This is a genomic window from Chryseobacterium sp. JV558, assembly GCF_033712365.1.
In the GTDB taxonomy this organism is placed as follows: Bacteria; Bacteroidota; Bacteroidia; order Flavobacteriales; family Weeksellaceae; genus Chryseobacterium.
Genome location: NZ_WJHU01000002.1, coordinates 57,672 through 288,357, shown reverse-complemented (window position 1 = coordinate 288,357; position 230,686 = coordinate 57,672). Strand labels below are relative to the sequence as shown.

Annotated in this window: 218 protein-coding genes, 9 tRNA genes, 1 other RNA gene and 1 riboswitch (1 of these 229 running past the window's edge); of the genes, 120 read left to right on the top strand and 108 right to left on the bottom strand. The window is 35.5% G+C overall.

All coding sequences use genetic code 11. The features are described from left to right. From groL to GFU89_RS07115, 4 genes are all read left to right on the top strand, one after another. A protein-coding gene (gene groL / locus GFU89_RS07130; protein WP_318846482.1) for a chaperonin GroEL crosses the window boundary here: on the top strand, positions 1-595 show its 3' portion. It extends 1,031 nt beyond the left edge of the window; only the last 595 of its 1,626 coding nucleotides appear in the window; the start codon falls outside the window, past its left edge; its stop codon occupies positions 593-595. Between the two features lie 77 nt (positions 596-672). Further along, complete coding sequence (locus GFU89_RS07125; protein WP_318846481.1) at positions 673-1,287, top strand: hypothetical protein; 615 nt, start codon at positions 673-675, stop codon at positions 1,285-1,287. A 21-nt stretch (positions 1,288-1,308) separates the two neighbouring features. Further along, the gene (locus GFU89_RS07120) at positions 1,309-1,473 is read left to right on the top strand and encodes a hypothetical protein (RefSeq protein ID WP_413228590.1); all 165 of its coding nucleotides are present in this window, start codon (positions 1,309-1,311) and stop codon (positions 1,471-1,473) included. A gap of 225 nt (positions 1,474-1,698) precedes the next feature. Continuing rightward, positions 1,699-4,728, top strand: coding sequence for a COR domain-containing protein (locus GFU89_RS07115; protein WP_318846480.1), 3,030 nt, complete (start codon positions 1,699-1,701; stop codon positions 4,726-4,728). A 200-nt stretch (positions 4,729-4,928) separates the two neighbouring features. Here the strand turns inward: GFU89_RS07115 and GFU89_RS07110 are convergent, their stop codons facing one another. Continuing rightward, positions 4,929-5,186, bottom strand: coding sequence for an XRE family transcriptional regulator (locus tag GFU89_RS07110; protein ID WP_110367960.1), 258 nt, complete (start codon positions 5,184-5,186; stop codon positions 4,929-4,931). Positions 5,187-6,016: 830 nt separating this feature from the next. On the opposite strand from GFU89_RS07110, the gene GFU89_RS07105 reads away from it, so the two are divergent. From GFU89_RS07105 to GFU89_RS06930, 36 genes are all read left to right on the top strand, one after another. Continuing rightward, a complete protein-coding gene (locus GFU89_RS07105; protein ID WP_318846479.1) occupies positions 6,017-6,541 on the top strand; it encodes a hypothetical protein in 525 nt (174 codons plus the stop codon). A 153-nt stretch (positions 6,542-6,694) separates the two neighbouring features. Further along, positions 6,695-7,273 (top strand): hypothetical protein, encoded by a 579-nt coding sequence (locus GFU89_RS07100; RefSeq protein ID WP_318846478.1) that lies wholly within the window; start codon positions 6,695-6,697, stop codon positions 7,271-7,273. Positions 7,274-7,285: 12 nt separating this feature from the next. Next, on the top strand, positions 7,286-8,005 hold the full coding sequence (locus GFU89_RS07095; RefSeq protein WP_318846477.1) for a hypothetical protein: 720 nt from the start codon (positions 7,286-7,288) through the stop codon (positions 8,003-8,005). A 31-nt stretch (positions 8,006-8,036) separates the two neighbouring features. After that, a complete protein-coding gene (locus tag GFU89_RS07090) occupies positions 8,037-8,579 on the top strand; it encodes a hypothetical protein (protein WP_318846476.1) in 543 nt (180 codons plus the stop codon). A gap of 26 nt (positions 8,580-8,605) precedes the next feature. Then, positions 8,606-9,055, top strand: coding sequence for a hypothetical protein (locus GFU89_RS07085; protein ID WP_318846475.1), 450 nt, complete (start codon positions 8,606-8,608; stop codon positions 9,053-9,055). 78 nt (positions 9,056-9,133) lie between these two features. Continuing rightward, positions 9,134-9,688 (top strand): hypothetical protein, encoded by a 555-nt coding sequence (locus tag GFU89_RS07080; protein WP_318846474.1) that lies wholly within the window; start codon positions 9,134-9,136, stop codon positions 9,686-9,688. Between the two features lie 425 nt (positions 9,689-10,113). After that, the gene (locus GFU89_RS07075; protein WP_318846473.1) at positions 10,114-11,289 is read left to right on the top strand and encodes a kelch repeat-containing protein; all 1,176 of its coding nucleotides are present in this window, start codon (positions 10,114-10,116) and stop codon (positions 11,287-11,289) included. 136 nt (positions 11,290-11,425) lie between these two features. Then, the gene (locus tag GFU89_RS07070; RefSeq protein ID WP_318846472.1) at positions 11,426-11,908 is read left to right on the top strand and encodes a hypothetical protein; all 483 of its coding nucleotides are present in this window, start codon (positions 11,426-11,428) and stop codon (positions 11,906-11,908) included. Between the two features lie 42 nt (positions 11,909-11,950). Further along, positions 11,951-12,604, top strand: a complete 654-nt coding sequence (locus GFU89_RS07065) for a DUF4919 domain-containing protein (protein WP_318846471.1) — start codon at positions 11,951-11,953, stop codon at positions 12,602-12,604. Between the two features lie 58 nt (positions 12,605-12,662). Continuing rightward, positions 12,663-13,115, top strand: a complete 453-nt coding sequence (locus GFU89_RS07060) for a hypothetical protein (RefSeq protein WP_318846470.1) — start codon at positions 12,663-12,665, stop codon at positions 13,113-13,115. Between the two features lie 2 nt (positions 13,116-13,117). Then, the gene (locus GFU89_RS07055) at positions 13,118-13,645 is read left to right on the top strand and encodes a hypothetical protein (RefSeq protein ID WP_318846469.1); all 528 of its coding nucleotides are present in this window, start codon (positions 13,118-13,120) and stop codon (positions 13,643-13,645) included. A gap of 60 nt (positions 13,646-13,705) precedes the next feature. Then, positions 13,706-14,116, top strand: a complete 411-nt coding sequence (locus GFU89_RS07050) for an SMI1/KNR4 family protein (RefSeq protein WP_318846468.1) — start codon at positions 13,706-13,708, stop codon at positions 14,114-14,116. Positions 14,117-14,263: 147 nt separating this feature from the next. Next, entirely contained in the window at positions 14,264-15,184 is a 921-nt protein-coding gene (locus GFU89_RS07045) for a serine hydrolase domain-containing protein (RefSeq protein WP_318846467.1), read from the top strand. Further along, on the top strand, positions 15,185-15,772 hold the full coding sequence (locus GFU89_RS07040) for a hypothetical protein (RefSeq protein ID WP_318846466.1): 588 nt from the start codon (positions 15,185-15,187) through the stop codon (positions 15,770-15,772). A gap of 169 nt (positions 15,773-15,941) precedes the next feature. Further along, the gene (locus tag GFU89_RS07035; RefSeq protein WP_318846465.1) at positions 15,942-16,487 is read left to right on the top strand and encodes a hypothetical protein; all 546 of its coding nucleotides are present in this window, start codon (positions 15,942-15,944) and stop codon (positions 16,485-16,487) included. Positions 16,488-16,494: 7 nt separating this feature from the next. Beyond that, positions 16,495-17,154 (top strand): DUF2461 domain-containing protein, encoded by a 660-nt coding sequence (locus GFU89_RS07030; protein ID WP_318846464.1) that lies wholly within the window; start codon positions 16,495-16,497, stop codon positions 17,152-17,154. A 35-nt stretch (positions 17,155-17,189) separates the two neighbouring features. After that, positions 17,190-17,765 (top strand): hypothetical protein, encoded by a 576-nt coding sequence (locus GFU89_RS07025; protein ID WP_318846463.1) that lies wholly within the window; start codon positions 17,190-17,192, stop codon positions 17,763-17,765. A 72-nt stretch (positions 17,766-17,837) separates the two neighbouring features. After that, the gene (locus GFU89_RS07020) at positions 17,838-18,590 is read left to right on the top strand and encodes a hypothetical protein (protein ID WP_318846462.1); all 753 of its coding nucleotides are present in this window, start codon (positions 17,838-17,840) and stop codon (positions 18,588-18,590) included. 97 nt (positions 18,591-18,687) lie between these two features. After that, positions 18,688-19,068, top strand: coding sequence for a hypothetical protein (locus GFU89_RS07015; RefSeq protein WP_318846461.1), 381 nt, complete (start codon positions 18,688-18,690; stop codon positions 19,066-19,068). Beyond that, positions 19,065-19,721 (top strand): hypothetical protein, encoded by a 657-nt coding sequence (locus GFU89_RS07010; RefSeq protein ID WP_318846460.1) that lies wholly within the window; start codon positions 19,065-19,067, stop codon positions 19,719-19,721. Before GFU89_RS07015 ends, GFU89_RS07010 begins: the two co-directional genes overlap by 4 nt. 44 nt (positions 19,722-19,765) lie before the next feature. Beyond that, positions 19,766-20,515: a phosphodiester glycosidase family protein gene (locus GFU89_RS07005; RefSeq protein WP_318846459.1), complete on the top strand. Its 750-nt coding sequence runs from the start codon at positions 19,766-19,768 to the stop codon at positions 20,513-20,515. Positions 20,516-20,612: 97 nt separating this feature from the next. Further along, positions 20,613-21,152 carry a dihydrofolate reductase family protein gene (locus GFU89_RS07000; RefSeq protein ID WP_318846458.1) on the top strand — a complete coding sequence of 180 codons (540 nt, stop codon included), beginning with the start codon at positions 20,613-20,615 and terminating at the stop codon, positions 21,150-21,152. Between the two features lie 11 nt (positions 21,153-21,163). Continuing rightward, positions 21,164-21,538, top strand: a complete 375-nt coding sequence (locus tag GFU89_RS06995; protein WP_318846457.1) for a VOC family protein — start codon at positions 21,164-21,166, stop codon at positions 21,536-21,538. Positions 21,539-21,557: 19 nt separating this feature from the next. Next, positions 21,558-22,331 carry a hypothetical protein gene (locus tag GFU89_RS06990; protein WP_318846456.1) on the top strand — a complete coding sequence of 258 codons (774 nt, stop codon included), beginning with the start codon at positions 21,558-21,560 and terminating at the stop codon, positions 22,329-22,331. A gap of 2 nt (positions 22,332-22,333) precedes the next feature. Continuing rightward, on the top strand, positions 22,334-22,855 hold the full coding sequence (locus tag GFU89_RS06985) for a hypothetical protein (RefSeq protein WP_318846455.1): 522 nt from the start codon (positions 22,334-22,336) through the stop codon (positions 22,853-22,855). Further along, a complete protein-coding gene (locus tag GFU89_RS06980; RefSeq protein WP_318846454.1) occupies positions 22,833-23,354 on the top strand; it encodes a hypothetical protein in 522 nt (173 codons plus the stop codon). Before GFU89_RS06985 ends, GFU89_RS06980 begins: the two co-directional genes overlap by 23 nt. Next, entirely contained in the window at positions 23,347-24,147 is an 801-nt protein-coding gene (locus GFU89_RS06975; RefSeq protein ID WP_318846453.1) for a hypothetical protein, read from the top strand. The genes GFU89_RS06980 and GFU89_RS06975 overlap by 8 nt, the downstream gene beginning before the upstream one ends. Positions 24,148-24,303: 156 nt before the next feature. Next, a complete protein-coding gene (locus GFU89_RS06970; protein WP_318846452.1) occupies positions 24,304-25,914 on the top strand; it encodes a serine hydrolase in 1,611 nt (536 codons plus the stop codon). A gap of 133 nt (positions 25,915-26,047) precedes the next feature. Next, positions 26,048-26,431: a 5-carboxymethyl-2-hydroxymuconate Delta-isomerase gene (locus tag GFU89_RS06965; RefSeq protein WP_318846451.1), complete on the top strand. Its 384-nt coding sequence runs from the start codon at positions 26,048-26,050 to the stop codon at positions 26,429-26,431. A gap of 32 nt (positions 26,432-26,463) precedes the next feature. Further along, a complete protein-coding gene (locus tag GFU89_RS06960) occupies positions 26,464-26,964 on the top strand; it encodes a DinB family protein (RefSeq protein WP_309872939.1) in 501 nt (166 codons plus the stop codon). 52 nt (positions 26,965-27,016) lie between these two features. Then, positions 27,017-27,790 (top strand): hypothetical protein, encoded by a 774-nt coding sequence (locus GFU89_RS06955; RefSeq protein ID WP_318846450.1) that lies wholly within the window; start codon positions 27,017-27,019, stop codon positions 27,788-27,790. Positions 27,791-27,861: 71 nt separating this feature from the next. Continuing rightward, positions 27,862-28,872: a DUF2268 domain-containing putative Zn-dependent protease gene (locus GFU89_RS06950; RefSeq protein ID WP_318846449.1), complete on the top strand. Its 1,011-nt coding sequence runs from the start codon at positions 27,862-27,864 to the stop codon at positions 28,870-28,872. Positions 28,873-29,550: 678 nt separating this feature from the next. Further along, positions 29,551-30,795, top strand: coding sequence for a hypothetical protein (locus tag GFU89_RS06945; protein ID WP_318846448.1), 1,245 nt, complete (start codon positions 29,551-29,553; stop codon positions 30,793-30,795). 36 nt (positions 30,796-30,831) lie between these two features. After that, the gene (locus tag GFU89_RS06940; protein ID WP_318846447.1) at positions 30,832-31,185 is read left to right on the top strand and encodes a DUF2200 domain-containing protein; all 354 of its coding nucleotides are present in this window, start codon (positions 30,832-30,834) and stop codon (positions 31,183-31,185) included. 145 nt (positions 31,186-31,330) lie between these two features. Next, positions 31,331-31,456, top strand: a riboswitch (FMN riboswitch). A gap of 92 nt (positions 31,457-31,548) precedes the next feature. Continuing rightward, complete coding sequence (gene ribB, locus GFU89_RS06935; RefSeq protein ID WP_318846446.1) at positions 31,549-32,196, top strand: 3,4-dihydroxy-2-butanone-4-phosphate synthase; 648 nt, start codon at positions 31,549-31,551, stop codon at positions 32,194-32,196. Between the two features lie 141 nt (positions 32,197-32,337). Then, positions 32,338-33,336 carry a T9SS type A sorting domain-containing protein gene (locus GFU89_RS06930; protein ID WP_318846445.1) on the top strand — a complete coding sequence of 333 codons (999 nt, stop codon included), beginning with the start codon at positions 32,338-32,340 and terminating at the stop codon, positions 33,334-33,336. Between the two features lie 63 nt (positions 33,337-33,399). Here GFU89_RS06930 and GFU89_RS06925 read toward each other — a convergent pair whose 3' ends face one another. Then, positions 33,400-35,484, bottom strand: a complete 2,085-nt coding sequence (locus GFU89_RS06925; RefSeq protein ID WP_318846444.1) for a TonB-dependent receptor domain-containing protein — start codon at positions 35,482-35,484, stop codon at positions 33,400-33,402. A 166-nt stretch (positions 35,485-35,650) separates the two neighbouring features. Here GFU89_RS06925 and GFU89_RS06920 point away from each other — a divergent pair, with 166 nt between their 5' ends. Further along, positions 35,651-36,403 (top strand): DUF3575 domain-containing protein, encoded by a 753-nt coding sequence (locus tag GFU89_RS06920; RefSeq protein ID WP_318846443.1) that lies wholly within the window; start codon positions 35,651-35,653, stop codon positions 36,401-36,403. Positions 36,404-36,505: 102 nt separating this feature from the next. Next, positions 36,506-37,798 carry an MFS transporter gene (locus GFU89_RS06915; RefSeq protein ID WP_318846442.1) on the top strand — a complete coding sequence of 431 codons (1,293 nt, stop codon included), beginning with the start codon at positions 36,506-36,508 and terminating at the stop codon, positions 37,796-37,798. Between the two features lie 58 nt (positions 37,799-37,856). Here the strand turns inward: GFU89_RS06915 and GFU89_RS06910 are convergent, their stop codons facing one another. Next, the gene (locus tag GFU89_RS06910) at positions 37,857-38,069 is read right to left on the bottom strand and encodes a hypothetical protein (protein WP_184557555.1); all 213 of its coding nucleotides are present in this window, start codon (positions 38,067-38,069) and stop codon (positions 37,857-37,859) included. Positions 38,070-38,289: 220 nt separating this feature from the next. Between GFU89_RS06910 and GFU89_RS06905 the strand changes: the two genes are divergently transcribed. The 6 genes from GFU89_RS06905 (at position 38,290) to GFU89_RS06880 (ending at position 43,516) form a co-directional block, all read left to right on the top strand. Next, entirely contained in the window at positions 38,290-38,964 is a 675-nt protein-coding gene (locus GFU89_RS06905; protein ID WP_318846441.1) for a DUF4919 domain-containing protein, read from the top strand. A 202-nt stretch (positions 38,965-39,166) separates the two neighbouring features. Next, on the top strand, positions 39,167-40,018 hold the full coding sequence (locus tag GFU89_RS06900; RefSeq protein WP_318846440.1) for an alpha/beta hydrolase: 852 nt from the start codon (positions 39,167-39,169) through the stop codon (positions 40,016-40,018). After that, positions 40,018-40,488, top strand: coding sequence for a sigma-70 family RNA polymerase sigma factor (locus GFU89_RS06895; protein WP_318846439.1), 471 nt, complete (start codon positions 40,018-40,020; stop codon positions 40,486-40,488). Before GFU89_RS06900 ends, GFU89_RS06895 begins: the two co-directional genes overlap by 1 nt. Further along, positions 40,478-41,071 (top strand): hypothetical protein, encoded by a 594-nt coding sequence (locus GFU89_RS06890; protein ID WP_318846438.1) that lies wholly within the window; start codon positions 40,478-40,480, stop codon positions 41,069-41,071. The genes GFU89_RS06895 and GFU89_RS06890 overlap by 11 nt, the downstream gene beginning before the upstream one ends. Then, entirely contained in the window at positions 41,068-41,682 is a 615-nt protein-coding gene (locus GFU89_RS06885) for a class I SAM-dependent methyltransferase (protein ID WP_318846437.1), read from the top strand. Before GFU89_RS06890 ends, GFU89_RS06885 begins: the two co-directional genes overlap by 4 nt. A gap of 58 nt (positions 41,683-41,740) precedes the next feature. Beyond that, positions 41,741-43,516 (top strand): M43 family zinc metalloprotease, encoded by a 1,776-nt coding sequence (locus GFU89_RS06880; protein ID WP_318846436.1) that lies wholly within the window; start codon positions 41,741-41,743, stop codon positions 43,514-43,516. A 182-nt stretch (positions 43,517-43,698) separates the two neighbouring features. On the opposite strand, the gene GFU89_RS06875 is transcribed toward GFU89_RS06880, so the two are convergent. Continuing rightward, a complete protein-coding gene (locus GFU89_RS06875; protein ID WP_318846435.1) occupies positions 43,699-45,456 on the bottom strand; it encodes an ABC transporter ATP-binding protein in 1,758 nt (585 codons plus the stop codon). 371 nt (positions 45,457-45,827) lie between these two features. Then, positions 45,828-46,559 (bottom strand): tRNA pseudouridine(38-40) synthase TruA, encoded by a 732-nt coding sequence (gene truA / locus GFU89_RS06870; protein ID WP_318846434.1) that lies wholly within the window; start codon positions 46,557-46,559, stop codon positions 45,828-45,830. A gap of 109 nt (positions 46,560-46,668) precedes the next feature. Here truA and lpxK point away from each other — a divergent pair, with 109 nt between their 5' ends. The 6 genes from lpxK to GFU89_RS06840 all read left to right on the top strand — a co-directional run bounded on the left by lpxK (position 46,669) and on the right by GFU89_RS06840 (position 52,394). After that, entirely contained in the window at positions 46,669-47,694 is a 1,026-nt protein-coding gene (gene lpxK / locus GFU89_RS06865) for a tetraacyldisaccharide 4'-kinase (protein WP_318846433.1), read from the top strand. Beyond that, complete coding sequence (locus GFU89_RS06860; protein WP_318846432.1) at positions 47,678-48,493, top strand: purine-nucleoside phosphorylase; 816 nt, start codon at positions 47,678-47,680, stop codon at positions 48,491-48,493. Before lpxK ends, GFU89_RS06860 begins: the two co-directional genes overlap by 17 nt. Positions 48,494-48,704: 211 nt before the next feature. Then, the gene (locus tag GFU89_RS06855; RefSeq protein ID WP_318846431.1) at positions 48,705-49,220 is read left to right on the top strand and encodes a TlpA family protein disulfide reductase; all 516 of its coding nucleotides are present in this window, start codon (positions 48,705-48,707) and stop codon (positions 49,218-49,220) included. A 60-nt stretch (positions 49,221-49,280) separates the two neighbouring features. Next, entirely contained in the window at positions 49,281-49,736 is a 456-nt protein-coding gene (locus GFU89_RS06850) for a GNAT family N-acetyltransferase (RefSeq protein ID WP_318846430.1), read from the top strand. A gap of 43 nt (positions 49,737-49,779) precedes the next feature. Then, on the top strand, positions 49,780-50,877 hold the full coding sequence (dinB, locus tag GFU89_RS06845; RefSeq protein ID WP_318846429.1) for a DNA polymerase IV: 1,098 nt from the start codon (positions 49,780-49,782) through the stop codon (positions 50,875-50,877). A 44-nt stretch (positions 50,878-50,921) separates the two neighbouring features. After that, the gene (locus tag GFU89_RS06840) at positions 50,922-52,394 is read left to right on the top strand and encodes an alpha-amylase (RefSeq protein ID WP_318846428.1); all 1,473 of its coding nucleotides are present in this window, start codon (positions 50,922-50,924) and stop codon (positions 52,392-52,394) included. 466 nt (positions 52,395-52,860) lie between these two features. On the opposite strand, the gene GFU89_RS06835 is transcribed toward GFU89_RS06840, so the two are convergent. Together GFU89_RS06835 and GFU89_RS06830 are read right to left on the bottom strand one after the other, a co-directional pair. After that, positions 52,861-54,201 carry a carboxylesterase family protein gene (locus GFU89_RS06835; protein ID WP_318846427.1) on the bottom strand — a complete coding sequence of 447 codons (1,341 nt, stop codon included), beginning with the start codon at positions 54,199-54,201 and terminating at the stop codon, positions 52,861-52,863. A 108-nt stretch (positions 54,202-54,309) separates the two neighbouring features. After that, complete coding sequence (locus tag GFU89_RS06830) at positions 54,310-55,212, bottom strand: helix-turn-helix transcriptional regulator (protein ID WP_318846426.1); 903 nt, start codon at positions 55,210-55,212, stop codon at positions 54,310-54,312. 193 nt (positions 55,213-55,405) lie between these two features. Here GFU89_RS06830 and GFU89_RS06825 point away from each other — a divergent pair, with 193 nt between their 5' ends. Further along, positions 55,406-56,458, top strand: a complete 1,053-nt coding sequence (locus GFU89_RS06825) for an NAD(P)-dependent alcohol dehydrogenase (protein WP_318846425.1) — start codon at positions 55,406-55,408, stop codon at positions 56,456-56,458. Between the two features lie 53 nt (positions 56,459-56,511). Here the strand turns inward: GFU89_RS06825 and GFU89_RS06820 are convergent, their stop codons facing one another. Next, positions 56,512-56,940, bottom strand: coding sequence for a helix-turn-helix domain-containing protein (locus GFU89_RS06820; RefSeq protein ID WP_318846424.1), 429 nt, complete (start codon positions 56,938-56,940; stop codon positions 56,512-56,514). 82 nt (positions 56,941-57,022) lie between these two features. Here GFU89_RS06820 and GFU89_RS06815 point away from each other — a divergent pair, with 82 nt between their 5' ends. Then, the gene (locus GFU89_RS06815; RefSeq protein WP_318846423.1) at positions 57,023-57,901 is read left to right on the top strand and encodes an NAD(P)H-binding protein; all 879 of its coding nucleotides are present in this window, start codon (positions 57,023-57,025) and stop codon (positions 57,899-57,901) included. An 81-nt stretch (positions 57,902-57,982) separates the two neighbouring features. Here the strand turns inward: GFU89_RS06815 and GFU89_RS06810 are convergent, their stop codons facing one another. The 40 genes from GFU89_RS06810 to rpsU form a co-directional block, all read right to left on the bottom strand. After that, positions 57,983-59,266, bottom strand: coding sequence for an ectonucleotide pyrophosphatase/phosphodiesterase (locus GFU89_RS06810; RefSeq protein ID WP_318846422.1), 1,284 nt, complete (start codon positions 59,264-59,266; stop codon positions 57,983-57,985). Between the two features lie 107 nt (positions 59,267-59,373). After that, entirely contained in the window at positions 59,374-60,219 is an 846-nt protein-coding gene (locus GFU89_RS06805) for a GNAT family N-acetyltransferase (protein ID WP_318846421.1), read from the bottom strand. Between the two features lie 173 nt (positions 60,220-60,392). Then, the gene (locus tag GFU89_RS06800) at positions 60,393-61,139 is read right to left on the bottom strand and encodes a T9SS type A sorting domain-containing protein (protein ID WP_318846420.1); all 747 of its coding nucleotides are present in this window, start codon (positions 61,137-61,139) and stop codon (positions 60,393-60,395) included. Position 61,140: 1 nt separating this feature from the next. Next, on the bottom strand, positions 61,141-61,665 hold the full coding sequence (locus GFU89_RS06795) for an ankyrin repeat domain-containing protein (protein ID WP_318846419.1): 525 nt from the start codon (positions 61,663-61,665) through the stop codon (positions 61,141-61,143). After that, on the bottom strand, positions 61,662-62,207 hold the full coding sequence (locus tag GFU89_RS06790) for a YceI family protein (RefSeq protein ID WP_318846418.1): 546 nt from the start codon (positions 62,205-62,207) through the stop codon (positions 61,662-61,664). Before GFU89_RS06790 ends, GFU89_RS06795 begins: the two co-directional genes overlap by 4 nt. Before the next feature lie 10 nt (positions 62,208-62,217). Next, a complete protein-coding gene (locus GFU89_RS06785; protein ID WP_318846417.1) occupies positions 62,218-62,565 on the bottom strand; it encodes a hypothetical protein in 348 nt (115 codons plus the stop codon). A 1-nt stretch (position 62,566) separates the two neighbouring features. Beyond that, the gene (locus tag GFU89_RS06780; RefSeq protein WP_318846416.1) at positions 62,567-63,409 is read right to left on the bottom strand and encodes a DUF5777 family beta-barrel protein; all 843 of its coding nucleotides are present in this window, start codon (positions 63,407-63,409) and stop codon (positions 62,567-62,569) included. A 125-nt stretch (positions 63,410-63,534) separates the two neighbouring features. Further along, positions 63,535-64,185, bottom strand: a complete 651-nt coding sequence (locus tag GFU89_RS06775) for a Crp/Fnr family transcriptional regulator (RefSeq protein WP_318846415.1) — start codon at positions 64,183-64,185, stop codon at positions 63,535-63,537. 184 nt (positions 64,186-64,369) lie between these two features. Further along, positions 64,370-64,675, bottom strand: a complete 306-nt coding sequence (locus tag GFU89_RS06770) for a DUF3467 domain-containing protein (RefSeq protein WP_027375539.1) — start codon at positions 64,673-64,675, stop codon at positions 64,370-64,372. Positions 64,676-64,762: 87 nt separating this feature from the next. Then, positions 64,763-69,028 carry a DNA-directed RNA polymerase subunit beta' gene (gene rpoC / locus GFU89_RS06765; RefSeq protein ID WP_318846414.1) on the bottom strand — a complete coding sequence of 1,422 codons (4,266 nt, stop codon included), beginning with the start codon at positions 69,026-69,028 and terminating at the stop codon, positions 64,763-64,765. A gap of 80 nt (positions 69,029-69,108) precedes the next feature. Beyond that, the gene (gene rpoB, locus GFU89_RS06760; protein WP_318846413.1) at positions 69,109-72,930 is read right to left on the bottom strand and encodes a DNA-directed RNA polymerase subunit beta; all 3,822 of its coding nucleotides are present in this window, start codon (positions 72,928-72,930) and stop codon (positions 69,109-69,111) included. A gap of 443 nt (positions 72,931-73,373) precedes the next feature. After that, entirely contained in the window at positions 73,374-75,971 is a 2,598-nt protein-coding gene (locus GFU89_RS06755) for a T9SS type A sorting domain-containing protein (RefSeq protein WP_318846412.1), read from the bottom strand. Between the two features lie 36 nt (positions 75,972-76,007). After that, the gene (locus GFU89_RS06750) at positions 76,008-77,141 is read right to left on the bottom strand and encodes a hypothetical protein (protein WP_318846411.1); all 1,134 of its coding nucleotides are present in this window, start codon (positions 77,139-77,141) and stop codon (positions 76,008-76,010) included. 129 nt (positions 77,142-77,270) lie between these two features. Then, positions 77,271-77,768: a hypothetical protein gene (locus tag GFU89_RS06745; protein WP_318846410.1), complete on the bottom strand. Its 498-nt coding sequence runs from the start codon at positions 77,766-77,768 to the stop codon at positions 77,271-77,273. Positions 77,769-78,041: 273 nt separating this feature from the next. After that, positions 78,042-78,407 carry a 50S ribosomal protein L7/L12 gene (rplL, locus tag GFU89_RS06740; protein ID WP_007845452.1) on the bottom strand — a complete coding sequence of 122 codons (366 nt, stop codon included), beginning with the start codon at positions 78,405-78,407 and terminating at the stop codon, positions 78,042-78,044. Positions 78,408-78,453: 46 nt separating this feature from the next. Further along, complete coding sequence (gene rplJ, locus GFU89_RS06735) at positions 78,454-79,041, bottom strand: 50S ribosomal protein L10 (RefSeq protein WP_149833642.1); 588 nt, start codon at positions 79,039-79,041, stop codon at positions 78,454-78,456. Positions 79,042-79,058: 17 nt separating this feature from the next. After that, positions 79,059-79,751: a 50S ribosomal protein L1 gene (gene rplA, locus GFU89_RS06730; protein ID WP_068944773.1), complete on the bottom strand. Its 693-nt coding sequence runs from the start codon at positions 79,749-79,751 to the stop codon at positions 79,059-79,061. Positions 79,752-79,762: 11 nt separating this feature from the next. After that, positions 79,763-80,206: a 50S ribosomal protein L11 gene (gene rplK, locus GFU89_RS06725; protein WP_047379251.1), complete on the bottom strand. Its 444-nt coding sequence runs from the start codon at positions 80,204-80,206 to the stop codon at positions 79,763-79,765. A gap of 340 nt (positions 80,207-80,546) precedes the next feature. Further along, positions 80,547-81,215, bottom strand: a complete 669-nt coding sequence (locus GFU89_RS06720) for a hypothetical protein (RefSeq protein WP_318846409.1) — start codon at positions 81,213-81,215, stop codon at positions 80,547-80,549. Between the two features lie 6 nt (positions 81,216-81,221). Beyond that, the gene (locus GFU89_RS06715) at positions 81,222-81,869 is read right to left on the bottom strand and encodes a hypothetical protein (protein WP_318846408.1); all 648 of its coding nucleotides are present in this window, start codon (positions 81,867-81,869) and stop codon (positions 81,222-81,224) included. Positions 81,870-81,883: 14 nt separating this feature from the next. Continuing rightward, positions 81,884-82,504 carry a hypothetical protein gene (locus GFU89_RS06710; protein ID WP_318846407.1) on the bottom strand — a complete coding sequence of 207 codons (621 nt, stop codon included), beginning with the start codon at positions 82,502-82,504 and terminating at the stop codon, positions 81,884-81,886. 459 nt (positions 82,505-82,963) lie between these two features. Further along, positions 82,964-83,506, bottom strand: coding sequence for a transcription termination/antitermination protein NusG (gene nusG, locus GFU89_RS06705; protein WP_105681614.1), 543 nt, complete (start codon positions 83,504-83,506; stop codon positions 82,964-82,966). Positions 83,507-83,525: 19 nt separating this feature from the next. Next, complete coding sequence (secE, locus tag GFU89_RS06700; protein ID WP_045501119.1) at positions 83,526-83,732, bottom strand: preprotein translocase subunit SecE; 207 nt, start codon at positions 83,730-83,732, stop codon at positions 83,526-83,528. Between the two features lie 12 nt (positions 83,733-83,744). Beyond that, positions 83,745-83,815, bottom strand: a tRNA-Trp gene (locus GFU89_RS06695). A 54-nt stretch (positions 83,816-83,869) separates the two neighbouring features. Continuing rightward, the gene (tuf, locus tag GFU89_RS06690; protein ID WP_318846406.1) at positions 83,870-85,081 is read right to left on the bottom strand and encodes an elongation factor Tu; all 1,212 of its coding nucleotides are present in this window, start codon (positions 85,079-85,081) and stop codon (positions 83,870-83,872) included. A gap of 253 nt (positions 85,082-85,334) precedes the next feature. After that, the gene (locus GFU89_RS06685; RefSeq protein WP_318846405.1) at positions 85,335-88,433 is read right to left on the bottom strand and encodes a CusA/CzcA family heavy metal efflux RND transporter; all 3,099 of its coding nucleotides are present in this window, start codon (positions 88,431-88,433) and stop codon (positions 85,335-85,337) included. 69 nt (positions 88,434-88,502) lie between these two features. Then, the gene (locus GFU89_RS06680; protein WP_318846404.1) at positions 88,503-89,588 is read right to left on the bottom strand and encodes an efflux RND transporter periplasmic adaptor subunit; all 1,086 of its coding nucleotides are present in this window, start codon (positions 89,586-89,588) and stop codon (positions 88,503-88,505) included. A 4-nt stretch (positions 89,589-89,592) separates the two neighbouring features. After that, the gene (locus tag GFU89_RS06675; RefSeq protein ID WP_318846403.1) at positions 89,593-90,834 is read right to left on the bottom strand and encodes a TolC family protein; all 1,242 of its coding nucleotides are present in this window, start codon (positions 90,832-90,834) and stop codon (positions 89,593-89,595) included. 217 nt (positions 90,835-91,051) lie between these two features. Beyond that, on the bottom strand, positions 91,052-92,416 hold the full coding sequence (locus tag GFU89_RS06670; RefSeq protein WP_318846402.1) for an ATP-binding protein: 1,365 nt from the start codon (positions 92,414-92,416) through the stop codon (positions 91,052-91,054). Further along, on the bottom strand, positions 92,417-93,097 hold the full coding sequence (locus GFU89_RS06665) for a response regulator transcription factor (RefSeq protein WP_318846401.1): 681 nt from the start codon (positions 93,095-93,097) through the stop codon (positions 92,417-92,419). It abuts the gene before it with no gap. Between the two features lie 259 nt (positions 93,098-93,356). Further along, positions 93,357-93,428: transfer RNA gene (locus tag GFU89_RS06660), tRNA-Thr, on the bottom strand. 41 nt (positions 93,429-93,469) lie between these two features. Further along, positions 93,470-93,542, bottom strand: a tRNA-Gly gene (locus GFU89_RS06655). Between the two features lie 86 nt (positions 93,543-93,628). Then, positions 93,629-93,709 (bottom strand) — tRNA-Tyr (locus tag GFU89_RS06650). A 20-nt stretch (positions 93,710-93,729) separates the two neighbouring features. After that, a tRNA-Thr gene (locus tag GFU89_RS06645) sits at positions 93,730-93,803 on the bottom strand. An 89-nt stretch (positions 93,804-93,892) separates the two neighbouring features. Continuing rightward, a tRNA-Gly gene (locus GFU89_RS06640) sits at positions 93,893-93,965 on the bottom strand. An 87-nt stretch (positions 93,966-94,052) separates the two neighbouring features. Then, positions 94,053-94,133: transfer RNA gene (locus tag GFU89_RS06635), tRNA-Tyr, on the bottom strand. A 20-nt stretch (positions 94,134-94,153) separates the two neighbouring features. Next, positions 94,154-94,227, bottom strand: a tRNA-Thr gene (locus tag GFU89_RS06630). A gap of 109 nt (positions 94,228-94,336) precedes the next feature. Continuing rightward, the gene (locus tag GFU89_RS06625) at positions 94,337-94,627 is read right to left on the bottom strand and encodes an HPF/RaiA family ribosome-associated protein (protein ID WP_318846400.1); all 291 of its coding nucleotides are present in this window, start codon (positions 94,625-94,627) and stop codon (positions 94,337-94,339) included. After that, positions 94,624-95,511: a tyrosine-type recombinase/integrase gene (locus GFU89_RS06620; protein WP_318847155.1), complete on the bottom strand. Its 888-nt coding sequence runs from the start codon at positions 95,509-95,511 to the stop codon at positions 94,624-94,626. The genes GFU89_RS06625 and GFU89_RS06620 overlap by 4 nt, the downstream gene beginning before the upstream one ends. 78 nt (positions 95,512-95,589) lie before the next feature. Continuing rightward, complete coding sequence (gene rpsU / locus GFU89_RS06615; RefSeq protein WP_047379266.1) at positions 95,590-95,787, bottom strand: 30S ribosomal protein S21; 198 nt, start codon at positions 95,785-95,787, stop codon at positions 95,590-95,592. A 269-nt stretch (positions 95,788-96,056) separates the two neighbouring features. Here rpsU and ssrA point away from each other — a divergent pair. From ssrA to pyk, 6 genes are all read left to right on the top strand, one after another. After that, positions 96,057-96,456, top strand: a transfer-messenger RNA (tmRNA) gene (gene ssrA / locus GFU89_RS06610). A 468-nt stretch (positions 96,457-96,924) separates the two neighbouring features. Next, complete coding sequence (locus GFU89_RS06605; RefSeq protein WP_002976354.1) at positions 96,925-97,164, top strand: acyl carrier protein; 240 nt, start codon at positions 96,925-96,927, stop codon at positions 97,162-97,164. A 34-nt stretch (positions 97,165-97,198) separates the two neighbouring features. Further along, positions 97,199-98,443 (top strand): beta-ketoacyl-ACP synthase II, encoded by a 1,245-nt coding sequence (gene fabF, locus GFU89_RS06600; protein WP_318846399.1) that lies wholly within the window; start codon positions 97,199-97,201, stop codon positions 98,441-98,443. Positions 98,444-98,452: 9 nt separating this feature from the next. Continuing rightward, entirely contained in the window at positions 98,453-99,217 is a 765-nt protein-coding gene (rnc, locus tag GFU89_RS06595) for a ribonuclease III (RefSeq protein ID WP_318846398.1), read from the top strand. Then, positions 99,195-99,668, top strand: a complete 474-nt coding sequence (locus tag GFU89_RS06590) for an IPExxxVDY family protein (protein ID WP_318846397.1) — start codon at positions 99,195-99,197, stop codon at positions 99,666-99,668. Before rnc ends, GFU89_RS06590 begins: the two co-directional genes overlap by 23 nt. After that, entirely contained in the window at positions 99,661-101,106 is a 1,446-nt protein-coding gene (gene pyk / locus GFU89_RS06585; RefSeq protein ID WP_318846396.1) for a pyruvate kinase, read from the top strand. The genes GFU89_RS06590 and pyk overlap by 8 nt, the downstream gene beginning before the upstream one ends. A gap of 254 nt (positions 101,107-101,360) precedes the next feature. On the opposite strand, the gene GFU89_RS06580 is transcribed toward pyk, so the two are convergent. The 4 genes from GFU89_RS06580 to hutI all read right to left on the bottom strand — a co-directional run bounded on the left by GFU89_RS06580 (position 101,361) and on the right by hutI (position 105,355). After that, a complete protein-coding gene (locus GFU89_RS06580) occupies positions 101,361-102,653 on the bottom strand; it encodes an aldehyde dehydrogenase family protein (protein WP_318846395.1) in 1,293 nt (430 codons plus the stop codon). A 138-nt stretch (positions 102,654-102,791) separates the two neighbouring features. Next, entirely contained in the window at positions 102,792-103,706 is a 915-nt protein-coding gene (gene hutG / locus GFU89_RS06575; RefSeq protein WP_318846394.1) for a formimidoylglutamase, read from the bottom strand. 9 nt (positions 103,707-103,715) lie between these two features. After that, complete coding sequence (locus tag GFU89_RS06570) at positions 103,716-104,117, bottom strand: hypothetical protein (RefSeq protein WP_318846393.1); 402 nt, start codon at positions 104,115-104,117, stop codon at positions 103,716-103,718. Positions 104,118-104,131: 14 nt separating this feature from the next. Then, positions 104,132-105,355 (bottom strand): imidazolonepropionase, encoded by a 1,224-nt coding sequence (gene hutI, locus GFU89_RS06565; RefSeq protein WP_318846392.1) that lies wholly within the window; start codon positions 105,353-105,355, stop codon positions 104,132-104,134. A 259-nt stretch (positions 105,356-105,614) separates the two neighbouring features. On the opposite strand from hutI, the gene ruvB reads away from it, so the two are divergent. From ruvB to coaE, 4 genes are all read left to right on the top strand, one after another. Further along, positions 105,615-106,637, top strand: a complete 1,023-nt coding sequence (gene ruvB, locus GFU89_RS06560; protein ID WP_318846391.1) for a Holliday junction branch migration DNA helicase RuvB — start codon at positions 105,615-105,617, stop codon at positions 106,635-106,637. A 277-nt stretch (positions 106,638-106,914) separates the two neighbouring features. Then, positions 106,915-107,526, top strand: coding sequence for an FMN-binding negative transcriptional regulator (locus tag GFU89_RS06555; RefSeq protein ID WP_318846390.1), 612 nt, complete (start codon positions 106,915-106,917; stop codon positions 107,524-107,526). Between the two features lie 13 nt (positions 107,527-107,539). Further along, positions 107,540-108,406 carry an MBL fold metallo-hydrolase gene (locus GFU89_RS06550; protein ID WP_318846389.1) on the top strand — a complete coding sequence of 289 codons (867 nt, stop codon included), beginning with the start codon at positions 107,540-107,542 and terminating at the stop codon, positions 108,404-108,406. 9 nt (positions 108,407-108,415) lie between these two features. Then, on the top strand, positions 108,416-109,045 hold the full coding sequence (coaE, locus tag GFU89_RS06545) for a dephospho-CoA kinase (protein WP_318846388.1): 630 nt from the start codon (positions 108,416-108,418) through the stop codon (positions 109,043-109,045). 67 nt (positions 109,046-109,112) lie between these two features. Here coaE and GFU89_RS06540 read toward each other — a convergent pair whose 3' ends face one another. The 14 genes from GFU89_RS06540 to lpxB all read right to left on the bottom strand — a co-directional run bounded on the left by GFU89_RS06540 (position 109,113) and on the right by lpxB (position 132,205). After that, on the bottom strand, positions 109,113-111,548 hold the full coding sequence (locus tag GFU89_RS06540) for a fibronectin type III domain-containing protein (protein ID WP_318846387.1): 2,436 nt from the start codon (positions 111,546-111,548) through the stop codon (positions 109,113-109,115). After that, on the bottom strand, positions 111,549-111,719 hold the full coding sequence (locus GFU89_RS06535) for a hypothetical protein (RefSeq protein WP_318846386.1): 171 nt from the start codon (positions 111,717-111,719) through the stop codon (positions 111,549-111,551). A gap of 348 nt (positions 111,720-112,067) precedes the next feature. Beyond that, positions 112,068-116,498 carry a GEVED domain-containing protein gene (locus tag GFU89_RS06530; protein WP_318846385.1) on the bottom strand — a complete coding sequence of 1,477 codons (4,431 nt, stop codon included), beginning with the start codon at positions 116,496-116,498 and terminating at the stop codon, positions 112,068-112,070. Positions 116,499-116,665: 167 nt separating this feature from the next. Next, entirely contained in the window at positions 116,666-119,689 is a 3,024-nt protein-coding gene (locus GFU89_RS06525) for a reprolysin-like metallopeptidase (RefSeq protein ID WP_318846384.1), read from the bottom strand. 180 nt (positions 119,690-119,869) lie between these two features. After that, complete coding sequence (locus GFU89_RS06520; RefSeq protein ID WP_318846383.1) at positions 119,870-120,535, bottom strand: DUF6048 family protein; 666 nt, start codon at positions 120,533-120,535, stop codon at positions 119,870-119,872. Next, the gene (locus GFU89_RS06515; RefSeq protein WP_318846382.1) at positions 120,501-120,977 is read right to left on the bottom strand and encodes a DUF6452 family protein; all 477 of its coding nucleotides are present in this window, start codon (positions 120,975-120,977) and stop codon (positions 120,501-120,503) included. Before GFU89_RS06515 ends, GFU89_RS06520 begins: the two co-directional genes overlap by 35 nt. A 30-nt stretch (positions 120,978-121,007) precedes the next feature. After that, positions 121,008-122,414: a 23S rRNA (uracil(1939)-C(5))-methyltransferase RlmD gene (gene rlmD / locus GFU89_RS06510; RefSeq protein WP_318846381.1), complete on the bottom strand. Its 1,407-nt coding sequence runs from the start codon at positions 122,412-122,414 to the stop codon at positions 121,008-121,010. 160 nt (positions 122,415-122,574) lie between these two features. Continuing rightward, positions 122,575-124,119, bottom strand: a complete 1,545-nt coding sequence (locus GFU89_RS06505; protein WP_318846380.1) for a TlpA disulfide reductase family protein — start codon at positions 124,117-124,119, stop codon at positions 122,575-122,577. 309 nt (positions 124,120-124,428) lie between these two features. Continuing rightward, positions 124,429-125,196 (bottom strand): succinate dehydrogenase/fumarate reductase iron-sulfur subunit, encoded by a 768-nt coding sequence (locus tag GFU89_RS06500; protein ID WP_106914501.1) that lies wholly within the window; start codon positions 125,194-125,196, stop codon positions 124,429-124,431. A gap of 24 nt (positions 125,197-125,220) precedes the next feature. Continuing rightward, a complete protein-coding gene (locus GFU89_RS06495) occupies positions 125,221-127,233 on the bottom strand; it encodes a fumarate reductase/succinate dehydrogenase flavoprotein subunit (protein WP_318846379.1) in 2,013 nt (670 codons plus the stop codon). A 15-nt stretch (positions 127,234-127,248) separates the two neighbouring features. Beyond that, positions 127,249-127,911: a succinate dehydrogenase cytochrome b subunit gene (locus tag GFU89_RS06490; RefSeq protein ID WP_318846378.1), complete on the bottom strand. Its 663-nt coding sequence runs from the start codon at positions 127,909-127,911 to the stop codon at positions 127,249-127,251. Between the two features lie 144 nt (positions 127,912-128,055). Further along, entirely contained in the window at positions 128,056-129,828 is a 1,773-nt protein-coding gene (locus tag GFU89_RS06485) for a ComEC/Rec2 family competence protein (protein WP_318846377.1), read from the bottom strand. A 145-nt stretch (positions 129,829-129,973) separates the two neighbouring features. Next, entirely contained in the window at positions 129,974-131,062 is a 1,089-nt protein-coding gene (locus GFU89_RS06480; RefSeq protein ID WP_318846376.1) for a glycoside hydrolase family 99 protein, read from the bottom strand. A 39-nt stretch (positions 131,063-131,101) separates the two neighbouring features. Continuing rightward, positions 131,102-132,205 carry a lipid-A-disaccharide synthase gene (gene lpxB, locus GFU89_RS06475; protein WP_318846375.1) on the bottom strand — a complete coding sequence of 368 codons (1,104 nt, stop codon included), beginning with the start codon at positions 132,203-132,205 and terminating at the stop codon, positions 131,102-131,104. A gap of 78 nt (positions 132,206-132,283) precedes the next feature. On the opposite strand from lpxB, the gene GFU89_RS06470 reads away from it, so the two are divergent. The 3 genes from GFU89_RS06470 (at position 132,284) to GFU89_RS06460 (ending at position 134,791) form a co-directional block, all read left to right on the top strand. Continuing rightward, positions 132,284-132,793 carry a DUF2480 family protein gene (locus GFU89_RS06470; RefSeq protein WP_318846374.1) on the top strand — a complete coding sequence of 170 codons (510 nt, stop codon included), beginning with the start codon at positions 132,284-132,286 and terminating at the stop codon, positions 132,791-132,793. Between the two features lies 1 nt (position 132,794). Beyond that, positions 132,795-134,054 (top strand): protein O-mannosyl-transferase family, encoded by a 1,260-nt coding sequence (locus GFU89_RS06465; protein ID WP_318846373.1) that lies wholly within the window; start codon positions 132,795-132,797, stop codon positions 134,052-134,054. A gap of 80 nt (positions 134,055-134,134) precedes the next feature. After that, on the top strand, positions 134,135-134,791 hold the full coding sequence (locus tag GFU89_RS06460) for a DUF937 domain-containing protein (protein WP_318846372.1): 657 nt from the start codon (positions 134,135-134,137) through the stop codon (positions 134,789-134,791). A gap of 59 nt (positions 134,792-134,850) precedes the next feature. Here GFU89_RS06460 and GFU89_RS06455 read toward each other — a convergent pair whose 3' ends face one another. Next, complete coding sequence (locus GFU89_RS06455; protein WP_318846371.1) at positions 134,851-134,970, bottom strand: 30S ribosomal protein THX; 120 nt, start codon at positions 134,968-134,970, stop codon at positions 134,851-134,853. Between the two features lie 123 nt (positions 134,971-135,093). After that, a complete protein-coding gene (locus GFU89_RS06450; protein WP_318846370.1) occupies positions 135,094-136,488 on the bottom strand; it encodes an MATE family efflux transporter in 1,395 nt (464 codons plus the stop codon). Between the two features lie 790 nt (positions 136,489-137,278). On the opposite strand from GFU89_RS06450, the gene GFU89_RS06445 reads away from it, so the two are divergent. From GFU89_RS06445 to GFU89_RS06420, 6 genes are all read left to right on the top strand, one after another. Beyond that, complete coding sequence (locus tag GFU89_RS06445; protein WP_077418859.1) at positions 137,279-137,482, top strand: helix-turn-helix domain-containing protein; 204 nt, start codon at positions 137,279-137,281, stop codon at positions 137,480-137,482. Positions 137,483-137,492: 10 nt separating this feature from the next. Beyond that, positions 137,493-137,933: an ankyrin repeat domain-containing protein gene (locus GFU89_RS06440; RefSeq protein WP_318846369.1), complete on the top strand. Its 441-nt coding sequence runs from the start codon at positions 137,493-137,495 to the stop codon at positions 137,931-137,933. A gap of 150 nt (positions 137,934-138,083) precedes the next feature. Continuing rightward, positions 138,084-138,446, top strand: coding sequence for a hypothetical protein (locus GFU89_RS06435; protein WP_139348588.1), 363 nt, complete (start codon positions 138,084-138,086; stop codon positions 138,444-138,446). 137 nt (positions 138,447-138,583) lie between these two features. Beyond that, positions 138,584-140,338 carry an aspartate--tRNA ligase gene (gene aspS / locus GFU89_RS06430; protein ID WP_318846368.1) on the top strand — a complete coding sequence of 585 codons (1,755 nt, stop codon included), beginning with the start codon at positions 138,584-138,586 and terminating at the stop codon, positions 140,336-140,338. A gap of 401 nt (positions 140,339-140,739) precedes the next feature. Next, positions 140,740-142,071 carry a M12 family metallopeptidase gene (locus tag GFU89_RS06425; protein ID WP_318846367.1) on the top strand — a complete coding sequence of 444 codons (1,332 nt, stop codon included), beginning with the start codon at positions 140,740-140,742 and terminating at the stop codon, positions 142,069-142,071. Positions 142,072-142,242: 171 nt separating this feature from the next. Then, positions 142,243-143,274: a hypothetical protein gene (locus GFU89_RS06420; protein WP_318846366.1), complete on the top strand. Its 1,032-nt coding sequence runs from the start codon at positions 142,243-142,245 to the stop codon at positions 143,272-143,274. Positions 143,275-143,361: 87 nt separating this feature from the next. Here GFU89_RS06420 and GFU89_RS06415 read toward each other — a convergent pair whose 3' ends face one another. Together GFU89_RS06415 and GFU89_RS06410 are read right to left on the bottom strand one after the other, a co-directional pair. Continuing rightward, the gene (locus GFU89_RS06415; RefSeq protein ID WP_318846365.1) at positions 143,362-144,630 is read right to left on the bottom strand and encodes an adenylosuccinate synthase; all 1,269 of its coding nucleotides are present in this window, start codon (positions 144,628-144,630) and stop codon (positions 143,362-143,364) included. A 172-nt stretch (positions 144,631-144,802) separates the two neighbouring features. Then, positions 144,803-145,372: a Crp/Fnr family transcriptional regulator gene (locus GFU89_RS06410; protein ID WP_318846364.1), complete on the bottom strand. Its 570-nt coding sequence runs from the start codon at positions 145,370-145,372 to the stop codon at positions 144,803-144,805. A gap of 146 nt (positions 145,373-145,518) precedes the next feature. On the opposite strand from GFU89_RS06410, the gene GFU89_RS06405 reads away from it, so the two are divergent. The 4 genes from GFU89_RS06405 to GFU89_RS06390 all read left to right on the top strand — a co-directional run bounded on the left by GFU89_RS06405 (position 145,519) and on the right by GFU89_RS06390 (position 149,427). Beyond that, positions 145,519-146,304, top strand: a complete 786-nt coding sequence (locus GFU89_RS06405) for a Ku protein (RefSeq protein WP_318846363.1) — start codon at positions 145,519-145,521, stop codon at positions 146,302-146,304. Continuing rightward, a complete protein-coding gene (locus tag GFU89_RS06400) occupies positions 146,304-146,909 on the top strand; it encodes a DNA polymerase ligase N-terminal domain-containing protein (protein WP_318846362.1) in 606 nt (201 codons plus the stop codon). The genes GFU89_RS06405 and GFU89_RS06400 overlap by 1 nt, the downstream gene beginning before the upstream one ends. 71 nt (positions 146,910-146,980) lie before the next feature. After that, a complete protein-coding gene (gene ligD, locus GFU89_RS06395; RefSeq protein ID WP_318846361.1) occupies positions 146,981-148,852 on the top strand; it encodes a DNA ligase D in 1,872 nt (623 codons plus the stop codon). A gap of 32 nt (positions 148,853-148,884) precedes the next feature. Further along, the gene (locus GFU89_RS06390) at positions 148,885-149,427 is read left to right on the top strand and encodes a hypothetical protein (protein ID WP_318846360.1); all 543 of its coding nucleotides are present in this window, start codon (positions 148,885-148,887) and stop codon (positions 149,425-149,427) included. Positions 149,428-149,494: 67 nt separating this feature from the next. Here the strand turns inward: GFU89_RS06390 and GFU89_RS06385 are convergent, their stop codons facing one another. From GFU89_RS06385 to GFU89_RS06365, 5 genes are all read right to left on the bottom strand, one after another. Next, complete coding sequence (locus tag GFU89_RS06385) at positions 149,495-150,340, bottom strand: mechanosensitive ion channel family protein (protein ID WP_318846359.1); 846 nt, start codon at positions 150,338-150,340, stop codon at positions 149,495-149,497. 325 nt (positions 150,341-150,665) lie between these two features. Continuing rightward, positions 150,666-151,400 carry an SDR family NAD(P)-dependent oxidoreductase gene (locus GFU89_RS06380; RefSeq protein ID WP_318846358.1) on the bottom strand — a complete coding sequence of 245 codons (735 nt, stop codon included), beginning with the start codon at positions 151,398-151,400 and terminating at the stop codon, positions 150,666-150,668. Between the two features lie 154 nt (positions 151,401-151,554). Then, positions 151,555-151,917: a preprotein translocase subunit YajC gene (gene yajC, locus GFU89_RS06375; RefSeq protein WP_318846357.1), complete on the bottom strand. Its 363-nt coding sequence runs from the start codon at positions 151,915-151,917 to the stop codon at positions 151,555-151,557. Positions 151,918-151,927: 10 nt separating this feature from the next. Continuing rightward, positions 151,928-152,410 carry a DUF1573 domain-containing protein gene (locus GFU89_RS06370; RefSeq protein ID WP_318846356.1) on the bottom strand — a complete coding sequence of 161 codons (483 nt, stop codon included), beginning with the start codon at positions 152,408-152,410 and terminating at the stop codon, positions 151,928-151,930. Between the two features lies 1 nt (position 152,411). Then, complete coding sequence (locus tag GFU89_RS06365; RefSeq protein ID WP_318846355.1) at positions 152,412-153,317, bottom strand: transcription antitermination protein NusB; 906 nt, start codon at positions 153,315-153,317, stop codon at positions 152,412-152,414. Positions 153,318-153,407: 90 nt separating this feature from the next. Here GFU89_RS06365 and GFU89_RS06360 point away from each other — a divergent pair, with 90 nt between their 5' ends. Both GFU89_RS06360 and GFU89_RS06355 read left to right on the top strand, forming a co-directional pair. Further along, entirely contained in the window at positions 153,408-155,069 is a 1,662-nt protein-coding gene (locus tag GFU89_RS06360) for an ABC transporter ATP-binding protein (protein ID WP_318846354.1), read from the top strand. Positions 155,070-155,168: 99 nt separating this feature from the next. Continuing rightward, complete coding sequence (locus GFU89_RS06355; RefSeq protein ID WP_034701927.1) at positions 155,169-155,504, top strand: DUF3276 family protein; 336 nt, start codon at positions 155,169-155,171, stop codon at positions 155,502-155,504. Positions 155,505-155,707: 203 nt separating this feature from the next. Here the strand turns inward: GFU89_RS06355 and GFU89_RS06350 are convergent, their stop codons facing one another. The 13 genes from GFU89_RS06350 to GFU89_RS06290 form a co-directional block, all read right to left on the bottom strand. Beyond that, the gene (locus GFU89_RS06350; RefSeq protein ID WP_318846353.1) at positions 155,708-158,062 is read right to left on the bottom strand and encodes a hypothetical protein; all 2,355 of its coding nucleotides are present in this window, start codon (positions 158,060-158,062) and stop codon (positions 155,708-155,710) included. Positions 158,063-158,291: 229 nt separating this feature from the next. Beyond that, entirely contained in the window at positions 158,292-159,962 is a 1,671-nt protein-coding gene (locus GFU89_RS06345) for a right-handed parallel beta-helix repeat-containing protein (protein ID WP_318846352.1), read from the bottom strand. Positions 159,963-160,111: 149 nt separating this feature from the next. Then, positions 160,112-160,187 (bottom strand) — tRNA-His (locus GFU89_RS06340). 35 nt (positions 160,188-160,222) lie between these two features. Beyond that, positions 160,223-160,942 carry a bacillithiol biosynthesis deacetylase BshB1 gene (gene bshB1, locus GFU89_RS06335; protein ID WP_318846351.1) on the bottom strand — a complete coding sequence of 240 codons (720 nt, stop codon included), beginning with the start codon at positions 160,940-160,942 and terminating at the stop codon, positions 160,223-160,225. An 81-nt stretch (positions 160,943-161,023) separates the two neighbouring features. Continuing rightward, entirely contained in the window at positions 161,024-162,676 is a 1,653-nt protein-coding gene (locus tag GFU89_RS06330) for a tetratricopeptide repeat protein (protein ID WP_318846350.1), read from the bottom strand. Between the two features lie 91 nt (positions 162,677-162,767). Then, positions 162,768-163,640, bottom strand: a complete 873-nt coding sequence (locus tag GFU89_RS06325) for a substrate-binding domain-containing protein (RefSeq protein WP_318846349.1) — start codon at positions 163,638-163,640, stop codon at positions 162,768-162,770. Then, the gene (locus GFU89_RS06320) at positions 163,630-163,827 is read right to left on the bottom strand and encodes a DUF308 domain-containing protein (RefSeq protein WP_183084614.1); all 198 of its coding nucleotides are present in this window, start codon (positions 163,825-163,827) and stop codon (positions 163,630-163,632) included. The genes GFU89_RS06325 and GFU89_RS06320 overlap by 11 nt, the downstream gene beginning before the upstream one ends. 75 nt (positions 163,828-163,902) lie before the next feature. Continuing rightward, positions 163,903-164,742 (bottom strand): TonB family protein, encoded by an 840-nt coding sequence (locus GFU89_RS06315; RefSeq protein WP_318846348.1) that lies wholly within the window; start codon positions 164,740-164,742, stop codon positions 163,903-163,905. 28 nt (positions 164,743-164,770) lie between these two features. Continuing rightward, positions 164,771-165,340, bottom strand: coding sequence for an ExbD/TolR family protein (locus GFU89_RS06310; protein WP_318846347.1), 570 nt, complete (start codon positions 165,338-165,340; stop codon positions 164,771-164,773). A gap of 13 nt (positions 165,341-165,353) precedes the next feature. Then, the gene (locus GFU89_RS06305) at positions 165,354-165,956 is read right to left on the bottom strand and encodes a biopolymer transporter ExbD (protein WP_318846346.1); all 603 of its coding nucleotides are present in this window, start codon (positions 165,954-165,956) and stop codon (positions 165,354-165,356) included. A 61-nt stretch (positions 165,957-166,017) separates the two neighbouring features. After that, positions 166,018-166,881 carry a MotA/TolQ/ExbB proton channel family protein gene (locus GFU89_RS06300; RefSeq protein ID WP_318846345.1) on the bottom strand — a complete coding sequence of 288 codons (864 nt, stop codon included), beginning with the start codon at positions 166,879-166,881 and terminating at the stop codon, positions 166,018-166,020. A 240-nt stretch (positions 166,882-167,121) separates the two neighbouring features. Further along, on the bottom strand, positions 167,122-169,935 hold the full coding sequence (gene leuS / locus GFU89_RS06295; RefSeq protein ID WP_318846344.1) for a leucine--tRNA ligase: 2,814 nt from the start codon (positions 169,933-169,935) through the stop codon (positions 167,122-167,124). Between the two features lie 182 nt (positions 169,936-170,117). Further along, positions 170,118-170,591 carry a lipocalin family protein gene (locus GFU89_RS06290; RefSeq protein ID WP_318846343.1) on the bottom strand — a complete coding sequence of 158 codons (474 nt, stop codon included), beginning with the start codon at positions 170,589-170,591 and terminating at the stop codon, positions 170,118-170,120. Between the two features lie 137 nt (positions 170,592-170,728). Between GFU89_RS06290 and GFU89_RS06285 the strand changes: the two genes are divergently transcribed. The 3 genes from GFU89_RS06285 to GFU89_RS06275 are packed head-to-tail and all read left to right on the top strand — an operon-like array spanning position 170,729 to position 173,170. Further along, on the top strand, positions 170,729-171,766 hold the full coding sequence (locus GFU89_RS06285) for an acyltransferase (RefSeq protein WP_318846342.1): 1,038 nt from the start codon (positions 170,729-170,731) through the stop codon (positions 171,764-171,766). A gap of 22 nt (positions 171,767-171,788) precedes the next feature. After that, positions 171,789-172,544, top strand: a complete 756-nt coding sequence (locus GFU89_RS06280; RefSeq protein ID WP_318846341.1) for a glycosyltransferase family 2 protein — start codon at positions 171,789-171,791, stop codon at positions 172,542-172,544. After that, positions 172,544-173,170, top strand: coding sequence for a deoxyuridine 5'-triphosphate nucleotidohydrolase (locus GFU89_RS06275; RefSeq protein WP_318846340.1), 627 nt, complete (start codon positions 172,544-172,546; stop codon positions 173,168-173,170). The genes GFU89_RS06280 and GFU89_RS06275 overlap by 1 nt, the downstream gene beginning before the upstream one ends. Here GFU89_RS06275 and GFU89_RS06270 read toward each other — a convergent pair. The 6 genes from GFU89_RS06270 to GFU89_RS23340 all read right to left on the bottom strand — a co-directional run bounded on the left by GFU89_RS06270 (position 173,162) and on the right by GFU89_RS23340 (position 176,971). Further along, entirely contained in the window at positions 173,162-174,400 is a 1,239-nt protein-coding gene (locus GFU89_RS06270; RefSeq protein WP_318846339.1) for a 3-deoxy-D-manno-octulosonic acid transferase, read from the bottom strand. The genes GFU89_RS06275 and GFU89_RS06270 overlap by 9 nt on opposite strands. A gap of 5 nt (positions 174,401-174,405) precedes the next feature. Beyond that, positions 174,406-174,750 (bottom strand): cupin domain-containing protein, encoded by a 345-nt coding sequence (locus tag GFU89_RS06265; protein WP_318846338.1) that lies wholly within the window; start codon positions 174,748-174,750, stop codon positions 174,406-174,408. Further along, positions 174,747-175,214, bottom strand: coding sequence for a DUF1648 domain-containing protein (locus GFU89_RS06260; protein WP_318846337.1), 468 nt, complete (start codon positions 175,212-175,214; stop codon positions 174,747-174,749). The genes GFU89_RS06265 and GFU89_RS06260 overlap by 4 nt, the downstream gene beginning before the upstream one ends. 22 nt (positions 175,215-175,236) lie before the next feature. After that, positions 175,237-175,953, bottom strand: a complete 717-nt coding sequence (locus GFU89_RS06255) for a C40 family peptidase (RefSeq protein WP_318846336.1) — start codon at positions 175,951-175,953, stop codon at positions 175,237-175,239. Between the two features lie 85 nt (positions 175,954-176,038). Continuing rightward, positions 176,039-176,686, bottom strand: a complete 648-nt coding sequence (locus GFU89_RS06250) for an O-methyltransferase (protein WP_318846335.1) — start codon at positions 176,684-176,686, stop codon at positions 176,039-176,041. A 129-nt stretch (positions 176,687-176,815) separates the two neighbouring features. Beyond that, complete coding sequence (locus tag GFU89_RS23340; protein ID WP_407296040.1) at positions 176,816-176,971, bottom strand: CCPGW family putative bacteriocin; 156 nt, start codon at positions 176,969-176,971, stop codon at positions 176,816-176,818. A gap of 822 nt (positions 176,972-177,793) precedes the next feature. Here GFU89_RS23340 and GFU89_RS06245 point away from each other — a divergent pair. From GFU89_RS06245 to GFU89_RS06235, 3 genes are read left to right on the top strand one after another with little or no spacing between them, the layout of a single operon-like run. Beyond that, positions 177,794-178,387 (top strand): hypothetical protein, encoded by a 594-nt coding sequence (locus GFU89_RS06245; protein ID WP_318846334.1) that lies wholly within the window; start codon positions 177,794-177,796, stop codon positions 178,385-178,387. 52 nt (positions 178,388-178,439) lie between these two features. Continuing rightward, complete coding sequence (locus GFU89_RS06240) at positions 178,440-179,012, top strand: hypothetical protein (RefSeq protein WP_318846333.1); 573 nt, start codon at positions 178,440-178,442, stop codon at positions 179,010-179,012. Then, a complete protein-coding gene (locus GFU89_RS06235) occupies positions 178,996-179,979 on the top strand; it encodes an HTTM domain-containing protein (protein ID WP_318846332.1) in 984 nt (327 codons plus the stop codon). The genes GFU89_RS06240 and GFU89_RS06235 overlap by 17 nt, the downstream gene beginning before the upstream one ends. Positions 179,980-180,032: 53 nt before the next feature. On the opposite strand, the gene GFU89_RS06230 is transcribed toward GFU89_RS06235, so the two are convergent. Continuing rightward, positions 180,033-180,866 (bottom strand): OmpA family protein, encoded by an 834-nt coding sequence (locus GFU89_RS06230; protein WP_318846331.1) that lies wholly within the window; start codon positions 180,864-180,866, stop codon positions 180,033-180,035. An 87-nt stretch (positions 180,867-180,953) separates the two neighbouring features. On the opposite strand from GFU89_RS06230, the gene tilS reads away from it, so the two are divergent. The 8 genes from tilS to GFU89_RS06190 all read left to right on the top strand — a co-directional run bounded on the left by tilS (position 180,954) and on the right by GFU89_RS06190 (position 190,391). Then, the gene (tilS, locus tag GFU89_RS06225) at positions 180,954-182,306 is read left to right on the top strand and encodes a tRNA lysidine(34) synthetase TilS (RefSeq protein ID WP_318846330.1); all 1,353 of its coding nucleotides are present in this window, start codon (positions 180,954-180,956) and stop codon (positions 182,304-182,306) included. Further along, positions 182,279-182,839, top strand: coding sequence for a sigma-70 family RNA polymerase sigma factor (locus tag GFU89_RS06220; RefSeq protein ID WP_318846329.1), 561 nt, complete (start codon positions 182,279-182,281; stop codon positions 182,837-182,839). The genes tilS and GFU89_RS06220 overlap by 28 nt, the downstream gene beginning before the upstream one ends. Positions 182,840-182,919: 80 nt before the next feature. Further along, complete coding sequence (locus tag GFU89_RS06215; RefSeq protein ID WP_318846328.1) at positions 182,920-183,879, top strand: redoxin domain-containing protein; 960 nt, start codon at positions 182,920-182,922, stop codon at positions 183,877-183,879. A gap of 332 nt (positions 183,880-184,211) precedes the next feature. Then, entirely contained in the window at positions 184,212-186,281 is a 2,070-nt protein-coding gene (locus GFU89_RS06210; RefSeq protein WP_318847154.1) for a protein-disulfide reductase DsbD family protein, read from the top strand. A gap of 134 nt (positions 186,282-186,415) precedes the next feature. Continuing rightward, positions 186,416-187,951, top strand: coding sequence for a T9SS type A sorting domain-containing protein (locus GFU89_RS06205; RefSeq protein ID WP_318846327.1), 1,536 nt, complete (start codon positions 186,416-186,418; stop codon positions 187,949-187,951). A gap of 138 nt (positions 187,952-188,089) precedes the next feature. Further along, positions 188,090-188,614 (top strand): biopolymer transporter ExbD, encoded by a 525-nt coding sequence (locus tag GFU89_RS06200; RefSeq protein WP_318846326.1) that lies wholly within the window; start codon positions 188,090-188,092, stop codon positions 188,612-188,614. 110 nt (positions 188,615-188,724) lie between these two features. After that, positions 188,725-189,507: an alpha/beta hydrolase gene (locus GFU89_RS06195; RefSeq protein ID WP_318846325.1), complete on the top strand. Its 783-nt coding sequence runs from the start codon at positions 188,725-188,727 to the stop codon at positions 189,505-189,507. A 74-nt stretch (positions 189,508-189,581) separates the two neighbouring features. Continuing rightward, positions 189,582-190,391: a patatin-like phospholipase family protein gene (locus GFU89_RS06190; protein ID WP_318846324.1), complete on the top strand. Its 810-nt coding sequence runs from the start codon at positions 189,582-189,584 to the stop codon at positions 190,389-190,391. Between the two features lie 36 nt (positions 190,392-190,427). Here GFU89_RS06190 and GFU89_RS06185 read toward each other — a convergent pair whose 3' ends face one another. Further along, positions 190,428-191,432, bottom strand: a complete 1,005-nt coding sequence (locus tag GFU89_RS06185; RefSeq protein ID WP_318846323.1) for a bifunctional oligoribonuclease/PAP phosphatase NrnA — start codon at positions 191,430-191,432, stop codon at positions 190,428-190,430. A 235-nt stretch (positions 191,433-191,667) separates the two neighbouring features. Here GFU89_RS06185 and rpmH point away from each other — a divergent pair, with 235 nt between their 5' ends. Together rpmH and GFU89_RS06175 are read left to right on the top strand one after the other, a co-directional pair. Further along, on the top strand, positions 191,668-191,826 hold the full coding sequence (rpmH, locus tag GFU89_RS06180; protein ID WP_034701860.1) for a 50S ribosomal protein L34: 159 nt from the start codon (positions 191,668-191,670) through the stop codon (positions 191,824-191,826). Positions 191,827-191,978: 152 nt separating this feature from the next. Next, positions 191,979-192,689, top strand: coding sequence for a cell division ATP-binding protein FtsE (locus tag GFU89_RS06175; RefSeq protein WP_077418814.1), 711 nt, complete (start codon positions 191,979-191,981; stop codon positions 192,687-192,689). 62 nt (positions 192,690-192,751) lie between these two features. Here GFU89_RS06175 and GFU89_RS06170 read toward each other — a convergent pair whose 3' ends face one another. The 3 genes from GFU89_RS06170 to GFU89_RS06160 are packed head-to-tail and all read right to left on the bottom strand — an operon-like array spanning position 192,752 to position 195,484. Beyond that, entirely contained in the window at positions 192,752-193,444 is a 693-nt protein-coding gene (locus tag GFU89_RS06170) for a tRNA1(Val) (adenine(37)-N6)-methyltransferase (RefSeq protein WP_318846322.1), read from the bottom strand. Next, a complete protein-coding gene (locus GFU89_RS06165) occupies positions 193,444-194,898 on the bottom strand; it encodes a HAMP domain-containing sensor histidine kinase (RefSeq protein ID WP_318846321.1) in 1,455 nt (484 codons plus the stop codon). The genes GFU89_RS06170 and GFU89_RS06165 overlap by 1 nt, the downstream gene beginning before the upstream one ends. A 1-nt stretch (position 194,899) precedes the next feature. Further along, positions 194,900-195,484, bottom strand: a complete 585-nt coding sequence (locus GFU89_RS06160; protein WP_047098785.1) for a riboflavin synthase — start codon at positions 195,482-195,484, stop codon at positions 194,900-194,902. A gap of 48 nt (positions 195,485-195,532) precedes the next feature. Between GFU89_RS06160 and pdxA the strand changes: the two genes are divergently transcribed. The 12 genes from pdxA (at position 195,533) to GFU89_RS06100 (ending at position 206,897) form a co-directional block, all read left to right on the top strand. Then, positions 195,533-196,624: a 4-hydroxythreonine-4-phosphate dehydrogenase PdxA gene (gene pdxA / locus GFU89_RS06155; protein WP_318846320.1), complete on the top strand. Its 1,092-nt coding sequence runs from the start codon at positions 195,533-195,535 to the stop codon at positions 196,622-196,624. An 84-nt stretch (positions 196,625-196,708) separates the two neighbouring features. Next, the gene (locus GFU89_RS06150) at positions 196,709-197,242 is read left to right on the top strand and encodes a DUF177 domain-containing protein (protein WP_318846319.1); all 534 of its coding nucleotides are present in this window, start codon (positions 196,709-196,711) and stop codon (positions 197,240-197,242) included. Between the two features lie 66 nt (positions 197,243-197,308). Then, entirely contained in the window at positions 197,309-197,512 is a 204-nt protein-coding gene (rpmF, locus tag GFU89_RS06145; protein WP_002976251.1) for a 50S ribosomal protein L32, read from the top strand. Positions 197,513-197,639: 127 nt separating this feature from the next. Beyond that, positions 197,640-198,122 carry an acetyl-CoA carboxylase biotin carboxyl carrier protein gene (gene accB, locus GFU89_RS06140; protein WP_318846318.1) on the top strand — a complete coding sequence of 161 codons (483 nt, stop codon included), beginning with the start codon at positions 197,640-197,642 and terminating at the stop codon, positions 198,120-198,122. 93 nt (positions 198,123-198,215) lie between these two features. Continuing rightward, complete coding sequence (accC, locus tag GFU89_RS06135; protein WP_318846317.1) at positions 198,216-199,571, top strand: acetyl-CoA carboxylase biotin carboxylase subunit; 1,356 nt, start codon at positions 198,216-198,218, stop codon at positions 199,569-199,571. 303 nt (positions 199,572-199,874) lie between these two features. Beyond that, a complete protein-coding gene (gene rocD, locus GFU89_RS06130) occupies positions 199,875-201,122 on the top strand; it encodes an ornithine--oxo-acid transaminase (protein WP_318846316.1) in 1,248 nt (415 codons plus the stop codon). Further along, positions 201,123-201,905, top strand: a complete 783-nt coding sequence (locus GFU89_RS06125) for a glycosyltransferase family 2 protein (protein ID WP_318846315.1) — start codon at positions 201,123-201,125, stop codon at positions 201,903-201,905. It abuts the gene before it with no gap. Between the two features lies 1 nt (position 201,906). Then, a complete protein-coding gene (locus tag GFU89_RS06120; protein WP_318846314.1) occupies positions 201,907-202,671 on the top strand; it encodes a polysaccharide deacetylase family protein in 765 nt (254 codons plus the stop codon). A 22-nt stretch (positions 202,672-202,693) separates the two neighbouring features. Further along, on the top strand, positions 202,694-203,470 hold the full coding sequence (locus GFU89_RS06115) for a glycosyltransferase family 2 protein (protein WP_318846313.1): 777 nt from the start codon (positions 202,694-202,696) through the stop codon (positions 203,468-203,470). A 4-nt stretch (positions 203,471-203,474) separates the two neighbouring features. After that, positions 203,475-204,461 (top strand): hypothetical protein, encoded by a 987-nt coding sequence (locus GFU89_RS06110; protein WP_318846312.1) that lies wholly within the window; start codon positions 203,475-203,477, stop codon positions 204,459-204,461. A 3-nt stretch (positions 204,462-204,464) separates the two neighbouring features. Next, positions 204,465-205,652 carry a glycosyltransferase family 4 protein gene (locus GFU89_RS06105; protein WP_318846311.1) on the top strand — a complete coding sequence of 396 codons (1,188 nt, stop codon included), beginning with the start codon at positions 204,465-204,467 and terminating at the stop codon, positions 205,650-205,652. A 3-nt stretch (positions 205,653-205,655) separates the two neighbouring features. Then, positions 205,656-206,897 carry a glycosyltransferase gene (locus GFU89_RS06100; RefSeq protein WP_318846310.1) on the top strand — a complete coding sequence of 414 codons (1,242 nt, stop codon included), beginning with the start codon at positions 205,656-205,658 and terminating at the stop codon, positions 206,895-206,897. Positions 206,898-206,947: 50 nt separating this feature from the next. On the opposite strand, the gene GFU89_RS06095 is transcribed toward GFU89_RS06100, so the two are convergent. The 4 genes from GFU89_RS06095 to GFU89_RS06080 all read right to left on the bottom strand — a co-directional run bounded on the left by GFU89_RS06095 (position 206,948) and on the right by GFU89_RS06080 (position 211,268). Continuing rightward, complete coding sequence (locus tag GFU89_RS06095) at positions 206,948-208,213, bottom strand: glycosyltransferase (protein WP_318846309.1); 1,266 nt, start codon at positions 208,211-208,213, stop codon at positions 206,948-206,950. 26 nt (positions 208,214-208,239) lie between these two features. Continuing rightward, entirely contained in the window at positions 208,240-208,893 is a 654-nt protein-coding gene (locus GFU89_RS06090) for a glycosyltransferase (protein ID WP_318846308.1), read from the bottom strand. A 3-nt stretch (positions 208,894-208,896) separates the two neighbouring features. Further along, on the bottom strand, positions 208,897-209,694 hold the full coding sequence (locus GFU89_RS06085; protein ID WP_318846307.1) for a hypothetical protein: 798 nt from the start codon (positions 209,692-209,694) through the stop codon (positions 208,897-208,899). Positions 209,695-209,879: 185 nt separating this feature from the next. Then, a complete protein-coding gene (locus GFU89_RS06080) occupies positions 209,880-211,268 on the bottom strand; it encodes an MAC/perforin domain-containing protein (RefSeq protein WP_318846306.1) in 1,389 nt (462 codons plus the stop codon). 439 nt (positions 211,269-211,707) lie between these two features. On the opposite strand from GFU89_RS06080, the gene gltX reads away from it, so the two are divergent. Further along, a complete protein-coding gene (gene gltX / locus GFU89_RS06075; RefSeq protein ID WP_318846305.1) occupies positions 211,708-213,216 on the top strand; it encodes a glutamate--tRNA ligase in 1,509 nt (502 codons plus the stop codon). Between the two features lie 49 nt (positions 213,217-213,265). Beyond that, positions 213,266-214,222: an acetyl-CoA carboxylase carboxyltransferase subunit alpha gene (locus tag GFU89_RS06070; RefSeq protein WP_318846304.1), complete on the top strand. Its 957-nt coding sequence runs from the start codon at positions 213,266-213,268 to the stop codon at positions 214,220-214,222. Positions 214,223-214,284: 62 nt separating this feature from the next. Here the strand turns inward: GFU89_RS06070 and GFU89_RS06065 are convergent, their stop codons facing one another. After that, entirely contained in the window at positions 214,285-215,058 is a 774-nt protein-coding gene (locus GFU89_RS06065; protein ID WP_318846303.1) for a DUF6759 domain-containing protein, read from the bottom strand. Positions 215,059-215,203: 145 nt separating this feature from the next. Between GFU89_RS06065 and tsf the strand changes: the two genes are divergently transcribed. The 8 genes from tsf (at position 215,204) to GFU89_RS06025 (ending at position 226,742) form a co-directional block, all read left to right on the top strand. Further along, on the top strand, positions 215,204-216,028 hold the full coding sequence (gene tsf / locus GFU89_RS06060; protein WP_318846302.1) for a translation elongation factor Ts: 825 nt from the start codon (positions 215,204-215,206) through the stop codon (positions 216,026-216,028). A gap of 386 nt (positions 216,029-216,414) precedes the next feature. Further along, positions 216,415-219,240 carry a gliding motility-associated C-terminal domain-containing protein gene (locus tag GFU89_RS06055; RefSeq protein WP_318846301.1) on the top strand — a complete coding sequence of 942 codons (2,826 nt, stop codon included), beginning with the start codon at positions 216,415-216,417 and terminating at the stop codon, positions 219,238-219,240. Positions 219,241-219,354: 114 nt separating this feature from the next. Then, complete coding sequence (locus GFU89_RS06050; protein WP_318846300.1) at positions 219,355-222,753, top strand: T9SS type B sorting domain-containing protein; 3,399 nt, start codon at positions 219,355-219,357, stop codon at positions 222,751-222,753. 202 nt (positions 222,754-222,955) lie between these two features. Continuing rightward, positions 222,956-223,750: a hypothetical protein gene (locus tag GFU89_RS06045; RefSeq protein WP_318846299.1), complete on the top strand. Its 795-nt coding sequence runs from the start codon at positions 222,956-222,958 to the stop codon at positions 223,748-223,750. 283 nt (positions 223,751-224,033) lie between these two features. Further along, positions 224,034-224,798: a DUF6759 domain-containing protein gene (locus GFU89_RS06040; protein WP_318846298.1), complete on the top strand. Its 765-nt coding sequence runs from the start codon at positions 224,034-224,036 to the stop codon at positions 224,796-224,798. A 96-nt stretch (positions 224,799-224,894) separates the two neighbouring features. After that, positions 224,895-225,572: a tRNA (guanosine(46)-N7)-methyltransferase TrmB gene (gene trmB / locus GFU89_RS06035; RefSeq protein WP_318846297.1), complete on the top strand. Its 678-nt coding sequence runs from the start codon at positions 224,895-224,897 to the stop codon at positions 225,570-225,572. A 20-nt stretch (positions 225,573-225,592) separates the two neighbouring features. Next, on the top strand, positions 225,593-226,300 hold the full coding sequence (locus GFU89_RS06030; protein WP_318846296.1) for a DUF6759 domain-containing protein: 708 nt from the start codon (positions 225,593-225,595) through the stop codon (positions 226,298-226,300). Position 226,301: 1 nt separating this feature from the next. Then, positions 226,302-226,742 carry a DUF6759 domain-containing protein gene (locus tag GFU89_RS06025; protein ID WP_318846295.1) on the top strand — a complete coding sequence of 147 codons (441 nt, stop codon included), beginning with the start codon at positions 226,302-226,304 and terminating at the stop codon, positions 226,740-226,742. A gap of 145 nt (positions 226,743-226,887) precedes the next feature. Here the strand turns inward: GFU89_RS06025 and rpsB are convergent, their stop codons facing one another. The 3 genes from rpsB to rplM all read right to left on the bottom strand — a co-directional run bounded on the left by rpsB (position 226,888) and on the right by rplM (position 228,705). Beyond that, positions 226,888-227,649 carry a 30S ribosomal protein S2 gene (rpsB, locus tag GFU89_RS06020; RefSeq protein ID WP_047373581.1) on the bottom strand — a complete coding sequence of 254 codons (762 nt, stop codon included), beginning with the start codon at positions 227,647-227,649 and terminating at the stop codon, positions 226,888-226,890. 207 nt (positions 227,650-227,856) lie between these two features. Then, positions 227,857-228,243 carry a 30S ribosomal protein S9 gene (gene rpsI, locus GFU89_RS06015; RefSeq protein ID WP_045501218.1) on the bottom strand — a complete coding sequence of 129 codons (387 nt, stop codon included), beginning with the start codon at positions 228,241-228,243 and terminating at the stop codon, positions 227,857-227,859. Between the two features lie 6 nt (positions 228,244-228,249). Continuing rightward, entirely contained in the window at positions 228,250-228,705 is a 456-nt protein-coding gene (gene rplM, locus GFU89_RS06010; protein ID WP_027375420.1) for a 50S ribosomal protein L13, read from the bottom strand. 345 nt (positions 228,706-229,050) lie between these two features. Between rplM and GFU89_RS06005 the strand changes: the two genes are divergently transcribed. Then, positions 229,051-230,163, top strand: coding sequence for a DUF3667 domain-containing protein (locus tag GFU89_RS06005; protein ID WP_318846294.1), 1,113 nt, complete (start codon positions 229,051-229,053; stop codon positions 230,161-230,163). Here GFU89_RS06005 and GFU89_RS06000 read toward each other — a convergent pair. After that, positions 230,160-230,492 (bottom strand): hypothetical protein, encoded by a 333-nt coding sequence (locus tag GFU89_RS06000; protein ID WP_318847153.1) that lies wholly within the window; start codon positions 230,490-230,492, stop codon positions 230,160-230,162. The two genes, GFU89_RS06005 and GFU89_RS06000, sit on opposite strands and share 4 nt — an antisense overlap. Between the last annotated feature and the right edge of the window lie 194 nt (positions 230,493-230,686).

The following is a 230,686-nucleotide window of genomic DNA, read 5'->3' as shown; positions in this document are numbered from 1 at the left end:
AAGAGTATCTCAGATCAAAGCTCAGATGGAAACTTCTACTTCTGATTATGACAAAGAAAAACTTCAGGAAAGACTGGCTAAATTAGCTGGTGGTGTTGCTGTACTTTATGTAGGTGCTGCTTCTGAAGTAGAAATGAAAGAGAAAAAAGACAGAGTAGATGATGCACTTCACGCTACAAGAGCAGCTGTGGAAGAAGGTATTGTTGCAGGTGGAGGTGTTGCTCTAGTAAGAGCAATCAAAGCTTTAGACAGCCTTTCAGGTATTAATGCTGACGAAAACACAGGTATCAAAATCGTGAAAAGAGCAATTGAAGAGCCATTAAGACAAATCGTTGCTAACGCAGGTGGTGAAGGTTCTGTAATTGTTGCTAAAGTAGCAGAAGGTACAGGTGACTTCGGATACAACGCGAAAACTGACGAGTATGTTCACATGCTTGAAGCAGGAATCATTGACCCAACTAAAGTAACAAGAGTTGCCCTTGAAAACGCAGCTTCTGTATCTGGAATGCTTTTAACAACTGAATGTGTTATCACTGAAGTAAAGAGCGCTGAACCAGCTATGCCAATGGGTGGTGGAATGCCAGGAATGATGTAGTAGCGTAAGCTAAGACAAATTTAATATACTAACCGTTCTGCTTTTGTAGAGCGGTTTTTTTATATTCGCAAAAAAACATGAAAAACTTATTAACCATAATTTTCATAACTGTTTCCCATATTCTTATTTCCGGCCAAAATAGAAATACCATTAATTGTAAAATCACATACTTACCCACTATCAGGCATGAGAGTACATCAACCAAGATATCAAAAATACAAGCAAAGAAAATAGACAGTTTAATTCAACTTAAATCTTATAAAATTGATCTTAATGATAATGATTTAAAAATGATAAAAGAGCTTTATGATAAAGAGGATTTTCAGGGAAATAAAATTCACAAAATTTCAGAATTAGCATATTTAACATTACTTAAAGAGAAAGAAGTCACTATAGACTTTGATAGTATAAATTCATTTTCAGAAAAAAGTATTACTGATTTAATAAGCTCTGTGATTGATGGTTCTCCATTCACTTTAAAAGTAAATACAAAAAATAATCAATTGACCTTTACAAATAATTTTTCCGGAATACCAAGGTTAAAAGAATTACAAGAGTATCTTATTTTTTATTCTATTTATAATGAACTCACTTTTTGTAAAAATGATAATGAGCTTGTAAAAAACTACTTTGGAAGGAGAAATTTAATGAAAAATCTTATTTATTTCATGGAGAAATTGGAATTATATTAGCTAAAATACTAATATCTTTACATGCTTGAAGCAGGAATCATTGACCCAACTAAAGTAACAAGAGTTGCTCTTGAAAATGCAGCTTCTGTATCTGGAATGCTTCTTACAACTGAATTTGTAATCACTGAAGTGAAGAGCGCTGAACCAGCTATGCCAATGGGTGGTGGAATGCCAGGAATGATGTAGTAGCGTAAGCTAAGACAAATTAATATACTAACCGTTCTACAAAAAGTAGAGCGGTTTTTTGTTTTATGGTTTTCCGTAATTAAGTAACATATCAAGACATTAGCTTAGCAAAATATATTTTTGCTTTAAAATAAGCTCAATAAATAACAAGACTTTCAATTTATCTAGCATTATTTGAATTTTAGTAATTATATTTTTATCTTACAATCTAAACTAAATTTAACGATGACACTTACACAAATACTTGAATTGAACAGATCTGAGCCTATTAAAAAGCTATCATTTTCAGATGTCGAAGATAATTTCAAAAAACTACCAATAGAAATCTTAGAATTAACCCAATTAGAAACACTAAACTTAGGTCGGATTTCTATTGGTAGAAATATTAAAATTATATCTGAACTTAGTAATCTAAAAGAATTATTTATTCATAATTTTCGTCTAAAAAAGTTTCCAATTAATTTATTACAATTAAAAAAATTGAGACATCTACATCTGGGAGGTCCTAATTTAGAAGAACTACCTGAGGAATTAGATGGATGGAAAAGTCTGACATATTTATATTGTGAAGATTGTATCAATCTTAAATATGTAAATGGTATTCCTCCCAAATTAACTTACCTAGCTCTTGACATGACATTAGTACATGAAATTCCAACTAAGATTTACACTCTAAAGTCATTACGAAAATTTGTAGCAATAAATTTAGGTCTATCTGAAATACCTAAAGAAATTTTCAACATGAATTCACTTTTGTCGCTGTTTCTCAGTGATAACAAAATATCTTCTATTTCAAATGATATTAAAAAATTATCAAATCTTACCGAATTAGTTTTGTCAAATAATCATTTTCGTGATTTTCCTAGTTCTATAACCTCTCTTAGTAATTTGACAAATCTAGAATTAAATCAAAATTATATTTCAAACATTCCTGAATCAATTAGAAAATTGAAAAACTTAGAGAAAATTTCACTCTATGACAATAATTTTGAAGATTTTCCAATAGCAATTTTGGAAATGAATAAATTAAAAGAAATTAATCTTAGTAATATATTTAATCGGCGACTACATCCAGAACAGAAAAATAATATAAAAAACATTCCACCTGAAATAATTAAACTACATACTTTAAAAAAACTCACAATAGATCACAACCCAATCGACAACGTTCCATATGAAATTTTTGTAAGCGGTTATGACGCAATTAAAAATTTCTTTGAATCAAAGCTAGAAGCTGACAGCGAAGAATTCCTTTTTGAAGCAAAGATGGTTATCGTCGGAAGAGGTAACGTTGGAAAAACTGTTCTCACAAAAAGATTAACAGATCCCAATTATAATTTATCTAAAAGTGAGAGTACAAAAGGAATAGATGTTTTAAAAAATCCTCTAAAAACAAAACTATATATTGACGGTGAAGAAAGTGAATTCAAATTAAATATATGGGATTTTGGTGGTCAAGAGAAATATGACGCAACACACCAATTATTTATTACTAAAAGATCAATATATCTTTTTTTAACTGAAGCACGCGAGGAAAGTAATTATATGGATTTCTTTTATTGGCTTAACACAATTCAACTTTTTAGTGGAAATAGTCCAATTATTATAATTTTAAGCAAAATTGATGAAAGAAAAAAAAGTCTGCCCGAATCAATTTATAAGGAAAGGTTTGATAATATTTTAGAATTTGTTGATGTCAGCTGTGCACCAGGCTATGAGGGAACAATTGATAAATTAAAAATATCAATCAATAATGCAATTAAATTACTTCCACAAACTAAACTTAAATTATCAAATCGTTGGATCGAGGTAAGAAATGAGTTAGAATACTTATCTCAACATAAAGACTTTATTAGTTATGATGACTATCTACAGATTTGTGACAAACATAAATTAGATAAAAAAAGAGCAGATTTTTTAAGTCAATACCTCAACGATTTAGGTGCAATAATTCATCATCAACATGATCTTTTACTAAAGGAAACTGTCTTTATCAATACAGACTGGTGTGTCGATGGGATGTATCAAATATTAGATAGTGTAGAAATATCGGATAATTATGGGAAGTTTACACAAAGTGATCTAGAAATAATTTGGAGTGAGAAAAGGTTTTCAAATAAAAAAGCTGAATTATTAAAACTAATGCATCAGTATCATCTTTGTTTCGAACTTAAAGATAATTCTGGCTTTATCTCACCTGACCTCTTACCCTCAGACAAACCAGACAATTTCATATGGGATTATACTTCTAATCTTCAATTTGAATATTCTTATGATTTTATGCCTGCCGGTTTATTAGGACGCTTTATTGTTAAAAGTCATAGTTTTATTAAAGATGCTTTATATTGGAAACATGGTGTAGTGCTAAACTATGAAAATACAGACGCATTAGTTGAAGAAGATTATATTAAAGGAAAGATAAAAATATCGTTAAATGGCAAAAATAAAAAAGGTTTACTTTCTGCTATAAGAATGTATGTCGAAGAAGTTCATCTTGATTTTGATAAGGCAGGAAAATTACTATATAAACAAATGGTCCCATGCAATTGCATAGATTGTCAAAAGTCAATGACTCCTCATTTTTTTAATTTTGAAGTCTTAAGAAAATTTGAAGAAAAAGGAAAAATAAATGTACTTTGTGATAAAAGCGCAGAGGATGTAATTATTAAATCATTAATAGATGATATTGAATTAAATTCATTTTTAGAAAAAATTAAAACAAATAAAGATTTAAAGGATTTCGTATTAAATCTTATAGACACAATTTTAGAAAGAGATATTAGGTTAAAAGGCTCTAATATTAACTTTTGGCGAGATCAAAATTTTACAACTCCCAAAAATGAAACAGAAGTTCAACCGTATATATCAAATACCTTAGATCATTATTGTAAATCAAAAGGAATAAATCTTTCAAGAGAAGTCAAAGAAGCAAATGGTAATGTAGATATATTATTATCAACAAAAAATGATCAAGACAAATTGCTAAAAGTTTGTATTGAAATTAAGAAAGCTCATCACAATGATGTTACTACAGCTATTAGAACTCAGCTACCTAAATATATGGAAAGTACTGAAACAGATTCTGGAATTTATCTTGTAATCTGGCAAAAAAATGAGAACCATCCATATCCCGCAAAATTCCCAACATTAGCTTCTTTATACCAAGGAATAGAAAAAAATAATAATCATAGTGGCATTTCGACTAAAATATTAAATTGTTGTAAAGTTGAAAGTCCATCTAAGATAAAGTTGTGATACATTCTTATTTATAAAACATCAAGTTCATGAATCAAAACTTTATGTAAAAATAAATATAATCAAAAACCACTCTAAACTTAGAGTGGTTTTATTTCAATAATCCCCCGCTGCACAAAGTCTCCTAACTTTGCACCAATAAAATAAAACCAATCTATAAATAAAATAAGCTCCGAAGTCTTCAGACTTCGGAGCTTATTTTATTTATCTAATTCAGAATAATATTCTTCAAAATCAAAAACGATATCAAATAATTCTTTGGGATGTATTCTTAGTCCGGTTGCAATTTCAATGAATGTACTGAGTTGACAATCAATCTTGTTATTAGCAACATCACTAATCCTTGCAGCGGTAACATTACATCTTTCAGAAACCTTAGAATAAGGAGTTTCTCCTTTTATTTCTTTTATTTTTTCTGAGACCATTCTTTTGATTTCATCAGTCTTAAACTCATTCATAATCGCACTGTTTAGTGCAAATTGTAATTATTAAAATAAATTACTATTACCGAATTCGGTAATGTCTGGATATTTTTATTATATTTGGAAAAGATTACTCATTAGAGTAATTTTGCGATACTTCAAAGAAATATAGAAGCTATTGCTTAGAACCTTGCTTTTGAAAACTGGTAATTTTTATGCACGCAAGATGATAAGCAGGAAGCTCACGACCTAGGCGTGGGCTCTCTTATCTGTGTGCAGGGTATACCAGTACCTCAAAAGCGGATATTGTAGAGTCTCATGCCGTTTTTATTTTCATGCTGTTCTGCTTTTCTACAATCATTTTTTCTAAGTCTGCTTTGCAACATAAAGTATCATGATACGGTACAATGGGGTGTACAATCCATTGCGGCTTTCGGGCTTTTTAGAAAAACACAAATTCTACACTATTCATCAGGCTTGTATGGGCAACTTCTTCCTTTATGGCCAGTAAAGTTATACAACAAAAAATTAAAACCATTAAGGAAAATGAAGAGAATAAGGTAAGTTAAGATTCATCAAAGATGGATGAAGCAGTCCGCTGAACACATAGCTTCAGCTATGATCTTAATAATTCTTAATCCTTTAAAAATTCTTAATGGTTCAAAAAAATATACCTAAAAAAGTAACCATTAAGAAAAATGAAGAGAATAAGGTAAGTTAAGATCCATCAAAGATGGATGAAGCACTCCGCTGAATACATAGCTTCAGCTATGATCTTAATGATTCTTAATCCCTTAAAAATCCTTAATGGTTCAAAAAAATGTACACCAATTAATCATTTAAAAATCACTAAAAAATACAAACTCATGAAAAAAAACAGAACAGACTTTCAGTCCCGGCTGGGAAAAGGCCACAAAAAATACTACGGCTTACAGCTGATGGAAACCTATTTTCAGTTCAATGACCTTACAGCATCCAAAGAACAGCTAAACAACATTATGAATTATGCTCTCAAACGAAACAGCCGGATACAAGAAGATCCGTCTGTCATTCTTCATTTTTATCAGGCGATGCGGTCATTCATCCGTGCAGGTTATTTCATAGCGATGAAGGAAAAGAAAGGGATCGTCAATACTCCGTTGGAAGAAATCTCTCCATTAGTTCTTGGCTTGCTTTCTGAGAAAGAATACCAAAATCCTCTGTTGGTCTTCAAAAAAGCATTCAGAGAATACAGCATACAGGAGTTTGACTATTTTATATCCGGGATGGCCTATTTCTCACTTGGAGTATACAACAATCTTCCAGAAAGGAATATGATAAACCCGTACATCCATCTGATTAAAATGCTGGATGCAGCGTATCTTCTTCTCGAAAGGAGAAAGAATAAATAAAATGGAAATTCCGGGCTCAAATCAACATTATCATCATAGTATATAATTTATATTAGTACAATATGTAAATTTGGATCTTACTAAACATGCAAATATCTCCAATAGTTTATCCTGACTTTTATCTATCTTTGTTTCCATAGCTCACTAAAACACATGAAGAGAATATATTTAATATGGATTTCATTACTTTTTATAGTAAGCTGTTCTAAAAGTAATACAAAAGAGAAAGCAGAACTGAACAAAATAGTGAATGCTGTTTTGAAATACGAATCCAATCGTAGTACTTCAAAAGAGAATATCTATTTAGTTAATCCTGAACTTTTACAATTAAAAGTCTATAGTCCCAGTAAAAAAGAAATCTTGGGAGAAGAACCGGGACCACCACCATTTTTTAATAAAAGTGTTGTCCATTTGCTTGATTTGAAGAACAATAAATCAGAAGAAAGAAAATCTGACTCTTTGCATCTATTACAACAAAACCAATATATTTTTGATTCTCTGAAAGTTGATCGTAAAATAAACCCTAATATCAAATTCGCCACTAAAAAAGACATTAGTAATCGTATAAAGTTCTGTGAATTCTCAAATCCTGTATATTTCAAAGACGGATATGCTTATATAGAATCCAGATATTTCGACTCTGCTTTTGGAATTGGTTTTGGCTATCTTCTAGAAAAACAAAAAGAGGGAAATTGGATGGTAAAAAAGGTAATCAATACTTTTATAACATAAAACTACAATTCTATGAAACTATTGAAAACATTAAGCCTTTTTTTTCTATTTCTTATAATCGGTTGTACAAAGTCCGAGTTAAATTCCAGTAACAATCTTAATCATAATAATATAAATTCCGGAGATAAAAGTTGTGAAAATATTTTCCAATTTGGAAAAGCAAACTTATGTATTCCCAAAATTGAAGGAATGTATAATATAATTAATAATATAGAATCCAAAGATTATATACAAAGTAAGAACTTTCCAGGAAATACTTTTGTTGCTTACTATGTAAATAAAAAAATATACAAAAATTTACAAGTTTTATGGGAAGATCAATTCGATGATTTTTTCCAGATCTATGTTACCAATCATAATGAAAATAAAGATGTAGATATTTCCTATTTTACTGAAGTAAATAAAAATTACCTCGAAAAATATTTAAATTCTGATAAGTGGGAGACATTAAAAAAAAGGCTGGAAAATATAAATGAAAACAATATTTTTGAGAAACCGATACTAATAGAAAACTATTCATTATCTAAAAATTCCATGCAATATGTTACATTAGTAACCATCAAAAAGAAAAATACATCCAAAAATATGATTACCATTGGAAATATGTTTATTGTGCAGAACCGTTTATTTTTTTCTAGTTATAATAAGTTTTATCAGAATTTCAATTCAATAGAAGAAGCCAAAAAGAGAAATAATGAACTTATGCTCAAAATCATAGATAACAATAAATAAGATAACTATCATCCAAGAAACTTATACCCAAATGAAATTAAACATTAAACTTTTTTCAATCTTCATTCTTTTTCTGGTTTCAAGTTCTTCTTTTGCCCAAAAGAAAACTCCTTTTCAAATCAATGGAGAGTTATTTGAGGTTCCCGGAAAATGGGAATATAAAAATCAACTGAAACAATCCGGACAATTTCACCTAAGCAATAAAGACGAAAAAATAAATTTGCTGATTTCAGTAAGAAAACCTGCAAAATTTGAATTTTATAAAGAAGGTTTAACGGAAAAAGAATTGCTGAATGCATTTTACAAATGGGAATATGATTACTGGGCCTCTGCAACCGGAGTGAAAGCTGAAGTTTCCGAAGTAAAACGAAACGAAGAAAAAAATTATATTATCTGGAAAATTATCCTAAAAGATAAATCTCAGGATGTTAGTAAGGACAAGGCTTCCTATTTACTATATGCCGTTAGAAACAACAATCTGATCTCATTCAATTTAACAAATAATACAGATAAAAAGATACCATTAACTGAAGCAGAATCAGTGGAACTTCTTGAACAAACTTATTTGAAATAAAGCATAAAACTAATAACCAACTCTCCATGAAACTCTATACTTTCATAGCAGTAATACTCTTGCTATCTTTCAGTTGTACAAAAAAAGATCAATACAGTGTAGGCCAGGAATGGAACTATAAAACCCGCCCCACAGAAAAAAACTCTACCCTTACCATATTAAAGATTGAAGAATATCATGAAACTGGAAAAGTGATTCATATTTCCATCAGTGGTTTGAAGATTAAAGATACCACTAGTACCACAGGCATTGCAGACAAATTCACACATATTCCCATATCAGAAGAAGCTTTAGACAAAAGTGTCACCACTCTGAAAAGTGAGACTGGGAAAAAGCCGGATTCCCTTGAAATGGACGGATATTCTTACTGGAAAAAAGAATTCGATAAAGGAGATGCCGGGATATTTACGATTCCCGTTTCTGAGATTGTAAGCTCCATGGAAAAATCTATTGTTGCAGGGGATTATACTAAATAAAACCGTCCCTATTTCACCAATAATCTTTTTTGTTAGTAGAAAGAGATTAATAGACAATTATTAAATTAAGTTTTCTCAATGACACATATTGAAAAGTATTTAGAACATTTAGATTCTATTTTCAAACAAGAACCTGAATTTTATAGCAATGAAAGCTTAATAGAAGGTATCCCAGGGGTTTCATCAATTTTATATAGAGATTATCCTGATGTCGGCTATATTACAGCCTTAACCTATGGATTATCATTGGTTGATCATCCTGAATGGAAAATAGGGCGGCCTGAACTTTGTATCACGGTAGAATCTGCAAATACAGATTGGGGAATCGTAGCAGGATTTATTGCCAATAGCTTACGGGGAAAATGTCCATTTTGCTATGGAGAAACAATCAATTTTGGCGAACAGGTAAGTGGTGATTCTGAAATGGATGCATTTTTAATTTTTGCCCCAGCTATTCTGGATAAAACTGAATATTTAAATATCGACATTGGTGCTGAATATAAAATAAATATCGCAGGGCTACATCCTATCTATTCAGATGAAATCAAAGTTTATAATGAAATTGGATTGAAAGATTTTTGGTTCCATCCTAATTTTGAAACTTTTACAATTAACAGAGAAAAAGTTTTCTAATTTTCTATGGGTAAAGTTTACCGGCTTCCACAAAATCGGGAGACTTTGCACCCATAAAATAAATCATCCAAAATCATAAGATTTCGGACAATAAAGTATCTCCACCCTCTTCTATAGCCCCTCCAGCCCCTTTCATAAGTCTCTTTAGCCCCTTGGATAAGTGGCTACCCCCCCTTATGCAACCCCCTCTATCCCCTTAGGTAAGGGGGTAGCTATACTTGATGATGAAATACAGAATATGAATAAAACCGTCTTGTTTACAGCAAAAATAACTTGATGTTCATGTGACTAAAAGCAATTTCAGAAAATCCTTTTCAACTTTTCCCTATCTTTAAACCACGATATTCAATTAAAGTTCGGTACTGAAAATAAAACTGAATCATTGAAAGAAAACCAAATAAAAACAAACACTAAAACGAATACCATTGAAAACAAAATTATTATTCCTTTCATTTTTAGGTTCACTGTTTACCCATGCACAGACACTTCAATTTAAAACTCTCGCCAATATGTCTATAGGCAGAGGTGCCATAAACAGTGTCATTGTGGATGATAATATATATGTGAGCAATGGGTATCTGGAAAAAGGAGGTATCGCCAATTATATTGAGAAATATAATATTACTGATAACAAATGGAGTATTTTCAATTCTTCTCTGCTTTCCAAAAAATTTGCTAACTCAGAGACTTACGATAATAAAATTTATATTTTTAACGGTTGGGGAAACAGTCATCTTGAAATTTTAGATCTTGCTACCAATAAAATAACAAAGGGAGCAGTTAATCGTTCCTATACGGGAAATGCTGGCTCTGCTATCCATAACGGAAAAATATATGTATTCGGTGGCAGCGGACTAAATGGTGCTGCAACTACTGTATTTTCTAATAGATTCCAATATTATGATATTGCTTCAGATACGTGGCATCCATTACCCAATATGCCCACAGCCAGAGAAACAAGGGGCAAAATTGTGAATGATAAGCTCTATGTTATTGGTGGTTTCAACGGTACCTCATCCCGTCTGATCAATATTTACGACCTCAACACTAATCTTTGGACCGATCAATATACGATGCCTGCTGGGATATCCGGACATTCATTAGCGGTATCCGGTACTAATATTTTTATTGCAGGTGGTTATAATAATCAGACTTTTCTGGCCTATTTTGATACGACAACCAATAAGGTACATCAGTTATCATCCAATATGATCCCAAGAAGACACGCAGCAGCAGAAGTATATAACAATAAATTATACATCATTGGTGGAAGTACAACGTCTGTAACCAAATCAGCCATTAAAAGCACCCAGGTAGCAGATATTAATGAGAGCGTACTTTCTTCAACCGTAGCCAATGAAGATCATGAAACTAAAACAAGGGTATATACCAATGCAAATAGAGACGGCTTTCTTATCAGCAATAAAAATAACAGCAATCAGTTTGAATACACCGTTTACTCCACAGATGGGAAGCAAATTAGCAAAGGTTTTGCCTATTATAATAAAACGATAGATCTATCCAAAGTACAACGTGGGAACTATATTTTTAGTTATAAAAATGAGAAAGGGGTTCTGCAGCAGATTAAAATTTTCAGATAGTAATAAGCCACAAACATCAACGAGTAAAAAATTAAATTTAAAAACAGCTTTCTCTAAAAACATAATTACATCACTTCACAAAGCACTCTGACTAAATGTCTGTAAAGTAAAAATTAGAAAAGCTTTATTATAAAAAATGAAATATTTATCAATTATAATTCTATTACTTTTTATCAATGGTAATGCACAAAAAATGGATGTAAAAAACGCTCCTGAATTCATCAAAATAAGCAAATCAGAACTCAAAGAAACTGATCTGGAAACATTGGAATTAGTTGATTTTGGAAAAATAAGAAATCAATCTGCACCCTATGGAGATTTTTTATCCAGAATGTATACTCATTTTGGTAAACCGGAAAGCATCATGTTTGAAGGTTTTAATTATTTGATCAGGGATAAGCAAACAGATATTGTCTTCTTAGCTTTTTTTGGTGCTTCCGGCCCTGGATATGCTGCGAAAAAAAATAATATTGAAAAAATTAAACCAAGAATTTCTGAACTTGAACTCATTCTGGACAATTCAAAAAATGCAGATTGTGAAGAAGAAATTGAAACCGATTTTGGTATATTTTTGTGTGGAGCAAAAGATGGAATTCCTTATGATAAACAAAAGCAATAACTAAAACATATTGACAAGCAAGCATATTCAAATAAAAAAACAATGAGAAAATATATTATTTCAGGCCTTTTAGTCTTCCTCTTTCAGGTATTTTATGCACAAATAAATACGGATCTGATTAAAAAGAATGTCACCGAAAATCCACAGGAAAATTTTTATAAACTGTTAGATACATTCAAAGTACACCCTTCCGAATTGACACAGGAGCAATTAAATCAGTTGTATTATGGAAGCAAATTTGTAAAAATTGATTACACCATCGGAAATTATAATAGTGAATCCGGCACATTCTGGAAACCTGCTCAAAAAAGACTGTCAAAAAGTAAAGCAGAAAAAATGCTTGCTGAAGCCGAATCAAAATATGCAATCAATCCCCTCAATAAAGACTTACTGGACGATATGATGAATATTTATCGTGCGCTTGATGAAAATCAAAAAAGAGAATTATGTTCTCAACAAAAGGATCTGATCATTCAAACGATAGAAAAAAGTGGAGACGGGAAAAGTGAAGAAACAGCAATTTGTGTTTTAACACCTGGAGAAGTCTTACAGCAGCTTGATAAACTGGCTATATCGGGACCGAGAGCAGAGTTCAGTCAAAAAATGAAGCAACTTTCAGACGGAAGTATATTGACGATATATAAAATCGGAGACAGAGAGGTATTTGTAAAATTAGTGGGCGGATATTTTTTTTAAAAAACATTTGTGCTAATAGCTAAAAACCAATAACTAACAATCGTATACAAAAAACATTATGATTAAAATGAATTTAGATTTTAGCAGTACTAAAATTGAGGAGGCAGTCAGACAAAACTCAAAGAGAAGCTCTATGATATTAGATTTAGCCAACACTGCTTCATTGGCGAGTGATGGAAAATTATTCTATGGCAGGGAGTTTAAAAACAGAATTGAAGTGACGAGAATAAAAACACCTTTCTTAACAATTCTTCCCATCTTAATCATTATTTTTAAAAAGAATGATCTTCAGAATCCCAGATTGAGATTAAGCTTTTTTGGATATATTTGGTTCTCAATTCTTCTGTTATTATTTTTATTCTCTATCATAAAAAAAATAATTGAACCTGATTTCCAGGGAGATCTAGTACTTGTTATACTTTCAGTACTATTTTTTTACTCGCTATTCGCAATAGAGTTCTATTTCACAAAGAAAGCTTTTAACAGACTCAGGCTAAGAATAAGGAAATAATCATGAAAAATAAAGCACTGTTTCTATCAATCCTATTTTTGTTTTTGGGATGCAAAAAGCAAGAATTCGATGACTTTGATTTTTCCTATAGCAATACTTTTGAGACAGATTTCTCAATAAAATTCAGTAGTAAAAATGATTCAATTTTTTTGTATGAAAATTGGGCTGCAGAGAACAAACAATTACCAAGAAACAAAACCAGCTATCTTTCAACCCTGAATGAAAAACAGAGATCGAAACTGGAGAGTTTTATGTCGAATATAGATTTCAAAAGTTTAGACACCTTATACTTTGAAAAGTATCAAGATGGAGAATATTACAGTTTCTATATTAGAAAAGATAAAATCAGGAAAACTATAAAAGTTCACAGTTATAATGCCCCAAAATCATTAAGCAATTTTGCTCATTGGATTTATGAAACAAAAAAGTCTTTAAAATTAAAAGAAACTCAAAAGAGTTTTGAATTTAAAAGCAAAAAAAATTATCCAAAATTACCTCCTGCAATCAATCAAGAGAGTTCAAAACAATAAAATTAATTAAGCTTTCGTAAGGCAATCCCAAGTGGAAAGAAATTTATAAACTTCATTAGCATGATACACCTCCGGGCCGATAAAATTAAAGAGAAATGGGCCAATGAAAATATTAAGCTTAGCCCACCCGCAACACCAGAATCTATTACTGCTGTCCAAGAATTTATTGACTTTCAGTTTCCTGATGATTTTAAAGAATTGTATTTAAAACTGGATGGATTTGCAGATTGGGACTGGACAAAGAATATGTTTTCTATCTGGCCGTTAGCAAAAATCCTGGAGGAATATCATAACGAAAATGACAAAAGCTTCATTGTGTTTGCAGACTATCTGATCAATGCACATCATATCGGCTTTGTGAAAGGAAAAAATGGAGTGTTTAAAAACTCTACTGAAACACATGAATTAATTGCAGACACTTTTTCTGAAGTGATTCTTCTTATTAATTCGGATGCAGATATTTTATATTGATGCTAACTTTGCTGATACACTAAACCTAATAACAAAAACCTAAATATGCAATACCATAAACATTTCATCTTACTTTTTTCGACATTCCTACTTTTAGCCACTCATACATTTGCTCAAACAAAAGAGATCAGTAAAATTGATTCTCTAATGAAATGGTCAAACCAGATTGGAGCCTTTAATGGAAATGTTTTAGTTGCAAAAAACAATAAGATCATTTATAATGCTTCGTTTGGTTTTACTGATGTGACAAAAACGAAAAAGCTCACTACTGATTACAGGTTTAACATTGGCTCTATCACTAAGGAATTCAGCGGTGTTGCCTTGTTACAATTACAAGAACAGGGGAAACTGAAACTGGATGATCATGTTTCTCAATACATTCCGGAATTACCCAAATGGGCCAGTGAAGTTACCCTAAAAGATTTGTTGCAATACACGAGTGGCATTCCCAATGTAGCCTGGAAAAAAATTAAAAATGACAAAGATCTTTTTGAGGGCTTACAACATGTTGATTCCTTAGATTTCAAACCTGGTACTCATTATGATTATAATAACAACAACCTGTTTTTACGCCAGTTTATCGTTGAGCGTGTGACAGGAATGAATTTTAAAACCTATGTAGAAAAATTCATTTTTAAGCCTTGTAAAATGAATTCTTCTGTGATGACTCCTTTTGAAAATGGAATTAATATAGCCAAAGGATTTAATAGTGAGCTGGTTGCGGATAAAGAAGATTTACCTATAACAGGAGGAACGTATTTAACTACTAAGGATTTATTGAAATGGGAAGACTGTCTTCATTCCAGTAAAATAATAAACACAAATTCTTTGTTTGAGCTTGGGCAGCAATTTAATCTGCCTGAAACCCAATCTGCTTTAGGGCAGGCAAAATTTATAAACAAAAAATTGGTTGAGCATTTGCATGATGGAAGAGCCGGAAGCTATGAAGCTATTTTAGTTTCAGATTTGAATGAAAAATTTACGATCATTTTATTAGGCAACCATTACAAAGGAAAGTTATTTGAAATTTCTGATGCTATTAAAGCCATTTTAAAAATGAAACATTGAATGTATTTAAAGCAAATCGAAAATAAAGGAATACAAACAGATAAATTTTACGTTCCTCCATTTACACTCAATGAAGGGGAAATTATTGTTGTCAATCTTTTCAGCGGGGCACATTTTTATGAAACGGAAATGTTTCTTAAAGACCTATTTTGTGGTAATACACCCCATGAAAATGTTATCATTCATAAAAAAATGACTTTTGTTGAACATTTCAGAGAATCGAAGTTTAGAGATATTTTTTATCCTATGACTGTGAGTGAATATTTAAAAAAGAATGCAAATCCTGCTAATCCTTATTCCGAAAAGATTTATGAGACAGAATGGATCACTAAAAAAATAAAAGTCAATACACTTACAGGCAGCCCGAGAAAGCTATTATCATTGTATACTACTCTTTCAAATACAAATAATATTATTTTTGACTTAGTTGGACTAGGCCCGGATGGAGCCCAAGAAAATTATAAAATTGTAAAAGAAGTTGTAAAAAATGGAGGTTCAGCAATTTTACTCGATGGATATGATGAAATGAAAAACGATTGTACAAAATACATTGAACTGCAATGGGCACAAGAATATCTCACTTCATAAAAAAACTAATCCAAAATAGGAAGACATCACAAAGAAGGTGCTAATGATAATAGTTCCATTTCCCAGACCATATCATTTTCCTCCCTCAATTTTTTATCCCTTCAACTTTCCCCTATATTTGTTTCAATAAAGGTCTGATCAATGATGACGGCATAAAACCAAACAAAATATGGCAACAAAAGAAGAATTCTGGGACAGAAAAAAGAAGTTAAATGATGACTTTTTCGTGATGGGCTCTCTGGCAAATCCAGCAACGGAGGAACAGATTACACAGTATGAGGAAAGCACAGGTTTTATATTCAGTGAAGATATTAAAGACTTTCTGACCACATTTGGTTCGTTGATTTTTGAGGTTAAAGAAGAGATATGGGCACGGCCACAGGAGTTTGATGTTATTCCCGCGTGGAAATTTGGATATGGCTTTTTTGTATACGGTCTTTCTCAGGATGCAGAGATGCCTTCATGGATGGGTTTTGAAGAAAAGCATGATGAAGCTCTTGAATATCGGGAAAAACCTTTGGGACAGTTATTTTTCAAACGCAGTGGAAATCTGTACAGAGCCTATACCGATAACGGGATCATAAAAGTAGAGTACGATAAATATGACGAGGAAGATTACGAAGTATTTGAAGGAAATATATATGACTTCTTAATTAAAGAGATTGACAAATTAGAAGAAGACTATAAAGAATATATCAACGAAGAAAAATCCTGATCTGAATATGAAAAAAGCATTTGAATTCCTTAAACAACTAGAAAAAAACAATAATCGGGAATGGTTTGCAAAAAATAAATCTGAATACGAATCGATTGTAAAAGAAAACAAAGTTTTTTTTAATCATATCTATACCGAACTTCAAGAATATGACAACCTGAAAGGAATTTATATTTTCAGAATTTACAAAGACGTTCGTTTTTCAAAAGACAAGACACCCTATAAAACCAATTTCGGAGTGGGATATTCCCGTTCAAAGCCGATGCTGAGAGGCGGATATTATATTCAGCTGGAACCTGGCAACAGCTTTGTAGGAGGTGGATTCTGGGGTCCGGAAGCAAAGGATCTGCTCCGCATCCGTAAAGAATTTGAAATCAGCAGCATTGAAATTGAAAAGATAATTTCTGACGAAACTTTCGTAAAATATTTCGGAGAACTAAAAGGGGATTCCGTAAAAACAGCTCCGCGAGGTTTTGATAAAAACCATCCGGCCATAGATTTAATCAGAAAAAAACAATTCCTGGTGATGCGGAAATTCACAGACAAGGAAGTTTTAGCTGATAATTTTCAAAAAGAAGCACTTCTCACCTTATTGGCAATGCGTCCTTTTTTTGATTATATGAGTGAAATTCTGACTACAGATTTGAACGGGGAACCTGTGTTCTAAAATTCAATATAATACTTTGCAAAGCTAAACACCATATGAAACCGTTCCTTCTATTATCTTTTGGTCTATTGATATCAGCTTGCCATTCATCAAATAAGAATGACACCATCAACCCGAAACATACATTTGAAATCGTTAAAGCAACAGATTCAACCTCTTTTTTACGTTGGACCAATGATAAGAGTACATTCAATTCTTCAGAATCGATCAGTAATAATTATCTGGATCATAAAACGTCTTTACAATGGAGTAATGATCAATATATGTGTCTCAGGCATTCTAATGGAAGTGATACCTGGACAGATTTAATTTTACCCTTTAACAATAATGAAGTCAAATTTTATGAAAATACATTAGCTTATGACAAAGTAAATGGTATTGTTATCTATGAAACAGATTCTCTCCCTTATAAATTAGTTGCTGAAAACATTGCTGGAAAAGAAAAACAGTTCCTCGGAGAAAACTGGGAAAATTGCTCAAGCCTGCTTCCTCATTATTGTATCGACAGCATACATCTTGAAAATAAAGAACTTTATATAGCCTGGACCCTACCCAACAAAATAGATAAACCTAATAAAACTGAAGCACAAAAAATTAAGTTGAAGCTTTAAAAACAGATTTATATTGACAATTTATTCAAAGCCGTTCCGTTGTAAGAAAGATTTTACAAAAACTATTAACTGATGAAAAAATATCTAGTAGCCTCTCTTGTATTTTTATCCTGTCTATTATGGTCACAGGAAATGATCTATCCTAAATATATGTATGATAAAGATTTAAATAACATTCCTGTAGAAAAAACGGAAGACATCAATCTTTTTAGATATAAGCAAATACAGTACATCGGTCAACCTGAAAACAATATTACGCTCACCTATACTGGTAATGAATGGCATAGTAAATTTTTAGAAAAAAATTACCGGAATAAGGATTTCATTGCTCTTAAGCAAGAATTTAATAAACGTCAGTATAAAAATCTCAGAATTTTTGTAGATACATCTCAAAAAACACCATTAATTAAAACCCATATTGATACTACAAAAATATCAAATCTAGACTATGATATCAAAATGGATAGTTTGGCTGCTGGTTTAAAGCTAACAAAAGAGATTCCATTCATTATAACGTATTATGATGGATTTCCTGTTACCATCTATAATGCAGAAAAAAAAGAACGGGTAATTGGTTTTGGTAACAATGTCGCTTTGGAATTGGAAGGTTTAGATAAAGATCATCAATGGAAAAAAATATATGATTACAGAAAATATACTTGTGGAACAGGTATTAACTTTTTCGTTTTAAAACCAAAAGAAATTGCGACTGTATTTGAACCTCGATTAAGTGGAAATTTTAAAACAAAATTCAGATATAGACTGGGAAATGTTGTGTCAAATGAATTTGAAGGCAGTATTAATGATAAATATTTTAATGATTAATTTCAAACCTAATATTCAGTTCAATCTATAAGAAACTGGATAACAATCAATTAAACGCATTACAGTTAGCTATTTTTTATAATATGAATTCAAAAAAATGAAGACTCTACAAACCCTTGGAATCCTATTATTAATCGGGGTTTTAAATACTATAATAACGGCTGAGTATATCAAACTATTGAAATTGCCCAGTGGAAATGTTGCAATGCTGCCTATTGCTATTATGGCTGTTTCTGGTATTTCTTTGGCTGTTTCGACAGCTTTAATATTAATTATTAGTATTAAAAAGCAACTAAACACAGTAATCTCCATGCTTATATATCATATTATTTATTTTATATCAGGCGCACTTTTTGGAATGGATTGGCTATCCTTTACCAATGTTGATCTTTTTATTATTTTCACTGCATTTATGGTTTGGGGATTTATTTTTGTATCTATAAAATTCTTTCAATCAAGAAAAAAATCACCACAATGAGGTTCAGACTCTTTTTTCCTTTTCTACTATTATTTTCAGTCAATATTTCAGCCTGCAAATGTAATGGCAAACCAACTTTAAAATCTTCGTTCGAAAATGCAGATTTTGTTTTCATTGGGGAAATATATGATGTAACAGAGATTCCTTCAGGATTCAAAACTGCACAAAATATTCTTAGCAAGGTTAAAATAAACAAGCTTTACAAATCAAATGACTTCAACGAATTTTATCAACACAATGCAACCCTTTTCGGATCTCCATTACATTCTTGTGATATTCTTTTTACACAAAAGGGGAAATATTTAATTTTTGCATTTGCTGAACAAGATACCGGATTGCTCTACTCCGATCAGTGCTTTATACAAAAAAAACTGGATGAGCTTTCACCTGCAGAATTAAAAGAGCTTGAATTCTTAAGTAACAGATATAAAAAATTATCTGAGAGTTCGGATTTATCCAATCATGTAGAACTTACAGATCTGATTGTTGAAGATTTTAATCAATCTGACAGAAAGGTTAATGAACAGAAAAGAGAAATATCAACCCTTACGCAACAAAATAACAGATATAAAATGATCATTTATATTTCCGTTTTTGTGATCATCATGCTTCTTATAGCTTTAATCCTGCTGCGCAGGAAATCCCGGCATTGAAATGAGTGAGGAGAAAACAATATATTTGTTCTGAAAATCACACCATGCTCAAAAGTACTATTCCCTTTCTCAAAATAAAACCCTATTATTTATTTCTTTTCCTTCTGCTCTTCAGCAGTTTATGCTGTAAGGAAAAAGCAAAGGATGATAACCGTTTTATCACTTACCAGGTGAACCCTGAGAAACAAAACATACAGATGTATTGGAAAAACGATAATGGTGAACTCCTGAAAAGTCTTGATCGCCTCAATCAGAATGTTCAATTTAAAAATGAAAAGTTAATATTCGCCATGAACGGCGGCATGTTTGAACCGGACAACGCTCCGAAAGGTCTTTATATTGAAGATTTTAAAATCCTGAAATCCACAGACACATTGCAGGGCAACGGAAATTTTTATCTTCAGCCTAATGGAGTTTTTTATTTAACACAAAATAACCAAGCAGGAATTGTAGAAACTAAAAAATTCAGATACAATAAAGCCATCAGGTATGCCACCCAATCCGGGCCAATGCTGATAACAAATGGAAAAATCAACCCGATCTTTGAGGAAAATTCTAAAAATCTGAACATCAGAAACGGGGTGGGAATTTTGGAAAACGGAGACCTTATTTTTGTAATGTCTAAAAAAGAAGTCAATTTTTATACCCTGGCAGAGTTTTTCAAAAATTCAGGATGCAAAGAGGCTCTTTATCTTGATGGATATGTTTCCAGAACTTATCTTCCTGAAAAAAACTGGATTCAAAAAGACGGAAATTTTGGAGTGATGATAGGGGTAACAACATCTGCAAAGTAAAAATAAAGTTGTCATAACTTCGTCATTAAAAAAGTAAATATGCCTATCTTTCCTGTCATTTTAGAATGTTAAATCCCTAATCACATATTTTTAAAAAATGAAAAAAGTAATATTAGACCTGGCCACTACTTTAGACGGCTTTATTGAAGGTCCCAATGGAGAAATAGATTGGTGTATCATGGATGATGATATGGATTTTGATGGATTTCTGGCAGGGATAGACACTATTTTTTACGGAAGAGTAAGCTATGATGCATGGGGAAATTATCAGCCGGAAGAAAATGCAGGACCGGAAGAACAAAAACTCTGGAAAGCCGTTCATTCAAAAAATAAATTTGTGTTTTCCAGTCAAAACAGAGAAGATGAAAATGCCATTTTTATCAGTTCTGATATTGTGGAAAAAGTTTCTGAAATAAAAAATCAAGGGGGAAAAGACATCTGGCTGTATGGAGGAGCAAGTCTTATCAAAACATTTATTCAGCTTAATCTTATTGATACCTATAGAATATCCGTTCATCCGATAGCTTTAGGAAAAGGAAAACCTCTTTTTGAAGATTTAAAGGAAAGATTAAATTTAAAACTGATCAAAACAAATGTTTTTAAATCTGGTGTGGTACAACTTATTTATGAAGCTTAAACTAAAACGATATGAATGTTCAGCTCAGTACCATTATTCTGTACGTACAAAATGTACAGCTGCTCAGGGACTTTTATGTGGATCATTTTAATCTTAAAGTGATTGAAGAAGATCCAATCTGGGTTTTGCTTGATGCCGGAGGTGCTCATATCGGATTACATAAAATCGGAGATCAGTATCTTGAAAAAATCGAAGCGGGATATCTCTTCGATAACAATACCAAAATTGTTTTTGAAATTGACATAGATATAGAATCTGCAAGAAATAAACTGGTCTCAAAAAACATTCAGATGAGGGAAGTCAAAACTTTCGACGACTATCCTTTCTGGCTCTGTGACGGAACCGATCCTGAAGGAAATGTCTTTCAGCTAAAGAGCAAAAAATAAAAACTAATTTTACAAAACCATGAAAAAAACAATAGGAATTTTATTCTTCATCCTTTTATCTCATATTGTATCCGGACAAAATATAAACGCTATAGAAAAACAACTGGAACTTTCTTTCCAGAAAATCGGTTACTGGTATGCAGACCAAAACCACAACAGGGATGCTGCAGATTCACTTATGGCAGCTAATAATGAATTTGAAAAGCTATTGCTGAAGCACACATCCAATCCGCAGACCTTGAAATATGATTTTAAATCACTCAGAAAAAACGGTTTACAGGTTTCTTCATCAGAGGATGGAAAATTCAGGATCTATTCATGGGATACGTGGAACGGCGGAACGATGCATTTTTTCAAAAATATTTTTCAGTATGAAGCAGATAACAAAGTATATTCTGAAATAATTGGTGATAACAGTGAAATGAATCCCCAAACATTCTATTATAAAATCAATGATATTATCTCTGAGAATAAAAAATATTATCTCGCTCAAAATATGGCAACCTATAGTTCTGCCCTTACTTCCCACAGCATAAAAGTTTTTTCTATAGATAATGGAAAGCTCAACAGTGATGCCAGGCTTATTAAAACCAAAACTGGCATCAGAAACCAATTGGGATATGAAATAGATCTTGCAGCAAAATCTAATTGGAATAATGAGATTGAAAATTATGATATTGAATATGATGCTAAAAAGAAAATCATCAGCATTCCGTTAATCCTTGATGATTATAAAGTTACAGATAAAAAAATACGCTATCAGTTCACTGGGAAGTACTTTGAGAAAATATAAAAATGAAAAAAATAATTGCTGTCAGTAGTCTTGTCTTCATTCTGACTCTTTATAACTATCCTATTTTTAACGACAAAAAAATTACATTTGCTGCTATTTTCCTGTGTTTTTTTGTGATCATATTTTCGACAGCAAAACTTTATTTTCCCAGTGATAAAGAGGATTATGATTCTGTTGAAAAAGAAATGGACAGGCTGTATAATGATAACGGAATCTTTCAATATACAGACGAAGGGTTTTATGTTAAACAAAAAAATATAACAGAGTTTATAAAATGGGATGAAATTAATACAGTAAACAGATTCGCATTCCCCGTAAAGCCTTATGGGGGACAGTCGGGACTGGAAGTTATTACTGATCAAAAAAATTATGAATTTAATGATAAAACGACCTCCGGAATTTTAAAATTAACGGATCAACTTTATAATAATCTTCCAAATTGCAAAATAGATTCGCCAACAATCAGAGTTAATAATTTCGGTCTTGAGAAGACAAAGTTGTATGAAAGAAAACCTCCACAGTAATCAATCAGACATGCCAACGATCATTGAAATAAAAAACAAAATCAATTGGCTAGTCACTTTTATCACAAGTGTTGGCTTACTCATTTTGTTTTGTATAATTCTTATCATCATTTCTATTGGCCTTCTTCAAGCAAGTTTTATCCCTTTTATGCTTCCTTTTGGAGCTTTATTTATTTTCGTCCTGTATATCTGGTTGTGGAATAATTTCGGAAAAACAGTTCTTACCATTGATCCCGAAACTGTGAAAGTAGAGTATAAAAACAAACTATTCACAAGTCCTAAAACCTATCTGAAAAAAGATATAGATCATGTTGAAACAAAAGATTTTACGATAGAAACATCAAAATACAGAGTGCGGTACAATTTTTCACTAAGCCAATCTACTTACGCTGTCGTTTTCACAACAAAAGATCAGGAAATTAGAATCATAGACTGGATCAAACAAGAAAAAGCAGATGAAATTGTAGACTTGATTAATAAAACACAACACAATGTATAATCCGTCAAGAAGAAATAAAAATATCGGAACTAAACATCAAGGTTATGGTCAGGATAATAAATTGACTATTGCTTCACCTTATGGTAATTTGAAATCTTTTTATGAAAAACTTACTGATTACCAAAAAGAAACCCGAATCATCAACAACCATGAATTTATATTTGTGGTTGAAAAAAACCGCGAAAATTCAATTCATCCTTGTTCGGTAAATGATATTCAAAGAATTATAGAGCAAATTCCAACTGAAGATTATGGAGAATTGAAGTTTATTATTCTACGGCAGCCTAAACGAAAAGAAGAAATTCTTTCACCCGTTTGGGGAAGATTAATTTACAGCTATGATTTCGAGGATGAATATTATCCCGCTATCATCCTGGATGCAATCGACACAAAAAAGCAATTATTATGGCCTAAAAAGCAAACGATTGAAGATCAGCAGGAATTCGAAAGATTAAAAGCAGATGGACATATTTTTACCGAAACAAAAAGAAATTTTATTGCAGAACTCATACCTGAAACAGCTAGAAACACTCAACTTTACAGAACCCTACCTCATGAGTTCGGCCATTACGTTCACTATCTAGACATTGTTGAGAGACCTGGGTACAATAATAACGACGACGATATAGATTATGATGCCCAGGAGAAAAGAATGGATTTTTATTTTCGGCTTTCAAAAAGTGAAAAAGAAAAATTTGCTCATACCTACGCTGATAAATTTAAAAATAAACTCATTGGTGAACAAAAAATCCCCTTTGAACCAACAGATGTAGGAATTATTAAAAATAATTGAGAAAAAAAATCTTGAATACGGATTCAAGATAATTGTTATTCCATCCCCAAAAAAAAATTATAGAGAAAAACTAATCATCTTCAACTCTGCACAAATATTTTTAAAATCCCATGTAATATTATCACACTTAAAAGTGTCTTATTTAAAAAAAATTAAATGAAATCTATTTTAACGTGTATTGTTTTACTACTTGCAACCCATCTTCTTTTTTCTCAGAAATCTGAAAAGCTGGAGCAATTATTCTCAACGTATGAAAAAGCCGGCTTGTTCAGCGGTTCTGTCCTGATTGCTGAAAAAGGAAAGATTATTTTTGAAAAAAGTTATGGCTACAGAAATGCCCCTCAAAAACTAAAAAACACCAATAACAGCCTTTACCGGGTTTTCTCTACCACAAAAATGTTCACTGCAACCGTTCTTTTTCAGCTGGAAGAACAGGGAAAATTATCTTTGAACGACAAGCTTTCTAAATATTACCCTGACTTTCCGAAGGGAGACAGCATCACTTTGGCCAATCTGCTTTCTCATACATCAGGAATTCCTAATGATACAAACTCTGAGTATACTGTAGATGAGGAAACATTTTTAAAGTATATTTCCGCAAAACCTTTAACCTTTTCCCCTGGTAAAGATTGGGATTACTCCAATTCCGGATATTATATTCTTGGTTATATCATTAAAAAAGTGACAGGTCAGAATTATGATAAAGTGATAGAAAACAACATACTAAAACCTCTGAAAATGAATCACAGTGGATTCAACTTCAATAACGTTACGGATGAAAATAAAGCATTTGGGTATGAATTTTTATCAGATAATAAGTCAAACGAAGCGTTACGTTTCAAAACCGATCATCCTTTTGGGGCAGGAGCCATGTATTCTACCGTGGAAGATCTTTTTAAGTTCAATGAAGCGCTAAAGAATTATACCATCCTGAAAAAAGAAACGATAGACAAAGCTTTTACACCTTATCTTAAAGATCATTACGGACTAGGTTTTCAGATCTCATCTGTTTTTGACAAAAAAAGAGTGGGTCATGATGGTGGCGGACCCGGTTACAGAAGTAGATATTACAGAATTCTGGAAGACGATATTTGTGTGATTGTTATTTCAAATTCAGAGCTTTCACACACAGACTTTATTTTTCCTCTGGTAGAAAAAATTCTGTACAATAAACCTTATACCATTCCAACCATTGCAAAAGTGAGTGCAGAGGATTTAAAAAAACTGGAAGGCGTTTATTCTACTGAAAACTCAAATTTTTATATAAACAGTGCCGATGGAAAACTGATCTTCAAAGAAGGCAGTTATCCCAGAAACGCTTTATTACCAATAAGCAAAACATCGTTTCAACTGGACGAAAAATTTTCCTGTACATTTAAACCGGATCAAAACGGTAAAATAGATACTCTTGTCATTCATTTTTGGGATGGAACCGTGAAAACAGCTAAAAAAAACACACAAAACCTTACCTGGGGAATCATAGGAAATGCAACTCCTAGCGGCTGGGATGGAAAAGATATCCCGTTACAGACAAATCTTAAAAATCCGAATATTTATTTTCTGAAAAATTATAAACTGATTAAGGGCGATCTTAAATTCAGGTTTAATAACGACTGGGGATACAGCCTTGGGCTGAACAATGATAATAAAAGTGTTGCCTTTGATGCTTATGCATTTCCAATCAACGAAGAAGGGGTTTATGATATTGTTCTTGATATGACCAATACTGTAAAACCACAATTCAGTATTAAAAAATCAGTTCAATAAAACCGGTATTTACATAGTGAAAAATACATATTTTTCAACCGCCCTGTTTTCATGGCGGTTTTTATTTTGAATATTCATTGATATTTTTTTATTATTTTTATCTCACACAAAATCAAACCACAAAATATAATCTATGCCTCATTTTATTATAGATTGTTCACAGGATATTCTTCAGCTGAGAACGCCCGAAGAATTAATGGATGCCGTTTATGAAACAGCTGACGCAACAGGTCTGTTTGCACCCAATGATATCAAAGTGAGGCTTCAGCCCTATCAATATTACAGATTAGGAACAGACAAGAGAAATTTCCTGCATGTCTTCGGATATATTATGGAAGGCCGTACTACGGAACAAAAAACCCATCTTTCCAGACAGATCAGCATCCGGCTTTCTGAACTACTAACCGATATTTCTTTCCTTTCTGTAAATATCAACGATTTTGAAGCGGCAACCTACAGCAACAAAGCACTTATTAATCCCGAAAACACAGATAAAAACCGACATTTCGGATTATAATTTTCTTTTTACACCAACTAAATACTAATATTATGAGCTTAAAAGCATTAGTCAACAAAAGCGTACAGTACAACAATTGGGTAGTCAACAAATATATTGACTGGTTATCCACAAAATCTGACGAACAGCTTAATCAGGAAACCATTTCAAGTTTTCCGACTATCCTAAAAACTTTACACCATATCTGGCAGACTCAGGAATATTGGTGGAGTCATATTTCTGAAAAAAATGATTTTGATTTTACTAAAACCACAGAAACCACAGACAAAGAAGATGTTTTCAATGCCATAAAAAACAATTCGCAAAAACTGGTAGATTATGTGGAAAGTCTCTCTGAAGATGATCTTTCAAAGAATGTAAAGATAGAATCTCAGTGGTTTCAGTGTGATTTTTCAAAATATGAATATATTCAGCACGCCATTCTTCACGGGACGTATCACAGAGGACAAATCGTAACGATGGGAAGAAATATCGGAATCACCGATGCTCCTATGACAGATTTTAACTTCTGGAATATTTATAAGGATAAGTAATAGAATCAATATTTTTGTTTCTATTACTAAAAAACTGAAGATTCACAACATAATGATAACCACTAAAACCATAGAACTCGACTTATTTCAAGAAAACATCAAATATCTTTCAACGGATGACCTTGGTAATTACATTGCTGTGACTTCTAAGAACAGAATTGTAACCCCTGGCATAGAAGCTCTATTAGATTTAGGGGTTGATATCGTAATGGCCAAAATCATAGACGAAGAAAAAATCCTTGTCGTTATTCATCGTCCAGCCTCCATCGAAAATGCTTTAATCATTGACTATTCGGGAAATTGCAAAGTAAAATTTAACATCGGAACTTCTATTAATGACATAAAAATAAATGGTAAAAAAATTATAGTGTCCTATTTTGATGAAGGTATATTAAGTGATGATCAACCGGATAGTGATGCCCTGGCCATATTTAATCTTAAGGGAAAGCAGGTTTTCGGTTTCAATTCCAGTACTTTACACAACAAGCTTATTGACTGTTACTGTATTGCCAATCTGGGAATTGGAAAGATTATTTTTAACGGTTATGGAAATTTTTCAATGCAGGAACTGGATCTGAACACGTTAAATGTGGTCAGTCATAGAACCCCTTCTGTATGTTTAGGTGCACAATCTGTATCCACCAGGGGTGGCGATATTATATTTCACTCTACCTATGGATATAAATCAGGTTTTTTTGTCTGGAATCCGGAATCTGGAAAACTCTATCAAATAGATTCCGAATTCAAAAATCTGAAGTCTTCAGAGAATGGATTTTTTTATAAGGTCAGCAACAAATCATTTATGCTCATTAATCCACTGGAATAATACATAATACGGATTCAACGTATTATTACCTATTTCAGAAAATTCAAATTGTTCATAACACCTAATATCTTATGATGAAAAAAATCATTCCATTTTTATTTCTATTTATTGTGCTGGCTTGCTCTACAAGAGCTGTTTCTGATCATGCTTTTGATTATCAAAAATTAAGTCAGATTTCGGACAGTGTGAAGGTTGAAAATATCGTAATCCATAATCTATTCAAGCATCAGATGCTGGCGCATCAGCATAACAGATATGATTCTGCCCGGATTGTCAAAAATGTTTATCTCCCTCATAAAAAACTTTGGGATAGCTGCTATGGAGTCATATTTGGAGATGAAAATGGCCGCTTATTCAACAACCCAGCAGGAATGATCGCATGGAATAAAACCTTATATAAAGAAAATAAAAAACAGTTTGAGGAAAAAACCAATATCCTTTTAGAGATCAATCTTGAAAAAACATTTAAGAAAACCCTTACCAAATTCAGAACATTGGTTCCTTATCAGCCAAAAGCCAGAATAAGTTTATTATTCACCCCGCTCACAGGAATTTCTTTCGGCGGCTGTAATACCGAACAGTTTGCTCTGGAACTAAACAATAAAAGTGTGGATATACAGTACACCTTAGAAAAAGGTCTGCCTCACGAACTGAATCATATGGTGTATGAAAATTTCAGAAAAACAGATAAAAATTGGGCATCTGCCCTGAATCAAACTATTGATGAAGGATTCGCATGCTACTTTACATATGTGTTTTTTGATCGAAAAATACCTCAATGGGAAGCTGTAGAAAATATGACGCAAGACAACTGGCAATGGTATATAAGCCATGAAAAAGAAATTTTCACCAAGCTGAAACCTTATTTCTTTGATACCTCAGGCAACAATCCGTTATTAAGAAATGACCAGCTGAAAATATTTCCGGAAGCTCCAAAATCTATGAATTACTGGCTGGGTTTTAGAATCATCGAAAAATATGTGGAAAAAAACGGACCCGATTCCTGGAAAGACGTGTATCATCTGACAGCAAAAGACCTTTTGGAAAAAAGCGGTTACGAAAAATATGTAGATAATTTATAGTTATCCACAATGTTATAATCTGGCACTTTAAAAACAGAGAATAATCAGCTGATTTCATGAAACTTAATTTCAAAATAGATTTCTGCTAACATTTTAAAAAATATGTTGGTAACTTTATTTCAATCAATTCTCTTCTGTGGATAACGTATGGATAACTTTTGAACAATGATAAAAAACCCTCATAAAGAAATAGTATTCAATTATTTAAAATAAATATTGGTTTTTGTAGAAATTATACCCTATAAAATCATGTGGATAAGTATTTGTGGATAACTTATCCACATTTTTTTTAACTAAATAGCTTTATTTAACAACACCCTACTTCTACAAGATAAACACATATTTATTAGCTTTTTTATAAAGAAATGAAAAAAAACAATTAAATAAAACACTGAATATAAGAATAATACAATAAATATAAGTTTTAAACTCAACATCCCTATTCATATATAAAAAAGATATGGGGAAATCTGATGCAGATTAAAACACCTCTATATTCTCATCTTCAAATGAGCAGCACGAAAAAAGTTATCCACAAATGAAAAGTAAATTGAGCAGCCTTTATTATCATACGAATAAGGGGTTTTATCATATTCGGATTATGAGATTTTTTGTAAGTTAGTTGTGAAAGAGTACAAATACTATTTCTACAAACACTGATAATAAAAATATAGTCTCATGTACAACACGACAATCCAAAAAGAATGGTTCTCAGAAGGAGAACGTTATGCAAAAGAAATCAATGAAATGGTTGAGTTTGGTGAAAAAAACGGCTGGGAAAACTGGAAAGGTGAAGAACCTGAAGATAAAAGAGCCAATATAGCCCGCGAAGTTTTTGAACTGCTTACAATCGCCAACAAAAACGGAAATACAGAAAATTTCAGAGAACATTTCCCGCCCGCTCACACTCCTATCATTCCTTTAATGGAAAATAAAGCTCAGAATATTGAGCATATGCACTTTATTTCTGATGAAAAAATTGTTTTCATGACAGGTACTTCATATGAAAAAAGACAGGCTTATCTCCTTGATAAAGATATCGTCACACAACTTGATGAAAACATCCGTGCCATCGGGAAATCTAAACAGAAAAATATTTTCGCCATTGCAGTTTCTCATAAAATATCTTTATACAGAGGCTGGAACGGGGACCTCATCAATGAATTTGAACTGGATGAAAACCCAGATTTTGGGATTACAGATTTATACCCTTTCAATGATGGAAGCAAAGTTGTGATTGTTTCCTCAGACGGAATTTTTCTGGTTTCAAATACTGAGAAAAAACTCATCCATCCCATCAATGAAGACAATGAAGAAGACTGGAGTTCCCAGATTGACATGGAAAATGCAGCATTATCCAACGACAATTCTTATATCGTAGTTGGAGATCAAGGGTATGATCACAGAATATTGGATCATGAGGGTAATACTGTAGGATCTATAGGACCTCAATCATCTTATCCACATTTTTGTCTTTTTGCAAAAGATGACAGCCAGCTGATTACCAACTCCTGTCATTTTTATAACGGAATTACCATCGGAATCAATGCAGAGCAATATGTAGGAGCTGATATTGAAGCCTATACAGAAAGTGAAGACTTTACATTCATTGATGAAGAAATGAGAGTCTATGAAGGGGTTGCCATAAAAGACTATTATATTCTGGGAGATGCTTACGGCTACATCAAAGCTTTTGATAAGAACGGAAATCAGCTTTGGAGATACTTCCTGGGTTCTACCATTACAGGAATAGCCCTTTCTGATGATGAAGAAACCCTTTGGGTAGCTGCACACTCTGGCATTTTGCACAAACTAAAATTAGAAAAAGGACACAGAGATACTCACACCATCGGAAACGGGAAACATTATGAAGAGTTCAGGCTGCTGATCTGGAAAGATGAACCTCAGATCTGGAAGTGGTAATGAAACCTTCAGCCATTAATTACTAACAATAAACTCATGCAGAATACCAAAATTTTCACAACCGCTTTTGCCAGTGTTTATCCACATTATATTCAAAAAGCAGAAAAAAAGGGGCGTACAAAATCAGAAGTTCATGAAATCATCTGCTGGCTGACAGGTTATAACGAAAAGGGCCTGCAGGAACAGATTGATAAAAGAAATGATTTTATTACTTTTTTTGATCAGGCTCCTCAGATGAATCCTAATACTTCATTGATCAAAGGGGTAATTTGTGGATATCGCGTGGAAGAAATTGAGGATGAGCTCATGCGAAATATCCGTTATATGGACAAACTCATTGATGAGCTGGCGAAAGGAAAGAAGATGGAGAAAATTTTGAGAACAGTCTAAAAAATAAATATCTCTTTTACAGTCTTATAAATCTGACAAATTTCTTCTCCATTTCAAAAAACTTCCCGAAATTAGCGGTCTGTGCGTTAAATACTATTCAATGAAATAAAAATTTAAATTACAACATACAACAAAACTTAGTATAAGTTTTCTTCGGGGCAGGGTGAAATTCCCTACCGGCGGTTACAGTCCGCGACTCCTTTCTTTTGAAGGGACTGATCTGGTGAAATTCCGGAACCGACAGTTAAAGTCTGGATGGGAGAAGAAAATGAGATAACCAATAAGATTCCTTATGGACTCTTGTTGCGTTGTATTTCATTTCCATGTACCGAAGACTATTTTAACTTTTAAAAGTAAAATAACATGGAAAAATTATTAGTACAATTTGGAGCTACCTCCAAAGAACGTGTAGAAAAAGCACTTCAAACATTACAACAGGGAAAAGGCATTCTTTTAGTAGATGATGAAAACCGCGAAAACGAAGGTGATATCATCTTTCCCGCTTCCACAATTACAGAACAGGATATGGCACTTCTGATCCGCGAATGCAGCGGTATCGTCTGCTTATGTATTTCTGAGGAAAAAAGCCGCCACCTCAACCTTCGTCCGATGGTGGAAAACAATAATTCAAAAAATCAAACCGCATTCACTATTTCCATTGAAGCCAGAGAAGGTGTGGAATCAGGTGTTTCCGCAAGAGACCGTGTAACAACGATCAGAACTGCAGTGGCTGCAGGTGCCCAGGCTGAGCATATTGCAAGCCCAGGACACGTGTTCCCACTCATCGCCAGGAAAGATGGGGTATTTGAAAGACGTGGTCATACTGAAGGCAGTGTAGATCTTGTAAAAATGGCCAATCTGGGTGATGATGCCGTACTTTGTGAACTGACGAATGAAGACGGTTCTATGGCAAGACTTCCGGAAATTGTAGACTTTGCCATCAAAAAAGGGATGAGTGTCGTGACCATTGAAGATATTTATGCCTACCGTAAAATGGTGATAAGCAACTAGACTTAAACTTTTTAACGCACAGAGCCGCCTGTTGATATGATCAGCAGGCGTTTTTGTTAAAAACTTAATGAAAAACAAATAAAATTAACATTTGAATACTATTTTTTAATTATTTTTAACAAAAAATTAAAAATCTTGACTATGAAAAAATCTGTACTCCTTTTATTGGGAACATCTGCCATGCTTTCTGCGCAGATCACGCTTACAAAAGCAGCCAATGACCCTATTTCTGGAAACGTTATCAATTACAATCATGTAACCGGAGTCGTAAACAACTCCGCGACAGGAGCTAATGCTACATTTTCAAACGGAGGTCTTACCATGGGAGTTTCGTCACTAACGACTTATTCTACTCCTACTTCTGCTGAAATAACAACATTTCCAGGTTCCACCATTAAAATGATAGACGGAGCAACAACCATTTACTATAAAGCTTCTACTGCTAAACTTGAAATTACAGGAATTGTAAACCCACAGCTTACTTTAAATTTCAGTGTAGATAACGGAACTTATAACAATTATCCTACCTCTTACGGACCAGCGCAAAGCGACACAGCCAAAGGAACTTTCTCTTCATCTGTTGCCAACGGATTGTTCAGCGGTACAATGGCCGCCCAAGCTGATGCATACGGAACCCTGATTATAGGTAATCAAACGTACAGTAATGTTCTTAGAGTAAAATATACACAGAACCTTAATCTATATGCAGCTTTTGATATTATTTATGCCAATCCTATCGGAACAGCTACCAATACAGCATATGCTTATTATGATGCTTCTCACAGATACGCACTGTTAAATTCTACAAACGGAAATGTTAGCGTTCCATTGTTGAGTATCAACCAAACGGTAGCAACTTCATTAGCTTTAAGCGAAACTTTCCTGTCCACCAGCAATGCTGCGAAAAAAGAGAATTTATTGGTTTATCCTAATCCTGCGCAGGACTTTATTGGTTTCAAAGGAAATACTGATAATTATTCTAAAGCAAACATCTACAGTCTAGATGGGAAACTGGTTAAAACTTCAGATGTAAAATCAGGAAACATACAAATCTCAGACCTTCCTCCAGCTCCTTATTTCATTGAGATCAGTGGAAAAAATGCTGCAGACAAAAAGAATACAAAATTCATCAAGAAATAATAAAAGCAAAATCCCCGCTCCTACAAATGAGCGGGGATTTCTTATTAACATTCAAAATTGCTTTTAAAAAGTAGCTGCAGGAGCAGTTTCATTATTAAGCTTTCGCTGAATTTCAGTCTTTTTCCCTTTGGAGAAATCATAGCTTAATCCCAATACAAACATAGATTTATTGTTCATAATCTGCGTATGAATTTTATAATCTACTAAACTTTCAGATAAACTTTTCGTTTTATACTCTGAAGGCATTCCTATCCAATACATTCCTGTAGAAAATGTCCAGTTTTTGTGTTTATAGCTAACAAAAATATTATTCTGGTTTTCATTTGTATTAAGGAAAGCCCCACTAAGATTATACACGGGAATATTGAACTGATACTGAAGTGAGAAAGATTTATATTCTGAGGAAAGCGAAAAGTAATTTCCTAAATAATCATTTTTGATCAAAGCACCTGTACTTGTCCTTACCGTTTCAGAAGTGGGCGTAAGCACAGCTTTTATTACAAGCAGGCTATTTCCGAAAGGTTTATAAGATCCTGTAAGCTGTACTCCGTATCGCTGTCCGTTTTTCCCGTTTTCATAAGTCAATGCATAACCGCCCAATATATCATCCTGAACATAATACTGATTGATCACTCTATTGGTATACCTGTAAAATAAACCTGCATTGAAATCAAAATATTTATTATTAAAAGAATAGGTCAGGTTATTAGAAAAGACCTGCTGAGATTTTAAAAAAGGATTTCCTCTTTGGACAATATTTGGCGCCAGCTGCACCACATTACTACTCAGAGCATTACTCCATGGGCTTACCGGGTTATAACTTGCTGTAAAACGAAGATTCTGATTGTTTTTAATCTGATAAGCCAGAATAACCTTCGGAGTAAAAGTCCATTCATCAAAAGTATTCTCTGCACTTTTGTTGTGGATATTCGTAAGACCTGCCCCAACTCGGTAGCTGAATTGATCTATCTTTCCAGCAAATTCAGTGTAAAAATACTGCTCCAGATAATTAACGCTGTATTGAGAATATCCGGCAAGGTTATTCAGATCATTGGAAATAGAAGACCTTGAAATACGATATCCGGATGAAAGTTTTCCTGCTTTGAAATCATGAGTATGAGCAAGCTCTCCTACCAGACTCGTTTGCTTTGCCTTTAAAACCATATCATTATCATATACAGAAAATCCTGAGCCTAATATCCATTCCTGAGCAGTTTCTGTAGTATTGGTCGTATAATGAGAACCTACAACATTAATGCTCAGTTCATCTTTTTCACCAATCTTTTTAGAGTAGTAAAGATCCAGCTTAGGAATCACATAATCCGAACCATTATTTTTAAACATTGCATGTTCTTCCTTCAGTTGATCTTCAGTAAAGACACTCTGCCCTACTCCTTTTGAAAACCTGCTGAAAATATCCATATTCAATTTGGCCTGAAAAGCATAATCATCAGGAACAAGTCTGGTATAGCGCAAGGCAACATTCTGGAAAGTATATCCGAAATGATCTTTCCTGTTTTCATCAGAACGATAATGCTTTCCATTCAGCTGGTAATCATAGATGCTGTTTACTCTTCGGTCATCATAATCCCTAAGATTCAGGGAATATTCAAGTCCGAAATTATTTTTTCCTTTGGTATAATTGGCATAGGCTGAACTATTCACAAACCCTGTGTTCAAGGCAGAAGACACATCAGCCCCGAAAACATATCCTGTTTCTGTAGACCTCGTCAGAATATTAACTACAGTATCAGCCCTCGTTGCCCATCTTGCCGGCGGAATGTCATAATATTCCACCTTTACCACTTCACCGGGAGCTACACTCCGGATCTGCATATCTGTAGCCTCAATGCCATTGATAAGAAACAGTACGGTTCCTCCTTTAGTGCTGGTAATTGTATTCGATACCGGATCCAGTTGTAATTCAGGAAGGGTACGAAGCAAATCTTTTGCATAGCGCGCTCTTTCCAGCGCCTCTTTATCAAAAGTATAAACTGCTTTATCCGCAAACTGTTTTTTACGTTGTGATTTTAAAATAACTTCCTGAATCTCTTTTGTTACTGCAACATCGGCTGTATCACTTTTCTTCTCCTGGGCAAAAGCAAAAGCCCCGCAAAGAAAGAATATGGTATAAATAGTTTTTTTCATGTCAAAAGATGAATAATACTATTAGGACAATCTATTTCCGGTGTATATTACATTGATGATCATTAACAATTAAAGATTTATCAATAACTTTTCTTTAAATTCTATTTATTATGTTAAATACAGCCCGTTTTTTGCTGGTATTTTTAACACCATAAAATATTAAGTCATGAAAAAAGCATTCATATTAATTCCGTGCTTTCTTTTTTCAGTATTAGAAGCTCAGGAAACTCAAAACGCTCCGGCAGAAAAGATGAATATCGTCAAGACCAATGTTACAGCTTATGCATTCAGAAATATCAACTTATCTTATGAGCGCGCCATCAACCAATGGTTTTCAGTGAACATCGGTTTCGGAACAATGCCGGAAGGAAAAGTTCCATTCATCAATGCTTTTCTGAAAGATGAGGATGAGAAAAGATTTCAGAACCTTAGAGTAAAAGCCACCAATTTCACCATAGAACCAAGGTTTTATATTGGTAAAGGCTATGGAAAAGGATTTTATTTTGCGCCTTACTATCGGTATTCAAGTGTTACTTCCAATACTTTTGATTTTTATTATGATTATAATGGTCCGAATGGAATTACCTATCAAATTCCGCTTAAAGGTCATGGAGATACCAAAGGAAACAGCGGAGGCCTGATGGTCGGCGTACAATTTTTTCTTACCCGAAGTCAGAATCTTGTCCTTGATTTCTGGATTGCAGGCGCTCACTATGGAAGCGGAAAAGGTGATTTTACGATGACCTCAGATTATGCATTGACTCCTGATATGCAGGCTCAATTAAAAAAAGAAATAGAAAATCTGGACATTCCATTTGTAAAATACACTGTTGAAACCAATGCCAATGGCGCTAAAATAAAAGTAGACGGTCCTTGGGCAGGCTTCAGAAGCGGGCTCTCTATTGGGTATAGATTTTAAAAACACACAGCTTATACTTGTAAATCGTTCTTTTTCAGAGCGATTTATTTTTTTCTGAAATTTGTATCTTGGGTGTCAAAAACTTGTCTGAAATAATACTTTATGAATTCACCCACTATCACTACTGGTCAAAGAATCAAAGCCATCATAGGCGGATCTATAGGAAATCTTGTAGAATGGTATGACTGGTATGCTTACGCAGCTTTTGCCATTTATTTTTCAAATTCCTTTTTTCCGGATTCTGACCTGAATGCACAGCTGATGAATACGGCAGGAATATTTGCAGTAGGCTTTCTGATGCGCCCCATTGGAGGCTGGATATTCGGAAGTATTGCCGACAAGATTGGAAGAAAAAAAGCTATGACACTTTCTGTATTACTCATGTCATTCGGATCCTTGCTGATTGCCCTTACTCCTACTTATAAAACCATTGGAATCCTGGCTCCTGCCTTATTACTGATCGCCAGATTATTGCAGGGGTTGAGTGTAGGAGGTGAATACGGCGTTTCCGCGACTTACCTCAGCGAAATGGCATCGGAAGATAAAAGAGGATTTTACTCGAGCTTTCAGTATGTAACTCTGATCGGAGGTCAGCTGATTGCTTTAGGAATACAACTGATCTTACAGAAACTACTTTTAACAGAGACTCAGCTTGAAGAATGGGGTTGGAGAATTCCTTTTGTTATTGGAGCATTACTTTCTGTTATCGCTTTATATTTAAGAGCCAATCTTCACGAAACCGAAGCATTTGAGAATAAAAAAGAACTTAGTGAAAAGAAAAAAGGAACGGTAACGGAACTTCTCAAGCATCCTAAAGCTTTGCTGACGGTAATCGGATTGACATTAGGAGGAACACTTGCGTTCTACACTTATACCACGTATATGCAAAAATTCCTGGTGAATACCGTTCATTTGACTAAAGAGCAATCTACCCTTATTTCATTTATTTCGTTATTTATATTTGCCTGTCTGCAGCCTGTTTTCGGAGCATTATCAGACAAAATTGGAAGAAGACCGCTTCTTTTGGGCTTTGGAATTTTAGGAACACTATTCACCGTGCCCCTTCTCACCGCTTTAAGTACAACTACTTCAATGTGGACTGCCTTTTTCCTGATTATGGCATCTCTGATCATTGTCAGCGGATATACCTCCATCAATGCTGTTGTAAAAGCGGAACTTTTCCCTTCAGAGATCAGGGCGCTGGGTGTAGGACTCCCGTATGCACTTACAGTAGCTATTTTCGGAGGAACTGCAGAATATATTGCCCTGTGGTTTAAACAGACAGGAGCAGAAAGTTATTTCTACTGGTACATTACGGGATGTATTTTATTTTCCCTGATCGTTTATGCCGGAATGAAAGACACAAAGGAAACTTCTACACTCGATAAAGACTAATATTATACAGCTTTAAAAAACATGCGCCGCAGAGGATCTGCGGCGCATGTTCTATTTTTTAATGATAGGCTTGTTTAAATTTTTCAATCATACTGTCCAGATTATGACGCTGAACATATATACTTTTTACCTCTTCATACCTCGGCGATTTATAGAAAACCTCGTGGAAATCCATACTTCCGTTTCCTACTTTTACAACTTTCTGTACTTCGATATTCAACTTTCTCAATTCGTCTTTGAAGACTTTAAATTCATCTTGGATACTATTCATTAATATTTTAAGTTTTTTTAGTTAAAAATGTTATTTACCCCTTTGAATGTCAGGGGTAATCTCTCAAATTCCGAATAAAGTTAGTAAATTTATCGACACAAAATAACACTTTGACAACATTTTATTGCTTTTTTTGCAAACAGTACGTAAACTTCCATCTTATTGATACATATTCCGTATTTTTAAGTTGTCAAAAAATCACAACAACGTTATACAAACCATGAATATTAAAGCATTTTTCTCTTTATTCTTTTTAATACTGCTTACTTTTTTGCATGCACAAAAAATAGAATTTAAGGCACCTGATTATTCTTTAATTCAAAAAAATATTGAGGATAAAAGCTCAGAATTGTATTATCCGAAGCTTTTAAAGAGATTAAAACAGAACGATACGCTTCTTACGAAAAGCCAATACCGTCATCTTTACTTCGGTTATACCTTTCAAAAAGACTATCAGCCCTATAAAACCGGAAAGAAAGCCGAAGAAGTAGCTAAATATTATCGCGGCGAAGGTATTTCACAAAAAGATCTGTCCAAAGGGATTCAACTATTTTTGGATGCTTTGGACGAAAACCCACTGGATCTGCGTGCTATGAATTATCTTGCTTATTTGTATCATTTAAATAATGATGATGCCACTGCTGAAAAAATTGCCGGAAATTTCCACGGATTATTAAACGCCATTCTTACTTCCGGTGATGGACTGAAATGCGAGACAGGGTTTCATATCATATCCGTTACTGATGAATATGTACTTTTGAACAGATTCCAAATGGAAACCAAAGCCCAAAGCCACAATGGAAAATGTGACTATCAGGAATTTGAAAAAGGTAAATATAAAATCCCTGGATTTTATTTTGATATCAGTAGGTTTTACGGAAGAATATTAGATTAATCTTTTCAATATTGTATTCAAAAATTCACTTAAGTTTATTATTTAACGATAAATTACTAAAATATTTTCATATAATTTTTCCCTAATGATAAGGGTTTCGGAGTAGGAAGGAATATTTTTTCTCAAAAAAATTAAAATCTAGTGTAACATTTTTTTAAGGTTCGTCTCTAAAAGACAAATAAACCTTAAAACTTTAGAAATCATGAAAAAATTTACATTCCTTCTTATCATCATGTTATTTTTCGCGGCAGTATGTAATGTATTCGGTCAGGAAGCAGCATATCCGTTTGAAGTAAAGAAAACCGGAAAAGGAAATCAGTCTTTATTATTTATTCCTGGGTTCGCCTCTTCCGGAGATGTATGGAACGAAACAACTGCAAAATTTGAAAAAAACTTTACTTGTTATACTTTAACAATGGCTGGATTTGCCGGAACAAAACCGCAGGCAGATGCCAGCTTTAAAGATTGGGAAAGAGGAATTGCCGCTTATATAAAGAATAATAAAATTGACAAACCTATTATCATCGGACACAGCATGGGAGGAGGTCTTGCTCTGGCCATTGCAGCAGACTATCCTGAGCTGGTAGGGAAAATCGTCATCGTAGACACTCTGCCTTGTCTGGCTGCAATATCTGATCCTGATTTCACCTCTAAGGAAAATAATGACTGCACTTCTATCATTGAAAAATTAACAGCTATGAGTGAAGAACAGTTCCGAAAAATGCAGACACAGACTATGCCGCGCCTCCTGGCAGATACTTCTATGCAGGAAACTGTGATCAACTGGAGCATGAAATCTGACCGAAAAACATTCGCTAAAATGTACTGTGATTTTTCCAACACCGATCTGAGAGAGAAAATAAAAAATATACAGTGTCCTTCTCTTATTCTTTTGGAATCCTTTTTTGCTAATCTGAAACCAACGATTGAAGGTCAATACAAAAATTTGAAAAATGCCAATATGCAGTATGCTTCAAAAGGATTACATTTCATTATGTATGATGATAAAGATTGGTACTTTAATCAGTTGAATAACTTCTTATCTTCGAAATAATGGTTTTTGAGGAGATATACGAACTCTACTGGCAAAGGATATTCCGTCTGTGCATGGGATATGTGAATAATCCTGACCTCGCTCAGGATCTGGCCCAGGAAACATTTATCATTGTATGGCAGCAACTTCCGAAATTCAGAAATGAATCCAGCATAGGAACATGGATTTTCAGAATAGCCTCCAATAACTGCCTCCGACAGATTGAAAAGGAAAAGAAATTTGCCAAGGCAGATTTACCTGTTAATCTGGAAGAGAAAAAACAGGAATCTATGGAACCTCAGATACAAATGCTGTATCAGTTTATTTCGGAGCTGCCGGAAACAGACAGAATTATTATTTCATTGGAGCTGGAAGAGGTAAAACAGGCTGAGATAGCTCATATCGTAGGGCTTTCGGAATCCAACATACGGGTAAAGATTCACAGGATAAAGGAAAAATTAACACAAAAGTTTAAAGAAAATGGATACTAATATCAATTTCAAAAATATATGGAAGCAGCAGACTTCCAACAAACCTAATCTGGAAGAGCTTCTTGGTAAGCTGAAAAAATTCAGAAATCAAAATCTGCGTAAACTGATCGCTGCCAATATTGGATTAATCACCACGTCATTATTAATTATTTATATCTGGTATCGTTTCCAGCCCCAGATGATTACTACAAAAATCGGGATTGTACTTGTCATTCTGGCCATGGTTATGTTCCTTTTTGCTTATAATAAAATGTTTATGGTGTTTTACAAAATTGATCAGACACAATCTAACAATGAGTATCTCCAGAGTTTATATGTGGTAAAGAGTAAGCAGAAATTGATGCAGACCACCATACTCAACTTATATTTTATTATGCTGTCTCTTGGAATATGTTTTTATATGTATGAATACACTTCAATAATGACACTTGGTTCGGGTATTCTGGCCTATGCAGTAACATTAGGGTGGATTGCTTTCAATTGGTTTTATTTAAGACCTAAAACAATAAAGAAACAACAGGGGAAACTTGATGAATTAATTAATAAATTTGAAGAGATAAACAATCAATTAAAAGAATCATGAGTTCTTCAGACAACAAAAACCACTGGGAAAACGTATACGAAACCAAAAGTCCTGACCAGGTAAGCTGGACCCAGAAAAAACCTCAGACATCGCTTGATTTTATCAGGTCTTCCGGATTGGGAAAGGATGCCAGAATCATTGACATCGGCGGTGGAGACAGCAACCTTGTTGATTTTCTTCTTGAAGAAGGCTATGAAAATATTACAGTACTTGATATTTCTGCCAACGCTTTGGAAAAAGCACGGGAAAGACTGGGAGAGATTGCCAATAAAGTAAAATGGATCGCTACAGACATTACCGCTTTCGAACCTACCGAAACTTACGATATATGGCATGACAGAGCTGCTTTTCATTTCCTCACAACTCCAGAACAGGTTTCAAAGTATATTACCATTGCAGAAAATAGTGTGAATAACTTTCTGATCCTCGGAACTTTCTCTAAAAATGGACCTACGAAATGCAGCGGACTGGATATTCAGCAATATGACGAAGAATCATTATCCGAAAAATTTGAAGGAAGTTTTGAAAAAATAAAATGCATTACTGAAGATCATATCACTCCTTTTGAGACCGTTCAGAATTTTGTTTTCTGTAGTTTTCAAAAACGTTAATTCATTGTATGTATTTTTTATTTATTTTTAGATTTCAAACCATTAAATAAAAAATACTATGAAAAAACTACTATTTCTGCTTATTTCAGGAGCATTCTGCTCAAATATTTATTCACAAAGTTTGGAATTCCAGGAATGCGGAACCGATGAATTGATGAAAAAACATTATGAAAGGTATCCGGAAGAGAAAGCTCAGGATGATGCTTTCAACCTGAAATTATCCAATATGATCAAAAATGGGAAGCTTGCTTCTAAGCTCAACAATCAGGTGTATGAAATTCCTATTGTTGTACATGTTGTAGGAGACGGAAGTGCTATAGGAACCACCAATAATAAGTCTGATGCTGATATCATCGCATGGGTGAACTATACCAACGGTGTTTTCGCTGGAAGCTCCACCAGCGGAATGTCTGGAACAAGTTCTATCCTTCCTGTCAAATTTGTTTTCGCAATCAAGGATCCCAACTGTAATACAACCAATGGCATCAACAGAATCAATGCTTCTACTCTTCCTAAATATGTAAGCGGAGGAGTCAATAATGACAATACTACCAATGCGGTGACCGCCTCTGAAATTACTGCAATGGGGATGTGGGATACCTCAAAATATTACAATATCTATGTCGTTAAAAAATTAACATCCAACTCCGGAGGATTGAATGGTTTTGCCTATTATCCGGGAGGAAGCAAGGATTATGCTTTTATGGCTACAAGTGCTTCTGCTGTCAATGCACAGACTTTAGCTCATGAGTTCGGGCATGCTCTGGGCCTCAGACATACCCACCAGGGATATAATGAAACTACAGGAGACTGCCCTACCAACAATGACTGTACTTTGGAGGGAGATCTTGTTTGTGATACAGAACCCATGAAAAGCCTTTACCACTCTTCCGTTCCTCATAGCTGCCAGACAGGACAGATAAATCCTTGTACCAGCCAGCTGTATAATGGAGGTGAAAGAAATGTGATGGCGTACACTTACTGCTTCAGAAATTTATTTACACAAGGGCAGACTGACAGAGCAACGGCGCAGCTTTTACAATACAGACAGTTATTGATCAACTCACCGGTAGCTTCTATAACTAATAACAGTGCTGTATTGACCAATGCCTGTACCCCCGCTTCAATTACAAATCCAGGAAATTACAATGTGGGAATTACTTCTGTAAAATTCGGGAGTATTAGCAATTACTCCAGCAATTTCAAACAGGCGGCTAATAATTTCTATGAAAACTTTACAGGAACTTACTGTTTTGGAATATCAAAAACTACAATTCCTCAAAATACAGCGACAACACTTACTGTAGCACCGGGAACCAACAATCCCCACATTATTAAAGCTTATATTGATTATAATAATGACGGTCAGTTTAATGAATCTACAGAACTTGTTCTTAACCAAACTGGCGTAAGCAGCGGTTCATTCGCTACGGCTCAGGTAACTCCTCCTGCCAGTGCAGTTACCAATACTCCTTTAAGAATGAGAGTGATTGGAGAGTTCAACGGCACTGCAGTAACAGCCTGTTATACTCCAAAATATGGGCAAGTGGAAGATTATTCTGTGATCATCGAAACCAAAACTTTATTAGCTCTAGAAAACACTGGATCAAAAAATTCATCTATCATTTTTAAAGATGAAAACTCTGTATCAGTAAGAAGTAATGTAAAAATCTCTTCATTGCATATTTATGATGTTTCAGGAAGATTGCTCATGAGAAAGACAGATCTTAAATCTTCAGAATTCAAATATCCTGTTGATCAGAAGAATATAGTTATCACCGTAACAGCAGTACTGGAAAACGGAAAAATAATCACTAAGAAATTAAAATTCTAAAAATTTATTTATAAAAGCAGTCTAAACTTTACAAAACCACAAGCTTGATTCTAAAAAACTTAAGTGTTTAAAACCTTTGTACCTTTTGTGGTTAAAATAATTAATGTAAAAGATTAGACAGCTTCATAAAAAAAGAGAGTCGCAGTGACTCTCTTTTTTGTTATCATTATTTCTTATAGATTTTATGATTCTTTTTCTTCCTCCATTTCTACCTCATGGCGCAGCTGGGCTTTGTAAAGAGTAGAATAATATCCGTTCTTATCCAAAAGCTCAAGGTGCTTACCTTCTTCCACAATTTTACCGTGCTCCATCACAATGATCTTATCTGCTTTTTCAATAGTAGAAAGCCTGTGGGCAATAATAATAGAGGTTCTGTTTTTCGTAATTTTTTCAGTAGCTCTCTGGATCAGTTTTTCACTTTCGTGGTCAATAGAAGACGTTGCTTCATCCAGGATTAAAATTTTTGGATCTGATAAATAGGCTCTCAGGAAAGACAGCAATTGTCTCTGACCTAAAGAGATTGACGAACCTCTCTCACTTACTACATAATCATATCCGCCAGGTAGCTGCTGGATAAACTCGTCTACTTCAATTTCTCTGGCACCTGCTTTTATCTTATCCAAAGTTATACTGTCATCACCGAAAGCAAGGTTTTCAAAAATACTTCCATGGAAAAGGAAAACATCCTGCAAAACGACTCCAATGTGGCTTCTCAGATTATAAAGCTCATAATCTTTTAAATCCACATCATCAATCAGAATATTTCCGGAATTGATATCATACAATCTTGTGATCAAACTGATAATAGTAGATTTTCCAGCACCTGTGGCACCCACTATTGCTACTGTTTCTCCAGGATTTACTTTAAAATCAATTCCTTTCAGAACTTCCTGCTTTTCATCGTAGGCAAAATGCACTTTCTTGAATTCAATTTTACCGGCAAAGTGGTCTTTCTTCACCGTTCCGTTATTAGGCATCGAAATCTCTTCATCCATTAATCCCAATACCCTTTCTGCACCTACAATTCCTCGCTGAATATTGTTGAAACGGTCAGCAATCTGCCTCAAAGGACGAATCAACATTGAAATATACTGGATAAATGCAATCACCACCCCGGCACTGATGGTAATATACCCTCCATAGAAAAGGATAAATCCTATGAATAAAGAGGAAATAAGTTCCACTACTGGAAAGAACAGTGAGAAAATAAATACAGTTCTCAGCAATGCACTTTTCAGGGTAATATTGATATCATCAAATTTCTTAAACTCAGATTCCTGTCTGTTGAATACCTGAATAATAGACATTCCCGCCAGTCTTTCCTGAACAAAAGAGTTTTGATTTGCCGTCCAGTTTCTCTCGTCTCCAAAAGCTTTCTTCAGTCTTTTCTGAAAGAATCTTGTAATAACGACCATCAAAGGTAAAATGGCCAGCGTAATGTAACTCAGGTGAACATTGGTGCTGAACATCATAATCAATACAAACACAATTCTGAGAATATCCCCAAAAACCATCAGAAAACCATCCGTATATACGGTAGCAATTGTTTCTACATCTCCTACCGCACGCGTTACCAGCTGCCCGATAGGGGTTTTATCAAAAAATGAAGTCTTGAAATAAATCAGTTTAGCATATAAACGCTCCCTGATATCCCTGATCACATTCTGCGAGATAAAATTGGAAAAATAAACTAAGAAAAAGTTTAAAATCGTTTCAGCAAACACCAGCCCTACAAGGATATAGATATGTTTCATCATCAAAGCCTTATCATGAAGCTTTGTAATATCATTATCCACCACCTGCATAGTAAGATATGGCCTGTAAGTAGAAACAATGGAAAGGAAAATAGAAATTATAAGAGTAAGGATAAACCATGAACGGAACTTCATTCCGATAAAGAACAGCCTTTTTATAATCTCCCAGGTATCTTGTTTTTTCATTGTACGAATCGAAAGAAAGAATTAAAATAAAAATTCTATGCAAAAATAAGACTTTATAATCGGACTGCCTTTACAACTTTTGCAAATCGTCATAGAAAATTTCAGATACCTATGATTTACAGAATGAATAGTTTTAATCTGCGGACAAACTGATTGTTTGATCTTTAAGCTCTATTTTATCACTCATAAAACATGAAAAATAAATTTGCAATCAGTAAAACAACCTTGTTTTAAACCTCCCGACATCTCCGGAGCTTCAAAACAATAGTGAAACACACTTTCCGAGGTCTCGGAAGACTTGTTTTATGTATGTTTTAATCAAACGAGTTTCTGACTGTCACAATGAATTGGCAACAGTATATTTTTTAGTATTAAAATTCATACCCCACATCCACCAGATACAGCCCATGCCCTGGCGCTGAAGTTCCGGCAGCATTTCGGTTTTTATCTTCAATCACTGTACGAAGATCTTCCGGTTTCAGTTTTCCGGTTCCTATTTCTACCATTGTTCCTACAATGGCGCGAACCATATTTCTCAAAAAACGATTGGCTGAAACGGTGAATTTCAATTCCGTTCCGTTTTGTTCCCATTCTGCTTTATACATTTTGCAGATATTGGTTTTGTTGTCGGTTTTTAATTTGGCAAAACTGGTAAAATCTTCATATTCAAAAAGAATTTCGCAGGCTTCGTTCATTTTATCAATATCAAGGTTCCTTTTCCAGTGCTGCCAGGCAGATTCCTGGGTGAACGGATTTTTTTCCAGCGAGATATAATATTCATAGGTTCTGTACGTCGCATCAAAACGGGCATGAAAATCATCCTTTACCTGAAAAATCCTTTTAATGGAAATATCAGGTGGAAGAAAGCCGTTCAGCCTGCGTGGAAGCTGATCGTTCACTTCTTTTTCCGTATCAAAATGAGCAAATATCTTTTTGGCGTGAACTCCTGTATCGGTTCTTCCCGCTCCTGTAGTTTTAATCTCTTCCCTTAAAATTGTGGAAAGTGCTTTTTCCAGTTCTTCCTGTACAGAAATAGCATCCGGCTGTATCTGGTAGCCGAAATAATTCTTTCCGTTGTAAGAAAATTCTATAAAGTATCTCAATGTAATCTAATAACTCCACAAAAATACTTTAATTTAACGAAATATTTATTGAAAAGTCTTCGAGAATATTATACCAAATGCTTATGAAAATTCCTATTTTTGCAATCGTATGAAAAGATGGTACCTTTATCCTTTTTCCCTCGGTTATCATTTGGCAACGGGTATCCGGAACACAATGTATGATCTGGGAATTTTTAAGTCAACAAAATTCAAAACTCCGATAATCAATGTCGGAAACCTTTCTGTGGGCGGCAGCGGAAAGTCACCCATGGTGATGTATCTTGCCCAATATCTATCCAAACATTACAGAACAGGAGTACTTTCACGAGGTTATGGAAGGCTTACAAAAGGCTATGAAGTAACCAATTATGAAAGCAACTACAAAATGGTGGGCGATGAAGCGATGCAGCTTTTTGAACGTTTCAAAAACCGATTTGTCATTGCCGTTTCAGAAGAACGTGTGCCCGGCGCTAAAAAAGTAATTGAAGATATGGACCTTCAGGTTCTGGTACTGGATGATGCCTTGCAGCACAGAGCTATTAAGGCGGGATTCAACATTCTGATGACTGATTTTAATGATCCTTTTTTTAAAGATTATATACTTCCTGCCGGAGATCTGAGAGAATCAAGAGCAGGATATAAAAGAGCGGATATCATTATGGTCAGCAAATGTCCTGACGAACTTACTGAGGAAACAAAAAGGTATTATATCTCAAGAATAAGACCTTCTTACGGGCAGAAAGTTTTCTTTTCATCCATCGGTTATGACGAAAATGTATACGGAAAAGAGAAAATGCTTCCGGATAACAACCTGAATTATTATGATATTTTACTGATCACCGGAATTGCCAATCCTAAACCGCTTCTGGAACATCTGGCAAAATTCTCAAAAAGGGTGAAACATTTAAAGTTCAGAGATCATCATAATTTCACGGATGATGATATTAAAAAAATCCTTGCCGAGTATAAAAAATTAGGAGAATATAAACTGATATTAACCACAGAGAAAGATTACGTTCGTCTGAAAACTTTTGACTATCTTAGAGATATTGTTTACTACTGGCCTATCAATGTATTGATTGATAAGAAAGAAGAATTCAATCAAATCATCTTAGATTATGTTAGAAAAAATTAAAGAGACTGCTGATTTTATTAAAAATATTATTCAGGAAACTCCTGATTTTGCAGTTGTTTTAGGATCCGGATTGGGGAAATTACAAAATGAAGTAGAACCGATCCACGTTTTAGAGTACAAAGACATTCCCCATTTTCCACAAACTACCGTTGCCGGACATACCGGAAAGCTTGTGTATGGAATATTGGAAGGGAAAAAAGTTCTGATGATGAGCGGCCGTTTTCATTATTACGAAGGGCACTCTATGGAAACTGTAACTTTCCCTGTGAGGGTTTTTCATGTATTGGGCATTCAAAATCTTATTCTTTCCAATGCGTGCGGCGGCGTAAATCCTGCTTACAGCGTTGCAGATATTGTTATTCTGAAAGACCATATCAACATGATGCCTGAGCATCCGCTCCGTGGAAAAAATATAGATGAGCTTGGACCGCGTTTTGTGGACATGAGCGAACCTTACAACAAAAAAATGATTGCCACAGCAGAACAGGCTGCAGCAGATCATCATATCAAGATCCATCAGGGAGTTTACGTTGCCTTGCAAGGACCAACCTTTGAAACTCCAGCTGAATATGGTATGATAAAAGCCATTGGCGGAGATATGGTAGGCATGAGTACCGTTCCGGAAGTTATTGTTGCCAGACATATGGGAATGGATGCATTCTGTATTTCGGTCATCACAGACCTTGGCGGACCGGATATTGCTTTGGCCGTTTCTCACGAAGAAGTTTTAAATGCAGCCAATAAAGCAATGCCCAATGTAATTGCCGTTGTGAAAGGTTTGATTAAAAACTATCAGTAAAAATATTTAACAACTAATATAACTGAAGACGTCATATTCCTCTCCCACGGAAAGATGGCGAAAAATTCAAAGAATTTTTGAAAGAATAGTTTACACATTCCCCCTCATACCCTATAGAAACCATCAATATTATAAATTTTTACTAATTCAACAGAAATCAATCTCAGATTGCAATTCATTGTTTAGATTTGTACAAATGAAATTGTATAAAATGAGAAAGTTGATATTAATTTTAATGATAGGTATTTTTGGAATAAGTTATTCACAAAAAGTTCCTGCCGTTCTTAAAACAGGGTTTTCAAAAGAAGCTTTACAGCAGAAACTGGAAGATGAAGATGGAAAAACCATTAGCATCCAGCAGATTCTTGATCAGCATAAAGGAAAAGTTTTAGTCATTGATTTTTGGGCAGGATGGTGTAGAGATTGCTTAAATGCTCTTCCAAAAGCTAAGGAATTAGAAGAAAATAATAAGAATATTGATTTTGTATTTCTATCATTAGACCGTTCAAAAGAAGGGTTTGAAAAAAGCCTTGATAGATTTGACATGAAAGACAAAGAAAATTATTGGTTCGCATCAGGATGGAAAAATGATTTCAATAATTATGTAGATCTTAACTGGATCCCAAGATATATGGTGATCGATCAGAAATCTTCTATTGCAAAATATTACGCGATATCTCCTGAAGATCCTGAACTTCAACAAACTATCAACAATCTTTTAAAATAATTTTAATCACAAAAAATACTGAAACTTTACTCTATTGAAAGTTTCAGTTATCTTAATACCATGATCACAAGAGAAGCTACAGAAAAGGACCTGGAAATTCTTTTAGAGTTTGAACAGGGAGTCGTTGCTGCAGAAAGACCTTTCAACAGCACACTTATTGAAGGAGAAATTCATTATTATGATTTAAACAGCCTTATGCAGTCTCCAGACGCTACTGTAATTGTTGCCGAAGAAAATAATGAGGTTATTGCATCGGGGTATGCCCTGATTAAAAAATCAGAAAAATATTATAATCAGTTTGAAAGCTATGCTTATCTGGGTTTTATGTACGTAAAACCGGAACACAGAGGAAAAGGAATCAATAAAGTGATTACCGATGAACTGATTGCCTGGTCAAAATCAAGAGGCATTGATGAAGTAAGGCTGGAAGTATATGCTCAAAATGAATCTGCTATAAAAGCTTATGAAAAGGCCGATTTTGAGCCTCATATTCTCATGATGAGATTGAAATCCTAACGAGAATAATTTACCATAAATAAAGGAATCCATATCTTTGCATATGGATTTTTCTTTGCCACTTCGTAAAATTATTCATGTTGACATGGACGCATTCTATGCTTCTGTGGAGCAGCATGATAATCCTACATTGAAGGGCAAACCTATTGCAGTTGGAGGGCAGCATCGTGGTGTAGTGGCTGCGGCAAGCTATGAAGCCAGAAAATATGGTGTACGCTCTGCAATGCCCAGCAAAACCGCAAAAGAAAAATGTCCGCATCTTATTTTTGTTCCTCCCCGATTTGCCAGATATAAAGAAATCTCAAAAAAGATCCGGGAAATTTTCTATGAATATACCGATCTGGTAGAACCCCTTTCTCTGGATGAAGCCTATCTGGATGTCACTGAAAATAAAAAAGGAATGGAATCTGCCAACCTGATCGCCAAAGAAATCCGTCAGAAAATTTTTGAACAGACAGGATTGACTGCTTCTGCAGGAATTTCAGTTAATAAATTTTTGGCTAAAGTAGCTTCCGATATCAACAAACCGAATGGCCAGAAAACCATTCACCCTGATAAAATGGAACACTTTCTGGAAGAATTGCCTGTAGAAAAGTTTTATGGAGTTGGAAAAGTTACTGCTAACAAAATGTTTAGCTTGGGAATTTATAAAGGAAAAGATTTAAAGAAAAAATCTCTTGAAGATCTGGTAAGGCTTTTCGGGAAGTCCGGAAACCATTATTACAATGTGGTGCGCGGCATTCATACTTCTGAAGTAAAACCTCATCGGATCCAGAAAAGTGTAGCCGTAGAAAGAACTTTTTTTGAGGATCTTCTGGATGAGCAGCAGATCAATGAAAAACTGGAAAGTCTCGGACAGGAACTTCATCAGAGATTACAGAAAAATAGTATTCTCGGAAGAACTTTAACGTTAAAAATAAAATACAAAGATTTTTCCCTTTTCACAAGAAGTATAACGAGAGAAGATTATTTCTCGTCACCGGAACAGTACTTTAATACGGGAAGAAAACTCTGGGAACTCCGCCCTTTCGATAAGGCTGTACGTCTTCTGGGGCTGTCTCTCTCCCACCTCAATACGGAAGAAAAAAAACAGGTTTCCGTTCAACTAAAAATCCCGTTTGAAGAATTTGAAAATGAGTAGATCATATATTTTCGCTAACTTGTATCTACCAAATCAACAAATTTATGAACCCAACCATGATTCAGTTTTTCCACTGGTATTCTGAAGGAGACGGAAAGTTGTGGAAAGAAGCCGAAAAACAGGCCAGATATTTAGCTAAACTGGGGATTACTTCTGTATGGTTTCCTCCTGCCTACAAAGGGACAAATGGCGGTTACTCTACCGGATATGACGCTTATGATCTCTATGACCTTGGAGAATTTGACCAAAAGGGAACTATTCCTACCAAATACGGTACAAAGAATGATTATACAAAAGCCATTAAAGCCCTAAAGAAACAAAATATACAAGTGATTGTAGATATTGTGCTTGGACATAAAGCCGGAGGTGACGAACTGGAAAAATTCAAAGTGGTGAAAGTAGATGAGGAAAACAGAGACAAAGTTATTTCTGATATCATTGAAATTGAGTCCTATACCAAATTCACCTTTCCCGGAAGAGAAAAAAAATATTCTGATTTTGAATGGAACTTCACCTGTTTCAGCGGCGTAGATTATGCCGAAGGTATGGAATCCCACATTTATAAAATACAATCTGAATACGGGGATGACTGGGAAGAAATGATTCATGATGAAAAAGGAAATTATGACTATCTGATGTATAATGACATTGAACACCGCAATCCTTTTGTACGGGAAGAGCTTAACCACTGGGCTAAGTGGTATTTTGACCAAGTAGATTTTGATGGAGTTAGGCTGGATGCTTTAAAGCATATTTCGTTCGATTTTTATAAAGAATGGCTTACTATGCTTCGTTCCAATTCGGAAAAAAATATTTTTGCTGTAGGTGAATACTGGGCTCCCGGATATCTTCATCTGCTTCAGAAGTATATTGAAGTGACGGAAGGTTGCATGAGTCTTTTTGACAGTTCTCTTCAAAATAATTTTCATAATGCTTCGAAAGAAGGAAGTTCTTATGATCTCAGGAGAATTTTTGATGAAACTCTTACTCAGGCAGATCCTATGCATTCGGTAAGTTTGGTGGCCAATCATGATACTCAGCCGCTTCAGGATCTTGAGGCTCCTGTAGAGTCCTGGTTCAAACCTCTTGCTTATGCTTTGATCTTATTGAGAAAAAATGGCTATCCATGTGTTTTTTATCCTGATTTATATGGCGCCCATTATGTGGATAAGGATCGGGGAGGCCATGATCAGGAAATATTTATGCCAAAAGTAGATGGAATAGAAGAGTTATTAAAAGCTCGAAAAGAGCATGCTTATGGTGATCAGCAGGATTATTTTGAGGATGCCAACTGCCTTGGATGGGTTCGTACAGGAGATGATGAACATTCAGGATGTGCTGTAGTACTAAGCAATAAAGATGCTTATAACAAGCCTTTGGAAATGGGACAGCTTTACGCTGGAAAAAAATTCAAAGACCTGCTGAAACGATTTAAAGAGAAAGTAACCATTGATGAAAACGGATGGGGAAATTTCCCTGTTCCGGCAGGAAATGTAAGTGTTTGGGTCCCCGAATAAGAGCCTTGTCAAGGTTTAAAACCTTGACAAGGCTTTCTTTCATTAGAAAATTAGCAATAAATGTATCTGCAATTCCAAATATCTATAGCCCATTCACAGCATTGCCCATCTTCGTTGGAAGTGCAGCATACTTTACCCCAATTTAAATCTCCAGCTTTTAAACTTTTTAATTCCTGACGATTCAGTTTTCTTACTTTGAAATCTTTTTTTTGTTTCATAATTATTATTTTTATGGTTTAGTAATTAAATATACATTAAAAACCACAATTATGAACAAATATTTACTACCAAATACTCAATTTAACACACATAATTCATAGTGAAATTTGAAATAAATAGTAAATATACATAAACCACCCCGTCAAAAATTCTTTGAATTTTCGACACCCCTCCACAGAAAGGGAATATTTGCGTCTCCAATTGAGATATTTGTTAGAATTAGGAATTTTATAAGCCTGATGTATGGTTACATCTTTCGGAGCTCCAGGATCTCCGGTCTTTCTGAGGTATCAATTATTTTTCCGGTACGGGCAAATTCAGCCCAGAGAGCCCTAAGTTTTTTACCATTCTCATGAATACGACTCCAGGGAATATCTTTCAGCATTTCGGAAGATTTCCAGGCTGATTCATTCCCAAAGATCAAAGGAAGATCAATGCAGTGCGATGCTCCGATATGATTGTCTTTCAATTTTGAATGAATTCTGAAGAGGTAGACGTTCCCTTCGGCATCAGCCAGATTTTGTGCAAATTGCCTTGCCGGATTTCCGTAGATAAATTCTGTAGTTTTTTCAACGGTTTTATCTATGATTTTCAAGCCCAATTCTTTTCCGAAATATTTATTTAAAGCTTCAGAAGTTTTAAGATAAAATGCAGTTTCATCGTTATTTAAACCAATCAGCACATCGTATTTCTGCGCATTCTTTTTCCACATTTCTACCGAGTCTTCTTCTTTACATAAAGGAAAATATCCGTATTGAGTTCCAAAAGGCATCGCAGCTTTCAGACCGTATTTCATGATGGATGGTAAAAATTTTCCGTATTCATCCATCATTTTTAAAACATTGGTTTCATCTTTCAATACTTCTGTTTTTTTTAGAAATTCTGCAGACATTTTCTGTCTTTTATGGCGTAATCCCAAAGGCGCGCTCTGGATAATCAAACGCTGAAATAAGCCTTCTATACCTTCTGATATCATTAAATGAGCAATAGCATCACCGCCTGAAGACTGCCCGAGAAGAGTGATATTTTTTTCATCTCCTCCCAGATCTCCAATATTGATTTTTATCCACTTCAAGGCTTCAATGATATCCAGCAACCCAAGATTGGCAGGTCTCTTTTCATCGCCACCTAAAAAACCAAAGAGTCCCAATCGATATGAGACAGCAACGACAATGACATGTTGTTCTTTCACCCATTCCGAGGGATCTGCAGTGGCAAGATCACCACAGCCTATTTCATGAGAACCTCCGTGAATCCAGACAACAACAGGGAGTTTTTCATTTTCAGATATAATTTCAGGGCGGGTGATGGATAGATATTGTGTAGCTTCATCAACTTCAAAACTTTCGACAGGTGTTGCTCCTATCATTTTTTCCACAAGTGGACTTAAAGCCTGCGGGCAAACCGGAGTTCTTTCCGGAGGAATAATCATTAAAGATAAGGAAGCTTCTACAGCAACAGGTTTTTTAAACCTTTCAGAATGGGCATAACGAATACTTCGGACTCTTATAATCCCTTCTTCTTTTAATGCTGCAATTCTCCCGAAACGAGTTTCTAAAGTAGTAATGTTCTGCTGATTTGGTGTCATCGTTAAAACTGTGAAAACTTTTCTCTTTAAATTTAATTAAACACAAATTTCACGAATACAAGCACAAATATTCACTACTAATTATAGTGTTATTCGTGTTGAAAAATCTTAGTTCAGGATTTTGTATTCACTTGGAGAAATACCTACTTTCGTTTTGAAGAGTCTTGTAAAATGCTGTGGATATTTGAATCCTAAATCATAGGAAATCTCACTGATTGTTTTTGCCTGATCAAGAATTTGTTCTTTAGCAATATCAATAAGTTTGTTATGGATAAATTCCTGTGCAGAAATCCCCAGTTCTTTTTTAATCAAATCCCCGAAATAATTAGCAGACAAATTCAGTTTTTCTGCAAAGTAGTTGACCATCGGAAAACCAATATTCTTAGGATTTTCAGATTTTAAATAATTGTCTACGAGATTTTCAAATTTACCAATAACTCCCTGGTTGATGTGATCTCTTGTAATAAACTGGCGGTCATAAAAACGCATACAGTAATTCAGGAAAAGTTCAATATTATTGACAATTAAAGATTTACTGTGTTTATCAATAGCCTGTTCAAGCTCAAGTTTTATATTTTTAAAACAATCCAGCACCACTTCTCTTTCTTTTTCTGAGAGATGGAGTGCTTCATGCACATCGTAAGAGAAGAATGAATAGTCTTTCATGTTCTTTCCTAAGTTGGTCCCTTTTATCAGGTCGGGATGGAAAATTAATGCAGAACCTGCAGGCTGAATATATTTATCTTTGTTATAAATTCCATAGGTCTGACCGGGAGCAATAAAAACCAATGTTCCTTCCTGATAATCATAGCTGTGTTTTCCATATTGCATATCTCCGCACATTACATCTTTCAGAAAAACGGTATAAAATCCAAATGTTCTTTTATGCTGGCAGATAGGATCAGATTTGGAAAAATCAATGATACTCACCAGCGGATGCAGGGTTTCATGATTGGCCATTTTATTATATTCCGAGACCGTATTATAGATTTCAACCTCCTGATTTTCCATGAAGTATATTTTTATTTCTATTCAAAATTACCACTTTCTTATGTAACTGAAATGATGTCTGTAAAATTGGTAAGTAATTCGGTAATCTGTATAAGTCCGGTTTACTAAAAAGTTTCGACTTTTGTATCGTTATGGAAACTGTTAATACACCCATATGATAATTTATAAAACCTAAATAAACTAAATATAAAAAATGAGTACAATCACAGTAAAAGCTTATGGTGCAGAGTCTACCACAGCAGACCTGAAAGAAATGAATATTGAAAGAAGAGACGTAACCTCAAAGGATGTAGAGATTGAAATCCTATATTGCGGGGTATGCCACTCTGACCTTCACACGGCAAGAAATGACTGGGGAGGATCTTTGTATCCTGTAGTTCCGGGGCATGAAATTGTCGGGAGAATTACCAAAGTAGGAAGCGAAGTTTCTAAATTTAAAGTAGGTGATCTTGCAGGGGTTGGATGTATCGTAGATTCTTGCGGACATTGCGATAGCTGCCAGCATGATCTGGAACAGTATTGTTTAAATGGCTTCACAGGAACTTATAATGGAAAGGATAAGCATTTGGGAGGTCACACTTTTGGGGGATATTCTCAAAAAGTAGTTGTGGATTCTCACCACGTTTTAAAAGTACCTGAAAATCTTGATCTTGCAGCAGTAGCACCACTTCTTTGTGCAGGTATTACAACATGGTCTCCTCTAAAACACTGGAATGTAGGTCCTGGCTCTAAAGTAGCCGTTGTAGGATTGGGTGGTTTAGGCCACATGGCGATTAAATTGGCAAAAGGATTGGGAGCTGAAGTTACTTTATTCTCAAGAACTCCCGGAAAAACGGATGATGCAAAACAACTGGGTGCTGATCATGTTGTTATCTCTACGGATGAAGCACAAATGGCGTCTGTAAAAGGAAAATTCGATGTAATTATTGATACGGTTCCTTATGTACATGATGTAAATCCATATGTGGCTACTTTAAATATCAATGGAACTCATGTTCTTGTAGGATATCTGGGAGGTTTGGAACCTATCCTTAATACTGTTCCGATGATTATGGGAAGAAAATCTGTAGCGGGTTCAGTAATTGGAGGTATTGCAGAAACTCAGGAATTATTAGATTTCTGTGGAGAACATAATATTGTTTCAGAAATTGAAATGATCAAAATGCAGGATATCAACGAAGCTTATGACAGAATGTTGAAAAGTGACGTAAGATACCGTTTTGTCATTGATATGCAGTCTTTATAATTCTTCTGGAGAATATTAACGAAAACAGGCGCTTCGGATTGAAGCGCCTGTTTTTATTTTTTAAGATTTTGGCTAAATGTATTCTGAGCCTGATTCACGATATATTGGTTTCCTTCAGCACATTTATTATCATTTCTTTCCATATCCTGAAAAGCCCATGCTGCCATGGCATCAATAACGGGAGCAAGCTCATTGCCTGCTTCACTTAATTTATAGGTCACATGAGGCGGCACTACAGGTTTTGCCGTTCTAATAATCAACCCATCTATTTCCAGCTGTTTCAGATGCTGAATGAGCATTTTTTCCGTTACGGCAGGAATTGCTTTTTTCAATTCGCTGTATCTTTTTTCTCCTGTAGAAAGATTAAAAAGGATAATGGGTTTCCAGAATCCTCCAATTCTTTCCATAACATACATTACGGGACAATCCTGTAGCGTCTTTCTGTTTTCCTGAATGGTTGAACTTTCTTTGATTGCTGTCATATCTACATACTTTAGGGTAAGTACTTGTATAAAAGTAAGTACAAATATAACTTTGTTCTCAGAAATAAAAAAATATTTATATATGAAAATCGTAATCACAGGATCATTAGGAAATGTAGCTAAACCACTGGCACAACAATTAATTGCCGAAGGACATACTATTACCGTAGTAAGCAGTAGCGATGCAAGAAAACAGGATATTGAATCTCTGGGAGCAACTCCAGCAATAGGTTCTATCACGGATGTTAACTTTTTGACTCAAACATTTGAAGGTGCAGATGCTGTTTTTGTAATGACACCTCCGGCAATCAGCCCGGATAAGATTGTGGAAAACACAACCAATGCAGGAAAAAATTATGCTGAAGCTTTAAAGAATGCTAACGTAAAAAGAGCTGTAATGCTAAGCAGTGTTGGAGCAGAATCTCCGGTAGAAAACGGCCCAATCGCAGGTCTTCACAATATTGAAAAAATATATAATGAAGTAGACAGTACCTCTTTTACTTTTTTAAGAGCCGGATATTTTTATAATAACTTTTTCAATGATATTCCTTTGATTCAAAATGCAGGAATCATTGGTGGTAATTATCCTTCAACTATTGAAGTACCTGTAGTACATCCTACTGATATTGCCAAGGCAGCAGCTGAAGAACTTGTAAAAGATGGAAATAAAAACAACATCAGATATATTGTAAGTGATGTACGGACAGCATCTGATTTTGCTAGAGTTTTAGGTACTTCTGTTAATAAGCCTGAACTTCCATGGGTAGAATTTTCCGATGAAGATTCTTTAAACGGAATGCTGCAGGCAGGACTTCCTGAAGACATGGCTCATCTCTATGTTGAAATGGGTAGAGGAATAAGAACGGGTGTTGTTCAAAAGGATTTTATTGATCATGGTTCTCCTGTTACAGGAAATGTTAAATTGGAAGATTTTGCTAAAGAATTTTCTTCTCAATTTTAATTTTTAAGTCAATCTATTAAATAGTTTCGGCGCACCTTTGGTGCGCCGAAATCATTTAAATCTATATTTTTTACTCTTAGATTATTTTTGCTCTTTCAGTGTTTGTTTTAAAACTTTCAGTTTTCCATCAATAGGCTGATCAATTTTTAATCCTAAAACTTCAGCAATCAAAGGATAAACATTAATGTTGGCAAATTCAGGGATGACCAGATTATTTTTAAATTCAGGTCCCCAGGCAAAGAAAGTCGCTTTCATTTCCGGAACAACTTTAGGGTTGTAACCATGTTTTCCAACCGATGTTTTCTTTCCTTTTTCTAGAAATATTTTCGGAGCTTTCGGGATCAGAAGAATTTGCCCAATCCTGTTGTATCTGTCATCTTTTGTTGCAAAGTGCAGGTATTTAGGAAGTTTTTTATCCAGATATACTTCGTAATCGTCTGTTTTATTAGCTTTCAGTTCTTTATAAACTGATTTTATCTCATCCTGATTTTTAACGTAAACTCTTAACAAGGTTTGAGAGTTATAAAAATCAAATCTGTTTTTATCAAAAAGTACAGTTAGGATTTCCAAAGGAGTACCCCCATCTACTTTGATCATTCCGTGATCGGAAACAAAAATAAAGTTGACATTTTTTAATCCTAATTCATTTACTTTCTGAACAAGATCACCAATCGCCTGATCTATCAGATGAACAGTTGTTTCTGTTTCTTGGGCGTCAGGTCCATAATGATGACCGCTACCGTCTACTTCAGGGAAATATAATGATATAAAATGAGGTCTTTTATCTTCCGGTAATTTCAGCCAGTTTACTACTTTTTCTACTTTTTCGGAAGGTGTGAATTTTTCGTGATAAGGATAATAATAAGTTGGTCTTATTCCTCCTGCATCGCTGGCAGATCCTACCCACATCAAAGAAGCCGATACCATTCCCTGCTTTTCAGCGAGTCCCCAAAGTGGAGTTCCACCATACCAGCTGCCATCTTCTGCATCTTTCTTGCTGCTCATGGCATATCCTTCTTTTCTTTTATAATCATAGAAAAAGTTATCTATCAAACCATGATGAGAAGGATAAAGTCCGGTAATTAGGCTCCAGTGGTTGGGAAACGTAATACTGGGATAACTAGGAATCATTGCTTCAGCCTTTACACCGCCATTGGCAAGTTTCAAAAGATTTTCGGCTTTGTATTTTTGCGCATAGTCATAACGGAATCCGTCTGTAGATATCATAATCACGTAAGGTTTAGACTGAGCTTCTGTACTGTTTTGTCTCCCCGGGATGACCACCTGGGCTGTATCAATATTAGCCTGTTGTGCAAAAGCCGTAAAGGAAATTAGCAGCAGTAAAAAATGGATTCCTCGCTTCATTATTTTAAAATTTTCCGCAAAGTTACATCCTATACTTCTGCCTGAAAAGTTTAAGAGATTAAAAGTATATTAAAACCTATTATTTTTTTGAATAAAATGACGATCTGTTAAATTGACTTTTTCATTTCAAACTGTGACAGCCAATTGTTCAGTCCTATTTTTTCACCAAGAAATCGGCTGGTGTTTTCTGAGGAATCATCTACATTGTTCAATGCTATAGCTTGTCCTCCATTTTTATCCGAAATGGAATTAAAAAGCATTGTACCTATTCCCTGGTTTCTGAAATTCTTATCTACCGCAAACTGGTATATTTTTTTAGCTGCAGGACTATAAACAGCATATCCTACAAGCTTTTCTTCAATATAAGCACCTAAAGTCACATAGTTTTCCGGCATAGGTTCCAATGCAAAAACAGATCCCTGCCAGGAAGGTTCGATATCCCAGAAAGAACATAACAGCTCCCATTGAAAGTCTTTCAAATCCTTAATAGAAACCTCAGCATTTTCTTTTCCCTGTTGAATACTTCCGTTAAAGCAAAGCAATCTTCGGACAATGGTAAAACCTAAATTTTCATAGGCTCTGACCGCATTATGATTTCCTTCAATAACTTCAAGCAATAATGTATCTGCATTTCGTTCTTTTAGGGTAGGAATAATAAAATCATACATTTTTCTCACCAATCCTTTACCTCGGCTTTCAGGAACGACTCCTGTCCCACCATTGTATATAACTTTCTCCCCATTTTCAATTTTTTCAGACTGAAGAATAAAGCCAACGAGTTTTCCTTCTTCAAATGTACCAACCGATAAATTCATATTTAATTTCTCTGCTGCGATTTTTGAAACAAGTACCTCTTTCGTTAAATGAAAAGGAACAACATAGTCAGAAAATGAATGATTGAACACTGATAAAAGTTCGTCTATTGTGGTATTGGCTAAAGTTTTAAACTCCATGGGTTATAAAAATTATAAGGCTAAGAAACTGCCTTTTATTAAGAATCCGGATCTACACAAATATAGGAATTTTAAAGCAATCTCCATGAAATAGGCCTTTTAAGAAAAAATGATACCCCCGAAAAATCAGGGGTATTCATTACTAATTATTTAGGTGTATTTTTTTTTAAAACTTACTCTTTAATCAATTTTTCGTAAGACGTAGTTCCATCTTTAAGCTGAATTTCAAGATAGTAGCTTCCTGATCTCAAATTTTCAACACTGATGCTTTCTCCATCCGGTTTTACTGATAGTACTTTTCGGCCTGATGCTTCGAAGATATCAACAGATTTTATTTTATCAGAATTCTTGAAATTAACTGTTGATTTTGCTGGGTTAGGATATAGACTTACCTTCTTGCTATTGGCTGCAATTTCATTGGTAGATAAAGAAGCTGCTGTCATCGTTAAGGTTGCATAACCTCTTCCTGCATCATGATAACCTATACCTGTACCTGTTTTTCTTGCATAGAATATGTTAATTGTTCCTGCAGCATTGGCAATGGCAAGGTCTCCTGCTCCTCCTGAAAGACTTCTTGTCGCAATGACAGTTCTGGTAGATCCTGAAATAGTATTAGAAGTTTCTGTCCAGTCCTGCGAAGGGTCAACGGTAGGAGGTATCATAGGGCCGGTAAATCCATAGTCTCTATTGGTAGAAGAATTGTATATAAATCCATCTGAACCTGCTCCCATCCCCACACTTCCGAAACCAATTCCCAACATAGAATTGCTGTCACCTGTTACTGTAATTGTTACTCCGGCTGGAGTTGTATCTAATTTCACCGTCATGGCTGTATTCGGCAAATTTACCGTCCCTGACGAAAACTGTGCCCAAGCTAAATTTGCAAGAGCTAAACTAAGTACTAGTAGAGTTTTTTTCATATCAATTTTTTAAAAGATTAATAATTTCCTTGTTATTGGTTTGCAATGCATATTCAAAAGGAGTCATTCCCATTGAATCTTTCTTTGTTTTATCTGCTTTGTATTTCAACAGCTGTTCTACCAGATCTTTATTACCGGATTTTACAGCCCAGAATAAAGGAGTGTATCCTGTAGAATCTGCAATATTGGGGTCTGCTTTTTTCTTTAGCAGATGTTCTACCAGGTCTTTGTTGTATTTAATAGCAAGACCTGCCAGTGCTGTTCCTTCACGGCTTTTGTAGTTAACATCCTTTACATTTTCAATCAGAAAATCTGCAACGCTTGTATTCCCTCTGTAACAAGCTAAAATAAGGGGAGAGAATCCGTTTTCGTTCACCTGATTAATAATATCCGGATTTTGTTTCATCAGTTCCTGTACTTCAGGAACTGTTCCGCTTCTGGCAATATCAAATATTGATTTTGCTTTTTCCTGAGCAAATATCAATGAGCTCAGAAATAATCCTACAATTAAGATTACACTTCTCATTGTTTTACCATTACGTAATTGTATTCAATGTTGACATTTTCTGCCACTTTCTTGGTAACCATTTTAGGGATGGTCACTTTATAATCTGCAGGTCTTGCCATAAAACCACCCTGCATATAGATTTTACCATCTTTTGCATATAATGTGGCTGAAGAAGCAACTGCTTTGTCTACTCCATGAAAGTTAAGCGTTCCCTGAACGGTATATTTCTGAGGGCTTGTCGTAAGTTTTGTTTTATCAAAGTTGACAATTTTCCCTTTGAATGTTGTTTTAGGGTATTTTGCAGATTCTGCATAACTTTCATTGAAATGCTCTTCCATCAATTTCGTTTTAAAATGAAAGTTTTTAACTGTTGAAACAGATGCCATTTCACCATTGTCTGCGTTAAGAATCACAATATTGGTGTCATCCTGGGCAAAAATATCATCAAACAGTGGTACTGAAGCTTCAAAAGTTACTTTTCCTGTTTTAGAGCTGTATTTTTGTGCTGAAGCGTAACCGGCAGAAAGCAGTAATACGCTTAATAATGCTAATTTTTTCATATCAATTTTTTTAATTTTCATTTAATCCGTCGGCTTTCCATTTTATGAAAATATTGATCTGGGTAGCGGACAACGATCCTCCCTGAGGCATTTTACCGGGATCACCGTTAGGTCTTTGGATACGGTCCAGAATTCCGTCTATGTTATTTTTTACCTGATCGTAAGTAACGAACGGTTTAAAACTTCCCGCAGAGTGACAGCCTATGCAATTATTATCTACAATAGGTTTTACATCTGCTGTATATTTTACAGGTACTGTGATGGGTGTATTATCAGAAATCTCTTCATAAGTTCTGCTGTCACACGCCGTCAGTATGATTGCTGACGACAATATTAATAAGGATGTTAGCTTTTTCATATTAAAAAACTCTATAAAGATTAAACCCAAAGAAAATATGTCCTTTTCCCCACGCGCCTGTGGCATTGGTAAGATATCCGATATCTGAATTTATCTGGGAGTTCGTCAGTAAAAGCTGGAACACGTGTCCTCCTGTTTCTATATCTACTCCCAAAGACAGAGGGTTTTTATAAAAACTGTGATCGTCGAAATTCACAAAATATTCTGCATTCACAGAAACTCTTTTGGAAATTTTGTAGCGTCCTCCCAAACCTGCCAAAAATTGATTTTTGTTTTCAATAGTGGGTTCGTAAAGGTTTTTATGAACAAAGGAAGGAGTAAGCTGCAATGAAAGCTTATCATTGAACCTTCTTGAGATCAATGCCTGTGTAAGATAAGAAAGCCTGTCACTGAATTTAAGGTGTGGATAAGCATCTTTATCCAGTTCAGTATTGGCAGCCATTACATTGTACCCCACAATATCTACCGGAAATTTTTCATTTTGTCTTACCAGCCTGTATTTCACCGCTCCTTCAAACGTTTTCATATTCGTTTCTCTGGAAAGGCTTACGGAGACAGCATCTGAGATACCGTAGACAGCACCCAATTTGGTTGAGGCATGATCCAGACCGAAAAAGTCTTTAAATCCTGCGCTTATATCTCCAAATCTATGGGCCACAATCATGTACCATTCTTTTTTTGCAGCCAGTTTTGTAGATTGTCCCGTAACAATCTGAAGGGCTTTGAAAGCGGGTTGTGAGGTTTCTGTGTTGGTTTTCACCGTGTCAATATCTTTCAGCAGATCTTCCTGTGCAAAGACAAGACCTGAAGAAAATACTGACAAAAATAAGAGAGTTTTCGTCATATACAATTTGAATTAAATTATGATATAACAAACTTATCGAGTTCTCAATTCAAAAACAGGTGATAAAAGTCACCATTGAAATTGTTTTTATCAATGATAGAAATAAACTTTTCAAACAATTAAAATTAGATCATACTAACATTTTCATTTACAGGCACTTTTATTCCTTCTTTGGTTTGAGCAATTTCACCTTCGCTTTCAATTTTTTTCAAAACTCTGCTTACAACTTCCCTGGAAGTTCCCAAACTGCTCGCAATTTCACGGTGGGTGATCTTAATAGGATTGTTTCCTGTGGATGAAATCTGCTGTTTGATATAATTCAGGACTCTTTTATCCAGCCTGTGGAAGACTGCATCATTCACCATATTCATCACTTCTGAGAATCTACGGTCATATTCATGATAAAACAGTTTGTTGATTTCCGGGAATTTTATCAGCCAATCATGCATTACGGAAACGGGAATAAGAATAGCTTCAGAATCTTCTTCTGCAATAGCATATACCCTGCTGACATAGTCTGTGAGAATGGATGAGAATGTCATAAGACAGCTATCTTTGGGTTTAATATAATAATAGATCAGTTCTCTCCCATCATTAAGGGTAAATACCTTGATAGAGCCTTTTATCAGGAAAGGCACAAATTTATTTTTCTGTCCTTCTCTTATGATTTCAGTTTTTGCTTTTATATCAATTGCAACAGCATGCTTTTCCAGTTCAGATAAAAAATCGGCACCTAAAAAGCCAAATTTACTTACGGCGAACGCATTATCAACCATATCTTATATTTTCTACTTTTTCACAAACAAAGATATAAAATTGATGTGTCGTTACTATAAATTTTTATGTTATTAAAGAAAATTAACAATTAGATAAATTCGATATTCATTTTTTGAGCACAGTTGAGCACAAAAAATGCCCCGGTAAAAACCAGGGCATCTTTATTTATTGTAAAAAGAAATCTTACGCTTGAACGTTGTTTCCTCCTAATACGAAAGGCTCAACTTCTTTGATTTCTCCGAACTGCTGCTCGTAGTTAGCGATGTTCTGTTGAAGAGCGCTTAATACTCTTTTAGCGTGAAGTGGAGCAAGAATAACTCTTGATCTTACTTTAGCTTGCTGAACACCTGGCATCAACTGAATAAAGTCTACTACAAATTCAGATGGAGAGTGGTTTACTAAAGCTAGGTTAGCATAGATACCAGCAGCTACCATTTCGTTTAATTCGATGTTGATGTTTCCGTCTTGTGGATTTTGATTGTTGTCCATTGTTATAAATTATGTTTTTAAAATTCGAAATTTGAGATTGTGAAAATATAAAAATAATTTCAAATCCCAAATTTCAAATCATTAATTTTAGTTAAGGTCTTCGAATTCTTTCTTAGAACCTACAATAACGTTCTGATACTCTTTAAGACCTGTACCTGCAGGGATTCTGTGACCTACAATTACATTTTCTTTAAGACCGTTAAGTTCGTCTACTTTACCAGCAACAGCTGCTTCGTTAAGAACTTTAGTTGTTTCCTGGAACGATGCTGCAGACATGAATGACTTAGTCTGAAGTGCTGCTCTTGTAATACCTTGTAATACAGGAGTTGCTGTAGCAGGAAGAGCTTCTCTTACTTCTACAAGACCTAAATCTTCACGCTTCAACTTAGAGTTTTCATCTCTTAATTCTCTTGCAGTAATCATCTGACCTGGCATAAATTCTTTAGAATCACCAGCTTCTACTACTACTTTAAGACCAAATACTCTGTTGTTTTCTTCTAAGAAATCATACTTGTGCTCAAGAGCTCCTTCAAGGAATTGAGTATCACCTCCATCTACGATAGATACTTTCGTCATCATCTGTCTTACGATAATTTCGAAGTGCTTGTCGTCGATTTTTACCCCCTGTAGACGGTAAACTTCCTGAATTTCATTTACTAAGTATTCCTGAACCGCAGTTGGCCCTTTGATTTTCAGAATGTCGTCCGGAGTAACTGAACCGTCAGAAAGTGGAGAACCAGCTCTTACGAAGTCATTCTCCTGAACCAAGATCTGGTTAGAAAGTTTTACCAAGTAAATTTTTCTTTCTCCAGTTTTTGCTTCTACGATCAATTCACGGTTACCTCTTTTAATTTTTCCGTAAGAAACTACCCCGTCGATTTCAGTAACAACCGCTGGGTTTGAAGGGTTTCTTGCTTCGAATAATTCGGTAACTCTCGGAAGACCTCCGGTGATATCCCCTGTCTTTGCAGCTTTTCTTGGGATCTTGATTAAAACTTTACCTGCTTTAATTTTTTCACCATCGTTTACCATTAAGTGGGCTCCTACTGGTAAGTTGTAAGCTTTCTGCTCAACTCCTTTAGAGTCTACCACCTTCAAGGTAGGTACGGCTTTCTTATTTCTAGATTCAGAGATTACTTTCTCTTCGAATCCTGTTTGTTCGTCAATTTCAAGTTGGAATGAAATACCCTGGATGATATCTTCATATTCTACTTTACCAGCAGTTTCTGCAATGATAACCGCGTTATACGGATCCCACTTACAGATAATATCTCCTTTTTTCACTTTATCACCTGGTTTTACAGATAATATAGCACCGTAAGGTACGTTAGCGATCATTAATGGAGTCTTAGTCTCATTCTCAGCTACCAATCTAAATTCTGTTGTACGTGAAACCACTACTTCTGCAGTGTTACCGTTTTCGTCTTCAGAAGTAATTGTTCTTACTTCATCCAATTCAACGATACCGTCTCTTCTAGCAACAATAGATGGGTTTTCGGAAACGTTTGTTGAAACCCCTCCCTGGTGGAAAGTTCTCAATGTTAACTGAGTTCCCGGTTCACCAATTGACTGAGCTGCAATTACTCCTACAGCTTCACCCATATGGATCACTTTACCTGTTGCTAAGTTTCTACCGTAACATTTTGCACAGATTCCTTTCTTAGCCTCACAAGTTAACGGTGAACGAACTTCAACCGCTTCTAGTCCAGCTTCTTCAATTCTCTTAGCTAATGCTTCGATGATTACCTGATCTGCACTAGCAATTAGCTCATCAGTTTCAGGGTCATAGATATTATGAAGAGATACTCTACCTAAGATTCTTTCAGAAATCTTTTCAACGATCTCATCATTTTTCTTAAGTGCAGTAACTTCTGTACCTCTTAGCGTTCCACAGTCGTCTTCTGTAACGATAACGTCCTGTGCAACGTCTACCAATCTTCTCGTTAAGTAACCAGCATCGGCTGTCTTAAGAGCGGTATCCGCAAGACCCTTACGAGCACCGTGGGTAGAGATAAAGTACTCTAGAATCGAAAGACCTTCCTTAAAGTTTGCAAGGATCGGGTTTTCGATGATCTCCGCACCGGTAGAACCAGCTTTTTGCGGTTTTGCCATCAAACCTCTCATCCCTGATAACTGACGGATCTGTTCTTTAGAACCCCTCGCTCCAGAGTCAAGCATCATGTATACAGAATTGAATCCACCTTGGTCAACTTTCATTCTGCTCATGATCATTTCAGTTAATCCAGCGTTGGTGTTTGTCCAAACGTCGATTACCTGGTTATAACGTTCTGTATCTGTAATTAGACCCATGTTATAGTTGGCTCTAATTTCGTCTACCGTTTCAATTGAAGAAGCAATCATTTGCTTTTTCTCAACAGGAACTACAATATCCCCAAGTGAGAATGAAAGACCTCCTTTGAATGCATTTGAATACCCTAAGTCTTTCATTGCATCAAGGAACTTCACCGTTGTAGGGAAATCTGTATCAGCAAGGATCTTACCAATAACATTTCTCAATGATTTCTTCGTAAGAAGTTCATTGATATATCCTGACTGTTTAGGTACAATCTGGTTGAATAGAATTCTACCAACAGACGTTTCGATTAATCTTGTTACAATTACTCCCTCTTCTTTAACAGGTAGTCTACATCTTACTTTAGCATTTAAAGATACTCTACCTTCAGCATAAGCGATTTCCGCTTCTTCAGGAGAATAGAATGCAAGACCTTCACCTTTTACTTTCATATCTTCTGTAGAGCTCAGTTCTTTAGTCATGAAATAAAGACCAAGAACCATGTCCTGAGATGGTACTGTAATTGGAGAACCGTTTGCAGGGTTCAAGATGTTTTGAGAACCTAACATCAATAACTGAGCTTCAAGGATTGCTTCTGGTCCTAACGGCAAGTGTACTGCCATCTGGTCACCATCGAAATCGGCGTTGAAGGCCGTAGTTACTAATGGGTGTAGCTGGATTGCCTTACCTTCGATCATCTTAGGTTGGAAAGCCTGAATCCCCAGTCTGTGAAGCGTAGGTGCTCTGTTCAATAGAACAGGGTGACCTTTCATCACGTTTTCAAGGATATCATAAACTACCGGTTCTTTTCTATCAATAATTCTCTTTGCAGATTTTACTGTTTTTACAATTCCTCTTTCAATTAGTTTTCTAATGATAAACGGTTTGTAAAGTTCAGCTGCCATATCTTTAGGAATACCACATTCGTGAAGCTGTAAGTTTGGACCTACAACAATTACGGAACGCGCAGAGTAATCTACCCTTTTCCCTAGTAAGTTCTGACGGAAACGACCTTGCTTACCTTTCAATGAATCAGAAAGTGATTTCAATGGTCTGTTTGATTCAGATTTTACTGCAGAAGATTTTCTTGTGTTATCGAATAATGAATCTACTGATTCCTGAAGCATACGCTTCTCGTTTCTCAAGATTACTTCAGGAGCTTTGATCTCCAATAATCTCTTCAAACGGTTATTTCTGATAATTACTCTTCTATAAAGGTCATTCAAGTCAGAAGTTGCGAAACGTCCTCCATCCAATGGAACTAATGGTCTTAGTTCTGGTGGGATAACAGGAAGTACACGCATGATCATCCACTCTGGTCTGTTGATCATTCTTGTATTAGCACCTCTCAATGCTTCTACAACGTTCAATCTTTTAAGAGCTTCTGTTCTTCTTTGCTTAGAACCTTCGTTGTGAGCTTTGTGTCTCAAGTCGAAAGACAATGCATCAAGATCGATTCTTTTTAATAGATCTTCTACAGCTTCAGCACCCATTCTGGCGATGAATTTGTTTGGATCAGAATCATCAAGATATTGGTTTTCCACCGGAAGAGTTTCCATGATATCAAGGTATTCTTCTTCTGTAAGGAATTCCATATTTTCGAAATCAGAACCATCTAATTTTTTAGCAATACCCTGCTGAATCACTACATATCTTTCGTAGTAGATGATCATGTCTAATTTCTTAGAAGGGATTCCTAAAAGGTATCCGATTTTGTTTGGCAATGAACGGAAGTACCAGATGTGAGCAATAGGAACAACCAATCCGATATGACCGATTCTTTCTCTTCTTACTTTTTTCTCAGTAACTTCTACACCACAACGGTCACAAACGATCCCTTTGTAACGAATTCTCTTGTATTTACCACAAGCACATTCGTAATCTTTTACAGGACCAAAGATTTTCTCACAGAATAATCCGTCTCTTTCAGGTTTGTGAGTTCTGTAGTTAATAGTTTCCGGTTTTAAAACCTCCCCTCTTGAGTCTTGTAAAATAGACTCCGGTGAAGCTAAACCGATGGTTATTTTATTAAATCTACTTGTTTTATTTTTATTTGACATTTTTTAGATTTTAGATTTTGGATTATAAATTTTGGATAGAATTCTGAACGGGTTCAAAATTCAACAGGCAAAATTTAAAATTATTCCTCAAGTCTTACATCAAGTCCAAGTCCTTGTAACTCGTGAAGTAATACATTGAATGATTCTGGAATACCTGGTTCAGGCATAGATTCACCTTTTGCAATTGCTTCATAAGTTTTTGCTCTACCAATCACGTCATCCGACTTCACAGTCAAGATTTCTCTCAAGATATTGGATGCACCGAATGCTTCAAGTGCCCAAACCTCCATCTCTCCGAATCTCTGACCTCCGAACTGAGCTTTACCTCCTAACGGCTGCTGAGTAATCAATGAGTAAGGTCCAATAGAACGTGCGTGCATCTTATCATCAACCATGTGTCCTAGTTTCAACATGTAAATGATACCTACTGTCGCAGCCTGAGTAAATCTTTCTCCGGTACCACCATCATAAAGGTGAGTGTGACCGAATTTAGGTACACCTGCTTTCTCTGTATATTCAGTAATCTGATCAAGAGTAGCTCCGTCAAAGATTGGTGTAGCGAACTTCATTCCCAGTTTCTGACCAGCCCATCCAAGAACTGTTTCGTAGATCTGACCGATGTTCATACGAGAAGGTACCCCTAGTGGATTCAATACGATATCTACTGGTGTTCCATCTTCTAAGAACGGCATGTCTTCTTCACGAACGATTCTTGAAACGATACCTTTGTTACCGTGACGTCCCGCCATCTTATCTCCTACATTCAGTTTACGTTTCTTAGCGATGTAAACTTTAGCCAACTTCATGATCCCTGCTGGAAGCTCATCTCCGATTGAAATTGCAAATTTCTCACGGTTTTTAACTCCTTGGATGTCGTTATATTTGATTTTGTAATTGTGAATTAATTGTTTGATCAATTCATTCTTGTCAGCGTCAACTGTCCAGTCTGCACCACTAACGTTTACATAATCTTCAACTGAAGTTAATAACTTGTGAGTAAATTTCACACCTTTACCGATGATTTCTTCGTCAAGGTCATTTTGTACCCCTTGAGAAGTTTTACCGCTTACCAGTGTATTTAATTTTTCAATTAAAGTATTTCTCAACTCGTCAAATTTAGCCTTGTAAGTGTTTTCAATTTCTTCAAGTCTAAGTTTTTCTTCAGTTCTTTTCTTTTTGTCTTTAATGTTTCTAGAGAACAATTTCTTGTTGATAACAACTCCTCTTAATGAAGAGTCAGCTTTTAATGATGCATCTTTTACATCACCAGCTTTATCACCGAAGATTGCTCTAAGAAGTTTTTCTTCAGGAGTCGGGTCAGATTCACCTTTTGGAGTAATTTTACCAATCATGATATCTCCAGGCTTCACTTCAGCACCGATTCTGATCATACCGTTCTCGTCAAGATCTTTGGTAGCTTCTTCAGAAACGTTTGGAATATCTGCTGTAAGCTCTTCCATACCTAATTTGGTATCACGAACTTCAAGAGAATATTCATCTACGTGGATTGAAGTAAACCAGTCTTCACGTACAACTTTTTCGTTGATTACGATTGCATCCTCGAAGTTGTACCCTTTCCAAGGCATGAACGCTACCACTAAGTTTCTACCAAGAGCCAATTCTCCTTTTTCAGTAGCATAACCGTCGCAAAGTACTTGTCCTTTCTCCACTACATCACCTACTCTTACGTTTGGTCTTAGGGTAATTGTTGTACTCTGGTTCGTTTTTCTGAACTTAGTAAGTTTGTATGTTTTAGTAGCAGACTCGAATTGTACTAAATCTTCGTCTTCGCTTCTTTCATATTTAATGATAATTCTGTCAGCATCTACGTACTCTACAGTACCTGTACCTTCAGCGTTAATTAAGATTCTTGAATCTCTTGCAACTTGCTGCTCAAGCCCTGTACCAACGATTGGAGCCTGTGGCTTCAATAGAGGAACGGCCTGACGCATCATGTTAGATCCCATCAATGCACGGTTCGCATCATCATGTTCCAAGAATGGAATCAATGAAGCGGAAATACCTGAGATCTGGTTTGGAGCTACATCGATAAGGTTTACCTGAGCAGGCTCCACTACCGGATAGTCACCATCCAATCTTGCGATAATTCTGTCTGTTAAGAAGTCTCCGTTATCACTCAATTCAACGTTTGCCTGAGCAATTACTTTGTCTTCTTCATCTTCTGCATTTAGGTAAATAGGATCAGCGTTAAGATCAATCTTACCACTTTCTACTTTTCTATATGGAGTTTCGATGAAACCAAGGTTGTTGATTTTTGCATAGATCCCTAGAGATGAAATCAAACCGATGTTTGGTCCTTCCGGAGTTTCAATCGGACAAATTCTTCCGTAGTGAGTATGGTGAACGTCACGAACCTCGAAACCTGCTCTTTCTCTTGATAAACCACCAGGCCCTAGTGCAGAAAGTCTACGCTTGTGCGTGATTTCTGATAGCGGGTTGGTCTGGTCCATGAACTGAGAAAGCTGGTTGGTACCGAAGAATGAGTTAATTACAGATGTTAATGTCTTAGCATTTACAAGGTCAAGCGGAGTAAAGATTTCGTTATCTCTAACGTTCATTCTTTCCTTGATTGTTCTTGCAATTCTTGAAAGACCTACACCGAACTGTCCTGCCAATTGCTCACCAACAGTTTTAATTCTTCTGTTTGATAAGTGGTCAATATCATCAACATCAGTTTTTGAGTTTACTAACTCAATTAAGTGTCTTACAATTGCAATAATATCTTCTTTTGTAAGAACTTCAGTTGTAGTTGGGATATTTAGACTTAATTTTTTATTTAATCTGTAACGTCCTACTTCACCTAAAGAGTATCTCTGCTCAGAGAAGAATAATTTTTCAATGATTCCTCTTGCAGTTTCCTCATCTGGTGGATCTGCATTTCTTAACTGACGATAAATATACTCTACTGCTTCTTTTTCAGAGTTAGTAGGGTCTTTTTGTAATGTATTCTGGATGATAGAGAATTCGTTACTGTTTTCTTTGTGAATCAGGATTGATTTCACACCAGCATCCAGGATAAGATCTAAGTGTTCTTTTTCAAGGATTGTTTCTCTATCCAAGATGATCTCGTTTCTTTCAATAGAAACTACTTCACCTGTATCTTCGTCTACGAAATCTTCGAACCAAGTGTTCAATACTCTCGCAGCCAATGTTCTCCCTTCTACTTTTTTAAGGGCCGCTTTAGAAACTTTCACTTCTTCCGCAAGGTCGAAGATCTGAAGGATATCTTTATCAGATTCAAATCCGATAGCTCTTAATAAAGTTGTTAATGGTAATTTTTTCTTACGGTCGATATACGCGTACATTACGCTGTTGATATCAGTTGTAAATTCCATCCAAGATCCTTTGAAAGGGATAATTCTTGAATAGTAAAGTTTGGTTCCATTCGCGTGGTAAGTCTGTCCAAAGAATACACCAGGTGAACGGTGAAGCTGCGTAACGATAACCCTCTCAGCACCATTGATGATGAAAGAACCACTTGGCGTCATATAAGGAACCGGACCTAAATATACATCCTGAACCACTGTTTGGAAATCTTCGTGTTCCGGGTCAGTACAATACAATTTAAGTCTAGCTTTTAGAGGAACTGAATAAGTAAGTCCTCTTTCCACACACTCATCGATTGAATAACGTGGAGAATCTACCAGATAGTCAAGGAATTCTAATACGAATTGGTTTCTTGAATCCGTAATTGGGAAATTCTCTTGGAAAGTCTTGTAAAGAGCTTCTGTCTTTCTGGCTTCAGGAAGTGTATCAAGCTGGAAAAATTCTCTGAAAGACTCAATTTGGATATCCAAAAAGTCTGGAGTGATGATTTTTCCTTTCGCTGATGAGAAATTAATTCTCGGATTTCCTTGAGTTGTTGATTTTGTTTTACTCATAAAACTTTTAAGAAAGGGTTAAAAAATATTTTGATTCATTAAAAAAATATCAGAAAAGAACAAGAAACAAGGTAAAAGTAAAAGGTAAAAGTGTTTTTGGCGCTCACAGAAGACCTTAAGGTTCTTTTAACTTTGCACTTGGCTCTTTCTAACTGCAACACTGGTATATCTTTTCACAGTGTAATGCAAAATATTTTTATTACTTTTGAGGCAGTATTACCGCAATATCTACATATACGAAATCCCCTTCATGTTTTCACAATGAAAGAGTTGATTTTCAGTATTTTATAAATTTACAAACAATTTTTCGCGCCAAAAGAGGGGCAAAGATACAAAAAGTTATCCACAATAACAAATAAATCATCTCATTTCGAGGCTCTTAAAAACAAGAGAGGCTGCCCCAAATATGAGCAACCCCTCCACAACACAAGCTAATCTTATGACTATTTCACAATAACCTTATAAGATTGTATTTTTGATTTGGTTTCTATTTTAATAATATAAACTCCTGTAGGAAGTGAAGATGTATCAATACCGGTATTGGCATTAAATTTATCTGTCTTAATCACCTGTCCCTGTACTGAGAACAGTGTATACACTCCTTCTTCTGCGGATGTAATTATAAGATTTTCTCCTGCTTTTACAGGGTTTGGATATACTTTTACATCATTTGCTGCATCAGCAATTTCCGAAGCCGTGATTTTCGCAGCAGTTTTGGATGCATTTTTCAATAAGGACGCATAAGGTGAAAGCGGAGAATTCGGAGAACCTCTTTTCACAAGGTCTGTATCTACAACAGCCTGAATACCGTCTTTGTCTTTATCATTAATTGTAGAAATGAATCCACCGCCTAATGTATCAAGGTTACCTTTTCCAATCTGATAAAGGTCAAGATCTGAACCATTGGAAGTAATATCCAGGAAGTCTGGTTTATCATCCCCATCTGTATTTTTAACTGTATATTTCAGAACTCCTGAGTCTGGTGAAGTTTCCAGAATATCAGCGATACCGTTTTTACCTACCGGAACATTAGCATCGATAACACCATTATGGTCTGTATCAATCTGATTGATTACTGACGTTGGAATTCCTGATTCAAACAGATCTAAGATACCATCGTTATCAGAATCAAGGTCAAGATAATTCGGAACTGAATCTCCCAACACTGGTGTCAACAGAATATCTCCTTCGTTATCATCATCCTGGAATTTTCCATTTTTATCAAAATCTTCTACAGCATCAAGAATACCATCGTTATCAGAATCCAGATCACAAGCATCTACAATACCATCTCCGTCTGTATCCAGTGCAGGAGATTTATCGTTCACTTCCGTACATCCTTCTGCACAGTCAGGAATTCCGTTTCCGTTATTATCTATGCTGTCATCTCCTCCAGGGCAACGGTCGAAACAGTTTGGAACCCCATCATTATCATCATCTCTGCTCGCAAAAGCATTATAAATATAATAGTTCTGAGGAATACGAACCGCTGTTCCGCTGTTGAATGTAATTTTAATACGGTTGAAAGGCTTTGTAGCTTTTCCTCCTACATAGAATTTATTTGAATTCGTAGTGAAGAAGTTTCCGCTGATCAGACTTCCTGAGCTTGTAAAGGTATCTGTCAAAGTATTTCCGTTGTACAATGTCACCGTGATATTTTCCAGAACACTTACTCCAAGAAGGTTTCCTGCTTTTTCTACAGTAAACCCAGCCATCGTATTCACAGGAAGTACACTCGCAGTACTTACCGTTGCATATGCTGAGAAAATACTAAGAAAAGATGCTGCAGGAACAGTAGCCGTTGCGTAATTAGATGGATTGTTATCCACAATCGCTTCCGGATTGGTCATCTTCGCTAAAATAAGACCAAGGAATCCAGGACCCGATGTCCATGAAGTACCTGTTACCAAATTTCCCGGTACAGCAGAACCACTTGTCTGGATTTTATCATCACATTCACAAGAAACAGGTTCTTCAAAAGCATAGTAAACTTTTAAAGCTCCCAAATTAAATCCTACTGTCTGGGTAATTTTTAATCTTACTTCATTGAAAGGCTTAGTAGTCGTTAAGGTAACTTTCTGTTTTCCTGAACCAAATCCCAATACTTTAATGTTAATCAAACCTCCTCCGTCAGAAAGTTGTTTTGAATCCTGAAGCTGACCGTAAAGGTAAGTTTCTATTGTAATGTTCTTTAAAAACTCAGCACTTAACAGCTTCCCCTGATCATCTGGTTCAATAACAAAACCTGTTCTGTTACCTGCAGGATATACCTGATTTTTATCAAGAACTCCTACTGAATAAGATCCCAGCAATCCGATTGGAAGGACTATTGATCCGTAAGAGTTTTTATTTCCATCTCCAATTCTTTCTTTATTCTGAACATAAGAAAGCGGAGCCAGGAAACTGCTGCTTCCGGATACATTTCCGTCAACACCACTTCCTGCAATGATATCATCACAAATACCATTATTTTCTGTAGGCACTTTTGCAGGATCAAATGCAAAGGCATAATACACATTCATAGCACTGAATACAGAAAGAACATTGGTTTGATATAGTCTTACTTCATCAAATTCTTTTGAAGTTTTAAAGTGCAGGAATATCCTGTTCTTACTTCCTCCGAATGCAGGAACCGATAAAAGCGTACTACTGGTAGTTGTCTCCTGAAGAACACCATTTTTATACGTACTGATTCGCAAAGAGCTCAAAAGATCAATAGTAATAAAACTCGTCCCAAGATCTACATTGAAACCGGTAATATATCCCGCAGGATAGGTTGTATTTTTATTCTTTACAGAGATTCCGTTTCCACTTAAAAGGGAGGCAAAATTCCCCATACTTACGCTGTTATCAAGACTTGCATCCACCACCGGATTCATGCTTCCGTTATAACATGCTAGACAAATCCCTGAATTGTTGACAGGTTTTGCCTCTACTCCCATCCCACGGATCGGTTCATAGCCCTGCTGCGCAAATACTGCCACTGACATCATCAGTGTCATAAGCATCGCAGCTAACTTTTCGAATAATTTTCTGGTCATTTTTTATTTTTTTAAGGTTTGTGTTTATTTTATGAATTAGTAAAGCGCTTTCCAGTTAGTCCCATTACAACCTTCATGTACTTTCGCGGTTGTATTATATCGGATTGCACCCTCTTCTGCTGCTGAACATGCTGCATTGGCACCGGAAGCAATTCCTTTCATCTGAATAGCAGCACCTGTAGCTGTTGCCGCAGTAGGTGTCATATTGATTCCTAATATTGTATCTGTTCCGTTGTTTTTATTGAAGAAAATATGCTGTTTATTGGCATAAACCATCTGCCCTGCTGCTGCCTGGCCTGAAAATCCAATTGCAAAAGCTTCTGTACCGGTGGCTGTATTGGCAGAACCAACAGCAATATTATTCAATGATGTTGTATTTCCGCTTCCGATAGCAATCCCGCCACTGTTGGTATGATTGTTTCCAACAGTCAGTCCTGTGAGTCCTGTTACGGTGTTCAGGTTTCCAAATACTAAATTATTAGGTCCGGTGGCATTGTTGGTGTTTCCTATCACCTTAGCTCCATTATTTGCGGTGTTCCCCATTCCGATAGCTACAGCGAGAAAATTACCCTGCGCAGAAACTGAGTTGTCTTTTCCCAATGCAATATTTGAAGAAGTACTGTTGGTAAGAATATTATTGGATCCCCAAGTAAACGAAGCATAAGGACCTGTTGCAGAATTGGAATTTCCACCCTGCAGAGTTCCGTTAGTATCTAATATTCCTTTTACATTTTTCTGAGTAGCCAGAACTAAATTCTGACCATCATTTGTACCTAAGTAATTCCCGGAACCAATATCCGTTCCTAATGTTGCTATTGCCGCTGTTGTACCAGCATTTCCTGCTGTACGCCAGTTTCCACTTAAATTACCCCATTTGGTACCATCAAAATAATAGTATCCAGGTGATACAACATCAACGGTCTGCCCGGAAGGTGTAGTTTCGGCTGCTGTAACATAGACTATAGCCCCTGTTTGGGCTGCAGTATAGCTTTTAGCTCTCAGTTGTACTCCTGTAAGTCTTGGAGCAATCACGCCATCAAGTTTACTGGCATTGGAAGGTGATCCTATTATATCAAAGGTTGCCTGAGCTTGTCCGGTATTAATCCCAACCTGTGCTGATAGTGATGCACCAATTGATAAAAGAGCGATGGTGAATAATCTGTTTTTCATGTCTAATGATATTTGCTGTTTTTTATGTATATGTGTTTTTTTGAAAGGGCAATTCCCGGGCATTCTCATTCAAATAATAAATGAAATAACAGATAGTACTGTAAGAAAGCGCTTAAATTGTAAGAAATATTATAGGGTAAAAGAATGGATTAATTTATCAGGAATTTTAATGATAAACTTAAACCCGTCAACAAGCTTAAATGAGTTGACATAGAATTTTCGGACTTCATTAAATATCAAGGAAATATTTTCTTTGTGGTTCAGATACGAATAAGTCCACTTACTCCAACCAGCAACAAATTTGATATCTCTAAAAAAAAATAACTGAAGGTTGTCATTATTTAAAAAAGGAAGGTTGTTTTGTAATCTATTGCAATAGAATGCAAAAGTTTCATTCTGAACAGCAGACATTTTATGTACAGCTGCCACGCCATTTCCTGCTTCAGACAGATGAACTGAAAGATCAGCCAAATATTGCTGCGGGTGATTATTTATATCTGTACAATAGAGTAATTGAGTTTTACTCATTGTTACAGGTATAAACTTAGCGTTTAATTTTCCTACAGCCGCCAGAAGCAGCAAAAGTGTAATCTTGTGGCCGTAAGAAAGAAAATAATTTCTATCCAATTATGTTGTGTTTTTTCGGTACAAATATAATATTTTTCCAACCAAAACAACACTTCATTAATTAAAATATAAATAAAATAGCGAAATTATAAAATAAAAATAAAATATTATGTTAATTACTATTAAATAAATAATCATAATAAAATATAAAGAAAAAAGGATTAATAATATTCAAATACTATTATGAAATAACGTACACGTTTACAAAGACTTGCATACAAAAAAAAGAGTCCGGGCAATGCCCGGACTCCTATATTTATAATAAAATTGAAATTATTTCAATTCTACTTCAGCACCAGCTTCTTCTAATTGCTTCTTAAGAGCTTCAGCTTCGTCTTTAGAGATACCAGTTTTGATTGGAGCAGGAGCACCATCTACGATATCTTTAGCTTCTTTAAGACCAGCACCAGTTAAATCTTTTACTAATTTAACGATAGCTAATTTAGAAGCACCTGCAGACTTAAGAATTACGTCGAATTCAGTTTTTTCTTCAGCAGCTTCTCCACCACCTGCAGCAACAACTACAGCAGCAGCAGCTGGCTCAATTCCGTACTCATCCTTAAGGATAGTTGCTAATTCGTTTACGTCTTTTACTGTTAAGTTTACTAGCGTTTCAGCTAAATTTTTTAAATCTGACATTGTTGTAATGTTTTTGTTGATTATTTATTTAATTTCTTGAGTATAATTATTCAGCACTTGTTTCTTCAGTGCTTTCTGCAGCAGCTTCAGGAGCTTCAGCAGGAGTTTCTTCTACAGCAGGAGCAGCAGCTTCTTCAGCTTTAGCTTCTACAGTTTCAGATTTGTTTTGAAGAGCAGAAACAACTCTTTGAATTGGAGATTGAAGTAATCCAATGATTTCTCCGATCATTTCTTCTCTAGACTTGATGTTAGCAAGTGCAGATAAGTTTTCGTCTCCAACGTAGAAAGTTTCCTGAACAAAAGCAGACTTTAAAGCTGGCTTTTCTTCTTTCTTTCTGAACCCTTGGATTAATTTTGCTGGACCGTTTGCAGTCTCAGAAATCATTAATGCAGAGTTTCCTTTAAAAGTCTGGAACATTTCAGAGTAATCTACTCCTTCAATCTGCTCCATTGCTTTTTGTAAAAGTGTATTTTTCACCACTTTCACTTTGATATTTTGTTTGAAAGCCTGTCTTCTGAATTCTGAAGACTTCGCAGCGTTCAAACCGTCTAGATCTGCTACGTATACTACTTTTGCATCCTGAAGCAAGTCTTTGATCTCTTGTATTGCTACAACTTTTTGGTCTTTTGTCATTGTCTTAAGGATTTATATTAGTTAACAGATTTAGTATCGATTGCAATACCAGGGCTCATTGTAGAAGACAAGTAAATGCTTTTTACATACGTTCCTTTAGCAGCAGTTGGCTTCATTTTGATCAATGTAGAGATCAATTCCTGCGCATTTTCTTTGATCTTAGCAGCATCGAAAGATACTTTACCAATACCAGCGTGGATGATACCATACTTGTCTACTTTGAAATCAATTTTACCTGCTTTCACTTCAGTTACTGCTTTACCAATTTCCATTGTTACAGTTCCTGATTTAGGGTTTGGCATTAAACCTCTTGGTCCTAATACTCTACCTAATGGACCTAATTTACCCATTACAGCTGGCATAGTAACGATAACGTCAACATCTGTCCAACCTTCTTTGATTTTTTGTAAATATTCGTCAAGACCTACATAATCAGCACCAGCAGCTTTAGCTTCTGCTTCTTTATCTGGAGTTACAAGAGCTAATACTTTAACATCTTTACCAGTACCGTGAGGAAGAGATACAACACCTCTTACCATTTGGTTTGCTTTTCTTGGGTCTACACCTAATCTTACAGCGATATCTACAGAAGCATCAAACTTTGCAGTATTCACCTCCTTTACAAGAGCTGAACCTTCTTCAAGGTTATAGATTCTTCCTTTTTCTACTTTGCTTAAAGCTTCCTTTTGCTTTTTTGTTAATTTTGCCATTTCTTTAAGTTTTAAGCGTTAGTTGGTTTAGTTCCTGTTACTCTTAATCCCATAGATCTAGCAGTACCTGCAACCATAGAAAGAGCAGAGTCTGTTGTAAAACAGTTAAGATCCGCCATTTTATCTTCAGCGATTTTCTTTACTTGTTCCCAAGTTACAGAACCTACTTTGTTTCTGTTTGGTTCACCAGAACCTCCCTTGATCTTAGCTGCATCCATTAACTGGATTGCTGCAGGTGGAGTTTTAATAACGAATTCAAAAGATTTGTCTTCGTATACTGTAATTACTACAGGTAAAACTTGCCCTGGCTTATCTTGGGTTCTTCCGTTAAATTGCTTACAAAACTCCATGATGTTCACACCTGCAGAACCCAATGCTGGACCTACTGGTGGAGAAGGGTTAGCTGCGCCACCTTTCACCTGAAGTTTTACCATTTTAAAGACTTTCTTAGCCATTGTTTGTTTTTTAAATTTGAATAATTAATGAGTTTGGAAGCATTTATTATTCAGTAGGTTATGCACTCACATAACAATAAACCTACTTTTTGGACTGCAAAAGTATAAAATATTTTTGAAATAGCAAACGGAAATTGCTGATTTTTAAAAAGTTTTAAAAAAATAGTTGAGTTCCCGAAATTATTTTTTCAGATCAACTTTGGCAATGTCCTCTTTCAAGAGGATTTTGAAATATAATGTAAATTACTTCCACTCGATTTTAAAAAGAAGATCTTATAACAAATAAAAAAGAAGAACATATACCTGCTCTTCTTTTTTATTTATAGAATTCAAAGACCTGCTAAAAACCGGATGGCTTGGTAATCGTTTGGGTAGAACCATTATTCCCTCCAAGATCAGCATTAACATCACTGATATTTTGTTTTGTAATCAACCTTCTGTAAGCCATCAGATAGAGATCTACCGTAAAATTATTATAGTTTCTTGATGGATTGGATGAATTTACAGCAATAATTCTGCTGTCTGTAAACCTTGCTCTTATATGCCATGTCCCGTTACTTTTGAATGCCACCACATCAGGAGATCCCTGTCTGTTGTCATTAACACCGTTATCTCCATAATCAAGCATCACATTGGTATTTCCATCATTCATTTTGAAAGAATAGTTATGAAGGACAACCAAAAAGTTATTTGCATCAATTTTGGTATCATAATCTGTAATCCCTGCACCTGATATTCCAGTAAGGCTAAGCTTAAGATAATTGAACAGTCCGCTGCTTTCCAAAGCCGGATCATACAATTGTAAACCATTTTGCGAAGTTGCTAAAAAGCTCCCTCCGGTCATGGTAGGCTCTCCCGGATTTCTCAGATATAAAGAATTCGTATATGTTTTTCCGTTAACATCAAGTGTTTCTGTAGGATTAGCAGTGTTCACCCCTACATTTCCTTTCTGAGCGTTCAAAAATATCCCCAGACACATGATTATTGTGATATAAATTTTTCTTTTCATAGTTTTTTATTGAAGCCCTAGAGGCGTATTGGTTGATACTCCCGAATAACCCGGTGAAGCAGACGCTGAAACAGAACCGTTGAAAGTTCCCCAGTCTTTAACTAATGATCTTTCAAAGACATTCAGAGTAAGAGTCCATGTTCCATTTTGGGATGAAACGGTACCGGCTCCTTTAAAGCTCAAATTAATTGCATGATAATTTTTACCCCCACTTGCTACCTGAGTAACTTCAGTAGAATAAGAACCATATGATTTTGGATTCGTTGTCGTATTAGCCGCTGATACCGCTCCTGTAAAAACAGCACCTGTAATTGCCACAACATATTTACTTACATCTAATCCTGTATTGAGATTTACCACTTCATCTTGTCTTACATTTTTCAATACAATATTATACATATTCACAGGGGCTACATTACGGAGCGATATGTCCAACAGCTTTACCTTACCTACTGGTGAAGTATCTTTTGAACGGGTAAGAAGAAGATAGTTTCCGCTTGCCTTCGTATTTTCAGTATCTATTAAATAGGACTCTACCAATGTTTCTCCTTCAACATCGAGAGTTCCTTTAGGGGTATTAGTATTGATTCCAACTTGTGCATTAATACTTAAAGCAGCAAACCCTGTAAAGAGTATCGCAATAATTTTTTTCATAACGTATTTGTCTTTTATTGAATTAATGGAGCTGCTGCAGCACCTGTTGTAGAAGCATTAAGGCTTTGTGTGGAATTAAAATCTTTGGCATAAGATCTGTCAAATACCAGCAAATTCAGTGTCCAAACTCCTGTAGGAAAAGAAGCATCCGGAGAGAATCCCTGGTAATCTGCTTTAAGTTTCCATGTGCCTCCTGTAGAATAAGCAAAAATCTGAGGTACTGGTGTAAGCCAATCCGCAGAAAAAGTTCTTGTAGGCTGTGTAAATCCAAAAGAAGAAATTACCACCAAAAACTTATTAGAATTGATCTTTGTATCAAACTGATTTACCCAATCCTTGTCTGAAGGATCACATGTAATTTTAAATTGAACAAGATTAATTGGTGCCGGAGAGTTGGGTACAAAGGTGTCATTGTACGCTGTAATTTTGTTTTCCGGCGCTGGAGATTTGATAATGAAAGTGTAATTCTCGTCCGCTTTCAATTTCTCCATCGGTTGCTTGAAGACCATTCCTGATGTCTTCATTGTACCATTCACGGTAAGTTCTTTTTCTGGTTTTGCAGTATTGATACCAACCTGCGCACTTGCAAGTACAGATGTACCCACCAGAATGACCATCGAAATAATTTTTGTCATTGGGTTATGTGTTTATATAAAGCTTGTGTTTTGAATAGCCAATCCAGATTTTACATTTTTTAGTTGAAAAACATAAAAATGGCCATACGCCTGTAATCAGTGTATGAAATAAAAAAAATAAAATTTATGGATTAGTTAACAGCTTGTTTGCAAGAACTATGCCATCTGAAGGTGAATTAAAAATTAAAAAAAGAACTTTGGTACAGAAAAATATTTATAATCTCCCAATAGTGATAATTGAATTGAAGTAAAGTCCCTTATAGAAGTAGTCAACAGGAAATCTGCATTTTAGAAGAGTAAATAAAGCAATCTGGAAAATATTGAGATCTACTATTCAATACACATTATATATCTTCTATTAAGATATTCCCTGGCAACGACCCAACATTTATAAGCTGAGGACATAAAAGCAAAAAAGACCGCTTAATAGCAGTCTTTTTATATTTTTATAAGTAATTGTTATACTTTTTCTACTTGCATGTAGCTAAGTTCCATTGGAGTTTTTCTACCGAAGATCAATACAGAAACTTCAATTTTCTTTTTGTCCTCAAGAATCTTCTCAACTGTACCATTGAATCCGTTGAAAGGTCCATCGATTACTTTCACGTTTTCACCTACTACGTAAGGAATCTCAACATCGCTTGCGAATTCTGAAAGCTCATCCATTCTTCCAAGCATTCTGTTAACCTCTGATTTTCTCATTGGAACAGGATCTCCTCCTTTTGTTAAACTTAAGAAAGAAATAACTCCAGGGATATTTTTGATAGCGTGAGGAATCTCTCCCATCAGATCAGCTTCAATCATCAAGTATCCAGGGTAGTAAGGTCTCTCTTTAGGAACTTTTTTTCCGTTTCTAATTTGAATTACCTTTTCCATAGGAATAACCACTTGAGTAACGTACTGCTCAAACCCTAAACGTTTGATTTCTGTCTCAATATAGTTTTTCACTTTATTTTCCTGTCCGCTGATTGCTTTCAGCACATACCATTTCAATTCGCTCATTATGGGAAAATACTTTTAATTAATTGAACAAGTTGATTAGCATTCCAATGATGTTGCTGATTGATTTAGAAAACAATTCATCAACTCCAAAAGTAAATAATGCCAGAATCACTGTCGCAATAGTCACTACAATAGTAGATGACTGAAGGTCAGCCCACTTTGGCCATTCAACTTTATGTCTGAATTCGTTATAAGAACCTTTTAAAAAATCGACAAATGAACTCATAATTTATATTTGCACGGGCACAAGGATTCGAACCCTGATCAACGGTTTTGGAGACCGGTATCCTACCATTGGACGATGCCCGTAGATAAAAAGCTTCCGAGAGTTTCCTTTCGGAAGCTTTATTTATTTTAAGATGATTAGTCTATGATTTCAGTAACCTGACCTGAACCAACTGTTCTACCTCCTTCTCTGATCGCAAATCTAAGACCTACGTTAAGAGCGATTGGTTGTAACAATTCTACAGTGATCTCTAAGTTATCACCAGGCATTACCATTTCTACACCTTCTGGTAAGAAGATCTCACCTGTAACGTCAGTAGTTCTTACGTAGAACTGAGGACGGTACTTGTTGTGGAATGGAGTGTGACGTCCACCCTCTTCTTTAGAAAGGATATAAACAGAAGCTTTGAATTTTTTGTGTGGCTTAACTGAATCTTTCTTAGCGATAACCATACCTCTCTTGATGTCAGTTTTTTCAATACCTCTCAACAATAGACCTACGTTATCTCCAGCTTCACCTCTATCTAGGATCTTTCTGAACATCTCAACTCCTGTAATAGTAGAAGTTAATTTTTCGTCACCCATACCTACGATATCAACTGGATCTCCAGTGTTGATAACACCAGCCTCGATTCTACCAGTTGCAACAGTACCTCTACCTGTAATAGAGAATACATCTTCGATTGGCATCAAGAATGGCTTTTCAGTATCTCTTGGTGGTTGCTCGATCCAAGTATCAACAGCATCCATCAATTCTTCAACGCTCTTGAACCACTTATCTTCTGTGTTAGCAGGAGATGCAGTAGCTGCAGTAAGAGCTCCTAATGCAGAACCTTGAATTACTGGAGAGTTATCTCCGTCAAAGTCATAAGTAGATAGTAAGTCTCTAAGCTCCATTTCAACAAGCTCTAATAACTCTGGATCATCTACCATGTCAACTTTGTTCATGAAAACAACGATTCTTGGTACGTTTACCTGACGGCAAAGTAGGATATGTTCTCTAGTCTGAGGCATAGGACCATCAGTTGCAGCACATACTACGATAGCTCCATCCATTTGAGCAGCACCAGTTACCATGTTCTTAACATAGTCGGCGTGACCTGGACAGTCAACGTGAGCATAGTGTCTTTTTTCAGTTTCGTATTCGATGTGAGCAGTATTGATAGTAATACCTCTTTCTTTTTCTTCTGGAGCAGAGTCAATTGCAGAGAAGTCTTTTTTCTCAGCAAGACCTTTGCTAGCTAATACAGCAGAAATAGCAGCTGTAAGAGTAGTTTTACCATGGTCAACGTGACCAATAGTACCAATGTTCAAGTGTGGTTTGTTACGATTAAACGTTTCCTTTGCCATGATTTAAAATTATTTATTTATTGTTTTTCAAATTTTCGGTGTGCAAATATAATGAATTTTTAAATACCAAAAACTTTTTATTAAAAAAACTTTCAATATTCTCATCCAGTGAAGGACAAACCTTATATTTAACGTATTGAGACTGCAAATTTACATATTTTTCCTGATTGAAAAAAACTTTCTGAAACCTTTTATGAAAAAGCCTGAAATACAGAATATTCCAGGCTCAATTAATATATAAATGAAAGAAAAATCACATGTGGCTGAGCTTTTTTGTCCTATTGAATATCCAGAAAATAATTGGAAAAATAAGGAGCGTAAGTACAGTGGCTGTAATGAGCCCTCCAATGATGACAATAGCCAGAGGCTTTTGAGATTCTGACCCTATTCCTGTAGACAATGCTGCCGGCATCAATCCGATAGAGGCCATAAGCGCAGTCATAATTATCGGTCTTGTTCTGGATTTCACCCCATTTAATATTGCAGAGTCTATATCAAGACCGTCTTTCACGTTCTGATGAAATTCTGTGATAAGAATTACCCCGTTCTGAATACAAATTCCGAGGAGGGCAATCATTCCTACTCCGGCAGAAATTCCAAAATTGATTCCGGTAACATGTAAGGCAATGATTCCTCCTATTAAAGCAAAAGGTACATTGGCCAATACCAGAAGGGAATCCTTCATATTTCCAAATAGAATAAACAACAAGAAGAAAATCATCAGAATACTTACGGGTACCACCTGTGTCAATCTATGAGAGGCCCTCTGCTGGTTTTCAAACTGACCGGTCCATCCTACGGAATATCCGTCCGGAAGTTCAATGGTTTCAACTTTTTTCTGGGCATCGGCAATGGTGCTTCCCAAATCTCTGTCACGGATTGAGAATTTAACCCCAATATATCGTTTGATATTGTCACGGTAAATAAATGCAGCCCCGTTATCTTTAACAATGGTACTTATTTCTTTTAAAGGGATCTTTGCTCCATCCTGGGTAGGAACCATCAAAGCTGCAATATCGTTCTCATTGGTTCTGTATTGCTGAGAATAGCGCAGACGGATCGGGAATTTTCTTTCACCGTCAAACATTTCTGAAGCGGTTTTCCCACCAAAAGCCATTTCCAGTACAGCCTGTGCATCTGCCGGCATTACGCCATAAGCAGCCATTTTATCTCTATCCAGTACAACGCTTACTTCCGGCTGACCGATATTTTTAATAATTCCGGGATCTTTAACGCCTTTTACATCTTTAATTTTTAAGAGAATTTCATTGGCTAATTTATCCAGGGTTTCCAGGTTGTCACCATAGATTTTGATTCCATTTTCTGCTTTAAATCCTGCTACTGCTTCTGCTACGTTATCTGAAATCGGCTGGGAATAATTGAAAGTAATTCCCTGATAACTTCTGAGTTTTATATCAATTTCATTAATCAATTCATCATACGTGATCTTACGCTTCCACTCTTCTCTTGGCTTAAGGTTCACAGCAAACTGTACGAATCCAAATCCATTAGGGTCTGTTCCGTCATTACTTCTCCCCGTTTGTGCCAGAACATCTGTAACTTCAGAAAAACTCATAATGTCTTTCTTTAAAAGGTCTGCTGTTTTCAGAGATTCTTTTAATGAGGAGCTCATCGGCATTTCAGCCGTGATCCATAAGGAACCTTCATTCAACTGGGGCAGGAATTCTGTTCCTAAAAATTTACCGGAAAATAAAGTGACAACCAGGAAAGAGATGGCAACGATCATACTCGTTTTTTTATGTTTAAATGTTAAATTAAAGCCTTTCAATACGATTTTATCCCAGAAATTAACAAACGGATTATTTTTTTCTCTTACATTTTTATTTAAAAGGAGATGGGAAAGAACAGGAACCAGAGTTAATGTGAATATTAATGCTCCAATTAATGCAAATCCGAGTGTAAAAGCCAAAGGAGAGAACATCTTTCCTTCTACTTTCTGAAATGAGAAAATAGGAATCAGGGAAGTAATGATGATTAATTTTGAAAAGAAGATGGCTTTTCCCAATCCGGTTCCGGTCTGTTTGATCCAGCCTCCTTTTGCCAACTTATTAAACTTTTCCGTTCCGTATCTTTTTGCCTTATGATCGAGCGTTACAAATAATCCTTCTACCATGACGACGGCTCCGTCTATGATGATTCCGAAGTCTACCGCTCCTAATGAAAGCAGATTGGCACTCATCCCGGCCAGTTTTAAACATAAAAATGCAAAGAGTAAGGATAGAGGTATAATAATGGAAACAATCAACGTTGTTCTCCAGTCGGCCATAAAGATTAAAACAATCACCGTTACCAATACAATTCCTTCGATAAGGTTGTGCATTACGGTATGGGTGGTAAAATCCATCAGATTGTCACGATCGTAGAAAGTAACCATTTTAACATCTTTTGGAAGAATCTTTTCATTAAGCTCTTTAATTTTAGCCTTTACTCCTACCAAAACCTCTCTTGGATTTTCTCCTTTCCTCATTACAACAATTCCTTCTACCGTATCATCATGATGATTCAAAGCAGCCTGCCCTACTCTGGGCATGGAACTTTCGTGAACTTCTGCTACATTTTTTACGAGAACAGGGTTTCCGCTGTCATTCTGAATGGTAATATTTCCGATATCAGCCACTGATTTCACCAAACCAATCCCTCTTACAACATAGGCCTGCCCATTTTTTTCAATGACATCTCCTCCTACATTCAGGTTACTCTTGGTAACGGCATCATATACCTGAAGTGGTGTCAGATTGTATTTATCCAGCGCTCTTGGGTCTATACTTAGTTCAAATACTTTATCCTGGCCTCCGAAGACATTGATATCAGCGACTCCGGGAACACCTCTTAAAGCGCGGTCTATAACCCAATTTTGTAAAGTAAGCAGCGCTCGGGAATCTTTTGTTTTACTTTCCAGTGTATATCTGAAAATCTCACCGGTTGGCCCGTAGGGTGGCTGTACTTCAGGATCTACCTCATCAGGAAGGCTAATGGTTCTTAATTGGTTATTGACCTGATTTCTGGCAAAAGTATCGTCCACCCCATCGTCAAACAGAATTTTAACAATGGAAAGACCAAACATGGTGGTACTTCTCACACTTGTTTTCTTCTGAACCGGGCTCATCGCCAATTCAATGGGTGTAGTGACAAAGCGTTCTACTTCTTCTGCACTACGTCCATTCCATTGGGTAATGATTACAATCTGGGTATTGGTAACATCCGGAAAAGCTTCAATAGGCATATTTTTGAAACTTATAAACCCGGAGATGGCTAAAATTGCTACCCAGATAAAGGTAAATGCTTTATTTTTTAACGAAAAAGCGATTATATTTTTTATGAATTTATTCATGATAGATAAATTGATGACCTAAAAAAGCCGTTAAAGAAAAATATCAATATTCTTAATGGTTTAATAAGACTAGCTGTTCAGCGAACGGTATATCAGCAGCTGGTTATTGGTAATCACTTCCTCTCCTTCTTTCAGCCCTTCCGCAATATAAGTGACATCTCCTACCTGCTTTAATACTTTAACTTCTCTGACTTTCACATCTGTTCTTGATTTAAAAATCACAACAAAACTTTTGTTATCATCAAAAATCACGGCTTTGGATGGAACAGTCAATGTAGTATTGCTTTCCAGGCTGGAAACTTTTATCGTTGCTTTACTGTCGGGGATCAGCAATCCATTGGCATTATCCAGTACCACTCTTGCCTGCATGGCGTTGGTCTGCGGATCAATAATCTTGAATATTTTATCAATTTTCCCGTCAAAAACTTTATCCGGATAAGAAAGAGTAGATACCTGAGCTTTCATGCCCAGACTGATTTTATCAATGTCCGATTCGTTGACATTCATAATTGCCCACACATTGGTTGTATTGGCAACATCAAAGATATTATCACTTCTGTCACTTCTCAGCTGCATATCTTTATTGATACTTTTCTGAACAATATAACCGTTGATGGGTGCTACTACACTGTATATATTTCCGGTTTTCACATTGTAAACCGTACTTACTGCTGCCGCTCTCTGCAATTGGTCTTCGGCTTTTTGTAACTGGCTTTTAGCTTCCAGCACATCTCTTTCTGTGTTCAGTTTTCCTTCGTACAGCTCCTTTGCAACACGAAGATTGTTTTTCGCCACTACCATATCTGTTTTGGCATCACTTACATCTTTTTGAATTTCCGCAAGCTCGGTACTCCTGATTGTTGCCAGCACTTGTCCTTTTTTCACATAGTCGCCCAGCTCTACATTTACACTCATCACATTTCCTCCTACCAACGGGTAAACATCTATGTAGCTATTTTTGTCTGCAGAGATCTTTCCGTAAAAGCTGTATTCATCTTCTATATTCTTTTTTTCAACTTTTGCCAGAGAAATAGAATTCAGCATTGTGTTGCTCAGCTCAAATCCTTTTTTGGCGTGATTGGTTTTCTCTTCCTCTTTTTTTGAACAGGCCAATAATGAAAGGGCCATCAATACGGGGATAATATATGTTTTCATGATTTTAATAGAAGATTTTCGTTTGTACTAGTTGATTAAGCTGTTCTGCGGACTGCATGATCTCATTTTTCATATCATAGATCTGAAGGGCTGTTTCTCTGTAGCTATCCATAAAGTCTGTAAATTCAATCAGGTTGACATTTCCTTTTCTGAAATTGTTCAGCATCCCGTTATATACGAGATCCATATTTTGCAGATCTGTAGTTTTGATGTCCAGAAGCTGCTCATACCGGGCTTTCCAGATTTTATAAGCAGACTGAACTTTTGTCTCCAGCGTCAGTTTCTGAAAGTCTGCATTTTTCTGATTCTGCTGAATAGCATAATTTGCTTTTACCACATTCCCCTGATTCGCTTTCCATAAAGGCAAAGGAATTCCTAAGGTTAAGTTTGCTTCATTATTAAAGGTTCCACCTGCCTGATCCCATGCAGCACCTACCGTCACATCCGGTACATTCAAGGATTTCTGCCATTGTGCATATAGCTTGCTGTTGTCAATGAGTTTCAGATTGTATTGGTAATCTGCATTATTTTCCAGCGCTTTACTTTTCAGTTCGTCTTCATTTCCGAAAGGCTGTGCTGCCAGCGATTCTTTAGCTTCAGTTTCAGACATCATTGGTTCTATCTCATCCGAAACTCCAGTTAAAACTTTCAGGTTCTGTTCAAAATCCAGAATATTTTTATTGATCTCCAGTTTATCATGATTCAGCTGTATTACAATACTCTGTAACCTGACAGCATCTTTAAGCGAAACATTTCCTTTTGCAGATTGTACACGATAGGCGTTTAAAAGATCATTCATATAGCCTAGCTGCCTATTGGTGTTCTCCAGTTTTAGTTTTTCATAATAAAGGTTGAAATAGGCAGAACGAAGCTGAGATCTTAAATCAGCCAGCAGTTGGGAAAACTGAAGTTGGGCAAGTTCTTTATTGGATTTGGCAAAAGCAATTTCATTTTTCTTTTTCCCACCCATATAGATCAATTGAGTAATTCCTGCTCCTTTTGAGTGACCGACATCAAAAATCTTTTTATCCTGAGGATTATAAGCATTAAATTGTCCGCTTAGTTGCGGTAATTCCCAGATTTTAGCCTGCAGAATATCTGCATCAGCCATATTGATGTTGTATTGTTCGGCGAGCAGCTGGAGGTTGTTCTTCTGAAAAGCTTGTTCGCAATCCAAAAGAGACATCTGCTGTTGTGCTGCCATGAATGAGGAAACGGCGAGACACAGCACTGCAATTCTGTTCATTGTTTTTCTTTTTAAATTACAAAATTGCTTTGATGCTATTAAAAGAAACTTAAATGATGCTTAAAAAAATATTAAAATCTCCTTCTACAGGACGTTTCGGAGAAAACAAAAACAGCAGAATAGATATTTTATTCTCCAATTGTTGAATTTTTGGTTAAAAATTTAATCTGGAGTTTAACAAAAAAGCAACTGCTTTTGGAGCCGTTGCTTTTGAATATTATTTTTTAAAAATTAAAGTGAATTTATTACTATACTCATCAGGAGAAGAATAGATGATATCAGCATCATGATATTCCAGAATTCTTTTGACGATCCTGAGGCCTAACCCTGATCCTGCAATATTCTGGGCATTATTTCCTCTTGTGAAAGCCTCAAACAGTTTGGCCTGCTCATCTTCGGAAATAGTATTTCCGTGGGAAAGAACTTCTACAGAGAGATTATCATTCGTCTCAGTAATCAAAACGTTCACTTCTGAATTATCAGAATATACCGCTGCATTTTTAAAGAGATTAATAAAGACAATGACCAATAGGGATTGAATTCCCTTTATGGTCAGAAAAGCATTTTCAGAACTATCCTCATTAATCAGAAAATCCAGCTTAAGCTCCGGGTAACTTTTCTCTACTGCTTCAAACGCCTCAAAGATGACTTCATCAATCCTAACTTCTTCATAAATGCTCTGAATATTTTCTTTATCAAATTTTGTAAGCAGCAAAAGTGAATTCGTCAAATCCGACAATTGATATACATCCCGCTGAATCTGCTGTAAAGAAGACAGCGTTTCCGGAGAATGTTCTTCGAATTTTATAAGGTTCTCCAGCTGAAATGCCATTCTTGTAATAGGTGTCCTTATCTCATGGGAAGCACTTGCTGTAAAATCCTTCTGTGACTGAAATACATCATCCAGCCTTCCGATCATTGTATTAAATGACCTTGCCAAGACACTGACTTCATCATTAGACTGTTCAACAGGAATCTGTTTTGTAAGTTTATGGGCCGTTACTTCAGAAATCTCTTTGTTAAGATCTTCCAGCGGACGAAGGAACTTTTCTACAAAATAATAACTGAAAAAGCCAATAAGAAGAGTACTCATAGCATAAGCCGTGATCAAAAGGTATTTCAGATACCCCAGTTTCGATTTTCCGTTGGTATCAAAGGCACTGGTGAGGATATAATAGTCTTCCCCATTAATAGTCCTGAGTGCGGCATAGATCTCCGGAACTGTTCTTTCCGTATAGATAATCTTCTTTTTATCCAGTTCCTTAAGCATCGCACTGTCCCAGGTGACATTCCTGTCCTTGATTGTGCTGTAGATCAATTCTTTTTTTTCGTTGAAAATCAAAATCTTTTCATTCAAAAGAATATTATCTGAATTTTCATTGAAGAAAACAGGAGCCTCTTCTTCAAAGTCTTTGGATTTTGAAATGAAATGAGAGGTAAATTCAAGTCTCTGCCTGAAGCGCTCTTTAAATTCGTCCCTTCTGAAATCGTTAAAAGATAAATAAATGACCGCCATCACCATTCCAAAAAGCAGTGAAAAGGCGATACTGATCGTTAAAGCTATCTTTCTTTTTAAAGACATTTATAGTGGGCTAAGGTAATATCCGAAACCTGAACGGGTATGGATCAATTTTATTTTAAAATCTTTATCAATCTTTTTCCTCAGGAAATTGATATAAACTTCTACCGTATTGGTATTCGTATTAAAATTGTGTTCCCATACATGTTCTGTAATCTGTTGTTTGGAAACTGTTCTTCCCTGCGCTTCTGCAAGATAAACTAACAACTGAAATTCTTTTAATGTAAGTGTTATTTCATTTCCTCCACGATAGATCTTCTGCTCGGTTTTGTTGATAATAAGATCATCAATTCTGAGAATATCCTGATCCGAACTATCAGAAGGTGCTTTTCGTCTCAGCAGCGAATTCATTCTTAAAAGAAGTTCTTCAAACTGAAAAGGCTTTACCAGATAATCATCAGCCAGTCTGGTGAAGGCATCTTTTTTATCAGAAATGTCACCATAGGCAGAAATGATAATAATAGGTGTATTCTTATCAAAAGAACGGATGGTCTGGCAGACATCAAGTCCATTTATTTTAGGAACATTAATGTCGAGCAAATACAGTTCGTAAGTATTATTTTTTATCTGGCGGAGGAAGGTTTCCCCGTCATAGATCTTATCACAGTTAAAATTATTTGATTCTAAAAATCGGCAAAGTTCTGCAGACAGAATGAGATCATCTTCTAATAAAAGAATATTCATCAAAAATTTATTTTACACGAATTTAACGAAAATTTTATGATTGTGATTCTAAAAGGTGAAGTAAAAATTTTCAAAGCATTTCTGTACTTTATTCTTATAGGTGGAGAATACCCTGGAGCAAAAGTTGAATAGAATCAATTTTATGATTTTATTTAAGCAAGTGTTTAACTAGAAAACTTATTCAATAACAAAATCACTTCATTCTTATTTTCAAAAAATAGGGTAAAAAAAATTCCCGAAGAAATTCGGGAAAATCGAGAGCCAACTACGGGACTTGAACCCGTGACCTCTTCCTTACCAAGGAAGCACTCTACCGCTGAGCTAAGTCGGCATCAACTAAAAAAATCACACTAAATAGCGTGATTTTTTTTGAGCGGAAGACGGGGGTCGAACCCGCGACATTCAGCTTGGAAGGCTGACGCTCTACCAACTGAGCTACTTCCGCAATTTTGTTTCCAAAACTATTGGTAAACGCTGTGCAAAACTAAGAAAACTTATTTAATTTTGCAAGTTTTTTATTAATATAAAATGTGGGGAGAGCAGGATTCGAACCTACGAAGCCGAAGCAACTGAGTTACAGTCAGTCCCATTTAGCCACTCTGGAATCTCCCCAGATATTTTATATTAAAATGAGCCTCCAGAGGGATTCGAACCCACGACCCCGAGATTACAAATCACGTGCTCTGGCCAACTGAGCTATGGAGGCATTTTAATAAAAGACTGAAAGTGATTGAGAGAATCTACTCTACACATTTCAGTGTTAAAAAAAATCACTCTTATCGAGATCTTTTTTTGAGCGGAAGACGGGGGTCGAACCCGCGACATTCAGCTTGGAAGGCTGACGCTCTACCAACTGAGCTACTTCCGCAATTTTGTTTCCAAAACCATTGGTAAACGCTGTGCAAAACTAAGAAAACTTATTTAATCTTGCAAGTTTTTTTTATAAAAAATATAGTGGGGAGAGCAGGATTCGAACCTACGAAGCCGAAGCAACTGAGTTACAGTCAGTCCCATTTAGCCACTCTGGAATCTCCCCAGATATTTTATATTAAAATGAGCCTCCAGAGGGATTCGAACCCACGACCCCGAGATTACAAATCACGTGCTCTGGCCAACTGAGCTATGGAGGCAAATATAAAAAAGAATTCAAAAGATCGCTGTTCCTTTTTTGCGAGTGCAAATATAGAACGGATTTTTTGAATTCTCAAATTTTTTATAAACTTTTTTTAACTTTTTTTTCTAAGCCATTTCTTTTTTCTTGATTAATAGCTTTTTAGCAGTATCAACACAAAGGTCCAAACTTTCTTCAAAACTTGAAGATGTCTTTTTTACTACAATATCATCTCCCGGAACCGCCAGAATAAGCTCTGTTGTTTTGTTAACTTTATCCGCGTTATTTTCTACTTTCAAAAACACCTTACACTCCTGAATTTTGTCATAGAAGGTGTCTAACTTACTTACTTTTTTGTCAATGTGTGACTCTAGTGGTTCGTGTGGAGTTAAACCAATTGATTGTACTGAAATCTTCATAATTCTTCTTTTTTTGAAGCTCGAGGGTGAGCCTGATTAAACACTTTTTTCAATTGTTCAATATTAGCATTCGTATAAACTTGAGTACTAGCAAGACTGGAATGCCCTAATATTTTTTTTACTTTGGAGATCTCCGCCCCATTATCCAATACGTGAGTAGCAAAGCTATGACGAAGGATGTGAGGACTTTTTTTTTCTTTCGTTGTTATAAGACTAAGGTACTTATTAACTACCACATAAACAAATTTTTCGTTGAGTTTTTTCCCTTTCTTATTTACAAAAAAATATGATTTAAATTCTGTCTGTGGATTTCTTATTTCCAGATAACTTTTAAGAAGTTCAGACAATTCATTGGAAACAGGAATTACCCTTTCTTTATTTCCTTTTCCTATTACTTTTAATTCATTCTCATATAAGTCAACATTCTCAAATATCAGGCCACAAAGTTCAGCTTTACGCATACCTGTCTGATAAAGTACTTCCATGATACATTTTTCAAGCACATCATGCAGCTGTTCGAAAACCCTTTCATTAAGATCAGTCATTTCTTCCTGAGACATAGGAATCTGCTTTTCAGCATAAAACTTCAGGGAAGAAACCCCTTCGGTAGGAGAAACCTTAATTTCGCCTATTTTTAGAAGAAAAAGATAGAAACTGCGGAGAGAAGATAATTTTCTGTTGATACTTCTTTTCGAAATATTATTTTCGCTTAGTTCAACAATGAAATTTCTGATGATTTTTTTGTCTGCTTTGGCCAGATTATCGGAAGACTCTGTTCGTAGAAAGAAATGGGAGAAGTCTTCAAGATCTTTTTTATAGCTTGTAACAGTATGAGGAGAGTACCTTTTTTCGAATTGTAAGTATTCTAAAAATTTTTCAAGCATCATGGGTATAAAAATAAAAATTCACTCCTCAAATATAAGAATTTAAGAAGTGAATTAATATATGGTTAAGAAAAAATCTTAAGCCTGCTCTTCTTTGCTAAGTGCTCTTTGTTTGTAAGCAGCTTTCAACCTTGATTGTCTCAAAGTTACAGAAGGCTTGATAAACGCTTGTCTAGATCTTAATTGACGAACTGTTCCTGTTTTATCAAATTTTCTCTTGTATTTTTTTAAAGCTCTGTCGATGGATTCACCATCTTTTACTGGAATTATTAACATATTTTACATCTCATTTTGGATTGCAAAACTAGACAATTTTTCTTACATCACAAAATATATTTTAACAAACGAATACTTCTCATTCGTAGTTAACCTCAAAAACCTAGTATTTAAGGTTAATTAGACACTATTTTTTTTATCCACAATGACTAAATATTCAAATCCAAAAAAAGTTAAGATCAGTCTATTCTACAACTTCATTTCATTAAAATCAATCGTATTAATGAAATGTGAACAAAAAGCATTATCTTTGCAATCACTTTATTCATGGGGTTGACTGGTTTCGACAGCAAGACCAATGGGTAAGTAAGCATGCAGAGAACCGTAGCGCGATCTCTTTAATCCCTTGCTACACAACTTTAACTGGCAACGAAGAGTTCGCTCTTGCAGCTTAATATCGAATTATAGTAGATCTAAGCGCTTTCCTGAAGATAGTAAGGAAGCAAGATATCTCACAAATGCTCTGTTCTGCGGCGTTTGATCCTGAGATATAGGAATGCGGGAATAAGATTTTAGACGCTTCGGCTAAAATTCGAAAACTTTAGAAGATAAGCTGGAAGTTGGGTGTCTGCCCTCTGCCTTCAGTCGAAAACCAATGGTAGAATAAGCATGTAGAAATCTTATGTATTGCTTGTTTGGACGAGGGTTCGAATCCCTCCAACTCCACAAAAAACCGTTTAGATGAACTAAACGGTTTTTTTATTTATCATTCTCTCATCTCTTTTTTTCAAATTTCAGATTTACTCATCATCGTTCCAATAAAATATAAATTTATATAATATAGTATGGAGTACCTTAAAGAAAAAAGTTCTGAGTTTTTCAATAACTTAGATTTCAAAATCAATTTTCTCTTACTCCAAATTAAAAAAAGACAAGTTGATTTTCTAAGATCTAATTTCACAAAATGGAAGTGCATAAGAGAAGATCCAAGAGTCATTTCTATTAAGTATTTTTAAACTTTCAGGATTGCTTTCATATTTACACTTAAACATCAAATATAACCTCCTGAAAACTAAAAGACTAAAGCGAGACAATTTAAAATGAAAGCTTCTGGTCCACAAAAAAGGCTAAAAAAATGTTTTATCGTAAAGAATTTTATATATTTGCACCATCTAACAATTAAAAAAATAATTTACTATGTCAGACATTGCATCAAGAGTAAAAGCTATCATCGCTGATAAGCTTGACGTTGAAGAAACAGAAGTAACTCCTGAAGCTAGCTTCACTAACGATTTAGGAGCTGATTCACTAGATACAGTTGAGTTAATCATGGAATTTGAAAAAGAATTTAATATTCAGATCCCTGATGACCAAGCTGAAAAAATTACTACTGTAGGGCACGCTATCGCTTACATCGAAGAAGTAGTAAATAAATAATATTCTTCAACAAAAAAGAAATTAAACAAAGTTTATGGAATTAAAAAGAGTAGTTGTAACCGGATTTGGAGCAATAACGCCAATAGGAAATAATGCAAAAGAATACTGGGAAAATCTTGTAAAAGGTGAGAGCGGTGCCGCTCCGATTACTCTTTTTGATGCCACAAACTTTAAAACAAAGTTCGCTTGCGAAATTAAAGGTTTTGATCCATTACAGCATTTCGAGAAGAAAGAGTCTAAAAAAATGGACCGAAATACCCAACTGGGACTTGTTGCTGCAAGAGAAGCAGTAGCACATTCCAGAATTATTGAAGACAATGTAGATAAAAACAGAGTTGGTGTAATTTGGGGTTCCGGAATCGGAGGTTTAGAGACTTTTGAAACTGAAGTGTTAGGATGGGCCAATACGGAAATTCCGAGATTCAACCCGTTCTTTATCCCTAAAATGATTGCGGATATCACTCCAGGACATATCTCTATAGAATACGGTTTCCACGGACCTAACTATACTACTGTATCTGCATGTGCATCTTCTGCAAACGCGATAATTGACTCCAAAATGCTGATCCAATTAGGAAAAGCAGACGTGATTGTATGCGGAGGCTCTGAAGCAGCCGTTACAGCAAGTGGTGTCGGTGGATTTAATGCAATGATGGCACTTTCTACAAGAAACGATGATCCTAAAACAGCTTCAAGACCTTTTGACAAAGACAGAGATGGATTTGTATTAGGCGAAGGTGCTGGAACAATCATTCTTGAAGAATATGAGCACGCAGTAAAACGTGGTGCTACAATTTATGCAGAATTATTAGGAGGAGGTCTAAGTGCTGATGCACATCACATGACTGCTCCGCACCCTGAAGGCCTTGGTGCTTATCTGGTAATGAAGAGTTGCCTGGAAGATGCAGGTTTAACTGCTGATGAAGTAGATCATATCAATATGCATGGTACATCTACTCCATTAGGAGACATCGCAGAATCCAATGCAATCTCAAGATTATTAGGCGAGCACGCTTATGACATTCAGATTAATTCTACAAAATCAATGACGGGCCACCTTCTTGGTGCTGCTGGTGTTATTGAAGCTATCGCTGCGTTGGGAACTATTATTCATGGTATTGTTCCTCCTACCATCAACCATTTTACTGATGATGAAAATATTGACAGCAGACTAAACTTTACGTTTAATACAGCTGTGAAGAAAGATGTAAAAGTAGCCATGAGCAATACTTTTGGATTTGGCGGGCATAACGCTTGCGTTCTATTTAAGAAAATCTAAATTCAATGAATGGAGTTACAGAAATACTTTTCTAAATTCCTTCTCAAAAAAAGAAAAAAGCAATTAACGGAGAGAGAGTATTTTCTCAGTACTGAGCTTACAAAAGTTTTAGGTACAGAGATACAAAATATAGCTCTTTACCGCGAAGCTTTTTCTTTGAAAAATTCTTCTAAAAATCAAGACAGCAACTACGAGAGACTTGAATTTTTGGGAGATTCTGTTTTGGGTACAATTATTTCTTGTCACCTGTTTCAGACGTATCCTCAGGCTAATGAGGGATATCTGACACAGATGAAATCTAAGATTGTTAATAGGAAAAACCTCAATAAATTAGGCGAAGACCTAAAGCTTACCAACCTTTTGCAAAAGCAAAACAGTTCTTCGGCTTTGGGCGAGAATATCTCCGGAAATTTATTCGAAGCCTTAATCGGTGCCGTTTATTTAGACTTCCATTATGATACCTGTAAGAGGATTATTTTGGAAAGGTTGCTTACGCCTTCTGAAATCAACAAGCTTGAAAACAAAATTGTAAGTTATAAAGGCCTCCTACTCGAATGGAGTCAAAAGAAGAAGGTTAATATAAAGTACGAAACCTGCGAAGAAATACAAGTTAATAAATCTGTCATATTCCGATGTCACGTGTGGCTGGGTGAAGAAAAAATTGCTAATGCAACAGAAACTTCCAAGAAAAAAGCAGAGGAAAAGGCAGCACAAAGGGCATTTTATATTTTAAATAAAAAAGAAAATATACTTGGAAATTCAAAAACTTTATGATCTTGATGATATAGAATTTGAAGATATTGCCATAGGATTGGTAAGATTAGCAAAAGATGTACCTGCTCATGAGTTTTTCTACAAAATAAATCAAACCAACAACCTCAATTTTTCAAGAAAGAAAGATCTTGTCTTTCATGGAGGGTATTATGATTATTTTTTTCCAAGATTTGAGGCCTACCACAAGTTTTCTAAGACCTGTTTTACCTTTATTTCAAATAAATCTTCTGAAAGTAAGCAAAAAAAAGTTCAGACAGAACTCTTTACAGAAGAAGAAAACATTAAATTTTTATTAAATAATCAGGTAGATGTAGAATATATTCTGCATAGTTCGGAACAGTTTCCTGATTTTTCCGTAATTTTGCTCCCTGAAAATCTTGTGTTTCCAATTCAAGATTATACACTGAGTTCTGATGAAGAACTTTATCAAATTATCCAGTATTATGAATAAGTATTTAAAGAAGACAAAAATTATCGCAACACTAGGGCCTGCTTCATCATCGAAGGAGGTAATGTTAGATTTAATGAGAGCGGGTGTTGATATTTTCAGAATAAATTTTTCCCATGCAGATTACGACTTAGTTCGAAACAATATTGAAATAATTAGAGAGCTAAACAGCGAGTATGGTTATTCAGTGGGAATCTTAGGAGATCTTCAGGGTCCTAAGCTGAGAGTAGGCGTTGTAAAAGAGGGATCTTATTTGAATCCTGGTGATATTCTTACCTTCACCAACGAAAAGATGGAGGGAGATTCCACTAAGGTATACATGACTTATCAACAGTTTCCACAGGATGTAAAAGTAGGGGAAAGAATCCTTATTGATGATGGGAAACTGATGTTGGAGGTTATCGAAACCAATGAAATAGATACTGTAAAAGCAAAAACCATTCAGGGAGGTCCGTTAAGTTCTAAAAAAGGAGTTAATTTACCTAACACGAATGTTTCTCTTCCTGCTTTGACAGAAAAGGATATTCAGGATGCTAATTTCATGCTTGACATGGAAGTTGACTGGATTGCCTTGTCATTTGTTCGTCATGCTCAGGATATTATCGACCTGAAAGAGCTTATCAAAGCACATCCGAATGGTAAATTCAAAACGCCAATCATCGCGAAGATTGAAAAACCTGAAGGAGTAAAAAATATTGAAGAAATCCTTCTTGAATGTGACGGATTAATGGTGGCTCGTGGAGACCTTGGAGTAGAAGTTCCAATGGAAGAAGTTCCTGCTATCCAGAAAAACCTGGTAGAAAAAGCAAGATTCTATTCTAAGCCAGTGATCATTGCTACCCAAATGATGGAAACGATGATCAACAGCTTAACCCCAACAAGAGCGGAAGTAAATGACGTTGCTAACTCTGTATTGGATGGCGCTGATGCTGTAATGCTTTCTGGAGAAACTTCTGTAGGTAGATATCCGGTACAAGTAGTGGAAAACATGGCTAAGATTGTAAAGAATATCGAAACCACTCATTTTTACCAACACAAAAATGAGCCAATCGAAAAAGATTATAACTGTATTGATGAGAGGTTCATTACCAACAGAGTTTGTCTTGCAGCGGTAAGAATTGCTAAAACTACAAACGTTTCTGCTATTGTAACCCTTACTCATTCAGGATATACGGCTTTCCAGCTGGCAGCACACAGACCAAATTCTCATATCATTGTATATAGCGGTAACAGAAGAGTTATTGCTATGCTGAACCTTCTTTGGGGTGTTCACGCGTATTATTATGATATGAAAAAATCTACTGATGAAACAATTATTCAAGTAAATATGCTGACACACAACTACGGCTATATTGAAACCGGAGACTTTGTAATCAATATCAACGCGACTCCGTCATATGAAGGTGGAAAAACGAATACACTGAGATTGACGACAGTATAAGCAATAAGCAATAAGCAATAAGCAATAAGCAATAAGCAATAAGCAATAAGCAATAAGCAATAAGCAAAATTACTTCTTGTAAAAGCATATAAAAAATTCCCAGAAATTAATTTCTGGGAATTTTTATTTTTATCCTGCAAAGAGTCTATTATTAACTCATTATATTTTAGTAACAGGTAGTTTATCATTCTGAATATAACGAAGTGAAGAATCTATGAGATTCCTTTATTCCTCGGAATGACACTAAACACATTTTAGTTACCCACAATTGTTTTTGCTGTTACAAATTCTTTTAAGGCTAATAAAGACAATTCTGTTCCATATCCTGAAGCCTTAGATCCTCCGAACGGAAAACGCGGATCAGAGCTTGTCATTCTATTGATATTGACTGTTCCAGATTCAAGGTTTTCTATGAAATATAATTGACGCTCTTTATTTTGAGTCCATACAGAATTGGAAAGCCCAAAAGGAATATCATTAGCCATTTGTAGGGCTTCTTCATCATTTTTTGCGATCATAATCATACCGAGAGGTCCGAAAAGTTCTTCTTTTAAAATTGGATTTCCTTCCTGAACTCTTATTAAGCCTGGCGTAAATTCATTTTCTGAAATTCTTTCCAGAGGAATAATAATTTCTGCACCATTTTCCAATGCTCTGTTGAATTGAGCTTCCAATTCATCAGCAAGGTCAGGTCTTGCCATTCCCGCTAATTTAGTTTCTTTATCTAAAGGATCTCCGATTTCATATTTTTTATATTCTTCAATGAATATAGGAAGAAATTCATTTTCGATTTTTTCATCGATAATAAATCTTTTAGCCGCAGTACATGTTTGTCCACAGTTTTGAAGTCTGGACTTTACCCCAGCTTTTGCAGCTGCTCCAAGGTCCGCATCATCAAAAATGATAAACGCATCACTTCCCCCTAATTCAAGCAATGATTTTTTGATATTTAAACCAGCAATTGAAGCTACTTCTCCTCCAGCTTTTCCGCTCCCTGTAAGGCTTACACCTCTTACAGCATCATGCTCAAGGATTTCTTTTACTGCTTTATGCCCTACTTCAAGGTTCTGGAAAATACCTTCCGGGAAACCTGCTTCCAAAAGAACTTCTTCAATAGCATTTCCACTTCCGAAACAAATTGAAGCATGCTTCAAAACTATTGTATTTCCAGCTAAAATTGCAGGTGTAGCAAATCTCAATACCTGCCAAAAAGGAAAGTTCCAGGGCATTACCCCTAAAATGACTCCTTTCGGTGCGTAATGAACTTCGGAATAAGCAAATTCAGATTCTACTTTTTCCGGTTTTAAAATATTATCAGCAGCGGCATAATAATTCATCATTAAAGCACACTTTTCCACCTCAGCTATTGATTCTGAAATGGGTTTATTCATTTCTGTAGTAATTATTCTACCAAATTTTTCTGAATTATTCTTTAAAATCTCTGCTGCTTTTGCAATTAACTTCTGCCTTTCCTCAAACGGCACTTTTCTCCACACTGAAAACGCTTTATCTGCTTTAATAAGCTTGCTTTCAATTAATTGTTCCATAATATAAATTCTGTTTTAAATTCAGCTAATGAATTTATGAGCGCTTTTATTTTAAAAGCACGGTGAAATTAGCAAATTTCATTCCTTAAAGGGTCAATAAAATAATGATTTTCTCTATCGGAAGAATATAGCTTTATCTTAAATCATTAGCCATTCATTCACAAGACATGATGCCAGTCTTGCGGTCCGGTCCTGGATATCGAAAGAAGGATTAACTTCTGCCACATCCATTGCAACCAATTTTTTATTTTTTAAGATATGTCTGTAAAAATGCATAAACGTAGGATCCGCAAAGATTCCATTATACGCTGCAGCCGATACTCCGGGAGCGATTGATGCATTAAAAACGTCCATACAAATCGTAAGATAGGCATAATCTACAGTATCCAGCAATTCATCAATACGCTGGTAGATGGATGGAAGATTTTCAAAAAACAATTCATCGGCCAGGATATATTTCATTCCATACTGGTGAGCAGTATCAAAAAGCTTCAGTGTATTGGAGTTTCTCTGAATCCCAATATGCAGCGAGTTGATAGGACCTTCCTGAGCAATCTGCCAGAATCCGGTACCTGAGCTTGCCCCTACTCCTTTTTCCGGTTGTCTGTTATCAAAATGGGCATCAAGATTAATAATCCCTATTTTTTGCTCCGGAAAAGCGGTTTTAACGCCTAAATAATGAGCGTAAGTAACTTCATGGCCACCACCTAAAACAAGAGATTTTCCTCCTTTTAAAAGTACTTTTGAAACATTTTTGGCAAGATTATTCTGCGTATTTTCCAGATTACCATCGTCACAGGTAACATTCCCAAAATCCAGCATTGAAAAATCAGGAAGAATGACCGGGAAATTAGACATATTTTTTCTGATGACATCAGGAGCATCCTTAGCTCCCTGACGGCCTTTGTTTCGCCTTACTCCTTCATCTACAGCAAAACCATGCAGTACAAAGTCATCCATTGCGATATTATCGTAATTGCGTTCTTCTTTTACTCTTTGAAATATTCTGTGATGGAGAAGTTCTTCTCCGTCTAATCTGCCTTGCCAAATCATAATCTAAAATTATTCTCTAAACCTGCCTCTTATTGTAGGTATAAGTGTTCTGAAAAATAAAACTGTAAATATTACTAAAGCTCCTCCCAATTTGAATTGCATACTTCTGTTTTCATAACTATAATAAAAAGTCACAATACCCAATGCTATAATAGCAATTAAGTAAAATATGGAATAAAGATATCCTCCTCTATTTTCGTACTTAAATTCCCCTCCGTTTGCCGTAAACATTTCGTCAAGCATACTGTTGGCTACATTGGCTTCCACCTTTCTAATATCGGAAGTCAAATTCTTCATAATAAAATCCTTTTTTGTTCCAGACTTTACTGCATTCAATGCATATTCAATATTTTTTTCAGGAACACCTAGAGAGATATACTTTTCTTTAATCTCGTCAAATGTAATTTTCATGGTTGTGTTTTTAATTAGCTTTTATTGCCATCAATATAAACAAGTTCAGCTTTTAAGCTTCCCTGATTATACAGTACATTTTGGAAATTATTCGTTTTGAAAGTAACAAAATCTGCCTTTTTTCCTGCTTCCAGCTGTCCTCTATCCTCCATATTAAGTGCATAAGCAGCACGGAAAGTCATTCCTGCCAACACTTCAGCAGTGGTTAGTTTCTGGAAAGCCGCTAAAATAGAAGCCTGGGTAATTAAATTCCCCATTGGAGCTGATCCCGGATTCCAGTCACTTGCAATAGCTACAATAGCTCCTGCATCTAATAATTTTCTTGCGGGCGTAAATTTTTCGCCCAGTCCTAAACTTGCTCCGGGAAGTGCTGTTGCTACCGTATCAGACTTAGCCAAAAATTCAATATCCTCATCAATAGTTGCTTCCAGATGGTCTGCAGACTTTGCACCTACCTCTACTGCTATTCTTGAACTTCCAGGCGTAAACTGGTCTGCATGAACGGTAATCTCAAAACCTAATGCTTTTGCTTTAAGTAAGAACTCTTTACTCTCTTCAGGCTGGAATGCAGACTTTTCAATAAAAATATCTACTCTGTTGGCCAGCTTTTCTTCTTTTACTTTTGGTAAAATTTCAGTAATGATATAGTCAAGATATTCAGGGTTGGTCCCTTCAAAGTCTCTAGGCTTTAAATGTGCCGAAAGACAGGTAGGAACCAAAGTAGCCTTAGTTGCGTTCTGAGCTTTTTTAATAATTCTAAGCATTTTCAGCTCGTTTTCCAGATCTAAACCGTAACCGCTCTTCACTTCAATGGTCGTAATTCCTAAATCAATCAAAAAGTTGATTCTTTCTACTAAAGTTTTCAATAATTCTTCTTCTGAAGCATTTCTTGTATGTTGTACGGAACTCCAGATTCCACCGCCGCTTTCAGCAATTTCCAGATAGGTTTTCCCTGCATTACGCATGGCAAAATCATTGGCACGGTTTCCTCCGAAACAGATATGGGTATGTGAATCTACAAAGGCAGGTAGAACAATCTGCTCTCCCTGGATATGTTCGATTTCTATGGTAGGATTTTCTGTTTTTAATGTTTCAAAATTTCCAACTTCCTGAATAGTATTCTGATCTACAACAATTCCTCCGTCTACAATAATTTCAAGTTGTTCATCAGAAAGTTTTCCTCTTAATGGTAAGTCAGCAAGTGTTACCACCTGCTTAAATGGTCCTATTAATTTCATTAGTTTAAAGTTAATGCTTATGTTTAGTTTGAGGCTGATTTATTCATCAGCAGCACTTGCCTGCTAAACAATCAAAATTTTAATAATTTTTATCAATAATTTCTCCTCTCAAAAATACTCAAAATATCCCAATTATTTAAATCTTAGCCGTTCTCATTTTTAACCTTAGCCTAAACTCTGTGTCAATCTAAACCTTTTCTCAATCTGCCCTTCAACCTTAGTCTAAATTTGCTATCTTTGAGGTAAATGAAATGAATTAATGCCAGATTTTTTACATCCAGATAAGGAAAACTACTCACACGAGGAGCTGATGCAGGAAGAACAGATCCGTCCCCAGAGCTTTAAAGATTTTGCGGGACAGAGAAAAACGCTGGAGAACCTTGATGTTTTCGTTACCGCTGCTAAAAGACGTGGCGGCGCACTAGATCATGTCTTATTACACGGTCCGCCAGGTCTTGGAAAAACAACTTTAGCTAACATTATTGCTAATGAACTTGGGGTAAACTGTAAGATTACTTCCGGCCCTGTATTGGACAAACCTGGAAGTTTAGCCGGTTTGTTGACCAATCTGGAAGAAAATGATGTTCTTTTCATTGATGAAATTCACCGTCTTTCTCCTATTGTAGAGGAATATCTTTACTCTGCCATGGAGGATTACAAAATTGACATCATGCTGGAGACTGGTCCTAATGCCAGAAGTGTACAGATCGGGCTGAATCCTTTTACCTTAGTAGGTGCTACTACAAGAAGCGGAATGCTTACCAAACCCATGCTTGCCCGATTCGGGATTCAAAGCAGGCTGGAATATTATTCTATTGAACTTTTGTCAATGATTATCCAGCGAAGTGCAAGAGTTTTAGGAGTTGCTATTTATGAAGATGCAGCGATAGAAATTGCAAGAAGAAGCCGTGGGACACCAAGGATTGCGAATGCATTATTAAGAAGGGTGCGTGATTTCGCAGAGATTAAAGGGAATGGTGAAATTGAGATCAAGATCACAAAATATGCGCTGGATTCTCTCAATGTGGATGAATTCGGGTTGGACGAAATGGACAATAAGATCATGCGTGTTATGATTGAAAACTTTAAAGGAAAACCGGTTGGTATTTCTGCTCTGGCCACATCTATTGCTGAAAATCCTGAAACACTGGAAGAGGTTTATGAACCGTTTTTAATCCAGGAAGGATTTATCATCAGAACTCCAAGAGGACGAGAAGTTACTGATAAGGCTTATAAACATTTGAATATTACAAGACCTAAAAACCCTGGCGAGCTTTTCTAGTATGAAATCGTTATTAACAAGTCTAAAGTTCACTCCGATACATATTTTTTGTATCCTGATATTTATTGTTTCTATTTTTAAATATAGTGTGAATTTAGATTTTGAAGGAGGATGGCTTTTTATGCTTATACTCTCTTTTTGTTTAATACTATCTTTATTAGTAATAGATTTTTGTTTTCAACTGATTCTTAAAGAAAAGAAAATATTTTTAGTTGCAAATTGTGTGACTATAGCTATAACATTATTTTTAATTTATCTATTCTTCAATATTTAAAGAATGTTCATACCAAAATTATACAGAAGCGAAGATTACAATTTGATGAGAGAGATTATCAAAGAAAATTCTTTTGCTTTACTCATTTCTTCTGTGGATAAGATAAGAGCCACACATTCTATGATGATGCTGAATGAAGATGATCCGGAAAATGCTTATATTGAAACTCATATTTCGAGAGTGAATCCACAGGCAAAAACCTTAAAAAACGGAGATGAAGTGCTTTGTGATTTTTTAGGAGCTCACACTTATATTTCCAGCAGCTGGTACGATCATATTAATGTTTCCACCTGGAATTATGAGGCGGTACAGGTCTACGGAAAGATAGAACTGATGAATCATGACGAGCTTTATGCTCATTTGGACAAACTTACCTCCAAATATGAAAAATTTCAGCAATGTCCAATGATGGTGAAGGATATGGGAAAAGAGTTTGTGGAAAAGGAAATGAAGGGTGCTTTTGGTATTAAAATAATTCCTACCGAAATATTTATCAAACAAAAACTTTCTCAGAACAGAAAAGAGGCTGATTTTAATAATATTATCACTCAACTTGAACAATCTGATGATAACGCAAAAAAGATTGCGGAGAAAATGAAAGTAATAAAGAAATAATCAAAATATACATATGAAGTTATATCCAATACAATGTGGAAAATTTAAACTGGACGGCGGTGCTATGTTCGGAGTCGTCCCGAAGAGTCTGTGGGAAAAAACAAACCCAGCAGACGAAAAAAACCTAATCGAGCTGGGAACCCGTTCTCTGCTTATTGAAGACGGAAAAAAACTCATCCTTGTAGACTGCGGTCTTGGTAACAAACAGGACGATAAATTTTTCGGACATTATTCTCTTTGGGGAGATGATACTCTTGATAAAAATCTAAAGAAATACGGTTTTATAAAGGAAGATATTACGGATGTATTCTTTACTCACCTTCACTTCGATCACTGTGGTGGAGCTATAGAATGGAATGATGACAGAACCGGATACAGACCGGCTTTCAAAAATGCTAACTTCTGGACTAATGAAAATCACTGGCAGTGGGCAACAGAACCTAATGCGAGAGAGAAAGCAAGCTTCCTGAAGGAAAATATTATGCCAATACAGGAAAGTGGCCAGCTTAACTTTTTACCTCTTCCTACCACTGGAAACTACGGTTTTGCTCCGGACCTGAAGATGGATGTCATCTTTGTAGACGGGCATACAGAAAAGCAAATGCTTCCGGTAATTCAATACCAGGAAAAAACAGTTGTTTTTGCGGCAGATCTTATTCCTACAGCAGGACATATCAACCCGGTATATGTGATGGGATATGATACCAGACCTCTTTTAACAATGGAAGAGAAAGGAAAGTTCCTGAAGCAGTGTGTAGATAACGAATATTTATTGTTCTTTGAACATGACGCTCATAATGAGCTTGCAAGTCTTAAAATGACCGAAAAAGGAGTAAGACTTGATGAGACATTTAGCTTTAATGATGTTTTTGGATATTAATTTTTAATCATGGAAGAACTACATTCAGAAACACAACAAACTGAACCGGAACCAGCACCCAAGATCATAGGTTTAACGGGTGGAATAGGCTCTGGAAAAACTACAGTTGCCCATTTTATAGAGGAATTCGGATTTCCGGTTTATTATTCCGATGACAGAGCAAAGGCAATCGTCAATGAGAGCGAAGATCTGAAAATAAAGATCAAAGAACTTCTTGGTGAAGAATCTTATGATGAAAATGGATTGTATGACAGAAAATTTGTTGCCAGTAAGGTATTCAACAATAATGATCTGCTCCATCAATTGAATGAGATCATACACCCGGCTGTACGCATTGATTTTGAAAATTGGATCAAGAAGCAAAGCAAATATTTGGTTTTCAAAGAAACCGCATTATTGTTTGAACTAAAACTTAACAGACAATGTTACAAATCTCTTTTGGTAACGGCTGAAGACAATATCAGAACTAAAAGAGTAATGGATAGGGATAACAAAACCTATCGTGAGGTAGAGGCTGTCATGGAAAAACAAATGCCTGAAAGGGATAAAATTAAAATGGCAGATTGTATCATCTACAACAATACCAATCTGGAAGAATTAAAAGAACAGACCGAAAAAGTGATCTTTGCTATTGAATAGAAATATTTTTGAAGATTATTTTCTCGCTTAAAAATAAAAAAGCCCTCATTTTCTGAGGGCTTTTGTGTTATTCTTTTATAAATTTCTTTTGTATGGTATTTCCACCATCTTCAATAGAGATCACATATACACTGTTGATCAATTTGTTTACATCAATCTTATTATTCAGTATGATTCCGCCGGATATAAACTGGCCGGATATACTGTATAACTTATAACTAGCCTTTTTACTTATATTTTTTACATAGAGTATCATACTTACCGGGTTGGGATAAATCATGATACTGGTCTGATCAAGTAAATTAGGCACTTTATTTTTTAAAATTGCTACTTTATAGTCTTCTACTTCCCCGTTTTTGAAGCTTGTACAGTTTACAGGAATACCGTCTCTGGACATGGCTACTCTCATCACTACATACTTATGGTCTGTCATGCTTACAAAGGCATCTGCCGGTACATTGAATTTACCCGAAACAGGACTGTCTGTATTCGGTGGAGAGGTTAATATTCTTTCATTGATATCAAATTCACCATTTCTGTTGAAGTCGATCCATACTGCGATTCCTTCATTATAGGTATTTCCTGTCCACTTCTTCTCAATGATGATTTCATTATCTGTTGATCCCTGGATCATTTCGATGAATGTTTTAGGAACTCCTGTATAATCTGTATATGTTGACGCTCCTGATTCATTCTCCATTGTTTTCTTATCAGAAGGCTTTACTGTAATTTTAGAAATATGCTCATCGGTAGAAATTCTTGAGGTCATCTTACAATAAATGACTGTAGGCGTTGTAAAATAGTATGGAGGAGTATAATTTCCTGGTGTCCCGTTACAGATATTCACTACCTGCATCTCATATTTCGTTAATTCTATAAGACCTGTTAATACAATATTATTAACTAATGATGGTACTTCTGTCCAACTTGGAATACCCACTTTTCTATATCTAAGAACATATGTGGCTCCCGGGAAAGAATCCCACTGGATTGCTGCTGATGTAGGCAACAATTGAGTAATAGTCAATCCTGGAGGCGGGATTTCACAGACTCTCCCTGTTGTAAAGACCTGAGAGGCTGAGTAAGGATTTACAGTAGTGCTTCCAACACATTGACTGGCGATTTGTACTTCATATGTTTTATTGGCACTTAAACCTGTAAGATTAAATGTATTGGCAGGAGGTACTGGCATTGGTACCAGATTCCATGCTGTTGTTCCTAATTCTCTCCATCTCATGATATAGCTAGAACCTGATGAAACCGGTGTCCATGTAATGGTTGCGCTTGTTGAAGTAATAGTACTCACTGTTACATTGGGAGGATTAGGATCGCATCTTGTTGAAAATTCCGTATGAGCATAATTTCCTGCTGTTCCATTACACACTGCTGCAATCTCAACTTCGTACAATGTAGCTGGTAATAAATTAGCTGCATTAAAAGTATTCATTGCCTGTGGAGGTAAAGCAGCTGGCTGGTTGACTACTACCCAATTTAATGTGCCAACAGGTCTGTACCTTATCTGATAGTTTCCTACTCCATTATTGCGGGGCCATTGTACAGAAGCAGAATTATGAGTTATTCCACCCACTGCAAGTACTGGGGACGTATCATTACAAACCAATGTTTTAAAACTCCCACCAGAAACCCAAAGACTTTTATTAGTACCACATACAGAACGTATCCACCAATAATAAGTTGTATTCGGCAGCAATTGGGACACGCTTGCAAAAACAGTACTGGAAGAACCAGTAGATGCTGTACCTTGATTAGGAGGAGTATTTGTTGTTGTCAGGTAATATTCATACCCATTGGATGGAGGTAGAGATGGAGCAGTCCAATTCAGCTGGGCCGTAGTAGACGTTATTAAAGTTACAGTTGTTGGTGTGGGAATAAAACATCTCCCAAGATAAATATTATCCACAGCTGCCGGTGGCTGGGCTCCACCATTATTATTATTCCTCCATTCAAATACCAAACGCATATTGGATCCTGCAAAACTGCTTAAATTCAGATTGGCATTCATATAGGACTGCCACGTAGATTGTGCATTTAAACTAGAACCTACTTTCACTCTTCCGGCACCTGCTGTAATTCCTGTTCCTGCTGTCGGAGTAAAAGAAGTTGGTACAAGCCATACCGTAAGATAATCCTGACCATTTTCTCCCGCTGCTCTCCAATCGAAAGATAATATCGTAGTTGATGTTCCTGCAGGAATAACAATGTCTCTATATGTATGAACAATACTAGAAGCACCGGTATTATAAGCATTTGTACCTCCGTTTGTATTGGAAATATAAATAGCCCGGGAAGGATTTCCTGCGGCATTACCAAAGGTCCATTTATTTGACTGCGTAGAGTTCACAAAAGTAAAATTTCCATTATCAGCACTGAAGTCCTGTTTGTAAGGAAAAGGAGCCGGAACAACAGTAGTACAAGATGCAAGTACTAAAGCAATAATAAGAATACTTAATACCCTCAATACAATAGATTGTCTTGATCTCATTTAGAAAAATTTTATAGTGTCTTTATAAATAGTTCTTGCTTTTACACTCTTTCCATTTGAAATGGTAATATAGATTAGCTGATCAAGATTAGCTGTATTAAACTCCCATTTTTGAATGTTGGCCAGATAATGATATTCGGGTGCTAATAAAGAGAATAGAATTTTTCTCATTTGGATATAAATTGTTTTGATTAATAATAAGATTTGAAAGAAATCAATCTTTACTTCAGCATTCAAAATTATTATTAATTTCATAAAATAAAATTCATTTCAATATCACTTCAGCACAACAAGTACTTAATACGTATTATCCGAATTAAAAAATACATGATCTGATAGCAGAAATACTATTTCCTTCTGAAATCTATTTATTTTTATTCGATTTTAAGATTTCAAACTGATCGAAAATTTTTTTACTATTCAAAAAAACATTTATTCTCCATACTTGATTGTGATTTTTAAGTACAAAAAAATAAGCCCCCATTTCTGGAGGCTTATTCTATTTGAAATTTAAATTAATTATTCTTTGATAAATTTCTTCTGAACAGTTTTACCGTTATCATCGATATCGATTACATAAACACCATTAATCAATCTGCTTACGTTGATTTGGTTGTTTAGTAAGATACCGTCTCCGATTACCTGTCCGGCAGCATTGTAGATCTTATATTTAGCTCTCTTGCTAATATTTTTCACAAACAATATTGAGCTTACCGGGTTAGGATAAATCATGATACCCGTCTGATCAATTGGATTAGCAACGATTGGCTTAGAGATTCTTACTGTGTAATCCTCTACTTCTCCGTTTTTGAAGCTTGCACAGTTTACAGGAATACCGTCTCTTTCCATTGCTACTCTCATTACAACATATTTGTAATCTGTCATACTTACAAACGCATCTGCCGGTACATTGAATTTACCTGAGATAGGACTGTCTGTATTTGGTGGAGAGCTTAATACTCTTTCGTTGATATCAAATTCACCATTTCTGTTGAAGTCGATCCAAACTGCGATTCCTTCGTTATAAGTATTTCCTGTCCACTTCTTCTCAATGATGATCTCATTGTCTGTTGATCCCTGGATCATTTCGATGAATGTTTTAGGAACTCCTGTATAATCTGTATACGTTGATGCTCCTGATTCATTCTCCATTGTTTTCTTACCGGTAGGCTTCACTGTAACTTTAGAAATATGCTCACCTGTAGAACTTCCTGAATGCATCTGACAGTAAATTACTGTAGGAGTTGTGAAGTAATATGGAGGAGTATAATTTCCTGGTGTACCATTACAGATATTTACAACCTGCATTTCATATTTCGTTAATTCTGTAAGACCTGTTAATACAAGGTTATTAACTAATGATGGTACTTCTGTCCAACTTGGAATACCTACTTTTCTATATCTAAGAACATATGTTGCTCCCGGGAAAGGATCCCACTGGATTGCTGCCGATGTAGGAAGCAATTGAGTAATAGTCAATCCTGGAGGCGGAATTTCACAGATTCTTTCTGTTGTAAATACTTTAGGGTTAGAATATGGGTTCAGAGCAGTTTCTCCGTTACACATATTAGCAATCTGTACTTCGTACGTAGTGAATGGCTCTAATGGAGTTACACTACCTAACACATAAGTATTTGCAGGAGCTGCTGGTAAACTGATAAGAGTCCATGCAGTAGTACCTACTTTTCTCCATCTCATTGTATACGTAGAGCTTGCTGCAAGCGGAGCCCATGTAATCAATGCTGTTGTTGGAGTAATGTTCCCTACCGTCACATTCGGAGGAGTAGGATCACATCTTGTTGTGAATGTCTTGATTGGAGTAGCTGTACCAACAATATCCCCACAAATTGCAGCAACTTCAACTTCGTAAGTAGTAGCAGGTGTCAAGTTACTAATTACTAATGGAAGGTTACCTAATTGTGTAGAAGCATATACTGATGTCCAAGGTGTTGTTCCCTGAACTCTATATCTTACTACATAGCTTACTCCTGCTCCTGTAATTGTAACAGTAGCTGTTGTATGAGTAGTAGTAAATGTAGGTGCATTTGGAGTTGCATTGCTACAAGGTCTGATTCTTACTCTGTAGTCTTCCACTTCTCCATCTACTGCATTCTGACACATTACAGGAGCACTTGTACGTTTTAGTACAACTCTCATTGTAGTGGTCAACGGTCCTGTATAAGATGTTGAAGGAACGGCAAACGTAGCAGTAACAGGAGTAGTTGTGTTAGCTGGAGAAATTAAAATTCTCTCAGCATCTGTAAACTGTCCGTTTCTGTCAAAGTCGATCCATGCTGTTACAGCATCATTTCCAGTAGCTCCGGTCCAACCTTTTGCTACAGAGATTTTATTATTTTGAGAATCAACATCTAAAGTAATAAGGGTCTCAGGTGTTGTGTAGCTCGTATAATTAGTCTGTACTGAAGTATTATTCATTGGAGGAACACCAAGGTTCGAAGAGGTAACTGTTACATTCGAAATATGGTCATTCGTTCCGGTACCTGTCATCGGACAGTAAGACAACGGTGGTGTTGTAAACGTTACTGATGATGAGTAAACTCCCGTAGAACCACCACATGTTGTAGAAACCTGAACTTCATAATTTGTCTGCTCAGTAAGACCAGTGATTCCATAGAAGTTTTGACCAGCTGGCACAGTAGCCGTCTGCCAAACACCTCCAGGAGTAGTTCTCCATCTGATATTATAAGTAGCTCCTACAGTTGCAACCCAAGATACTGTTGCAGTAGTTGCACCAATATTGTTTACTGTAATATTCGTTGGAGGAGCTGTTGAACATGGTTGAGAATCTACAAACTTTACTGCGTAATCTTCTACTTCTCCCTGAGTAAATGTCCCACATTGGGTAGCATTATCAAAATATCTCATTACGACACGCATACGGGTAGGAAGAGTTCCTGTATATACATTTCCACTCGCCACTGTAGGTACAGCAAAAGTTGCCGTTACCGGAGTAGTTGTATTATAAGTAGTATTCAGAATTCTCTCACTTGTTTCAAATGTTCCGTTTCTGTTAAAGTCAACCCAAGCTGAAACTCCATAAGATGTAGGAGAACCCGGCCAGTATTTGTTCACAGAAATTTTATTATTTGCAGAACCTCTTTCAAAAATAACAACTCTTGTAGGGTCTGGTGTATAATCTTTATAGTTATCCGATCCTGAATTACTCAACATGATAGGAGTATTAGTAGGAGTAACGGTTACATTATTAATATATCCACTAGTAGCAGTATTACTTGTAGGACCTGCCGTACAATAAGTAAGAGCTGGAGTTGTAAAGGTTACAGTCGGAGAGAATGCACCTGTAGTACCTCCACAAACAGTAGCTACCTGAACGTCATATGCTGTTTGTTCTAATAACCCTGTAAGCATTTGGTTACTTACCAAAGGTGTATTTACAGCAATCTGCTGCCAAGCACCAGAAGGAGAAACTCTGTATCTTACGATATAAGTAGCTCCAGTAGTTGATGTCCATGTAACATTAGCTGAAGAAGGAGTTACATTATTTACCTGAATGTCAGAAGGTGGAGCTGTAGTACACGCTGATAAATCGATAAGTTTAACAGCATAATCTTCAGTCTCACCATAAGAATACGTTCCACAAGCATTAATAGGACTATACTCATTCATTACCACACGCATTCTGGTAGTAAGGTTTCCTGTATAGGCACCACCTCCAGCATTTGGTATATTGAATGTGGCCGTAACCGGCGTTGTTGTATTACTTGGAGAAGTCAATACTCTTTCAGTCGCTTCAAAAACACCATTACGGTTAAAGTCAATCCAAACTCCTGTCAGGAAGCTATATTGATAACCCGGCCATGTTTTTGCTACAGAAACACTAGCAGTACCCCCTCTTACCAAAGTAACTAATCTTGTTGGGTCTGTACTGTAATCTGTATAACCACTTTGATTAGAGTTACTTGTCATTGAAGGAGCTCCTTGCGCATTAACTGAAACCTGGCTGATATATCCGTCAATAAAAGTACTTGTAGCAGCTGAAGCACAATAAGTAAGTGCAGGAGTTGTAAAGTTTACACTGGAAGAAAATGCTCCCTGAACACCCCCACAGATAGTAGCTACCTGAACTTCATACTGGGTTTGTTCTGTTAATCCGGTAATGAGCTGATTTCCTACCAAAGGTGTAGTTACGTTAATTGTCACCCAAGGTCCTCCAGCTACAGGTCTGTATCGTACTACATACGTAGCTCCTGCAGAAAGATACCAACCTACATTAGCTGTAGCTGTTGTCAGGTTTGAAACTGTAATATTAGTAGGCGGAGCCGTTGAACAAGCTGGCAGCGGATGGCTTTCCAACTGTATTCTAGGAATATCCGCAAGTCTGTCTTTTGCAGCAGGAGGTGCTGCAGGGTCTGGGTTTGCGGAATCTTCATAATAGATCATCCCTCTGTTTGCTCCTGCGTTATAAGATCCCCAAGCCGTACCTGGTGAAGATGCATAACCTGGAGTTTTTTCATTTACAGCAATCACAAGATTGTCTGTCCCGTTCCACAAAAACGGAGTTGCCAATTGAAGAGTTACCCAGTTCCCATTTGTAAGGTTGGGTAAAGTTCCGGCAAAAACCTGGGTCAAAGAATTAAATGGAACCCAGTTTGTAATGGTTGCAAAGTTAGTCTGGGTTGTGTTTCCCATGTATACCACCCAATCCTTATATACATCCTGTGAGGTTGCAACGGTGGTGGAATAAAACTTTACAGCCGTGATATAGTTCGACGTACCTATAGCAGTCGTAAGTTCTGCAGCAGTGTAAATCTGCTGGGAATAACTATACCCATAATAGGAACGTATGGGGAGATACACTGAGGTACCCGTTCCTGTCCCGATCTGTCCTGCCTGAGCTGAGACTTTGGATACAAAGCCTGTACATATCAAACAGAGAAACAGAATAAAAGAGGTAAAGAATTTCTTCATAATGTTTTCATTATAATATTAATCATACAAATCTAATCATTTTTCGTTATTAATTTACATGTACATTTAGGTTTTTTTTGTAAAAATCCAATAATATCTCCACTTATGCTTTAAATAAAGAAATCCCCGGGAAAGCCCGGGGATTTGCTAATATATAAAGGTTATCTTTATTTTTTGATGAATTTAGATTTGAATTGCTCAATTCCTTTATCATCTATTGTAATTACATAACCACCTTTAACTAAAGTTGAAACATTTACTTTTCCGTTATTGATATTTCCTCTATCTACTAATTGTCCAGCAGCACTATAGATTTTATAATTAGCTTTATCTGAAACTTTAGTAACATTTAGAATATCACTTACCGGGTTTGGATAAATCTGAATACCATTATTTTTAACAGCAGTTTCAGAAGTAGCAAGGTTACCAGTAATGACTACGTTATAGTCTTCAACCTCTCCGTAATCAAAATTATTTCCACATAGATAATCTGCCGGTAATGATAAACCAGCATTTGTACTACCTACAAAAAATGATACAACTCTCATTCTTAATGGCTGCCCTTCTACTGCATTACTTGGAATTGTAACATTACTTGTTACTACAGTTGGCGATGGAGTAGTCGCTACAGGATAATTCAATACTCTTTCTGTTTCGCTGAAAACACCATCCTTATTAAAATCAATAAATGCTGCTACTGTATCAAAATCAGCAACATCTGGGTTACTAGCAGTAACAGACATAGGATAAACATTTCCTTTTGTTAAGTTAATCTGAAGTGCAGTGTTTGTTGTATAGTTTGTATATGTACTGCTTGCTGAAGTATTATTTACATTCGCAAGTGTTACATTGGAAATATACTCATAGTCAGCATTATTCGTACCAGTAGTACAATAAGCAAGCTGTGGTGTAGTGAAGTTTACAGAAGTAGAATATGTTCCTACTGTAGTACCGCAAACCAAAGCTACCTGAATTTCATATTGTGTACCATCTATTAGATTACCTAAGTTGATTGATGGCACTGTAGTATCAGCTTCAGTCCATACTGTTGTACCTACTTTTCTATAGCGTACTTTATAAGTCGCTCCAGTATAAGACATCCAAGATGCACTAGCTGAAGATACTGTGATATTGCTCACTGTTACATTCGTTGGAGCAGCACTGCTACATGCAGATAGAGGTGCAATACTAAGAGGCCCTACCGCATAGAAAACATTACCAATTGAAGAAATTCTTACTTTAATAGTCTGCCCGTTCAATGAAGAAGGGAAAGTAAAGTTTTCAGTTCCGTCATTAGGTGTTGATGCTGATAATACAGTCCAGGTTGTTCCGTTATCTGTAGTATAATCAATTTTTACAGTAGTAACATTATAAGGAGCAGCATTAGTATTTGCAACAATCCATTGAACTGGAGTTGGAGTATTCACATCAGCATATTGGTTAGCTACTCTGAAAGGTCCGTTATCTCCTACAACAATCGTTTGAACTTTAAAAGCTGACTGCTGTTGAGCTACATTAGAGTTATTATCTCTAACAGTTAATGCAAAGTTTGTCGTTCTTGCAACAGTTGATACCGCTTCCCAAGTATTGTTTGCATTATTTAATACTCCATTCATTACAGATGCAAATTTCGGGAAGTATCTTACTGGATTCGTACTTGGAACAGCAGATCTGAACGAAGCTCCCGACATTGTATTTCCTAAGTTAAACTTATTAATAGAAACTGATGCATCATCAACCTCTTCCCAAGAATAAGTCATTGGATCATTTTCAGGATCTGTAGCACCACCTGTTAAAACAAAAGCAGTCCCTTTAGGAATAGTATATGTTGGCAGATCCGTAATTACCGGTGGATTGTTGGTAATTGTAGTTTCTACATCACAAGTTTTTGCAATTAAGTTGGCTTGAATCTGACCAATACTTGCTTTATGGAAGTAAGGATCAGAGTTAGGCTGTACGTCTGTATTAGGACCAGTAATACCTGCATATCCCATAATGGTAGTTCCTGAACCAGGTTCCATGTTTACACCACTTCCTTCAAGATTATGAGAAAAAGTATGGTTACCTCCTAACTGGTGACCCATCTCATGAGCAACATAGTCGATATCAAAGCTATCACCTGATGGAATTCCATTTGCCGGAGAAGTAAATCCTGAACCTTTTCCTTTAGGAACTGCAGTTGTAGGATTGATACATACACATCCGATACATCCGGCATTTCCTCCACCTCCTGATTTACCGAACAAGTGTCCGATATCATAGTTGACATTTCCTACATTAGCAGTCAAAGCACCCTGTAGTTCTCCATTCCATGCACCTCCCGCTCCTGTATTAGCAGCTGAATATGGATCTGTAGCTGGGTCAATATAAATCACACCTGGAAAATTCTGCAAATTCAAATGCAATGCAAAATCTTTCTCAAAAACTCCGTTTACTCTGGTTAAAGTATTATTAATAGCAACAAGTGCCGGAGCTCTTTTCTGATCATCTGTAGCTGTAGCAGGTACACCAGCAAGCCCCATAAAGTATTGAGTATACTCACCTGTAACAGACATAGCCAATCTCATTGTTCTGTATTTCTTATCAGAACTTTTGTTGAAAGTTGTTGCCTGATTTGAGAATGACTGCCCATTTTTCAATAAAGCATCTATTTGCTTTTTCGCGGCAGGAGATTCTTCTGTGGAACATAAGAATCCACTTTTATCCTTTTTAGTTTTAGGATGAACGGCATAAACTGTTTTATCAGCAGAAGCCGGATCAATAAATTCATAGTTACCTCCATGGATGATCATCGACTGAAAATCATTAGGAGCAATACTGAATCTTAAATACTTGGTAGGGTCTTCTACACTTGTTCCAACATAAGATCCTAATTCATACTTGTCTGCCAGTTCTTTTACAACTACTGGAAAACTGTATACGTTAAATCTTTCAATCTTCCCGCTCATAGTAGGAAGAGAAATCACTACAGGAGTGGCATTTGTACCCATTTCCTGTGCATTCTTCAGCTGAGATCTCAGTAAGTTCAGGTCTAATTTATAGTACCCGTTACCTCTTACACTAGATTGATCTACTCTAAATCCTGTACTTCTTTTGTTATCGTCTCCTTTTTTAAAGGAAGTTGGTGTCCATTGACCGAACACGGCTCCTCCTATAAAGGTAAACATTAAAGCAGTAAATACTCTTTTCATAAATTAAAACACAATTATAATTTCCGCCAAATATAACTATTTTATAAATCTCATGGATAAAATAAGTTAATATTTTTCAACATAATATACCCATTACCCATATATATTAAAAAAAATACAAACGTTAGACGAGTCTAACGTTTGTATTTTATATATTTTAAAAGTTAAGAAATGCTATTTCTAAAACTTATACGCAATATTCCATGCAAATCCCATATTGAATTTTGAAGAACTTTTTCCAAAGCCTGGAACAATCATTGGAGAAATATCATCCTGCTTGGAAGTATAAACCATGTATCTTGGCTGAAGATTCACATCAATGTAGAAATTTGAAGTAAATAATTGCACTCTGCCCCCCAATGTTCCTTCCAACCAAAAAGATGACTGGGATGATGAAGGAAAGGCTTCAGAAGAGTTACTTCCTCCAAATCCACGAACAGGGATTGCCATATATTCCTGATTATAAAATGATCCGGCAGCTTTTCCTCCAGCATAAAATCCGTTGAATTCATTCTCTGCATCTTTTGCCAGCATATAGAATGCTCCCAACTTCACGAAAGGACCGCTTGCCTTTGCATTATACCCATTCTTCTGGTACACATTCTTTTCAAAACCTGCCTCTGCAATAGCATGAAGGTTTCCTTTTATTTTTGAAGAAATAAACCCCTGATACAGTTTTCTGTCAGAAAAGAAACCGGCTCCGGTATTCAGTACATCAAGGCCAACCATAAAATTGGGTTCATATTTCTCCTGAACCTTTTTCTCTGCTTCCTTTTTTTTGTCTTGTGCCCAGCTTATTATTCCCAATAAACTAAAAAGAAAGGTAAAGATTAGTCTTGTCTTCATTCTCTATTTGATTTTGTCCGATTTCCACCTTTTGAACAGGATTCGGAGTTACTAATTCTGAAGTTAAATTCTCATACGATTTTTTGATTCCGCATCCGGGAGAAACATACGTTGACTTCGTACTATAATTAATCCTTACTTTGGATTCCGCCCCCTTAATGGTAAGTTTAAAATAAACGTCTGTATAAGGCGAGTTGTCTACCCGTAGAGGAATTAACCTGGAATCAATTTTTGCAACTTTACCCAGATCTACCTTCCCTGCTCCATAATCTACTGCTACATAGAGTGTATCCAGAGTTGTCTCTTTTCCAGTAGCAAGTGATCTGAAAGCCACCTTCATTCTGGGAGTTCCTTCTCCGCTTTCACAAATATCATCATCTCCTCCACAGGAAAAAAGCATTCCTAAAAAGCAGATCGCTATGAGAAATTTAAAGTACTTCATATTAAGATTTGAAATTCAAATTTAAATAAATTATTTTTTAATCAACAACGCGATGTTCTCAACATGGTGTGTCTGTGGGAACATATCTACTGGTAGGATCTTTACTAAAGTATAGTGATCTTTCATCAAAGCAAGGTCTCTCGCCTGTGTTGCTGAGTTACAACTTACATAAACTACTTTTTCCGGTGAAAGCTTTATGATCTGTTCTACCACTTTCTGGTGCATTCCGTCTCTAGGTGGATCTGTAATCAAAACATCTGCTTTTGGATGATTTTCTAAAAACTCATCATTAAAGACGTTTTTCATATCTCCACAATAGAAAGTTGTGTTAGTCAAACCATTCAATTCAGCATGTTCAATTGCTGCATCGATTGCTTCCTGAACAGATTCGATTCCGATAACCTGTTTTGCATTTCTTGCCACATATTGAGCAATCGTTCCAGTCCCTGTATATAAATCGTAAACAACTTCATCGCCTTTTAGATCAGCAAATTCAAGCGTTTTTCTATATAATTCTAAAGCTTGTTTGTAATTGGTCTGAAAGAAAGATTTTGGTCCGATTTTAAATTTCAATCCGTCCATTTCTTCCATAAGATAGCCTTCTCCGAAATACACATTGATATTTAAATCATAAATAGAATCATTCTGTTTAGGATTAATGGCATATACCAACGTTTTTATCTGTGCGAACTGCTCCAACAAATAATCAAAAAGCTGAGTGCGGTTTTCTTTTTCTTCTCTATAAAGCTGGAATAAAACCATCCATTCTCCTTTAGAGTTTTGTCTCATCATTAAAGTTCTCAGGAAACCTTCCTGGTTTTTCACATCAAAGAAATCTAACCCCTTATTCTCAGCAAATTTTTTAACTGCCAAACGAATTGCATTGGACGGATCTTCCTGAAGGAAGCATTCTTTTAAATCTAAAATCTTACTCCACATTCCCGGAATATGGAAACCAAGCGCATCTCTGCTTCCGAAGTTTTCTTCAGAACTGATTTCGTATTGAGTCAACCATCTTGCATTAGAAAAAGAAAACTCCATTTTATTTCTGTAGAAATATTGTTCTTTAGCACCTAAAATTGGAACAGTTTCAAAATCTTCAATTCCTCCAATTCTTTTAATATTATTGTAAACTTCTTCTTGTTTAAAATCAAGCTGCTTTTCGTAGCTCATATTCTGCCATTTGCAACCACCACAAGTTCCAAAGTGAATACATTTTGGATCAACTCTGAATGGTGATTTTTCAACAATTTCTTTTACTTCAGCCTCAAAATACTTTGACTTTGATTTTTTAACTCTTGCATTTACAACGTCCCCAGGAATCGCCCCGGAAACCAAAACAGTTTTCCCTTCTTCCGTTTTTCCGATAGCTACTCCTTTTGCTCCTGCCGCGAAAAGTTTTATATTTTCAAGAATTACATCTTTCTTCTTTCTCATATCAATTTCTTGTGATGAAGATAGCTTTCTACTCTATACTTCATCTATTTTCTATTTTTTCTAATAAACTATGAAACCTTTCAGTTCCAATTTCGTTTGCAAAAATACAATAAAAAAAACCTTATCCGAAGATAAGGTTTCTATACTGTGTTAAAGTTTATTATTTTGTTGGAGCCGGCTGTGGATTTGCTGGCTGTGGAGCTTGCTGCTGAGCTGCAGAAGGATCAAGCTGCAATTGTGGCTGCATCTGCATATTTGGTTCTGCCTTTGGAGCTGAAAGACCAGTCTGCTTATCCAGAATAGTTACCAATTCCTGCTCACCAAGATTTACAAATGATCTGCTGGCAATTTTACCATCTTTATCAATGATCACAAAGCAAGGTAATTTGAATCCGTATACACCATATTTCTTAGCAATATCAGAGTTTAAACCTCCTTCTCCGTAAACATTTACTCCCTGAACTCCTTTTAAAAGAGAATTACTGGTTTTAATGAACTGATCTTTTGTATCGTCTACGTTTACAAATACAAAATTCATTTTAGATTTATAGAAGTTGACTACTTCTTTCAATACAGGTACTGTAGCTTCGCTGATATAAGGATTCCATGAAGCGTAGAAGAATAACATATAAGGCTTTCCTTTGTTTTCAGAAAGTTTATAAGCTTTTCCATCTTGTTTTGCTAAAGCTGCTTCCGGAGCAGCATCTCCTATTTTAAGTCCTGTAATAGCTACCTGCATTTTTAACAGGTCGCTTTTAATGGTAGCATCTTTAATATCTGAATCAATGATCTTTTTGATTTTATCAATATTTTCAGCCGGAGTTGTAGGATGAATATCCGCCTGAGCCATTACAAATGCCAATAGATAATCTTTTGCAGTCTGAGATAAATCTTTCTTTGTTTTTAAATACTGTGCAAACATCTCAGAAGTTGTAATTCCTGTTTTCCCTTTGCTGTTTGCTTCTGCGTACTTCTGAAAATCAGGAGTCATTTTTACAAGAAGATATTGTCTGTAAAGAGGGATTGTTTTCACCATCGCATCTTTATCTGTTTCCAACTGAGTTTCGTAATCTTTAAAAGCTTTAGAAGCCTTGTAAGATGGATTTCCAGACATTGGTCCGTGAGACATTTCATAGTTGGCAAGCAAATTAAGAACAGTCACTTTCACGTCATTTTTCTTCCATTCCAAAAGCGCTTTACTAGGGCTGTTTTTCTTTGCAAGATCATCTACATTTTTATTGATATCTGCTTCTATTTTATGCATACCTTTCAAAAATGCGGCTTCGTCTCCGCCCATCAAGCCTGCTATATTAACTTTAGTACCATAGTCAGCTAAGAACTTTTGAGTTGCTGTAAGAAAATCATTATTCTTCTTAGCATCTCCGGTAATCACGAATTCATTTGGGAAAGTAGTTCCGTTTCCTGAAATATTCACTTTTTGTCCCCCTTCAAGATAGATAAGGTTTTGTCTTCCTGCATAGTTGATCACGTACATCCCATCTTTAGGAGCATCAAAGCTTCCTGAAAAATTTCCGTCTTTATCTAAACCTATATTAACCAAAGGCAGGGTTCCTACTCCTGAAGCTTCTACAAATTCAATTCTTTCTAATGCTGAGCTTCCAGTAATTTTTCCTTTTACTTCTACTTTTTTTGAACAAGACATCACAAAAACTGTGATGATAAACAATAAAAGATATTTTTTCATTTCAATTTTTAATATTACACAAAAATACGCTTTTTAGGGCTTGTTAATTCACACTAATTATTTTTTTTAAAAAATTTATTATTGCTGTTTAAAAGGGATATTCCTGTTATTTTAACTGATCTCTTTTTGAATAGCAAGCTGTAATTGAATGTTTAAAAAAAACGATTCAACTGCCCTCCAAATATATACTTATTAAATAAAGAATGACTAAAATCCGTGAATAAGTTAACAAACTTTAACAGGGTAATGCCATTCATAAAAAAATCGCCTCCAAAAATGAAGGCGATTTTTTATGTATTTGAATCAATTCTATCCTTGATCTACAAGAGCAGACATGTACTCTCTGTTCATTCTTGCAATGTTTTCAAGAGAAATTCCTTTCGGACATTCTACTTCACAAGCACCTGTATTTGAACAGTTTCCGAATCCTTCTTCGTCCATAGCTTTTACCATGTTCAGAACTCTTCTCTTCGCTTCTACTCTACCTTGAGGTAAAAGAGCGTACTGAGAAACTTTCGCTCCTACGAATAACATTGCAGATCCGTTTTTACAAGTAGCCACACAAGCTCCACATCCGATACAAGCCGCAGCATCCATTGCTTTGTCTGCATCTTCTTTAGGAACCGGAATTGCATTAGCATCCAAAGTATTTCCTGAAGTATTCACCGAAATGAAACCACCTGCAGCCATTACTCTGTCGAATGCGCTTCTGTCTACCATTAAATCTTTAATAACAGGGAAAGCAGCACTTCTCCAAGGTTCAATAACGATGGTTTCACCGTCTTTGAACATTCTCATGTGAAGCTGACACGTTGTAATCCCCGTATCCGGACCGTGCGCTCTACCATTGATGTAAAGAGAACACATTCCGCAGATTCCTTCACGACAGTCGTGATCAAAAGCGATTGGTTCTTTTCCTTCGTTAATGATATTTTCGTTCAAAATATCTAACATTTCCAAAAATGAAGAATCTGTAGAAACATCTGATATTTTGTAGGTCTCAAACTGACCTTTAGTTTTGCTATTTTTTTGTCTCCAAATTTTTAGGGTAAGATGAAGGCCTTTTTTTGCACTCATAATTGTTTATTTATAGGTTGGAGATTATTTGTAACTTCTTGCTTTAACTTCAATGTTTTCGTAGATCAGATCTTCTTTATGCAGAACTTCAGTGGTGATATCATCCGTTTGATATTCCCAAGCTCCAACATATTTGAAGTTAACATCATCTCTTTCTGCTTCTCCTTCTGAGGTAGCATGATCTTCTCTGAAGTGTCCTCCACAAGATTCGTTTCTGTGCAGAGCATCAATAGCCATCAATTGTCCTAGTTCGATAAAATCTGCCACTCTGAATGCTTTTTCAAGCTCAGTGTTCATTCCATCAGCATCACCAGGAACTTTCACGTCTTCCCAGAATTCTTTTTTCACCTGAGCAATTTCAGCAATAGCTTCTTTTAATCCTTCAGGAGTTCTTCCCATCCCCACTTTATTCCACATGATGTGTCCTAATTTTTTATGGAAATGATCTACAGAATGTGTTCCTTTATTATTTAAGAAGAAATCTACTTTTCCTTTAATTTCTTTTTCAGCTTCATCAAATGCTGCTGAATTAGTAGGAATTGTTCCCGTTCTGATATCTGCAGAAAGATAATCTGCAATCGTATAAGGAAGAACGAAATATCCATCTGCCAAACCTTGCATCAATGCAGAAGCACCAAGTCTGTTTGCACCGTGATCTGAGAAGTTAGCTTCACCGATTACGAAACATCCAGGGATTGTAGACTGAAGGTTATAATCAACCCAAACACCACCCATTGTATAGTGAACTGCAGGATAAATTTTCATTGGAGTTTTGTAAGGATCATCAGCAGTAATTTTTTCGTACATAACGAACAAGTTACCATATTTTTCCTCAATCCAAGATTTTCCTAAATCATAAATCTGCTGATCTGTAGGATTATGAATATGTTTTTCGATAGCGGCTTCTTTACCTTTTTTGATAATCTCTGTTGAGAAATCTAAGTAAACACCTTCTTTCGTTTCATTATTTTCGATTCCGAAACCAGCATCACATCTTTCTTTACCAGCTCTAGATGCAACGTCTCTAGGTACTAAGTTTCCGAATGCAGGGTATCTTCTTTCTAAATAATAATCTCTATCTTCTTCTTTAATATTTTCAGGTCTCAATTTACCTTCTCTGATGGCTACAGAATCTTCAATCTTCTTAGGAACCCAAATTCTTCCGGAGTTTCTTAATGATTCAGACATCAAAGTCAGTTTAGACTGCTGTGTTCCGTGAACAGGAATACAAGTCGGGTGAATCTGTACGTAGCAAGGGTTTGCGAAGTAAGCTCCTTTCTTGTGAATTTTCCATGCTGCAGAAACGTTTGATCCCATTGCGTTGGTAGAAAGGAAATATACGTTTCCGTATCCTCCTGAAGCAATTACTACGGCGTGAGCAGAGTGTCTTTCGATCTCACCTGTTACAAGGTTTCTTGCGATGATACCTCTTGCTTTTCCGTCAACAATTACAAGATCCAGCATTTCATGACGGTTGTACATCTTGATTCTTCCTTTACCGATCTGACGGCTCATTGAAGAGTATGCTCCTAGTAATAACTGCTGTCCTGTTTGTCCTTTTGCGTAGAAAGTTCTTTTTACCTGAACCCCACCAAATGAACGGTTATCTAGCTGACCGCCGTAATCTCTCCCGAAAGGCACCCCTTGGGAAACACACTGGTCAATAATATTTGCAGAAACTTCAGCTAATCTGTAAACGTTGGCCTCTCTTGCTCTATAGTCACCACCTTTAATGGTATCATAGAATAATCTGTAAGTAGAGTCACCGTCTCCCTGATAGTTCTTCGCTGCGTTGATTCCCCCTTGAGCTGCAATAGAGTGTGCTCTTCTTGGAGAATCCTGGTAGCAGAATGCTTTTACGTTATATCCTTGCTCAGCCAATGTAGCTGCTGCAGAACCTCCTGCCAAACCTGTACCTACAACAATAATATCAATCTTATCTCTGTTGTTTGGTGCAACAAGGTTCATATGGTCTTTATGATTTTTCCATTTGTCCTTTAGAGGACCTCCCGGAATTCTTGAATCTAATTTACTCATACTAGTATAGTGATATTATTGAGTTATAAAATGGTAAACTGCTACGATGATGAATCCTGCAGGGATAAGGATTGAATACCATTTCCCGAAAGCTTTGATCACCGGCGTATATTTTGGATGTCTTGCTCCGATAGACTGGAATGAAGACTGGAATCCGTGAGCTAAGTGTAATCCTAGTAAAACAAAAGAGATTACATACAAAGCCACTCTCCAAAGATCAGCAAACTTCTCATGAAGTTCCGGCCAGAAACGTTCAGCATCAGGAGTCAATCCTTCTACATACTTGTAATTGATTTCATGCAGCCAGAAATCATATAAGTGAAGCGCTAAGAACGCTAAAATAACAGCTCCTGAAATAATCATATTTCTGGACATCCATGAAGAATTCACAGATGCATTGTTAGCTGCATACTTTACCGGACGCGCTTTATTATTCTTGATTTCAAGCACAAATCCCATAATGAAATGGAAAATTACTGCAAAACCAAGAATAGGCTGCATTAAGAACTGCACAAAAGGATTATAGCCCATAAAATCAGATGCTGTATTGAATGCATCCTTATTCAGAACTGATAACAAATTGGTCGTCAAATGCAGTATAAGAAAAATCAGCAAAAATAGAGCTGATAATGCCATCGCATATTTTCTACCTATCGTAGAACTCGTTAAACCTGCCATATAAGTTTAAATTTGAATTTCTACAAAATTAAGAAAGTTTAACAATATCGAAAAGTGAGAAATCTCACAAATAGACAGTTTGTAATCTTTCTAAATAAGAATTCCATGTATTATAAATGCAGGAAAACGTATAAATTATAACGATTATTTCAAATCATAAATCCTATTCCTGAAAACTACTTTTTGAACAGACTTTGGAAAGGTTTTTATCTCAAAATGATGTATTCTTCTTGAAGAGCAGTAAGGCTTCACAATAAACTGCAAAACCTTTGTTTTATTTTCCATATCCGAAATCCAGAAGCATACCTCATTTCCCCTTTTTACTGAAAAAATATTGTTTTTATCAAACGCATGGGTCAATACCTCATCTTTCTGATCTTCAAAAACATTGCTTCCGGTTCTTATGATCAGAAATATGATAACAGCCATCATTACTCTTGAAGAATTTTTAATATTGAATTTTATGATGACTGGTCTTAATAAGTAAACAAGCACAAATACTGAAATCACCTCCAGTCCGTTCATTGGAATATTTTCAAAGAACAATACATCAACCTCAGCAAACCAATGAATCATTTTCAACAAAATCTGAATCACAAAATCATATATCCCGTTCATCAATTCAAAGTCAATCCCACAAGCAATAAGAGCTGTCATTAGGAATGAAAAAATGATGATCATTTCAGAAAAAGGAACAATAACAAAATTGGCGATGATGGATATGAATGAAAACTGATGAAAATAATACAACACTAAAGGAAGTGTAGTTATCTGTGCTGATAAAGATATTGTAATGGTATTAAACAATATCTTTTTTAAATAATTATCTTGTTTTGGAAAGTATTTCAAAAGAGGCTGATTCAACCAATAAATCCCCAGGACAGCTAAAAAACTGAGTTGAAATCCTACATCAAAAAACTGCTGTGTATCACCAATTAAAATAAAAAACGCAGATAAAGATAATGAATGAAGCAGATCAGGTTTCCGCTGAAGCAATACAAAAATAAAATAGACACTCAACATGATACAGGACCGCAGGACTGAGTTTCCAAAGCCAATAAAAGCAGCAAACAGCCAAATAAACCCCAAGCTTAAAATGACCACATATTTTCTAAATTTTAAGGAAATAAAACGAATCAGCAAAAAGTAAAACATCCCGAAAATAACCACAATATGAGTTCCGGAAATAGCGAGAAAGTGAACCAGTCCTGATTTATTGAAATCCTGTACCGTACCTGCATCAATCTCTGTACGATCTGCCAGAATGATTCCTTTTAAAAATTCTTTGGTTTTCCCCGAAATGTTTGCTTTATCAATTTTCTGAAGAATGTTAAGTCTATATTGGCGTAGTTTATCTGCAGGAGTTAAATCATTCCGTTCTGCAGCTCTAATTTCTTTTGAAAGATAGACCTGATATTCGATATGCTTTCGCTTCAGATATTTTCCATACTCAAACTGAAAATCATACTGAGGAGCTTTGGGTTTTGTTATATAAGCATCAGCCTTGTAGTAGTGAATAAAGTCTAACTCTTTACTATCCTTGGGAACATAAAAAACCGAATTGAATTTTACATTTCCTACCCGTGCTGCTCCTTCGTATTTCTTATATTTTTCTGTAGTATTTAATTTTTGAGAAATTTTAAAAGTAATCGTTTCTTTTTTCTTTACAGATGAAGAAACGTCCGCCGAAAAAGTATTGTGAAAATGAAGAATAATCCCCATTCCAAAGACCAGAAGCCCCAGCAAAACGGCTTTGGTCTTATGTAAAAAATAAGAATGAAAACATATTGCAGCCAGTATGATCAAGCAAATTATAATAACCAGGTAAAACGTAATGCCTGTCAATACCATTTTCTCCTGGAAAAGAATTCCAAGAATAAAACATATTACCAGAATAAGAAGAGGCTGCTTATGCAATTTCGATTAATTATCATTGTAAAATAGATAATTAATCAATGAAGTATTATCTCTTAAATAGCTGAATAAGTACTTTACAGCTTACCAAAGACATTAACTGAGCGCTTGATTTTTTGCTATAAAATTAAAGGTTGAAAGTATGTTATTACTTTTTCAGAAATTTATCCGTCAAACGTTTCGTTTCTTTGATATAAAATAATGGATCTTTCCCATAATCTTCATATTTGAAATCTCCCACTTTTTTAGGGATAGCGGGTTCTATTTGTGTTCCTTCATGCCATTCGTTGAAAGATGTGATTCCGATGAAATCCGGATTTACTTTGATGGCAGCATCAAACATATTTTCATAATACTTACCCTCATTTCTGTTTTTGAAGTTGGCTTCGTTCCATGGGCGGATTCTTGTATCTGAATAACCGGGACCTACACAAGGAATAAATATCATATGATGATCTTCGGCATATTTGGATAAGAAATCCCAATTAGCCGTTGTGCTTCCATATACAAAACCTTCACTGGCAAAATAGGTATAGAAGCCGTCAAAACCGGACGAATCAAAAAATTTCGCATCATCCTTTCCCACCCATAATCCAATATAAAGAGCATCCAAATCTGTATTTCTAACCGTTTTTTCTCCGTTTTCGGATAATATTTTCACCCATTCTTCTTTAGGAATCTTATAGCTGTCATAGACATAAAACAATGGCTTTCCTTCTTTTTTATAGAAAGCGTGATGATGAGAATAGGTTTTTATAAGGTAAGAAAGCTGTTCTTTTAATTCTGAAGTATTTTTATAAAACGGCTCAATGTGAAATGCAATTTTCAGATCAAATCGATCCGCAATATCCAGGTATTTGATAAGACTTTTATCAGTATATGAATCTTTTCCCAGCCAGCTGACTACAACTACCCCTACTCCTGATTCTTTGATCATTCTCATATGTTTTTCAATGATCTTTGTGTCATTAGAACTGTAGTTTCCAAGCGCTGGATAAAAATTAGCCCCAATATCATCTCCTCCTTTGTGATGCCCCAGATTGTTCCACTTCGGATTACTCCAGTGAGGAAGAATTTCATGGTTCCAATGCTGATAACTTCCATCCGTTGCAGGATTTCCATACCAGCCATAATAGAATATCTGAACTTTATCTCTTGAGTCGCTCTGTTGAGCAAAACTTTTCGAGAAAAATAATGTGAATACCAATAATAAAAGAAAACGGTTAAAATAATTCATAGTTAAAAAGTAGATTAAATTCTCAAAAACCTCGGCAAACTATACTTTTAATATCACCTCAGCAGCATGGTCACTGGCGCCTTTTCCACCCAACTTTTCTCTCAGAAGGTTGTAATCATTCAGAACCTGTGTTCTTTTGTCTCCTTCTATAATTTTATTGAGTTCTTCTACCAGATTTTTGGTGTTCAGATCATTTTGAATAAGTTCTTTCACCACTTCTCTATCCATGATAAGATTAACCAAAGAAATATAATTGATGTTCTTCACTAACCTTTTAGCAATAGCATAGGAAATTTTGCTTCCACGATAACAAACCACTTCAGGAATATTTAATAAAGCCGTTTCTAATGTAGCTGTTCCGGAAGTAACAAGAGCTGCTTTGGAACATCTCAGCAAATCATAGGTTTTATTGGAAACAAAATGCACATTATCATCTACATATTTCTGATAAAATTCTTTAGGAAGACTCGGTGCTCCGGCAATTACAAATTGATAATTTTTAAAATGCGGTCTTACGGAAAGCATTATTTCAAGCATTTTTTCTACTTCCTGCTCTCTGGAACCCGGTAATAATGCAATGATTTCTTTTTCGTTCAGTCCGTTTTCCGATTTGAATTTTTCAGTACTGATTTCCTGTAGATCTGAAATAGCATCCAACAACGGATGGCCTACAAAATGGGAATGAACGCCATGTTTTCTGTAAAAATCTTCTTCGAAAGGAAGGATCACCATCATTTCATCCACGTACTTTTTGATAATTTCTACACGTCCTTCTTTCCATGCCCAAAGCTGTGGAGAAATATAATACACGACTTTGATCCCAAGTTCTTTGGCAAATCTGGCAATTCTCAGATTAAAACCCGGGTAATCAACTAAAATTAAAACGTCTGGTCTGTTTTTCTGAATATCCTCTTTACAGAATTTGATATTATTCAAAATTGTCCGTAGGTTCATCACCACTTCAAGAAATCCCATAAAAGCCAGTTCCCGGTAATGTTTTACCAGTGTTCCGCCCTGAGCTTTCATCAGATCGCCACCCCAAAATCTGAACTCCGCATTTGGGTCCTTATGTTTTAAGGCTTTCATCAAATTGCTTCCATGCAAATCACCGGAAGCTTCTCCTGCAATAATGTAATACTTCATTTCTATAGTAAGGATAGAGAACAAATTAAAATAGATATGATCTTAATTCGTAAATTTGTTCAAAGATAATGATAAAAAATGTCAGAAGAATTTGAAATCCGGAATAAAGTTGCAGAAAGCGGCCTTATCAATTTTGACCTTACCACTTTACTTCCAAAGGGGGAAAGAAAAGGAATTGATCTTAAAGATTTTCTTTTCCAGGAAATGATCCTGAAAGAAAAAGATTTTCGTGAAAAGGTAGAAGCTATCGATACTGAACAATATAAAGACACCTATATTTACATCTACAATTCGATAGATACCATTATTCCGCTTTGGGCTTATTTTGTATTGACAGCCAAACTTACAGATGTCGCCAAAAAAATAGTTTTCGGAGACCGTAAGAATCTTGATGTTATTTTAATGCACAACGCGATCCAGACTCATGATTTTGAGGAAATGAGAGGCAAAAGAGTTCTGGTAAAAGGCTGTTCTGATAAAGACATTCCTGAAAACGCTTATATAGAGCTGGTAGAACAGCTGAAGCCTATTGTAAAATCTCTGATGTTTGGAGAAGCATGTTCTAATGTCCCTATTGTAAAGAATTAATATGAACAAATATTTATCCGCGGGATTTTTATTTATTATTTTTCTTGGGATTTATTATATCGGAAGTTTTTCGAAAATTCCTTTTGCAGACTGCGTAGGATTTGTGCTGGATGCAGAAAAAGGAGTATGGGCAACAAATGCTACTGCCACGAGTCACTTTTTATATATCAATACCGTTATTTTCATTAAAAACTTTACAGGGATTAACGCTATTGAAGTAAGCCGATTTTTGGTTGTCTCATCAGGTGCGGCAACGGTTTCTATTATTTATCTCACGGTAAAAACCCTTTCAAAAACAGAATGGGCATCTCTTACGGCTGCTTTTGTTTTTGGCTTCAGCTTCTCATTTTGGAGAAATGCTGAAATAGTAGAGGTATATACTTATAATTCCCTTTGGGTAAGTCTTTTTTTCTTTTCAGTTATAAAAGCTTTTACGGAAAATAAAAGAATCTACATATTGCTGAGCAGTGTATTTCTAGGAATCAGTTTATGGGTTCACATTCAGAATATTCTGCTCATACCTGCCTTACTGGTCTTTTTATTCTATTTCAGAAAAGAAAAAAAATACGCTGCGGCATCATTACTGATGTTTGCCATATTGTTTGGCTCTTTATTTATTCTGAATATTTCCCAGGGACTTCCTTTCAAATCTCCATATAGTTCTGATCAGGGAACGTGGGTGGAAGATTCTTTGAAAAAAAGTACAATTCAGTATGTAAAGGATTTTTTCCAATCTTTTGTATATCTTATTTATAATTTCAGCGTATTTACATTTTTCGGAGTCACAGGTATTCTGCTTTTGTACAAAGCCAATAAAAAAATGTTTTTTGTTTTTGCTGTCGGGGCAGTCTGTGTATATGGATTCTCCACATTTTATGCAGTATCAGATAATTACGTTTTCTTTTTACCCTTTAATATTATTTTTGCTTTATCCATTGGATATGGTCTTTCTTCTGCAAAGTACGTGCGTTTAAGAAAATTCTCGTGGATATGTCTGCTGATTCCTGTAGGGTATCTTCTTTTTTATAAAGTGATATTTTTAACAGAGAAAGGAAAAGAATTCCATGCATTTAAAGAATATAAAGGCGGTCTGGATTATTATGTTCTTCCCTGGATGAATAACAATGCAGGCATTCTGGAGTTCACCATTGATAAAAAACAAGCACCTGAACCTATTGACTGGATGACAATAAGTGCTGTGGAATACATAAAGGTATTAAAAAGCAAAGGGTATACGGAAGAACAGATCAGAAAACTTTAACAATAATTATGAAAGGCGGTCATTTTGTGAGGCATATTTTTTGATAACTTTGGTTTACTTAATACTAACAAACACAAAAAATGAGTTTAATTGACCTACTTACAGGGAACACAGGCAACCAGGTTGCTGAACAGGCTGAAAACAAATTCGGAATCGGCAAAAACCAGGTAATCGCCTTATTAGCTGTAGCTACCCCTCTTATTATTTCTTATCTTAGAAATAAGTCTCAGGATGCTAAAGAAGCAGAAGCTTTAAATAGTGCTTTAGATAAAGACCATAACGGAAGTATTTTAGATGATGCTTCACAAATTGAAGCAAGACAGGCTGAAGGCGGATCTATTCTGGATCATATCTTTGGCGGACAAAAAAGTACTGTTGAAAACCAGCTGTCACAAAACACAGGAATTTCAATTGACAAGATAGGTCCCATTCTGGCGATGCTGGCACCTGTTATAATGGGATACATTGGACAGCAGAAGCAGCAGAGCAATGTAGGTGCAGGAGGTCTTGGAGATCTTTTAGGAGGAATTCTTGGGAATGCTTCCAACCAGGCTCAGACTCAGCAGTCTAATCCTTTGAATGACATTCTTGGAAGTGTTTTAGGAGGAGGTACGCAATCTCAATCATCAGGAAATCCATTGAACGATATACTAGGAAGTGTATTGGGTGGTGGAAACCAGCAACAAGGCGGTGGCGGCTTAGGCAGCATCCTTGGTAATATTCTTGGAGGTAAATAATTAATTTAATTTTCATAAAAAAAGACCGGAGAGATGATCTTCGGTCTTTTTTATTTAGATTATTTTTTAGATTTTTCTTCAGAAGCTATAAAAGATTTTGAGGCTTTTTTAGGTCTTCTTTTACCATAACTTCCGGAATTGATTTTTCCTCTTCTTGATTTTTTGTCTCCTTTTCCCATAGTAATTATGTATTTGTTAATTACGAATTTATAAAATACAGCTCTAAAATCCAATTAATGAAGCTGTTAAAGTTTTATAAAATAACCAGATGATATGCTGAAAAAGAGAATTACAAATTACGATCAAACCTTAATCGTTTTCCACTTTCCTTTTTTGAATAAGATAAAAGCAACTATTGTTATCAGGGTTTCTGCGGCAGGAATTGAAATAAAGACTCCTTTCGGTCCTATATCCAGATGCTTTGATAAAAAATATGCCAGCGGAATCTGAAACAGCCAGAATCCAAAAAGATTCACCCATGTAGGTGTCCAGGTATCTCCGGCTCCATTAAAGGCATTGATCATGACCATTCCAACTCCATAGAATATAAACCCGATACTCATAATCTGAAGGGCATTTTTAGCAAAATCCTTAATAGCCGTTTCCTGAGTGAAAAAACTAACTAAGAAATTTCCCATAAAAATAAATATCAGACTTACGATCAGCATAAAGATCGCATTATATTTCACAGTCTTCATCACCGACTGTTCTGCTCTTACCATTTCATTCGCACCCATATTCTGCCCTACCAGTGTAGATGCAGCATTACTAAGTCCCCAGGCCGGAAGTATAAAGAACATCATAAGCCTTAAAGCTGTCTGATAACCGGCTGAGGCATTTTCACCTCCTGTAGTCGCTACCAATTCCGCAAGGAAAATCCAGCTGCATGAAGCTATGACAAACTGAAAAATTCCCGGTGTTGCAATTTTTATAATAGATTTAATTAATTCAGAACTCGGTTTAAAATAAGAAAGTTTAATACGAATCTGGGTATCAGCAACTAAAAGATGGTACAACTGATAAATCACCCCAATACTTCGGCCTATAGTTGTTGCCAAAGCAGCTCCGGTCAATCCCAAAGCAGGAACTGGTCCTAACCCTTTTATCAGAATTGGACAAAGAATAATGTTGGCAATATTCGCTATCCACAAGCTTTTCATAGCAATCATTGCATTTCCTGCACCTCTGAAAATACCATTAATTAAAAATAACAGCATAATGATTGTACTGCTGCTCATCATAATTCTGGTAAAATTCTTCCCATAGGCTGCCGCTTCCGGCTTTGAACCCATCAGGATCAGGATTTCCTCAGCATAAATCACTCCCAGTAAACTTAAAACAAAAGTAATAACAAATGAAACCAATAGTACCTGTGCCGCACTTCTGGAAGCCTGTTCAGGATTTTTCTCCCCAATTCGTCTTGCCACCAAAGCTGTTGCTGCCATACTCATACCAATCGCAATAGAATACATCACAGAAAGTACAGATTCGGTAAGTCCTACAGTCTGAATAGCAAAACCACTTTCTTTCAAATGCCCGACAAAGTACAGATCAACAAGGGCAAATACGGATTCCATAGCCATTTCCAGCATCATAGGAATGGCTAGAAGCAGTACTGCACTTCTGATATTCACCTTCGTAAAATCAGTTTCCTCCCCACTGAAAGCTTTTTTCAAAAACTCAACATATTTTGTCATGATTTCTTTTAGTTTACTTAGCAAAAGTATTCATTCAAAAGCAATTAAAAGTTGGCATATGAAAAGTTTTTAATAACTGTTGAATGCTGACTGCTCCTGTAAAAAAATTGAGTCAAAATATTTAAAAACAAAATTAACAACAAATATTTATCGTAACACGATAAATATTTATACATTTACAACAATTAAAAAACAATATCGCATGAAATTAATTGGTGAAAAATCTATATCCACAATTTTAAATAAAATTCTGCTGGCAGTCTCAATAGCTCAGCTGTTGTATTTAGGTTATTTAATTTTTGGATTCATTATAGTATATCTCAACATGCATCAAGGAACACAATATTTTTCAGACACATTTAAAACCGGAAATTTCAATAACGAAGTAACAAAAACAGCTACTGATTCTTTAACTTTCCAATTCAATATGCCATTAACCGGTTCTGTAATAAGGGGAAGGCTATACACTTTATACCTTTGTTTCAATTATATTTTTCATTGGATTCTACAGCCTATTTACTTTTTATCTGTTCAGAATTTTTAAAGGAATGAGCAAAGTGATTGTTTTTAATACAAAAGTTATTCAGGATCTCAAACTATTTGCCATGCTCAATATAATTTTCATCCCGATTTATTGTGCTGTTTTATATTTTATGGATAAGTCTGTATATAGCATAGACCCAATGTTTATATTACTTCATCTTACCTTAGGAATCATTATCTTTTTCATTATAGAGTTTTTCAAAAAGGGATATGAATTACAAATAGAAAATGACTTAACAATATAATTATGCCGATCATTATCAATATTGATGTAATGCTTGCCAAACGAAAAATGCAGTCCCAGGAATTGGCTGAAAAAATAGGAATTACACAAGCCAATCTTTCAATTTTAAAAAACGGAAAAGCCAAAGCTTTAAAAATTTCAACGTTAGAAGCAATCTGTACAGCATTAGACTGCCAACCTGGTGATATATTAGAATTTAAACCTTAACATTAATACTATGAAACTCAATTTAACTCTAAGAACAATCATTTTGACATTAATTGTATTTTCAACATTTACCAACGCTCAAGAGCTGACTAATGAACATAAACAAATGTTGAAGTATGATAATACAGCTTATTTTAATACTCTGATCAATAAGAACAATATCAATACTTGCTATCAAATTGAAAACAACACCTATACTTTATTAGGCTTAGCCATTAAAATGAACAGTAAAGAGATATTCCAAAAACTGATTGATGAAAAAGCAGATTTGGACAAAGTGTGTGATGGAAAAACCCCTTTGATGTTTGCTGCAAAATATGGAAATACAGAGTTCATAAAAAAGCTCCTGGCCAATGGAGCAAAGAAAGAGATTAAAACAACTGCTGGCTATACAGCTCTGGATTATGCTAAAAAATATGAGAAACCTGAAATTATTAAGCTTTTGGAATAATTTTTAAATCATGATATTTAAAACAACCGTTTTGCAATTCTATAATTAATACTAGAATAATCTGATTAATAGAACGATAATTATTATCAAAACTTAGCAATTGGTAATAAAATTTAATTTAGATTTGTATATTCTTAAAAAAGTATCCTTATGAAAAAAATAATCTCTACTACCTTTCTATTTGGAATGTTACTATCTGGCAGCATGTTCTCTGCTCAGAAGATGACTCAGGAAAAGATGAAAGCCATCTATTCTGATGATGTGGCAACATTTAAAAAACAGTTTGCCCCGGGAGATTACAACAAATGCTTTCTCGTTGGAAATATAGCTTATTCGCCACTTGGTTTCAGTGTAATGTCTGACAGAAAGAATATTATACATTTCCTTTTGGACAACAAGGCCAACGTTAACAAAAAATGTCAGAACAAAACACCTCTTGAAGTAGCTGATGATACAAAAGGGACTGAAGAAATAAAGAAAATTCTGACAGAAAAAGGGGGTAATAGAAATTAAAAAACCTAAAAACAAGATACGAAACTTCCGAAAGGAAGTTTTTTTTATTTATAAAACCTGCAAAAATCTTATCTTTGCCAACGAAAAATTCAAGGTTCGGAAATGAGCCTTAAACATTGAACTTTAAACAAATAATTATGTTTCGATCACACACGAACGGAGAACTATCTCTGAAAAATCTGAATGAAGAAGTTACACTATCAGGATGGGTACAGACTATCCGTGATAAAGGATTTATGATTTGGGTAGATCTTCGAGATCGTTACGGAATTACCCAGCTGGTTTTTGACCAGGAGCGTTCTTCTGCACAGCTTATGGAAGAAGCTAAAAAACTGGGCCGTGAATTTGTGATTCAGGCTACCGGAAGAGTTATTGAAAGAGTGAGCAAAAACCCTAATATTCCAACAGGGGAGATTGAAATTCTGGTAGAAAAACTGACTATTCTGAACGATTCTCAGCTTCCTCCTTTCACTATTGAGGATGAAACAGACGGCGGTGAGGAATTAAGAATGAAATACCGTTACCTGGATATCAGAAGAAATCCGGTAAAAGATAAACTGATCTTCCGCCACAAAATGGCACAAAAAGTAAGAAATTATTTATCTGAAGAAGGTTTCATTGAAGTGGAAACACCTGTTTTGATCAAATCTACTCCGGAAGGAGCAAGAGACTTTGTTGTACCAAGCAGAATGAATCCGGGACAGTTTTATGCATTGCCACAGTCTCCACAGACTTTCAAACAGCTCTTGATGGTAGGTGGAATGGATAAATATTTCCAGATTGTAAAATGTTTCCGTGATGAAGATTTAAGAGCCGACAGACAGCCGGAATTTACACAGATCGACTGTGAAATGGCGTTTGTAGAGCAGGAAGATGTCATGAATGTGTTCGAAGGAATGACTAAAACTCTTATCAAGGATATTACAGGTCAGGAATTCGGAAACTTCCCAAGAATGACTTTCGCAGATGCGATGAGAAAATACGGAAATGACAAACCGGATATTCGTTTCGGAATGGAGTTCGTAGAACTTAACGAATTGGTAAAAGGAAAAGACTTTAAAATATTTGATGATGCAGAATTAGTAGTCGGAATCAATGTAGAAGGATGTGCAGAATATACAAGAAAGCAGATTGACGAGCTTGTTGATTGGGTAAAACGTCCTCAGGTTGGAGCTTCAGGAATGGTTTGGGCTAAATTCCAGAATGACGGAGTGAAGACCTCATCAGTGAATAAATTCTACAACGAAGAAGATCTTGCGAAAATCATCGAAAAATTCGGAGCGAAAGAAGGAGACTTAATGTTGATTCTTTCCGGAAACGAAAATAAAGTAAGAGCACAGCTTTCTGCTTTAAGAATGGAGCTTGGAAACCGCTTGGGATTAAGAAAAGGAAACGTATTTGCTCCGCTTTGGGTAGTTGACTTCCCTCTATTGGAATGGGATGAAGACTCTGAAAGATTCCATGCAATGCACCACCCGTTCACCTCTCCAAAACCGGAAGACATCCACTTACTGGAAACAGATCCTGGAAAAGCAAGAGCCAATGCCTATGATATGGTTCTGAACGGAAACGAAATTGGAGGAGGATCTATCAGAATTTTTGACAGAGATCTGCAATCTAGAATGTTTGATTTATTAGGATTCACCAGAGAAGAGGCAGAAGCTCAGTTTGGGTTCCTTATGAATGCCTTCAAATACGGAGCACCGCCACACGGAGGTTTGGCATTTGGGTTTGACCGTTTGGTAGCAATCCTTGACGGAAACGAAGTGATCAGAGATTATATCGCATTCCCTAAGAACAATTCAGGACGAGATGTAATGATTGATGCTCCTGCTTCTATCGCGGATGCACAGCTGGATGAACTGGAATTACAATTGAATTTAAAAGCATAAATTTAAAGCGGGGTATTTGCCCCGCTTTTTTTATATCCTAAATTTCAGCACATTCCATTAATTTGTTAATATTATAAACTTTACGCTAGTATAAAGTACGACTTCGGTTATCATATCAATGATTAGTGAAATAACTTAATTTAAAATTTAATAGTAAAAATTAATGCAAAAAGAGTAAATCATCGAAATTAATACACATTTAAAATAAAAACACAACAAAACAATTATTATATTATGTTATATACAAACATAATCTTTTATTAATACATTTACATCATACAGCTTAATTATAATGAAGACTTAATCAAAACTTAGAATTTGATTAATTTTATCATCTTTTGCGTACGATAATAATATAGCTGTTCATATTTGACCTGATCACCAAACCAAAATTAAATAATATGAAAAGCAAACTATTACTCTTATCAGCATGCCTTGTTTTGGCACTGAATTCATGTAGGTCGGATATTGAAAATGCACAGGCAAATTCAATAGATCAAACAACAACAAAGCTAGACAATGCAAAGATTCACAAATTATTAATTAACGGGAAATACACCTATGTTAATGAAGTAAATGGTGAATATTTTTATGCAGATGATATTACGATTAGCGCCGAGCAGTTTGACAAATTAAAAATGCAGGCCAATTCTGAAATATCAACAACTGAGAAAAGCACTATTGTAAGCTCCTTTATTAAGACATGGCCAAATGCAACAGTTTACTATACTTTGCCCAGCCAGGGAAGTCTGAGCACTCAGAATTACAATACGTTCCTTACCAATATCAACAAAGCGTTTGATATGATCTCTTCTCAAACCAGTATGCAGTTTGTTGAACGTACCAATCAAACAGAATACATCACCTTTACTTATACAACAAGCAACAGCTCACCACTTGGATGGCAAAAAAATAGAGTGAATGGGATTAAAATTTATAATATTACTTATCCCGCAATTATTGCTCACGAAATAATGCATTCCATGGGAATCATGCATGAGCAATGCCGTCCGGACAGAGATCAGTATATTATTGTAGATGTTAACAAAGCCGTGGAAGGCAGCCGCCATAACTTCAACCTTTACAATGATTATGCAGGACATGGAGCCTTTGATTTCGGTTCAGTTATGATGTATCAGTCTACAGACTTTGCGATAAACTCAAGCCAGCCTGTAATGACTAAGCTGGACGGATCTACTTTTACCAAGCAAAGAACAGGTTTGTCTGCCGGTGATTATGCTGGAATAAATCATTTGTACAGCCCCGTTAATGCTACTTCTGCAATCAACGGAACTTATACAATGAGAACAGCTTTAGCGAATGATAAAAATGTAGATATTTCCGGAAGTTCCACTACAGATGGCACCAGCATCATTCTGTATTCAGCAGCAACAGGGAATAACCAGAAATTTACTTTCAGCAAATCAGATCATGGGTATTATATTATCAAATCTATATTAGACCCTGCAAAGGTATTAACCGTAAAAGGTAACGGAACAACGAATGGAACAGCTGTTGAATTAAGAACCAATTCTAATACAGATTCTCAGAAATGGTTATTATTCAATCTGGGAAACAATGGCTTCGGATTCGCTCCTAAAAATGCACCTGCATTGAGATTAGAGGTAAAGAATGGTTTAACAACTAATCTTACGCCTATTGTAATCGGCACTACGGACCAAACGGTTCAGCCTTCTACAAAGCAGCGTTTTATCCTTACAAAAGTTAACTAATTTTTTTCAATAAAGAGGAACCATATAATGATCGACATGCCTGTTTCTATTGCAGATGCACAGCTGGATGAATTAGAACTACAATTGAATTTAAAAGCATAAATTTGAAGCGGGGTTTTTACCCCGCTTTTTTTATACTCACAATTTTACCTTAACCCTAAACAAATGATAATGAAACAAAGAATCTTTGGTCTGCTGGCTTTAATGATTCAGGCTATTTTGGGGGCACAAAATACCAACATCCCTCCTATCAGATATCTCAAATTACATGATACTGATATTATTAAGAATAACAACTCTGTCAAGAAAATAAAATCAATCACTTCATATATTACAACCGACTCTAAGAGACAGCCTTCATTAACTTCAAACTATAATGAAAATGGAGATCTTATAGAGGTAATCTCATATGAAAACAGTAAAAAAAATAAGGTTACAACCTACCAAAAAAATAATAATGAAACCCGTGAAAAAAACGAGTTTTATAAAACTGATGGTACAAAAACCAACAATTATATAGAAACAGTCCGTACAAAAAATCCAACCACCAATAAAGAGATTGTCACCCTTACCTATTATCCTGATAAAAACTCTCAGCAACAGGAAATTCTTTACAATGCAAATGGAAAAGTTTTAGAACTTAAAGATTATCAATATGACAGAGTAGTGCGCAGTACTGGCTATCTATATCAGGATTCTTTGTTAACAAAAGAAATTTTTTCGGCTTATCAATATACTACCCCTAATCAAAAACCGAAAATATCAACCTCAGAAGTTGTTTACAAATATGATAAGCAGGGAAACATGTTAGAAATTTTATCCAAAGATCATTATCTTTTCTTTTATAAAAATAATAAACTTGTAAAAGAGCAATACAACAATAGTGGCAGTTTAAAATTTGACGGAGAAATAAATTATATTTACAATTCTGAAAATAAAGTTATTAAAATTCAGGAACAGCTTTCAAACGGCTGCAAAATGGAATCGAATATTGAATATGATAAAAACAAATTTAAAAAAGTAATAAGCATCCCCGAAAACAATACCCAATACTGTTATTTCAGATATGCTACCTTTATGCCGGATGATAAACAGACTGTTTATAATTATGCTTATGATAGCAATAACAACCTGATTCAATTTATCACAGAAAAAAATGGAAAAACAGTTAATATGTATGAATACGAAATTCAATATTTCTAGATAAAAATGTATGTTGACATGATGATCTCATGCCAACATACATTAATTTCCATCAAAAGATTCTGTGAATACATCTTTGTAGCGGATCTATATCATTTTTAAAATCTCTTCTCTTCCTGGCCCTGTGGAAAGATATCCCACTGGAATTTCCAGCTCTGCCTCCAGAAAGGAAAGAAAGTCCTTTAGTTCTGTTGGAAGTGCGGCAGAATCTTTAATCACTGAAAAATCTGCATCCCAGCCAGTCAGCCATTTGAACACCGGTCTGGCATTTTCAGGAAGTGTCCCTGCATTTGTTTCAATAGTACCATCTTCCAGTTCATAGTGGATACAGACAGCTACCGATTTTAGTCCGCTTAAAACATCGGCTTTAGTAAGAACCAGCTGGGTTACCCCATTGATCATCACTGCATATTTCAAGGCAGGCAAATCTAGCCATCCTGTTCTTCTCGGTCTTCCGGTATTGGAACCAAATTCATTTCCTTTAATTCTAAGTTCCTCTCCAAACTCATCAAAAAGTTCCGTAGGAAAAGCTCCATTTCCCACTCTTGTACAATAAGCCTTTGCAACACCAAATATCTCACCGATTTTTTTAGGTGAAACACCTAGCCCACTGCTGGCTCCTGCTGCTATTGTTGAAGAGGAGGTTACGTAAGGATAAGTTCCATGATCAATATCCAGCATTGTAGCCTGCGATCCTTCTGCCAATATTTTCTTACCTTCACCTAAAGCAGCGTTTAAATATATTTCTGTTTCAGTACAATTGAAATTTTTCAGGAAATCTATGGCCTCAAAAAACTCATTACTGATTTCTTCCAAAGAAGGCAATGACATACCTTCAGCTGCCAGCATTTTATAATCTCTTTCTAAAATATGCTGTACTCTGCTTTTAAAGTCAGGAGCAAACATGTCTCCCACTCTTACATTCTGTCTTAAAATTTTATTTGAATAGGCCTGTGCAATCCCATTTTTGGTTGTCCCGATGGTTGTATAATCCGGACTTTCTTCCATAAAAACATCCAGAAGTTTGTGAGTAGGCAGCACAAAGTGAGCTTTAAGAGAAATAATCACATTGTTTTCCGGCTGAACGGTGTTATCAAATACCTGAAGATTTAAAATTTCCTTTTTAAAACTTACAGGGTCCAGAACAGTTCCCGTCCCGATTACATTCTGCACCCCTTTCATAAAGATTCCCGATGGAATCATTTTAAGCGTTATTCTGCGTCCGTTTCTCTCAATACTGTGTCCAGCATTAGATCCGCCATTAAAACGCGCTGTAATGTCGTAATTTTCACTGATAAGATCAATAAACTTTCCTTTGCCTTCGTCTCCCCATTGTAATCCTAATACAATATCCATATTCGTACTTTAAATTTTATAAGGCAAAGCTATGACAGTCAATAAGAAAGACCATTGTCATTTGGCAAAAAGAGATTTGATGAGAAGTTAAATATTAGAGGTTAGAAACTGTTCACAACTCTCAAACTCACAGTATTCATCATTAATCAATTATCATCTATCATTAATAATTCTAGACTATATTTCTCCTGATTCTACTCAATGACGAAGGTGTCACCCCAAGATAAGATGCCAGCATAGATTGTGGAACTCTATTGGCCAGACCTGGATAATGATTTAAAAAGTGAATATAACGTGATTTTGCATCCTGGTTCAGCATGATACTCGCTACCTTCAGTTTATTCTCCACAACAAAGGCATGGATTCTTGCAAATAAAACCGGCCAGACTGTTATTTTCTCTTCCAGAACTTTAAAATGCTTAAGATCTATCACCAGCAATACAGCATCAGTAATAGCTTCAATATCTTCATGAGCAGGCAGCTGATCGGTAAAACCCTGAAAATCTCCGATAAACCTTCCTTCGTAAATAAAATACCGGGTAAAATCATCCCCTTGTTTATTATAATACAAAGACCGGAAGACCCCTTCTTTTACAAAAGCAATTCTTTGGCTCACCTTTCCTGCTTCTATAAAAGGATCTCCCTTTTTTACAGTGATTTCCTGAATTCCTTCAGCAATCAAAAGTTCATCCTGAGGATTCAGTGTCCCGAATTTCTTGATATAATTAAAAAGCTCTTCCATATTTTTGTTATAACCACGGATTGCGGAAATATAAAGGTATAAAAGTCACGGCTAAAAACAATTGTCATTTGACAAAAAGCCATCTACAGGTACCACATGGGCCTCCAACGGCATGTTAATTGCTTGATTTTTAAAAACGTAAGACAATGAAAGCAATTTGGAATGGCGCCATTGGCTTCGGTTTAGTCAACATTCCTGTTAAAATTTATTCGGCAACAGAAACCACAAAATTGGATCTCGATATGCTAGACAAATCTGATTTTTCCAATATCCGTTTCAAAAGAGTAAATGAAAATACGGGAAAAGAAGTAAAATGGGAAAACATCGTCAAAGGTTATCTCATGGACGACAAATATATCGTTCTTGATGAAGAAGATTACGAAGCGGCAAGCCCCGAAAAGTCAAAAATACTTTCTATTGACCAGTTTGTAAAGGAAGTGGAAGTAGATAGTGTGTATTTTGAAAACCCTTACTATCTGGAACCTCAGAAAAATGGAGAAAATGCCTACAGGCTTTTACTGAAAGCTCTGGAAAAAACAGCTATGGTGGGAATCGGAACATTCGTACTCCGTGAAACAGAAGCTATTGGAATGATCCGTCCGTACAAAGATGACATTCTTGTTCTCAACCGCTTAAGGTTTAACCAGGAAATAAGAGATTATAAAGATTTAAAAATTCCCGTTCAAAAAGCTCCGAAACCGGCAGAACTTAAAATGGCGGTTAACCTCATCGAACAACTTTCCCAGGAATTTGATGCTGCGATGTACAAAGACACCTATTCTAATGAACTGATGAAGATCATCAAACAGAAAGCAAAAGGCAAAAATATAAAAGCAAAAAAAGTCCAACCTGCAAAAGAAGGTAAAGTAATTGACCTCATGGCCCAACTGAAGGCCAGCCTGAACAGTTCCAAATCAAAATCCGCATCATAATGGCTCTCAAAGATTATAATAATAAAAGGAAGTTCGATGAAACCAGCGAACCAAAAGGGAAAACAAAAAAAAGCAAAGACCAGCTGATTTTTGTAATCCAAAGACATGCTGCCAGCAGACTTCATTATGATTTCCGGCTTGAAATGGAAGGCGTATTAAAAAGCTGGGCTGTACCGAAAGGTCCTTCATTGGATCCAAAAGACAAACGGCTGGCCATGATGGTGGAGGATCATCCTTATGATTACAAAGATTTTGAAGGAAATATCCCCGAAGGGAATTATGGTGCCGGACAGGTGGAAGTATGGGACAGCGGAACTTATGAGCCTTTGGATGAGAGTTCTAAACTTTCAGATGAAAAAGAGCTGCTGAAAGAATTGCATGCCGGTTCTTTAAAATTCATTTTACATGGTAAGAAACTGAAAGGTGAATTTGCTTTGGTTAAAATGAAAAATACAGAGGATAATGCATGGCTGCTTATCAAACATAAGGATGAATTTGCTGAAAGCCCTTATAATGCTGAAGAAAATACTTCATCAAAATCGTTGGTTACAAAATTTTTAGAGGAAAAAAAAAGCCTGAAAATAAAAGAAAAAAAGAAATCATAACTTCCGAAAAAACTTTCAGAAATTTCAATTCTTTAACGAACGAAAAAAAATTAAAGTCTTTTATAAAACCCATGCTGGCTAAGCTTTCCGAAGAAGCCTTCAATGATAAAGACTGGATTTTTGAAATAAAATGGGACGGCTACAGAGCCATTGCCGACTTAAGTCATGACATTCCTTTTTTCTATTCCCGGAACGGAATTTCATTTTTATCCAAATTTGAAAAAATAGCACTGGAATTCGAAAAACAGAAACATCATATGATTCTGGATGGTGAAGTGGTAGCATATGACGAACAGGGAAAACCTAATTTCCAGTTTTTGCAGCAAATCGGAGACAATCCCGATGCCGCTCTTGTCTACCATGTTTTTGACCTTCTATGGCTGAATGGCTATTCTACAGAAGAACTTCCCCTTATTCAGCGAAAGAAACTTTTAAAAGAGGCTCTTACAGAAACTGACCGGATAAAATATTGTGATCATATTCCTGAAAACGGTATTGAGTTTTTTACACAGATGAGAAAAATGCAATTGGAAGGGATGATTGCAAAACGGGCAGGAAGCCCATATATTGAAAATCACAGAACCAATGACTGGCTTAAAATCAAATTTTCCAATACAGAAGAAGTTATTATTTGCGGCTTCACAGAACCCAGAGGTTCGCGAAAAAGTTTCGGTGCCTTAATTTTAGGAAAATATTTGAATGGAAAGCTTACTTACTGTGGACATACGGGAACGGGTTTCAATAATGCTTCTTTAAAAGAGCTTTACCAGAAACTTCAGAAACTGGTTGTAAAATCATCTCCATTCGAAACGGTTCCCAAAACCAATATGCCAGTAACATGGACAAAGCCGGAGCTGATCTGTGAAATCAAATATTCTGAAATTACAAGAGATGGAATCTTCAGACATCCAGTTTTTATAGGGATACGAGAAGACAAAGATCTTAAAGAGATCAAAGATTCATCCTTCACCGAAAAATCTAAAGAAATGAAAACGAAAACATCATCAAAAAAAACTGAAGTTTCTGAGAAAGAAAAAGAGATCACTTTGGATAAACATTTGGTAAAACTTACAAATCAGGATAAAATTTATTTCCCAAAAGACGGCATTACTAAAGGAGATATCATTGATTACTATCAATCAGTTGCGGCTTATATTCTGCCTCATGTAAAAAACCGTCCGCTTTCTCTCAACCGTTTTCCGAATGGAATTGAAGAACAGAGTTTTTATCAGAAAGATGCTGGAGACCATATTCCGGACTGGATAAAAACCACACAGGTATATTCTGAATCCAATGATAAATACATCGACTATATTTATTGCAATGACAAAGCAACTTTAGCTTACCTGAATAATTTAGGCTGTATAGACCTCAACCCATGGAATAGTTCTTTACCGGATCTTGAGCATCCTGATTATTTGGTTTTAGACCTGGATCCATCTTCCAAAAATACATTTGATGAGGTGATTGAAACAGCACTTCAGGTGAATGAGGTTTTAAAAACAATTAAAATTAAAGGATATTGTAAAACTTCCGGAAGTACAGGAATTCATATTTATATTCCGATGGGAGCTCATTATGATTTTGACCAGGTAAAAGATTTTGCCCATATCCTTATGAAACAGGTCAATGAAAGACTTCCTAAGATTACTACTTTAGAACGAAGTCTTCAGAAAAGGGATAACAAAAAAATCTATCTCGATTATCTTCAAAACAGGACGGGACAAACCCTGGCAAGTGCATACAGTCTGAGACCTAAACTGGGAGCTTCAGTTTCCATGCCTTTGGATTGGGATGAGCTAAAGCCCGGACTAAGACCTACGGATTTTAATATTAATAATGCTCTGGACAGGATCAAAGAGAAAGGAGATTTGTTTAAACCGGTTCTGGGTAAAGGAATTGATATGATGAAGGCTTTGGAGCTGCTTCAGAATATTGATTAATTTCTCTATTTTTGCCCGCAAAACTTTTACCCATGGATGAGCCAATCAAATTGCAGTTATATTTCAACGAAAATACAGAATGGGAAAATCAAAAATTTTTCTTTCGATATACCTGGAAGAAACATCTTGTTGAACTTAAAAAGGCAATCATTTACACCATATTATTTCTGATATTAGGGTTTGTACCTTTAAAAGCTATTGACCTTGGTCCGGTTTCTATCATTTTTAAATATGGCAGCTTTCTGTTTATTGGCTACATTTTCTTACTTATTTATCAATATTTTAATGCTAAGGTCAAAACTTTTAATTTGACAGAAGAGCTCATTGAAAACCTTAGAAGAGAAGATGAAGTCAGCTTTATAACGCTTTATCAGAATAGTATTTCTATTAAGAATCCATTTACCACAATAAATTGTGTTTGGAGCAAAACCAGTTACAAAATTATAGACCACTATCTTATTCTGAGTATGCTCAATAATAAAATTAATTTCGTTTTTACGAAACCTGAATTCAAGGAGAATGATTTTACAATTTTATTAGATTTTCTTCAACGACATTCCAAAAAAGAAAATTAAAGATCCTGATCTTTTTTAATTAAAAACTCCTGTATTAAACAATACAGGAGTTTTTTATATCAATGAATTACTTATTGTAAACATGAATATCTCTTTGTGGAAAAGGAATTCCGATTCCTGCTTTGTCGAGAGTTTCTTTACAGCCTATAATCAGTTCTTCGTTCATCGCCCAGAAATTCTCTGTAGAAGTACTTACTCTTATTGATAAGTTGACAGCACTTTCTCCAAGCTCAGTCACCACCACCTGTGGTGCCGGTGTTTCAAGAGCATATTGATTATTTTTAACGACACTCATTAAAAGATCTTTAGTCTGTCTTAAATCTGCATCATATGCAACTCCGATGTCCAATGACGTTCTTCTTGTTCCCAGATGGGTAAAATTGGTAATACTGTTGTTCGAAACCACCCCGTTAGGAATAACGATCAATTGGTTTTGTGGGGTAACCAGTTTTGTATGAAAAATATCTATTGCCTGCACAGTCCCGGAAACTCCGGAATTGGTAGAAATAAAATCGCCAATTTTAAAAGGTTTTAATAATAAGATTAATATTCCTCCTGCAAAATTCGTTAGTGAACCTTGTAAAGCTAAACCTATCGCCAAACCTGCTGCACCAATCATAGCAACAAATGCAGAGGTCTGTACTCCCAGCTGAGTTACAACAACAATAAACAACAGAATATTAAGTCCCCAGTTGATTATATTTAACAGAAAATGCTGCAGAGAAGCTTCCATATTACGTTTTTTGAAACCTTTCTCTACCAGTTTCTTGATCATTCTTATCATCCATGAACCAATCAGGTAAATCAATAATGCAGAAATAACTGCAGTAAAAACTCTTGGTGCCCATGAAATTGCTGAAGAAATTAACGTATCCCAGTGTTGTTGAATCTTGTTCAATTCTAAATCGTCCATTTTATACTATGTGTTTACTATTTATATCAATGAGATATTAAGTTCTGCAGGATTTCAAAATGAAATTGAACAGCATCTGTCTAAAAAGAAATTTGCCTTCCACTTCAAAAGTGAAAGTAAATGATATTATAGATTAAAATAGATTAGCAGCAGAACAGATTGTTTCAGCTTTACTCAATAATCATTCAGAAATTGAATCTTGCAGGAAGAAATAATTTTCGGGTCATAGAATTACAAAAACGATACCGAAGTACTGTAATCATCAAATTAACTTTCTGTAAAGCTAAAATTAGTATTAAAACAGCCGTATGCTGGTGAAATGTATTTAAGGTAGTTTTGCAGCCAGGCTTTCTGGTAAAAGTCTAAGGATATAGTAGATCATTTTCCATTTAAAATTGGGAACAATAGTAAAGGAATTTCCTGCATTGACAATATATTTTGCTACATAATCCGGCTCCATGATCAAGGATTCATTCAATTCTAATCCTTCATTGATTTTCGTTCTGATATAGCCAATAACCAAAGCATTCACAATGATTTTTCGAGAAGCTAATTCCTGTCTCAACCCAGCAAGAAACTGAGTAAATGCAGCCTTGGTACTTCCGTAGACAAAATTACTTTTTCTTCCTCTCACTCCAGAAAGTGAAGAAAGACCAATTATTCTTTCAAGGCTTTTATTGTCTTTATCCATTGCAATAATGCTCAGAATAGATACTCCGCCCATATAATTGACTTCCATCATTTGTTTTGCACCTTTAAAATCTGTCAATGCTTTTTGGTTGTCCACTAAAAACCCCGCTGCATATACTATAATATGAGGTTTTATGGGAATTTCTGAATAGAATTTCTGATGTGAATCAAAATCTGCAGCATCAAAATACAAAACAGAAACTTTTGAATGGTTGAGATGATTTGAATTAATAAAATCTTCCAAAGATGTTGTATTTCGGGAAGCTGCAATCACCGTAAATCCTTTTTCAACATATTGTTTTATACATTGCTTTGCTACATCTGAATTTGCTCCCAGAATAAGAACCGTCTTATTAGTGTTTTGATTCATAAGGCAAAGATAATTTTATTAAATGCTAATCGCAAATGAACACAAAACCGCTTAACCATCTTCATTAAATTTTGCTCTTGTTGATCAGTTATATAAAAAGACTGCGGCGGGTGAACTTTGTTCACCCGCCGCAGCTAAATATTTTCAGACTGAATTATTTCTTTTCTTCAGTTGCTGTTTCTTTTTTGTCATCCGCTTTATCAGCAGGTTTTGCTTTATCTCCAAAACGAGATTCTGTCATCTCTCTGGAAACTGCTGCTTTTTCGAATTTCAGTTTTCCTGATAATGTTTCGATAACAAAACCATCATCCTGAACCTGAGCAATTCTTCCGTGAAGACCTGATGTAAGAACTACTCTTGTTCCTACTTTAAGGTTTTCCTGAAAGTTTTTCTCTTGCTTTTGTTTTCTCATTTGAGGTCTTATCATCAGGAAATAAAATCCTACAAACATTACCCCCATCATGATTAGCATCATAGGTGAAGATCCACCTGCTGCCTGTAAAAATAGTGTCAACATATTGTAATTATTATGGTTGAATGTTTGCTGTGAATGTTAATCTGATTGGAGCTTTTTCTACGTTTGCAAAAACATCTGCATACTTCTGAACGTTTCCGTCAAAGCTTGAAGAATCAAAGTGCAATGTAACTTTTCCTTTTTTACCTGGCATAATCGGTTCTTTTGTGAAGTCAGGAGCTGTACATCCGCATCCAGGCTTAACTTCAGAAATAATTAATGGGTTTTTACCAGTATTAGTTACTTCATATACGTGCTCTACTTTATCTCCTTTTTTGATTTTTCCAAAATCGAAGCTGTTTTCAGATAGAGCAACAGAAGTAGATGGTTCGTTAGAAACCGGTGCTGCTGCAGAATCAGTAGTTACCGGAGCCGCAACAGCTGTAGAATCAGTAGTTGCAGTTTCAGTACTTTGAGTTTCTTTGTTTTCTTTTTTACATGAAACTAACCCAAAGCCTATAATAGACAAGGCGATAATTGATAACGTCTTTTTCATTTTATATTCTATTTTGATCTTTACAATATTTATCTAAAATACCATTGATGAAGATATTGGAACGGTCTGTAGCAAATACTTTTGCAATTTCAATATATTCATTAATAATAACTCTTGAAGGCGTGAAAGCAAAATTGTCAAGTTCTGCAAGTGATGTAGATAAAATTACTTTATCCATTAAAGAAACTCTTTCCAGATCCCAGTTTTCAAGTCTTTCGCTCAGTTTCTGTTCATTGCTTTCCCAGTTGTTCAGTGTATCTCTCAACAGTTTTGCAGCAAAAGTTTTATCTTCTTCATCTTTAATCATTTTAATTAAAGTTCTGCTTTCTTCATCTTCTCTCAGGAAGCCGATCGTTTTTTGTACCATGGAGTTGGCAATGTGGATATCATCATACCATGAAAGTTCTTTATCTCCCAAATAATCATGAAAATCTTCATTTTCAGCAATATATCTTAAAAATAATTTCCCGATAAATTTCTGATCTTCTTCAAAAGAGTATCCATCTTCTTTCATGAAATCCTGGTAACGCTTTCCAGCAGTAATTCTTTGGAAAGTTTTTACCAATAGGTCATCATGCATATCCCATTTCAGCTGCTTATGCTGGCCTGTAAAAAATAATCTTTCAGGATTTTCTTCCAGTTTAAGCAATACTTGGTTGTTGATGAATTTTTGGTTAGGATTGATATCAGCATCAGTTTTAAGATATTTATTCTTACCAATTTCGATCTGATGTTCTGCCAATTCTTTCAGAGCCACCAAAAAATTGAGCTGATAGATGTATAGATAATAGATTTTCTCTATACCAGCAAACATGTTTTTCTCTAAAACATCAAATTTTACAGGATTTTGGTAGTATGAATACACTGACTGTACTACTTTTTCACGGATTTGTCGTCTTCCTAACATTCAAAGAGCTTTTTTATGGGTGCAAAGATACAAAATTTAAAATTGACGAATTCGTAGTGTGATGACATTTTTGTAATTTTGTCAAACTATATGAAAGCGCTAAAAACCTTAAACCCTTATTTTTGGAAACACAAAATACTTTTGTTTTGGGGGGTACTCTTTATCATTGCCAGTAATTTCTTTAATATATATAAGGTTCAGTTTGTAGGAAAATCTGTGGATGAGCTTACAAAAAATGGCAACCTTGGCTTCAACAATCAGGTTTTGATCTATGTTGGAATTATTGTTGGATGTTCCCTGCTGACCGGAGTTTTCACCTTTATGATGAGGCAGACCATTATTGTGGCTTCCAGAAGGATAGAATATGAGCTTAAAAATAAAATCTACAGACATTATCAGAATTTATCTTTAACAGATTATAAGCAGACCACCATTGGAGATTTAATGAACAGATTAAGTGAAGATGTTGTGGCGGTAAGAATGTATCTTGGTCCCGGTGTCATGTATGTAGCCAACCTGATTGTGCTTGTGCTGATCACCGCTATTTATATGATAAAGACGGATGCTTATATGACATTATGGACTTTACTGCCCCTTCCGATTTTATCTTATGCTATATATAAGGTAAGTTCAATCATTAATAAGAAGTCGAAGATCATGCAGAAAAGCCAGTCTGCGATTTCTACTTTTGTTCAGGATAGCTTCTCTGGAATCCGTGTTGTAAAGTTCTTTGCCAGAGAGAAATACATTGAAAAAAATTATGGAATCAAGGTAACTGATTATCAGAACAAAGCATTGGATCTGGCAAAAACAGAAGCTTATTTCTTTACTATTATTCTCTTTGTAATCGGTCTATTGAACGTGGCTGTTATCTGGATTGGAGGGGTTAAATATATTGCAGGAGAATTAAGTATTGGTAAAATTGCAGATTTCTTCATGTATATCAACACACTGATCTTCCCGTTCTCTATGGTAGGATGGGTAACTTCCGTGAACCAGAGAGCTGAGGCATCCATGCAAAGAATTAATGAATTCATGGATAAGAAATCCGAAATCGTTAATACTAGTTTTGAAAACTACCCTATCAAAGGGGATATAGAATTCAGGAATGTCTCTTATGTATATCCTAATACAGGAATTAAAGCGCTGGATAATTTAAGCTTTAAAGTTAAAGCCGGGGAATCTTTGGCCATTATGGGTAAAACCGGAAGTGGAAAATCAACCATAGCTCTGCTTTTATGCAGGTTGATAGATCCCAGTGAAGGTGAGATCTTGATTGACGGTAAAAACCTGAAAGATCATAATTTGACCAACTACAGAAACTTCATTGGATATATTCCTCAGGAGAGTTATTTATTCTCCGATTCTATTGAAAATAATATAGGTTTTGCCATTGACTATCCTTCTCATGAGAAAGTGGTAGAATATGCAAATATTGCAGATGTTCACAAAAATATTGTAGAGTTTAAAGAGCAATATAAAACACTTGTAGGTGAACGCGGAGTCATGCTTTCGGGAGGGCAAAAGCAAAGAATATGCATTGCAAGAGCCTTAATTAAAGACCCTAATATCATCATTTTTGATGATTCACTATCTGCTTTAGACACAGAAACGGAGCAGAATATTCTGGAAAATATCGATAAAAAAATAAGTAACGCTACTTCCATAATCATCACACACAGAGAGTCTAGCGCTCAAAAAGCCGATCAAATTATCAACCTTACGGAAATTGCCAATTCTGTAACCGCTTAGCCATTTCGTTCTCAATTGTTAAATAAATCATAAAAAAAATTTTGTGATTAAAAGAATTCTTTTATATTTGTTCTTAACAAGATTAAAAAATATCTAACAATGAGTGAATACAAGGAACGCCATGAAAATGAGATTTTCACGAAGGTGTTAAAAGCAGGGAGAAGAACTTATTTCTTTGATGTGCGCGAGACGAAAGCAGGAGATTATTATCTTACAATCACTGAGAGTAAGAAAAATTTCGGAGAGAATGGGGAAGCTACATTCGAGAAGCATAAAATTTACCTTTACAAGGAAGATTTTAAGAGTTTTCAGGAGATGTTTAATGAGTCCACAGATTTCATCATTAATGAAAAGGGTGAGGATGTAATTTCAGAAAAGCATGATAAAGACTTCAAAAGCAAATCATTCACTATTGATTCTGACGACGAAGTTTAAAAAAGAATATCTAAAAACACAAGCATCTGAAAAAGATGCTTTTTTTGTACTCTGAAATCATAGAATTTACTAATAACATTGTATAGCAATACATATAATAGTAGAGAATTTGGCTAAAACCATTTGATTATATATTAAAAAAACGGGCTAAAGCCCGTTCCTATTGATATTATAATAAATCAATTATATTATAAAGTTCTTTATTATTGATTTTCTCGTTTTACAGAGACTATTTCTTTTAGAACTTTTTTATTGAAAGATTCTTTTTTCAATAAACTGAATAACATATCTGGCAGCTCATTCTGACAAGGATCTGCTGTTTTATTAGAACTAGAATTAGGATTACTATTGATAACTTTTGCCGCAGAAAACATTACAATACCTCCATCTTTTCTAAGGGTAACCAGTTCATCATTTTGCGAGCTTGAATCAAAGTTTCCAAAACACATTACATTATCTTGGGTTTGCAATACAGGAAAGCTTTCAATACCAATGTTATCTAAAAATTTAACGCCATTTGATTCCTTCAGTTTAAAAACTTTATAATCTCCATCAAAGTTTCTATGAGCGATAATTTCATCAGCTCCATCACCATCCAGATTTCCAACAGCTAATCCTTTCCAATCTGAAGCTGCACCAAAGCCAATAGACTTATCAATCAGTGTCATTACCCCATTATCATCAATATCATAAGCATACACACCATTTTGCATATAATCTTCAGCATCAATCAACAATACAATTTCATCTTTTGGATCATCATCAAGATTACCAGCAGCAACCGCTTTAATTTTGGAATTTACAGGCAGATTGAGCTGATTAAAATAGACCAATTCAGGATCAGTACTATTAAATTTATATAGTCTTACTTCTTTGTTATAATTTCGGACAGCAATAAATTCGTCTTTGCCTCCACTGATAAAATTTCCAGTGGCTAATCCTACCCAATCTGACTCTGCCCCAAAACCTGTAAATTTTGAATGCTCAACGATTTGGTTATTTTCAATTTTAAAAATATAAAAGCCATTTTTATTAAAATCTGTATGATCACTCAATGCAATAATTTCGCTTTTATTATTTCCAAAAAAATCACCTGCAGTAAGTCCTTTCCAATTATAAGAGCCACCATAGGCTATACTATTTGTCACAGGGTGGAAACTCTTACCATAAGGTTCCAAAGTACCTATAAAACCGTCATAATTCCTGATTTTCACAAACTCATCCTCGTCATCCTCATCAAAATTACCCTTTGCTACCCCTCTCCAATCAGAATCTTCTCCCCATAAATGATAGGTATTCACAGGGACAATAAAATTTTCATAGTATGCTAAAAGTGCCAATGTCAAAGACGAACCTTCTACATTGATATGATCATAATAATTTTTTGCAGCTTGTAAATCTGCAATTGTCTGATATATTTTTTTATCATATTCCGAGGACAGATATAACCACATGTAGGAAACATATGCATCATAATTGGTATTATTACCTGGAGGAAGCTCATTTATAGTATGATATTTAATATTCCATTTCAACCCGTTATAATTCACTGCATCATGTATAGATAGAGGCCCCTGATAAATATCTTTTGTAAAACTTTTAACATATCTCTCCATATCTAAAGATGTATAAAGAGGATCGTTGGCATTGTTCTTTATATTATATTTAAAGCATTCATATGGAAAACTTACAGTCAAGCCTGCATGGGATATATCATCACGTAAAACAGTATGGTTCCAATAAGGCCAGATATTTGAGCCATGATTCGGATCAAGCTGAGTATTTAACTTTATAAAATTAGATAGTTGACGTATTTTAGTAAGATAGATGGTATCCTCTGTTGCTCTATACATTTGTACAAAGACTCTTCCAACTGCACTTTGCATATTAAAAGGTAAAACTTCACCCTTATACTTTAATGGAGGTGTATAACCATCAGCAGTATCTCTTTCTTTATAATATCCTATATTACCTGAATCCGTATGCCACTGATCTTCGTGATAAGCAAATGTTTCTTTTATCTTTTGTATAAGATCCAAAGCAATAACACTATAAGTTTGGCCAGAATAGCGACCTGATGAAGTATACTGCAAACTCTGGATTGTCAGATCGTGTTTTACCATTGCCGCGAACTTTGCCATAGGATATGTGATATTGGCACTATGAACTACGTGGGAATAAGGCTTTCCTACATTTGTAGTGTCGTTATAATAGCTGGTTGACCAGGCAGCCCCTGATTTCCCTCGATAATCAAAAATTGCTGGCCAGCCCAATGTCGGAAACCTCAGATCATCCCTTCGATCAATTGTATTTCCCATGCATTTTATTAAAGTGTTAGCATAAATTGTATCCTTTGTTTTTTCATACATCAGTACTAAAGCTTCCATGTGAGCAGGTACCCCCCATGAAAATTCTTGCTGATCAGAGCTGGTTGAATTACCATTCCATATAGCAAAACCCTTGTTATCAAATACACGTTTGTAATAAGATTGGGAACCTGATTGAGAATAAGATTTTATTGCAAAAAATGCAATAAGAATTGTAAAGAGTTTTTTCATGTTAATAGTTTTGATTTGAGTCAATTTAAAGAGAATTTCATCTCATGATTCTGGCAAAACAAATATAAAAGTTTCAATCACCAAACCATGAATTTATTTTCAAGAATTTAAAGAGACCCATTGTGTCTGTTGAAGAAAAAATCATAAGTACTGGGAGAAAAACTTTTGAAAAAAAATAAAGCCTTTCAAGATTTGAAAGGCTAAAAATAGGGTAAGATTTACAAGTAAATTATTTCTTAATAAATTTCTCCGTAATTATTTTCTTTTCAGTCACTACATTTAAAATATAGATTCCTGATGGAAATGCCGAAATATCTACCTTTGATTCTTTTGTGGTTTTTATGAGTTGTCCAGACGTACTAAATACTTCTGTCTTTAAAATCTTATCATTGGTTTCTATATTCAGAACATCTTTAGCCGGATTAGGATAAATTCTAAACTGATTAATTTTCAACTCAGAAACCCCTAGACTTCCCATCAATTCATAAGCTCCACTATCAGGATTGCCCATTCGAACCATTCCTGCAATATCATCTGTTGGTGCATCTGTCAGCTGACCATAATTGATTGCAACACTATTGGATAACAAGGACAATCCATCATCCGAAGTTCTTAAAATACCATCTGCTCCAAAGATGTTGGTTTCGTCTTTAAAATTAGGATTAGTCTGGAATATATTATTAGGATAGCCATACAAAGAATTTTGGTTTGCTGAGGTATAAAAACCTTGTGGTAATTGAAATAGGTTATTGTAGAAATAATTCTCAGCAGGCCAGTCATTATGATTTTTGTAATCTGCGCCAGGCTGATTATCCGTCCCATTAATATTGCCCCAAAATATATTATTTTTCACGAAGTTATTTCCTAAATAGGTAAAAAATCCACCACCCCTCGTTCCTGTATTTTTGTAAATAGTATTATTAATGACTTTATTTTGTCCATAATAAAGGAAAATTCCTCCACCCATATAGTTTGAAGTATTTTCATAAAGCACATTGTTCACAATTAGATTTGAACCTTTCTCCGTGTAAATTCCACCTCCTCCGTAATAATAAGTATCAATCTGGCTGATTCCTCCTTTATTTTTACCTATCACATTTTTACTAATTATATTATTCACACCCAATACCGTATATATACCACCACCATCGCCAGTAGCAGTGTTATCATGAATATAGTTATTGGTAATGGTATTTGTTCCCTTAAATACACTCACTCCTCCACCATCATAATGTGCTTTATTATTATAAATTTCATTGTCAGAAATGATGTTATTGCTGGTTGAAGTATAGATCCCGCCGCCAGAAAAACCAGAATTCATATAAATCTTGTTATTGGAAATAGTATTATTCCCATTAATAAAATATATTGCCGGGCCTGCTAGTCTTGAAGCAACATTTCCATTTACATTATTATTGACAGTACCCATTGCAAAACCATTGGCAATAGAAAATCCATCTAACTTTACACCAATTGCACTGGTACTGCTTCCGGAAAACAGCACAACATGATAACAATTGTCATTTACAGTTCCTAAAACTCCCAAGTCGCCGCTTAAGAGCGTTATATTACTGTTTAAGTTTCGATCTGATAAAGATGTTTCTGTTCCATTGAAACCGCCGTAGACTGAAATACCATCTTTTAAATAAAACGTTTTATCCTGGCTATCTGAAGGAGAAGTATTTCCAAAAGGATCTCTGGTGGGAAAATAAGTTCCGGTGGCTACCCAGATTTCATCTCCAATCTGACTGCTATTGATTACAGCCTGCAAGTCATTACCTGCTGTAGCCCATGAAGTGTAAGGCGAGCTGCCGGTACTGGAATTTATATTTACGTACCGTACCGTTGATGAAATTAAAATAGAATTAAGTATAAAAAGTAAAAAGTAGATATTTTTCATTCCCGATAATGTTGATAATTACCGTGCAAATATACTTTTTAAAGACATTATAAAAAAAATAACACACTAAAAAGTGGCATACTGCTCTGATTTGTGTTTTTAATATAAAATAAAAAAAGCACATTTTCATAAGAAAATGTGCTGATTTAGGGTGAATGAGGGGTCTCGAACCCCCGACCTTCGGAACCACAATCCGACGCTCTAACCAACTGAGCTACAATCACCGTTTTGTGAGTGCAAATATAGAGCATTTTCCTCAACTACCAAACAATTCCATCAAAATTTTTCAAAGAAATTAACTTCTCAGACGTAAATCCCTCAGCATAAGCAACTCCCGATAACCGCCCTAAATCCTGAGCACGGTAAGTTAAGCTCTCATAAAAGTCTTTTGTTGTAATTGGAGTCTCTGGTTCTTTAGAAGCTGGATCATAAAATTGAGTTTTATAAGCCATACAAGATGCAATTTTCGTATCCAGAAATTCTGAAATGTCAATAACAAACTCCGGTTTGATATCTTTCCATTGAATATAATGAAAAACATGCTTAGGTCTCCACACTTCCTGGCTCTCTCCTCCTTCTACAGTTTCTATTTTTCTCAATCCAGACAAAAAGCACGCATCCGATACTAATTTCGCTCCTTTTGCATGGTCTGGATGTCTATCATCAATTGCATTGGCCAACACGATTTCCGGACGGTATTTACGGATCATTTTTACAATCCTCATTTGGTACTCTTCAGAGTTTACCAGAAATCCATCTTTCATTCCAAGGTTCTCTCTTGCTGACAGACCCAAAATTTTAGCAGCATCCGCTGCTTCGGCCTTTCTTGTTTCATCTGTACCTCTTGTACCGAGTTCACCTCTTGTAAGGTCTACCACTACACATTTTTTACCCTCTGAAACCATTTTAGCAATAGTTCCTCCACATCCCAGTTCTACATCATCAGGGTGTGCTCCAAAAGCAAGTATATCAGTTTTCATATAATCAAAGATAAGTTTAAAATAAAAACTTCCCAAACATTACGAATGGGAAGTTTTAATATCTATAATTTACATTTTAAATTATTTATTGATCTCTGCATTTAATTTTACAGCATCCTGGTAAGTAGGATCTAACTGTAATGATTTAGCTACATAATCTTTAGCTTTTGCAAGATCAGTATCTTTATTCATATAAGCTACAGCAAAGTATGCATAAGCAAGAGTCTGCTTGTTAGCTTCCTGGTCTGCAGGTTTTACTGTACTGATGAATTTTTCGTAAGCCATTTTTGCAGCATCATTGTTTCCTGCCTGTTGGTAAGAATATCCCTGGCTGTAATAAGCAGGAGCCCAATCAGGAAGTAGAGCTGACATTTTCTGCCATGTAAGGATTGCTCCGTTCCAGTTTTTGATATCCTGATAAGCTGTTGCTAATTTGAATAATGCATCAGAATCCTGATTATTAGCAGCAATCTGCTTTTTCAACGCTTCAATTGTTGGGTTAGTAGGTCCTTTGTCAACTTCTGACTGAGAAACACCTCCACCACCAGCGATGTTAGCTAATTCAAGGTCCCACTTCATTGTTTCATCTTTTGCCGCTTTTGCAAGAGCAACTTTCTGCTGAGATTCTGCCATTAAAGCTGATTTTTTAGCAGCATCTTTCTCATCTTTTGCTAAACCTGCAGCAATAAGTCCTTGTAAACCTTGGTCAGCAGGTTGTACTCTTGTTTTCTCAGCTTGAGAAACGAAAGTATCCATATTTTGCTTAGCATCCGCATAGTTTTTATCTCCGTATGCATTATAAGCTCTTAGTTTGAACTTAATAGGATCATCAATTTTATCAAAAATCTTATCTAATACCATTTTAGAGTTTGCATAATCTTCATTTGTGAAGTATAGTTTTGCAATTTCTAATTGAGTATATGGATCTTCATCAGCATATTTTGTATAGTTGATAAGGTCTTGTGTAGCTTTTGCGTTCTGCTGATATCTGATATCATAACCAGCCAATGCTTTATATGCAGGAGCATAAGTAGCATCTACACCGATAGCTTTATCAATATTTTGTTTAGCTTGTTGCCATTGTTGTGCAGCCATCCATAAAGTTGCCATTCTTGTATAAACGGAAGCTTTATTTTTAGCAGTAGGTAATGCTTTATCATAAGCAGACATAGCCTCTCCCGGCATTCTTTTTAGTCTGTAAGCATCTCCTAATGTATAATAATAATGTGCAGGAACACCTTTTTTCTCAGCTTTCTCAATCGCTTTAGTTAAAAACTGGATAGCAAGATCAGGGGAACTGTTCTTTTCGAATAAAGTTAAAGCTTCTGCAGCTCTGAAAAGAACTTCAGCATCTTTTTCTCTTGAATCAGTAACTACTTTCTGAATTTCAGCAACAGCACTTTTATCACCTTTACTTAATTTAACAGCAGCTAAACCGATTTTGTTAAGATAGCTTTTTGCATCAGCAGCTAATCCTTTGTTGAAGCTTTCAGTTGCTTTAGCATAATCGGGCTCTCCCTGTCTTAAGAAAGTATTTCCCAAATAGAAGTAGTTTTCAGCTGTAGGTTCTTTAGCAATCATATCAGTGAAATTCGTTTTTGCCTGAGCAAACTTATCACTGTCTATACTGTTGATACCATCCTGCAATGTTTGTGCAGAGGCAAAACCGGCAAAAAATACCACGGCTGCTCCAAAAGCAATCTTCTTTACATTCATATTCATTATATCTTTCATTTTATATTTTCTAATAATTGAGTTATATTCTACACAATTTTCAGACCAAATCAATATTTTTAATAAGACTAAATTGTGAATTTAATATTTTTTAACGCATCTGAACTTCTCTCTTATACATATTATAAGGTTGCAGACCTTCTTTCTGTACAATTTTTTGACCTAAATGAGTACATGAAAATCTTATAAATCCATTTGCGATATTAAAATTCCCTTCATTTATAAGGAAATAAAGTACTCTTGTAAACGGATATTCCATTGTACGAAGCCCCTCAAAATCTGCATTATAAAGTTTTCCTTTGTCTACAACCGGAAGAACTTTAACCATTTCTCTCAGTTTCTCTGAAGCTTTATCATAGGGACGGCTAAAAGTATTAAGCCCTACAACCCCTATTTTACCAGGATATTTTCCTAATTCCTCAATGATCTTCTGATTTCCGGGAATAATGGAAAATTGAAGGTCTTTTGGCTGTTTTTTAAATTTTTCAGCGACAAAATTCAGATTACTTGAATTGGTTCCGTCAAAGATAAATTCCTTTTTATCAGACATTAGTCCGCTATTGATTTCCTCCATTGAAATACTTTCTTTCGGGGAATCTTTAGGAACTACAAAAACTACTGCGTCTGCAGCAAATTTAGAAGGTAGAAACTTTAAATCTGTTCTTTCCTCGTATGTCTTTATTTCTTCTGGAGTAAGGTTTCTGGACATCACTACCGCCTTAGCATTCCCTTTCAGAAGATCAAGAAGTCCTAAATCTTCTTTCTTGGTTTCTACTTTGATGTGAGCTTCAGGATAATTGATCATATAGCCATCAGCTAATGCTTCTGTAACACTTTGAAAGGACTCGTCAGTAAAAATTGTAAGATCACCTTTGTGATAGGAAGGAGCATTTTTCTCCTTTTTGCAGCCTGCAAGCATTATGCTTAAAACAAAAATTACTGCAAGCTTAAAACTATTCTTCATTTCTCGATTTTTTAATTCTTGAGATCGCCCTGTAAATTCTGAAAATACCATAAATAATCAATACTACTCCTAACGCGTAGGCAATAGCAGGTTCTAAAATAGTAAAGAAGAATTTATAGACAATCACTACAATTCCTAAAACGATATAAAACAATCCCGTAACCAGGGATAACCAATTGAACATCATGTAACAAAAATACCAAAAAAAATAAAAAGAGAAGCATATGCTTCTCTTTTTATTTATATTTCGAATAAATAAGTCTTATTCAAAGTTCATAGTAAATGGTACACTATAGTAAGATCTAACACTCTCCCCGTTTCTCTTCGCAGGAGTCCATTTTTTAAGTTTCTTAACTACACGTACAGCTTCACTGTTAAAGTCGCCATTTGGAGATTTCTCTTCAATAGTAACTGCAGAAACAGTTCCGTCTTTTTCTACAACGAACTTCAGCTTAGCTTTAAGCGTTCCTTCACCTCCTTCCATTAAAGAAGTATCGAAATTATCTCCCAAGAACTTTCTTAATGCTCCCATACCTCCAGGATATTCTGCAGACTGGTCAACATCTTTATAGATCTCGTTAGGGTTATTCGTTTTTACTTCTACAGTAGTAGCTTTAGTACCTGTAGATGGTGGCGGCGGCGGCGGCGTATAAGCTGGAGCCTTTACCCCCTCCTGATTATTCAAACCAGTTGTAGTTTCCAACTGCTTAGAAATCGGTGGTGGTGGAGTTTCAATTTTCGGAGCTTTTACAGGCTCAGGAACTACGTTCTGAATCACCTCAATTTTCTCTTCTTCTTTTGGAGGAGGAGGTGGTGGTGGTTCTTCGTCCTTAGGCTGCTCGATAATCGGATCTTCTTCGATAATATCTACAAGATCTGCCTTTACTTCTTGCTTAGGCGGAGCTGTAAGATTTTTAATTGTAAGATAGATGAACGGAGACAAAGCTGCCAAAAGGAATAATGCTGTTCCGATGATAAAAGACTTTGTTAAAAGTCTTGGATACTGATGTCTAATATCATAGGCACCATATTCCTTGTTTCTATTTTCAAATACGATCTCGTCTAAAGTAAGATTCTGACCGTATACATTTTCATCTGCCATAGATTAGATATACAATTTTATGGTTAAATTACTTTGTAGCAGCAGCTGGTACAGCAGCACCTCCTACTTTCTTGTCATAAATAGCTTTTTCCCAAGGCTTCACATCGGTAACACCGTACTGCTCACTTTTGGTAATTGCCATTTCGTCAAGAATATCAACAAAGTTCTTATATATAGCATCGTCAGTTGGCTTAATGATCACGGTAAATTTCGTTTGATCTGCAGCTCTAGATTTTGCCTGCTGAATTACTTTTCTAATTCCTTCTCTATCAAGAGTAGTTTCCATAAGAGTCTGGTCATTCAAGGAAGTTGCATCCTGCTGGTGCCAAAAAACTCTATTATTTTTTCCTAATAAAATAGAAATTGAGTTAGAAAGTTTAATTTCTGTTGGAGGTGGTTTTTGTTTTTCATCTTTCGGTTTAGCCGGAAGACCCAAATCCATAACATTCGGTTTACTGAATGTAGTTGTGAACATAAAGAAGGTAATCAATAGAAAACCCAAGTCCACCATAGGAGTCATATCGACTCTGGTATTTTGCTTCTTGGAACGAACTTTGCCTCCCTTTCCGCCTTTTTCTTGTACTTGTACTTCTGCCATTTCTAATGATATATTATGGTTTACCTTCTTGTGATGTAATCAACCAAAATTTAAGAAAATCAATATCTCTTAAACCCTCAAATAGACTTTTAACTTTAGGGTACTGAGTTGTAACGTCACCTTTAATAGCTAACTTGTAGTCAGGATTAACGCTCAAACTTTCTTTTACCCAGTCAATTAACTGCTTATTTGTACTGTCCATAGGAATTCCTGTAGGACTCTTATAATTTTTCTGCTCATCTGCAGGCATATCCAAATAACCTTTAAGTTGGTTCATTGGAACTCCAATTGCCTGAACTTTCTGGAAAGCTACTTTTTGGTTGTTGTCAAAAGTAATACCATACTTTTGTCCCATTTTATCCAAAAGAGCAACTCTTTCTGATGCATTGTCTACTGGTTGGAAATAGAATTTTCCATCCGGAGTAGCATTGATAGTCATTAAACTAGCATCAGGAAGTAATTTTTCCGAAATTGAAGATGGCGGTTTGATCTGCTCCACGTCAGGTTTTTTAAACTGAGTGGTCAAGATAAAGAACGTAAGAAGTAGGAACGCAACGTCACACATTGCGGTCATGTCCGTAACTACTCCATGTCTTTTTGGTTTGACTCTCGCCATTATTATAAAATATTTTTAATTAAACTTCTTTTAATTGCTAATGCAAATTCCTTGCTAATTCTTAGTTGAATTCAGCAAAAGATTGTTGGATGCTCATAGAGATCTCATCGATCTTATAAGTTAATCCATCAATTTTAGATGTAAAGAAGTTATAAAGGATAATAGCGATTGCTGAAGTACCAATACCTAATGCCGTGTTGATCAAGGCTTCAGAGATACCTGTAGAAAGTGCAGCAGCATCTGGAGTACCACCACCTGAACCTAGTGCAAAGAATGCTTTGATCATCCCGATTACCGTACCTAGAAGTGCGATTAGCGTTGCTACTGTACCTAAAGTAGAAAGGATCATCATGTTTTTCTCAAGCATTGGCATCTCAAGAGTAGTAGCTTCTTCGATAGCTTTGTTAAGCGCTACCATTTTCTGCTCTTTATTTAATGTAGTATCGTGAGAAAGTGCTTTGTAAGTAGTAAGACCTTCTTTTACTACGTTACCTACAGAACCTTGTTGTCTGTCACACTCTTCGATAGCTTCGTCAATTTTGTTTTGGTTAAGTAAGCTTCTTACTTGTACTACGAAGTTGTCTAAGTTTCCTTTTCCAGCAGCTTTACCAAGAACGAAATATCTTTCAAAAGAGAAAACGATTACAGTAATCATGAAAGTAATCAAGATTGGTACGATAACCCCTCCTTTGTAGATAATACCTAAAAACGATTCTGGGTGAATGTCTTTTCCTTCAACACTTGAAAAAGCTACAGACCCACCTCCTAGTTTATCTGCATCTTTAAAGTTTCCTGGGCTACCAAGAACGAATAAATAAATACATACTCCTATAATAAATAGAATAGGAATAATAACAGCTGGATTTAAACCTCCTGCCTTTCTAGCAACTACTTGCTCATCATTTTTTGAAACATTCATTTCCATATTTAACTAAATTATATTGTTTTAAAATTTTACAGGGTGTAAATTAAAGGCAAAATTAATTAAAATGCAAGAGTCTTAATTAAACATTTTGCTTTTTTTTGATAAAGAAAATTTAATACGATTTCGATATAATAATTATTTTTAAATATTTTATTTATTTTCCCCAAATTTAACATTTGAGTTAAAAAATCAAAAAAATAAGACACCCATTTTTTTTAATTTCCCAATGTTAAATTTTATTTAAATCACGATATTCACAATACGGTGAGGAACTACAATGATTTTTTCAGGGGTTTTACCCTCCAGAATCTGTTGCATTTTATCACTCGAAATCACCAAATCTTCCACTTCTTTGGCAGATAATTGAGCTGAAAGTGAAATTTTGAACTTCATTTTACCATTTACACTTACCGGATAATGAATTTCATCTTCAACCAGATAATCTTCATTTAATGTCGGGAACCTTTCAAATTCAATAGATGTATCGTGTCCCAGCAAATTCCACAGTTCTTCACAGATATGAGGAGCATACGGAGAAATGATAACGGCCAGCGGCTCTAAAATATTGCGCTTGTTACATTTTATTTTCTGAAGCTCATTTACAGCAATCATAAATGATGATACAGAAGTATTGAAAGAGAAGTTTTCAATATCATAAACTACCTTCTTTATTAAGGTATGTAAAACTTTGTACTCTTCTTTTGTAGGTTCTTCTTCTGAAACTTCAAAAGTCTCTCCGTTGAAATAAAGATTCCAGAATTTTTTAAGGAAACCATAGACACCGCTTAATCCCTGGGTATTCCAAGGCTTGGATTGTTCTAATGGACCCAAGAACATTTCATACAGTCTTAAACCATCAGCTCCATACTCTTCACAGATATCATCAGGGTTTACCACATTGTATTTTGACTTGGACATTTTTTCTACTTCACGGCCTGTGATGTATTTTCCATCTTCCAGTATAAATTCCGCATGAGCATAATCAGGTCTCCAAGCTTTGAAAGCTTCAGTATTTAATTCATCAGAAGTTCCTATTAATAAGGATACGTCAACGTGAATCTGCTGAGTCTGATAATTACCTGCAAGATTTTTAGAAACATATTGGTTCGTTCCATCAATTCTATATACAAATGCACTCATCCCCAAGATCATCCCCTGGTTGATCAATTTCTGGAATGGCTCATCGTGATTGATATATCCTCTGTCTTTTAGGAACATATTCCAGAAACGGGAATATAATAGGTGACCTGTTGCGTGTTCGCTGCCTCCAATATATAAATCAACCTGTCCCCAATAATCTGAAAGATCTTTGGCACAGAACTCTCCGTCATTCTGAGGATCCATGTATCTAAGGAAATACCATGAGCTTCCTGCCCAACCCGGCATTGTAGATAATTCTAACGGGAAAATAGTTTTATCATCAACCAGATCTGTAGCAACTACCTTTTGATTGGCTTCATCCCATGCAAATTCTTTTGCATTTCCTAATGGCGGATCTCCGTCTTCTGTTGGTAAATATTTTTGAACTTCAGGAAGTTCCAATGGTAAAGCGGAAGTTGGCAACGTGTAAGGCATCCCATCCTTATAATATATAGGAACAGGCTCTCCCCAATAACGCTGTCTTGAGAAAATAGCATCACGCTGTCTATAGTTCGTTGTTCCATGACCGATTTCTTTAGTTTCGATCTCTGAAATTATTTTTGACTTTGCATCATTATAACTCAATCCGTTTAAGAAATCAGAATTCACACATACGGAATCTTTAGAATCAAAAGATTTCTCCTGAATGTCTTCTTCAGTTTCTACAACTTTTTTAATTTCAAGGTTGAATTTCTTAGCAAATCTGTGATCACGCTCATCATGTGCTGGAACAGCCATAACCGCTCCTGTTCCATATCCCATCAATACATAGTCTGAAATATAGATCGGCATTTTTTCATTACTGAACGGATTGATTGCATAACTTCCTGTGAAAGCTCCACTCACGTTTTTCACGTCAGACATTCTGTCTCTTTCCGTTTTCTTGGAAGTTTCTTCAATATAAGTATCTACTTCTACTTTTTGAGCATCGATAGTGATAGTTTCTACTAAAGGATTTTCCGGAGCCAATACCATAAAAGTTGCTCCAAAAATAGTATCAGGTCTTGTTGTAAATACCTCAACGATTTCATCATGGCTTTCTACCTGAAACTGAACCTGTGCTCCCTGAGATTTTCCAATCCAGTATTCCTGAGAATCTTTCAAAGGCTGTGGCCAGTCTAAAGTATTTAAGCCTTGCAATAATCTTTCAGAGTAAGCAGAAATCCTCATACTCCACTGCATCATTTTCTTTTGGAAAACAGGGAATCCTCCTCTTTCAGATTTTCCGTCTTTCACTTCGTCATTTGCCAATACTGTTCCTAATGCAGGACACCAGTTTACAGTAGTTTCTGCTCTGTAAGCAAGACGATAGTTTAGCAGGATATCTTCTTTATCAATATCAGAAGCAGTTTTCCATTCTTCTGCGGTGAAATTTAATTCGTCGTTCTGATTGGCATGTAATCCTTCTGTTCCTTTTTCTTCAAAGTGTTGAATCAAGGCATCAATAGATTCTGCCTTATCAGTATTTTTATTATACCAAGAGTGGTACAGCTGGATAAAGATCCATTGTGTCCATTTATAATAAGAGGCATCTGAAGTTCTTACTTCTCTGCTCCAATCGAATGAAAATCCGATTTTTCTTAACTGCTCTTCGTATCTGTTGATATTTTGTTCTGTAGTAACAGCAGGATGCTGCCCTGTCTGGATCGCATACTGCTCAGCAGGAAGTCCAAAGCTGTCATATCCTACCGGGTGAAGAACATTAAACCCCTGATGTCTTTTGTATCTTGCATAGATATCCGATGCTATATATCCCAGCGGGTGACCTACGTGAAGACCTGCTCCAGATGGATACGGAAACATGTCGAGTACATAAAATTTGGGTTTATCTGTATTATTAGAGGTTTTATAGGTTTGATTTTCCTCCCAGTATTTCTGCCACTTTTTTTCTATCTGCTGATGATCGTAAAACACTTTGTATATATGTTAGATGTTAGACTTTAAAATATCGAATTATTTTTTCTTTTTAACAAGAGTCACAAAAATAATGATTTTAAAGTAAATGGAAATTTAATTTATGATGAATTGTAATTTTACCCCAACAAAAAAATCCCATCCGGAGATGAGATCTGTTTTATATCCTGAAGTATATACTATTATTGAATAACTCTTTTGAAGGTATATGTTCTTGTCTGGAATATCTTAGGATCCTGCGTTTCCTCTCTTACAGCAAGGTTGAGCGTTGTATCATCCAACGTAATAACCTTTGCATTTTGCGGCTCTACAATCCCTTGAATTTTCATTTGAACGTCTTTTCCTTCCTTATTATAGGTATAGTTGAATTTTATATCAGAAAGAATAGCACACTGACCAGGCGTAGCGGTATCTCCCCAGTTCGTTTTCCCTCCTTTGGAGTCAGCGCTGAACCACCATCTGGTCTGCTTCTGGCAGTCAGTATAAGTAATCGTGTTAGAAACCGGGTCTTCACCAATCTCAACAGTAGTAACTACTTCTTTTAATGGTTGCCAAGTCCCAACTAGAGGAGCTTCCAAAACAGTATCATTATTATCACTACATCCTGTAGCTGCAAATAACGACAAACCTGCAAATAGTAATGCTAATTTCTTCATAGATCATTTTTTTCAAGCGCTAAAATTATAATTTTTTTGATTTATATTACTATTTTTTATGAAAAATTATTTCATCGACCTTTATTTATATACATTTTAAAACTCTCAGACCCCATTTTCCCTTTATTTAACAAATAATGAATACATGGGCCATTCATTTTATTAAAAAAGTTATTTTTGCAAGAAAGAAAATACAAATGCAGGATATTACGAAAAACAATTTTGATTTTATACGTGTTCTCCTTGCCTTTATTGTCTTTCTTGGACATCTTGGCACCCTCAGCGCTTCTCCTGATCTTAAAATCTTTGAGCACAGCCCTATAGAAATTGCTGTTTTCGGCTTTTTTGCAGTGAGCGGATTTCTTATTGCAAGGAGCTACGACAGGTCTTCAAGCCTGAAAAGTTATTTAAAAAAGAGAATCAAAAGAATTGTTCCCGCTTACTTATTGGTTATTTTTTTATGTGCTATTTTATTAAGTTTGGTAAGTACCTATTCTTTCACCGAATATTTCAGCAACACACAAGTTTACAAATACCTTTTTTGGAATTCATTATTTTTAAATTTTAAAGCACCCTGGCTTCCCGGAGTTTTTGGAAATCAAGCTGTAAATGGTGCCCTATGGACGCTAAAAATAGAAATGTGCTATTATTTCTCTGTTCCTTTGTTGTTTTTGTTATTCGGAAAGAATAATAAATACAGAAATATAAGTTTGGTTATTTTATATTTTTTATCACTTACTTATCTCAATTATTTTGAATCTTTACATAAAATTTCATTAGCCAAACAGCTTCCCGGAACACTATCCTATTTTATCCCCGGAATGCTGATTTACTTTAATTTTGACAAATTCATCAAACATAAAAATATACTCTTCATCATTGCTCTCGCTACGGTGTGGATTGATTTATATTTAAATATTCAGCTTTTTTCCCCAATGATGATTGGTGTTATTGTAATGTACATTGCCTATTCATTCAAATTCTTAAATAATTTCGGAAAATATGGTGACTTCACATACGGAATCTACATTTTCCACTTCCCTATTATCAGAACTTTCCAGACTTTAGGATTATTCGAAGATTACAACCCATTTGTAATGGCTTTGGTATGTATGTTGGTGGTTATTGCTGTTGGGATAAGCTCCTGGCATCTTTATGAAAAAAGATTTTTATAATTTTGCAGTTTAGAAAACATAAATGAAAGATCTTGTCTCCATTATAACGCCTTGTTACAATTCAGCGGAATTTATCGAGGAAACCATACAGTCTGTTCTTAACCAAACCTACGAAAACTGGGAATGGCTGATTACTGATGACCTTTCCAAAGATAATACTGTTGAGATTATCAGAAAATACAATGATCCCAGAATAAAACTGCAGGTACTTGAAAAAAACGGAGGAGCTGGAAATGCCAGAAATAACAGTCTGGAAAGAGCGCAGGGAAGATATATTGCTTTTCTGGATTCTGACGACTACTGGTATCCTGAATATTTGGAAACAATGACGGATTATATGCAGGAACACAATGCAGAACTGGTTTACTGCAATTACTCCAGATGTGATGAACAGCTTCAGCCTATTCTGAAAGATTTTCTGGCTGACAAAGTCGTTACGTTCTCCAATCTGCTGAAGACATGTCGTCTGGCACCGGTTTCTACCATGTATGATACCAAAAGGGTTGGAAAGTTTTTGTTCCCTATAAAAAGCAAGCGCGAAGATCATGTGATGTGGCTTAATCTTTTAAAAGTAATCCCTGAAGGGATTCCTGTAAAAAAGACAATGGCAAAATACAGAATGCGCGAAAACAGTGTTTCCAGAAAGAAACAAAATATCATCAAAGATCAATATCTTGTTTATAAAGATTTCATGGGATTTTCAACTGTAAAATCATTATACTATACGGCGAACTGGGCGCTGAACGGATTCATGAAGTATTCGAAAATTTTCAATTAATGGAGTATTCAAAAGAGTTCAAAGCCGCTCTGAGCGCTTTTACCGGTACCGAAAAAGATAAACTTATTTTCAGACTTCTGAGAAAGGATAAATTATTATCTAAAAAGTTGTATTTCGAACTTATTGATCCGGAAACTACCGATGATAAGAGAAATACAATGGAGGAAATTGTAACTGAAAAGGTTCTTTTAGCATCAAAATATACCGGAAATGCTCCTTATTTCCTAACTATTATCCGAAAGATAAGTGCAGAAATTACTGAACACATCAAAATTACTACTGATAAATTTGGGGAAGTTTCACTGAATCTTCTTCTCATCAATAAAATTCTGGAGAATAACAGTGATCTCAGCAGACAAAGGTTTGATAATGTCTATAAGCTTTATATTTACATTATCAACAAAGTATTCAAATCTTTGACCCTTGTGAAAAAACTGGATGAGGATTACTGGATGGAAATTGATGAATATCTGCGTGACACTCAAGAGAAAATATTAGAGAACCATTACCTTCAAAAACTATGCATCAACAATGGTATTGACTTCAATTGGTTTGAATGCGAAAAAATACCTGAAAATATTGATCAAATCATGAAGGAAATAAAAAGTCAGGGTTTTTTAAGATAAAATTTTCTGCAGAATCATTTGAGTAGAATTAGATTTTTCGTCTACGAATTTCCCTGCATTTTTGGACATTTCTGTAAGCTCTTCCTGATTATCTTCATTCATAAGAAATAAAACAAATTCTGCGGCTGTATATTCGTCTGGGAAAGATTTCCCGCCATTTGCAGCAATCAGATCATCCGCTTCCGGATTCTTTTTGTAATGATTTCCAAAAACTACAGGAACACCAAAAGTGGCCGCTTCCAGAATATTATGAAGTCCGGCATCATGAAATCCCCCTCCTACAACAGCTGCATCTGCATATGAATAGAGTTTTGATAATAAGCCAATGCTGTCTATAATTAGAATTTGAGCACTGCCAGCTGATAGTTGAGCGTTTTGTATCTGGCTGTACAATAATGCATCTGGGAATATATTTTTCAAATGCTCTACTCTTTTCAGATCATGTGGTGCTATGATGAGTTTCACCCTATTATTTTTTCGTGAAACCACTTCTGCTATTTTCTCCTCAGCTTGCCATGAACTCCCAAAAACAATGGCTTTGTGTTCTCCTTTAAAGTCTGCAATAAAGTCTACATGATTACTACGCTCACGAAGTTGTTTTACTCTGTCAAATCTTGTGTCTCCCGTTACCGAAGACTTTATCAATCCTACACTTTTGGCCAGTGCCAGTGAAAATTGAGTCTGATGAAAAAACCAATCTACATCTTTCTGCAGTTGTTTTACAAACCATTTTCCATAAGAAGTAAAGAAAGATTGTCTTTCATAAAACAGAGCGGAAATAACATAGATCTTTGTTCCTTTACTTTTCAGTTCAGCAAGTAAATTATACCAATAGTCATATTTAACCGTAAAAAATAGTTCAGGATTAAACTGTGATATAAATTCCTTTACAGTATTTTTTTTATCGAATGGCAAGTAACAAATAACGTCTGCGATGTGTTTCTTTTTAACAACATTTTCATATCCTGATGGTGAAAAAAAAGTCACCAGAACTTTATGCTGGGGAAAATTCTCTTTAAGCTTTTCCAGAACAGGAAGTCCCTGCTCATATTCGCCTAAACTGGCAGCATGCATCCAAAGCACTTTGTCTGTTTTTGAAAATGCTGATTTTACTTTCTCTAAAGACTGCTTTCTTCCTTCAACGCCTTTTTTAGTTTTATCGTTAATCAACGCAAAAACCTTCATTCCGAAAGTAAGGAGACTGATAAATATATTGTACAGAAAAGCCATGTTTATTATTCTTTTATTTCAATTCTATCATGATCCGCAGAAGGATTGGATATGACTAAAAATTCGATTTCTTCGGTGGATACATTGGAGATAAAATGTTTTGATTCCGGTGCAATAGAAATAGATTCTCCCTTTTTAACCAGGAATTTCTCTTCATTGATATAAAATACAGCTTCTCCTTTCAGAATATAGAAAAACTGTTCTGCCACTTTGTGGTAGTGTAGTTTTTCTGAAGTTCCTGCGGGCATCTTTTCCTGCTTCACAGATAAGCTTTGTGTATTTTTCAGGATCCAGCTGTCACAATGGTTTCCCCAGGTATAATGTTCTGAATTTTCTTTAGAATGTATCATTTGAATAGATAGGCAATAAAAAGTAGTGCAGGAGTAAATAACACAACTGATAAAAATATAGTGGCAAATGAAATTCTGGGTTTTGCCTGATCATCTACAGCATTTCTGAACATATAGTCCTGAATATTTGTAAAAATGACTGCCAGTACAACAAAAAGAATTCTCAAGCCAATTTTCATAATTAAAAACTGAGCATTCATATTCTGATCTGTAATTTCTACAGGGAAATTAGTATCTTCAGGATGTCTTAATCCATAGACGAACAGAGCATATAGTCCTAGAGCTAATACAGGCATCAGAAATGCATATATTTTCCCGCCAAATCCATCAGCTTTTCCTTCTAAATCAAAATGAACAGGGATTCTCTCCGGTAAGGTATTATAATTCTTGATGGTCAACCACCACAGAAAAACTACCCATCCAAAATTAAAAATATCAAAAATTGTAAAGAGAATATTTTCCATTTCAGATGAGATTTAATTAGAATTAAATTACACTTTTCAGCACTCTCAGTTTATGAGTGTGTTTATTCATTTCTTTATTAAAAATCCCTGTGGAGTCCAGTGTATCAATTCTCACTTTTCCTGAAGCATGGATGATCTTTTGATTATCCAGCATAATTCCTACGTGAATAATTTTTCCTTCTGCATTTTCAAAAAAAGCAAGGTCTCCAGGCTGTGTCTCTTCTATAAAGGTAAGCGGTTCTCCTACCTCAGCTTGTTGGGAAGCATCTCTGGGAATTTTAATATTATGAATTTTATATACCAGTTGAGTAAATCCGGAGCAGTCTACCGCAAAAAAACTTTTGCCACCCCACAGATAAGGTACATTAAGGAATTCTTTTGCCGCCATAGCAATGCTTTCACGTACATCATGACTTCTTCTTGAAGCTACCACAGGAAATTCCACTTCTGATCCCATAGACAGAAGAGTCTTACCATCCTTCATCAATACAGAAGAAAAATCTTCAGTAACAACAGTCACTTTTCTACTGGCCAGTTCTTCATCTGTTACCGGTCTCAACTGTTTGGTATCCATCCATCCTTCATAACCATCATAATGCATTTTTATTTTGGTCCAGTTTTTATCTACTTCCAAAATATCTGCACTTTCCCCGAACAATATTTCCGTAACAATTTCAGCCCTGTCAGAATTCTCTGCACGAACCGGCGCTACTGTAACATTACAAATTCCTTTATTCATTAACTCTCAATTTAAAGATTGAATAATTTAAAGAAAAAATATGAACTATACTCTCTTTAAATGTTTTAATCTTTGGATATTTTAATTACTTTCTGCGAAGAAAGTTGACTCCATCACGCAAAGGTAAAATAAGATTTTCAAAATCTTTGTCTTTTGCCGCCAAATCATTCAATTCCTGGATAGACTGGGTAGATTGCAGCTTTGGATTTTCTTCAAGCACTTTTCCGTACCACAAAACATTATCAAATAAAATTACGGTTCCGGACTTGGTGTGGGGTTTTATCAATCTAAAATATTCCGCATAATTTTCTTTGTCAGCATCCACAAAAATCAGATCAAAAAACTCATCTGTTTCTTTTAAAAATTCTTTGGCATCCTGAAGTTTAAAGTCAATTTGATTAGCATATTCACTGGACTCAAAATATTTTTTCGGCAGATAGGCAAGATCTTCATTCACGTCAAGCGTTGTAATTTTCCCGTCTTTCGCTAATCCTGACGCAAGACACAAAGTAGCATATCCTGTGAAGGTTCCTATCTCCAGAATATTTTTCGGCTGCATCATCTGGGAAATAATAGTCAATAATCTTCCCTGCTGGTATCCGGAAATCATATGAGGCTGTGTGGTCTTCTGGTAAGTCTCCCTTCTCAGTTTTTTCAGAATTTCGGATTCCGAAGAAGCGTGTGCTTCCAAATATCTGTCCATTTCAGGATTCTTTTCTTCAAAAAAACTCATACCATTTTAATTTAAAACAAATTTAAGGATTTTAAAGCTAGTTTTTAGATTCAAAAAGAAGATACAAAAAAAGAGAGAAATTAATCCCTCTCTTTTTCTTAGCCAGATCTAAATTTTTGTAAAAAGTCATTATACGGCTATACAATATTGTCTTATACCAGCACAAACCCATCCTGGGCAACACTTTGTTTGTGGGCTAGTACAAAATATCTGTGGATTACACCCTCTAATAGCACCTTGTACAGTTTTCATTTCTACTCTTGAAAGTTTTTTTGAATTTTTCATAATTATTTTGTTTAGTATTAATTTCCTACTCTTTAAGATTTTCGGACACCTCTTTAATTATTTCCTTTAATGGAGACTTAAATATACATATTCTTTTATTAATCAAATAATTATATGCATAAAAATCTATACACCCGTGAAAACCCCATATAAAATACCGTGAAAACACGGATAGTATTTCTGTCGTATTCGTTATAAGTTTGCAATGAGAATAAGGGGTAAAAACACTAAGAGAAACAAGATGATTGCAGGAGAGACACAAACTAACCATGAGAATCGCAAAAAAGTTATGCTGAAAGGCAGAACTGATTCTTCTGCAGCAAAAACTAAGAAAGAAATATCCACTTCATTTTTGCTACGAATTATTTCGCTCCTCAAAAAGGAAGAATTAATTTGATTAAAAAATAAATCCCGGCCACCTTCGGGATTTATTTTCTTTTTAAAGCCATCCTATTTCTGTTAAGTCACTTCAGTTATTCTACCTGATCTTCTGATCAAAAACCTAATTCCATTCCGGAACTACGTTTTCCCAAACTTCAATTCAAAAGAACTTTTCTGAGTTCATTCAATTTTTTTTCCCAAGCATTAACAAAATAGTCTGAAATATCCTTAGACAGCCTATTATTTCAGGATTCTCATCTTTACATTCTTTATATTTCAATCTTAACAGGGTAAAGTCCTTATAAAAAAACAGGATAAACACTTATTCTTAAGCACTTACATAATTCTACATTTGATCTAAGTTTCTCAACCATGAAACACTCACAGAAAGGAGGATCCCGAAAATCCTAAAACAGAGTAGGGATATTTTAAAACAACCACATGAAAACAAAGACTTTATTTTTAATTGGAGCAATAGTGGGACTTGTTATGATATTTTCCCAGCTAAAGCCTCAGGAAATGTCTTTTTATAAAGAAAAAGGCAATTACATTGTAGACAACAATTACATCCTTAAAGATGTCAGAAAAATTTCTGATGAAGACATGAAGAGTTTATTAAGCCTGCAAAAACTTCATCAGAATAGTTTGGGAACCAATTTTATTATTTACAAAATCAACAGACAGTATATTATCCGCGGATGCTTAATGAAAGCTAATATCGATTGGAAAAAATACGGTGACCTAAGAGCTAAAGTGGATGGCATCCTGAAAAAATACGGAGCCAAAGAACTTGGAACAGATTATTACGCCATTCAAAACAATCAGGTTGCTACAAATGCGGCCTTGCTGACTCAGAAAGATATCGCTTCTTTAGGCAAACTTACCATAAGAGGAGCTGAGGAATATACGATCTGTCCGCCAACTATGGGAAGAAAAAACCTTACCAATGTGATCATAAAATCTTACAAAGTGAATACAGCAATTGATCCAAGAATCAATGTTAAGCTTAATAATGTTTTGGTCAATTACAAATAACAACAAAAGGCTGTTTTTATTCTGAAGACAGCCTTTTCTAAAATTTTTTGTCATGAAAAAAAAGCTTCAGTTATCCGGAATTTTCATTATTCTATTGGTAGTATTCACAATTGGTATGAAAGGAACATTTGATGGCTACTACGGTTTTTATTATGAAAACAAAAACTATAACAAGCCTTTGGCATATGTGATATCAGAGAATTTTGCCCAATCAAAACCTATCAATATGTTTACATCTTATACCGGTTTTGATACGGGATATGGCTTTTATGCACCGAATGTTGCCAGTGATTTTGTAATGAGCTTTGAACTGAAAGATAAGAAGGGAAATATCCTGGAACAAAAGACGATGCCTTATTTCAAAAGTAAGGAAAGCAGAGTAAGATATACGACTGTCTTTAATATGTTTCTGGATAAAATTTCCGACAAAAATACCTATGACCGCAAATATTATCAATATCTGGACATTATTATCAACCAGATTGCAGCACATGTGATGAAAGAAAATCCAAAAGCATCAAGTGTTACCACAAAACTTTATTTATACGACTACCCTTCTATTGCGGATTTCAAGCAGGGAAAAACGAATGAAAATCTTATTCTTATAGATGAATTCAAACATTAAAGTGATGAAAAAACTGAATGTACTTTATACCAAAATTGAAAACTTCTTTTTCAAACAGGATAATCAAACGGAATTCTTAAGCTTCTTCCGGGTTGCAATAGGAACCATTATTCTCTTACAATTTATCGCAGTGATCCCTGATTTTGACAAATTATTTTCAAGCAGCAGTATCATTCCACAGGATATCATGAGTGTTTTCACACCTGACTGGTTGATAACTTTCTCAAAAATCGTCACCTTTTTACAAAGTATTGGCATTGAAGAAAGTACAACAATTGTGATGATTAAAATATCATTTATTACATTGTGTATTTTGATTATCATTGGGTTTTATTCCAGAATTTCAGCGCTTTTTTTACTTATATTACAGATTGCATTGCTCAAGGGAAGTTCTTTCTTTGCCTATGGCGCTGACTTTTTTACGAGTATGTCCTTATTCTATCTGATACTTTTTCCGTCTGACCAACATTTTTCACTCAGAAATTTCATTTTCAACAGAAAACCACGGGAAATAAATATCACTCCGGTCAAAAGATTATTTCAGCTTCATATTTCTATTGCTTATTTTTTTTCCGGACTGGATAAAGCATTAGGTTTTAACTGGTGGAACGGTGAATCAATCTGGAAAGCCATTCATCTACCCTATTCCAACAGAGACCTAAATATTGATTTCAGCTGGCTAATAGAACATTCCTATATTTTAAGCTTTATCGGATGGAGTACAATTATCATCGAGATGTGTTACCCGTTTTTCATCTGGTACAAACCTACACAGAAGACATGGCTTTTTCTAACAGTTTCTATGCATATAGGAATTGCCCTTGTTCTTAATCTATATTATTTTTCAGCTATTATGATTGTATGGAATATCACCAATTTTTATTTTGAACAATCCGCTAAGAAAACGGTTCTCTCTTCAAAGAAAAAAATATCAACTCATTATATTCCGAAACAGATTGGCTCATAAAAAAAACAAATCCCGAATGTCTTCGGGATTTATTATTATGTATGGTTGAGTGATTATTTCTTAGGAGTAATATCCATCAGTTTCATAAACTCATCAAGCTTAGGCATAATGATGATTTCCGTTCTTCTGTTTTCACCTCTACCTGAAACACTCATGTTAGTCGCTTTCGGGTTGTATTCTGAACGTCCTCCTGCTGTAATTCTTGCAGGATCTACTCCAAACTGAGTCTGAAGAACTTTAGCAACAGAAGTACCTCTTAATGCAGAAAGATCCCAGTTGTCTCTCGGAAGATTCGGAGAACTCAACGGAGCGTTATCTGTATTACCTTCAATCAATACTGAATATTTATCATAATCATTGATTACTTTAGCTACTTTACCTAGCACTTCCTGAGCGGCAGGCAAAATACTGTAATCTCCTGTTTTGTATAACATATTATCTGAAAGAGAGATCATTACAACACCTTTCAACACCTTCACCTGTACATCCTGATCTGATACGTTATCTAAAGATCTTTTCAGTTTGTTAGACAATGCAAGGTTCAAGCTGTCATTCTTAGCATTGCTAGAGATCAATTGCTTGATATAAGAATTGGAAGCATTGATTTCACCTACCAGTTTATCAATATTAGCAGAGCTTTTCCCGGTATTGGAAAGACATGCATCAAGTGATGATTTTAAAGCATCATGCTGGCTTTTCAGCAAGTTGTTTTCACCGGCCAATGCAGAGTTCTGAGACTTCAAATCCTGAATTTCTCTCTGTCTTTCTCCGATATTTTCAATACACTGCTTATAGTTTGTGCTCAAGGCATCATACTGCTTCTTGCTGACACAAGATGTCATTCCCAGCGCCATTGCAGAAACTGCTACAATTTTTAAAATCTTCATAAATAATCATTTTTAGACTACTCAAAGTTAGGAAAATTCAATTGAATTATATCGGTTATCTTTGCATAAAAGAAATTCTCAACATCTATGTTGGAAAAATCAAGCTTTATCAGCCAATTAAAAAATCTCGTTCACGAGCCGGAAAATCACACGTATCTTCTGGCGGTAAGCGGAGGAGCAGACTCTATGGTTCTTGCCTCATTATTCAGGGATTTAGGACACGAAACTGAAGGTTCAAAATTCCAGTTTCAGGTTGCCCATATCAATTATAAACTCCGTGGTCAAGATTCTGATCTGGATCAAAAAACGGTACAGAATTTTTGTGAGAAAAATCATATAAAATTTCATCTGTATGAAGTTTCGGAAAAGGATCAGAAACCTGAGAACTCTATTCAGCTTTGGGCAAGGGAACTTCGCTATATCTTTTTTAAAGAAATTCAGGAAAAGGAAAAACTGGAATTTCTGGTTACAGCCCATCATCTGAATGACCAACTGGAGACATTCATCATCAATCTTTCTAAAGCTGCCGGCATCAACGGATTGAGTGGAATTCCATCAAATGACAATTATATTCTCAGACCGCTTTTAAATTTTTCCAAAAAAGAAATTTATCAGTTTGCTGAAGAAAACAGTATTGAATTCCGGGAAGATCTGTCTAATAAAAAAAGTGATTATCTGAGGAATAAGATTAGAAATGAGATTGTTCCGGTGCTGATGGAAACTAACGATCATTTTCTGGAAAACTTCAGAAAAAGTTCTTTGTATCTGAACCAAACTAAAGATTTTGTCCAAAAACAGATTCAGGAGATAGAAAATCGACTTACGGTATTTAACCAAAACAATAAAATCTTATCAAAGGAAAAGCTGGATCAGGAAAGCGATTTCGTAAAATTTGAAATTTTAAAAAAATACGGATTCAACCAGGAGGAAGAAATCCCTAAAATTTTTAAAGCCGAAAACAACAGTTCATTTTTTTCAAAAGAATATCAGTTGATTGTCAACCGTGATGAACTGATTATTATTAACAAAAACGATGAAAAGGAAATCAAAGAAGAAATTATCCTGATTGATCATTTTGATTTTTCCGAAAACCAAATCAACATCAATCTCGTAGATTACATTGAAAACATTGATGGAATCAATAAGGGGTTTGAATGGAATTTTGATGCTGACAAACTTCATTTCCCACTACGTTTGAGAAAACAAAAAGAGGGTGACGAGTTGTATCCAACCGGTTTTTCAGGGAAAAAGAAAGTTTCTAAGTTTTTTAGGGACGAAAAATTATCGGCTTTAGTCAAAGAAAAAATATGGTTATTATCTGACTCCAGAAATCATATTTTGGGGGTTATCCCTTTTAGACAGGATCGCAGATATCAGGCAGACAGAACTACTCAAAAAAAGATAACTGTAAAGTGGACAGAAAAACAACTAATTCGTTAGCTGTTGATGATTTTAAGAAAGACAGCAATATAGCTTTTGGAATTTTATACCAACAGTATTTCGGTTATACCAAAAAATTCGTACTCAATAATAAAGGTAATCTGGAAGATTCGGAAGACATTTTTCAGGATGCACTGCTGATTCTTTATGAAAAACTGAATGCTGATGAGTTCAAAGTTCAAACCTGTCTGGGAAATTATATCATTGGAATTGTTAAAAATTTGTGGTTAAAAAAATTAAAAAACAGAAATTTTTATATAGAATCTCCTGAAAGCTATTTCATGGAAAACCAGCAGGAAATAAGTGTTGCTATTGAAAATGAAAAGTATTACTGGGAAAAGCTGGCTGGCTATATTAAGTCTATCTCTTCACATTGTCAAAATCTTATCCATGACATTTTTATTGAAAATAAAAGTATGGAGGAAATTCAATACAAATATCATTATTCAAGCAAGCATAATGCTCAGAATCAAAAGTATAAATGTGTAGAACAAATCAAAAAAATTAAAAATAAAAGCATTTTTTCTACCTGAAAATCAAATCATTATATAAAATCATTTAATGTATGGGTGATTTTTTTCTTTTTCAGGGAACATAATAAGAAAAGAAATATATGTTCAAAAAAATCGTATTGAGCCTTCTTATATTAGTTGGAATTTCATTTAATGCACAAAGCACAGGCATCAATTTTCAAAAAATTGATTTGGAAGCCGCGAAAAAAATCGCAGCAAAAGAGAATAAACTGATTTTCATTGATCTGTTCACCACTTGGTGCGGACCTTGTAAACTGATGGCAAAAAAAACTTTTACTGATCCCAAAGTTGGAGAGATATTCAACAAAAATTTTGTAAACCTTGCTATAGACGCGGAAAAAGAAGGGCTAGATCTGGCGAAAGAATTTAAAGTTGTAAACTATCCTTCTTTTTTATTCCTGGATTCAAAAGGGAAGCTGGTACAATATGATTTCGGATATTATAATCCTGAACAGTTTTTAGGAGTAGGAGCCTCTGTTCTGAAAAAAGAGAAACCTCAATCTGGCAAAACTTTAGATCAGGTAAAAGGAAAAATGATTGGAGATAAGATTGATAATTTCAACGCGAAAGATCACTTGGGAAATACATTTTCTTTATCAAAAGAAAACAAAAAACTGGTGATTGTTTTTATTCGTGGACAATGGTGCCCCTATTGTAACAAATATATTGAGACCTTACAGAATCTGACTCCTGAACTGAAATCGAAAAATGCAAGGCTTGTTATCATTTCTCCTGAAAAACCGGAATTTATAGAAAAGACGATTAACAAAACAAAGACAGACTATACTGTTTTATATGATGAGGGATATAAAATTGCAGAGGCATTTGATGTCCTTTATACTCCGGACAATGAAACGCTTAATTTTTACAACTCAAAATTAAAAGAAGATTTTGCTGACAGCAGGTCAGACAATTCAGGAAGACTTCCTGTATCAGCAACTTTCATTCTAAATGAGGGAAAAGAAATTACATGGAGACATTTTGATACAGACTATAAAAAGAGAGCATCTGTAGAAGACATTGTAAAAAATCTGAATTGATTTCACACAAAGTTTTGCCTTGATGAAGGATTACATCATAACTCCAAGTCAGCAAAATTGACAAAATCAATAATCATTTTGAATGATAAAATAAGCAACACTTCTAATGCAATCAAGGCAGAAGAAGGAATATTTTAAACTGCAGGCTTAAAAAAAGAAAGTTTCTAAGTTTTTTAGGGACGAAAAATTATCTATTTTAGCGAGGCAAAAAATCTGGATACTGACGGACAGCAATGATTCTGTACTTACGATCATTCTTTTCAGGCAGGATAGAAGATATACAAAGAATGAGAAGACAAAGTGGAGTCTCAAAATTTTTAATGAAAGGAACAATGAAATTTAGAAATTGGTTTTTATTAATTCTACTATTTTTAGCGACAGGAATTAATGCACAGATAAAAAATCCTGTAAAATTTAAATTTACGGTCAACGATCTGGGAAACAATCAATACGAAGCGGTATTGAATGCTACTATGGAAAGCGGATGGCACATTTACTCAAAAGATTTACCGGAAGATACCGGAATTCCTACTGAGTATAAAGTTACGGGAAAGAACATTGAACTGGTTGGGAAGTTTACCGAAACAGGTAAAAAACATGAAGAGTTTTCTGAAGCTTTTGGAGGAACGATTGTTTTCTACTCCAATTCAGCCGGATTTAAGCAGAAATTTAAATTAAAAGATCCGACAAAACCTGCGGATGTTACATCTGAAATTACGTATCAGACTTGTGACGACAGAGTTTGTCTGGCTCCCAATACATTAGAATTCAATCAAAAAGTTACCCCAAAAGGAGCAACGGAAGAAGCTGCAACTGAGGAAACAACTGGCCCTGTAAAAGATTCAGTGAAAACAATTGAGACTGTTACCGAAAATCCTGCAAAAACAGAAGCTACCGTCACAGAAACTTCAAAACTGGATCCTAAACAGCTGAAAATTGCAACTATTGATTTCAAAAAACCATTGACAGATTGTGGTACAGCCTCTACTAAAGTGGATGAAAATTACTGGACCTATTTATTCCTAGGGTTTATTGGAGGTTTAATCGCTTTGCTTACGCCTTGTGTTTTCCCGATGATTCCTTTGACGGTTTCATTCTTTACCAAAGGCAGCAAGAACAAAGCAAAAGGAAAAAGAGATGCTCTTATATATGGGTTTTTCATCCTTCTTATTTTTATTCTACTAAGTATTCCTTTCCACATTATTGATGGAATTGCAGGAAATATTTTCAATGAAATTTCTACCAGCGTATGGCTGAACATTGCGTTCTTCATCATATTCATTTTCTTTGCTGGAAGTTTCTTTGGGTACTATGATATCACTTTACCAAGCTCAATTGCTAATAAATCTTCTAAAGCGGAAGAAGCGGGAGGACTTATCGGTATTTTCTTCATGGCATTGACATTGGTTATTGTTTCTTTCTCTTGTACGGGTCCTATTTTGGGAAGTTTATTAGGAAGTGCAGTAACCGGTTCTACCAACGTTCCGATGTTATTAACATTTGCATTGGCAGGATTCGGTCTTGCGTGGGCAATCGTTTTCGGATTATTGGCTTTATTCCCGCAGGCATTACAAAGTCTTCCGAAATCCGGAGGATGGATGAATACAGTAAAAGTAGTGTTAGGCTTCGTAGAGCTTGCTTTAGCATTGAAATTCTTATCTAAAGCAGATCTTGTTTCTAAAACATTCTTCTTAAAAAGAGAACTTTTCATCGCCATCTGGATCATCGTTGCATTAGGATTAGCATTATATTTATTAGGATTCATCAAATTCCCTCATGACGATAAAAAACCTAAAATCTCCATTACAAGAAAGATATTAGGGGTATTGGGAATCGGTTTTGTAATCTACCTGATTCAGGGATTGATACCGTCTGACCGTCCGAAACTTCAGTTATTAAGCGGAATTTTACCTCCACTGAACGTAAGCTACTTCCATGATGAGAAAGACGGAATTTTGGGAATGCATCCGGAACACGACTTCTTTAAAGCAATAGAACTTGCTAAAAAAGAGGATAAACCAATCCTTATTGACTTCACCGGATACGGTTGTGAAAACTGTAGAAAAATGGAGGAGTTTGTATGGAGCGAACCAGATATTTTACCGATCCTTCAGAATGATGTAGTATTAGCATCTCTGTATGTGGACGACAAGGAAGAGCTTCCAGAGGATCAAAAAACTAAAATTGACCTTGGTGAAGGGCAGATTAAAAAAGTAAAAACAATTGGTGACAGATGGAGCTTATTCCAGCAGGTTAACTTTAACAATAACTCGCAGCCTCACTATGTTCTGATAACTCCGGATGGAAAAGTGATTAACACACCTGTTTCAGGATATATGCCAAAAGAGGATTTCAAGAAATTCTTAGAATGCGGGGTTAATTATTATAAAAAGAGTAAATAAACCATTTACATAGTATTTTAAAAACTCACACTTTATTGTGTGAGTTTTTTTATTGTGAATTAAATAAACCATAAAACACCGAACGTAGTGCAAAATTAATTATATTTGAATAACTATCACCAATTCAAATACATATGAGATATTATACATTTACTTTTTTATTTCTTACCTATTCATTACTCACTGCCCAGACCGCTCCGTCCATAGAATGGCAAAAAGCATTGGGAGGAACCCAAAGCGAGACCGCTTATTCCACGCAACAAACGTCTGATGGGGGTTACATTATGGCCGGAGCTTCATCATCCAACGACGGAGATGTTAGCGGAAATCATGGCGAAGGAGATGGATGGGTGGTAAAAATGGATGGTAATGGAAATATACAATGGCAAAAAGCACTGGGTGGGAGTAATAATGATATAATCCAGTCTATCCGCCAAACTACAGATGGGGGATACATTGCCGCTGGATCTTCCAAATCCAGTGATGGAGATGCTACAGTAAACCATGGAAATTTTGATTTCTGGGTGATAAAACTTGATAGCTCCGGAAATATACAATGGCAGAAATCTTTAGGAGGAAGCGGTATTGATGAAGCTCAATCCATTCAGCAGACTTCCGAAGGAGGATATATTGTAGTAGGAATCTCCAGTTCTAATGATGGGGACGCCAGTGGAAACCAGGGAGGACAAGATTACTGGGTAGTAAAATTGGATAATACCGGAAATATACAATGGCAGAAGTCATTGGGAGGAAGTGACAGTGATCAGGCACTTTCTGTTCAGCAAACTTTTGATGGCGGATATATTATTGCAGGAAATACAGTTTCTACAGACGGAGATATTACCGTAAGCTATGGAAACTACGATTATTGGATCGTAAAACTTGATTACTCCGGAAATATGCAATGGCAAAAAACTCTGGGTAATTTTGGTGACAATATGGGATATTCCGCACAACAGACTTTCGATGGCGGTTATATTGTGGTGGGTACTTCTTATGATCCTTCTAATATTGAAAATGGCCTTCCTGATTATTGGGTCGTTAAATTAAATAATAGCGGAGTCATCCAATGGGATAAATATCTTGGCGGAAGTGCTCACGATAACGCCATCACAATACGGCAAACTCCTGAATGGGATTATATCGTTGGGGGCTGGACCAATTCCAACAACGGACAGGTAACCGGAAATCATGGAAATCTGGATTACTGGATTGTAAAACTGAACAGTAATGGAAACCTGAAATGGGAAAAGACCTTGGGTGGACCAGATTTTGAATACTTTAGCTCTATTGAACCAACCAGTGATAATGGTTATATTGTTTCAGGAAGTACACTTTCTACAAGTGGAGATGTAACCGGAAATCATGGAAACATTGATGCCTGGATCGTAAAACTAAGCCCGGAACAATTAGGAATCTCAGAAAACCAACCGATAAATAAACCTAATCTCTACCCTAATCCGGCAAAAGATTTCTTTTATGCAGATCATCTTCCAAAAGAAACTGTTATCAGCATTACAGATATGTCAGGGAGAAAACTCTTCTCTCAAAAATATAACGAAGAAAAAATTAAGATCAGTACATCAGCATTCACCGAAGGAATTTATATTGTACAGATAAAAAACAAAGAAGAAATTATTCTTTCAAAGAAAATAACAATCAAACGATAAAACTTCTTGAAAATATTATAAAATTTATTCACAAACAATCAATAGATTCATGAATCTATAAAGTTTTTAATAATCAGGGCATATGTTTTGTATGAATTTTTCAAACAAACATAGTCTAACATTTAAAAACTTTTAATCATGGCAGAAGTAATTGCACAAGAAAAACAGGGCAGCAAGCAAAAGAAAAAAATGATCAGAGTAGATATGACTCCTATGGTAGATCTGGGATTCTTATTGATCACTTTCTTTATGTTCACCACCAATTTTACAAAACCTAATGTAATGGATTTAGGGCTACCCGCAAAAGATCCAAACCCTCATCCTATAGATATTCCTGTAATTGGAGATAAAAACCAGATTACATTTATCCTCGGAAAGGACGACCGTGTATTTTATCATCAAAGCAATGCTACAGATTTGAATTCCACTAATCTTAAAGAAACTGATTTCAGTGGAATAAAAATTTCAAAAATCATTGCTGAAGCTTATAAAAATGCTCCGGTACCAAATAATTTTACAGTAATTGTAAAGCCAACAGATGAGGCTAATTATAAGAATTTTGTAGATATGCTTGACAACCTTGCTATTTCTAAAAAGGAAAGATATGGCGTGACCGATATCAAGCCTTGGGAAACAAAGATTTACAAGGAATTAACTCAATAAAAGACGAAGAGCATTTTTAAAATGCTCTTTTTTGTTTACATTTGAAAGAAGAAATAGAGCTACAGTGCGTAACCGCTGTATTATTTTTAACCTTCTATAATTTTGGAATTATGCTGAACTTTGAAAGAAAAGGAAACGGAAAAGAAACTTTGGTACTTCTTCACGGATTTATGGAGAATCTATCCATCTGGAGCGATATGGAGCATCATCTTTCCAAAGATTTTTCACTCCTCAAAATTGACCTTCCCGGCCACGGGCAATCTGAAATTCTCGCAGAAGTTCACACCATGGAACTGATGGCCGAAGAGGTAAAAAAAGTGTTAGACGATCAGCATTTAGAAAAAATCCACCTTCTGGGACATTCTATGGGAGGATATACTTCTCTTGCTTTTGCAGAAAAATATCCCAATTCTTTAAAAAGCTTAACTTTATTTTTCTCTACTTACTTTCCCGATGATGAAGAGAAGAAACAACAGCGTATCAAAAGCTATAGAATTATAAAAGATGCATTCGCCCATTATGCAAGAGCCGGAGTTCCCAATTTATTCAATCCAAATGAAAGGGATATTCTGGAAGGAAAAATAGAAACTGCTCTTGAGACCGCACTATCTACTAACAATCTGGGAGCTCTTGCCTGTGTAAAAGGCATGGTAGAAAGAACCGACAAAAAACATATCCTGGAAAATCTGGAGGCTAAAATATTAGTATTAGCTGGAAAACACGACAACGCTGTAAAAACAGATGTGATGATCAAACATCTTCCGGACAGGACAAATATCAAATCGTATATTCTGGACTGCGGGCACAACGGACATTGGGAAAAACCAAGTATCTGTGCCGAAATCATCAATACAGAACTTCTTCACAACCTTCCTAAAAAACTTGTTTTATAACATCCGTTTCCCGGTAGATTAAAGTCATATTTATATAAAAAAATCCTGTATATTAGTAGAGGATAATATTCGTAATGGCTTTATTCTCATTCAAAAAAAAGAAACCACCGGTACCCATACCAGTTATCGGGCTTACACTTTCAGGCGGAGGAATGCGTGGGATTGCTCATATTGCCGTACTGAAAGCTCTGGAAGAATATAACCTGAAGCCGCAGATTATCTCAGGAACCAGTGCAGGCTCTATTATTGGTGCTTTTTATTCTTTTGGAAAAACACCGGACGAAATGATGGAAATTGTAAGACAGACTTCTTTTTTTTCCAGATCATCTTTAAAATTATCAAAAAACGGAATTTTCAGCTCCAATTTTATTCTGAAACTGCTTAAAGATTATTTACCGGAAGACAACTTTAATATTTTGGAAATCCCTGTATATGTTGCTGCAACAGAGATGACTCATGGTATTGTGGACTTCTTTTCTGAAGGGGAACTTTTCGGGCCATTGCTGGCCTCTTCCAGCGTTCCTTTTATTCTTCCACCAGTAAGGATAGGGGAAAAAATTTATGTTGACGGTGGTGTTCTGGACAATCTCCCCATTGAACCCATTGTGGATAAATGCAACTTCCTTATTGCCTCCCATGTGAACTCGATCAGCTACGATCAATTAAACAAAATGAGTCTGATGAAAGAATTCGACAGAATCCTTCACTTAGCCATTGCAAAATCGGTGTACTCTAAGGCGAAATACTGTAATATTTTTTTAGATCCGCCTAAGATGACGAAATACAGCCTTTTCAACAAACGATATATGGATGAAATGTTTCAGCAGGTGTATGAATATACCTGTCAGGAACTTGAAGAGAAAGGATTTCGTAAAAGTATCTAGAATTTGAGAACAGAGAGTTTACAGATCTTCCCTCTCCTATAATCCTTCCTCTTTTACCTTCTCTTTAAAGTTGGCTATAGTTCCGGATAAAGAGTCTAAAGATTTCCCTCCGGCTGCATTGATGTGTCCACCACCACTGAAATATTTTCTTGAGAATTGGTTTACATCTACATCATCTTTACTTCTGAATGAAATTTTAACAAAATCTTCATACAGATCTTCCATAAAAAATGCAGACATTTTTACTCCGCCAATACTTAAACCATAGTTTACAAAACCTTCAGTATCTCCTTTCTGGAAACCAAATTCTTTCAATTCGTTTCTTGTAAGGCTTAAAACAGCTACTGTCCCATCATTCACCACTTCTATTCTTCCCAGAACCAAAGCAAGTAAATGCAGACGAGAAACCGTATTAGTATCCCAGGTATTGGATGTGATCATCGCAGGATCTGCACCATTTTCGATCAAATGGGCAATAATTCTGTGTGTAGTAGCACTGGTAGAACGAAAACGGAAACCTCCTGTATCAGTCATAATCCCAGTATAAAGACATTCTGCCATATCCTGGTTCACCAGTTTTTCATCATTCATCGCTTCAATGAAATGATAGATCATTTGTGAAGTCGCCGGGATTACGGTATCAGAATAGACAAAATCAAATTTTTCCGGCTGCTGGTGGTGGTCAATAAGAATTTTCTTCCCTTGAGCCTTAACCAGCCAATCTCCTAATAATCCGATTCGTGAAGGAGAATTAAAATCCAGGCAGAAAATAACATCTGCTCCTGCAATCATGTCAGAGGCAAGCTTTCTTTTATACTCAGCAATAATTACTTTTTTAGACTCCGGCATCCATTTCAGAAATTTCGGGAAATCATTAGGTACAATCACCTCAGCATGAATTCCTTTTGCTTTCAGATAGTGTTTCAACCCCAAACTTGAACCAATAGCATCTCCATCCGGATTATAGTGGGTAAGGATAACTATTTTGCTCTCTTGAGTAAGTAATGTATTGATATCTAAAAGTTCTGCTGGTGTAAACATCTGGTGTTTATTTTCGTTAAAATTAAAGTTTTCAAAGATAGAGCTTTTATATAAATCATTTAAATATTATTTTTGCAGAGAGAAATGGTATACCCATCAGGGGGTTTATCATTGTTCAATAAAAAACATTGCATTTAATTTCAAAAAAAAATAATTAAAGTTTGTAACTTATAAAAATTTATATATCTTTGCAACCTGAAAATTAATAGATTAATTACGATTTAAACATATAGTAATGAGTAAAAGAACATTCCAGCCATCAGAAAGAAAAAAGAGAAACAAACACGGTTTCAGAGAAAGAATGTCTACGCCAAATGGAAGAAGAGTTTTGGCTGCTAGAAGAGCTAAAGGCAGAAAGAGTTTAACTGTAAGTGCTGCACGCGCTAAGAGATAATCTTTTATTATCATATACAAAACATGCTTGAGAAGTTACTTTTCAGGCATTTTTTGTTGTTAAAATTTACTAAAATTTAGGCTACATCAACATCTTTTTCTATTTTTAAAAGTTGAAATATTTTTGTTAGAAACAGCCTTTAAAATTAAATTATGCCACATACAAATATCTCCGGAGACAATATTATAAGTTTACAAAGCGCAAAGATTGCGCAAAAAAACTTCACTGTACTTTCTGATGTAAATCTTAACATTAAAAAAGGTAGATTCTGCTATCTTATCGGAAAAACAGGTTCCGGAAAAAGTTCCCTTCTGAAAACGCTTTACGGACACATCCCATTAGCATCAGGACACGGAACCGTTGTAGGATTTGACCTGGCAAAGCTAAAACCGTCTGACATCCCCAACCTAAGAAGAAAATTAGGAATCGTATTCCAGGATTTCCAGTTACTTTCTGACAGAACAGTTGAAAAAAACTTAAAATTCGTTCTTGAAGCAACGGGATGGAATGATAAAGTAAAGATAGAAGACCGCATCAATGAGGTTTTAGGAAGTGTGAACATGAAAAGCAAAAAGCATAAAATGCCACACGAACTTTCCGGAGGAGAACAACAGCGTATTGCTATCGCAAGAGCTCTTCTTAACCACCCGGATCTGATCTTAGCAGATGAGCCGACAGGAAACCTTGATCCTGAAACTTCCAACGAAATCATGACGCTATTGAAGCAGGTTGCCCTTGAAAATGGCGCTGCAGTAGTAATGGCAACACATGATTATCATATGATTCAAAACTTCCCTGGTGAAGCCATCAGATGTGAAGATGGAAAAGTATCTGTATTGGATACCGCAGAATTATTTGAATAAGAATTCAGAAATTGAAAGATTCAGAAATTCAGACTTATAGGGTTTTTAACCCCTTCTGATTTCTATTTAAAAACATGAAACTCTTTGGTGAGTTCAAGATATTGGTCCGAGTATTGTCTCGGACTTTTTTCTATAATAAAATCAGATTCGATGATCTCATTTCTCTGCAATGAAAACTCCAGAATCAGTCTTTTAACATTTGAATTTTCAATCCCTTTGATATTGACCTTTCTGTTTAAAAACAGATGATTTTCTTTAGCCAATGAAATAAAAATATCTCCTGCTTCAACGGGAATAATTACAGAAAAAATACCGTTTTCAGATAATAACCGTGCTGCATTGGCAATTAACTGACTGAAATTTAATTCTACAGTCTGACGTGCAATCTTATCTTTTTCAGATCCGGATTCTTCAAAATAAGGAGGATTGGAAACGATAAGATCAAACCGTTCTTCCGTTTCAAAAGTTTTAAAATCCTGATGCCTGTTTTTCAGCCTTGTGTGAAAAGGCGCCGTTTCAAAATTAAGACTGGTAAGCGCTGCTGCCTCTTCGTTAATATCCAGTCCTAAAAAATGAGCCTGTAGATTTCTCTGCGCCAGCATTAAGGAGATCAGGCCTGTTCCCGTCCCTACTTCCAGAACACTGGAAACACCATGAACATCTGCCAAAGCACCAAGCAGAACACCGTCTGTTCCTACACGGAAGACGTCTTTAGACTGCTCAATTATAAATTGCTTAAATGTAAAAGGTTTCACTATAAATTGGTAGGCAGTGTAATAATGAATGTAGACCCCTTTCCTACTTCGGATTTCACTGAGATCTCTCCTTTATAATCTTCAATCATTTTTCTCACCATAGACAGACCAAGCCCCATTCCACTGCTTTTAGAAGTAAAATTCGGTTCAAAAATTCTTTCGTACATATTTTCAGGAATTCCTATTCCGTTATCCTGAACAGAAATAATTACCCTTCTCTGATGCTGCTCCACATCTACATTGATGATGAGTTTTCTTTCATCGCTTTCTGCCTGTTTTGCGTTAGTAACAAGATTTGTTATAATCCTGGAAAGATAAATCCTATCCATATTGATCATAATATTGGTCTTATTGGCATGCATAAAGATGCTGTCATCATTGAAGACACGGAGAATATCTTCAACCTCGGTATTCAGATTGATCACTTCATTATTCTTTTCAGGAAGTTTCGCAAATTCTGAGAAAGCTGAAGCTACCGTTGCAATCAGATCTATCTGATCTACAATCGTTTTGCTCATCTGTTTTACCTTCTCTCTGATATTCGGATCATCCGGATCAAACTTTCTTTCAAAATTCTGAATAGTAAGCTTCATCGGAGTCAGTGGGTTTTTCACCTCATGAGCAACCTGCTTGGCCATTTCCCTCCAGGCTTCTTCAGATGCCTTGAACCTAAGTCTTTCTTTCTGATCCTGAATTTGCAGAATCATTCTGTTATAAGCTCTTGCCAATGCATTAAGCTCATCGTTTTTATAGTATCTGATAGGACGCATTTCATTTTCAAATAATGTAATACGGGTAATCATATCAGAGAATTTCGTGATTGTTTTCGCAAGACTGTTAGACGTCACCCAGCTGATCCAGATACTGAACAGAATCAGGAATATATCGACTAAAAGAATGTATTTTACATATTGATGAAGAACCTCCAGATAAGCAGATTCATTATGATATAAAGGAATATAGACAACTCCTATTGGTTTCAGTTCATTGTTTTTCAACAGGAGGTAAGAAGAGGTAAGCCTGGCATCTTTAGCTGCGTCATACCTTGTCAAATCAACCCTGGCATCCGTTGCCAATATCCTGTTAATGATTTCCATAGGAATAGTCTTCTGCTCAACTAAAGCTTCATCTTTATTGGAAAGCAGATAATCTCCTTTTAAATCATAAATAATAATATCATGTTGGTTAATATCCCCTATTTCGAAAATTTTATTTCCTAAAACCGTTGGTAAATCTTTAGTCTCTACAAGCGTGCGGCTTACGGCATAATCAAGATACCTCATTACCGCAGTAGTCTTCTCCTGCATGTCAATATTACTTTGCTGCAAAGAATTATTCCTTAAAACAAAGTAGGGAACAAGTGAAGTAGCTACAACACTTAAAAAACATACCAGCAGGAAACCGAAAAACACACGGTTCCTTAAGCTATATCCTTTATACTTATTAATTGACATTCTACTTTTTAATTAACCTAGCAATATACTTACCAATAATATCAAATTCCAGGTTTACTTTATCACCAATTTTTAAATTTTTCATATTGGTAAATTCCCATGTATAAGGAATAATGGCTACAGAAAATTGAGCATCTTCACTTTTTGCAACCGTAAGACTGATTCCGTTTACTGTAATTGATCCCTGAGGAACTGTTACAAAGCTTCCGTCGTTATCATATTTCATGGTAATAAAATAACTACCATCTTTATTTTCAATCCCCACAACTTCACCGGTTTTATCAACGTGTCCCTGAACGATATGCCCATCCAGTCTTCCATCCATCTTCATACAGCGTTCCAGATTGACAACGGTTCCTAATTCCCATTTTCCAAGATTGGTTTTTTCCAGCGTTTCGTTGATGGCTGTTACCACATATTGATTATCTTTTATTTCAACAACCGTAAGGCAGCAGCCGTTGTGAGCAAGACTCTGGTCTATTTTCAACTCGTTTGTAAAGGGGCATGTCAAGGTAAAATCTATATTGCTTCCTTTTTCTTCAATCTTCTCAATAACACCAACTGCTTCAATAATTCCTGTGAACATATTATTTTTTGCTAAATTTGTAAATTATAATCTTCAAAGATAATCAAAATGAGCCCAAAAAACCATAAAGTACGAGTAGGAATTTCAATCGGTGATTTCAACGGCATCGGTCCGGAGATCATTATGAAGTCTCTGAAAGACAAAACCATTACAGACTTTTTCACTCCTGTAATTTTTGGTTCGGGGAAATTATTCACTTATCAGAAAAACATTTTTAAGCTGAATCTTAATTTCAACTATATTAATGAAGCTTCGCAGGCTCAGGCAGGGAAACTCAATATGATCAACCTGACCAAGGAAAACGTGAATGTAGAACTAGGTGTTCCCACGGAAGAGTCTACAAAAATGGCTATTGATTCTTTGGAAGCAGCTACTGAAGCTTTAATGAAAGGAGAAATTGATGTTTTAGTAACCGCTCCCATCAACAAGGATGAAATGGTAAAAATGGGCTTTAAACATGCTGGACACACAGGATATTTTGAAGAAAAATTCAGCAAAAAAGGATTAATGTTCCTGGTAACTGAAGATCTTAAAGTAGCCGTATCCACGCATCATATTCCAATTGCACAGGTAGCTGAAAATATTTCCAAGGAAAAAATAAAGAAACAGATCAGAGTTTTGAACCAAACGCTTATAGAGGATTTCTGTATTCAAAAGCCTAAAATTGCCGTATTGGGATTAAATCCTCATGCTGGAGATGGCGGTGTTATTGGAAATGAAGAAATTGAAATCATCAGCCCGGCAATCAGGGAACTATCTGATAACGGAACATTGGCATTTGGGCCTTTCCCGGCAGACAGCTTCTTCCAGCCAAGCAAATACAAAAACTTTGATGCGGTTTTAGCCATGTATCATGACCAGGGATTAGCTCCTTTCAAAACATTGGCATATGAAGAAGGTGTAAACTATACAGCAGGACTTCCTTTTATCAGAACTTCTCCGGATCACGGGGTAGCTTATGATATTGCAGGAAAAAATATTGCTGATGAGCAGAGTTTTACAGAAGCTATCTTCACCGCGATTCAAATTTTCAAGAACAGAAGCGAATACAGCGAGCTAATGAACGACCGTATGCAGCCTAGAAAAATGGTTGTAGACAACGGAGTAGATGAGGATCTACCGGAGGAAACTGAAGGATAAATCTTTAAAACAAATTTTAAATTAATTTGTTTCAGATTTTATTTGTTATTATAAAAAAAATGCATATTTTTGCACACTCATTTTATGGACAAGTTAAGAAACTATGACGTAAGCTTTTCCGGACTTAAAAACGGAAAACATAAGTTCAATTTTGAGATAGATAAAACGTTCTTTCAATTATTTGATACTGAGCAGGAATTTACAAATCCTAGAATAGAAGTGAATGTATCGCTTGATAAACACACTACTTTTTTAGAATTTGAAATTAAAATTAATGGATTAGTTGAGCTGGTTTGTGATATCACAAACGAAGATTTCGACTATCCTATTGAGAATGAAATCAAAATTTTGGTGAATTTCGGGGAAGAATATGATGACAGCAATGAAGAGGTCATTACTATTCCTACTGCAGAGCATGCTTTCAATGTAGCACATTTGATTTATGAAAATGTAATGCTTTCTATCCCTATGAAAAAGATTTCACCCAATGTAAATGATGAAGATCTTGAAATTCTTAACCAGTTCAGTCCAAAAGAAATTGAGGAAACAGAGGAAGAAGAAGAACATAAAAGTGACCCTAGATGGGATGCTTTAAGAAAATTAAAAGACAATAATTAAATAGAATAATTTAAATATGATGAGATGATAAATCTCATCGCTCATCAATTAAAAAAGTTATTAGAAATGGCACATCCAAAGAGAAGACAGTCGTCCACAAGAAGAGATAAGAGAAGAACTCACTATAAAGCTGTAGTTCCTCAATTAGCTAAAGATGCAACAACAGGAGAGCTTCACCTATACCACAGAGCTCACTGGCATGAAGGAAAACTTTACTACAGAGGTAAAGTAGTATTGGAAAAAGAAGTAGCTGCTACTGAAGAAAACTAAGAGTCGCTTTTCATTGAAAAAGCCTCATTTTAATACAAAAACCGCCCAATTTTGATAAAATTTGGCGGTTTTTTGTTGTTTTTTACGTTTTTTTGGTATCTTTGACCCAAAATCAAATATCAAATTTATGGACATTAAAGACATACAAAATCTTATTAAGTTTGTATCTAAAGCTGAAGTTTCAGAAGTAAAATACAAGACTAAAGATTTCGAAATCACTATTAAAACTCCATTAGCTGGAAGCGATGCTGTATATGCACAGCCTGCAGTATACCACACAGCTCCACAAGCTGTAGCTGCTCCGGCACCTGTTGCAACTCCTGCTGCTCTTGCTGTAGAAAAAACTGAAGCTGCATCTGATGACAGCAAATATGTAACGATCAAGTCTCCAATGATTGGTACTTTCTATAGAAAACCATCTCCTGATAAAGATGTATTTGTAAATGTAGGTGATGATGTTTCTGTAGGTAAAGTAGTTTGCGTTATTGAAGCAATGAAGTTATTCAACCAGATTGAATCTGAAATCAGCGGAAAAATCGTTAAAATTTTAGTTGACGATGCTACTCCTGTAGAATATGACCAACCTTTATTCTTAGTAGATCCATCTTAAGGAATTTTAGATTAAAGATTATAAATTTTAGATGAATCCTTTTCATTTAAAATAATTTAAAATTCAAAATTTATAATTTAAAATTTCGGAGAGATGTTCAAAAAAATATTAATAGCCAATCGTGGCGAAATTGCAATGCGTATTTTACGTACTTGTAAAGAAATGGGGATCAAAACCGTTGCAGTATATTCTACTGCTGACAAAGACAGTCTTCACGTAAGATTTGCTGATGAAGCGGTATGTATTGGCCCTGCAATGAGCAAAGACTCATATCTTAAAATCCCTAACATTATTGCTGCTGCGGAAATTACCAATGCAGACGCCATTCACCCAGGTTACGGATTCTTATCTGAAAATGCTAATTTCTCAAGAATCTGTCAAAAGAACGGTATCAAGTTTATTGGTGCTTCTCCTGAGCAGATTGAAAAAATGGGAGATAAAGCTAACGCTAAGGCTACCATGAAAGCTGCAGGGGTACCATGTGTACCAGGTTCTGACGGTTTAATTGAATCTTACGAACACGCAGTGAAAACAGCCGAAGAAACTGGATACCCGGTAATGATCAAGGCAACTGCTGGTGGTGGTGGAAAAGGAATGAGAGCTGTTTGGAAAGCTGAAGACCTTAAAGATCACTGGGAGTCTGCAATTCAGGAAGCTGTAGCAGCCTTTGGAAACGGAGGTATGTATATGGAAAAACTGATTGAAGAGCCAAGACACATTGAAATTCAGGTTGCTGGTGACCAATTCGGTAAAGCCTGCCACCTTTCTGAAAGAGACTGTTCTGTACAGAGAAGAAATCAGAAACTAACCGAAGAAACTCCTTCTCCTTTCATGACAGATGAACTTCGTGAGAAAATGGGTGACGCTGCTGTAAAAGCTGCTGAATTCATTGGTTATGAAGGTGTAGGAACTATTGAATTCCTTGTAGACAAACACAGAAATTTCTATTTCATGGAAATGAATACAAGAATTCAGGTAGAACACCCTATTACTGAGCAGGTAATTGACTATGACCTGATCAGAGAACAAATTCTTCTTGCTGCTGGAACTCCTATTTCAGGAATTAACTATTACCCGAAATTACATTCAATTGAGTGTAGAATCAATGCAGAAGATCCTTACGCAGACTTCAGACCATCTCCAGGAAAAATCACAGGATTAAACATCCCTGGTGGACACGGAATCAGAGTAGATACTCACGTATATTCTGGATACACCATTCCTTCCAACTATGACTCAATGATTGCCAAGCTTATCACTACGGCTCAAACCCGTGAGGAAGCTATCGCTAAAATGAAACGTGCTCTTGAGGAATTCTATATTGAAGGAGTAAAAACAACAATTCCTTTCCATAGACAACTAATGGATAATGAAGATTATCTTGCAGGAAACTATACTACAAAATTCATGGAAGATTTTGTAATGGACAGAAAATATGATAATCACTAAGATTATTTTAAAATAAAAATGAAACTGCCTCTTTTTGAGGCAGTTTTTTTATTACAGACCATCAATGTCAGGCCATTGGAACATTCCATTACCTGTCGTTAATAAAAATTAATAAAGAAGCAGAAAATAAAATCTGACCATGGTAAAGATAGAATACCTATAACAACCTACCAATAAAGAAAATATTTTCTGATACAGCATAATTCTTCCTTAAAATCTACTTCAATTGCACCTCCATACGACACTAGGTATTTGTTCAGGCATATCATTAATATTGCGTAAATTTGTTGAAAACCAAAATATATGTCAACAGCAGAACAAACAAAAAACTCACAGTATTTTATTGACCTTGAAGACAAACATGGAGCTCATAATTATCACCCGCTTCCAGTAGTTCTGGATCGTGGAGAAGGTGTTTTCGTTTGGGATGTAGAAGGCAAAAGGTATTATGATTTTCTTTCAGCATATTCTGCTGTGAACCAGGGGCACTCTCACCCTAAAATCGTAGACGCATTGGTAGAACAGGCAAAAAAACTGGCTTTAACATCAAGAGCGTTCTACAATTCTAAATTAGGAGAATACGAACAAAAAATTACAACCCTTTTCGGATTTGATAAGGTTTTACCTATGAACTCCGGAGCTGAAGCTGTGGAAACAGCAGTAAAACTTGCCAGAAAATGGAGCTACGAAGTAAAAGGAATTTCGGAAAACGCAGCCAAAATTATTGTTTGCGAAAATAATTTCCATGGAAGAACTACAACTATAGTTTCTTTCTCTAATGATCCGGATGCTAATCAGAACTACGGACCTTTTACACCAGGATTTATCAAAATTCCTTACAACGATATTGCTGCCCTAGAAGAAGTTCTGAGCAGAGAAGCAGATACTATTTCGGCATTCCTTGTAGAACCTATTCAGGGAGAGGCCGGAGTATATGTTCCGGATGAAAACTACCTGAAAAATGCTTCTGAACTATGTAAAAAATATAACGTTCTTTTCATTGCCGATGAAGTTCAGACTGGTATTGCAAGAACAGGAAGATTAATTGCATGTCATCACGAAAATGTACAGCCGGATATATTAATTTTAGGAAAAGCTCTTTCCGGAGGAATGTACCCCGTATCAGCAGTTTTAGCCAACGACAGCATCATGAATGTTATCAAGCCCGGACAGCACGGTTCTACATTCGGAGGAAACCCTATTGCCTGTGCAGTAGCAGTGGCGGCATTGGACGTGGTAGCTGAAGAAAAATTATCTGAAAGAGCTGAAGAGCTTGGACAGCTATTCAGAAGTGAAATTGATAAACTGATAGAAAAGTCGGACCTTATTACCAAAGTAAGAGGAAAAGGGCTTTTAAATGCGATCCTGATCAATGATACTCCTGACAGTTCTACCGCATGGAATCTTTGCTTACAGTTAAAAGAAAACGGATTACTGGCAAAGCCTACCCACGGTAATATCATCAGACTGGCACCGCCATTGGTCATTACTGAAGAGCAACTGCTGGATTGCGTAAAGATTATTGAAAAGACTATTCTTGAATATAAATAAATGGCTCTCTCCCTTGCAATCATTACTTATAATGAAGAAGAGAATATCGTAAGACTTTTAAATTCTTTGGCAGATATTGCTGATGAAATTATTATTGTCGACAGCTTTTCTACAGATAAGACAAAAGAGATTTGCACTCAAAAATATCCTCAGATACAATTCTTTGAGAAAAAGTTTAATGGGTATGGTGAACAAAAAAACCATGCCCTTACTCTATGTTCTCATGAATGGGTTCTGTTTCTGGATGCTGATGAAGTTCCTGATGAGAATCTCAAAAAATCCATACAGAAAATCGTTTCCTCTGCGAACACAGAATTCAACGTGTATAAAGCGAAATTCAACAACCATCTCGGAAGCCACATGATCAGATTCGGAGGATGGGGAAATGTATGCCGTGAAAGATTGTTCAGAAAAAAATACGCCAGGTATTCTGATGATAAAGTTCATGAATTTTTGATTACAGATCAGAAGACCGGTCTTCTGGAAGGAAAACTGAATCATTATACCTACAAAAGTATTCATCATCATGTCGCAAAAATCAATAAGTATTCTGATATGATGGCTGAGAAAATGTTTGAGAGAGAACTGAAAATTAAAAGATTCAAAATCATTGTAAGTCCGGTTTTTGAATTTATCAAAGTATTTGTTTTCAAACTTGGTTTCCTGGACGGATTTCCCGGATTTTACATTGCCAAAACGATGTCCTATTACACTTTTTTGAAGTATATTAAACTGCGTGAAAAAATAAGACTCTCAGAAATTGAAAAAAATACAGTGAAATAGTATGGTCCTGTATCTTATTTCTGCTCTCTTGACGGTATTTATCGTCGTGTATTTCCGCCTCTATCTTTTTGCTTTTCCGCACAACAGACTGGTTATTCTCATGTACCATCAGATTGAAAAGGAAAGCCACGAAGATCTTACAGTAAGTCTGGAGAACCTTGAACAGCAGTTTTCATATCTGAGCCGTAAAAAATACACTGCCAGATTTTTCTCAGAACTTCATACTGCATCGAAAAAAAATATAATCATCACCTTTGATGACGGATATAAAAATAACTATGAGTATCTGCCGTCTTTATTGGAAAAATATAATCTGAAGGCAACCATTTTTATCCCAACAGAATTCATTGAAAAAGGATATAAAAATTATCCTATGATGACCTTTGATGAAATCAGAAATCTGGATAAAAAATATTTTGAGATTGCTCTTCATAGCCATGCTCATGAAAATCTAAAAAATGCTTCTGCTGATTTTATAGAAAAAGATCTAAAAAAAAACATGCAAATTCTCGATGCCCAAAACATCAAGTATTCAAGGGTTTTGGCATATCCGTATGGAAAATATCCACAAAAAAAACATGATAAATTAGCATTTTTTTCTATTTTGAAAAAAATAGGAATTGATTTTGCAGTAAGAATTGGAAACAAGGTAAATTATTACCCTACCCAGCGTCCCTACGAGCTGTGTAGAATTGATATAAAAGGCAAAGATTCGATAATAAAATTCAAATTAAAACTTATCTTTGGAAGATTAAAACTATTTTAAAAACAATTTAAAGAAGTATTATATGTACTTCTCTATCAAACAAAGCGTTGTGATGAATATAAGTGGTTTGATCATAACATATAATGAAGAAAAAAATATACAGGATGTCCTTGAGTCTTTTGATTTCTGTGATGAAATAGTAATGATAGACTCATTTAGCACGGATAAAACTGTAGAAATTGCAAAGAAATTTCCCAATGTAAAGGTGGTTCAAAATAAATTTGAAGACTTTACAAAGCAAAGAAATTTGGCTCTGGATACTGCAAAAAATGACTGGGTTCTATTTTTAGACGGTGATGAAAGACTTACACCGGCTTTGAAGCAGGAAATTATTGAGGAGCTGAATAAACCCGGGCAAAAGGATGCCTACTATTTTTACAGGAAATTCTTTTTTGCTCAGAAACCGATTCATTTTTCAGGAACACAGTCTGATAAAAATTTTAGGCTTTTCAGAAAATCGAAGGCCAGATACATGGCAGGAAAAAAGGTACACGAAACTCTGGAAGTCAACGGAACCATTGGGATTTTAAAAAATAAATTACTACATTACTCCGTTTCAGATTATGAATCTTATAGAAAAAAAATGATTCATTACGGAGTTTTAAAGGGGAAAGAACTGGCTGTAAAAGGGAAAAAGTACAATGTTTTAGTGCAATATCTTAAAACAGCTTTTAAATTCTTTAAAGCCTATATAATGAGACTGGGTATTTTAGACGGAAAAGAGGGGTATCAGTTATCTTACCTGCAATCTTTAAGCGTTTTTGAAACCTATGAATCATTAAAAAAAGAGCAAAATTAGTTGAATGAAGATTTGTATCATTAGTTATGATTTTTGGGATTATGATAAGTATATTGTTGAAACATTATGCAAACGGGGTATTGATGCCCATCATGTAAAGATCAGTACAGTTACTCATTCAAACTTCAATGAAAGAGCTGTAAACGCTTTAAGCAAAACCTTTTTAAATAAAAATCTTAAGACTGAAAAAAGACAGAAATACGTTCTGGATGCCCTGGAAAAATTAGGACATCAGGATCAGATATTGGTCATGAACCCGGATACGTTTGATCTTTCAACTCTTGAGAAAATCCGAAAATATTCAGACCGCCTGGTTACCTATCTTTATGACAACCTTGAAAGAGTTCCTGTAGAAGATAAACTCTACCTTTTTGACAAAGTATTTTCCTTTGATTATATAGATGTTACAAAGCACGGGTTTGAAAAACTAACGAATTACATTTATCTGCCGCACTGTGCAAAAGAAATTCAGCAGCCTGAAATGGATCTTTTCTATATCACTTCTTATGATAACAGAAGGGTTTCATTGATAAAATTACTGGCTAAAAAGCTGATTGAGCAGGGACTGAAGTTCCAGATTATGATCATCGGAAAAAAATCATGGAAACATCAGCTGACGAATATTTTCATGACTGTACCCAAAAACCTTTTTCTGGTTTTCAGCATCAAAAAGATTCCTCATAACGATCTTCCAAAGTATTATAAAAATTCAAAAGTATTGCTTGACCTTATGCGTGAAGGGCAATATGGACTTAGTTTCAGAGTTTTTGAGGCTATGTCTCTGGAGAAGAAAATCATTACTGATAATGAAGCCATTAAAACCTATGATTTTTACAATCCCAATAATATTTTGATTTTAAACAAAAATATTAGTAATCTTGACAAATCTTTTTTTGAAACACCTTACGAGAAAATTCCTGAGGAAATCTACTACAGATACACTTTGGATAGTTGGGTAAACAAAGTTTTTGAACTGGATACTAAAAACTAGCAAATGGGAATTTTAAAAAAAATAAAAAAACACTTCGAAAGAAAAGAAAAACTCAAATATCTTCAGTCTAAGGATATAGTCAACATCAATCTGTATGACGCTTCCCAAAAAACGATCCTGTTTGCTTCAAGAGATTTCCCTGCCCATGATAAAGAATCCGGGGCCAACAGACTGAAAGAACTTATATTAATCTACAAAGAATTAGGATACAACTGCATTTTATTTGCTCCCCATATTTTTGAAGACGATTCTTATGTAAAGTTTTATCAGCAGCACCATGTTTTGGTGTATGTAGAGAACAATAAATACAAGAACATTTATGATTTTCTATCTTCTTTTAAAAAGGTAGATTACGTTTGGTTCAATGGTCCGCTTGCCCTGAATCTGTTTTACAAAAAGATGAAGGCTATTTTACCTTCTACCCGATTCATTTATGATATGGTAGATATTCATTTTTTAAGGTTTAAAAGAGCAATTGAACTGGAACCAACCCGTATTTCTCTAAAGAAAAACTATAAACATTTCTTCCGTCTGGAAACGGTTGTTGCACCACAGCTGGATTATATTATTGCCATCTCCGATAAAGAGAAAGAAATCATGAGCCAGTATGCGGACCAAAATAAAATCATTACCATATCAAATATTCATTATCCAAAAATTGATATTTCAGAAAGGAAAAACTTTAGTGAAAGTAAAGGAATTACCTTCATTGGTTCTATCCACGAACCGAATATTGATGCGGTAAAGTTTCTGTATGAAAAAATAATGCCCATTGTCTGGAAAACCAATCCTGAGCTGGAGGTAAGCATTATTGGGAATGTTTCTGAAAAGCTTGATCTTAAACTATACCCTAAGTTTAAATTTCTAGGGTTTGTAGAAAGTATCGAAGAACATTTCATGAATTCTAAAATCATGGTGGCTCCTTTACGGTTTGGAGCTGGGGTGAAAGGGAAAATCGGACAGGCTTTTGAATATTTTTTTCCGGTAGTTACCACAGATATTGGTGCTGAAGGAATGAAGCTTACAGATAAGAAAAATGTGTTGATAGCCAATGATGAAAACAGTTTTGCAGAAGCCATTATTCAGCTGAATAATAATGAGGAACTTTGGAATACATTGAGCCAAAATTCTGTAGACAGTCTGAGAGCATTTTCACCTGAAGAAGTAAAAGAAAAACTTAAAACATTATAAGATATGTCATTAAGCGTAAACTATCACGGTTTTTTTGAGGGAAATTTTGGGATAGCAGAGGCTACAAGGCTTAATGCTTCTGCTATGGAAAGCAAAGGCATTAAAGTAAACCGCATCAGCTACTCCAGTGATACTCTTGAAAAGTCTAAAAGTGACGCACAACCCGATGCATTAATTAATATTTTTCACATTAACAGTAATGTGACCCACGAATTTTTTTCAAAAAATCAGGATATCAATCTTGCAGGTCATTACAACATTGTTTATTGGGCCTGGGAATTTCCCGAAGTTTCAGATAAAACAGTTGAATTTCTGAATATTTTTGATGAATTGTGGGTTCCTAGTGATTTCTGTGTCAATATTTTCACAAAATATACAGGAATTCCTGTGATGAGATTCTCCCATCCTATTCAGAAGCTGCCTGCTTCTGATGAATTTGATTTTGAAGAATACAATATTAAACCAGGAACAAACGTATATATTACCATTTTTGATTCGTTAAGTACAACCATCAGAAAAAATCCTGAAGCTACGATTGAAGCATTTATTAATGTCTTCAAAAACGATTCGGAAAGTGTTCTTATTGTAAAAACACATAATCTTGACAGGAGTAAAGATGCACAGGCAGTACTCGAAAAATACGCTGGCATTTCAAATATTATCATTATTAATGAACATTTTTCAAAGGAAAAGCTCCATTCATTGATTCAGAAATCTGATGTTCTTATTTCTTTACATGGTTCCGAAGGTTTCGGACTGACTATGGCAGAAGCAATGTCTTACGGGAAAATTGTTGTAGGAACCGGATATTCCGGAAACCTGGACTTTATGAATGTAAACAACAGTTTCCTTGTTCAATATGATTTTATTAAAACCTCCAACACAAAAGGATTGATTGCTGAAGGACTTACTCTGGCAAGACCGGATTTACAGGATGCTACTCAAAAACTTCAGTATATAAAAAATAATTTCAAGTCTTTAACTTCCATTCAACACAGCGCCGAAGCTCAGATCAGAGATCACTTTTCTCTTGAAGCTATCGGAGAGCTGCTTACCTTAAGATTGTCTTTTATTGATAAGATGGGTAAGAAAGAAAATACGCCGGGAAGCAGTGTAGACAACGTTTTTCACCTTGCCGAAATAGACAGGCTAAGCGGCAGAGTAAATTACCTGGAAAAAACATTATACAATAAAATCAGAAAAAAAGTAAATATCTTTCTGAAGAAAATAAAAGGTAAAAAATAAAAAAAGCGGTAGTTTCAAATGAATCTACCGCTTTTTAGTGTTATAGGAAATTATTTTTTTCCTTTTCTATTTCTGAAATACATTTTGATATCATATATCCACTGAATAGGTTTACTCTTTTTATAAATTCTCAGATCTTTTTTCAAAAATATACTGTCTGCATATAATTTCATTAATGCTGATCTGCTTTGCTGAATTTTACCTTCAGAAATCAGTTCTTCGGATCTTTTTCTAATTAATTTCCCTACTCCCTCAAGTGAAAAATCATTGGTAATTGTTCTGCGTGCATTATCTGATGCTGTGTTCACATCATTTCCACCATGATATATTTTTTTAAGATATTTTGAAGCTTCTTCTAGTGAAGGCTCAGACCAGATGGTATTGGAATCATAATTAAGATCATCTGAACCATAAGATACCTTTTCCGCATTTACTAAAAAGCTATTCTCATTATTCATAAACTGCAGATTTCCGGAATATCCTGTAGCAATAACGGGTTTTCCAAAATACATAGCTTCTGCCATAGTCAGTCCGAAACCTTCAGATCTGTGAAGAGAAATATAGCTATCGCAGGTACTGATCACATAGTTCAGTGCATTTTTATCAAAAATCTTTTCTACCACTTTGATTTTCACAGAATCTCCGATTGCCTCTTTTATCTGTTCTTTTTCCAGAGAAAATTTATCAGATTTAGATGTTTTAATGGTTAAAAAAGCATTATTCTCTTTTCCGTCAAAAGTCTCTCTGAATACCTTAATCAGATTGAGTACATTTTTCCTTTGAATAGAGCTATTATAATCGAATATGAATAAAAAATTAAAGAAGTCGGTGTTATAAAAATTCAATGCATCAGCATCTTCTGTCGGCTTCAGATTAATATCAATGGGATGTGGTATTACTTTTACCGGAGAAGCGATATATTTTTCAATACATTTTTTACAATATTCCGAAGGAGTCCAGACCTCATCGAAAAGGTTGATATTCAAAAGATAATCTTCCGGAATAGTTTCTGATTCCCAGGCCATATACAGAATGTTGTATTTCCTTTCAAAAAAAGAATAATCAAAATATTCAAAGAAATTTGACATTTCCGAAACCGATGCCGAAACCTGAACTAAATTGATAGGATGATCTGCTTTATTCGAAAATTGGGTAAAAGTCTGATCATTAGTATCATGATTGGTTCTCACATCATAATTCATCAAATTAAGGGGAATCCCTGCACTCTGCATCGCTTTACAATTAAGCCTTGTTGCCTCTGCGATACCAAATTCACCATTAATAAATCCAAAAACGTTAATTCCTAAATCTGCCATTTTAGTTTTGTAATAATTCAACCTGATTAATCTTCCAAAGTTTCATAAAAATTATTCTGCTTTTGCTGCTTTTCAAAATTCTTTTTATGAATTAATGATAATTCGTATTTATTTGGAATTTCTGTAAAGTTTTTATTTCCATACAGCACTTCATGTACTTTATTTTTCCAGAAGATCTTTTTATTGTTCTTAATAATCCTTGCCTGATAGTCCGGAAAATTAATATAACCTTCATTATTCATATTCCAGCCCATTTGTTGTACATATTCTGCTGTAATTCCTTCTACAATATTGATTCTGGGAACAAAAAATATTTCAACACTTTTTTCTTTTTTAAGATAAGGTTTCAATGTTTTGATGAAATGCTCAGTAGGATATTCATCTGCATCTATCTGAAACAGATATTGGCACGTTGCCTTTTCTATTAATCTATTTTTAAACGTGGCAAAATCTCCTTCCAGTCTTGCTTCAAGTTTTATAATATTATCATAGTTACTCAGTAGTTCTGTTACCTCTTTATTTTTATTGGTGATATCCTGAAGTACAATGACCTCATCATTCTTATCAATCAAAGGAAGAAGGACATCCAGTAAATTTTTCAGTTCATTAGCTTCATCATTAACAGTAATTCCGTAAGAAACTGTTATAAACTTGCTGGAAAAGCGTGAAAGTAGGCTCATAATTTAATTGTAGATTATAGGATAATTGCCGGAAAAATGAGTAAAGTAATTTTCAGCAATGATTTGTTGTACGTAATTCTTATACTTCTTTGTGGGATAAAAACAGCTTCCTGATTTTTTGTAGTAATATTTTCTGAAAAATTGTGGAAGTTTTTTCTCATCATGTTCTACCTCTTTTCCTTTTTCTGTTCCTTTTATTTTGTATAAAATCTGAACATTGAAGGCCGGCGGTAAAGCTTCAAACCAATTATTGATCTGGGAAAAATATGCGAATGGTGTTTCTTCAAAACTGTTCAGTTCACCTTGATTATGCTCTGAAAAATAGTAGTCTTTGAAGAGATCAGCCACTTTTTCCGGTCTGAAAATAAATACACCGCCATTGATACTTCCCTGCAATAAAGGATTTGCTTCAAAATGACGGTCAGTAAAATACATTTCGCTGGTCTCTTCCAGAATTCTCGGAATATGTCCCCAGGTTTTGTTGAATTCTTCAGTACCTCTAGGATCGAGAATAGCCCCGAAATATTTGTCTTCAGGAAGATAATCAAAAACGGAAGGTGCTTTATCTGAGATAATGATATCAAGGTCTAAAAAAAGAACCATATCATACTCCCTTGTTTCTGAAGGAATCAAAAGCTTCTGAGAAAGAAGCGGGCGATGAAACTTATTATCCATAGGCTTATCAATGATCTTTAAATCTGCGCCACACTTTTTAGCATAGCTTTCAAATCTAGCTCTGTTTTTATTATACATTTTCCAGTACTTCTCTCCTACGATAAAAAGGCAGATTGCTTTTTTCATTGATCATCTAAATTTATAAGGTACAAAAATACATTTTTAAAGATAAGGCTGCCGGAAATATTCTTTCTGTGTTGTCATTATCCACAAAAAATATTGTACAGATATTCATTTTATTCTTCATGGTAACAAAAAACCGTTTCAAAAATGAAACGGTTTCTTTGGTTGTAAAATTTTAATATTTCTAATTAATAGGCATAGAATTCAATTCCTTCAGAAACATAACCTGCCGGCCTTGCACTGGATCTTGAATAATAATGGTCTTTACCGTTCCAATATCTGTAGATAGGAACTGTATTAGGCTGTTGAGTAGCAAAAGCATTGAACTCAATTCCTTCGTCTACATACCCCTGGTAATATCCCGGAGTTTTTGTATAATAATGATCTTTACCATTCCAATATCTGTAAATAGGAACTGTATTTGGAGCTTTGTATAAAAATGCATTGAACTCTGTTCCTTCATAAGAGTATCCGCTATAGCTTCCCGGAGTTCTTGTATAGTAATGATCTAGTCCGTTGTAATATCTGTAAACTGGAATAGTATTGAACTCCATATACACTTTATTATCGATCAGATATTGATCTACATAAGCTTTAAGCTGAGCCTTTTTAGTTGCATCTTTCACTAAGTCATAAATGATAACCAATCCGTTGTTTCCAAAATCTACCAACACTGAATTAGTTGCATTAGAGCTGTTCTGCCAGTTTGAAATGTTAATTTTAGGATTTGTCTGATCAAGGTTTAGATCTCCTATTAAACCTTTTGAAGGATCCCCTCCTCTTGTTTTATAGGCTAATTTTTTAGAATAGTTCATGGATGATTCAGAAGTATTCACATCATTCGTTACATCTACATCAAAAATATCTTTCATTCCCACTTTCACACCAATTCTTGCTGCACGATCACGGCTTTGGCTTCTTGTTTCAGCCTGAAATAAAACATCCAGCTTTGCTCCTGTATAGATATCAAGTGTTACGTGAGTTCCATAGTCCTGTACAATTTGTTGTGGAGTTTTTGTCTGCAGATCCTGAGCAAACTCCGGAGTAAGATAGTCTCCCAACATATCAGCAGTTGCATTGAATCTTACTCTTTTCTGTTTAATGGTAAGATTATAGCTTCCGTAGATATATTTTCCATCAAACTTATTGTTGGTCGTTACTGCAGAGTTGAATCCTACTGAAAGTGTTTTCTTGAATAATGGAATACCAGCAGTAACATTCACTTTGGTTGAAACCATTTTAGAATATGATTCTGCATTTTCACCATATTCTTCAGTATATTCCTGTGAGAATGTATTTTCGCTGATTAATCTGTTTGCCTGCTCCACTTTAAAACGATCAATATCGATCACTTTAAAACCTGCTGCTGTAGCATTGGCATATTCACCGGCAACATTATAACCATGTCCTAAGACATCATAAATTCCGTCTCCAGCAAATTTGGAAGCAGATAATCGACTATTAGCCTTTGCCGCAGGACTTTCAGGCGTTATCTCACTGTTCAGTTCCTCCGTTGAACATGAACTCATGAAAAGCATCAGTAAACTACTGAAGCAAAATAAAATTTGTTTTTTCATAGTATTTATTAAAAGTTTCGGCAAATATAATATTCAACATTGAGTGAAAAAAGGAATCACATAATGATATATATCATTATTTAGTGAATTTAACATTTACTTAAACATCTATTAATAAGCAAGTTTAAAACCAAATTATTATGATTTAATAAATAAAATCTAATTATACAACCAAAACTAATCACATATTAGAGATATTTATACGACGACTGCAATACAACTCTCCTGTATAATTTAAATTCTGAAAGCATTGTCAGTTCTAATAATGCATGAAAATTAAAATTATCAGCAGCATTATAGCATTAAGTGGTTCTCAGCAGCATTTTATTAAATTCTGCAGAAATAAATATAAAAAGTTAGAATCAAAAAACGAATACCAGGTCAGAAATCACCTCTTAAACGCATAATTTTAAGTAAATTTGCAAAAATTAAAATTGAAATGGGGAAAGTAAGAGTACGTTTTGCTCCAAGTCCTACAGGACCATTACATTTGGGAGGCGTAAGAACCGCATTATATGATTATCTTTTTGCTAAAAATCAAGGGGGAGAATTTGTATTAAGAATAGAAGATACAGATACCGCCAGATACGTAGAAGGTGCTGAAGAATATATTGAAGAAGCTTTGGAATGGTGCGGAATCATCCCTGATGAGAGTCCTAAGAAAGGAGGAAAGTTCGCTCCTTACAGACAATCTGAAAGAAGAGATATCTACGACCGATATACTGAGCAGATCTTAAAAACAGATTATGCTTATATTGCTTTTGATACAGCTGAAGAATTGGATGCCATTCGTGCAGAGTACGAAGCTAAAGGTGATGTTTTTTCTTATGATAATAAAACAAGAAATGGTCTAAGGAACAGTCTAGCACTTTCTGAAGAAGAAATTCAAAGGTTATTAGACGAAAAGACTCCTTATGTAGTACGTTTCAAAATGCCTGTAGACAGAGTATTGAATCTTGAAGATATTATCCGTGGAAAATCTTCTGTCAATACCAATACTTTAGATGATAAAGTTCTTGTGAAGAATGACGGAATGCCAACGTATCATTTCGCCAACATCATTGATGACCACGAAATGGAGATCTCTCACGTAATCCGTGGAGAAGAATGGCTGCCTTCTTTAGGACTGCATACTTTATTGTATGAAGCAATGCAGTGGGAAGCACCACAGTTTGCACACCTTTCTCTAATTTTAAAACCTGAAGGAAAAGGAAAACTAAGCAAAAGAGATGGAGATAAATTCGGATTCCCGGTATTCCCGCTTGATTTCAAAGATCCTGCTACAGGAATAGTTTCTAAAGGGTACAGAGAAAATGGTTACCTTCCTGATGCTTTCATCAATATGGTAGCACTATTGGGCTGGTCTCCGGCAGATGATAAAGAAATTCTTCCTTTAGAGGAAATGATCAAGGAATTTGATCTTCATAAAGTACATAAAGCGGGTGCAAGATTCAGTAAAGAAAAATCTGAGTGGTTCAACCATCAATATATTCAGATGAAGTCTGACGAAGAGCTTCTTCAGATATTGAAAAACACAGCTATTGATTTTGCAGGTGCTTCTGATGAAAAACTATTAAAAGTAATTCATCTGATGAAAGAAAGAGCAACTTTCCCGAAAGACATCTATGAAAACGGAAAATTTTTCTTTGAAGCTCCAACTTCTTATGACGAAAAAGCTTCTAAAAAGGCATGGAATGATGAAACATCAGCAATTTTAGCAGAATTAGCTGTTGCTTTTGGATCTACAGACTTTGCTGCTGAGACATTGAAACAGACTATGCATGATTTTGCAGAAAGCAAAGGATTGGGTATGGGTAAAGTAATGATGCCTTTACGTTTGTCTTTAGTAGGAGAATTGAAAGGGCCGGACGTTCCGGATATTCTGGAAACCCTTGGTAAAGAGGAAAGTACCTCCAGAATAAACAATGCTATAAATAATTTTAAATAGAATAACCATAATTTTTCATACATTTGAAAGATTTAATTTACTTCAAGAAATGGAATATTTAAGTTTCGAACTTCCTATCAAAGAATTGATGGATCAATACCAGACGTGTTCTTTAGTAGGAGAAGAAAGTGGTGTTGATGTAAAATTAGCATGCAGCCAGATTGAGGATAAGATTTTAGAAAAGAAAAAAGAAATCTATGGAAATCTTACACCTTGGCAAAGAGTACAACTGTCCCGTCATCCGGATCGTCCATATACATTGGATTATATCCACGGAATGGCAGACAAAGGCAGTTTCTTAGAACTTCATGGAGACAGAAATTTCGCTGATGATCCGGCAATGATTGGAGGATTGATTACCCTTGATGGTCAAAAAGTAATGATCATAGGTACTCAAAAAGGAAGAACAACTAAAGAAAGACAGTACAGAAGATTTGGAATGCCAAATCCTGAAGGATACAGAAAAGCTTTAAGACTAATGAAGCTTGCTGAAAAATTCAATATTCCTGTGGTAACTTTAGTAGATACACCGGGAGCTTACCCAGGATTGGAAGCTGAAGAAAGAGGACAAGGAGAAGCTATTGCAAGAAATATTTTTGAAATGGTTCAGCTGAAAACTCCTATCTTCACATACATCATCGGAGAAGGTGCCAGTGGTGGCGCATTAGGAATAGGGGTTGGAAATAAAGTATATATGTTGGAAAACACATGGTATACTGTAATTGCACCAGAAAGCTGTTCTTCTATCTTATGGAGAAACTGGGATCACAAGGAAGATGCAGCCAATGCACTAAACCTTACTCCAGCAGATGCTTTAAGAGAAAAGTTCATCGACGGAATTATTGAGGAACCACTTGGTGGAGCTCAGTATGATCAGGAGACAACCTATTTAAACTTGAAAAATTCAATTTTACAAAATATCAAAGCTTTCTCCAAATTTACAGGACAGGAGCTTGAAACCCAGAGACAGGATAAATTCATTGCGATGGGTCAGTTTAAAGGATAAAAAAAATAAAAAGGTTAAGAATTTCTTCTTAACCTTTTTTCTTTAGCTTTCTTCTATCTATTTTATTCGGCAACATTCAATGCTATTTCAATATCCTGAGTAATTTTCTTCGGGGCAGAATATTTTGCATCACACACCATCGTTGTCATTATATACTCACCTTTATCTACCAGAATAAAGTTCTCTCCTTTTGCAGGAACACTCAGGTTATAATATTTTTTACCACTTATCTTTACAATAAGGTTACAGGAAGATCTGTTTTTAATATTGATATAGGCTTCATTTTTGTTGATATCATTATTAAAAAGGTGCGTAAGCATCGCTGCTGTTCTTTTATTTTCTTCACTGGGTCCGGCTTTAGAAGTACCGGCACTTTTTGCTGAGCCTGCAGAACCTACTGAAGCAAAGGTGGTCGTTCTTCTTTCTTCTTTTAAGGCTTCAATAGCAGCTGCTGTATTATTGGAAACAGGTTTTCCGTTCGCGGTATATGTTTTATTTGCAGCAATAGTTTTACCGCTGTTTAACTCATTATTCTTAACGATATTTTCAATTTTATCTTTACTGATCGGCCTGATCGTAGGTTTGGCTTCAGGAGAATTACCTGCCATGATCATATCAATCAGTTTTCTTTTGAAATAATCTGTTTTAGCATGTCCCGGATTCTGTTTCAAAAAGCCGGCAATGACTCTGGCTTCTTTTGAAATCTCAGCTTCCTGCTCTGTATAGATAATTACAGTTTCTTTTTCAACAACAGCTTTAGATTTTGTTTTCTTCTTTTTTTGGGAAAAACCAAGCGAGAAAATACATATAAATAGAAGGAATAAGATTTTTTTCATTAATCAAATCTTTAAAATAGTATTAAATATATTAATAACGTGAAAAGTCATTTTTTAGTTTATCATTAAAATCATTATCTTTGCACTGCTCTAAATTTAAGCTAAAAATTAATACTAATCTTAAATAAAAAAAATAATAGATATTATGTCTTATACACCAGCTGCTGCAGACGTAGCAAAATTGAGAAACCAAACAGGTGCAGGTATGATGGACTGCAAGAAAGCTCTAGTTGAAGCTGAAGGAGACTTCGAAAAAGCGGTAGATATCCTTAGAAAAAAAGGACAAAAAGTTGCTGCTAACAGAGCTGACAGAGAATCTGCTGAAGGTGCAGTAATCGCAAGAGTAAACGAAGACAACACTTTAGGTGTAGTAATCTCTCTAAACTGCGAAACTGACTTTGTTGCTAAAAATGAAGCGTTCATCGAGCTAGCTTACGAATTAGCTGAGATGGCTATCTTCGCTGCTACTAAAGAAGAACTTTTAGCTACTGATTTCCACGGAATGACTGTTGCTGAGAAATTAGTAGAGCAAACAGGAGTTATCGGTGAGAAAATCGAAATCGGATCTTTCGAAAGAATCCAAGGAGATTTCTTAGGAGCTTACATCCACGCTGGAAACAAAATCGCTGCAATCTCTTCTCTTTCTGCTAAAGTAGACGGAGCTGACGATGCTGCTAAAGCTGTTTCTATGCAGGTTGCTGCTATGAACCCAATCGCTTTGGACGAAACAAGAGTTTCTCAGGAAACTATTGATAAAGAATTAGAGATCGAAAGACACAAACTTACTGAAGAAGGTAAGCCTGCAAACATTATCGATAATATCCTTAAAGGTAAAATGCAGAGATTCTACAAAGACAACACTTTGGTACACCAGGACTTCATTAAAGACGGAAGTATCTCAGTTGCTGACTATGTAAAATCTGTAAATGCAGATCTAAAAGTAACAGGATTTGTAAGAGTAAGCCTATAAGCTTATCTTCAAAAACAATATTGAATCCCGGTGAAGTTCACCGGGATTTTTTATTCACAAAAATTTTCTATTACAATAATATACAAACTGACATCTGCAGCAATCAAACAGAATATCACAATTGAAGTACTGACCAGTGCTCTGTCTCAATTTATAAGCCTTGCAATAGGAATTCTTTATTTCATGGAAAATTAAATAAAATAATTCTTGACAATGGGATGTATTTGCATATCATTAGATAACCATGCATTAATCTCAATTACCAGTTTCATACTCAGGAGGGCTTTTAATTAGAAATCGGTAATATTTTTTTAACATTTATTTACATTTTATTAAAAGTATTTCATTTTTTATTTTAATTTTGTAGAAATCCTAATTCCATACACATGAAAAGATTTCTACTCAGTTTGGTATTAATTTTTTTTACAATTAATACACTCTTTGCACAAAGGGATAGCGAGCATTGGATTGCTCCTTATTATGACAGTGTCGGAGGATATAACAATATGATATACCTTTCCACTGATTCACCCACTCCTTTTGATGTAACCATTTACAATAATAATGCTATAGTCACTACGGTTACCATTAGTAAAGGTAGCCCACAAACCTACAAGGTTGCCAACAACCTAATTTCTACAGGTACTTCTACTGAAGCATTCAATGTAGGTAATAAAGGACTCTATTTAAAAGCAACAAAACCTTTCTACTGTAGTTTAAGACTTGCCCAAAGTGTTCACGGGGAAGTAATCACCAGTAAAGGAAGAGCAGGAATTGGGAAAAAATTCTTCGTTGCTGCTGCTCCCAATACCAATACCAGCAGTATTCAAAACTTCACGGCAGGTGTGCTTGCCACTGAAGATAATACCAATGTAACGGTATCATGGAATCCTACTGCCGGAGTCGTTTTTATCAATGGAACTCCTACTGGTAACACTCAATCTTTTACATTACAGAAAGGACAATCTTTCATTCTTGCTGGATCTGGATCTCAGTCTGCAAACCAGACGGGTTTTATCGGTGCAAAAATAGTTTCTGACAAACCAGTAACCCTTACCAACGGAAGCTGTAATGCTAACTTCTCTGCCAGTACAACAGGAAGTGACCCGGTTCTGGATCAATCTGTACCGGTTGACAGACTTGGAAATACTTTTGCAATGGTAAAAACAAGATCTACTGCTCCAAATTTAAATATGGAGGGAGGTCTTATTGTGGCTACTGAAGATAATACTGAAGTCTTTTTAAATGGTGGAGGTACTTCTGTTGCAACACTTGCTGCAGGAGAATGGTATAGAATAAATGAAACCAGCTATGTAGCTCAGGGTACTTCAGGGCATTCTAATATGTTCATCTCGACTACTAAAAATGTATACTTATACCAATTTATTGGGATATTGTCAAGTGACGCAACCAACGGATTCAACTATATTCCGCCATTGAACTGTTTTCTTCCAAGGAAAATTGATGAAATCGGGAAGATTAATGAAATGCCTCTTGGAACAGGAGGTGCCAGTATAACACCTGGCGACCTGGTGGTCAAATTAAATATTTTAACAGAGACAGGAGCTACTGTAATGGTAAATGACGGTCCAGTAGCAGCAACAGATGGGCCATATCCTGTAGCAGGAAATACGAACTGGGTAACTTATGGAATCACCGGAGTAACTGGAAATATTAAAATCACTTCTACAAAAGCTGTAACAGCAGGTATCAACGGAGGATTCAGTTCTGCAGGATACGGAGGTTATTTCGCAGGGTTCTCATCAATTCCTGTTATTGCGAAAAAAACAGGAGAGTGTGTACCAGGAATCATTCTTGAAGTAGATGATGGATATGAAACATACCAATGGTTCCGTGACGGAGTTGCCATTCCAGGTGCAACTTCTTACACGTATACTCCTACACAATCAGGAAATTATACCGTAAAAGTAACAATGGGAACATGTCCTCCTGTGACAACTCCTATCTATAAAGTACAAAACTGTTTAAAAGAAACAACTCAGGCTCTTAATGCTTGTTCTACTAAAATTATTACCCCTACGTTTACTTCGTCTACACAGACAGTAGTAGCGACTACAGTAGTCATTTTAACTCCTCCTACAAAGGGAACAGCAGTAGTTAATACAAACGGAACAATCACTTATACTCCAAATCCTGGATATTTAGGACCAGATAAAATAGTTTATAAATTCTGTGGAAACTCAGTAGAGTTTACAGATTGCGAGCAGGTAACATTAAATCTTACTGTAGTACCATTCATTGTAACGGATGCTTCTATTAAGGCATGTTGGTATGATGTAGCTCCTTATGCTTATTTTGATCTTACGAAAGCCAAAGTAACAGATTATAATGCCGTTACTAAAAAATACTACCGTACACTGAGTGACCTTACTGCAGGTATCAACGAAATCACAACACCAGACAATTTCCCTTCAACTGGAGGATTTGTATATGTGAAAGTGACTACCGCTGAAGGATGTACGGCAAATGCAAAAATCGAATTGATTGTACTTCCAATCAAAAAATCTCCAATATTGGTAGATCAGTATATCTGTATGGATGCTAAAACAAACCTGGATGCAGGTTCTGGCTATGACTCATACCAATGGAGCACAGGCGCTACCACTTCAGGTATCAGAGATGTAGGTGTTGGAGAATATACTGTAATACTTGGTAAGAACGGATGTTTCCTTACTCAGACAGTAAAAGTTAAAAAAGTTGAAGATCCGGTAATCCAAACGATTGAGATCAACAACAATACAGCAACAGTAATTGTAAGCGGAGGTAAAGCACCTTACAAATATGCAGTTGACGGAACGGCTAACTGGCAGGATTCAAATACCTTTACAGGTTTAACAAGAGGACAGCATACTTTCTATGTAAAAGATTTTTATAACTGTACTCCTACTGAGGTAGAAATTACGATTCCTAATCTATTAAATGCCATTACACCTAATGGAGATAATGTAAATGACTATATAGATTACAGTGAGCTGGCTTATAAAGAAAACCTAAGTTTTGTAGTGTATGACAGATATGGAAATATGGTATTCACTGGAAATAAATTCAACAACTACAGATGGGATGGAAAACATTTTGATAAGAAACTTGGAACAGGAACTTATTGGTATCATATCAACTGGACTGAATCCAACAAAGAAAAGACTCCAATAAAATATACAGGTTGGATTCTTGTTAAAAACAGAGAGTAATAATTAGTTAAAACCATATTGGTAAGCCACGATTTCATAATCGTGGCTTTTTTATTACATTTTCAAGTATTCAATGGTTTTTATTATTAAATTTGTGATAAATACTACTACTGAATGAAGAAAATTCTATCTTTTTTATTTATATTTTATATTTTCACCTCTGCTTTTGCCCAATTGGACCGAGAGCATTGGTTTGCTCCAATGGTAGACAGGACTGGCGCACCCAATCCCTATCAGAAACTGTATTTATCCACCAGCAGAACGACTCCTTTTCCAGTAAATATTTATAACAATAATGTTCTGATCGGGACGGTGAATATCAGTAAAAATAATCCGCAGAAATTTGATGTATTAAGGAATTACATTATTACGACACAGCAGACGGATTTATTTACCCCAACAACTAAAGGATTATACCTTAAAGCAGAATTTCCATTTTATGCCAACTTAAGGTTCTCGGTATTCAACCATGCGGAAATCATTACTTCCAAAGGAATTCCCTCCACGGGAAATACGTTCTACGCAGCCTCCGCTCCTATCACTGTGAGCAACAATATTCTGAACTTTATGACCAGTGTACTGGCAACTCAAGATAACACAACCGTTACCATATCCGGATACAGCCCTACCGTTCAGTTCTCTAATGGAATGACTGGAGCTACCAATCCGACAATGACTTTCACTTTAAATAAAGGACAATCTTATATCATTGACGGAATCGGGGATATCGCAGGAAACTTTGATGGTTTCATTGGTTCCAAAATTATCTCAAACAAACCCGTTAATATCACCAATGGAAATTTTAACGGACAGTATGCCGGAAACTTTCCGTCCAGTTCGGATATTTTAATGGATCAGGCAGTACCTGTCAACAGGCTGGGAAATGAATTCGCCCTTGTAAAAGGCAACGGACCGATTGGCGCCAATATGGAAGGCGCTGTCGTCATAGCCACAGAAGACAATACTCAAATTTTTGTCAATAATGAAATACCTCCTATAGCAACCATCAATGCAGGAAAATATTTTGTTATACCTGATTCCAAATATATCCTTCAGGGAAACGGACATTATAATTTATATCTGAAAACATCAAAAAATGCTTATGTCTACCAGATTTTAGCAGGAGATTCAAATTCGGGAAATGAAACGGCTACCGGAGGATTCAACTTCATTCCGGCTTTGAACTGTTACCTTCCGAAACAGATTAATGAGCTAGGACTTATTAATGAAAACTTTGTTCATTCCAATGGTAATCCCGGAGGTATTCTGAACATCCCAACAAAACTGAACCTTATTACAGAAAGAGGAGCTAATATTACAGTAAACGGAGCTAGCCCACTTGCTATAACAGGTCCTTACAATATGACCGGAACCACCAACTGGGTTACTTATGGAATCCCCAATGTAACAGGGACCATTACTGTAGTTTCAGACAAGGCCATTATGGCTGGAATTACTGCCGGAAGTGATGCCGTAGGATACGGAGGCTTTTTCGCCGGTTTTCCTACGCAGCCCGTTATTTTACAATCAGGTGTCGGCTGTATTCCAGGTATTGTTCTTACTGTAGACCCGCTGATCTATGATACTTATCAATGGTACAGAAACGGTACAGTTGTTCCGGGAGCTACGTCATCTTCAATCACCCCTACACTACCCGGATATTACACTTGTTCTGTAACAATGGGAAGCTGTGCACCTTTAGTCACAGAACAATTTAAGGTTCTGAACTGTACAAAACTAAGCACCAAAACCTATAATGTCTGTACTTCGCAGACCATAACTCCTGTATTAAGCAGCTCCACACAAACAACTGCTCCTAATACAGTAGCAATTACAGCAGCGCCTACACTGGGGACCGCTACGATAAATGCTACAACTGGAGTGATTACTTATACTGTAAATACTCCTGGCACATCGGGAACGGATACATTTACTTATACATTCTGCGGAAATGATCCGGACTTTCCGGATTGTGAAACAGTAACGGTTACCATCAATATTCAGGCACTTACAGTAATGAACACCACATTATTTGCCTGTGATATAAATGGACAGGGAACATTCAATCTCACTACAGCTAATATTACGAACAATTCTCCTGTTACTATTACTTACTACCCTACTCTGGTAGATGCTCAGAATGAAAATGCAGCAGCAGCGATAACCAATGCAACATCACATACAGCACCGAATGCAACCATCATCTACGCTGTTGTCAAAAACAATATCGGATGTAAAAGTATTGCACAAATCACATTATCCCTTTTCAATAAAGCAATTGTTCTGGATAATTACAACGGCATTTTCTGTGATGATAATCTTGATGGGACAGTTACACTTATCCTTTCTAATATTACCCCTATTGTACTTAATAATCCTAACTATTTTACTAATGTAAGATATTATGCAAACCTTGCAGATGCCAACGCCGGAAACATCAATACTCTTCCTAACAGCTGGAGTTATACCGCGACAACTACAATTTATATCAGAGTAGATTCTCCGGATGGCTGTGCTACGGTGATCAAACCTTTACAGTTCAGTATCGGAGCTAAAGTAACATTGATTACCAAAACCGTTACAGAAAGCGTTTGTGATGATGATCTGGATGGAATAAAAAGTGTGAACTTAGCCCAGTTTATTCCTCAGTTTACATTAGACCCCAATGTTACATATACTTTTCATGCAACATTGGCGGATGCTCAGAACAATGTAAATATCGTTTCATCACCTGTTAACATCACAACTTCCCAGACTTATTATATCCGTTTTGAAAAAAATGGGGTCTGCCCGGAAGTAGGCACTCTTAAAATCAATATTAAAATTCCTAAAAAATCGGATATATTACAAGATAAAGCTATTTGCCCGAAAACTACTACCACACTGGATGCAGGACCAGGCTTTGAAAGATATTTATGGAGTACGGGAGCTACTACACCTTCCATCACCAATGTGGCTCCGGGAAGTTATTGGGTAGAGCTTACATTCAATGGCTGTGTTTACAAACAGTATGTGAATGTTACTGAATTGCCGCTTCCTATCATTACCTCCATTGAAATTGATGGTACAACGGTAAAAGTCGGAGTAAGTGGTGGTACTCCTCCTTATGAATATTCTTTGGATGGTGTGGTATGGCAGAGTTCCAATATTTTCTACAACGTACCAAGAGGAGCACATAACGTATTTGTAAGAGACTCTAAAATGTGCGAAGAAGTCAAAAAACCATTTGCCATTATCAACCTGATCAACACGATTACCCCGAATGGAGATGGTTATAATGAAGGAATAGACTATTCTGCTTTAATGGCCAATGATAATCTTGTATTCAGGATCTTTGACCGGTATGGTGCTGAAGTCTTCAGAGGAACTCCGGAAAACAGGTATACCTGGGATGGAAGAATAGGTGGAAGATATGTCCCTACAGCAACCTACTGGTATTTTATCACCTGGACAGAATACGGTTCTTCTCTCACAGTAAAATATTCGAGCTGGCTGCTTGTAAAACATAGATAAAAAGGGAGGCTGGAAGAAAGCACTGCTGAAAATTGAGCATTCTTTCTTCCGGCTTCTTTACTTATATACATTCTTTTTTAGGGTAATGGCAGATTTCTAACAGTCATTAACAGTTTAATGTTAAAGTTTAATATAACTTTAACCACTATTCTTCATCTAACTAGGCAAAATTGCTATATTTCTATGTAATTTTGCGCATTATATGAAGAAACTGTTTACTCTACTGCTATTGGTTTTTCTGGCAAAAATTAATGCTCAAATATATTCCGGAGAGGTATTTCTGAGAGACAACTCTATTTTATATCTCAATCAGGTATATGTCACTAACCTGACCATTCAGAAAACCGTTCTTACGGACTACAATGGTAATTTTAATATCCCAGCCAATCCCGGAGATGTGATACGGTTTACCTCTATTGTTACCGAAAGAAAAGATATTAAGCTAACGCCTCAATCAATGGTACAAAAAAATCTGGTTGAGCTTAAAATTGCTTACTATGAAATCCAGGAAATTGTACTCAGCAGGTTCAAACCTACCGGAAACCTTCGGTATGATGTCAACTCTTTAAGAAAAGAAGATAAAGCATATGCTCTTAAGAAAGTAATCGGGCTTCCTGAACCGAAAGGAGACGGAACTCCTCCTGAACTTCCTGTAGCCGGATTACGAGATGGCGGACTTACCTTCAGCCTTGAAAGTATCTATGATATTCTTTCCGGTGAAAGAAAGAAGAAACAGCGTTATCAGGCTTACGAAAGAATGAACAGCTCCGTTGCACAGATCAAAAATTATCTGGGAAAAGATTATTTTATAAAGTTTAAAATCCCTGAAAATTTAATTGACAATTTTCTTCAATTCGTTTATAGTTCCGAAAATATCCAGGCATATGTACTGGCCGGAAATTTTGAAGCCGTAAAAATTCCTATTGAAAAATATCTGCCGATATATCAGAAAAGACTTAGAAGTTCACACCTTCAAGAGGTTGTAAACAGTAATTAGAGAAATAATTCCAACATATAAAATAATCCATGTCCTTCACATGGATTATTTTTTTGAAATAACCAGAAAATCCCCGGCATTGCGCATTCACAAAGCATCCGATGCAGATTATTCAACTTTTATCATATATCTTTCCTCAATATTCAAAAATATGTTTAATTTTATCTCACAAACAAGTGTTTAAAATAAAAACACCTGTATTTCGTTATCCAAATAAAAACTAACCAACCCAAAACGCAAATTAAGAGAGAAGCACCTATTTTTTTAAACTTAATATTAATTAATGAAACGAGTACTTTTACTTCTTTGCTGTATGTTTTTCTTTACTATGTCTGCTCAAAAAAAAGGGAAAGACTATAGTAATATTCTGAAAAGTAATAATATCTACGAGATCAATGCTTTCTTAAGAGATGCCCATCCAGATGACCCTCGAAGATCTGTTCTGAAACCAAGAGTCATGGAAATGATGAAAGAATACATCAAAAATGCACATCCTGCCGATCAGAAAGTAAAAGATATGCAGGAAATGCTAGCCATGCTGAGAAGAAGACCTTCTACAAAGATCACCTTTGATGAAATGAACGCGATCATCAAACAGAAGCAGATTGCAAAATACAAGGCAGAACTGGCAGCAAAACAGCCTACCACCGTCTATACTCCGAGTACTGCACAGAATACATTTGTTGTAAATACGGCAGCCAATACAGCAGTTCCTAATGCAGAAGCTGAAGAATTCAATATGCTTATGGCAGTATCTCCGGTAGAACATAAAAATAAAACTGTCAAAATCCTCAACTCTTTATTTGACAATGATCCGAATGCTAAAGAGTGTATTGTGATGATTCAAAATAAATCTGACTGTAATATCATTGTAAGAATGGAAGGGGTAGGTACTACCAAATACAGACTTGCCGTTCCCGCTCAGGGTGAAGGCTCAATTGTTATAGAAAAAGGGCAGTATCTTTTCTCTAGTCTGGTTTGCGGAGCACAGTATGCTTCACAAAAGACAATACAAAGACCTATCATGGTGGCTTTAGGAAGTCAATAGCCTTATTCATAAACGGATTACCACTCTGTCTTTTACCTTCAAAAGACAGAGATTCTCCATAAATTTTCACTATTTTTGCACTCATTTTATAACTCAATGGGCAAGAATAAATTAGCAAGATTTGCAGAAAACAAAATATTACCAAATGTAATCCAACCTACAAGGGAAGATGCCTTACAAGGTTTCGAACTTAAGGGAAAATGGAGAGAAAATTTCTTTAAAAATGACAATCCAATTGTATTGGAATTAGGTTGTGGAAAAGGAGAATATTCTGTGGGACTCGCAAAAACATTTCCTGAAAAAAACTTTATCGGAATTGATATTAAAGGGGCAAGATTTTGGTTTGGCGCTAAAGAAGCGGTAGATAACAACATGACTAATGTCGCTTTTCTGAGATCACAGATCGAGCTTGTAGATCATTTCTTTGCTGAAAATGAAGTAGATGAAATCTGGATTACGTTCCCGGATCCACAGATCAAATACAGAAGAACAAAGCACAGATTAACACATCCAGACTTTTTAGAGCGGTATAAAAGATTCCTGAAGCCTGGTGGTATTATTCATTTAAAAACCGATTCAGAGTTTTTACATGGCTATACACTTGGTTATCTGCAGGGAGCTGGCTATGAAATCATCAGTGCCCACCATGATATCTATGGTGCTCCGGAGTATGACCCTAATACTGAACACCTGAGAGATATCAAAACCTATTATGAAGAACTTTTCTCAGCAAAAGGAAAAACAATTACTTACATTAAATTCCGGATAAGCTGATGAAGTAAAAATAACAATTGATGAAAAAAAAACTTTTACCTGTTTTCTTTTTATTCTTCACATTCCTGTTCCCCAACTTGATATCTGCTCAGAAAAAAGTAAATAAAGACATTTTGAAAAGCATTGATATTAAAGAAATTGAAGAGTATATTAAGAACACCCATCCAGACGATCCAAAGAAAAGCGTTCTGAAACCAAAGCTTATCGCTTTAAAAAACGCAGAATGGACAATAGGAGCCCGTACAGCCAAACCTATGGAAACAAGGCCTATTATCTCTGATATTCCTAAAAGTATCATGAGAAACCCTTATTCCAATGATGCTGAGGAGTTCAAAAAACTCATCGCTGAGACCTCTGCTGAACACAAAGAAAAAACGGTAAAACTTCTGAATGCAATGTTCAATGAGGATATTACCCATAAGGAAGCAATACTCCTATTCAAAAATAATTCAGACTGCAATATTGTTTTGAGGATTGAGGGAAAAGATTATTACAACCTTGCTGTCCCCGCCCGCGGAGAAAATTTCATTGTGATCAATAAGGGTTCATATATGCTCAACAGTAATATCTGCGATATGAAATACATCTCCCAGAAAGACATTAAAAAAAGTATATTTGTAACGATTGATAATCCGAGACTTCCTGAGACAGAAGCAAAACCTACCAAAAAGGAACCTGCTACAATAAAGAAGTCTTCGAAAAAAAAGAAAAACCAAAAAGTAAACTAGTATGAAAAAACTATTAGTTTTTGCCGGGATTTCAATGATCCTTGCCAGCTGTAATGTAAATTATGGCAGCTATCCGGGAAGAACCTCCTACCCTTCTGCTACCAATAATTCAGGTAACAGAGCCAATACGGAAAGAGAATATAGCGAACTAATAAAGACCTATAAACCGGAAACGGCTGACGTCCTTAATGATCTTCTTAACAGTGATGATCCGAAAAATCCTAAGACCTCTATTTCAGTAGAAAACAAATCTCCATGCAATATGGTGCTTACAGTAAGCGGGAATAATTTCTTCAAGAAAATCCCTATCGGTTCTGGAAAAATAGGATACACAATGGTTCCTAAAAATCAAAACTACAGATTATCAGGACTTATTTGCAACTCGACCTATCAATCTACAAAGTTTATTACAACTTCCTATTCTATAAAGCTTTCAAACTAATATATAACCCGCAGAATCCTGCGGGTTTTTATTTTAATGGAATATGTAGAACCAAGGGCAATTGTCCCGAAAATCCTTGTATAAACAACAAAAAAAACGCTGGATCGAAATCCAGCGTTTTTCCTATATTAAAGAAAATCTTTAATTATTCTGCATCGAAGTCAGCATCTTTATCAGCAGATACTACTTCTCCTTCTTCTTTAGATTTTTCTTTATCAGCTTTTCTTTGAGACTGACCTTCTTTGATAGATTCTGAAACAATGCTCAAGATCATATCGATAGACTTAGAAGCATCATCGTTTCCTGGGATAACGAAATCAACTTTTCTAGGGTCAGAGTTTGTATCAACAATACCGAAAACTGGAATACCTAATTTCTTAGCTTCAGTTACAGCGATGTGTTCTCTTAAGATATCTACAACAAAGATTGCAGAAGGAAGACGAACCATATCAGAGATAGAACCTAAGTTCTTTTCTAAGTTAGCTCTTTGTCTGTCAACTTGTAATCTTTCTTTTTTAGATAAAGTTTCGAACGTACCGTCTTTTTTCATTTTGTCGATAGCATTCATCTTCTTTACAGCCTTTCTGATAGTAACGAAATTCGTTAACATACCTCCTGGCCATCTTTCAGTAATATAAGGCATATTAAGTTCAGAAGCGTGTTTTGCAACAACTTCTTTCGCTTGCTTCTTAGTAGCTACGAAAAGAACTTTTTTACCTGCAGAAGTTAATTTTTCTAAAGCGCTGCAAGCTTCATCTAATTTAACTGCTGTTTTATGTAAGTCTACAATGTGAATACCGTTTTTCTCCATAAAAATGTATGGAGCCATATTTGGATTCCACTTTCTAGTCATGTGACCGAAGTGTACGCCAGCCTCTAAAAGGTCTTTTACATTTGCTTTTGCCATGTTTTCTGTTTTTGTTAGTTTACTTTCCGTCTTTTAAACAATCAACAACTTCTTTAGATGGGAGAAGCGTTTGGATGCTAAACGTAACGGGCAATTGGCGGTCTGCTTTTTGCTTTTGGCAATGGGCTTTTCGCCGAGATTAAGTTTAAAAAAAATTTAATACATTTCTGTAGCCAATAGCCATAAGCCATTCGCCAACAAGAAATCTTAACGTTTTGAGAATTGGAATCTCTTTCTTGCTTTTTTCTGACCTGGCTTCTTTCTTTCCACCATTCTTGCGTCTCTTGTAAGTAAACCAGCTGGTTTCAATGCTAATCTGAATTCAGCGTTGATTTCGCATAAAGCTCTTGAAATACCTAATCTGATAGCTTCTGCCTGACCTGTATTACCACCACCGAATACGTTTACGGTAACGTCATACTGACCAACAGTCTCAGAAAGGATAAACGGTTGGTTTAATTTGTAAACCATCACGTCTGTAGAGAAATAAGTTGCAGCATCTTTACCGTTTACTGTAATAACACCAGAACCTGGTCTTACATAAACTCTTGCTACAGAAGTTTTTCTTCTTCCGATTTTGTGAACTATAGACATAATTAATTATTTAAATTCGTTAACATTAATTGTTTTAGGCTGTTGAGCTTCATGTTTGTGCTCAGTTCCTTCATATAAATAAAGGTTCTTAAGGATAGCAGCACCTAATCTGTTTTTAGGTAACATACCTTTTACAGATTTCTCTAATACCTTTAAAGAATCTTTCTTTTGAAGTTCAGCCGCAGTCATAGACTTCTGTCCACCAGGGTATCCTGTATGCCAGATATAAGTCTTATCAGCCCACTTGTTTCCGGAAAGTGTAATTTTCCCAGCATTCAAAACGATAACGTTATCACCACAATCTACGTGAGGTGTAAAGTTCGTTTTGTGCTTACCTCTCAAAATCTTTGCAACCGTAGAAGCTAGTCTTCCTAACGGCTGTCCTTCAGCGTCTACCACAACCCATTCTTTATTCGCAGTAGCTTTGTTCGCTGAAACAGTTTTGTAACTTAATGTATTCACACGTTTTAGTTAAAGATTAAACATAATTTACCCCTAAAAGGGTGTGCAAAGGTACAAATTATTTTTGTAACCCAAAAACATATTTTATTTAATCTATATAATATCCTTTATATACCCCACTATCAATAGATTAACACTATTTATCGTTTTGGCATACATCATATAAATTGTCGCGCCGCTTAAGAAACGCTTAAGAAAATCTAAAAACGTAGGTGATACAGTAAAGAGTTCATTCCCTCAACCTTTTCCTTTATTAGGTTTTCTTTAAAGATTTACGCAAAACACATTAATATAACTACAGTTTCGTTGAAATAATTATATTTGTGTCAATCATATTCCAAATTCATGAGCCACGGAAAACTAAGAGAAGACAAAACCTGCCTAAACTGCGGACACCAGGTTGAAGAAAGGTTTTGCCCCCACTGCGGGCAGGAAAACATTGAAAGCAGACAACCCTTCCATTTTCTCTTTACTCACTTCATTGAGGATTTCACCCATTATGACGGACAGTTCTGGAAAACTATGCAATATCTGTTTACCCGTCCAGGGACCCTTACCAAGGAATATCTGGCAGGTAAAAGACAACTGTATGTTGCTCCTGTAAAACTGTACATATTCATAAGCTTCATTACATTCTTTCTACCTAACATCTTACCTCACGCGAAAGATGAAGGAGAAAGACCCAGTCATAATAAAGTAGAAACAAAGTCACAAAAACAGAAAGAACTCTCTAAAGACATTGTAAAAGATTTGCAAAAAAAAGGAGTTTTGTCTTATGAAGCGGCACACAATACTCAAAAAGCGCTGGATACTTTAAATACATTAGATACTTTAAAGATAAAAGAAGCTCAAGAAAAAAGCGATCTTCTTGACCGTACATTCGATACTAATGAAACATCCATTATGAATGCTCATACCATGAAACAGTATGATTCTATCCAGGCCAAAGATAAAACAGGAATCTATACCTTATTGAGACCGATCGCAGAAAAAGCATTTGCATTAAAAGAGGAAGGATTCACTAAGCATCAGATATGGGAAAAATATAAAGAAAACTTCATTCATACCATTCCCAAAGCTCTCTTCGTGTATCTACCCATATTTGCATTCTTTTTATGGCTGTTTCACGACAAAAAGAAATGGTGGTACTTTGACCATGGCATATTTACCCTTCACTATTTCTCCTTCCTTTTATTAGGAATATTGATATTTATAGTGGGAGAAAAGATAATAAGCTATCTGCCGGACAGTAATTGGCTTACCCTGTTATATGTTTTAGCCTGTTTAGGACTATCTGCCTATATGACGATCTATTTCTTTGTTGCTCACCACAGAGTATATGAAACAAAAAAAAGAACAAGTATACTAAAAGGATTGCTACTATTTATTATCAACTATATCGGATTACTGCTGATGTTTATGGTATTGATGTACCTAAGCTTTATTATGCTTCACTAATTTCTAAGTGATTTATTTCCTCTGAAGCTTGCAAATAAATAATAGGCAACGAAAACAGTAGAAAATTTCAGGATAGACGGGATCGCTAATTCAAGTTTAAAAATTAAAGTTCCTATCAGAACAAGAATACCCATCCCTACAAATGACAATCCTAATTTCTTAGGCAGTGAAAAATTGGGGGTATCCAGATAATAAGCAAGTCCCCACGCAGAACCAAAGGCAAAGGCATAATAAATATCAAGTCCGATGTTTTCCGAACTTAAAAAAAAATAATTGATAAGGAAGCTTATTACGGTTCCCAATGCGAAGTACATCAAAGCTTTTTGCATGTCTGTAAAAATATTCTGCAAAAGTAGAGAATTTAATTTGAGAATGTAAAGATGAGTGCCTTTGAAAACGAAGACACTGCAACTTGTTTTAACTCTGTGGTTTCCCAACTTTCAAGGCATCCAGCGCAAAAAGGGGATATATAATTAAATAAATACAACCAACAATCTGACAATCAAAACAATAAAATCAAACA

Bases quoted from the DNA above. Each gene is read 5' to 3' on its own strand.
- GFU89_RS07060 (WP_318846470.1), top strand. From the start codon at position 12,663: ATGATTAAAATGAATTTAGATTTTAGCAGTACTAAAATTGAGGAGGCA.
- gltX (WP_318846305.1), top strand. From the start codon at position 211,708: ATGGGGAAAGTAAGAGTACGTTTTGCTCCAAGTCCTACAGGACCATTA.
- GFU89_RS06070 (WP_318846304.1), top strand. From the start codon at position 213,266: ATGGAATATTTAAGTTTCGAACTTCCTATCAAAGAATTGATGGATCAA.
- GFU89_RS06260 (WP_318846337.1), bottom strand. From the start codon at position 175,214: ATGGAAAATATTCTCTTTACAATTTTTGATATTTTTAATTTTGGATGG.
- GFU89_RS06470 (WP_318846374.1), top strand. From the start codon at position 132,284: ATGTCAGAAGAATTTGAAATCCGGAATAAAGTTGCAGAAAGCGGCCTT.
- GFU89_RS06820 (WP_318846424.1), bottom strand. From the start codon at position 56,940: ATGACAGCAATCAAAGAAAGTTCAACCATTCAGGAAAACAGAAAGACG.
- GFU89_RS06910 (WP_184557555.1), bottom strand. From the start codon at position 38,069: ATGAATAGTATCCAAGATGAATTTAAAGTCTTCAAAGACGAATTGAGA.
- yajC (WP_318846357.1), bottom strand. From the start codon at position 151,917: ATGTTGACACTATTTTTACAGGCAGCAGGTGGATCTTCACCTATGATG.
- GFU89_RS07110 (WP_110367960.1), bottom strand. From the start codon at position 5,186: ATGAATGAGTTTAAGACTGATGAAATCAAAAGAATGGTCTCAGAAAAA.
- GFU89_RS06885 (WP_318846437.1), top strand. From the start codon at position 41,068: ATGAGTTCTTCAGACAACAAAAACCACTGGGAAAACGTATACGAAACC.
- GFU89_RS06930 (WP_318846445.1), top strand. From the start codon at position 32,338: ATGAAAAAATCTGTACTCCTTTTATTGGGAACATCTGCCATGCTTTCT.
- GFU89_RS06710 (WP_318846407.1), bottom strand. From the start codon at position 82,504: ATGACAAAAATTATTTCGATGGTCATTCTGGTGGGTACATCTGTACTT.
- GFU89_RS06810 (WP_318846422.1), bottom strand. From the start codon at position 59,266: ATGAAGCGAGGAATCCATTTTTTACTGCTGCTAATTTCCTTTACGGCT.
- GFU89_RS06330 (WP_318846350.1), bottom strand. From the start codon at position 162,676: ATGAAAGATATAATGAATATGAATGTAAAGAAGATTGCTTTTGGAGCA.
- GFU89_RS06285 (WP_318846342.1), top strand. From the start codon at position 170,729: ATGAATACATGGGCCATTCATTTTATTAAAAAAGTTATTTTTGCAAGA.
- GFU89_RS06780 (WP_318846416.1), bottom strand. From the start codon at position 63,409: ATGACGAAAACTCTCTTATTTTTGTCAGTATTTTCTTCAGGTCTTGTC.
- GFU89_RS06555 (WP_318846390.1), top strand. From the start codon at position 106,915: ATGTTCATACCAAAATTATACAGAAGCGAAGATTACAATTTGATGAGA.
- GFU89_RS06440 (WP_318846369.1), top strand. From the start codon at position 137,493: ATGAAACTCAATTTAACTCTAAGAACAATCATTTTGACATTAATTGTA.
- GFU89_RS07015 (WP_318846461.1), top strand. From the start codon at position 18,688: ATGAAGACTCTACAAACCCTTGGAATCCTATTATTAATCGGGGTTTTA.
- ligD (WP_318846361.1), top strand. From the start codon at position 146,981: ATGCTGGCTAAGCTTTCCGAAGAAGCCTTCAATGATAAAGACTGGATT.
- GFU89_RS07065 (WP_318846471.1), top strand. From the start codon at position 11,951: ATGAGAAAATATATTATTTCAGGCCTTTTAGTCTTCCTCTTTCAGGTA.
- GFU89_RS06215 (WP_318846328.1), top strand. From the start codon at position 182,920: ATGTTCAAAAAAATCGTATTGAGCCTTCTTATATTAGTTGGAATTTCA.
- rplK (WP_047379251.1), bottom strand. From the start codon at position 80,206: ATGGCTAAGAAAGTCTTTAAAATGGTAAAACTTCAGGTGAAAGGTGGC.
- GFU89_RS06855 (WP_318846431.1), top strand. From the start codon at position 48,705: ATGAGAAAGTTGATATTAATTTTAATGATAGGTATTTTTGGAATAAGT.
- lpxB (WP_318846375.1), bottom strand. From the start codon at position 132,205: ATGAAGTATTACATTATTGCAGGAGAAGCTTCCGGTGATTTGCATGGA.
- GFU89_RS06090 (WP_318846308.1), bottom strand. From the start codon at position 208,893: ATGAGCCTACTTTCACGCTTTTCCAGCAAGTTTATAACAGTTTCTTAC.
- GFU89_RS07050 (WP_318846468.1), top strand. From the start codon at position 13,706: ATGATACACCTCCGGGCCGATAAAATTAAAGAGAAATGGGCCAATGAA.
- GFU89_RS06000 (WP_318847153.1), bottom strand. From the start codon at position 230,492: ATGCAAAAAGCTTTGATGTACTTCGCATTGGGAACCGTAATAAGCTTC.
- GFU89_RS07095 (WP_318846477.1), top strand. From the start codon at position 7,286: ATGAAACTATTGAAAACATTAAGCCTTTTTTTTCTATTTCTTATAATC.
- GFU89_RS06755 (WP_318846412.1), bottom strand. From the start codon at position 75,971: ATGACCAGAAAATTATTCGAAAAGTTAGCTGCGATGCTTATGACACTG.
- GFU89_RS06350 (WP_318846353.1), bottom strand. From the start codon at position 158,062: ATGAAAAAACTCTTTACAATTCTTATTGCATTTTTTGCAATAAAATCT.
- GFU89_RS06025 (WP_318846295.1), top strand. From the start codon at position 226,302: ATGAAAAAACTATTAGTTTTTGCCGGGATTTCAATGATCCTTGCCAGC.
- tuf (WP_318846406.1), bottom strand. From the start codon at position 85,081: ATGGCAAAGGAAACGTTTAATCGTAACAAACCACACTTGAACATTGGT.
- GFU89_RS07030 (WP_318846464.1), top strand. From the start codon at position 16,495: ATGAAAAAAGCATTTGAATTCCTTAAACAACTAGAAAAAAACAATAAT.
- GFU89_RS06530 (WP_318846385.1), bottom strand. From the start codon at position 116,498: ATGAAGAAATTCTTTACCTCTTTTATTCTGTTTCTCTGTTTGATATGT.
- GFU89_RS06835 (WP_318846427.1), bottom strand. From the start codon at position 54,201: ATGACACCAAATCAGCAGAACATTACTACTTTAGAAACTCGTTTCGGG.
- GFU89_RS06535 (WP_318846386.1), bottom strand. From the start codon at position 111,719: ATGAGAAAAATTCTATTCTCTTTATTAGCACCCGAATATCATTATCTG.
- GFU89_RS06320 (WP_183084614.1), bottom strand. From the start codon at position 163,827: ATGATGTTCAATTGGTTATCCCTGGTTACGGGATTGTTTTATATCGTT.
- GFU89_RS06200 (WP_318846326.1), top strand. From the start codon at position 188,090: ATGGCAGAAGTAATTGCACAAGAAAAACAGGGCAGCAAGCAAAAGAAA.
- GFU89_RS06160 (WP_047098785.1), bottom strand. From the start codon at position 195,484: ATGTTCACAGGAATTATTGAAGCAGTTGGTGTTATTGAGAAGATTGAA.
- GFU89_RS06995 (WP_318846457.1), top strand. From the start codon at position 21,164: ATGAATGTTCAGCTCAGTACCATTATTCTGTACGTACAAAATGTACAG.
- GFU89_RS06500 (WP_106914501.1), bottom strand. From the start codon at position 125,196: ATGAGTGCAAAAAAAGGCCTTCATCTTACCCTAAAAATTTGGAGACAA.
- GFU89_RS06085 (WP_318846307.1), bottom strand. From the start codon at position 209,694: ATGAAAAAAGCAATCTGCCTTTTTATCGTAGGAGAGAAGTACTGGAAA.
- GFU89_RS07070 (WP_318846472.1), top strand. From the start codon at position 11,426: ATGAAATATTTATCAATTATAATTCTATTACTTTTTATCAATGGTAAT.
- GFU89_RS06235 (WP_318846332.1), top strand. From the start codon at position 178,996: ATGAATTCAAACATTAAAGTGATGAAAAAACTGAATGTACTTTATACC.
- GFU89_RS06270 (WP_318846339.1), bottom strand. From the start codon at position 174,400: ATGGCTTTTCTGTACAATATATTTATCAGTCTCCTTACTTTCGGAATG.
- GFU89_RS06345 (WP_318846352.1), bottom strand. From the start codon at position 159,962: ATGAAAAATATCTACTTTTTACTTTTTATACTTAATTCTATTTTAATT.
- GFU89_RS06980 (WP_318846454.1), top strand. From the start codon at position 22,833: ATGAAAGAAAACCTCCACAGTAATCAATCAGACATGCCAACGATCATT.
- accC (WP_318846317.1), top strand. From the start codon at position 198,216: ATGTTCAAAAAAATATTAATAGCCAATCGTGGCGAAATTGCAATGCGT.
- GFU89_RS06080 (WP_318846306.1), bottom strand. From the start codon at position 211,268: ATGAAAAAACAAATTTTATTTTGCTTCAGTAGTTTACTGATGCTTTTC.
- GFU89_RS06715 (WP_318846408.1), bottom strand. From the start codon at position 81,869: ATGAAAAAAATTATTGCGATACTCTTTACAGGGTTTGCTGCTTTAAGT.
- pyk (WP_318846396.1), top strand. From the start codon at position 99,661: ATGAATAAGTATTTAAAGAAGACAAAAATTATCGCAACACTAGGGCCT.
- aspS (WP_318846368.1), top strand. From the start codon at position 138,584: ATGTTTCGATCACACACGAACGGAGAACTATCTCTGAAAAATCTGAAT.
- GFU89_RS06250 (WP_318846335.1), bottom strand. From the start codon at position 176,686: ATGAGTTTTTTTGAAGAAAAGAATCCTGAAATGGACAGATATTTGGAA.
- GFU89_RS06890 (WP_318846438.1), top strand. From the start codon at position 40,478: ATGGATACTAATATCAATTTCAAAAATATATGGAAGCAGCAGACTTCC.
- GFU89_RS06670 (WP_318846402.1), bottom strand. From the start codon at position 92,416: ATGTCTTTAAAAAGAAAGATAGCTTTAACGATCAGTATCGCCTTTTCA.
- GFU89_RS06315 (WP_318846348.1), bottom strand. From the start codon at position 164,742: ATGGCAGATGAAAATGTATACGGTCAGAATCTTACTTTAGACGAGATC.
- GFU89_RS06030 (WP_318846296.1), top strand. From the start codon at position 225,593: ATGAAAAAAAAACTTTTACCTGTTTTCTTTTTATTCTTCACATTCCTG.
- GFU89_RS06830 (WP_318846426.1), bottom strand. From the start codon at position 55,212: ATGGAAAATCAGGAGGTTGAAATCTATAATACGGTCTCGGAATATAAT.
- rpsU (WP_047379266.1), bottom strand. From the start codon at position 95,787: ATGTTAATAATTCCAGTAAAAGATGGTGAATCCATCGACAGAGCTTTA.
- GFU89_RS06775 (WP_318846415.1), bottom strand. From the start codon at position 64,185: ATGGTTGATAATGCGTTCGCCGTAAGTAAATTTGGCTTTTTAGGTGCC.
- GFU89_RS06965 (WP_318846451.1), top strand. From the start codon at position 26,048: ATGCCTCATTTTATTATAGATTGTTCACAGGATATTCTTCAGCTGAGA.
- GFU89_RS07045 (WP_318846467.1), top strand. From the start codon at position 14,264: ATGAAATGGTCAAACCAGATTGGAGCCTTTAATGGAAATGTTTTAGTT.
- lpxK (WP_318846433.1), top strand. From the start codon at position 46,669: ATGAAAAGATGGTACCTTTATCCTTTTTCCCTCGGTTATCATTTGGCA.
- GFU89_RS06115 (WP_318846313.1), top strand. From the start codon at position 202,694: ATGTACTTCTCTATCAAACAAAGCGTTGTGATGAATATAAGTGGTTTG.
- GFU89_RS07115 (WP_318846480.1), top strand. From the start codon at position 1,699: ATGACACTTACACAAATACTTGAATTGAACAGATCTGAGCCTATTAAA.
- GFU89_RS06380 (WP_318846358.1), bottom strand. From the start codon at position 151,400: ATGAATCAAAACACTAATAAGACGGTTCTTATTCTGGGAGCAAATTCA.
- GFU89_RS07025 (WP_318846463.1), top strand. From the start codon at position 17,190: ATGAAACCGTTCCTTCTATTATCTTTTGGTCTATTGATATCAGCTTGC.
- GFU89_RS06785 (WP_318846417.1), bottom strand. From the start codon at position 62,565: ATGAAAAAGCTAACATCCTTATTAATATTGTCGTCAGCAATCATACTG.
- GFU89_RS06515 (WP_318846382.1), bottom strand. From the start codon at position 120,977: ATGAAGTACTTTAAATTTCTCATAGCGATCTGCTTTTTAGGAATGCTT.
- GFU89_RS06190 (WP_318846324.1), top strand. From the start codon at position 189,582: ATGGCTTTATTCTCATTCAAAAAAAAGAAACCACCGGTACCCATACCA.
- GFU89_RS07000 (WP_318846458.1), top strand. From the start codon at position 20,613: ATGAAAAAAGTAATATTAGACCTGGCCACTACTTTAGACGGCTTTATT.
- coaE (WP_318846388.1), top strand. From the start codon at position 108,416: ATGGAAGAACTACATTCAGAAACACAACAAACTGAACCGGAACCAGCA.
- GFU89_RS06905 (WP_318846441.1), top strand. From the start codon at position 38,290: ATGAATATTAAAGCATTTTTCTCTTTATTCTTTTTAATACTGCTTACT.
- GFU89_RS06120 (WP_318846314.1), top strand. From the start codon at position 201,907: ATGGTCCTGTATCTTATTTCTGCTCTCTTGACGGTATTTATCGTCGTG.
- GFU89_RS07090 (WP_318846476.1), top strand. From the start codon at position 8,037: ATGAAATTAAACATTAAACTTTTTTCAATCTTCATTCTTTTTCTGGTT.
- GFU89_RS06915 (WP_318846442.1), top strand. From the start codon at position 36,506: ATGAATTCACCCACTATCACTACTGGTCAAAGAATCAAAGCCATCATA.
- GFU89_RS06185 (WP_318846323.1), bottom strand. From the start codon at position 191,432: ATGTTTACACCAGCAGAACTTTTAGATATCAATACATTACTTACTCAA.
- GFU89_RS06325 (WP_318846349.1), bottom strand. From the start codon at position 163,640: ATGAAGAATAGTTTTAAGCTTGCAGTAATTTTTGTTTTAAGCATAATG.
- GFU89_RS06505 (WP_318846380.1), bottom strand. From the start codon at position 124,119: ATGAAAAAATATCTTTTATTGTTTATCATCACAGTTTTTGTGATGTCT.
- GFU89_RS06300 (WP_318846345.1), bottom strand. From the start codon at position 166,881: ATGGAAATGAATGTTTCAAAAAATGATGAGCAAGTAGTTGCTAGAAAG.
- rnc (WP_318846398.1), top strand. From the start codon at position 98,453: ATGGAGTTACAGAAATACTTTTCTAAATTCCTTCTCAAAAAAAGAAAA.
- GFU89_RS06390 (WP_318846360.1), top strand. From the start codon at position 148,885: ATGGATGAGCCAATCAAATTGCAGTTATATTTCAACGAAAATACAGAA.
- GFU89_RS06620 (WP_318847155.1), bottom strand. From the start codon at position 95,511: ATGCTTGAAAAATTTTTAGAATACTTACAATTCGAAAAAAGGTACTCT.
- GFU89_RS06455 (WP_318846371.1), bottom strand. From the start codon at position 134,970: ATGGGAAAAGGAGACAAAAAATCAAGAAGAGGAAAAATCAATTCCGGA.
- GFU89_RS07120 (WP_413228590.1), top strand. From the start codon at position 1,309: ATGCTTGAAGCAGGAATCATTGACCCAACTAAAGTAACAAGAGTTGCT.
- GFU89_RS06425 (WP_318846367.1), top strand. From the start codon at position 140,740: ATGAAAAGCAAACTATTACTCTTATCAGCATGCCTTGTTTTGGCACTG.
- GFU89_RS07125 (WP_318846481.1), top strand. From the start codon at position 673: ATGAAAAACTTATTAACCATAATTTTCATAACTGTTTCCCATATTCTT.
- bshB1 (WP_318846351.1), bottom strand. From the start codon at position 160,942: ATGAAAACTGATATACTTGCTTTTGGAGCACACCCTGATGATGTAGAA.
- fabF (WP_318846399.1), top strand. From the start codon at position 97,199: ATGGAATTAAAAAGAGTAGTTGTAACCGGATTTGGAGCAATAACGCCA.
- rlmD (WP_318846381.1), bottom strand. From the start codon at position 122,414: ATGAGAAAGAAGAAAGATGTAATTCTTGAAAATATAAAACTTTTCGCG.
- rocD (WP_318846316.1), top strand. From the start codon at position 199,875: ATGTCAACAGCAGAACAAACAAAAAACTCACAGTATTTTATTGACCTT.
- GFU89_RS06365 (WP_318846355.1), bottom strand. From the start codon at position 153,317: ATGTTAGGAAGACGACAAATCCGTGAAAAAGTAGTACAGTCAGTGTAT.
- accB (WP_318846318.1), top strand. From the start codon at position 197,640: ATGGACATTAAAGACATACAAAATCTTATTAAGTTTGTATCTAAAGCT.
- GFU89_RS06895 (WP_318846439.1), top strand. From the start codon at position 40,018: ATGGTTTTTGAGGAGATATACGAACTCTACTGGCAAAGGATATTCCGT.
- GFU89_RS06125 (WP_318846315.1), top strand. From the start codon at position 201,123: ATGGCTCTCTCCCTTGCAATCATTACTTATAATGAAGAAGAGAATATC.
- GFU89_RS06175 (WP_077418814.1), top strand. From the start codon at position 191,979: ATGCCACATACAAATATCTCCGGAGACAATATTATAAGTTTACAAAGC.
- secE (WP_045501119.1), bottom strand. From the start codon at position 83,732: ATGAGTTCATTTGTCGATTTTTTAAAAGGTTCTTATAACGAATTCAGA.
- rpsI (WP_045501218.1), bottom strand. From the start codon at position 228,243: ATGTCTATAGTTCACAAAATCGGAAGAAGAAAAACTTCTGTAGCAAGA.
- GFU89_RS06465 (WP_318846373.1), top strand. From the start codon at position 132,795: ATGAACAAATATTTATCCGCGGGATTTTTATTTATTATTTTTCTTGGG.
- GFU89_RS06790 (WP_318846418.1), bottom strand. From the start codon at position 62,207: ATGAAAAAATTAGCATTATTAAGCGTATTACTGCTTTCTGCCGGTTAC.
- GFU89_RS06385 (WP_318846359.1), bottom strand. From the start codon at position 150,340: ATGGACGATTTAGAATTGAACAAGATTCAACAACACTGGGATACGTTA.
- GFU89_RS06955 (WP_318846450.1), top strand. From the start codon at position 27,017: ATGATAACCACTAAAACCATAGAACTCGACTTATTTCAAGAAAACATC.
- GFU89_RS06950 (WP_318846449.1), top strand. From the start codon at position 27,862: ATGATGAAAAAAATCATTCCATTTTTATTTCTATTTATTGTGCTGGCT.
- tsf (WP_318846302.1), top strand. From the start codon at position 215,204: ATGTCTTATACACCAGCTGCTGCAGACGTAGCAAAATTGAGAAACCAA.
- GFU89_RS06685 (WP_318846405.1), bottom strand. From the start codon at position 88,433: ATGAATAAATTCATAAAAAATATAATCGCTTTTTCGTTAAAAAATAAA.
- GFU89_RS06900 (WP_318846440.1), top strand. From the start codon at position 39,167: ATGAAAAAATTTACATTCCTTCTTATCATCATGTTATTTTTCGCGGCA.
- GFU89_RS06825 (WP_318846425.1), top strand. From the start codon at position 55,406: ATGAGTACAATCACAGTAAAAGCTTATGGTGCAGAGTCTACCACAGCA.
- GFU89_RS06860 (WP_318846432.1), top strand. From the start codon at position 47,678: ATGTTAGAAAAAATTAAAGAGACTGCTGATTTTATTAAAAATATTATT.
- GFU89_RS06420 (WP_318846366.1), top strand. From the start codon at position 142,243: ATGAAACAAAGAATCTTTGGTCTGCTGGCTTTAATGATTCAGGCTATT.
- GFU89_RS06435 (WP_139348588.1), top strand. From the start codon at position 138,084: ATGAAAAAAATAATCTCTACTACCTTTCTATTTGGAATGTTACTATCT.
- GFU89_RS06520 (WP_318846383.1), bottom strand. From the start codon at position 120,535: ATGAAGACAAGACTAATCTTTACCTTTCTTTTTAGTTTATTGGGAATA.
- GFU89_RS06875 (WP_318846435.1), bottom strand. From the start codon at position 45,456: ATGAAAAAACAAGATACCTGGGAGATTATAAAAAGGCTGTTCTTTATC.
- rplL (WP_007845452.1), bottom strand. From the start codon at position 78,407: ATGTCAGATTTAAAAAATTTAGCTGAAACGCTAGTAAACTTAACAGTA.
- GFU89_RS06400 (WP_318846362.1), top strand. From the start codon at position 146,304: ATGGCTCTCAAAGATTATAATAATAAAAGGAAGTTCGATGAAACCAGC.
- GFU89_RS07020 (WP_318846462.1), top strand. From the start codon at position 17,838: ATGAAAAAATATCTAGTAGCCTCTCTTGTATTTTTATCCTGTCTATTA.
- GFU89_RS06100 (WP_318846310.1), top strand. From the start codon at position 205,656: ATGTCATTAAGCGTAAACTATCACGGTTTTTTTGAGGGAAATTTTGGG.
- GFU89_RS06940 (WP_318846447.1), top strand. From the start codon at position 30,832: ATGCAGAATACCAAAATTTTCACAACCGCTTTTGCCAGTGTTTATCCA.
- GFU89_RS07035 (WP_318846465.1), top strand. From the start codon at position 15,942: ATGGCAACAAAAGAAGAATTCTGGGACAGAAAAAAGAAGTTAAATGAT.
- nusG (WP_105681614.1), bottom strand. From the start codon at position 83,506: ATGAGCGAATTGAAATGGTATGTGCTGAAAGCAATCAGCGGACAGGAA.
- GFU89_RS06840 (WP_318846428.1), top strand. From the start codon at position 50,922: ATGAACCCAACCATGATTCAGTTTTTCCACTGGTATTCTGAAGGAGAC.
- GFU89_RS06360 (WP_318846354.1), top strand. From the start codon at position 153,408: ATGAAAGCGCTAAAAACCTTAAACCCTTATTTTTGGAAACACAAAATA.
- GFU89_RS06245 (WP_318846334.1), top strand. From the start codon at position 177,794: ATGAAAACAAAGACTTTATTTTTAATTGGAGCAATAGTGGGACTTGTT.
- GFU89_RS06665 (WP_318846401.1), bottom strand. From the start codon at position 93,097: ATGAATATTCTTTTATTAGAAGATGATCTCATTCTGTCTGCAGAACTT.
- GFU89_RS06040 (WP_318846298.1), top strand. From the start codon at position 224,034: ATGAAACGAGTACTTTTACTTCTTTGCTGTATGTTTTTCTTTACTATG.
- GFU89_RS06580 (WP_318846395.1), bottom strand. From the start codon at position 102,653: ATGGAACAATTAATTGAAAGCAAGCTTATTAAAGCAGATAAAGCGTTT.
- GFU89_RS06405 (WP_318846363.1), top strand. From the start codon at position 145,519: ATGAAAGCAATTTGGAATGGCGCCATTGGCTTCGGTTTAGTCAACATT.
- GFU89_RS06165 (WP_318846321.1), bottom strand. From the start codon at position 194,898: ATGTCAATTAATAAGTATAAAGGATATAGCTTAAGGAACCGTGTGTTT.
- GFU89_RS06540 (WP_318846387.1), bottom strand. From the start codon at position 111,548: ATGAGATCAAGACAATCTATTGTATTGAGGGTATTAAGTATTCTTATT.
- ruvB (WP_318846391.1), top strand. From the start codon at position 105,615: ATGCCAGATTTTTTACATCCAGATAAGGAAAACTACTCACACGAGGAG.
- GFU89_RS06005 (WP_318846294.1), top strand. From the start codon at position 229,051: ATGAGCCACGGAAAACTAAGAGAAGACAAAACCTGCCTAAACTGCGGA.
- GFU89_RS06850 (WP_318846430.1), top strand. From the start codon at position 49,281: ATGATCACAAGAGAAGCTACAGAAAAGGACCTGGAAATTCTTTTAGAG.
- rpsB (WP_047373581.1), bottom strand. From the start codon at position 227,649: ATGGCAAAAGCAAATGTAAAAGACCTTTTAGAGGCTGGCGTACACTTC.
- GFU89_RS06210 (WP_318847154.1), top strand. From the start codon at position 184,212: ATGAAATTTAGAAATTGGTTTTTATTAATTCTACTATTTTTAGCGACA.
- GFU89_RS06605 (WP_002976354.1), top strand. From the start codon at position 96,925: ATGTCAGACATTGCATCAAGAGTAAAAGCTATCATCGCTGATAAGCTT.
- GFU89_RS06770 (WP_027375539.1), bottom strand. From the start codon at position 64,675: ATGGACAACAATCAAAATCCACAAGACGGAAACATCAACATCGAATTA.
- GFU89_RS06460 (WP_318846372.1), top strand. From the start codon at position 134,135: ATGAGTTTAATTGACCTACTTACAGGGAACACAGGCAACCAGGTTGCT.
- GFU89_RS06445 (WP_077418859.1), top strand. From the start codon at position 137,279: ATGCCGATCATTATCAATATTGATGTAATGCTTGCCAAACGAAAAATG.
- GFU89_RS06240 (WP_318846333.1), top strand. From the start codon at position 178,440: ATGAAAAAAAAGCTTCAGTTATCCGGAATTTTCATTATTCTATTGGTA.
- GFU89_RS07080 (WP_318846474.1), top strand. From the start codon at position 9,134: ATGACACATATTGAAAAGTATTTAGAACATTTAGATTCTATTTTCAAA.
- GFU89_RS06990 (WP_318846456.1), top strand. From the start codon at position 21,558: ATGAAAAAAACAATAGGAATTTTATTCTTCATCCTTTTATCTCATATT.
- GFU89_RS07100 (WP_318846478.1), top strand. From the start codon at position 6,695: ATGAAGAGAATATATTTAATATGGATTTCATTACTTTTTATAGTAAGC.
- rplA (WP_068944773.1), bottom strand. From the start codon at position 79,751: ATGGCAAAATTAACAAAAAAGCAAAAGGAAGCTTTAAGCAAAGTAGAA.
- GFU89_RS07010 (WP_318846460.1), top strand. From the start codon at position 19,065: ATGAGGTTCAGACTCTTTTTTCCTTTTCTACTATTATTTTCAGTCAAT.
- GFU89_RS06570 (WP_318846393.1), bottom strand. From the start codon at position 104,117: ATGAAAATTACATTTGACGAGATTAAAGAAAAGTATATCTCTCTAGGT.
- GFU89_RS06450 (WP_318846370.1), bottom strand. From the start codon at position 136,488: ATGACAAAATATGTTGAGTTTTTGAAAAAAGCTTTCAGTGGGGAGGAA.
- hutG (WP_318846394.1), bottom strand. From the start codon at position 103,706: ATGATTTGGCAAGGCAGATTAGACGGAGAAGAACTTCTCCATCACAGA.
- GFU89_RS06480 (WP_318846376.1), bottom strand. From the start codon at position 131,062: ATGAATTATTTTAACCGTTTTCTTTTATTATTGGTATTCACATTATTT.
- GFU89_RS06370 (WP_318846356.1), bottom strand. From the start codon at position 152,410: ATGAAAAAGACGTTATCAATTATCGCCTTGTCTATTATAGGCTTTGGG.
- GFU89_RS06985 (WP_318846455.1), top strand. From the start codon at position 22,334: ATGAAAAAAATAATTGCTGTCAGTAGTCTTGTCTTCATTCTGACTCTT.
- GFU89_RS06050 (WP_318846300.1), top strand. From the start codon at position 219,355: ATGAAGAAAATTCTATCTTTTTTATTTATATTTTATATTTTCACCTCT.
- GFU89_RS06410 (WP_318846364.1), bottom strand. From the start codon at position 145,372: ATGGAAGAGCTTTTTAATTATATCAAGAAATTCGGGACACTGAATCCT.
- GFU89_RS06495 (WP_318846379.1), bottom strand. From the start codon at position 127,233: ATGAGTAAATTAGATTCAAGAATTCCGGGAGGTCCTCTAAAGGACAAA.
- GFU89_RS06945 (WP_318846448.1), top strand. From the start codon at position 29,551: ATGTACAACACGACAATCCAAAAAGAATGGTTCTCAGAAGGAGAACGT.
- GFU89_RS06265 (WP_318846338.1), bottom strand. From the start codon at position 174,750: ATGATACATTCTAAAGAAAATTCAGAACATTATACCTGGGGAAACCAT.
- GFU89_RS06625 (WP_318846400.1), bottom strand. From the start codon at position 94,627: ATGAAGATTTCAGTACAATCAATTGGTTTAACTCCACACGAACCACTA.
- GFU89_RS06795 (WP_318846419.1), bottom strand. From the start codon at position 61,665: ATGAGAAGTGTAATCTTAATTGTAGGATTATTTCTGAGCTCATTGATA.
- GFU89_RS06675 (WP_318846403.1), bottom strand. From the start codon at position 90,834: ATGAACAGAATTGCAGTGCTGTGTCTCGCCGTTTCCTCATTCATGGCA.
- GFU89_RS06960 (WP_309872939.1), top strand. From the start codon at position 26,464: ATGAGCTTAAAAGCATTAGTCAACAAAAGCGTACAGTACAACAATTGG.
- GFU89_RS06415 (WP_318846365.1), bottom strand. From the start codon at position 144,630: ATGGATATTGTATTAGGATTACAATGGGGAGACGAAGGCAAAGGAAAG.
- GFU89_RS06280 (WP_318846341.1), top strand. From the start codon at position 171,789: ATGAAAGATCTTGTCTCCATTATAACGCCTTGTTACAATTCAGCGGAA.
- rpoB (WP_318846413.1), bottom strand. From the start codon at position 72,930: ATGAGTAAAACAAAATCAACAACTCAAGGAAATCCGAGAATTAATTTC.
- GFU89_RS06525 (WP_318846384.1), bottom strand. From the start codon at position 119,689: ATGAAAAGAGTATTTACTGCTTTAATGTTTACCTTTATAGGAGGAGCC.
- GFU89_RS07055 (WP_318846469.1), top strand. From the start codon at position 13,118: ATGAAAAATAAAGCACTGTTTCTATCAATCCTATTTTTGTTTTTGGGA.
- trmB (WP_318846297.1), top strand. From the start codon at position 224,895: ATGGGCAAGAATAAATTAGCAAGATTTGCAGAAAACAAAATATTACCA.
- GFU89_RS06490 (WP_318846378.1), bottom strand. From the start codon at position 127,911: ATGGCAGGTTTAACGAGTTCTACGATAGGTAGAAAATATGCGATGGCA.
- GFU89_RS06255 (WP_318846336.1), bottom strand. From the start codon at position 175,953: ATGAATAAAGGAATTTGTAATGTTACAGTAGCGCCGGTTCGTGCAGAG.
- GFU89_RS06750 (WP_318846411.1), bottom strand. From the start codon at position 77,141: ATGAAAAACAGATTATTCACCATCGCTCTTTTATCAATTGGTGCATCA.
- GFU89_RS07005 (WP_318846459.1), top strand. From the start codon at position 19,766: ATGCTCAAAAGTACTATTCCCTTTCTCAAAATAAAACCCTATTATTTA.
- GFU89_RS06680 (WP_318846404.1), bottom strand. From the start codon at position 89,588: ATGAAAACATATATTATCCCCGTATTGATGGCCCTTTCATTATTGGCC.
- rpmH (WP_034701860.1), top strand. From the start codon at position 191,668: ATGAGTAAAAGAACATTCCAGCCATCAGAAAGAAAAAAGAGAAACAAA.
- GFU89_RS06815 (WP_318846423.1), top strand. From the start codon at position 57,023: ATGAAAATCGTAATCACAGGATCATTAGGAAATGTAGCTAAACCACTG.
- GFU89_RS06305 (WP_318846346.1), bottom strand. From the start codon at position 165,956: ATGGCGAGAGTCAAACCAAAAAGACATGGAGTAGTTACGGACATGACC.
- GFU89_RS06720 (WP_318846409.1), bottom strand. From the start codon at position 81,215: ATGAAAAGAAAAATTTATATCACAATAATCATGTGTCTGGGGATATTT.
- GFU89_RS06105 (WP_318846311.1), top strand. From the start codon at position 204,465: ATGGGAATTTTAAAAAAAATAAAAAAACACTTCGAAAGAAAAGAAAAA.
- GFU89_RS06055 (WP_318846301.1), top strand. From the start codon at position 216,415: ATGAAAAGATTTCTACTCAGTTTGGTATTAATTTTTTTTACAATTAAT.
- GFU89_RS07105 (WP_318846479.1), top strand. From the start codon at position 6,017: ATGAAAAAAAACAGAACAGACTTTCAGTCCCGGCTGGGAAAAGGCCAC.
- GFU89_RS06800 (WP_318846420.1), bottom strand. From the start codon at position 61,139: ATGAAAAAAACTCTACTAGTACTTAGTTTAGCTCTTGCAAATTTAGCT.
- pdxA (WP_318846320.1), top strand. From the start codon at position 195,533: ATGAGCCCAAAAAACCATAAAGTACGAGTAGGAATTTCAATCGGTGAT.
- GFU89_RS06095 (WP_318846309.1), bottom strand. From the start codon at position 208,213: ATGGCAGATTTAGGAATTAACGTTTTTGGATTTATTAATGGTGAATTT.
- GFU89_RS06975 (WP_318846453.1), top strand. From the start codon at position 23,347: ATGTATAATCCGTCAAGAAGAAATAAAAATATCGGAACTAAACATCAA.
- GFU89_RS06205 (WP_318846327.1), top strand. From the start codon at position 186,416: ATGAGATATTATACATTTACTTTTTTATTTCTTACCTATTCATTACTC.
- GFU89_RS06805 (WP_318846421.1), bottom strand. From the start codon at position 60,219: ATGGAGTTTAAAACTTTAGCCAATACCACAATAGACGAACTTTTATCA.
- GFU89_RS07085 (WP_318846475.1), top strand. From the start codon at position 8,606: ATGAAACTCTATACTTTCATAGCAGTAATACTCTTGCTATCTTTCAGT.
- GFU89_RS06230 (WP_318846331.1), bottom strand. From the start codon at position 180,866: ATGAAGATTTTAAAAATTGTAGCAGTTTCTGCAATGGCGCTGGGAATG.
- GFU89_RS06970 (WP_318846452.1), top strand. From the start codon at position 24,304: ATGAAATCTATTTTAACGTGTATTGTTTTACTACTTGCAACCCATCTT.
- rplJ (WP_149833642.1), bottom strand. From the start codon at position 79,041: ATGACAAAAGACCAAAAAGTTGTAGCAATACAAGAGATCAAAGACTTG.
- GFU89_RS06065 (WP_318846303.1), bottom strand. From the start codon at position 215,058: ATGAAAAAAATCTTATTCCTTCTATTTATATGTATTTTCTCGCTTGGT.
- GFU89_RS23340 (WP_407296040.1), bottom strand. From the start codon at position 176,971: ATGAAAAATTCAAAAAAACTTTCAAGAGTAGAAATGAAAACTGTACAA.
- GFU89_RS06920 (WP_318846443.1), top strand. From the start codon at position 35,651: ATGAAAAAAGCATTCATATTAATTCCGTGCTTTCTTTTTTCAGTATTA.
- GFU89_RS06550 (WP_318846389.1), top strand. From the start codon at position 107,540: ATGAAGTTATATCCAATACAATGTGGAAAATTTAAACTGGACGGCGGT.
- hutI (WP_318846392.1), bottom strand. From the start codon at position 105,355: ATGAAATTAATAGGACCATTTAAGCAGGTGGTAACACTTGCTGACTTA.
- GFU89_RS06045 (WP_318846299.1), top strand. From the start codon at position 222,956: ATGAAGAAACTGTTTACTCTACTGCTATTGGTTTTTCTGGCAAAAATT.
- GFU89_RS06355 (WP_034701927.1), top strand. From the start codon at position 155,169: ATGAGTGAATACAAGGAACGCCATGAAAATGAGATTTTCACGAAGGTG.
- ribB (WP_318846446.1), top strand. From the start codon at position 31,549: ATGGAAAAATTATTAGTACAATTTGGAGCTACCTCCAAAGAACGTGTA.
- GFU89_RS06195 (WP_318846325.1), top strand. From the start codon at position 188,725: ATGCTGAACTTTGAAAGAAAAGGAAACGGAAAAGAAACTTTGGTACTT.
- GFU89_RS06150 (WP_318846319.1), top strand. From the start codon at position 196,709: ATGGACAAGTTAAGAAACTATGACGTAAGCTTTTCCGGACTTAAAAAC.
- GFU89_RS06290 (WP_318846343.1), bottom strand. From the start codon at position 170,591: ATGAAGAAATTAGCATTACTATTTGCAGGTTTGTCGTTATTTGCAGCT.
- tilS (WP_318846330.1), top strand. From the start codon at position 180,954: ATGTTGGAAAAATCAAGCTTTATCAGCCAATTAAAAAATCTCGTTCAC.
- dinB (WP_318846429.1), top strand. From the start codon at position 49,780: ATGGATTTTTCTTTGCCACTTCGTAAAATTATTCATGTTGACATGGAC.
- GFU89_RS06275 (WP_318846340.1), top strand. From the start codon at position 172,544: ATGGAGTATTCAAAAGAGTTCAAAGCCGCTCTGAGCGCTTTTACCGGT.
- rpoC (WP_318846414.1), bottom strand. From the start codon at position 69,028: ATGTCAAATAAAAATAAAACAAGTAGATTTAATAAAATAACCATCGGT.
- GFU89_RS06110 (WP_318846312.1), top strand. From the start codon at position 203,475: ATGAAGATTTGTATCATTAGTTATGATTTTTGGGATTATGATAAGTAT.
- GFU89_RS06880 (WP_318846436.1), top strand. From the start codon at position 41,741: ATGAAAAAACTACTATTTCTGCTTATTTCAGGAGCATTCTGCTCAAAT.
- GFU89_RS07040 (WP_318846466.1), top strand. From the start codon at position 15,185: ATGTATTTAAAGCAAATCGAAAATAAAGGAATACAAACAGATAAATTT.
- GFU89_RS06310 (WP_318846347.1), bottom strand. From the start codon at position 165,340: ATGGCAGAAGTACAAGTACAAGAAAAAGGCGGAAAGGGAGGCAAAGTT.
- rpmF (WP_002976251.1), top strand. From the start codon at position 197,309: ATGGCACATCCAAAGAGAAGACAGTCGTCCACAAGAAGAGATAAGAGA.
- GFU89_RS06925 (WP_318846444.1), bottom strand. From the start codon at position 35,484: ATGAAAAAAACTATTTATACCATATTCTTTCTTTGCGGGGCTTTTGCT.